The 224,844-nt window shown below is 66.4% G+C and carries 214 protein-coding genes, 2 tRNA genes, 1 other RNA gene and 8 pseudogenes (2 of these 225 only partly in view); 113 read left to right on the forward strand and 112 right to left on the reverse strand.

The window, feature by feature from the left end; genetic code table 11:
• Together ACJEIK_RS09025 and ACJEIK_RS09030 are read left to right on the forward strand one after the other, a co-directional pair.
• On the forward strand, positions 1–285 hold the final stretch of the coding sequence (locus tag ACJEIK_RS09025) for a carboxymuconolactone decarboxylase family protein (protein ID WP_409431673.1). Its footprint begins 558 nt before the window's first position; 285 of the gene's 843 nt are visible here — the last part of the coding sequence; its start codon lies beyond the left edge, outside the window; its stop codon occupies positions 283–285.
• A 120-nt stretch (positions 286–405) separates the two neighbouring features.
• Entirely contained in the window at positions 406–1,806 is a 1,401-nt protein-coding gene (locus ACJEIK_RS09030) for a DUF222 domain-containing protein (RefSeq protein WP_409431370.1), read from the forward strand.
• Positions 1,807–1,944: 138 nt separating this feature from the next.
• Here ACJEIK_RS09030 and ACJEIK_RS09035 read toward each other — a convergent pair whose 3' ends face one another.
• Positions 1,945–2,748, reverse strand: coding sequence for an acyl-CoA thioesterase (locus ACJEIK_RS09035; protein ID WP_409431371.1), 804 nt, complete (start codon positions 2,746–2,748; stop codon positions 1,945–1,947).
• A gap of 34 nt (positions 2,749–2,782) precedes the next feature.
• Complete coding sequence (locus tag ACJEIK_RS09040; protein ID WP_409431372.1) at positions 2,783–4,024, reverse strand: phytanoyl-CoA dioxygenase family protein; 1,242 nt, start codon at positions 4,022–4,024, stop codon at positions 2,783–2,785.
• A gap of 87 nt (positions 4,025–4,111) precedes the next feature.
• Here ACJEIK_RS09040 and ACJEIK_RS09045 point away from each other — a divergent pair.
• Positions 4,112–4,185 (forward strand) — tRNA-Ile (locus ACJEIK_RS09045).
• A gap of 114 nt (positions 4,186–4,299) precedes the next feature.
• The gene (locus ACJEIK_RS09050) at positions 4,300–5,487 is read left to right on the forward strand and encodes an IS481 family transposase (RefSeq protein WP_409431373.1); all 1,188 of its coding nucleotides are present in this window, start codon (positions 4,300–4,302) and stop codon (positions 5,485–5,487) included.
• A gap of 86 nt (positions 5,488–5,573) precedes the next feature.
• Here the strand turns inward: ACJEIK_RS09050 and ACJEIK_RS09055 are convergent, their stop codons facing one another.
• Positions 5,574–6,035 (reverse strand): hypothetical protein, encoded by a 462-nt coding sequence (locus ACJEIK_RS09055; protein ID WP_409431374.1) that lies wholly within the window; start codon positions 6,033–6,035, stop codon positions 5,574–5,576.
• A 97-nt stretch (positions 6,036–6,132) separates the two neighbouring features.
• On the opposite strand from ACJEIK_RS09055, the gene ACJEIK_RS09060 reads away from it, so the two are divergent.
• Entirely contained in the window at positions 6,133–7,317 is a 1,185-nt protein-coding gene (locus ACJEIK_RS09060) for a hypothetical protein (protein WP_409431375.1), read from the forward strand.
• A 16-nt stretch (positions 7,318–7,333) separates the two neighbouring features.
• A complete protein-coding gene (locus ACJEIK_RS09065; protein ID WP_409431376.1) occupies positions 7,334–8,215 on the forward strand; it encodes an FUSC family protein in 882 nt (293 codons plus the stop codon).
• 28 nt (positions 8,216–8,243) lie between these two features.
• Here the strand turns inward: ACJEIK_RS09065 and ACJEIK_RS09070 are convergent, their stop codons facing one another.
• The gene (locus ACJEIK_RS09070) at positions 8,244–9,266 is read right to left on the reverse strand and encodes an AraC family transcriptional regulator (RefSeq protein ID WP_133427914.1); all 1,023 of its coding nucleotides are present in this window, start codon (positions 9,264–9,266) and stop codon (positions 8,244–8,246) included.
• A 94-nt stretch (positions 9,267–9,360) separates the two neighbouring features.
• Here ACJEIK_RS09070 and ACJEIK_RS09075 point away from each other — a divergent pair, with 94 nt between their 5' ends.
• Both ACJEIK_RS09075 and ACJEIK_RS09080 read left to right on the forward strand, forming a co-directional pair.
• Complete coding sequence (locus tag ACJEIK_RS09075) at positions 9,361–11,184, forward strand: N-acyl-D-amino-acid deacylase family protein (protein ID WP_409431377.1); 1,824 nt, start codon at positions 9,361–9,363, stop codon at positions 11,182–11,184.
• A gap of 124 nt (positions 11,185–11,308) precedes the next feature.
• On the forward strand, positions 11,309–11,908 hold the full coding sequence (locus ACJEIK_RS09080; protein WP_064860195.1) for a fascin domain-containing protein: 600 nt from the start codon (positions 11,309–11,311) through the stop codon (positions 11,906–11,908).
• Between the two features lie 103 nt (positions 11,909–12,011).
• Here the strand turns inward: ACJEIK_RS09080 and ACJEIK_RS09085 are convergent, their stop codons facing one another.
• The 4 genes from ACJEIK_RS09085 to ACJEIK_RS09100 all read right to left on the reverse strand — a co-directional run bounded on the left by ACJEIK_RS09085 (position 12,012) and on the right by ACJEIK_RS09100 (position 13,867).
• Positions 12,012–12,335, reverse strand: a complete 324-nt coding sequence (locus ACJEIK_RS09085; RefSeq protein WP_064860196.1) for a CD225/dispanin family protein — start codon at positions 12,333–12,335, stop codon at positions 12,012–12,014.
• Between the two features lie 209 nt (positions 12,336–12,544).
• Positions 12,545–13,159: a hypothetical protein gene (locus ACJEIK_RS09090; RefSeq protein ID WP_135355565.1), complete on the reverse strand. Its 615-nt coding sequence runs from the start codon at positions 13,157–13,159 to the stop codon at positions 12,545–12,547.
• A gap of 29 nt (positions 13,160–13,188) precedes the next feature.
• Positions 13,189–13,533 (reverse strand): heme-binding protein, encoded by a 345-nt coding sequence (locus ACJEIK_RS09095; protein WP_135355566.1) that lies wholly within the window; start codon positions 13,531–13,533, stop codon positions 13,189–13,191.
• A 37-nt stretch (positions 13,534–13,570) separates the two neighbouring features.
• Complete coding sequence (locus ACJEIK_RS09100; protein WP_135355567.1) at positions 13,571–13,867, reverse strand: hypothetical protein; 297 nt, start codon at positions 13,865–13,867, stop codon at positions 13,571–13,573.
• Between the two features lie 277 nt (positions 13,868–14,144).
• On the opposite strand from ACJEIK_RS09100, the pseudogene ACJEIK_RS09105 reads away from it, so the two are divergent.
• The 5 genes and pseudogenes from ACJEIK_RS09105 (at position 14,145) to ACJEIK_RS09125 (ending at position 17,674) form a co-directional block, all read left to right on the forward strand.
• A pseudogene (locus ACJEIK_RS09105) lies at positions 14,145–14,665 on the forward strand (hypothetical protein).
• Positions 14,665–15,984, forward strand: a complete 1,320-nt coding sequence (locus ACJEIK_RS09110) for a Dyp-type peroxidase (protein WP_135355568.1) — start codon at positions 14,665–14,667, stop codon at positions 15,982–15,984. The pseudogene ACJEIK_RS09105 and the gene ACJEIK_RS09110 overlap by 1 nt, the downstream one beginning before the upstream one ends.
• Before the next feature lie 113 nt (positions 15,985–16,097).
• Positions 16,098–16,337, forward strand: a complete 240-nt coding sequence (locus ACJEIK_RS09115; RefSeq protein ID WP_244602197.1) for a CsbD family protein — start codon at positions 16,098–16,100, stop codon at positions 16,335–16,337.
• A gap of 27 nt (positions 16,338–16,364) precedes the next feature.
• Complete coding sequence (locus ACJEIK_RS09120; protein ID WP_409431378.1) at positions 16,365–17,351, forward strand: TIGR03557 family F420-dependent LLM class oxidoreductase; 987 nt, start codon at positions 16,365–16,367, stop codon at positions 17,349–17,351.
• A gap of 179 nt (positions 17,352–17,530) precedes the next feature.
• The gene (locus ACJEIK_RS09125; protein ID WP_165605579.1) at positions 17,531–17,674 is read left to right on the forward strand and encodes a hypothetical protein; all 144 of its coding nucleotides are present in this window, start codon (positions 17,531–17,533) and stop codon (positions 17,672–17,674) included.
• Between the two features lie 12 nt (positions 17,675–17,686).
• Here ACJEIK_RS09125 and ACJEIK_RS09130 read toward each other — a convergent pair whose 3' ends face one another.
• Positions 17,687–18,103: a transglycosylase family protein gene (locus ACJEIK_RS09130; RefSeq protein ID WP_064860203.1), complete on the reverse strand. Its 417-nt coding sequence runs from the start codon at positions 18,101–18,103 to the stop codon at positions 17,687–17,689.
• A 500-nt stretch (positions 18,104–18,603) separates the two neighbouring features.
• Here ACJEIK_RS09130 and ACJEIK_RS09135 point away from each other — a divergent pair, with 500 nt between their 5' ends.
• The 3 genes from ACJEIK_RS09135 (at position 18,604) to ACJEIK_RS09145 (ending at position 22,363) form a co-directional block, all read left to right on the forward strand.
• Complete coding sequence (locus ACJEIK_RS09135; RefSeq protein WP_135355571.1) at positions 18,604–18,846, forward strand: hypothetical protein; 243 nt, start codon at positions 18,604–18,606, stop codon at positions 18,844–18,846.
• A gap of 70 nt (positions 18,847–18,916) precedes the next feature.
• Positions 18,917–20,419 (forward strand): alpha/beta hydrolase, encoded by a 1,503-nt coding sequence (locus ACJEIK_RS09140; RefSeq protein ID WP_409431379.1) that lies wholly within the window; start codon positions 18,917–18,919, stop codon positions 20,417–20,419.
• A gap of 78 nt (positions 20,420–20,497) precedes the next feature.
• Complete coding sequence (locus ACJEIK_RS09145; RefSeq protein ID WP_082934837.1) at positions 20,498–22,363, forward strand: hypothetical protein; 1,866 nt, start codon at positions 20,498–20,500, stop codon at positions 22,361–22,363.
• Positions 22,364–22,377: 14 nt separating this feature from the next.
• Here the strand turns inward: ACJEIK_RS09145 and ACJEIK_RS09150 are convergent, their stop codons facing one another.
• The 3 genes from ACJEIK_RS09150 to ACJEIK_RS09160 are packed head-to-tail and all read right to left on the reverse strand — an operon-like array spanning position 22,378 to position 24,528.
• Positions 22,378–22,749, reverse strand: a complete 372-nt coding sequence (locus tag ACJEIK_RS09150; protein ID WP_406801292.1) for a cupin domain-containing protein — start codon at positions 22,747–22,749, stop codon at positions 22,378–22,380.
• Positions 22,746–23,672, reverse strand: a complete 927-nt coding sequence (locus ACJEIK_RS09155; RefSeq protein WP_409431380.1) for an alpha/beta hydrolase — start codon at positions 23,670–23,672, stop codon at positions 22,746–22,748. Before ACJEIK_RS09155 ends, ACJEIK_RS09150 begins: the two co-directional genes overlap by 4 nt.
• 49 nt (positions 23,673–23,721) lie before the next feature.
• Positions 23,722–24,528, reverse strand: a complete 807-nt coding sequence (locus ACJEIK_RS09160) for a helix-turn-helix domain-containing protein (protein ID WP_409431381.1) — start codon at positions 24,526–24,528, stop codon at positions 23,722–23,724.
• Between the two features lie 117 nt (positions 24,529–24,645).
• Between ACJEIK_RS09160 and ACJEIK_RS09165 the strand changes: the two genes are divergently transcribed.
• The 7 genes from ACJEIK_RS09165 (at position 24,646) to ACJEIK_RS09195 (ending at position 31,665) form a co-directional block, all read left to right on the forward strand.
• Entirely contained in the window at positions 24,646–25,671 is a 1,026-nt protein-coding gene (locus ACJEIK_RS09165; protein WP_409431382.1) for a zinc-binding dehydrogenase, read from the forward strand.
• Between the two features lie 5 nt (positions 25,672–25,676).
• Positions 25,677–26,576 carry an alpha/beta fold hydrolase gene (locus tag ACJEIK_RS09170; protein ID WP_409431674.1) on the forward strand — a complete coding sequence of 300 codons (900 nt, stop codon included), beginning with the start codon at positions 25,677–25,679 and terminating at the stop codon, positions 26,574–26,576.
• A gap of 159 nt (positions 26,577–26,735) precedes the next feature.
• A complete protein-coding gene (locus ACJEIK_RS09175) occupies positions 26,736–28,043 on the forward strand; it encodes a saccharopine dehydrogenase family protein (protein WP_409431383.1) in 1,308 nt (435 codons plus the stop codon).
• On the forward strand, positions 28,040–29,326 hold the full coding sequence (locus ACJEIK_RS09180) for an NAD(P)/FAD-dependent oxidoreductase (RefSeq protein ID WP_409431384.1): 1,287 nt from the start codon (positions 28,040–28,042) through the stop codon (positions 29,324–29,326). The genes ACJEIK_RS09175 and ACJEIK_RS09180 overlap by 4 nt, the downstream gene beginning before the upstream one ends.
• A 32-nt stretch (positions 29,327–29,358) precedes the next feature.
• Entirely contained in the window at positions 29,359–30,048 is a 690-nt protein-coding gene (locus ACJEIK_RS09185) for a transporter (RefSeq protein ID WP_409431385.1), read from the forward strand.
• 7 nt (positions 30,049–30,055) lie between these two features.
• A complete protein-coding gene (locus ACJEIK_RS09190) occupies positions 30,056–30,652 on the forward strand; it encodes a TetR/AcrR family transcriptional regulator (RefSeq protein WP_409431386.1) in 597 nt (198 codons plus the stop codon).
• 2 nt (positions 30,653–30,654) lie between these two features.
• Positions 30,655–31,665, forward strand: coding sequence for a TIGR03617 family F420-dependent LLM class oxidoreductase (locus ACJEIK_RS09195; protein WP_409431387.1), 1,011 nt, complete (start codon positions 30,655–30,657; stop codon positions 31,663–31,665).
• A gap of 55 nt (positions 31,666–31,720) precedes the next feature.
• Here the strand turns inward: ACJEIK_RS09195 and ACJEIK_RS09200 are convergent, their stop codons facing one another.
• From ACJEIK_RS09200 to ACJEIK_RS09210, 3 genes are read right to left on the reverse strand one after another with little or no spacing between them, the layout of a single operon-like run.
• Entirely contained in the window at positions 31,721–32,179 is a 459-nt protein-coding gene (locus ACJEIK_RS09200) for a DUF5078 domain-containing protein (RefSeq protein ID WP_073696078.1), read from the reverse strand.
• 30 nt (positions 32,180–32,209) lie between these two features.
• Positions 32,210–35,122 carry an RND family transporter gene (locus ACJEIK_RS09205; RefSeq protein WP_409431388.1) on the reverse strand — a complete coding sequence of 971 codons (2,913 nt, stop codon included), beginning with the start codon at positions 35,120–35,122 and terminating at the stop codon, positions 32,210–32,212.
• Positions 35,119–35,553, reverse strand: a complete 435-nt coding sequence (locus tag ACJEIK_RS09210; RefSeq protein WP_064860213.1) for an MmpS family transport accessory protein — start codon at positions 35,551–35,553, stop codon at positions 35,119–35,121. The genes ACJEIK_RS09205 and ACJEIK_RS09210 overlap by 4 nt, the downstream gene beginning before the upstream one ends.
• Before the next feature lie 261 nt (positions 35,554–35,814).
• On the opposite strand from ACJEIK_RS09210, the gene ACJEIK_RS09215 reads away from it, so the two are divergent.
• Positions 35,815–36,159, forward strand: coding sequence for a DUF732 domain-containing protein (locus ACJEIK_RS09215; protein WP_138248506.1), 345 nt, complete (start codon positions 35,815–35,817; stop codon positions 36,157–36,159).
• Positions 36,160–36,183: 24 nt separating this feature from the next.
• Here the strand turns inward: ACJEIK_RS09215 and ACJEIK_RS09220 are convergent, their stop codons facing one another.
• Positions 36,184–36,936, reverse strand: a complete 753-nt coding sequence (locus tag ACJEIK_RS09220) for an SDR family NAD(P)-dependent oxidoreductase (protein ID WP_409431389.1) — start codon at positions 36,934–36,936, stop codon at positions 36,184–36,186.
• A 72-nt stretch (positions 36,937–37,008) separates the two neighbouring features.
• On the opposite strand from ACJEIK_RS09220, the gene ACJEIK_RS09225 reads away from it, so the two are divergent.
• Positions 37,009–37,539 (forward strand): hypothetical protein, encoded by a 531-nt coding sequence (locus ACJEIK_RS09225; RefSeq protein ID WP_061002727.1) that lies wholly within the window; start codon positions 37,009–37,011, stop codon positions 37,537–37,539.
• Between the two features lie 12 nt (positions 37,540–37,551).
• On the opposite strand, the gene ACJEIK_RS09230 is transcribed toward ACJEIK_RS09225, so the two are convergent.
• Positions 37,552–38,259, reverse strand: a complete 708-nt coding sequence (locus ACJEIK_RS09230; RefSeq protein ID WP_409431675.1) for a FadR/GntR family transcriptional regulator — start codon at positions 38,257–38,259, stop codon at positions 37,552–37,554.
• A gap of 132 nt (positions 38,260–38,391) precedes the next feature.
• Between ACJEIK_RS09230 and ACJEIK_RS09235 the strand changes: the two genes are divergently transcribed.
• Both ACJEIK_RS09235 and ACJEIK_RS09240 read left to right on the forward strand, forming a co-directional pair.
• Positions 38,392–38,898, forward strand: a complete 507-nt coding sequence (locus tag ACJEIK_RS09235) for a gluconokinase (protein ID WP_409431390.1) — start codon at positions 38,392–38,394, stop codon at positions 38,896–38,898.
• Positions 38,895–40,292: a GntP family permease gene (locus ACJEIK_RS09240; protein ID WP_409431391.1), complete on the forward strand. Its 1,398-nt coding sequence runs from the start codon at positions 38,895–38,897 to the stop codon at positions 40,290–40,292. Before ACJEIK_RS09235 ends, ACJEIK_RS09240 begins: the two co-directional genes overlap by 4 nt.
• A 1-nt stretch (position 40,293) precedes the next feature.
• Here ACJEIK_RS09240 and ACJEIK_RS09245 read toward each other — a convergent pair whose 3' ends face one another.
• The 3 genes from ACJEIK_RS09245 to ACJEIK_RS09255 form a co-directional block, all read right to left on the reverse strand.
• A complete protein-coding gene (locus ACJEIK_RS09245) occupies positions 40,294–41,355 on the reverse strand; it encodes an SAM-dependent methyltransferase (protein WP_409431392.1) in 1,062 nt (353 codons plus the stop codon).
• A gap of 91 nt (positions 41,356–41,446) precedes the next feature.
• A complete protein-coding gene (locus ACJEIK_RS09250) occupies positions 41,447–42,070 on the reverse strand; it encodes an MBL fold metallo-hydrolase (protein WP_409431393.1) in 624 nt (207 codons plus the stop codon).
• A complete protein-coding gene (locus tag ACJEIK_RS09255; protein WP_409431394.1) occupies positions 42,067–43,155 on the reverse strand; it encodes an S-(hydroxymethyl)mycothiol dehydrogenase in 1,089 nt (362 codons plus the stop codon). Before ACJEIK_RS09255 ends, ACJEIK_RS09250 begins: the two co-directional genes overlap by 4 nt.
• A gap of 112 nt (positions 43,156–43,267) precedes the next feature.
• Here ACJEIK_RS09255 and ACJEIK_RS09260 point away from each other — a divergent pair, with 112 nt between their 5' ends.
• A complete protein-coding gene (locus ACJEIK_RS09260; protein ID WP_409431395.1) occupies positions 43,268–44,086 on the forward strand; it encodes a serine hydrolase domain-containing protein in 819 nt (272 codons plus the stop codon).
• 125 nt (positions 44,087–44,211) lie between these two features.
• Here ACJEIK_RS09260 and ACJEIK_RS09265 read toward each other — a convergent pair whose 3' ends face one another.
• The gene (locus ACJEIK_RS09265; protein WP_409431396.1) at positions 44,212–45,801 is read right to left on the reverse strand and encodes an IS1182 family transposase; all 1,590 of its coding nucleotides are present in this window, start codon (positions 45,799–45,801) and stop codon (positions 44,212–44,214) included.
• A 63-nt stretch (positions 45,802–45,864) separates the two neighbouring features.
• A complete protein-coding gene (locus ACJEIK_RS09270; RefSeq protein WP_409431397.1) occupies positions 45,865–47,283 on the reverse strand; it encodes an NCS2 family permease in 1,419 nt (472 codons plus the stop codon).
• A 245-nt stretch (positions 47,284–47,528) separates the two neighbouring features.
• Here ACJEIK_RS09270 and ACJEIK_RS09275 point away from each other — a divergent pair, with 245 nt between their 5' ends.
• Complete coding sequence (locus ACJEIK_RS09275; protein ID WP_409431398.1) at positions 47,529–48,044, forward strand: DUF3145 domain-containing protein; 516 nt, start codon at positions 47,529–47,531, stop codon at positions 48,042–48,044.
• A gap of 149 nt (positions 48,045–48,193) precedes the next feature.
• Here ACJEIK_RS09275 and ACJEIK_RS09280 read toward each other — a convergent pair whose 3' ends face one another.
• The 3 genes from ACJEIK_RS09280 to ACJEIK_RS09290 are packed head-to-tail and all read right to left on the reverse strand — an operon-like array spanning position 48,194 to position 51,446.
• A complete protein-coding gene (locus tag ACJEIK_RS09280) occupies positions 48,194–49,651 on the reverse strand; it encodes a flavin-containing monooxygenase (RefSeq protein WP_409431399.1) in 1,458 nt (485 codons plus the stop codon).
• Complete coding sequence (locus ACJEIK_RS09285) at positions 49,651–50,565, reverse strand: patatin-like phospholipase family protein (protein ID WP_409431400.1); 915 nt, start codon at positions 50,563–50,565, stop codon at positions 49,651–49,653. Before ACJEIK_RS09285 ends, ACJEIK_RS09280 begins: the two co-directional genes overlap by 1 nt.
• Positions 50,562–51,446 carry an SDR family oxidoreductase gene (locus ACJEIK_RS09290; protein ID WP_409431401.1) on the reverse strand — a complete coding sequence of 295 codons (885 nt, stop codon included), beginning with the start codon at positions 51,444–51,446 and terminating at the stop codon, positions 50,562–50,564. Before ACJEIK_RS09290 ends, ACJEIK_RS09285 begins: the two co-directional genes overlap by 4 nt.
• A 115-nt stretch (positions 51,447–51,561) precedes the next feature.
• Between ACJEIK_RS09290 and ACJEIK_RS09295 the strand changes: the two genes are divergently transcribed.
• The gene (locus ACJEIK_RS09295; RefSeq protein ID WP_409431402.1) at positions 51,562–52,200 is read left to right on the forward strand and encodes a TetR/AcrR family transcriptional regulator; all 639 of its coding nucleotides are present in this window, start codon (positions 51,562–51,564) and stop codon (positions 52,198–52,200) included.
• Between the two features lie 14 nt (positions 52,201–52,214).
• Here ACJEIK_RS09295 and ACJEIK_RS09300 read toward each other — a convergent pair whose 3' ends face one another.
• Both ACJEIK_RS09300 and ACJEIK_RS09305 read right to left on the reverse strand, forming a co-directional pair.
• On the reverse strand, positions 52,215–53,114 hold the full coding sequence (locus tag ACJEIK_RS09300) for a diacylglycerol kinase (RefSeq protein ID WP_409431403.1): 900 nt from the start codon (positions 53,112–53,114) through the stop codon (positions 52,215–52,217).
• Positions 53,111–54,691 (reverse strand): FAD-binding oxidoreductase, encoded by a 1,581-nt coding sequence (locus ACJEIK_RS09305; protein WP_409431676.1) that lies wholly within the window; start codon positions 54,689–54,691, stop codon positions 53,111–53,113. The genes ACJEIK_RS09300 and ACJEIK_RS09305 overlap by 4 nt, the downstream gene beginning before the upstream one ends.
• A gap of 50 nt (positions 54,692–54,741) precedes the next feature.
• Between ACJEIK_RS09305 and ACJEIK_RS09310 the strand changes: the two genes are divergently transcribed.
• The 5 genes from ACJEIK_RS09310 to ACJEIK_RS09330 all read left to right on the forward strand — a co-directional run bounded on the left by ACJEIK_RS09310 (position 54,742) and on the right by ACJEIK_RS09330 (position 60,664).
• Positions 54,742–55,326, forward strand: a complete 585-nt coding sequence (locus tag ACJEIK_RS09310) for a TetR/AcrR family transcriptional regulator (RefSeq protein ID WP_064861031.1) — start codon at positions 54,742–54,744, stop codon at positions 55,324–55,326.
• Complete coding sequence (locus tag ACJEIK_RS09315; RefSeq protein WP_409431404.1) at positions 55,323–56,846, forward strand: glycerol-3-phosphate dehydrogenase/oxidase; 1,524 nt, start codon at positions 55,323–55,325, stop codon at positions 56,844–56,846. Before ACJEIK_RS09310 ends, ACJEIK_RS09315 begins: the two co-directional genes overlap by 4 nt.
• 136 nt (positions 56,847–56,982) lie before the next feature.
• On the forward strand, positions 56,983–58,116 hold the full coding sequence (locus ACJEIK_RS09320) for an LLM class flavin-dependent oxidoreductase (RefSeq protein WP_409431405.1): 1,134 nt from the start codon (positions 56,983–56,985) through the stop codon (positions 58,114–58,116).
• 2 nt (positions 58,117–58,118) lie between these two features.
• Positions 58,119–59,318 (forward strand): acyl-CoA dehydrogenase family protein, encoded by a 1,200-nt coding sequence (locus ACJEIK_RS09325; RefSeq protein WP_409431406.1) that lies wholly within the window; start codon positions 58,119–58,121, stop codon positions 59,316–59,318.
• A gap of 65 nt (positions 59,319–59,383) precedes the next feature.
• On the forward strand, positions 59,384–60,664 hold the full coding sequence (locus ACJEIK_RS09330) for an MFS transporter (RefSeq protein ID WP_409431407.1): 1,281 nt from the start codon (positions 59,384–59,386) through the stop codon (positions 60,662–60,664).
• Here the strand turns inward: ACJEIK_RS09330 and ACJEIK_RS09335 are convergent, their stop codons facing one another.
• On the reverse strand, positions 60,665–61,546 hold the full coding sequence (locus ACJEIK_RS09335) for a LysR family transcriptional regulator (RefSeq protein WP_061006268.1): 882 nt from the start codon (positions 61,544–61,546) through the stop codon (positions 60,665–60,667).
• Between the two features lie 87 nt (positions 61,547–61,633).
• Between ACJEIK_RS09335 and ACJEIK_RS09340 the strand changes: the two genes are divergently transcribed.
• Positions 61,634–62,383 (forward strand): SDR family oxidoreductase, encoded by a 750-nt coding sequence (locus ACJEIK_RS09340; RefSeq protein WP_409431408.1) that lies wholly within the window; start codon positions 61,634–61,636, stop codon positions 62,381–62,383.
• A gap of 10 nt (positions 62,384–62,393) precedes the next feature.
• On the opposite strand, the gene ACJEIK_RS09345 is transcribed toward ACJEIK_RS09340, so the two are convergent.
• From ACJEIK_RS09345 to aceE, 8 genes are all read right to left on the reverse strand, one after another.
• Positions 62,394–63,038 carry a dihydrofolate reductase family protein gene (locus tag ACJEIK_RS09345; protein WP_061010566.1) on the reverse strand — a complete coding sequence of 215 codons (645 nt, stop codon included), beginning with the start codon at positions 63,036–63,038 and terminating at the stop codon, positions 62,394–62,396.
• 97 nt (positions 63,039–63,135) lie between these two features.
• On the reverse strand, positions 63,136–64,563 hold the full coding sequence (locus tag ACJEIK_RS09350) for an acyl-CoA carboxylase subunit beta (protein ID WP_267325113.1): 1,428 nt from the start codon (positions 64,561–64,563) through the stop codon (positions 63,136–63,138).
• A gap of 56 nt (positions 64,564–64,619) precedes the next feature.
• Positions 64,620–65,888: a 3-oxoacyl-ACP synthase KasB gene (gene kasB, locus ACJEIK_RS09355; protein ID WP_409431409.1), complete on the reverse strand. Its 1,269-nt coding sequence runs from the start codon at positions 65,886–65,888 to the stop codon at positions 64,620–64,622.
• A gap of 22 nt (positions 65,889–65,910) precedes the next feature.
• Positions 65,911–67,161 (reverse strand): 3-oxoacyl-ACP synthase KasA, encoded by a 1,251-nt coding sequence (gene kasA, locus ACJEIK_RS09360; RefSeq protein ID WP_029105865.1) that lies wholly within the window; start codon positions 67,159–67,161, stop codon positions 65,911–65,913.
• On the reverse strand, positions 67,158–67,451 hold the full coding sequence (gene acpM, locus ACJEIK_RS09365) for a meromycolate extension acyl carrier protein AcpM (protein ID WP_061006272.1): 294 nt from the start codon (positions 67,449–67,451) through the stop codon (positions 67,158–67,160). The genes kasA and acpM overlap by 4 nt, the downstream gene beginning before the upstream one ends.
• A 75-nt stretch (positions 67,452–67,526) precedes the next feature.
• Positions 67,527–68,447, reverse strand: coding sequence for an ACP S-malonyltransferase (locus ACJEIK_RS09370; RefSeq protein ID WP_293013852.1), 921 nt, complete (start codon positions 68,445–68,447; stop codon positions 67,527–67,529).
• A gap of 207 nt (positions 68,448–68,654) precedes the next feature.
• Entirely contained in the window at positions 68,655–69,890 is a 1,236-nt protein-coding gene (locus ACJEIK_RS09375; protein ID WP_029121058.1) for a PucR family transcriptional regulator, read from the reverse strand.
• A 98-nt stretch (positions 69,891–69,988) separates the two neighbouring features.
• Positions 69,989–72,778, reverse strand: coding sequence for a pyruvate dehydrogenase (acetyl-transferring), homodimeric type (gene aceE, locus ACJEIK_RS09380; RefSeq protein WP_406801307.1), 2,790 nt, complete (start codon positions 72,776–72,778; stop codon positions 69,989–69,991).
• A gap of 209 nt (positions 72,779–72,987) precedes the next feature.
• Here aceE and ACJEIK_RS09385 point away from each other — a divergent pair, with 209 nt between their 5' ends.
• The 4 genes from ACJEIK_RS09385 to ACJEIK_RS09400 all read left to right on the forward strand — a co-directional run bounded on the left by ACJEIK_RS09385 (position 72,988) and on the right by ACJEIK_RS09400 (position 74,720).
• The gene (locus tag ACJEIK_RS09385) at positions 72,988–73,470 is read left to right on the forward strand and encodes a hypothetical protein (protein WP_406801308.1); all 483 of its coding nucleotides are present in this window, start codon (positions 72,988–72,990) and stop codon (positions 73,468–73,470) included.
• A 107-nt stretch (positions 73,471–73,577) separates the two neighbouring features.
• Positions 73,578–74,000 carry a DUF3052 domain-containing protein gene (locus ACJEIK_RS09390; RefSeq protein ID WP_020104234.1) on the forward strand — a complete coding sequence of 141 codons (423 nt, stop codon included), beginning with the start codon at positions 73,578–73,580 and terminating at the stop codon, positions 73,998–74,000.
• A 148-nt stretch (positions 74,001–74,148) separates the two neighbouring features.
• Positions 74,149–74,604: a peroxiredoxin gene (locus tag ACJEIK_RS09395; protein WP_138248534.1), complete on the forward strand. Its 456-nt coding sequence runs from the start codon at positions 74,149–74,151 to the stop codon at positions 74,602–74,604.
• A gap of 41 nt (positions 74,605–74,645) precedes the next feature.
• Positions 74,646–74,720, forward strand: a tRNA-Val gene (locus tag ACJEIK_RS09400).
• 42 nt (positions 74,721–74,762) lie between these two features.
• On the opposite strand, the gene ACJEIK_RS09405 is transcribed toward ACJEIK_RS09400, so the two are convergent.
• The 5 genes from ACJEIK_RS09405 to ACJEIK_RS09425 form a co-directional block, all read right to left on the reverse strand.
• Positions 74,763–75,473 carry an MgtC/SapB family protein gene (locus ACJEIK_RS09405; RefSeq protein WP_163693127.1) on the reverse strand — a complete coding sequence of 237 codons (711 nt, stop codon included), beginning with the start codon at positions 75,471–75,473 and terminating at the stop codon, positions 74,763–74,765.
• A 213-nt stretch (positions 75,474–75,686) separates the two neighbouring features.
• On the reverse strand, positions 75,687–76,790 hold the full coding sequence (locus ACJEIK_RS09410; protein ID WP_406801309.1) for a hypothetical protein: 1,104 nt from the start codon (positions 76,788–76,790) through the stop codon (positions 75,687–75,689).
• A gap of 93 nt (positions 76,791–76,883) precedes the next feature.
• The gene (locus tag ACJEIK_RS09415; protein WP_138248537.1) at positions 76,884–78,086 is read right to left on the reverse strand and encodes a YncE family protein; all 1,203 of its coding nucleotides are present in this window, start codon (positions 78,084–78,086) and stop codon (positions 76,884–76,886) included.
• Between the two features lie 18 nt (positions 78,087–78,104).
• Complete coding sequence (locus tag ACJEIK_RS09420) at positions 78,105–78,338, reverse strand: hypothetical protein (protein WP_138248538.1); 234 nt, start codon at positions 78,336–78,338, stop codon at positions 78,105–78,107.
• Positions 78,339–78,384: 46 nt separating this feature from the next.
• Complete coding sequence (locus tag ACJEIK_RS09425) at positions 78,385–78,660, reverse strand: DUF4242 domain-containing protein (protein WP_138248539.1); 276 nt, start codon at positions 78,658–78,660, stop codon at positions 78,385–78,387.
• Between the two features lie 327 nt (positions 78,661–78,987).
• On the opposite strand from ACJEIK_RS09425, the gene ACJEIK_RS09430 reads away from it, so the two are divergent.
• Both ACJEIK_RS09430 and ACJEIK_RS09435 read left to right on the forward strand, forming a co-directional pair.
• A complete protein-coding gene (locus ACJEIK_RS09430; protein WP_163692683.1) occupies positions 78,988–80,175 on the forward strand; it encodes a PGRS repeat-containing protein in 1,188 nt (395 codons plus the stop codon).
• A gap of 69 nt (positions 80,176–80,244) precedes the next feature.
• Positions 80,245–83,133, forward strand: a complete 2,889-nt coding sequence (locus tag ACJEIK_RS09435) for a BTAD domain-containing putative transcriptional regulator (RefSeq protein ID WP_406801310.1) — start codon at positions 80,245–80,247, stop codon at positions 83,131–83,133.
• 62 nt (positions 83,134–83,195) lie between these two features.
• On the opposite strand, the gene ACJEIK_RS09440 is transcribed toward ACJEIK_RS09435, so the two are convergent.
• Positions 83,196–83,771, reverse strand: coding sequence for a hypothetical protein (locus ACJEIK_RS09440; protein WP_406801311.1), 576 nt, complete (start codon positions 83,769–83,771; stop codon positions 83,196–83,198).
• Positions 83,772–83,788: 17 nt separating this feature from the next.
• A complete protein-coding gene (locus ACJEIK_RS09445) occupies positions 83,789–84,358 on the reverse strand; it encodes a hypothetical protein (protein WP_406801312.1) in 570 nt (189 codons plus the stop codon).
• A gap of 247 nt (positions 84,359–84,605) precedes the next feature.
• Between ACJEIK_RS09445 and mddA the strand changes: the two genes are divergently transcribed.
• Entirely contained in the window at positions 84,606–85,430 is an 825-nt protein-coding gene (mddA, locus tag ACJEIK_RS09450) for a methanethiol S-methyltransferase (RefSeq protein WP_226521356.1), read from the forward strand.
• Here mddA and ACJEIK_RS09455 read toward each other — a convergent pair whose 3' ends face one another.
• The 5 genes and pseudogenes from ACJEIK_RS09455 to ACJEIK_RS09475 all read right to left on the reverse strand — a co-directional run.
• Positions 85,431–86,225, reverse strand: coding sequence for a carboxymuconolactone decarboxylase family protein (locus ACJEIK_RS09455; protein ID WP_226521357.1), 795 nt, complete (start codon positions 86,223–86,225; stop codon positions 85,431–85,433). It abuts the gene before it with no gap.
• A 16-nt stretch (positions 86,226–86,241) separates the two neighbouring features.
• Positions 86,242–87,054, reverse strand: coding sequence for a mycofactocin-coupled SDR family oxidoreductase (locus ACJEIK_RS09460; RefSeq protein ID WP_406801313.1), 813 nt, complete (start codon positions 87,052–87,054; stop codon positions 86,242–86,244).
• Complete coding sequence (locus ACJEIK_RS09465; RefSeq protein ID WP_406801314.1) at positions 87,051–87,881, reverse strand: mycofactocin-coupled SDR family oxidoreductase; 831 nt, start codon at positions 87,879–87,881, stop codon at positions 87,051–87,053. The genes ACJEIK_RS09460 and ACJEIK_RS09465 overlap by 4 nt, the downstream gene beginning before the upstream one ends.
• Positions 87,882–87,901: 20 nt before the next feature.
• Complete coding sequence (locus ACJEIK_RS09470) at positions 87,902–89,359, reverse strand: aldehyde dehydrogenase family protein (RefSeq protein WP_406801315.1); 1,458 nt, start codon at positions 89,357–89,359, stop codon at positions 87,902–87,904.
• Positions 89,356–89,499, reverse strand: a pseudogene (locus ACJEIK_RS09475) (cytochrome P450); the annotation flags it as partial. The pseudogene ACJEIK_RS09475 and the gene ACJEIK_RS09470, both read right to left, overlap by 4 nt.
• A 104-nt stretch (positions 89,500–89,603) precedes the next feature.
• Here ACJEIK_RS09475 and ACJEIK_RS09480 point away from each other — a divergent pair.
• The 5 genes from ACJEIK_RS09480 to ACJEIK_RS09500 all read left to right on the forward strand — a co-directional run bounded on the left by ACJEIK_RS09480 (position 89,604) and on the right by ACJEIK_RS09500 (position 97,395).
• Positions 89,604–90,737 carry a tyrosine-type recombinase/integrase gene (locus ACJEIK_RS09480; protein WP_103799478.1) on the forward strand — a complete coding sequence of 378 codons (1,134 nt, stop codon included), beginning with the start codon at positions 89,604–89,606 and terminating at the stop codon, positions 90,735–90,737.
• A gap of 170 nt (positions 90,738–90,907) precedes the next feature.
• On the forward strand, positions 90,908–92,221 hold the full coding sequence (locus ACJEIK_RS09485; RefSeq protein WP_052536990.1) for an IS256 family transposase: 1,314 nt from the start codon (positions 90,908–90,910) through the stop codon (positions 92,219–92,221).
• Positions 92,222–92,501: 280 nt separating this feature from the next.
• Positions 92,502–94,781, forward strand: a complete 2,280-nt coding sequence (locus ACJEIK_RS09490) for a tyrosine-type recombinase/integrase (RefSeq protein WP_406803090.1) — start codon at positions 92,502–92,504, stop codon at positions 94,779–94,781.
• Entirely contained in the window at positions 94,778–95,338 is a 561-nt protein-coding gene (locus ACJEIK_RS09495; protein ID WP_103799476.1) for a DUF6262 family protein, read from the forward strand. Before ACJEIK_RS09490 ends, ACJEIK_RS09495 begins: the two co-directional genes overlap by 4 nt.
• Before the next feature lie 1,181 nt (positions 95,339–96,519).
• A complete protein-coding gene (locus ACJEIK_RS09500; protein WP_258045173.1) occupies positions 96,520–97,395 on the forward strand; it encodes a hypothetical protein in 876 nt (291 codons plus the stop codon).
• Positions 97,396–97,539: 144 nt separating this feature from the next.
• On the opposite strand, the gene ACJEIK_RS09505 is transcribed toward ACJEIK_RS09500, so the two are convergent.
• From ACJEIK_RS09505 to ACJEIK_RS09520, 4 genes are all read right to left on the reverse strand, one after another.
• Positions 97,540–98,778: a helix-turn-helix domain-containing protein gene (locus tag ACJEIK_RS09505; protein ID WP_103799474.1), complete on the reverse strand. Its 1,239-nt coding sequence runs from the start codon at positions 98,776–98,778 to the stop codon at positions 97,540–97,542.
• Entirely contained in the window at positions 98,775–99,233 is a 459-nt protein-coding gene (locus ACJEIK_RS09510; protein ID WP_103799473.1) for a hypothetical protein, read from the reverse strand. The genes ACJEIK_RS09505 and ACJEIK_RS09510 overlap by 4 nt, the downstream gene beginning before the upstream one ends.
• A 76-nt stretch (positions 99,234–99,309) precedes the next feature.
• Complete coding sequence (locus ACJEIK_RS09515; protein WP_103799472.1) at positions 99,310–99,549, reverse strand: hypothetical protein; 240 nt, start codon at positions 99,547–99,549, stop codon at positions 99,310–99,312.
• Between the two features lie 30 nt (positions 99,550–99,579).
• Entirely contained in the window at positions 99,580–101,640 is a 2,061-nt protein-coding gene (locus ACJEIK_RS09520; protein WP_103799471.1) for a DEAD/DEAH box helicase, read from the reverse strand.
• Between the two features lie 121 nt (positions 101,641–101,761).
• Between ACJEIK_RS09520 and ACJEIK_RS09525 the strand changes: the two genes are divergently transcribed.
• From ACJEIK_RS09525 to ACJEIK_RS09550, 6 genes are all read left to right on the forward strand, one after another.
• A complete protein-coding gene (locus ACJEIK_RS09525; RefSeq protein WP_103799470.1) occupies positions 101,762–101,998 on the forward strand; it encodes a DUF2188 domain-containing protein in 237 nt (78 codons plus the stop codon).
• A gap of 88 nt (positions 101,999–102,086) precedes the next feature.
• On the forward strand, positions 102,087–102,917 hold the full coding sequence (locus ACJEIK_RS09530) for a phosphoribosyltransferase (protein WP_142394589.1): 831 nt from the start codon (positions 102,087–102,089) through the stop codon (positions 102,915–102,917).
• Positions 102,910–103,770 carry a DNA-processing protein DprA gene (locus tag ACJEIK_RS09535; RefSeq protein WP_103799468.1) on the forward strand — a complete coding sequence of 287 codons (861 nt, stop codon included), beginning with the start codon at positions 102,910–102,912 and terminating at the stop codon, positions 103,768–103,770. The genes ACJEIK_RS09530 and ACJEIK_RS09535 overlap by 8 nt, the downstream gene beginning before the upstream one ends.
• A gap of 89 nt (positions 103,771–103,859) precedes the next feature.
• Positions 103,860–104,483, forward strand: a complete 624-nt coding sequence (locus ACJEIK_RS09540) for a hypothetical protein (RefSeq protein WP_103799467.1) — start codon at positions 103,860–103,862, stop codon at positions 104,481–104,483.
• Entirely contained in the window at positions 104,480–105,571 is a 1,092-nt protein-coding gene (locus ACJEIK_RS09545; RefSeq protein WP_103799466.1) for a helix-turn-helix domain-containing protein, read from the forward strand. Before ACJEIK_RS09540 ends, ACJEIK_RS09545 begins: the two co-directional genes overlap by 4 nt.
• A complete protein-coding gene (locus tag ACJEIK_RS09550) occupies positions 105,568–106,701 on the forward strand; it encodes a hypothetical protein (RefSeq protein ID WP_103799465.1) in 1,134 nt (377 codons plus the stop codon). The genes ACJEIK_RS09545 and ACJEIK_RS09550 overlap by 4 nt, the downstream gene beginning before the upstream one ends.
• On the opposite strand, the gene ACJEIK_RS09555 is transcribed toward ACJEIK_RS09550, so the two are convergent.
• Positions 106,616–107,227 (reverse strand): hypothetical protein, encoded by a 612-nt coding sequence (locus ACJEIK_RS09555; RefSeq protein WP_406803089.1) that lies wholly within the window; start codon positions 107,225–107,227, stop codon positions 106,616–106,618. The two genes, ACJEIK_RS09550 and ACJEIK_RS09555, sit on opposite strands and share 86 nt — an antisense overlap.
• 1,061 nt (positions 107,228–108,288) lie before the next feature.
• Between ACJEIK_RS09555 and ACJEIK_RS09560 the strand changes: the two genes are divergently transcribed.
• Positions 108,289–109,548, forward strand: a complete 1,260-nt coding sequence (locus ACJEIK_RS09560) for a cation:proton antiporter (RefSeq protein WP_219819104.1) — start codon at positions 108,289–108,291, stop codon at positions 109,546–109,548.
• A 13-nt stretch (positions 109,549–109,561) separates the two neighbouring features.
• Here the strand turns inward: ACJEIK_RS09560 and ACJEIK_RS09565 are convergent, their stop codons facing one another.
• The 11 genes and pseudogenes from ACJEIK_RS09565 to ACJEIK_RS09615 all read right to left on the reverse strand — a co-directional run bounded on the left by ACJEIK_RS09565 (position 109,562) and on the right by ACJEIK_RS09615 (position 121,714).
• Positions 109,562–110,776, reverse strand: coding sequence for an epoxide hydrolase family protein (locus ACJEIK_RS09565; RefSeq protein ID WP_103799463.1), 1,215 nt, complete (start codon positions 110,774–110,776; stop codon positions 109,562–109,564).
• A 69-nt stretch (positions 110,777–110,845) separates the two neighbouring features.
• Complete coding sequence (locus ACJEIK_RS09570; protein WP_406804861.1) at positions 110,846–111,088, reverse strand: anti-sigma factor family protein; 243 nt, start codon at positions 111,086–111,088, stop codon at positions 110,846–110,848.
• Between the two features lie 256 nt (positions 111,089–111,344).
• Positions 111,345–111,893 carry a DUF6262 family protein gene (locus ACJEIK_RS09575; RefSeq protein ID WP_226519162.1) on the reverse strand — a complete coding sequence of 183 codons (549 nt, stop codon included), beginning with the start codon at positions 111,891–111,893 and terminating at the stop codon, positions 111,345–111,347.
• A complete protein-coding gene (locus ACJEIK_RS09580; RefSeq protein WP_406803088.1) occupies positions 111,890–114,406 on the reverse strand; it encodes a tyrosine-type recombinase/integrase in 2,517 nt (838 codons plus the stop codon). Before ACJEIK_RS09580 ends, ACJEIK_RS09575 begins: the two co-directional genes overlap by 4 nt.
• Entirely contained in the window at positions 114,403–115,575 is a 1,173-nt protein-coding gene (locus ACJEIK_RS09585; RefSeq protein WP_226519167.1) for a site-specific integrase, read from the reverse strand. Before ACJEIK_RS09585 ends, ACJEIK_RS09580 begins: the two co-directional genes overlap by 4 nt.
• 94 nt (positions 115,576–115,669) lie before the next feature.
• Positions 115,670–116,761, reverse strand: a pseudogene (locus ACJEIK_RS09590) (IS3 family transposase); the annotation flags it as partial.
• The gene (ltrA, locus tag ACJEIK_RS09595; protein ID WP_061002868.1) at positions 116,728–118,182 is read right to left on the reverse strand and encodes a group II intron reverse transcriptase/maturase; all 1,455 of its coding nucleotides are present in this window, start codon (positions 118,180–118,182) and stop codon (positions 116,728–116,730) included. The pseudogene ACJEIK_RS09590 and the gene ltrA, both read right to left, overlap by 34 nt.
• A gap of 659 nt (positions 118,183–118,841) precedes the next feature.
• Positions 118,842–119,129: pseudogene (locus ACJEIK_RS09600) on the reverse strand (transposase); the annotation flags it as partial.
• A gap of 73 nt (positions 119,130–119,202) precedes the next feature.
• Positions 119,203–119,829, reverse strand: a complete 627-nt coding sequence (locus ACJEIK_RS09605; protein WP_406803214.1) for an RNA polymerase sigma factor — start codon at positions 119,827–119,829, stop codon at positions 119,203–119,205.
• A 120-nt stretch (positions 119,830–119,949) separates the two neighbouring features.
• The gene (locus tag ACJEIK_RS09610) at positions 119,950–120,978 is read right to left on the reverse strand and encodes a DUF4331 family protein (protein WP_103799461.1); all 1,029 of its coding nucleotides are present in this window, start codon (positions 120,976–120,978) and stop codon (positions 119,950–119,952) included.
• A gap of 223 nt (positions 120,979–121,201) precedes the next feature.
• Positions 121,202–121,714 (reverse strand): hypothetical protein, encoded by a 513-nt coding sequence (locus tag ACJEIK_RS09615; RefSeq protein ID WP_142394587.1) that lies wholly within the window; start codon positions 121,712–121,714, stop codon positions 121,202–121,204.
• 420 nt (positions 121,715–122,134) lie between these two features.
• On the opposite strand from ACJEIK_RS09615, the gene ACJEIK_RS09620 reads away from it, so the two are divergent.
• Positions 122,135–122,803 (forward strand): TetR/AcrR family transcriptional regulator, encoded by a 669-nt coding sequence (locus ACJEIK_RS09620; protein ID WP_103799459.1) that lies wholly within the window; start codon positions 122,135–122,137, stop codon positions 122,801–122,803.
• A gap of 65 nt (positions 122,804–122,868) precedes the next feature.
• On the opposite strand, the gene ACJEIK_RS09625 is transcribed toward ACJEIK_RS09620, so the two are convergent.
• Complete coding sequence (locus ACJEIK_RS09625; protein WP_406803215.1) at positions 122,869–123,495, reverse strand: TetR/AcrR family transcriptional regulator; 627 nt, start codon at positions 123,493–123,495, stop codon at positions 122,869–122,871.
• A gap of 211 nt (positions 123,496–123,706) precedes the next feature.
• Positions 123,707–123,871 carry a hypothetical protein gene (locus ACJEIK_RS09630; protein ID WP_181029266.1) on the reverse strand — a complete coding sequence of 55 codons (165 nt, stop codon included), beginning with the start codon at positions 123,869–123,871 and terminating at the stop codon, positions 123,707–123,709.
• A 237-nt stretch (positions 123,872–124,108) separates the two neighbouring features.
• Between ACJEIK_RS09630 and ACJEIK_RS09635 the strand changes: the two genes are divergently transcribed.
• Positions 124,109–124,615 carry a YkgB family protein gene (locus tag ACJEIK_RS09635; protein WP_103799457.1) on the forward strand — a complete coding sequence of 169 codons (507 nt, stop codon included), beginning with the start codon at positions 124,109–124,111 and terminating at the stop codon, positions 124,613–124,615.
• A 298-nt stretch (positions 124,616–124,913) separates the two neighbouring features.
• Here ACJEIK_RS09635 and ACJEIK_RS09640 read toward each other — a convergent pair whose 3' ends face one another.
• Both ACJEIK_RS09640 and ACJEIK_RS09645 read right to left on the reverse strand, forming a co-directional pair.
• Positions 124,914–125,600 (reverse strand): HD domain-containing protein, encoded by a 687-nt coding sequence (locus tag ACJEIK_RS09640; RefSeq protein ID WP_103799456.1) that lies wholly within the window; start codon positions 125,598–125,600, stop codon positions 124,914–124,916.
• A 92-nt stretch (positions 125,601–125,692) separates the two neighbouring features.
• Positions 125,693–126,040, reverse strand: coding sequence for a PAS domain-containing protein (locus tag ACJEIK_RS09645; RefSeq protein WP_181029265.1), 348 nt, complete (start codon positions 126,038–126,040; stop codon positions 125,693–125,695).
• A gap of 346 nt (positions 126,041–126,386) precedes the next feature.
• On the opposite strand from ACJEIK_RS09645, the gene ACJEIK_RS09650 reads away from it, so the two are divergent.
• The 3 genes and pseudogenes from ACJEIK_RS09650 to ACJEIK_RS09660 form a co-directional block, all read left to right on the forward strand.
• Positions 126,387–127,610: an alpha/beta fold hydrolase gene (locus tag ACJEIK_RS09650; protein WP_406803216.1), complete on the forward strand. Its 1,224-nt coding sequence runs from the start codon at positions 126,387–126,389 to the stop codon at positions 127,608–127,610.
• Positions 127,611–127,624: 14 nt separating this feature from the next.
• On the forward strand, positions 127,625–129,046 hold the full coding sequence (locus tag ACJEIK_RS09655; protein WP_103799453.1) for a dihydrolipoyl dehydrogenase family protein: 1,422 nt from the start codon (positions 127,625–127,627) through the stop codon (positions 129,044–129,046).
• 143 nt (positions 129,047–129,189) lie between these two features.
• Positions 129,190–129,402: pseudogene (locus tag ACJEIK_RS09660) on the forward strand (IS110 family transposase); the annotation flags it as partial.
• Positions 129,403–129,627: 225 nt separating this feature from the next.
• Here ACJEIK_RS09660 and ACJEIK_RS09665 read toward each other — a convergent pair.
• On the reverse strand, positions 129,628–131,133 hold the full coding sequence (locus ACJEIK_RS09665) for a PLP-dependent aminotransferase family protein (RefSeq protein ID WP_258045169.1): 1,506 nt from the start codon (positions 131,131–131,133) through the stop codon (positions 129,628–129,630).
• 139 nt (positions 131,134–131,272) lie between these two features.
• Here ACJEIK_RS09665 and ACJEIK_RS09670 point away from each other — a divergent pair, with 139 nt between their 5' ends.
• Positions 131,273–131,824, forward strand: a complete 552-nt coding sequence (locus tag ACJEIK_RS09670) for an antibiotic biosynthesis monooxygenase family protein (RefSeq protein ID WP_103799451.1) — start codon at positions 131,273–131,275, stop codon at positions 131,822–131,824.
• A 939-nt stretch (positions 131,825–132,763) separates the two neighbouring features.
• Here ACJEIK_RS09670 and ACJEIK_RS09675 read toward each other — a convergent pair.
• Positions 132,764–134,755 (reverse strand): SIR2 family protein, encoded by a 1,992-nt coding sequence (locus ACJEIK_RS09675; RefSeq protein ID WP_103799450.1) that lies wholly within the window; start codon positions 134,753–134,755, stop codon positions 132,764–132,766.
• A gap of 292 nt (positions 134,756–135,047) precedes the next feature.
• Between ACJEIK_RS09675 and ACJEIK_RS09680 the strand changes: the two genes are divergently transcribed.
• The 4 genes from ACJEIK_RS09680 to ACJEIK_RS09695 all read left to right on the forward strand — a co-directional run bounded on the left by ACJEIK_RS09680 (position 135,048) and on the right by ACJEIK_RS09695 (position 137,213).
• Positions 135,048–135,248 carry a hypothetical protein gene (locus tag ACJEIK_RS09680; RefSeq protein ID WP_103799449.1) on the forward strand — a complete coding sequence of 67 codons (201 nt, stop codon included), beginning with the start codon at positions 135,048–135,050 and terminating at the stop codon, positions 135,246–135,248.
• 58 nt (positions 135,249–135,306) lie between these two features.
• On the forward strand, positions 135,307–135,591 hold the full coding sequence (locus ACJEIK_RS09685; RefSeq protein ID WP_142394585.1) for a hypothetical protein: 285 nt from the start codon (positions 135,307–135,309) through the stop codon (positions 135,589–135,591).
• A 1,047-nt stretch (positions 135,592–136,638) separates the two neighbouring features.
• On the forward strand, positions 136,639–136,896 hold the full coding sequence (locus ACJEIK_RS09690; protein ID WP_103799481.1) for a helix-turn-helix domain-containing protein: 258 nt from the start codon (positions 136,639–136,641) through the stop codon (positions 136,894–136,896).
• Between the two features lie 80 nt (positions 136,897–136,976).
• Positions 136,977–137,213 carry a hypothetical protein gene (locus ACJEIK_RS09695; RefSeq protein WP_406803227.1) on the forward strand — a complete coding sequence of 79 codons (237 nt, stop codon included), beginning with the start codon at positions 136,977–136,979 and terminating at the stop codon, positions 137,211–137,213.
• A gap of 107 nt (positions 137,214–137,320) precedes the next feature.
• On the opposite strand, the pseudogene ACJEIK_RS09700 reads toward ACJEIK_RS09695, so the two are convergent.
• Positions 137,321–138,085 (reverse strand): annotated as a pseudogene (locus ACJEIK_RS09700) (IS3 family transposase); the annotation flags it as partial.
• Between the two features lie 91 nt (positions 138,086–138,176).
• Here ACJEIK_RS09700 and ACJEIK_RS09705 point away from each other — a divergent pair.
• Complete coding sequence (locus tag ACJEIK_RS09705; RefSeq protein ID WP_052545499.1) at positions 138,177–139,499, forward strand: ISL3 family transposase; 1,323 nt, start codon at positions 138,177–138,179, stop codon at positions 139,497–139,499.
• A 7-nt stretch (positions 139,500–139,506) separates the two neighbouring features.
• Here the strand turns inward: ACJEIK_RS09705 and ACJEIK_RS09710 are convergent, their stop codons facing one another.
• The 3 genes from ACJEIK_RS09710 to ACJEIK_RS09720 form a co-directional block, all read right to left on the reverse strand.
• Positions 139,507–140,208: a plasmid pRiA4b ORF-3 family protein gene (locus ACJEIK_RS09710; RefSeq protein WP_052543539.1), complete on the reverse strand. Its 702-nt coding sequence runs from the start codon at positions 140,206–140,208 to the stop codon at positions 139,507–139,509.
• Between the two features lie 230 nt (positions 140,209–140,438).
• A complete protein-coding gene (locus ACJEIK_RS09715) occupies positions 140,439–140,702 on the reverse strand; it encodes a transposase (protein ID WP_409431410.1) in 264 nt (87 codons plus the stop codon).
• 760 nt (positions 140,703–141,462) lie between these two features.
• Entirely contained in the window at positions 141,463–142,764 is a 1,302-nt protein-coding gene (locus ACJEIK_RS09720) for a cytochrome P450 (protein ID WP_406802245.1), read from the reverse strand.
• 114 nt (positions 142,765–142,878) lie between these two features.
• Between ACJEIK_RS09720 and ACJEIK_RS09725 the strand changes: the two genes are divergently transcribed.
• Together ACJEIK_RS09725 and ACJEIK_RS09730 are read left to right on the forward strand one after the other, a co-directional pair.
• Positions 142,879–143,478 (forward strand): TetR/AcrR family transcriptional regulator, encoded by a 600-nt coding sequence (locus ACJEIK_RS09725; RefSeq protein ID WP_138248548.1) that lies wholly within the window; start codon positions 142,879–142,881, stop codon positions 143,476–143,478.
• 190 nt (positions 143,479–143,668) lie between these two features.
• Positions 143,669–144,508 (forward strand): mycofactocin-coupled SDR family oxidoreductase, encoded by an 840-nt coding sequence (locus ACJEIK_RS09730; protein ID WP_226521361.1) that lies wholly within the window; start codon positions 143,669–143,671, stop codon positions 144,506–144,508.
• A gap of 207 nt (positions 144,509–144,715) precedes the next feature.
• Here the strand turns inward: ACJEIK_RS09730 and ACJEIK_RS09735 are convergent, their stop codons facing one another.
• Positions 144,716–145,339 (reverse strand): hypothetical protein, encoded by a 624-nt coding sequence (locus ACJEIK_RS09735; protein ID WP_226521362.1) that lies wholly within the window; start codon positions 145,337–145,339, stop codon positions 144,716–144,718.
• Positions 145,340–145,399: 60 nt separating this feature from the next.
• On the opposite strand from ACJEIK_RS09735, the gene ACJEIK_RS09740 reads away from it, so the two are divergent.
• Together ACJEIK_RS09740 and ACJEIK_RS09745 are read left to right on the forward strand one after the other, a co-directional pair.
• Positions 145,400–146,950 (forward strand): hypothetical protein, encoded by a 1,551-nt coding sequence (locus tag ACJEIK_RS09740; protein ID WP_406802207.1) that lies wholly within the window; start codon positions 145,400–145,402, stop codon positions 146,948–146,950.
• 110 nt (positions 146,951–147,060) lie between these two features.
• Entirely contained in the window at positions 147,061–148,431 is a 1,371-nt protein-coding gene (locus ACJEIK_RS09745; protein WP_409431411.1) for an aldehyde dehydrogenase family protein, read from the forward strand.
• Positions 148,432–148,439: 8 nt separating this feature from the next.
• Here the strand turns inward: ACJEIK_RS09745 and ACJEIK_RS09750 are convergent, their stop codons facing one another.
• Genes ACJEIK_RS09750 through ACJEIK_RS09760 form a run of 3 tightly spaced genes read right to left on the reverse strand, consistent with a single transcriptional unit; the run spans position 148,440 to position 150,381 of the window.
• Positions 148,440–148,778 (reverse strand): nitrile hydratase subunit beta, encoded by a 339-nt coding sequence (locus tag ACJEIK_RS09750; protein ID WP_226521364.1) that lies wholly within the window; start codon positions 148,776–148,778, stop codon positions 148,440–148,442.
• Positions 148,775–149,494 carry a thiocyanate hydrolase subunit gamma gene (gene scnC, locus ACJEIK_RS09755; protein WP_226521365.1) on the reverse strand — a complete coding sequence of 240 codons (720 nt, stop codon included), beginning with the start codon at positions 149,492–149,494 and terminating at the stop codon, positions 148,775–148,777. Before scnC ends, ACJEIK_RS09750 begins: the two co-directional genes overlap by 4 nt.
• A 47-nt stretch (positions 149,495–149,541) precedes the next feature.
• Positions 149,542–150,381, reverse strand: coding sequence for an SH3-like domain-containing protein (locus tag ACJEIK_RS09760; RefSeq protein WP_406802208.1), 840 nt, complete (start codon positions 150,379–150,381; stop codon positions 149,542–149,544).
• Between the two features lie 373 nt (positions 150,382–150,754).
• On the opposite strand from ACJEIK_RS09760, the gene ACJEIK_RS09765 reads away from it, so the two are divergent.
• The 3 genes from ACJEIK_RS09765 to ACJEIK_RS09775 all read left to right on the forward strand — a co-directional run bounded on the left by ACJEIK_RS09765 (position 150,755) and on the right by ACJEIK_RS09775 (position 153,191).
• Positions 150,755–151,552, forward strand: coding sequence for a class II aldolase/adducin family protein (locus ACJEIK_RS09765; protein ID WP_406802247.1), 798 nt, complete (start codon positions 150,755–150,757; stop codon positions 151,550–151,552).
• Positions 151,552–152,424 (forward strand): alpha/beta fold hydrolase, encoded by an 873-nt coding sequence (locus ACJEIK_RS09770; protein WP_406802209.1) that lies wholly within the window; start codon positions 151,552–151,554, stop codon positions 152,422–152,424. The genes ACJEIK_RS09765 and ACJEIK_RS09770 overlap by 1 nt, the downstream gene beginning before the upstream one ends.
• A gap of 68 nt (positions 152,425–152,492) precedes the next feature.
• The gene (locus ACJEIK_RS09775; RefSeq protein WP_406802210.1) at positions 152,493–153,191 is read left to right on the forward strand and encodes a DUF5666 domain-containing protein; all 699 of its coding nucleotides are present in this window, start codon (positions 152,493–152,495) and stop codon (positions 153,189–153,191) included.
• Between the two features lie 3 nt (positions 153,192–153,194).
• Here ACJEIK_RS09775 and ACJEIK_RS09780 read toward each other — a convergent pair whose 3' ends face one another.
• Together ACJEIK_RS09780 and ACJEIK_RS09785 are read right to left on the reverse strand one after the other, a co-directional pair.
• Positions 153,195–153,590, reverse strand: coding sequence for a VOC family protein (locus ACJEIK_RS09780; protein WP_406802211.1), 396 nt, complete (start codon positions 153,588–153,590; stop codon positions 153,195–153,197).
• Positions 153,591–153,618: 28 nt separating this feature from the next.
• Positions 153,619–154,446: an oxygenase MpaB family protein gene (locus ACJEIK_RS09785; protein ID WP_064859965.1), complete on the reverse strand. Its 828-nt coding sequence runs from the start codon at positions 154,444–154,446 to the stop codon at positions 153,619–153,621.
• A 36-nt stretch (positions 154,447–154,482) separates the two neighbouring features.
• Between ACJEIK_RS09785 and ACJEIK_RS09790 the strand changes: the two genes are divergently transcribed.
• Positions 154,483–155,448 (forward strand): cobalamin biosynthesis protein, encoded by a 966-nt coding sequence (locus tag ACJEIK_RS09790; RefSeq protein WP_409431412.1) that lies wholly within the window; start codon positions 154,483–154,485, stop codon positions 155,446–155,448.
• On the opposite strand, the gene ACJEIK_RS09795 is transcribed toward ACJEIK_RS09790, so the two are convergent.
• From ACJEIK_RS09795 to ACJEIK_RS09805, 3 genes are read right to left on the reverse strand one after another with little or no spacing between them, the layout of a single operon-like run.
• Positions 155,390–156,253 carry an SURF1 family protein gene (locus ACJEIK_RS09795; RefSeq protein ID WP_409431413.1) on the reverse strand — a complete coding sequence of 288 codons (864 nt, stop codon included), beginning with the start codon at positions 156,251–156,253 and terminating at the stop codon, positions 155,390–155,392. The two genes, ACJEIK_RS09790 and ACJEIK_RS09795, sit on opposite strands and share 59 nt — an antisense overlap.
• On the reverse strand, positions 156,253–156,741 hold the full coding sequence (locus tag ACJEIK_RS09800; protein ID WP_409431414.1) for a low molecular weight protein-tyrosine-phosphatase: 489 nt from the start codon (positions 156,739–156,741) through the stop codon (positions 156,253–156,255). The genes ACJEIK_RS09795 and ACJEIK_RS09800 overlap by 1 nt, the downstream gene beginning before the upstream one ends.
• Positions 156,734–157,417, reverse strand: a complete 684-nt coding sequence (locus ACJEIK_RS09805; protein WP_409431415.1) for an HAD-IA family hydrolase — start codon at positions 157,415–157,417, stop codon at positions 156,734–156,736. Before ACJEIK_RS09805 ends, ACJEIK_RS09800 begins: the two co-directional genes overlap by 8 nt.
• A 147-nt stretch (positions 157,418–157,564) precedes the next feature.
• Here ACJEIK_RS09805 and cobC point away from each other — a divergent pair, with 147 nt between their 5' ends.
• From cobC to ACJEIK_RS09825, 4 genes are read left to right on the forward strand one after another with little or no spacing between them, the layout of a single operon-like run.
• Positions 157,565–158,527 carry an Rv2231c family pyridoxal phosphate-dependent protein CobC gene (gene cobC, locus ACJEIK_RS09810; RefSeq protein ID WP_409431677.1) on the forward strand — a complete coding sequence of 321 codons (963 nt, stop codon included), beginning with the start codon at positions 157,565–157,567 and terminating at the stop codon, positions 158,525–158,527.
• Positions 158,524–159,648 (forward strand): Nif3-like dinuclear metal center hexameric protein, encoded by a 1,125-nt coding sequence (locus ACJEIK_RS09815; protein ID WP_174557734.1) that lies wholly within the window; start codon positions 158,524–158,526, stop codon positions 159,646–159,648. The genes cobC and ACJEIK_RS09815 overlap by 4 nt, the downstream gene beginning before the upstream one ends.
• 11 nt (positions 159,649–159,659) lie before the next feature.
• The gene (locus ACJEIK_RS09820) at positions 159,660–160,412 is read left to right on the forward strand and encodes a zinc ribbon domain-containing protein (RefSeq protein WP_073698200.1); all 753 of its coding nucleotides are present in this window, start codon (positions 159,660–159,662) and stop codon (positions 160,410–160,412) included.
• A complete protein-coding gene (locus ACJEIK_RS09825; protein WP_409431416.1) occupies positions 160,409–161,506 on the forward strand; it encodes a bifunctional RNase H/acid phosphatase in 1,098 nt (365 codons plus the stop codon). Before ACJEIK_RS09820 ends, ACJEIK_RS09825 begins: the two co-directional genes overlap by 4 nt.
• A gap of 286 nt (positions 161,507–161,792) precedes the next feature.
• Here the strand turns inward: ACJEIK_RS09825 and ACJEIK_RS09830 are convergent, their stop codons facing one another.
• Entirely contained in the window at positions 161,793–162,371 is a 579-nt protein-coding gene (locus tag ACJEIK_RS09830; RefSeq protein WP_020104419.1) for a helix-turn-helix domain-containing protein, read from the reverse strand.
• A 47-nt stretch (positions 162,372–162,418) separates the two neighbouring features.
• On the opposite strand from ACJEIK_RS09830, the gene ACJEIK_RS09835 reads away from it, so the two are divergent.
• From ACJEIK_RS09835 to ACJEIK_RS09875, 9 genes are all read left to right on the forward strand, one after another.
• Positions 162,419–163,399, forward strand: a complete 981-nt coding sequence (locus ACJEIK_RS09835; protein WP_073698198.1) for an NAD(P)/FAD-dependent oxidoreductase — start codon at positions 162,419–162,421, stop codon at positions 163,397–163,399.
• Positions 163,386–164,015 carry a class I SAM-dependent methyltransferase gene (locus tag ACJEIK_RS09840; protein ID WP_409431417.1) on the forward strand — a complete coding sequence of 210 codons (630 nt, stop codon included), beginning with the start codon at positions 163,386–163,388 and terminating at the stop codon, positions 164,013–164,015. Before ACJEIK_RS09835 ends, ACJEIK_RS09840 begins: the two co-directional genes overlap by 14 nt.
• Before the next feature lie 14 nt (positions 164,016–164,029).
• Positions 164,030–164,380 carry a hypothetical protein gene (locus tag ACJEIK_RS09845; protein ID WP_073698190.1) on the forward strand — a complete coding sequence of 117 codons (351 nt, stop codon included), beginning with the start codon at positions 164,030–164,032 and terminating at the stop codon, positions 164,378–164,380.
• Between the two features lie 26 nt (positions 164,381–164,406).
• An RNA gene (gene rnpB, locus ACJEIK_RS09850) (RNase P RNA component class A) lies at positions 164,407–164,807 on the forward strand.
• Between the two features lie 169 nt (positions 164,808–164,976).
• Positions 164,977–165,864, forward strand: coding sequence for a tyrosine recombinase XerC (gene xerC / locus ACJEIK_RS09855; RefSeq protein WP_409431418.1), 888 nt, complete (start codon positions 164,977–164,979; stop codon positions 165,862–165,864).
• Positions 165,865–165,904: 40 nt separating this feature from the next.
• Positions 165,905–167,067 (forward strand): IS3 family transposase gene (locus ACJEIK_RS09860; RefSeq protein ID WP_099156389.1). Its coding sequence is split into 2 segments (ribosomal slippage): positions 165,905–166,189 and positions 166,192–167,067, totalling 1,161 coding nucleotides; the frame shifts between segments, so codons are not numbered across the junction.
• A gap of 50 nt (positions 167,068–167,117) precedes the next feature.
• Positions 167,118–167,390 (forward strand): tyrosine-type recombinase/integrase, encoded by a 273-nt coding sequence (locus ACJEIK_RS09865; protein WP_409431419.1) that lies wholly within the window; start codon positions 167,118–167,120, stop codon positions 167,388–167,390.
• Positions 167,391–167,845: 455 nt separating this feature from the next.
• On the forward strand, positions 167,846–169,165 hold the full coding sequence (locus tag ACJEIK_RS09870) for an ISL3 family transposase (RefSeq protein WP_073698465.1): 1,320 nt from the start codon (positions 167,846–167,848) through the stop codon (positions 169,163–169,165).
• A 117-nt stretch (positions 169,166–169,282) separates the two neighbouring features.
• Positions 169,283–170,818, forward strand: a complete 1,536-nt coding sequence (locus ACJEIK_RS09875) for a hypothetical protein (protein WP_409431420.1) — start codon at positions 169,283–169,285, stop codon at positions 170,816–170,818.
• 149 nt (positions 170,819–170,967) lie between these two features.
• Here ACJEIK_RS09875 and ACJEIK_RS09880 read toward each other — a convergent pair whose 3' ends face one another.
• Positions 170,968–171,516: a recombinase family protein gene (locus ACJEIK_RS09880; RefSeq protein WP_409431421.1), complete on the reverse strand. Its 549-nt coding sequence runs from the start codon at positions 171,514–171,516 to the stop codon at positions 170,968–170,970.
• Between the two features lie 633 nt (positions 171,517–172,149).
• Between ACJEIK_RS09880 and ACJEIK_RS09885 the strand changes: the two genes are divergently transcribed.
• The 5 genes and pseudogenes from ACJEIK_RS09885 to ACJEIK_RS09905 all read left to right on the forward strand — a co-directional run.
• A complete protein-coding gene (locus ACJEIK_RS09885) occupies positions 172,150–172,827 on the forward strand; it encodes a hypothetical protein (RefSeq protein ID WP_409431422.1) in 678 nt (225 codons plus the stop codon).
• On the forward strand, positions 172,820–174,337 hold the full coding sequence (locus tag ACJEIK_RS09890) for a class I SAM-dependent methyltransferase (RefSeq protein WP_409431423.1): 1,518 nt from the start codon (positions 172,820–172,822) through the stop codon (positions 174,335–174,337). Before ACJEIK_RS09885 ends, ACJEIK_RS09890 begins: the two co-directional genes overlap by 8 nt.
• 358 nt (positions 174,338–174,695) lie before the next feature.
• Positions 174,696–175,292 (forward strand): annotated as a pseudogene (locus tag ACJEIK_RS09895) (IS1634 family transposase); the annotation flags it as partial.
• A gap of 73 nt (positions 175,293–175,365) precedes the next feature.
• Positions 175,366–176,594 (forward strand): IS3 family transposase gene (locus ACJEIK_RS09900; RefSeq protein WP_109536170.1). Its coding sequence is split into 2 segments (ribosomal slippage): positions 175,366–175,678 and positions 175,678–176,594, totalling 1,230 coding nucleotides; the frame shifts between segments, so codons are not numbered across the junction.
• 39 nt (positions 176,595–176,633) lie between these two features.
• Positions 176,634–177,674: pseudogene (locus ACJEIK_RS09905) on the forward strand (IS1634 family transposase); the annotation flags it as partial.
• A gap of 63 nt (positions 177,675–177,737) precedes the next feature.
• Here the strand turns inward: ACJEIK_RS09905 and ACJEIK_RS09910 are convergent.
• Complete coding sequence (locus ACJEIK_RS09910) at positions 177,738–177,887, reverse strand: carotenoid oxygenase family protein (protein WP_209841066.1); 150 nt, start codon at positions 177,885–177,887, stop codon at positions 177,738–177,740.
• The gene (locus ACJEIK_RS09915) at positions 177,845–178,387 is read right to left on the reverse strand and encodes a carotenoid oxygenase family protein (protein WP_267324279.1); all 543 of its coding nucleotides are present in this window, start codon (positions 178,385–178,387) and stop codon (positions 177,845–177,847) included. Before ACJEIK_RS09915 ends, ACJEIK_RS09910 begins: the two co-directional genes overlap by 43 nt.
• Here ACJEIK_RS09915 and ACJEIK_RS09920 point away from each other — a divergent pair.
• Complete coding sequence (locus ACJEIK_RS09920; RefSeq protein WP_064859529.1) at positions 178,362–179,999, forward strand: IS1634 family transposase; 1,638 nt, start codon at positions 178,362–178,364, stop codon at positions 179,997–179,999. The genes ACJEIK_RS09915 and ACJEIK_RS09920 overlap by 26 nt on opposite strands.
• Before the next feature lie 318 nt (positions 180,000–180,317).
• Here the strand turns inward: ACJEIK_RS09920 and ACJEIK_RS09925 are convergent, their stop codons facing one another.
• Positions 180,318–181,823 carry a CHAD domain-containing protein gene (locus tag ACJEIK_RS09925; protein WP_409431424.1) on the reverse strand — a complete coding sequence of 502 codons (1,506 nt, stop codon included), beginning with the start codon at positions 181,821–181,823 and terminating at the stop codon, positions 180,318–180,320.
• A gap of 97 nt (positions 181,824–181,920) precedes the next feature.
• Between ACJEIK_RS09925 and ACJEIK_RS09930 the strand changes: the two genes are divergently transcribed.
• Positions 181,921–182,700 carry an enoyl-CoA hydratase/isomerase family protein gene (locus ACJEIK_RS09930; RefSeq protein WP_409431425.1) on the forward strand — a complete coding sequence of 260 codons (780 nt, stop codon included), beginning with the start codon at positions 181,921–181,923 and terminating at the stop codon, positions 182,698–182,700.
• A gap of 64 nt (positions 182,701–182,764) precedes the next feature.
• On the opposite strand, the gene panB is transcribed toward ACJEIK_RS09930, so the two are convergent.
• Positions 182,765–183,610 carry a 3-methyl-2-oxobutanoate hydroxymethyltransferase gene (panB, locus tag ACJEIK_RS09935; protein ID WP_061005324.1) on the reverse strand — a complete coding sequence of 282 codons (846 nt, stop codon included), beginning with the start codon at positions 183,608–183,610 and terminating at the stop codon, positions 182,765–182,767.
• 162 nt (positions 183,611–183,772) lie between these two features.
• On the opposite strand from panB, the gene ACJEIK_RS09940 reads away from it, so the two are divergent.
• The 7 genes from ACJEIK_RS09940 to ACJEIK_RS09970 all read left to right on the forward strand — a co-directional run bounded on the left by ACJEIK_RS09940 (position 183,773) and on the right by ACJEIK_RS09970 (position 194,285).
• Positions 183,773–185,176 (forward strand): wax ester/triacylglycerol synthase family O-acyltransferase, encoded by a 1,404-nt coding sequence (locus tag ACJEIK_RS09940; RefSeq protein ID WP_226521398.1) that lies wholly within the window; start codon positions 183,773–183,775, stop codon positions 185,174–185,176.
• A gap of 58 nt (positions 185,177–185,234) precedes the next feature.
• Positions 185,235–186,749, forward strand: a complete 1,515-nt coding sequence (locus ACJEIK_RS09945; protein ID WP_409431426.1) for an alpha/beta hydrolase — start codon at positions 185,235–185,237, stop codon at positions 186,747–186,749.
• A 93-nt stretch (positions 186,750–186,842) separates the two neighbouring features.
• Positions 186,843–188,384 (forward strand): alpha/beta hydrolase, encoded by a 1,542-nt coding sequence (locus tag ACJEIK_RS09950; RefSeq protein WP_409431678.1) that lies wholly within the window; start codon positions 186,843–186,845, stop codon positions 188,382–188,384.
• Positions 188,385–188,466: 82 nt separating this feature from the next.
• Entirely contained in the window at positions 188,467–189,810 is a 1,344-nt protein-coding gene (gene glnA / locus ACJEIK_RS09955) for a type I glutamate--ammonia ligase (protein ID WP_073698185.1), read from the forward strand.
• A 28-nt stretch (positions 189,811–189,838) separates the two neighbouring features.
• Positions 189,839–192,790 carry a bifunctional [glutamine synthetase] adenylyltransferase/[glutamine synthetase]-adenylyl-L-tyrosine phosphorylase gene (locus ACJEIK_RS09960; RefSeq protein WP_409431427.1) on the forward strand — a complete coding sequence of 984 codons (2,952 nt, stop codon included), beginning with the start codon at positions 189,839–189,841 and terminating at the stop codon, positions 192,788–192,790.
• Positions 192,791–192,795: 5 nt separating this feature from the next.
• The gene (locus ACJEIK_RS09965; protein WP_064859258.1) at positions 192,796–193,434 is read left to right on the forward strand and encodes a PaaI family thioesterase; all 639 of its coding nucleotides are present in this window, start codon (positions 192,796–192,798) and stop codon (positions 193,432–193,434) included.
• The gene (locus ACJEIK_RS09970; RefSeq protein ID WP_133427037.1) at positions 193,431–194,285 is read left to right on the forward strand and encodes a TIGR03619 family F420-dependent LLM class oxidoreductase; all 855 of its coding nucleotides are present in this window, start codon (positions 193,431–193,433) and stop codon (positions 194,283–194,285) included. Before ACJEIK_RS09965 ends, ACJEIK_RS09970 begins: the two co-directional genes overlap by 4 nt.
• Here the strand turns inward: ACJEIK_RS09970 and ACJEIK_RS09975 are convergent, their stop codons facing one another.
• From ACJEIK_RS09975 to glnA (ACJEIK_RS09985), 3 genes are all read right to left on the reverse strand, one after another.
• Complete coding sequence (locus ACJEIK_RS09975; protein WP_061005312.1) at positions 194,286–194,702, reverse strand: DoxX family protein; 417 nt, start codon at positions 194,700–194,702, stop codon at positions 194,286–194,288. It abuts the gene before it with no gap.
• Between the two features lie 152 nt (positions 194,703–194,854).
• Complete coding sequence (locus ACJEIK_RS09980; RefSeq protein ID WP_133427036.1) at positions 194,855–195,181, reverse strand: darcynin family protein; 327 nt, start codon at positions 195,179–195,181, stop codon at positions 194,855–194,857.
• Between the two features lie 249 nt (positions 195,182–195,430).
• Complete coding sequence (gene glnA / locus ACJEIK_RS09985; protein WP_064859254.1) at positions 195,431–196,867, reverse strand: type I glutamate--ammonia ligase; 1,437 nt, start codon at positions 196,865–196,867, stop codon at positions 195,431–195,433.
• 168 nt (positions 196,868–197,035) lie between these two features.
• Here glnA (ACJEIK_RS09985) and ACJEIK_RS09990 point away from each other — a divergent pair, with 168 nt between their 5' ends.
• Positions 197,036–197,527, forward strand: a complete 492-nt coding sequence (locus ACJEIK_RS09990; RefSeq protein WP_205848861.1) for an RDD family protein — start codon at positions 197,036–197,038, stop codon at positions 197,525–197,527.
• Positions 197,528–197,593: 66 nt separating this feature from the next.
• On the opposite strand, the gene ACJEIK_RS09995 is transcribed toward ACJEIK_RS09990, so the two are convergent.
• Genes ACJEIK_RS09995 through sucB form a run of 5 tightly spaced genes read right to left on the reverse strand, consistent with a single transcriptional unit; the run spans position 197,594 to position 202,691 of the window.
• Positions 197,594–198,349, reverse strand: a complete 756-nt coding sequence (locus ACJEIK_RS09995) for a DUF4191 domain-containing protein (protein WP_064859253.1) — start codon at positions 198,347–198,349, stop codon at positions 197,594–197,596.
• 15 nt (positions 198,350–198,364) lie between these two features.
• Positions 198,365–199,297 carry a lipoyl synthase gene (gene lipA / locus ACJEIK_RS10000; RefSeq protein WP_064859252.1) on the reverse strand — a complete coding sequence of 311 codons (933 nt, stop codon included), beginning with the start codon at positions 199,295–199,297 and terminating at the stop codon, positions 198,365–198,367.
• Positions 199,294–199,962, reverse strand: coding sequence for a lipoyl(octanoyl) transferase LipB (lipB, locus tag ACJEIK_RS10005; RefSeq protein WP_064859251.1), 669 nt, complete (start codon positions 199,960–199,962; stop codon positions 199,294–199,296). Before lipB ends, lipA begins: the two co-directional genes overlap by 4 nt.
• Positions 199,963–199,987: 25 nt before the next feature.
• Complete coding sequence (locus tag ACJEIK_RS10010) at positions 199,988–200,896, reverse strand: TIGR01777 family oxidoreductase (RefSeq protein WP_064859250.1); 909 nt, start codon at positions 200,894–200,896, stop codon at positions 199,988–199,990.
• A gap of 4 nt (positions 200,897–200,900) precedes the next feature.
• Positions 200,901–202,691, reverse strand: coding sequence for a 2-oxoglutarate dehydrogenase, E2 component, dihydrolipoamide succinyltransferase (gene sucB, locus ACJEIK_RS10015; RefSeq protein WP_409431428.1), 1,791 nt, complete (start codon positions 202,689–202,691; stop codon positions 200,901–200,903).
• A gap of 191 nt (positions 202,692–202,882) precedes the next feature.
• On the opposite strand from sucB, the gene ACJEIK_RS10020 reads away from it, so the two are divergent.
• Positions 202,883–203,818 (forward strand): alpha/beta fold hydrolase, encoded by a 936-nt coding sequence (locus ACJEIK_RS10020; protein ID WP_135356737.1) that lies wholly within the window; start codon positions 202,883–202,885, stop codon positions 203,816–203,818.
• 6 nt (positions 203,819–203,824) lie between these two features.
• Here ACJEIK_RS10020 and ACJEIK_RS10025 read toward each other — a convergent pair whose 3' ends face one another.
• The 9 genes from ACJEIK_RS10025 to ACJEIK_RS10065 form a co-directional block, all read right to left on the reverse strand.
• Positions 203,825–204,175 carry a hypothetical protein gene (locus ACJEIK_RS10025; protein ID WP_131808759.1) on the reverse strand — a complete coding sequence of 117 codons (351 nt, stop codon included), beginning with the start codon at positions 204,173–204,175 and terminating at the stop codon, positions 203,825–203,827.
• Between the two features lie 92 nt (positions 204,176–204,267).
• A complete protein-coding gene (locus ACJEIK_RS10030) occupies positions 204,268–205,773 on the reverse strand; it encodes a leucyl aminopeptidase (protein ID WP_064859282.1) in 1,506 nt (501 codons plus the stop codon).
• Positions 205,774–205,787: 14 nt separating this feature from the next.
• Positions 205,788–206,897, reverse strand: a complete 1,110-nt coding sequence (locus ACJEIK_RS10035) for an adenylate/guanylate cyclase domain-containing protein (protein ID WP_409431429.1) — start codon at positions 206,895–206,897, stop codon at positions 205,788–205,790.
• A 60-nt stretch (positions 206,898–206,957) separates the two neighbouring features.
• Positions 206,958–207,416 carry a YbaB/EbfC family nucleoid-associated protein gene (locus ACJEIK_RS10040; RefSeq protein ID WP_029118585.1) on the reverse strand — a complete coding sequence of 153 codons (459 nt, stop codon included), beginning with the start codon at positions 207,414–207,416 and terminating at the stop codon, positions 206,958–206,960.
• A 36-nt stretch (positions 207,417–207,452) separates the two neighbouring features.
• Positions 207,453–207,857, reverse strand: a complete 405-nt coding sequence (locus ACJEIK_RS10045) for a hypothetical protein (RefSeq protein ID WP_064859245.1) — start codon at positions 207,855–207,857, stop codon at positions 207,453–207,455.
• A 76-nt stretch (positions 207,858–207,933) separates the two neighbouring features.
• On the reverse strand, positions 207,934–208,791 hold the full coding sequence (locus ACJEIK_RS10050) for a HEAT repeat domain-containing protein (protein WP_234789672.1): 858 nt from the start codon (positions 208,789–208,791) through the stop codon (positions 207,934–207,936).
• Positions 208,781–210,124, reverse strand: coding sequence for a putative toxin (locus tag ACJEIK_RS10055; protein WP_064859244.1), 1,344 nt, complete (start codon positions 210,122–210,124; stop codon positions 208,781–208,783). Before ACJEIK_RS10055 ends, ACJEIK_RS10050 begins: the two co-directional genes overlap by 11 nt.
• A gap of 10 nt (positions 210,125–210,134) precedes the next feature.
• Complete coding sequence (locus ACJEIK_RS10060) at positions 210,135–210,392, reverse strand: WXG100 family type VII secretion target (RefSeq protein ID WP_409431430.1); 258 nt, start codon at positions 210,390–210,392, stop codon at positions 210,135–210,137.
• 37 nt (positions 210,393–210,429) lie between these two features.
• Positions 210,430–210,711: a WXG100 family type VII secretion target gene (locus ACJEIK_RS10065; RefSeq protein WP_165605536.1), complete on the reverse strand. Its 282-nt coding sequence runs from the start codon at positions 210,709–210,711 to the stop codon at positions 210,430–210,432.
• Between the two features lie 50 nt (positions 210,712–210,761).
• Between ACJEIK_RS10065 and ACJEIK_RS10070 the strand changes: the two genes are divergently transcribed.
• The 3 genes from ACJEIK_RS10070 to ACJEIK_RS10080 are packed head-to-tail and all read left to right on the forward strand — an operon-like array spanning position 210,762 to position 213,457.
• A complete protein-coding gene (locus ACJEIK_RS10070; RefSeq protein ID WP_051634574.1) occupies positions 210,762–211,190 on the forward strand; it encodes a hypothetical protein in 429 nt (142 codons plus the stop codon).
• A gap of 11 nt (positions 211,191–211,201) precedes the next feature.
• A complete protein-coding gene (gene gcvT / locus ACJEIK_RS10075) occupies positions 211,202–212,296 on the forward strand; it encodes a glycine cleavage system aminomethyltransferase GcvT (RefSeq protein WP_064859241.1) in 1,095 nt (364 codons plus the stop codon).
• Positions 212,297–212,338: 42 nt separating this feature from the next.
• Positions 212,339–213,457, forward strand: coding sequence for a branched-chain amino acid aminotransferase (locus tag ACJEIK_RS10080; protein ID WP_061001349.1), 1,119 nt, complete (start codon positions 212,339–212,341; stop codon positions 213,455–213,457).
• A gap of 80 nt (positions 213,458–213,537) precedes the next feature.
• Here ACJEIK_RS10080 and ACJEIK_RS10085 read toward each other — a convergent pair whose 3' ends face one another.
• Genes ACJEIK_RS10085 through ACJEIK_RS10100 form a run of 4 tightly spaced genes read right to left on the reverse strand, consistent with a single transcriptional unit; the run spans position 213,538 to position 216,531 of the window.
• Positions 213,538–214,260, reverse strand: a complete 723-nt coding sequence (locus ACJEIK_RS10085; RefSeq protein WP_061001348.1) for an adenosylcobinamide-GDP ribazoletransferase — start codon at positions 214,258–214,260, stop codon at positions 213,538–213,540.
• Positions 214,261–214,262: 2 nt separating this feature from the next.
• Entirely contained in the window at positions 214,263–215,324 is a 1,062-nt protein-coding gene (gene cobT / locus ACJEIK_RS10090; RefSeq protein ID WP_061001347.1) for a nicotinate-nucleotide--dimethylbenzimidazole phosphoribosyltransferase, read from the reverse strand.
• Positions 215,321–215,845, reverse strand: a complete 525-nt coding sequence (locus ACJEIK_RS10095) for a bifunctional adenosylcobinamide kinase/adenosylcobinamide-phosphate guanylyltransferase (RefSeq protein ID WP_061001346.1) — start codon at positions 215,843–215,845, stop codon at positions 215,321–215,323. The genes cobT and ACJEIK_RS10095 overlap by 4 nt, the downstream gene beginning before the upstream one ends.
• A 5-nt stretch (positions 215,846–215,850) precedes the next feature.
• Complete coding sequence (locus ACJEIK_RS10100; protein WP_061001345.1) at positions 215,851–216,531, reverse strand: DUF3043 domain-containing protein; 681 nt, start codon at positions 216,529–216,531, stop codon at positions 215,851–215,853.
• A 71-nt stretch (positions 216,532–216,602) separates the two neighbouring features.
• Between ACJEIK_RS10100 and ACJEIK_RS10105 the strand changes: the two genes are divergently transcribed.
• Both ACJEIK_RS10105 and ACJEIK_RS10110 read left to right on the forward strand, forming a co-directional pair.
• The gene (locus ACJEIK_RS10105) at positions 216,603–217,667 is read left to right on the forward strand and encodes a glycerate kinase (RefSeq protein WP_061009758.1); all 1,065 of its coding nucleotides are present in this window, start codon (positions 216,603–216,605) and stop codon (positions 217,665–217,667) included.
• A 48-nt stretch (positions 217,668–217,715) separates the two neighbouring features.
• Positions 217,716–218,084 carry a HesB/IscA family protein gene (locus ACJEIK_RS10110; RefSeq protein WP_061003004.1) on the forward strand — a complete coding sequence of 123 codons (369 nt, stop codon included), beginning with the start codon at positions 217,716–217,718 and terminating at the stop codon, positions 218,082–218,084.
• 25 nt (positions 218,085–218,109) lie between these two features.
• On the opposite strand, the gene ACJEIK_RS10115 is transcribed toward ACJEIK_RS10110, so the two are convergent.
• Complete coding sequence (locus ACJEIK_RS10115; RefSeq protein WP_064859280.1) at positions 218,110–218,742, reverse strand: hypothetical protein; 633 nt, start codon at positions 218,740–218,742, stop codon at positions 218,110–218,112.
• A 64-nt stretch (positions 218,743–218,806) separates the two neighbouring features.
• On the opposite strand from ACJEIK_RS10115, the gene ACJEIK_RS10120 reads away from it, so the two are divergent.
• Positions 218,807–219,778: a carbohydrate kinase family protein gene (locus ACJEIK_RS10120; protein ID WP_267325071.1), complete on the forward strand. Its 972-nt coding sequence runs from the start codon at positions 218,807–218,809 to the stop codon at positions 219,776–219,778.
• 75 nt (positions 219,779–219,853) lie between these two features.
• On the opposite strand, the gene asnB is transcribed toward ACJEIK_RS10120, so the two are convergent.
• Positions 219,854–221,809 carry an asparagine synthase (glutamine-hydrolyzing) gene (asnB, locus tag ACJEIK_RS10125; protein WP_064859234.1) on the reverse strand — a complete coding sequence of 652 codons (1,956 nt, stop codon included), beginning with the start codon at positions 221,807–221,809 and terminating at the stop codon, positions 219,854–219,856.
• Positions 221,810–221,947: 138 nt separating this feature from the next.
• Between asnB and ACJEIK_RS10130 the strand changes: the two genes are divergently transcribed.
• The 4 genes from ACJEIK_RS10130 to ACJEIK_RS10145 form a co-directional block, all read left to right on the forward strand.
• Positions 221,948–222,988: a cytochrome c oxidase subunit II gene (locus ACJEIK_RS10130; protein WP_061002997.1), complete on the forward strand. Its 1,041-nt coding sequence runs from the start codon at positions 221,948–221,950 to the stop codon at positions 222,986–222,988.
• A gap of 10 nt (positions 222,989–222,998) precedes the next feature.
• Positions 222,999–223,418 (forward strand): cytochrome c oxidase subunit 4, encoded by a 420-nt coding sequence (locus ACJEIK_RS10135; protein ID WP_020103569.1) that lies wholly within the window; start codon positions 222,999–223,001, stop codon positions 223,416–223,418.
• A gap of 187 nt (positions 223,419–223,605) precedes the next feature.
• Positions 223,606–224,433: a hypothetical protein gene (locus tag ACJEIK_RS10140; protein WP_409431431.1), complete on the forward strand. Its 828-nt coding sequence runs from the start codon at positions 223,606–223,608 to the stop codon at positions 224,431–224,433.
• A protein-coding gene (locus tag ACJEIK_RS10145) for a DUF2561 family protein (protein WP_135357084.1) crosses the window boundary here: on the forward strand, positions 224,434–224,844 show its 5' portion. 261 nt of this gene lie beyond the right edge of the window; 411 of the gene's 672 nt are visible here — the first part of the coding sequence; it begins with the start codon at positions 224,434–224,436; the stop codon falls past the right edge of the window.

Raw genomic sequence — 224,844 nt, forward strand, 5'->3', positions numbered from 1 at the left:
TCGGAGATCGAGCTGTACGAGTCGTCGGAGCTGCTCGACGAGAGGCAGAAGGCCGCGTTGCGCTACGTCGACGCGTTGGTGTGGACGCCGTCGCGGATACCGGCCGACGTCGCAGCGGGCGTACGCGCGCACTTCTCCGACGCCGAGGCCATCGAGATCACCCTCGACGTGATGCGCAACGGCATCAACAAGATTGCCGTCGCGCTGGGCGGCGATGCGCCGCGGGTCAGCGAGGGGACCGAGCGATATCTGCTCGGCGCCGATGGGCAGCCGGTGTTCTCTTAGGGTCCCCCTTCTGGGAGGCTCTGAAAAAACTTTGGTCACTTTGTTTGCGCTGGTCACACTAGGTAACTGGCGTCACATTCCCGGCCACTTCTTGTCGGTGTTTCGAACTAGTGTTCGAGTATGGCCATTGACTCCGCTACCGTCCTCAACGCCTACGCGGCGCTTGAGGATGCGATCGCCACGGTCAACGGCCTGGACTACAGCGGGTTGCCCATCAAAGTCCTGTTGGAGCTGCAGTCCCGCCGCGAAACTCTGAAGTGCGCTGCCGAAGCCGTCGACCACCAGATTATGGCTGCGGCACAGACGCAGGCGACGGCCAAGGAGATCGGGGCCAAGGACTGGCCCGAGGTGCTACATGTGCGGCACCGCATCAGCCGGGAGGAAGCTCGCCGCCGGGTGCGGGACTGCGACAACCTCGGTCCGCGCTCGGCCATCACGGGCGAACCGTTGGGCCCGGTGTGGGAGTTGGTCGCCGCCGCGGTGGCTGAGGGTGCGATCAATGGCGAGCACGTCGCGGTGATCACCAACTTCTTCGCCAAGGTGCCGTTGTGGGTGGATCCGGTCACCTTGTTGCAGTGCGAGGCCGATCTGGTGGCCGACGCGAGGGTCAAGACGCCCGAGGACCTCCGCAAAGCCGCGGCGGATTTGTTGTATCGGCTGGATCAGGACGGGCCCGAGCCCGACGACTCTGAACCCGACCCGAAACGCGCCATCAACCATGGCAAGCAGCGCTCCGATGGCACCTCCGAGGTCAGCGGCACCATCGACGCCGAGACCCGTGCTTACTGGGATGCGATCAATGACAAATGGGCCGCCCCCGGCATGTGCAACCCTGCCGACGCCGTGCCCTGCGTCTCGGGTACACCGACCCAGGAACAGATCGACAACGACACCCGTACCGCCGCCCAGCGCCGCCATGATGCGTACAAGATGGTCGGCCGCATGATCCTGAAGACCGGCATGCTCGGCGAACACAACGGATTCCCCGTCGCAGTGATCGCCACCTGCACCGTCACCGACCTCGAGAAGCGCACCGGGGTGGCGCTCACTCACACCGGTACCAAGCTGCCGGTCAAGGATCTGGTTCAGATGGCCGCCGCCGGAGCCGACCATTACCTCGTCGTCTTTGACGACCACACCGAACAACCGCTGTACATGGGCCGAGCGCGTCGTACCGCCACTGTCGCCCAACGTTTCGCCCTATTCGCCCGCGACCTGGGCTGCACCAAACCCAACTGCACCGCCCCCGCATCCCGGTCTCAGGCCCATCACGTCAACACCAATTGGCGTGATGACGGCCCCACCGACATCACCAACCTCACCCTGGCCTGCGGCCCTGACAACCGCCTCGCCGACACCGGCGGCTGGACCACCACCATGAAGAACGGCCGCACCCACTGGACCCCGCCACCACTGCTCGACGTCGGCCAACCCCGAACCAACCTCTACCACCGCCCCACGCTCTACCCAGCGGAGCGCGGCGATGCTGACGGCGGCGAAAGTGGCAGTCCCGCAAACTGATCCGGCATTCCGCCGCGGCATCCAAAGCCGCGACGGCAGTGCCTCGTGCGCAGCTACGAATCGCTCGTTGACGACGCAACTCGCGGAGACGCAGTGAGTGCCGCTCGGCTCCTTCGACGGCGTAGCGCCCGTAGCGCGTCAGCCTTTGAAGTAGACGATCTGGTGGGTACTGGCGAGCAGCGCGCCGTCGCGGGTCCACACATGCGCGCTCTGGTCGAAGTACCCGTCCGAGAAGCGATTTGCGTGGGCGCTGCCCAATACGTAATCACCGCCGATGCCTTCGAGCTCCTGCCCATTGGCATGGAAGTACGTGGTGAGTGAGATCGTGCCGGCCGGAAAGAACCCGCCGCGTCGCAGGAAAACCCGGGGATAGAAGATGTCGGACATCGCGGCCAGGGCGGCGAAGTCGAGGCCACGCTGGTTCGCGTCGCGCACCCACAGCGTCGTCCTCGACGACTCGCTCGGACTGGAACCCTCTGCCGGGAAAGGATTTTCGACGAAACGCATGTCGTATTGGCCGACCCACGGCAGGGGAGGACCGCTGATTTCGAGCCCCTCGGGCCGGGGCGCACTCGGCATGCGCGACTCGTCGTCCGACCAGGTGTCACGGCGGATGCCGAAAACCATGGTGGCCGTGGTCTTGATGTCGCCGTCCTGGCTGAGCTCGGCGATCCAATGTTGGTTGGTGCGGTTCGTCCGGGCGGCCTTGAGCGAGATGTCGAACTCGCCGTCGGCGATGGGTGCGGCGAAGTTGACCGTGAGCGCCAGCGGCTCACCGATCCGGTCCGGCCGCAGCTCGACGGCGTGCAACAGCGCCGCGGCCGTGATCCCGCCGAAAGGGCCGACCATGTTCGCCCAATCCGGCTGCGTGCGGCCACGCATGCGCGTGTCATCGACGGACTGCAGTTCCAGGGCTTTGTCGAACGCATGAGAGCCGGTCACGCTCAACATGATGCCTGGTGCCTAGTTGGCGCCCTCAGTGAGTCGCGGCACGGCTGGACACCCTGCCCGTCGCGTCCGCGCGGAACAGGGCGTCGTTGTAGTGGCAGCCCGCCGGAATCCACTCGAAGGTCTTCTCTTCGGCGAACTTGTAGTACAGGACTCGGCGCCCGGCATTCGGTGCGGTCGGCGGGGGAGTGCTGTGCATGATGTCGCCATAATGCAGTGTGAGATCGCCGGGTTCGGTGTCGAGCTTGACGACGGGCAGCTCGCCCTCCTGACCCCATTGGAGCCAGTGCTTCGTATAGCGGTGCGAGCCGGCCAGCACCATCAGCTGACCGTTGGCGGCGTCGGCGTGGTCGAGTTGAATGCCTGCCTGGATGAGCGGGCACATGACGGGGTGCCCGCCGATGCCGTCATCGACGTGCCAGCCCAGGTCGCCGTCGCCTTTGACGACGTCGGAGTTCTTGATGAAAACCATTGGGCCGTCGAGCCGGTCGTCGCAGACCCGAAGCTCGGGCCCCGCCAGCCGGGCGTACGCGGTGGTGCGTGGTTCGGTACACAACGACTGCAGGACGTCGGAGTAGCGGCCCAGATAGTTGATGCGGGTGACGATTTCGGTTCCGCTGGAGTTCAGCGACCACCACGAAAACGGGTCACCGGGAGTCGTCATGGCTCGGACCTTCTCGACTTCCGCGCCCCATGCGGCGATCTCGTCGGGGCTGTACACGCCCCGGATGTGCAGATAGCCGGCGATGTGGAAGAAGTGGCGCAGGTCTTCGACGTCGTCGTCGGGGGTGAAGGTCTGGTGCAGATCGAGTGACCGGCCGGCACGGTCGATGAGAGTGTCGCGTACCGCGGCGGTATAGATCGGAGTGCCGGTCAGCAGGGTCTGGATGGCGGGTTCCCAGCGCCGCCAGTCCTGCAACGTGCCGCGCACCAGTCGCGCCCGCTCGGTGCGGACGGCACCGGACGCCGACAGTAACCGGTTCAGGAATGCCGAGAACGTGGTCTCGTCGAGCTCGACGAGGGTGGCGGCGGCGTCACCGCTGATGGCATTCACGCCTGTTGGTGTTGCGCGCCAGGTGTAGGTCGTGCCATCGGGGAGCCGGAACGCGAGCGGCGGAACCCCGGCAAGGTCGTCGACGACGAGGGTGCCGTGCCGGGCGTTGAGCGCGGGCAGTACGTGGGTGTGGAAGTCATCGAACGAATGGTGCGGAAACGACGCCGCGATGGCGTCGACCCACGGCAGTCCAGTGCCCAACTCGTCGGTGGCCATCGTGGTCCTTCCCTACGCCCTGATTATCAGCCCGTGGCGCGTCCTCCCGTGGCGCCATGCGAACATGGTGGCCGCGATCTTCGCGATGGGGCGGTAGCTCAGTTGGTTAGAGCCGGGGACTCATAATCCCTTGGTCGCGGGTTCGAGCCCCGCCCGCCCTACTCAAGCCCGTGTATTACGTCGGCTGATGGCTGACATTTCTCTGTCGGGTGATGCCTGACAGTGTTTCGGCTGATGCTTTACAGCTGCTTCGGTTGATCCTTGACACTCCCTAGATGAGGGAGTTGAGCGTGGCTGAGCAGCGGTATCAGGCGGTGCTGGCAGTGATCAGTGATGGGTTGTCGGTGACGCAGGCGGCCGAGAAGGCTGGGGTGTCGCGTCAGACGGTGCATGCCTGGTTGGCGCGGTATGAGGCCGAGGGTTTGGACGGGTTGGTTGATCGGTCGCATCGGCCGGTGTCGTGTCCGCATCAGATGTCAGCCGAGGTCGAAGCGGCGGTCCTGGAGTTGCGGCGTTCCCGTCCGTATTGGGGGCCCCGACGGTTGGTGTTCGAGCTGACCAAACGCAAGGTGTCACCGGTGCCCTCGGAGTCGGCGGTGTACCGGGCGTTGGTGCGGTCGGGGTTGATCGATCCGCGGTTGCGCGATCGGCGGGCCCGCAAGTGGAAACGCTGGGAGCGGGGTGCGCCGATGGAGTTGTGGCAGATGGATGTCGTCGGTGGATTCCCGCTGGCCGACGGGACCAGCGCCAAGGCCTTGACCGGGATCGACGACCACTCCCGTATGTGCGTGTGCGCCCGGCTGATGGCTCGGGAGCGCACCCGCGCGGTGTGCGATGGGCTGCGCGATGCGTTGGCGACCTATGGGTCACCGGAACAGATCCTGACCGACAACGGCAAGGTGTTCACCGGCCGGTTCAACCATCCTCCGGTGGAGGTCCTCTTTGATGCGATCTGCCGCGAGCACGGCATCGAGCACTTGTTGACCCAGCCGCGCTCGCCGACGACCACGGGCAAGATCGAGCGGTTTCACCGGAGTCTGAGAGCGGAATTCCTTTCCACAGCAGCGCCTTTCCCGAATTTGAAGGCGGCGCAGCGGGCACTGGATGAGTGGGTGCTCGAGTACAACACCGCCCGGCCACACCAGTCCCTGAAGATGCACACCCCGGCTCAGCGGTTCACCGCATCAGCGCCGGCGGCGGCGCCGTCGACCCCCGCTGCTGCGCGTGAGCAGCGCCAGGGCTCAGATTGGGTCTCGCGGCGGGTCACCACCAACGGGGTGGTGTGCGTGTCGTGGCAGCAGGTCAGTATCGGCAGGCACTGGGCCGGGCAACGTTGCGACGTGCATGTCGACGGGGACCTGCTGCGGTTCTGGGTCGGCGAGCAATTGGTCAAAACCGCAGCCCGCAACAGCACCGGGGCGGTACGAAACAAGAAGGCCTGCCGCACCCGCGAACAGGTCTGACCACCAATACGAGTGTCAAGGATCAACCGACACAGATTCGTCAAACATCAACCGAAGTCCGACAGCCCTACTCAAGCCCGACAGCGCTAGTCAAGTCCCCGCCTCGGCGGACTCAGCGAAATCCGCCGTTTGACTCGCGCCGAACTGCCTCGGCTATCGGTGGCTTCGACTTCGATCACGGCGATGACCGGCTCACCTCGCTTGAGCGCGCGAGCGGCCTTGCGCTGTGCGACGGGAGGGATCTCCACGGCGAGCGTGGCTTTGCGCAACGGCGGCAGGTTCAGCATGGCGGGGCGTAGACGCAACGTCCGCGGCTGGCGCATGCGGCGGGGAACATCGATCTCTCCGGTGGCGATCACGTCGCAGGGCAGGCCGGCCGAACGCACTTGCAGCACGACCGAATCGCCCAATGGCTGATTGCGTTCGCCGCCGAGCCACAGCCGCACGTTCGGCAGGGTCATCCCACCGACTTCCTCCTCGCGGCTTAGCCGCGATGCGATGGCAGCGCTGATCAACCTGCTGGTCAGCCCACCTTTGCGACGTGCCACGACGGTAACTTACGCCGGTTGGCAACGCTGCGAAGCCAGAACCGCTACGTCCACCGACCTGGACATGCCACACAGGCTGATGCCGCAGAATTGACCTGTGGAGGTAGCGACAGCGGTGCGGAGAGCGAGTGTCCTCAACGCTGCCGACCCCGGCCGCATCCGGTTGCGCAGTGCGGCGGCGACCACCTTCTCGCTGCTGCTGGCGATCGGTGCGATGCTCGCCTTCACCCGGGCGGCCGGGCAACCGGTGACCGTCGCGATGCTGGGCGCGGTGGTCGCGATGCAGGCCTCGGCCGCCGTCAAGGATCGCGATCAGCGCAGCCGCAACATCACGACGCTGTTGCTGTTCTTCCCGGCGATCGGCGCCATGGCGCTGGCCGCATTCCTGGCGCCCCACGGGAAGATCGTCGACGTCGGCTTCATCGCCGTGCTGTTCGCCGCGGTGTGGGTGCGGCGGTACGGTCCGCGCGGAAACGCGCTCGGGATGGTCGCGTTCATCTCGTACTTCTTCGTGATGTTCCTGCGGACCCCGGTACATCAGATTCCGGTGCTGGCGGTCGCGGTGGCAGTGGGAATCGCGTCGTCGCTGCTGGTGCACGTGCTGCTGTTTCCGGAACGGCCACGTGTCGAGGCACGTCGCCTGCTGTCGGCACTGCGCGCCGCGTCGCTCTCGACGCTGGACGTCGCCACCCGGCGCGGTCAGGTCAGCGTCGACGTCGCGCGGCACGAACTCGATCAGCTGGGTGAGACGGCGCTGCTCATCGACGACTGGCTGGACCGGTATGAGGCCGCGAAATCACTGAGTGTCACCAGCAAGGACCTGGCGCTGCGGGTGTTCGAAGCGCAGATCATGCTGGAACAGGCGGCATCGTTCCTGTGGTGGCTGGACCAGGACGAGCCGTGGCCCGAGGGTCTGGTCGACGCGGTGGCCGCGCTGCGAATCTGCCTGGACAACAACCCCACAGAGGAACAGTTGCGGCAGGCCCGACGGATGGGCGCGGCAGCGGGCGGACAAGGCCGACCTGTCGACCTCGGCGGGCGTCGCGACGGTCACGGCGTACCGGGCGATGCAGGCACACTTGGCGATTCACCACATCACCACCAACGCCCGCGGCATCAGCGACGACGACATCGCCGCAGCCGCAGCCGCAGCCGCTGTCGAGGCCGACGGCGACGACGGCCAGGACGCGCCGTCGGGACTGGATCCCAGCACCAAAGCCGCGATTCAGGTCGCGGTGGCGACCAGCGCCGCAACGGTTTTGGGCAATCTCATCTCACCTGACCGCGGGTATTGGGCGGTGCTGACAGCTTTCCTGGTGTTCACGGGTGTCTCGACGCGCGGTGAAATCCTGTCGCGCGCCGGGCATCGCATCGTCGGCACCATCGCCGGGGTTGTGGCGGGCGTGCTGCTTGCCGCGGAGATCGGGCGGAACCCGGCTCTGCAGATCGTCGTCCTGGTGGTCTGTGTGTTCTTCGCGTTCTACCTGGCGACCGTCGCCTACTTCTGGTTGACGTTCTTCGTGACGGTCCTGCTCGCGATGTTGTACGGGCTCCTGGGCAATTTCAGTGCCCAGGTGCTCGAGGTGCGCATCGCGGAAACAGCGGTGGGCAGCTTGGTGGGTATCGCGTCCGCGTATTTCGTCTTCTCCACCAAGACCCGCGCCACCTTCGCCGAAAAGGTCAACGATTACCTCGACCACATGGAGCGGGTGATCGACACGGCGGTAACGGCAGTACTCACCGCAGGCGATGCTGGTGACCTGGTTGCCGACACCCGCCGGATGGACAACGCCCTGAAGGAAGCCGTCACGGCGGGCAAACCGCTTCAGATGGGTCCGCTTTCGGAACTCCGGCATGGGGTCCGGCGCCTGATGCGCGGTCTGCAGGTAGCCAACCGTTCGGCGCATGCGCTGGCGCGTGCCGGGGTCACCGCGTCGCATGTCGGGCCGCCTCTCGAGGGCGCCGACGACGCTCTGCATCAGGCCGCGGCACGTGCTGTCGACGCGATAGCACGGGTACGGAAACTGGTCGCCGGCGATGACGTGAGAAACGAGAAGCGCAGCGAGGCAGCTGTTTTCGATGTCGGCCTGCCCGAGATGCGGCCGGGTCCGGTGCGTGCGTCGGTGCGCGCGCTCAACATGCTGGATCGGGCGCTGACCGAGGTCACCACCAGGGTCTGACTATGCGCGGGCGGTGGGATGGGGGCGGTCACGCGTCTGATGGCGGGATCGCGTCAATCCTGGTTTCCCTGCGGTATTCCCTTGGCCCGCAGCCGAACCAGCGTCGGCACGACCGGGTGAGGACGCTCTGCTCGGCGTAGCCGAGCTCGCGCGTCAGGTGTGACAGGCTGATGTCGGTATGGCGCAGATGGTGTTCGGCGGTATCGCGTCGCACTCCGTCGATGAGGTCGGCGAAATTGGTGCCCTCCGCCGTGAGTCGGCGGTGCAGTGCGCGTGGGTGCAGATTGAATTGTGCCGCAATCAATTCGAGGCTCGCGGTGCCGGTGGGCAGGAGCTGTCGGACCATGGTGCGCACGGATTGCGCCATGCCGCCGTGGCTGGTGGTGATCCCGGCGAGGTACTGCACCACCGCTTGATGGGCCAGTGCGTCCTGGCTGATGGGGCGCGCGAGGTCTTCTGTGCGTAGCGTGAAACCGGCGGCGGGCTGGGCGAAGTAGGGCCGGCACCCGAAGTAGGCGACGTAATCGGCCGTCGGCGTGAGTGGTTCGTGCGGGACGTGCACCGCCAGGGGCGCGTACCGCGCACCGAGCAGGAACCGCATCACCCGCAGCGACACCCCCAGGGACAGTTCGATGGTCTGTTGATATGGGGGTGGGCGCTCGATCAGAACTTCGAATGCGTAGAACAACTGACCGTCGGTGGCAGTCGGGGTGAGGCGCCCCGAGATGGCCGGGCTGTAGGCCGCGATGAAGGTTTCCAGAATCGCGAAGGCGTCGCCGACGGTGGCCGCGGTCCGCGCGGCAACCCCGACCGGCCCCAGGATTTCGATGCCCTGCCGCAGCGCCAGCTGCCGCCCGAAATCGGGAGTCGAGGTTGCCGTTGCCGCGGTTTCGATGGCCACGATGAGGTTGCGGTACGGCAGAAAGGCCTCGTGCTCGCCGACGTCTTGCGGCCGGATACCGGCAGCCCGCAGCAGCTCGCCCGGATCGCCACCGAGTTCGGCGACCAGGCGCGAATAGCCCGCCAGCGACGTGCCGCGCACCACAGACATGTCAACAAATGTCAAATATTCGTCCGCAACTGTCAAGACTGAATACCGTCGGGCGCCGCATCCTGGGACACGCATTCCGAGGAGAGGACCACCCATGCGTTTCGACACCGTCATCCGTAACGGCCGCTGGTTCGACGGAACGGGCGCGCCGTCGGCGATTCGCGACATCGGCATCCGCGACGGCCACATCGCGGCGATCAGCGCCCAGTCGCTCGACGTCACCGACTGCCACGTGATCGACGCCGCGGGCAAATGGGTTCTTCCCGGCCTGGTCGACATCCACACCCATTACGACGTCGAGGTGCTGGGCAGCCCAGCGCTATCGGAGTCGCTTCGCCATGGCGTCACGACGGTGATGGTGGGTTCGTGCTCGCTGTCGACGGTGCACGTCGACGGACAGGACGCCGGCGACCTGTTCGCCCGCGTGGAGGCCATCCCGCGCGAGCACGTCATCGGCGCCGTGGACCAGCACAAGAACTGGAGCAACGCCGAGGAGTACATCGCGGCGCTGGAGGCGCGGCCGTTGGGCCCCAATGTTGCTGCTTTCATCGGTCATTCGGACATGCGGGCGGCCACGATGGGTCTGGATCGTGCGACCCGCAAGGAAGTTCGCCCGACCAAGGCCGAGCAGACGCGGATGGAGCATCTGCTCGCCGAAGCACTCGCGGCCGGCTTCATCGGAATGTCTTCGCAACAACTGCTTTTCGACAAGCTCGACGGCGACACCTGCCGCTCGCGGACCCTGCCGTCGACGTATGCGAAGCCGCGGGAACTCCGCCGGCTCAAGTCGATGCTGCGCCGCACCGGCAAGGTCTTGCAGGCCGGTCCCGACATCCAGAACCCGTTCAACATCGTCTCTCAGGCGGCGCAGTCACTGGGCCTGGTGCGTCGTCCGCTCAAGACCACACTGTTGTCGGCCGCCGACATCAAGGCGAACCCGTGGCTGATCGCGACGATGGGTCCAGCCGCCCGCGTGGTCAACAAACTCGGCGGCAACTTCCGCTGGCAACACCTGCCGGTGCCGTTCGAGGTCTACGCCGACGGCATCGATCTGGTGATCTTCGAAGAGTTCGGGTCGGGTGCCGCCGCCATGCACCTGAAAGATCAAGTGGCGCAGCGCAATGACCTGCTGCGTGACGAATCGTACCGACGCTGGTTCCGCAAGGACTACGACAGCAAGTTCGGTCTGCGGGTCTGGCATCGCGACTTCTTCGATGCCGAGATCGTCGACTGTCCCGACACTTCGGTGATCGGAATGTCATTCGGGCAGGTCGGTGTCGACCGCGGCGGGCTGCACCCTGTCGACGCGTTCCTCGATCTTGTGGTCGAGCACGGCACCGCATTGCGCTGGCGCACCACGATTTCCAATCATCGTCCCGAGGTGCTCAAGAAGATGGCCCGCGACACCGGCGTGCAGATGGGCTTCTCCGACGCGGGTGCGCACCTGCGCAACATGGCTTTCTACAACTTCGGGCTGCGGCTGCTGCGCCACGTCTACCAAGCGCAGCAGGCCGGGACGCCGTTCATGACGCTCGAGCAGGCCGTGCACCGACTCACCGGCGAACTCGCCGACTGGTACCAGATCGATGCCGGTCACCTGCGGCTCGGCGACCGCGCCGATCTGATGATCGTCGACCCGGCGCGCCTCGACGGGTCGCTGGACGACTACGCCGAGGAACCCGTCGAGCAATACGGCGGACTGTCGCGGATGGTCAACCGCAACGACGACACCGTCAGCGCCGTATTCGTCGGCGGACATGCGGTTTTCCTGGACGGACAACCCACCGACGTGCTCGGTGTCCACCGCACCGGCAGCTTCCTGCGGGCCAACACCGCGATCGCCGCTACCCGGATTTCGTTGTCACCCAGCGCTGCCAGTATCGACCATGCGCTGACGGAGGTGGCTGTTCGGTTGTGATGCCGGGCGTACTGCAGACCTCGAAGATCAGTTCCCGAAAAATGTGTCCCCTCTTTCGGGACTCGGTGCTCCTACCTGTGTCAGGGGTCCAACCGGGACTCCGATCACATCGAAGGAGCATTCCATGGTTGCCGATATCGACCCCCAGCCGTCCGCGCCGAAACCGACGTCGGTGCGCAAGCACAGGCGACTGCTCGCCGCCGTCGGCGTTTCGGCGATGGCCGTCATGGCCGTGAGCCTGTCCGGTGTGGCCTCGGCGGCCACCCCGACGAAGACCAACTGCACATTCAAGACCTCCAATGGGCACTACGTGACGGCAGTCAACAGCGGCGGGTTGACGGGACTCGGCCAACTACCCTTCGACGTAATCCACACGGACGCAGTGCGGGTCGGGTCATGGGAGACCTTCGCGCTCGTCGACTCGGGTGACGGAACGCATTACGGTATCCGTGCTTTCGATGGGCACTACCTCACGGCCGTGGGCGGTGGCGGACGGACCACCGACGTCATCCACTCCGACGCCACGCAGTTGAAGGGTTGGGAGAAGTTCACCATCACCAAGCTTCCGTCGGCTCCGGGCAGCCAGACCGTGTATTCGATCGGCACCATCGACGGACACTTCCTCACGGCCGTGGGCGGTGGCGGGCGGACCACCGACACCATCCATTCCGATGCAACGGTCGCCAACGGCTGGGAGCAGTTCCACATCCACTGCGCAAGCTGAGGGCTTGCTCGGTAATCCGTTGTTGCCCAATTCTTTCAGTGGATTTGCTCGGCGGTGGGCTGCGGGCACTCGGGTGGGTGTCGCGGCCCACCGCCGAGTCGCATCAGGTGAACGCGCCCCCGTAGGACGCCGCACCGATCACGAAAGTGAACACCAGGTAGATCACGAGCACCACGGCGCCGGCGATCGCACCCCACGTCGCCCACTTCTTGGCTTCGTCCGCGGCAGTCTGCGCGGCTTGGAACTGTCCCTGGGCCCACAGCCCCGAGACCTGAGTCGCCTTGACGATCGACACGATGCCGAACGGCAGGCAGCAGAAGATCGTGACGAGGATGCCCAGCACCAGGTTGTTGTTGGGCGGCGCACCTGCGGGCGGAAGGCCGCCAGCCGGCGGCGGAGGGTAATTCCCTGGCGGAATGTCAGTCATTGCAGCCTTTCGTTGTTTCCGGTCACTACTCGGTAGGAAGTCCGTCGTTCGGACGCGGTCAGCGGTGACCGCCACGGGACGCTACGGCGCACCGATTGGAATCCGTTTGGGACGCCTACAGGGCAAGGACACAGCACCGAAACGGCTACCGATCCCAACTTGGGCGGGGCGAGTAAACGACTGCGATTACGGGAGGGGTTGTGCGACGGTCAGCCGTGCAGCCCGTTCTTGATGGCCAGGGCCTGTTTCTGACCGACGTCGAGAACGAAGTCGGGTGGCGGGGTGGCGTCCTTGGGCCCGTCGAATTCGAGCGTGACGAACGCACGGCCCTCGGTGAACAGGACGACGGTCACCGATTTGGCATTGTCGGGCGAGTTGCCCGACACCGAAATGCCGCCGGCGCCAACCTCGATCGGTGCGGGCGCGCCGCCGACCACACTGCCACCGAGCGCGGACTTGGCGGCCTCGAGCGCCGCGGTGGCGGCGGCCGGGTCCGGCAGGATCAGGATCGTGTCGCCGACGACGTGGGTGCGGTCCGCGTTGCCGAACGACGTGGCGACACCGGGCTTTCCGTCCGGGTTCTGCACGGGCGGGGACGCGACGAATTCTTCGGGTGCGACGAGATCGGTCGCCTTGATCAGCAGCGCCGAGTAGTCGGCGGGCTGGGCCGGAGGGGAGGCGGTCGTCGACGTGACGGCGGACGACGACGTCGCCGACTTCGATGCGGCGGGCGGGGCGGAATCCTTGCCGCAGCCGGTGATCGTCAAGACCACCGCCGCGCTGACCGCAACGACTCCACCCGCCACTCTGGTGTGAGCGCTCATCGAGACCAACTCCTCTCCGGCCGAAGCCGTCAGTTCAGCGGACCGTCCGGAACCGGGGCGTTGCAGCGTGCGCGGAAGTCGGCCGCCGGCTGGCGGATGCCTTCGATTTCCGCCTTCACTTGAGGATTCCCGTCCATGTAGGTGGTGATCTCGGTGCGCATCTGGTCCCGCGTCTTGCCCTTGAGACCGGTGAAGAACGCGTTCACGTCCGGGTGGGTGAACAGGTACGACGCGGTGGCGGCGTTCACCCCGGACATCACGTTGGCGAGGTCGCCGGCAGTGCAGTCCGGCGGGTCGGCGATGGCGGTCGTGGCTGTGCCGATGAACGTCGCTCCGGCGATCAGACCGGCACCGATGATGTTGCGGATTCTCATGTGGGGTTGCTCCTGAACGTTGTCGAAATAAGGGGAATCAGCGGCGCGGGCCGATACCGCCACCGCCGCCGCCGCCGTTGGGCGGGCGGATCGGGCGGATCGGGACGTTGATATCGATGCCCCAGCCGTCGTCGCAATACCAGGGGTCGGCGCAGTACGACGGATAGGCCGCGGAAGGTGGCGTGGGGCCGCCGCCGCGAACGTCACCTTGTGCGCACACGGTGGCGTACCCGGCGCCGGTGCAGTCGGCCGAGGCCGGCGCTGCCGCGCTGAGGCCGATGGGCACGAACGTGAGCGCCAGACCCAGACTCAGGGAGCGCTGCTTCAGTCGCATGGTCTTTTCCTTCGAACGGCTGGCTCGCGCTGGTCGGCACTGTGCCGGCGCGGAACCGGTTTCGGCTGAGCATAATTCGGCGTTGCCGCTCAAGAAGCTGTTGCGCGATTATTGCGGTGTTTGGCCGTTGTTAATCCTTCGTGCGGTTCGCTGAGCGACCGGACCACTATCGCCGCGCGGGGCATGCCGGCGGTGATAGCGTCCGTCGCAGTCGAGTATGCGTGACGAAGGGGTCAATATGAGCGAGAACAGCCAGGATTGGACCTGACCGGCCGCCATGGCGATCCCCAAAGAGGGCTACTTCGAGGAGGTGCGGGGTCGTTACGGTCCGGTGTACCCGAAGACCCCGGCCTGCTACGGCTTCTCGATCATCGCGAAGGTGAAAGAGGGGCGCGAGGAAGCGGTCCGTGCCTACGGGAAGACCATCGAGGAGACCATCAAGGCCAGCCCGGAAGCGTTGGCGCCGCTGCGGTTGCACTACCTGCGCTGGAACCTGTTCGACGTCGGCTCGGGCCTGCACTTTCAGTACATGGGCATCTTCGACACCGATTTCGACAAGTACACCGAGGACGCGGTGGCGCTGTTCAGCGCGACGGGTGTCACGACGGTGTTCACCAATCTCGAAGGGTTCCGGAGGATTGGCAGACCAACACCGAGGCATTCATCAAGTTCGTCCGGGACCACCAGCAGCCGAGCTTCCTGGAGTACGGGGAATACCCGTACGTGACGGCGGACGAGATCAAGAAGGCGCTGCGGTTGAAGGCCGCGTTCTCCGACATGCTCGACCAAATGCAGTAATGCTCGAGTTCGACGACATCCAGCACATCCTGCTGACGCGAACTCCTGCCCTCACCGGGCGCTACGAGTTCCTGACGTTCGACACCCCTGACGGGGGCCGGGCGTGGTTGTCGGAGATGCAGGACAAGGTGCAGTCCGCGACCGACGCCAAGGCCACGATGGACGAGTCCGATCGTCGGGTCACGTTGGCGTTCACGTGGAATGGTCTGCGGGCCCTGGGCGTGCCGGAGGAGTCGCTGGCGACTTTCCCCGACGCGTTCCGGGAGGGCATGGCCTCGCGCGCCAGCATTCTGGGTGACGTCGGGCCCGCCGCGCCGGAGCACTGGGTGGGCGGGCTGGCGGGCGACGACCTGCACGCCATCGCGATCTTGTTCTCCCGCACCGACGAACAGAACGCGAAATCCATCGCGGCGCACGACGACCTGCTCGCGCGGACCGACGGTGTGCGCAGCCTGTCGTATCTGGACCTCAATGCCACGCCACCGTTCAACTACGCCCACGATCACTTCGGCTTCCGGGACCGGTTGTCGCAGCCCGTCATGAAGGGGTCGGGGGAGGAACCGACGCCGGGTTCGGGTGACCCGTTGGCGCCCGGGGAGTTCATCCTCGGGTACGACGACGAGAACGGACCTGTGGTGAATCTGCCGCAGCCCGAGGTGCTTTCGCGCAACGGCAGCTACCTGGCGTACCGCAGACTCGAGGAGCACGTCGGCGTGTTTCGCGACTACCTGCGCCAGAACGCGGACAGCCCCGAAAGCGAGGAGCTGCTGGCCGCGAAGTTCATGGGCCGGTGGCGCAGCGGCGCTCCTTTGGTGCTGGCGCCGGACCAGGACGACCCCGAGCTGGGGGCGGATCCGATGCGCAACAACGACTTCAACTACAAGGAAGAGGATCCGTTCGGCTACGCGTGTCCGCTGGGGGCGCACGCGCGGCGGCTGAATCCCCGCGACACCGCGCACTACATGAATCGCCGCCGGATGATCCGGCGCGGCGCCACCTACGGTCCGGCACTGCCCGACGGCGCGCCGGACGACGGCATCGACCGCGGCATCGCGGCCTTCATCATCTGTGCGGATCTGGTGCGCCAGTTCGAGTTTGCGCAGAACGTCTGGATCAACGACAAGGCGTTCCATGAGCTCGGCAACGAACACGATCCGATCTGCGGCACGCAGGACGGCACCCTGGACTTCACCGTCCCCAAACGGCCGATCCGCAAGGTGCACAAGGGACTTCCGGCCTTCACCACAATGAAGGGCGGCGGCTACTTCTTCCTGCCGGGCATCGGCGGCATCCGTTACCTGGCGTCGCTGGGGGACTGAGACTTCTCCGCGGCCCGCGCGGGCCCATGTTTCGCATCCGGTCGCCGGGGAACCCACCCTATGGCGGCCGGATGGCTCGGTCGCCGCGAAACCACGACCGGAAAGAGGAGCTCATGGGTACGAGCGGTCCGGAAGAAGCTGCCAAGGGTGTCGTCGAAGGCATCAAGGGCAAGGTGAAGACGTTGCTCGGTGCGGTCATCGGGCGCGATGGCCTGTTCCGGGAGGGGCAGGCGCAGCAGGACAAGGGCGAAGCGCAGCGCGACGCGGCCAAGCGAGAGGCCGAGGCGGAATCCGCCCGGGGCGCCGCGAAAGCGGCAGAAGCCCGGGAGCGGGCGAATCAATCGGATCAGTAATTGGCGCGACACCGGAGAGATGACCGTATGACTTCGTTCGGTTACACCCTGATGACTGAGCAGTGCGGCCCGAAAGAGCTTGTCAGACATGCTGTTCGGGCCGAGGAGGTGGGCTTCGACTTCGAAGTCTGCAGCGACCATTATTCGCCGTGGCTGGTCTCGCAGGGGCACGCGCCGAACGCCTGGCTGGTGTTGGGCGCCGTCGCGCACGCCACCAGCCGGGTGGAGCTGTGTTCCTATGTCACGTGCCCGACGATGCGCTATCACCCGGCCGTCGTCGCACAACAGGCCGCGACGGCACAGATCTTGGCGGACGGCCGGTTCCTGCTCGGGCTGGGCACCGGTGAGAACCTCAATGAACATGTGGTGGGCCAGGGATGGCCGGGCTACGAGCGCCGCCTCGACATGCTGTGCGAGGCGACGAAGATCATTCGCCAGCTCCTCGACGGCGGGGTCGTCAACCACAAGGGCGAGTACTTCCAAGTCGACAACGGCCGATTGTGGGATCTGCCGGCCGAACCCGTCCCGATCGGCATCTCGATGACAGGGGAGAAGTCGGTCCAAAGACTGGCCGACTTCGCCGACTTCATGATCGACGTCTCCCCGGACAAACCGATCGTCGACCAGTGGATCCACGAGCGCCGGGTGCAGGGTCTGGACACGACGGGACGGGCCGTGGCGCAATTGCCGATCTGCTGGGGCAGGGATCGCGACAAGGCGGTGGAGCGGGCACACGAGCAGTTCCGGTGGTTCGGCGGTGGCTGGCCGACGAACGCGGAATTGCCCAACCCCAAGGCTTTTGACGCCGCGACGCAATTTGTGCGACCGGAGGACGTGGCCGAGCAGATTCCGTGCGGCCCCGACATCGACGCCGTCGTCGAGGCCGTCAGCGCCTACCGCGATGCGGGGTTCACCGACATCGCACTCGTGCAGATCGGCGGGGATTCACAGGACAGCTTCTTCGACGAAGCGGCTCCGGCGCTGTTGGCGGCACTACGTGCCGACGCCGCCTGACGGCGTCGTGCGGTCCGGGCGCGGCACGGTCTCACGAGGGTTTGGCGAGACACGCGCACGGCACGCCGGCGTGTGCGACATGTGATGCAGCCGTAGCCAAAATGTGACGCGTGTAGACCAGTGTGATCAGAGTGGCCTGAGGGCAGTCAGGCCACTCAGTTCGTGGTTGGGAGCGTCCAATGTCTACAGCTCGCAAGGTGGAACGCATCGTCGCGCAGCTCACCGCCGCCGTCACCCGTCGTCCGTCGGACGACCAGGCCTATCGCGCCGAGATGGAGCGCTTGGTCACTGAGCAGGAACTCGCCCTGCTCAGTAGTCGGTAGCAGCGCCGGCCGTCAGCGGAAGACGCTCAGCAGCGTCCGGCACAGGAACGGCAGGTTCGACAGCGGGATGAACTGCACGAGCGTGCGGCAGACGTTCGGTGCCTGAGCCTGCCCGGCTGCGCTTCCGCATACCGGCCATGCGCCAATTCCCTGTGTCTTCATGACATTTCGGGCTACGCGGATTTGTTCTCCGCGGCTGGCCGCTGCCGGTGAGCCGATGCCGCCGTTGGCGGTCCAGGTGCCGGGGCTGAATTGCAGCCCGCCGTAGTAGCCGTTGCCGGTGTTGGCCGCCCAGTTGCCCCCCGATTCGCACTGGGCGATGGCATCCCAGTTGGGTTCGGCGTTTGCCTCGGAGATCGTCAACGACAGTTGGGAGATCGCGAGGACGCCGGATATGGCGACCGCACGGACAAATAGGTGCCCGCTCATACCCACCTCGATCCTGTTGTGCGAACGGACCTGATTCCGATCGCAAAATGGTTCGCAATTGACGCATGATGCTGTCTATACAGACGTTAAACCTGATAATCAGCTGTGCTAATGGGGTAATTGTTATTCTTCGAGTAATTTTAGTGTTTCTGCATATTTCTGATGCGGAAGAGACGGCACTGACTGTTGTTATCTAGCGTGTCGCTGCAGGTCAGTGAGCTGTTACGGGAGTAGTGTTACCGTGTGGTTATAGGCACGGATGAGGCCTGTGATTCATTTGTTATTAGTGATTCAATAGCGCTCAGTGATGCAAATGTTATTGAAGTGAACTGAGTTGCTAATCCACATTAGAGTTTCCTATGTGACGGCTGTGACTAGTGTGACTAGAGTGAATTCGGTCAGGGTGAATCGGTAGGAAGGCGCTGGCATCGCGATTCGGCTGAGCGCAAACTGGTCAAGCGACCGAAATCCGATGTGACAGCCGGCGAGCGATGACGAACGTGATGAAGCAAAGCGCGCGGCAGTGCCGCCTGGCCGCCGGGGTGTTGGTGTTCCTGGGTGCCGGTCTTCTGGCGGCGCCGGCTGCCAGCGCCGATCAGCCGGCCACCTGCCAGAGCCGGCACGTCGACGGCGTCGAGGAGGACGTCTGCGTCGGCATCCCGGGACAGGCCGGCGGCGCCAACCCGCGCGACCTGTACCCGGGCGTCGTGCCCGAACTGTATTTCGGAGTGGGGATCGGCTAGACCCGAAGCTCACGAGCCTCATGCGGTCAGCACAGCCGGCGCACAGCTACCGCCACCATCATCGAATTCTGTGACGACGACGCTTCTTGCCGACGCCTCAGGCGGCCCCGCCGCCCCGACTCTTCCGCCCGTGGTCGCCCCCAATCACCACGGACTGTCTCTGCTCTACGGATGGCTGCCCGTGACGATCCAGGTGATCGCCGCGATCGTCCTGCTCCTGGCCATCGGATGGCGGGGCCGGCGGTGGCGCTACCTGTGGCTACCGGTCTGCGCCATCCTCGGCATCGCGGCTGCCGCGTGGGCGAACTGGTTCACCACATCACAAGGTCTGGCAGGGAATCCGGCACCGACAGCCCTGTGGGTCTGGGTGGGCCTGTCGGGGCTGGCACTGGGCGTGCTGTTGCTCGGCTGGCGCGGTGCCGCGTGGTGGCGTCGCGCCGTCGCGGTCCTGGCCGTGCCGTTGTGCCTGCTCAGCACCGGCGTCGCCCTCAACGACTGGGTCGGCTACTTCCCGACCGTCCAGACCGCGTGGGGCGAGCTCACCGCCGGCCCGCTGACCGACGAGACCGAGATGTCCAGTGTCACCTCGATGAAGGCCGCCGGCGTCGTCCCGTCACACGGCGCGGTGGTCGAAGTGGACATCCCGGACACCGCATCGGGCTTCAAGCACCGCACCGAGGTCGTCTACCTGCCGCCCGCGTGGTTCGCGCGCAACACCCCGCCGCTGCCCGCCGTGATGATGATCGCGGGCGAGTTCAACACCCCGGCGGACTGGCTGCGCATCGGCAACGTCGCGAACCTCTTCGACAACTTCGCCGCGGCCCACGGCGGCAATGCGCCGGTGTTCGTCTTCGTCGACGCGGGCGGTTCGTTCAACAACGACACCGAGTGCGTCAACGGCCCGCGCGGCAACGTCGCCGACCACCTCACCAAGGACATCCCGCCATACCTGGAGTCCACGTTCGGTGTCAGCGCCAAACCCGCGAACTGGGGCGTCGTCGGCTGGTCCATGGGCGGAACGTGCGCGGTGGACCTCGCGGTGATGCATCCCGAGCAATTCGGCACGTTCGTCGACATCGCGGGGGACATGGGCCCCAACGCGGGGTCCAAGGAGCAGACCATCGCCCGGCTCTACGGCGGTGGTGAAGCGCAGTGGGCGGCCTTCGATCCCCGGACGGTGATGACCAAACACGGTCCTTATCAAGGTGTCTCGGGCTGGTTCGCCATCTCGTCGGACGCCCCGACCCAGTGGAAAGGGCCCAAAGCACGCCCCGACGCCGTCGGTCTCGGCGGCCGTGACGGCGCCGGCAACCCCGGCGACCAGACCGAGGCCGGCAAGACGTTGTGCGCCCTGGGCCGTCAGTTGGGCATCGACTGCGCCGTCGTCGCGCAGCCGGGCAAGCACGACTGGCCCTTCGCGGTGACAGCGTTCCAGACCAGCTTCCCGTGGTTGGCCGGACGCGTCGGCACTCCCGGCGTGCCGGTGATCGGGTTTCCGGCGGGATCGTCTGCCCCGGCACCGCCCGCCGGCCCGGCCGCTTCGGTCGCGGCCGGAACAATCCCGGCCAAGTAGACGTCGAATGTAACGCCGAGCCCGTCTAAGTAGATGGACTCGGTGAGACGTTGCGACACAGCAGGGAGTCGATGCGCGATGGGTACTCAAACCGATAAAACCGATAACAAGAATATTCAGCAGGCCCGCCGGCAGAGCCGGCTCGTAGGAGCCGTCGCCGCCGGTGTGGTGACGACGTTGACCGCGCTCACGGTGGGCGCGGCTCCGGTGTCCGCCAAACCGAGCGGTGATTCGGACAGCTCGAGCACCACCACTCTGGTGCCCAAGCCGCCGCGGCCGGATTCGTCCTCGGCGCAGGACGGCTCGGGTTCCTCGGGTGGCTACGGGCAGGACGGCGGCGGCCAGCGGGGACGCAAGCAGCGGGAGCAGCCGGTAGAGGCCGAGGCGCCGAGCCGGCCCGCTCCTGCCGACGTTCCGGCCGTCCAGGCCAAGCCGCCGGCCGACCCGCCCGCGGCGCCCGTCACCCCGGTGGCGCCCGTGATCGCCGCTCCGGAGACCAAGGTGCCCGACAACAAGGTGCCGGACAACAAGGTCCCCGAGAGCAAGGCGCCGGAGAAGACGTCGCAGGCTCCCGTGACCACGACGCCGCCGGTGGAGACGCCCGTCGTCGCGGCGCCGCCGGCACGCACCGAAGCTCCCGCGCCGACCACCAAGGTCACCAAGGCACAGGAAGCGCCGGCTGACCCGACCACGCCGGCACGTCCGTCGACCGCCGTCGCCGAGCCGGACAAGTCGGCACCGTCGGCGACGTCCGTGACACAGGGCCCGACCACCGCGCTCGCAGAGCGCCCGGCACCGGCCGACGCCGTCGATCCGGACAAGTCGACGGCTCCCACGGATCGCACTGTGGCAGAAGGCAAGCCGGTCGCCGGTCTGGAAGGGCAGTTCGGTGAGCGCGTCGAGGCCGGTCCCGGTCGGGCCGAAGCCTCGGCCTCCGCGTCGGCCACGGTAACGGCGGGTTCGTCGAAGTCGGCGTCGCCGTCGACCTCGCGTGCGGCTCGGCCGATCGAGCTGCTCAAGCCCGAGACGGTGACCGCGCCGGCCGAGGACATCGCCACCGCGAAGGCCGCCGCCGCGGTCGACGTGAAGCTGCCGGAACCGGCCCCCGTGCACGACGTCGCCGACCTGGCCAAGGTCGTCAACGTCGCCAACTTCCAGTTCGACACACGCGCGGACTGGGACCGTCGGGACAACCGGCCGGACTGGGATCGGCACGACAACCGGCCGATGGGCCGGGACTGGGACAACCGGGTACGGCAGTGGCGGCCCGACTGGGTGCAGTACGACGACTACTACCGTCCGGTGCTGTTCAACCCGTACCGCGACCCCGTGCGGGTGGTGTACGTCTACCGCAACGCGCCGCGCATCGTCTACATCCCGCCGCTGCAGCGCATCGTCATGGAGGTCGCCGACCTCGCGGCGTACAGCTTCACCGCGGTCGTGGTGAACGCCGTCAACACGGCCGTCAACGTGGCGGTCGGCAGCTTCTTCGGTGGCGGCTACTACCCGGGCGTCGGCGTGCCGCTGCCCCCGCCGCCTCCGCCGGTGCTGAGCTACGCGAATGTGCCTGTGCAGGTTCGCTATTCGGACGCGGTCTACCAGCCGTTCCGGGTGCAGCGCATCGTCGACGCCGGTGACGACGCGCAGTACGGCGAGCGCCGCGTGCTGCTCGACGGCGTCACGCCGGCCTGGGGGCAGTGGACCCAGAGCCCCAGTGGCGAACGGCAATTCGAGGTGCACCGGACGCAGCAGTTCCCGGGTCTCGACGAGCCGCGTGAGGCGCCGCTGCCCGGCGACTACAACCTGCAACTGGTCAACGACCAGAAGGGGCTGGAGAACCCGAACAAGGGGCTGATCATCGCCGCGGTGACCTGCGGCCTGCTGAGCCTGGGTGCCGTCGGCCTGAGCGTCTACATCGGGCGCCGGCGCCGCGAGGTGGTCTGACGTTGTCCCCGCGGTCAGTCGCGCTGCTCGAGCCGGCTGCCGCGGGGAAACGTGATCGACATGATGTCGCTGGGACGTGTCAACGCGATGCGGTGCCACGTCCCAGTCGGCACGACCATCGCGTGTCCCGTCGTCAGCGTGACGCCGGGACCGTCCTCCTCGGCGCGTAGGTACAGCCGTATCTCACCGGCGACGCAGACGACGAGTTCGTCTGCCTCCGTGTGGATTTCCCAATAGTCGGCATGCACCTCGGCGTCGGTCTCCGCGTGGAACGTCATGACATGCCACCCCGGCTCCCCGGAGCCGAACGCGCGCTCGGCCGGTTCGATGCGGCCGTCGTCGTAGAGGTGGACGAAGGCGGCGAACAGGTCGACGGCGGTGGTCATGCGGACACCGCCCGCAGGTCCGCCGCGCCGGCGGCGAGGCCGCGGCGCAGCGCCCCACCGAGTTCGGCGAGCTGGCGTTGCGAGACGTCGGCACCGAGGATCACCTGCGAGCCGTGGAACGTGCCGGGCCACTGGTGCAGTTCGACGGAAACGCCGGCCTGCAGCAGCCGGATACCGAATTCGAGCGCTTCGTCGCGATTGGGATCGAACTCCGCGGTGGCGAGGTACGTGGGCGGCAGGCCGGACAGTTCTTCGGCGCGGGCCGGCGCCGCGTAGGCCGACGCGGGCCGCCCGCCGAGATAGTGCCGCCAACTGGCGGCGACCTTGTCCCGTGTCATGAAGACGGTGTCGGTGAAGGTCCGGGCCGACCAGCTGCGCTGGCGATCATCGAGCGGTGGTTGGTTGAGCAGTTGAAAGGCGATCCGGGGGCCGCCTTCGTCACGTGCCCGCAGCGCGGCCGCGGCGGCGAGGTTCGCGCCTGCCGCATGGCCGCCGACGGCGATGCGGCTCGGCTCGACGCCGAGCTGCGGTGCATTCGCCGCTAGCCAGATGAGGGCCTGATAGACGTCGTCAAGCGCTGCGGGACAAGGGTTCTCGGGTGCGCAACGGTAGCCGACGGACACCACGACGGCGCCCGTGGCCTGGGCGATGCGCGCGGCCCACGGGTGTTCGGTATCGAGATCGCCCATCACGAAGCCGCCACCGCGTAGCCACAGGACCGCGCCGACGGGCTCCGCAGGTTGGTACACACGTACCGGAATGTCGGGGTTTCCCGGCACGAGGCGGTCGCTGATCCGCAAGCCGGCGGTGTCGGGCGCGGGTACGGCGGCGGACAGTTCGGCAAGCCGCCGGCGGGCCGTCACTGGATCGTCCAATTCGGCTTTCGGGAACAGCGACAGGAAGCGCTGCAGCTCGGGGTCCATGCCCCCACAATCGCGGCCGGATGCGGCGGTGTCTTGGAGGAATGTTCCCTTACCGCCAGGCCACGGGGTCGACGTCGAGCCACGGTGCCGCGGCGACGCCCGCCGGCGTCATCCCCGCGAACAGCCGGGCGTCGCGGTGCAGGTGCGACTGGTCGGCATAGCCGCAGGCGTCGGCCACCTCGACGGGCGCGGTGCCGGTGGCGAGGCGGTGCGCGGCGTCGTCGAACCTGATCAGTTGTGCGGCGCGCTTGGGCGGCAGCCCGATCTGCGCGTTGAACCGCGACCACAGTCGCTTGCGGCTCCAGCCGAGCTCGTCGGCGACGCGCTCGATCCGGACCTGCCCATGGCTGTGTGCCATCCAGTGCCACGCCGCCGCAACCTCGGGGTCCACGGCGGGCCCGGACTCGCGGCGCCGCGCCAATTCCGTTGTGGCGATGGCGAACCGCTCATCCCACGACACTGCGGTGCGCAGCCGCTCGCACAGACGCTCGGCATCGCGGCCCCACACCGCGTCGAGCGGCAGCACGCCGGTGGGGTCGCAGGTGCCGAACACCGCGCGGGCGAGCACCGGCGACAGCCGGATCTGCAAGCAGTCGACGTTGCGGCCGACGGCGGTCACCGTGCCGGGCGTCAAGCCGACGATGCCGCCCCCGGTCCGGTGCGCACCCGAGGCGTCGATGAGCACGCCGTCGCCGAACTCGATGAACACCGTCACCGCGGGGTAGGGCACGAGCTGCAGTGCGAGCTGCGTGGGCGCCCGGCCGCGGAATCCCGCCATGGCCAGACCCGGCTGCCGGCGCGCCGGAATCGCGAGGTCCCATACGGCGGCAATGAGCCGCCGGGTACTCGCTTCCATGTCTCGATGGTAGGCGCGGCGGGGGCTTGCCGAGGGTTCTCGACACAGCGGGATCCGGACTCCGTAAGGTGACTCTGTAACACCGTTACGGAACACCGGATCAGCAGAGGTGGACAGTTGAGAACCGTATTGATCGACGCCCCCGGCAACGTCTACGTCGACACCGTGCCCGACCCGGTGCTGCCCGGGCCGGACGGCGCCGTCGTCCAGATCACCACGGCCGCCATCTGCGGATCGGACCTGCACTTCTACGAAGGCGACTACCCGTTGGCGACGCCGCTGGCGCTCGGTCACGAGGCCATCGGCACCGTGGTCGAGGCGGGTCCGGAGGTGCGCACCGTCAAAGTCGGTGACCCGGTGATGATTTCGTCGGTGGCGGGTTGCGGCCACTGCGTCGGCTGCGACACCAAGGACCCGATCACCTGCGTGTCGGGTCCGCAGATCTTCGGTTCCGGCGTGCTCGGCGGCGCGCAGGCCGAACTCCTTGCCGTGCCGTCCGCGGATTTCCAGTTGCACCGGCTGCCAAGCGATCTCAGCGCCGAGGCCGCGCTGCTGCTCACCGACAACCTCGCCACCGGCTGGGCCGCGGCGCAACGCGCCGACATCCCGCCCGGCGGCACCGTCGTCGTCCTCGGTCTGGGTGCGGTCGGCCTGTGTGCCGTGCGCTGTGCCATCGCGCAGGGCGCGGGTCAGGTGTTCGCCGTCGACCCCGTCGAGGGGCGACGCGAGATGGCAGCCCGCAGCGGCGCCACCGCGATCACGCCAGAGCAGATCGGCGCCGTCCACGAAGCGACGGGCGGCAGGGGAGCGGCCGCCGTGATCGACGCCGTCGGCAACGACACCACCATGAACGCGGCGCTGACCACCGTGCGCGCGGGCGGCACGGTGTCCGTGGTCGGCGTGCACGACCTCAACCCGTTCCCGTTCCCCGCGACGCTGTCGCTGATCCGCAGCATCACGCTGCGCATGACCACCGCGCCCGTGCAACAAACCTGGCCGGCGCTGATCCCACTGCTGCGGTCGGGTCGCCTCGGCGTGGACGGCATCTTCACGCACGCCATGTCGCTCGATGATGCGCCGAAGGCCTACGCCGCCGTTGCGGCGCGGACCGCGGACTGCATCAAGGTCACGCTGACCCCGTAGTAATGATGGCCGATCAGGAGAGCCTAGATCTCGCGCTGCCGCGCCTGCGCATGCGGGCGCTGGCGTGGGGCCCGACCGACGGGCGATTGATGTTGTGCCTGCACGGATTTCCGGACAGCGCACACAGCTGGCGCCGGGTCGCCCCGCTGCTCGCGGAGGCAGGCTACCGGGTCGTGGCGCCCTTCATGCGCGGCTACGCGCCGAGCGCGGTGCCGGCCGACGGCAACTACCATGTCGGTGCGCTGGTGTCCGACGTGCTGGATCTCTATGACGCATTGGATGGCGGGCCCGACGCTGTGCTGGTCGGGCACGACTGGGGTGCCTTCGCCGCCAATGCCGTTGCCGCGTATCCGAATTCGCCGTTCGACGCGGTGGTGTCCATGTCCGTGCCGCCGCTGGCGGCGATGAGCCGGACGCGGTTCGGCGCTGCTCGCACCGTCCGGATGAGCCTGATCCAGCTCCGGATGAGTTGGTACATCATGTACTTTCAGCTGCCCGGCCTGCCGGAGCGCACCCTGCACCGGGTCATCCCGCGACTCTGGCGTGACTGGTCGCCAGCGGGAACCGACATCGCCGAGGATGTCGCGACGACGCTCGCCGCACTGCCGACCCCTGAGCACCGGGCGGCCGCCGTCGGCTACTACCGGGCGCTGGTTCGCCCGGGCGGCATCGGTGCGCCGTATGCCGAGTTCGACCGGTATTTGCGCGAGCTGCCGTGCGCGCCGATCCTGTACCTGCACGGTACGGAGGATGGCGCGATGCAGGTCGGCTACACCGAGCAATTGCTGAACGCGTTGCCCGCCGGTTCGGCGGTCCGAATCATCGATGGGGCAGGGCATTTCCTGCAGGTCGACCGCCCGGCCGAGGTGGCCGCCGCCATTCTGGATCACGCCGGGCGCAGCTAGCCCGCGCACTCGTCAGCTGCTCGCGACCCTGACGGCAGGGTGATTTCGATGCCGATTTGCGCCGCCTGGTCAGGGTCGTGGCGTCGGTGGCGCCGGCCCGTCCGAATTTAATTACAGCGTGTCATTGACAACGTGTAATTAACGGCGCAAGCTGGTGGCATGACCACGACAAAGCGAATTGTCTTCATCGGTGCAGCCGGCGAGATGTGCCGCGTCGCCATCGAACGCTTCGCCAAAGCGGCCGGCGACGGCGGCTGGGCGCTGGAGCTCTACGACATCCGGCCCGAACTCCTGCACGACTTCGCGGCGAAGCTGCCGGCCGGCACGGCCACGGTCGGCTCGTTCGACCTGTTCGACGGCGCCGCACTGCGCAACGCGATCGACGGTGCCGACCTCGTCGTGCTCGGCGCGGGACCGTACAACCGCACCGCCAAGCCGGTGATGGCGGCCTGCATCGAGAAGAAGGTGCCGTATCTCGATCTCGACGACGACGAGGCCAGCACGCGCGCGGCACTCGCACTCGATGCCAAGGCGAAGGCGGCGGGCGTGCCGATCCTGATCTGTTGCGGCGCCTCGCCCGGATACACCAACGTGATGACGGCCGACGCCGCGCGCGACATGGATGTCGTTGAGCGCATTGACATCTGCTGGGTGACGGGCGACGAAGGGCCGGTGCCGTTCGGGCGCGCGGTGCTCGACCACGCGATCCGGGGCTTCGCCGGGCCGTGCTGGACGTGGGAAGGTGGGCGCGCCGTACAACACCAGACGTTCCTGGAGAACGACGTGTTCGACGTCGGCAACTCCCTCGGTGACGCCTACCGGTTCTACGAGTGCGCCCACCCGGAGGCGGTGACGTTGCCGCGGCGCTGGCCGGGCGCCGACCGGATTCGCGTTCTCGGCGCGCTCGACCCGCCACCCACCAACGGCATCATGCGCGGCGTCGCAGTGGCCGTGCAGGACAACAAGATCACCATGGACGAGGCCATCGACTTCGTCAACGACCTGCTGACCGACAAGACCGGCTCGCTCAAGGTGTGGCGGCACGCGTTGTCCGGGCTGTGGGGCACCATCCGGCGCGGCGAGATCGGAGCGGTCGAGGTGCTGAAGTTCATGGCGACCTCGGCGGCCAAGAAGCATCCGCCGTTCCGGGGCACCAACTATGTGCGGGTGAGCGGCAAACGCGATGGGGAGCCGGTGGTTTCGGTGCGCCGGGCGCCGGTGAGCGGGCCGGGTACGCCGTGGACCACCATGGCGTCACTCACGGGCTCGGCCACCGCGGCGTTCATGTCGGTCGCGGTCGATCAGTTGGGCGAGAAGGCGGGTGTCCTGGCGCCTGAGGACTGGGTCGACCCGGAGACCTTCTACCACGCGCTGGCCGCCACCGGTGGGGCACCACTGCACCAGGTGGTCGAGGCGGTTGTCACGCCGAGCACGGCAGTGACCTCCCGCAAGGTGGTGTCCGCATGAACCTGTTGACCGAAACCGGTTGGGCCGGTGGGCCGGTCGGCGAGCCCGCGCTCGCCGGCGAGGTGACATGCGATGTCGCAGTCGTCGGAGGCGGGGTCGGCGGCATGACCGCGGCCCTGCGCCTCGCCGAGTCCGGTGCCGATGTCGTCCTGCTGGAGGCGCAGACCTGCGGCTGGGGCGCGAGCTCGCGCAATGCCGGCTACGTCACCAACTCGATCGCCGCGGATCCGGCGCTTCTGGCGCTGCTGTTCCGCCGGGAGAAGGTCCGGGCGTTGTTCCAGTTCGCCGAATCGGCAGTGGAATTCACCCAGGACGCCATCGCGAGCCGCGGCATCGACTGCGACTTCGAGAAGGTCGGCATCGTGCAGGCCGCGGTGTCGAAGGGGCAACTGCGCAAGGCCCGCCGGAACGCGAAGATCATGGCGGAGGCGGGATCGTCGGCCGAATTCGTCGAAGGCCCCGATGCGGGATTGCCGGACGGATTCCTGGGCGGCATGCGCGAGGGCATCGGTGGGACGCTGAACCCGGGCAAGTACGTGATCGGGCTCCGCGACGCCGTCTTGAGCTCGGGGGCAAGGGTTTTCGAGAACACGCGCGTGCAGGACGTTGCCGACGGCCCGGCCGGGGTGACGGTCCAGACCGCCGGTGGCCGGGTACGCGCCAAGCAGGCTCTGCTCACCACCAACGCCTACGGCAAGGACCTCGCCGTCACGCCGCGCCGGTTGGTGTCGCCGGTGTGGACGTCGCTGGTGGAGACCGAGCCGGTCGCCCCGGAACGTCTCGACGCCATCGGCTGGACCAGTCGCGCGCCCATGGTGACGGCACACATGATCCTGGAGAGCTACCGCGTAACCCCCAGGAACACCATCGTTTTCGGCACCCGACGGCTCGAAACCACCAAGGGTGAGCTGACGGCACGGACCCCGTCGACACCTGTCGTCGACGACCTGGTGCGCGGTTTCCGGGAACGGTTCCCCGGACTGGGTGACGTTGCGCCTGGGCGGGCCTGGGGTGGCTGGATCGGCATGAGCTCCACGTGGCTGCCGGTGGCCGGAGAAGCGGCGCCCAATGTCCTGTATTCGTTGGCGTGCAACGGACATGGCTTCGCCCAGGCCCAGTACGTCGGCAGCATGCTCGCCGACAGACTCTCCGGCGCGCCCGTGCCGGACGACCTCAAGGCCATCTGGCACGACGGCCGATTCTGGCCCAGCTTCGTCAGCCGGCCGGCACTGACCCTCGGTTGGTTCGGTGACCGGGTTCTCGACCGCCTGGCCCGGATCTAGGCGCCACTGACCAGAACACAAAGGACCAGAACATGGAAATCTTCGGCGCGCTGTTCGCCCTCGCTGATCTGCTCATGATCTTCGCCGGATTCACCTACGGCTGGAAGTTCATCCGAAACCACGGCAACTACCTGCTCGGTCTCGAGTGGATCATCGTCGCGACCTCCGGGATCAACTTCCTGGTCTACGGACTGCTGCGGCTGGGCCAGGACAGTCCGAGTTTTCACGTCGCGATCTTCTTCGACGCGTTCTCCAGGTCGGTCGGGATCACGTTGATCCTGGTGCTGGGGTTGATGGCCGTGACCCACGGCTACAGGCCCTCGCGCACCGTCGACATCGGTGTCTTCGCACTGGCCGGCGTGGTCGGGCTCGGCCTGACGTTCTACGCGTTGCGGACGGCGTCGCCCGTAACGCACCACATCGGGCCGGCCGGCGCCGTGTTCCTCGTCGCGGTGAACGTCCTCACCACGATCTTCCTGATCTACTTCACGACCCGGCTGTGGCGCGTCGGGGAGCGCAAACAAGCGGTGCTCGTCGCGATCGCCACTGTCATGGGAGCCGTCATCGCGGCAACGTACGACTTCTATTCGGTGCCCGGTGACGACGCGGACCGGACCATGTTCTACACCGCGGCGTTGACCACCTGGGCGGTGCAGCTGACCGTCTACTACTACGCGTACCGCGCGATGGACAAACACAATCGAGCGGCTGTGATGAACTAGGGACACGATGAGCAGACGCCCGAAGCACGACCCCAAGGAGTCCGAACGCGAGATTCTCGTGGCGGCCGAGGAATTCCTGCGGGAGCGGCCATTTCGCGAGATGACGGTCGACGCGGTGATGAGCCGTACCGGACTCAAGAGACCGGCGTTCTATGTGCACTTCCGCGACCGTCATGACCTCGCCTTGCGCGTCGTGGAGCATCTCGGGATGGAGATCGGGGAGATGGTCGACAGGTGGCTCGTGGGAACGGATCTGGTCAACGATGCCCGGTCGGCATTCAAGGGTCTGACCGAGGTCTACTCGCAGCACGGACGCGTCCTACGGGCGCTGTCGGATGCGGCGGGCTCCGACGAGAAGGTCGAGGCCGCATACGCACAACTGATTCAGCAGTTCATCGACGCCACCGCCAAGCGCATCGCCGACGACCAGGCGGACGGAAAGATCAAGGCCGACCTCGATGCGAACGAAACCGCGCGGGCCCTGGTGTGGATGGACGAACGCTATCTGACACAGTCGTTTTCGGCTGAGCCCTACCCGGATCCCGATGTGGTCGTCGAGGTGTTGTACAACATTTGGATGGCAGCGTTATACGGACCGCGGTAGTCATGCGCGTACAACTGCAGATCGACGGAGCGCCCCAGCGGGCGGCCGACCACGCCCGCGAACTGGCCGGCCTCGGGGCCGACGGGGTGTTCACCTTCGAAGGCCCGCACGACGTCTTCCTGCCGCTGGTCGCGGCAGCCGGTGCGGCGAGCGTGGACCTGATGACCAACGTCGCGATCGCCGGGCCGCGCAGCCCACTGCATCTCGCGCATGCTGCTTACGACCTGCAGGTGTACAGCGGGGGCAGGTTCCGGCTGGGCCTGGGCTCGCAGATCAAGGTGCACATCGAAAAGCGTTACGGCGCGCAGTGGGCCAAACCCGCCGAGAAGATGGCCGAGACCGTCACCGCGATCAAGGCGATCTTCGACTGCTGGGAAGGCAAGGCGCCGTTGAATTTTCGCGGCAAGCACTTCACCCACACCCTGATGCCGCCGAACTTCAACCCCGGCCCCAATCCGTTCGGGCCGCCGGCGGTGCTCATGGGTGCGCTGGGCCCGATCATGACCCGCACCGCCGCCGAGGTCGCCGACGGGCTGCTGGTGATGCCGTTCCACAGCGCCCGGCATTTCGCCGACCGGACCCTGGTGGCAGTGGGGGAGGGACTGGCGCGCGCCGGCCGCGCGCCCGCCGATCTGCAGATGATCGCGCAGGCCATGGTGGCGGTGGGACGCACGGAAGAAGACCTGCGCGCGGCGATCACCGGCGTCGCCACGCTGATCGCGTTCTACGGTTCCACGCCGGCGTATCTGCCGGTGCTCGAGACCGAGGGCTGGGCGGACCTGCAGCCCCGACTCAACGCGATGTCGAAGGTCGGTGACTTCGCCGGCATGCGGGCGTTGATCAGCGACGACATGGTCCGGACGATCGGGATCGTCGGCACCCCGGAGGAATGCGCCGCCGAGATCGGCCGCCGCTTCGGCGCGCACGTCAACGAAATCTGTTGCTATTTCCCGGGTTACGAACAGCGAACCGAAGACGTGCGGGATCTGGTCACCGCGCTGCACGCCCAGTGATTTGTGCACGAAAATCCGCGGTCAGCGCGGAAAATCGTGCACAAATCGCTAGGGACTACGGGGCCTGGACCCAGTTCCAGACGTTCAGGTCGCCCTTGGGGTAGTTCTGGCAGACGTCGGTGGCCTTGGCGACGACGCCCTTGTTGTTGAAGAAGATCTTGGCCCAGTTGCCCCAGTGGGTGGCCACCTGCTCGTAGTAGACGTTGGTGGCGGTGTCCTCGGAGTACTGGCGGCGGCCCACCGGGTCGAGCGAGAAGAACCAGTGGATGCGGTCCTGCGCCATCTGCTGGATGTCGGCCGGCCGGTTGTGCATGTCGATCATGTAGCGCGAGTAGTAGACCGGGCTGGTGTCGCGCGCGGCGGCCAGGTACTGCTCGGCATCACACGTGGTGATGATGATCCGGTGGGGGATCGGGTAGTCGTCGGTGGCATCGGCGGCGGCCGGCCCGGCGAGAGTCGTCGCGATGGCGCCCAAGGCCGCGATCCCGATACCGGCACGCTTCAGACCACGCATGATCTCGACCATAGTCCTCACTCCTGTTTCCTAGATACCTGTGCTGTTGGAAGTCGATTGCAGTTCGCCGGACGGCTTGGGCTGCGGCCACGGCTCGGGCACCGGACGCTGACGCACCCGCTGCGGCCACCAGAACCACTTGCCCATGAGGGCGGCGATGGCCGGCGTCATCAGAGATCGGATGATCAACGTGTCGAACAACAGGCCCAGACCGATGGTTGTTCCCACCTGACCGACCACGTGCAGCTCGCTGACCGCCATGGACATCATGGTGAAGGCGAAGACCAGGCCGGCGGAGGTGACCACCGAACCGGTGCCGCCCATCGACCGGATGATGCCGGTATTTAGGCCGGCATGGATCTCTTCCTTGAACCGGGCGACGAGCAGCAGGTTGTAGTCCGCGCCGACGGCCAGCAGGATGATGACCGCCATCGCGATGACCATCCAGTGCAGGTTGAGCCCGATCAGGTGCTGCCACAACAGAACCGACAGACCGAATGACGCGCCCAGCGACAGCACCACGGTGCCGACGATGACCGCCGCGGCCACCACGGATCGCGTGATGATCAGCATGATCGCGAAAATCAGTGCGAGGGCAGAGATTCCGGCGATCAGCAGGTCGTAGTCGGCGCCCTCCTGCAGGTCCTTGAAGGTCGCCGCGGTGCCACCGAGGTAGATCTTGGAGCCCTCCAGGGGAGTGCCCTTGATGGCCTCCCTGGCGGCGTTCTTGATCGCGTCGATGTGCGAGATGCCTTCGGCGCTCATCGGTTCGCCCTCATGCGAGATGATCAGCCGCACCGCTTTGCCGTCGGGCGAGATGAAGTTCTTCATGCCGCGTTTGAATTCGGCGTTGTCGAAGACCTCGGGCGGCAGGTAGAACGAGTCGTCGTTGCGGGAGTTGTCGAACGCCTCGCCCATGGCGCTCGCGTTGTCCTGCTGCGCCTGCATCTGATCCTGCAGACCCTTCTGGGTCTGGTACATCGTCAGCATGTACTGCTTCATGTTGGTCATCGTCGAGATCATCTCGGGCATCAACGCGACCATCTGAGGCATCAGCTTGTCGAGCTTCAACATGTCCGGCATCAGGTTCTGGATGTCGTCGGTCATGGTGTCGATGCCGTCGAGGGTGTCGAAGACCGAGCGCATGGTCCAGCAGACCGGGATGTCGTAGCAGTGCGGTTCCCAGTAGAGGTAGTTGCGGATCGGCCGGAAGAAGTCGTCGAAGTCCGAGATGTGGTCGCGCAGGTCGGCCACGTCCAGGGTCATGTTGACCATCTTGGCGACCATGCTGTGCGTGGTGGCCGCCATCTGGGTGGTGATGCCCTGCATCTTCTTCATCGTGTCGATGTTGATCTGCATGTCGTTGGCCTGCTTGAGCATGTTGGCCATCGAGTCCTGGGCGTACTTCTCGTTCATCTTCTGAGAGGTGCCGCTCATGCTCATCAGGAACGGGATCGAGGTGTGCTCGATCGGCTTGCCCTCAGGGCGGGTGATGGTCTGCGACCGGGATACCCCCGGCACCTTGAAAATGGCCTTGGCGATCTTGTCGATCACCAGGAAGTCGGCGGAGTTGCGCAGATCGTGGTCGCTCTCGATGAGCATCAGCTCGGGGTTCATCCGCGCCGGCGAGAAGTGCCGGTCCGCCGCGGCATAGCCCTCGTTGGCGGGGATGTCGGCCGGCAGGTAGAGGCGGTCGTTGTAGGCCGGCTCGTAGCCAGGCAATGTGAGCAGGCCGACCAGAGACAGCGCGATGGTGCCGACGAGGATGGGGGCCGGCCAGCGGACCACGACGGCGCCGATCGTGCGCCAGCCGCGCACGCGCATCGCGCGCTTGGGCTCGAGAGTCTTGCGGAACCGGCTGGCCAGCGAGATCACGGCCGGGCCCAGCGTCAGGGCGGCGAACACCACGGTGACCATGCCGATGGCCAGGGGAACGCCGAGCGACACGAAGTAGGGCATCCGGGTGAAGTGCAGGCAGAACGTCGCGCCCGCGACGGTCAGGCCGGAGCCGAGCACGACGTGGGCGGTGCCCTCGAACATCGTGTAGTAGGCGTCTTCGCGGGACTCACCCGCGCCGCGCGCTTCCTGGTACCGGCCGATGAGGAAGATGGCGTAGTCGGTTGCCGCCGCGATGGCCAGCGTGACGAGCAGGTTGGTGGCGAACGTCGACAGACCGATGATGTCGTAAAAACCCAGCGCCGCGACGACGCCCTGTGCGGCGGACAGCTCGAGCACCACCATCAGCAACGTCAGCAGCACCGTGATGAACGACCGGTACACGAGCAGCAGGGTGATGATGATGACGCCGAAGGTGGCGGCCTCGATCAGCTTGAGGCTGCGGTCACCGGCGATGTGCTGGTCGGCCGCGAGCGCCGCGGGCCCGGTCACGTAGACCTTCAGGCCGGGCGGCGTCTTGATGCTCTTGATGATGTCCTGCGCGGCCTGAACGGATTCGTTGGCGAGCGATTCGCCCTGGTTACCGCGCAGGTAGACCTGGACGTACGAGGCCTTGCCGTCGTTGCTCTGCGAACCGGCGGCGGTCAGCGGGTCGCTCCAGAAGTCCTGGATGTGCTCGACGTGCGCCGTGTCGGCCTGGAGCTTCTTGATCATCTCGTCGTAGTAGGCGTGTGCCTCTGCGCCGAGCGGCTGATCGCCTTCCAGCACGACCATGACCGAGCTGTTCGACTTGAATTCCTGGAACACCTCGCCGATGCGCTTCGTCGCGATGACCGACGCGGCCTGGTCCGGTGACATCGAGACCGAGCGCATCTTGCCGACCTCGTCGAGCGAAGGGACGGCGCTGCCGAGGAAGACGATGACGCCGATCCAGAACAGGATGACCGGGATCGCGAAGGTGCGGATGAGGCGGGCGATCAACGGCCGATGGGGCGGCTGCTCGGCCTTCGGGAAGATGACGGTGTCTTCGTCGGTTGGATGCGTCATGCAGATTTCACCAGGCAGAAGGTCTGGGCGTGCACGCCCGTGGAGGTTCGGGTGTCTTTGAGTTCGTCGTCGACGTGGACGGTGCAGGTGATGGAGTCACCGTCGCCCTGGGCGACGATGTTGGGCGAGGCTGCCGGTGCGGTGGTGGACAGGACGAGCTTCCAGGGCAGCATCGCGTGATCGACGCGCTGCGGTTTGGCGTCCAGGTCGAGGTAGTTGATGTCGGCGTAGGCGCCGGGTTCGCCGGTGATCTCGTAGGTGACGACCTTGGGCTTGAACGGTTTGGCGTCGTCGGCGAAGTTGCGCGGGGTGACGATGACGGGGTTCTGGCCGAAGTAGGTGCGCACGCGCTGCACGGTGAAGCCGGCGACGAGGGCCACGGCGAGGATGAGCAACGGGATCCACGCCTTCTTGAGCGCATTGCCGATCACGCTGCGGACACCATGGTCGACTGCACTTGCTGCTCCCCGCTTCCCGTACCCTGACCGCGACAGATTAGGTCATTTAAGTGTTAGATTAGACCAGTTAAGTTAATCATGGGAAACCTTCGCTGTGGGTGGCTCGTATCACCGTAGCCGGTAGCGCGCAGCAGATCGAACCAAATACGCAGCAGTTCAATGGGATTGAACAGGCGGCAACGACTGTTCAGGGAGCAGGGGCAGATGGCAACCAGCACGAATAGACTCCGTCACATGAAGGCACGCACTCTGGCCGGTGTGGCCGGCTCAATCGCCGCCGCCGCCCTCGCTGTCGGGATGGCTGTCCCCGCGCAGGCCGACCCGGACACCGATTTCGCCAACCAGCTGCACACCTACGGGATCTACGGCCCCAAGGACTACAACGCCTGGATCGGCAAGATCACCTGCCAGCGGCTCGACAACAACGTCGACCACAGCGCCACCGACTCGGCGGCGTTCCTGAAGAAGAACCTGCCGCGCAACAGCAGCTCGGAGCAGCAGGTGTACCAGTTCCTCAACGCCGCGTTCGACACGTACTGCCCGGAGAAGCACGACCTGCTGGTCGCGCTCGCCCACTAGTCGTCAGGCAGGGCCCGGCCTGGATCAGGCCGGGCCCTTGCCGTTGTCGACGCGGTACACCGAGCCGTGGATCGCGGCGGCGTCGTCGCTGGCCAGGAACGCGATGACGTTCGCGACGTCGCGTGGCTCCATGAAGCCGCGCGGCGCGGCGATCCGCATGATCAGGTCCCAGTCGGCATTCTCGGGCGCCGCGAACTCGGTGACCTGCGCGGTCAGCATGCCGCCCGGGCACACCGCGTTGACCCGGAGCTTTTCCTTGGTGTACTCGACGGCCAGTGCGCGCGTCAGCCCGATCAGTCCGTGCTTGGCGGCGCAGTAGCCCGCCGAGTAGATCTCGCCCTCGACGCCCGCGATCGAGGAGACGTTGACGATGTTGCCGCCGTTCTCCAGCAGCTGCGGCAGCGCCGCCCGGGTCAGGTGGAACGGGCCGTTCAGATTCACCGCGAGGTCGCGGTCCCAGTCGTCGTCGGTCATCGACAGGGTGTGCCGCATGACGTGGAATCCCGCGACGTTCACCAGCACGTCCAGCCGCCCGAATTTCGCGATGCAGTCCGCGACCGCCTGCCGGCAGGCGTCGGCCGTACTGATGTCCACCGCGGCGAACGCGCCGCCGGGCTCGTCGCCGTAGGCGTCGGCGAAAACCGTCGCCATCCGCTCGGCGTCCCGGGCGATTCCGAAGACCGATGCGCCGCGTTCGGCGAAAACCTTGACCGTGGCCGCGCCCAGGCCGGCAGAGGCCCCGGTGATCAACGCAACCTTCCCGCTGAGTGAACTCATACGGTGACTTTCTCACGCCGTGGCCAAGTCGTTTGCGATACTCGGGCGGTGAAAATGAAACGTGTTCTCGCTATGGTTTCGAGTCTTGGCTTCGTCGCAGCGGGCGCACTCTTCGGGACGGCAGCGCCGGCGCAGGCCGACGACATCCGGCTGCCCGAAGGCATCTACACCTACATCCAAGAGGGCACACCGATGAGCGTGTGGACCATCTGGCCCGTCTGTGCCCCGACCGTCGGCGATCTACGCAACAACCTGGAACTGCCGGTCGGTTGCCTCGTGCACGTCGGCTCCGACCAGTACGGCGGAACGCTGGGCGGCGACGCCCGCCAGACCGGTGGTGAGGGACATTGGATGTTCACCCAGACCGACCTCCAGGGTTTCACGTGCCCCGACGGATCCAAGGCGAAGCTCGTCGAGACCTACGAGTGGGAAGACACCAACTGGACCGGTACCCGGACCACCACCAACAACGAGCAGTGCGGCGTGCAGGCGGCGATGACGAAGAAGTCGTTCCGGCTGGAATTCCAGAAGCCGCTGCCGATTCCGGTGCAGCAGTTCCCGCTGTTCTGTGACCCCAACGACGGCCTGAAGCGCTGCCGCTAGCGGCAGGCCCCGTCAGTCCGAACCGGAGTCTTCGGCGACCGCGGCGGCGGACTCGTCGATGATGGCGCGCATCGCGCGTTCGGCGCCGGCGGCATCGCGCAGGCGCACGGCGCGCGCGACCTCGTCGTGCAGCGCGATGGCGGCCGGATTGGGCGAGTCGGGCATCATGCCGTGATGGGTGCGTCCGGCCAGGATCTCGGACACCACGGAATTCAGCGCACGGAACATCTCGTTGCCGCTGGCCTCCAGCAGGGTCTGGTGAAAGACCTTGTCCGCCTGCAGATAGGCCGCCAGGTCACCGTCACGGCCGTGCACCGCCATGTCCGACGCGGCGGCGGCCATGATGCGGCACTGGTGGGGGTTGGCGCGCTCGGCGGCCAAGGCGGCCGCCGCGGGTTCGAATCCGCGGCGCAACTCCGACAACGACACCAGCTGCGCGGCCCGGTCGCTGGACTCGAGGCGCCAGCGAATCAGCCTGGGATCGAAGACATTCCAGTTGACCGCAGGCTGAATGGTGATGCCGACCCGGCGGCGCGAGGCGACCATGCCCATCGACTCGAGGACCCGGATGGCCTCCCGCGCGACGCTGCGGGACACGCCGTGTTCGGCGCTCACGCCTTCGAGGGTGATCACCTCACCGGGCGCGTACGTCCCCGAGACCACGGCGGTCCCCAGCGCGCTCAGGACGTTGTCGTGCAGCGCGCTGACGTTTGAGGGCATAACCACGCATAACATCGTGTCATAAGTCGTCTCATCTGGCTTAAAACGGATGATTTCGATTCGGGTCTTGAAATAGTCTGACTTTTGAGCCACGCTGTGTGAGTCAAACCACAGCAAGGGCAGGTGCAGCAGATGCCATCACCGATCGTCGTCATGGGCGTTTCCGGATCCGGCAAGTCCACCGTGGGCGCGGCGCTGGCGCAACGGCTCCGCGTGCCGTTCGCGGACGCCGATGACTTCCATCCCGCCGCCAACATCGCGAAGATGGCGGCCGGTCACCCCTTGAACGATGACGACCGCCGGCCCTGGCTGGAGACCATCGGGCTGTGGCTGGGCGAGCACTGCGGCGACGGCGGCGTGATGAGCTGTTCGGCCCTCAAGTACCAGTACCGCGTGCAGCTGCGCAGCCACTGCCCGGGCACCCGGTTCCTGCACCTGTTCGGCACACCCGAGGTCATCGGCGCCCGGCAGGCCAGCCGGCCCGGCCACTTCATGCCGGCGTCGCTGCTCGCCTCGCAGTTCGAAACCCTGGAACCCCTGCGCCCCGATGAGGCGGGCACCGTCATCGACGTCGGGCAGAGCATCGATTCGATTGTCGACGAATACATTTCGCGTACCGGCGGGGAGAACCTCCGATGAACACCACCGTCACCTTCCTGGCCGACGCGCCCAAACTCATCGAGCCGGTCTCTTCGGCCACGCAGCTGATCCTGGCCTTCATCGTCGGCATCGGCGTCATCGTCGTGCTCATCACGCTGGTCAAGCTGCACCCGTTCCTGTCGCTGATCTTCGGCGGCCTGACGGTGGGGCTGACGGCCGGCGAGAACCTCACCGCCGTCCTCAAATCGTTCTCCGACGGGTTCGGCGCGACGGCGGCCGGCGTGGGCATCCTGATCGCCCTCGGCGCGATGTTCGCCAAACTGCTCGCCGATTCCGGCGGTGCCGACGAGATCGTCGACACCATCGTCGGTGCCGCCTCGCCCCGCGCGCTGCCGTGGGCGATGGCACTGGTCGGCGCGATCATCGGGCTGCCGATGTTCTTCGAGATCGGGCTCGTGCTCCTGATGCCCGTCATCTATCTGGTGGCCCGGCGCTCGCAGCAGTCGCTCATCACCATCGGCATCCCGGCGCTGGCGGGACTGTCGGCCATGCACGGTTTCGTGCCGCCGCATCCCGGTCCGCTGACCGCGGTCGGGCTGCTCAACGCGGACCTCGGGGTCACGCTCGGGCTCGGCGTGCTCGTCGCGGTCCCGACGATCGTCGTCGCGGGCCCGCTGTTCGGCCGTCTCGCCGGCAAGTGGGTCGTCGTCGCCGCGCCGGACACCTTCGACACCGACCCGGAAGCCCTTCGCGCACAAGGCAAACGGCCGCGCTTCAGCGTCACACTGTTCTCGGTGTTGCTGCCCGTCGCACTCATGCTGGGCAAGGCCCTCGTCGACATCTTCATCGACGACAAGACGCAGTGGTTCCGCCGGATCTTCGACGCCGTGGGCACCCCGCTGGTGGCACTGCTCATCGCCGTCGTGGTCGGCACCGTCACGCTCGGCCGCGGCGCCGGGATGGACCGCACCGCGATCACCAAGTGCATCGAGTCGAGCCTGCCCCCGGTCGCGGGCATCTTCCTGATCGTCGCCGCCGGCGGCGGATTCAAGCAGGTGCTGGTCGACACCGGCATCGGCACCATGCTGGCGCGCTGGGCCGAAGGCGTGCACATCTCGGTGCTCGTGTTGGCCTGGGTGCTCGCGGTCCTGATCCGGCTGGCCACCGGGTCGGCCACCGTCGCCACCATCACGGCGTCGTCGCTGATTCTCGGCCTGGTCGACGGGATGGGCTCCGGCGAGCTGTCCTTGGTGGTGCTGGCTGTCGGCGCCGGCTCGCTGTTCTTCTCGCACGTCAACGACGCGGGCTTCTGGTTGGTCAAGGAGTACTTCACGCTGAGCGTCGGCCAGACCATCAAGACATGGTCGATCATGGAGACCGTGCTCTCGGTGTCCGGTCTGGCCATGGTTCTGATCCTGGATGTGTTCGTCTAACTCAGCGCTGCTGTTTCTCAACGACGATGTGCGCCACCGGAATCGGCATCGGTTCTGGTGCCGCCACCAGTAGCTCGATCAGCGCTGCCTCCAGGGCGTCGGCGAGCCGACATCGGCGCGCCGCGTCCGCCGGGTCCAACGCCTCCAGCAGGCTGTCGAACACCGCCGCCCTGGTGAAGCCGACCCAACTCTTGGCGAAAGCCGTTGCGTCACGGTCTTTCTGGTATTGCTGCCAGAAGCGGTCCGGTTCGTCGGCGACCACCAGATGGGTGATCCGCAGCCGCTCGAAGCGGCCCGAAGGGGCGAACGGTGATCGGAAGTCGGCTTCACTGCGGCCCACGATCGGCAGGCGCATGCGGCGCAGTTCCTCGGCGGTGACGAGCCGTTGGTCCTGCAGGTCGGTGAGCGCACGCATCAGCCCGTCGAAAAGCGGCTCGAGGCCGAGCCGCCCGTCGTCGTGCTGGCCCATCGTCATGACCACGAGGCGACCGCCGGGACTCAACTCGCGGCCGCGGAACGCGATGAACTCGTGCCAGTCGTGCGCGGCCTGCCTGGCGTACGCGGCGCGCACCTGGGCGTCGGCGCTGTAGGACGGCTGGATGTGATCGGGAATCTCCGACGGCATACGGCTGAGCCAGTGGATGGCCCACGCCGACCAGCCCAGGTGCACACCTTCCGACGGCAGAATCTGGCCGAGGTATGACCGCCCCACCGCCGATGCGAACGTGGCCCGATCGGTGCGTAGGTAGCTGAACGGGTCGTCGCGCAAGGTGCGGAACAACGCGCTGAAATCGTTGTCGGGGATGTCGGTGTGCGTCACCGCGATGGGGTGCTCGGGCCGGACGCGTTTGCGCAGGGCGGCGATGCCCGCGCCGATGGGGAGCAGCCCGTTGTGAGCGTTGCCCGAGCCGTACTCGGCGATCACCACCGGCCGAGGCGACGCCGGGAGCGGCACCTCGGCCGCGGCCTGTTCGAAAAGCTTTGTGGCCGTGCGGAGTCCGACGGTCTGCAGGCGCGAGCTCCCGATCGGGTCGGGCTGCACCACCACGCTGGACTCGGGCATGTCTCACGGTAGCGCCGCGAGCTGTGTGGCGCTCTCTGAATCAGTGCCCGGTGCGCGATCGGCGGCTCAGCTGCCGTGTTCGATTGGCAGCTCAGCTGCCGCGGGCCACCCAGTCGTCGTAGTTGACGAGCTCGCCGCCGATCGTGGTGGTGTCACCGTGGCCGGTGTAGACGACGGTGTCGCCGGGCAGCTTGCCGAGCTTCTCGGAAATCGACGCCAGGATGGTCGGGAAGTCCGAGTACGAGCGGCCGGTCGCGCCGGGGCCGCCGTGGAACAGGGTGTCGCCGGAGATCACCGCAGTGAGCTCGGGGATGTGCCAGCACACCGAGCCGGGGGAATGGCCGGGCGTATGAATGGCTTTGATCTCCAGGCCGCCGACGGTGAGCACCTGGTCGTCGCCGACGGTGTGAAAAGCGCTGTCCGGGTGGACATCCCGCCACAGCATCTCGTCGGCCGGATGCAGCAGTACCGGTGCGTCGAGGGCCGCGGACAATTCAGGAGCGACCGTGATGTGGTCGTTGTGACCGTGGGTGCAGACCACCGCGACGACGTTGCGGCCGTTCACCGCCTCGATGATGGGCGCCGCGGTGTGGGCGGCGTCGAACACGATGACGTCCTTGTCGTCACCGACGAGCCAGATGTTGTTGTCGACGTCCCAGGTGCCGCCGTCGAGGCTGAAGGTGCCGCTGGTGACGACCCGCTCGATGTTGCTCACTTGAGGACCACCACCGAGCGCAGGACTTCGCCGCTGTGCATTTTGTGGAAGGCGTCTTCGATCTGGTCGAGTCCGATGCGTTCGGTGACGAACTTCTCCAGTGGCAGGCGGCCTTGGAGGTAGAGGCTGATGAGGGTGGGGAAGTCGCGTTCGGGCAGGCAGTCGCCGTACCAGGATGATTTGAGGGATCCGCCGTGGGAGAAGAAGTCGATGAGCGGCATCTCGAGGGTCATGTCGGGTGTCGGAACGCCTACGAGGACAACGGTTCCGGCGAGGTCGCGGGCGTAGAACGCCTGCTTCCAGGTTTCGGGGCGGCCGACGGCGTCGATGACGACGTCGGCGCCGAAACCGTCGGTCAAATCCTGGATGGTCTCGACGGGGTCGAGGTCGCGGGCGTTGATGGTGTGGGTGGCGCCGAAGTCGCGGGCCCAGTGCAGCTTCTGGTTGTCGGTGTCGACGGCGATGATGCGTTTGGCGCCGACGAGGGCGGCGCCGGCGATCGCGGCGTCACCGACACCGCCGCAGCCGATGACCGCGACGGTGTCATCACGGGTGACGCCGCCGGTGTTGATGGCGGCGCCGATACCGGCCATGACGCCGCAGCCGAGCAGGCCGGCGACGGCGGGGTCGGCTTCGGAATCGACCTTGGTGCACTGGCGTTCGTGTACGAGGGTTTTGTCGGCGAAGGCGCCGATGCCCAGGGCGGGGGTCAGTTCGGTGCCGTCGGTGAGGGTCATCTTCTGGGTGGCGTTGAAGGTGTCGAAGCACAGGTGCGGGCGGCCGCGTTTGCAGGCGCGGCATTCACCGCAGACGGCGCGCCAGTTGAGGATGACGAAGTCGCCGACCGCGACGTGGGTGACGCCGTCGCCGATGGCTTCGACGGTGCCGGCGGCTTCGTGGCCGAGCAGGAACGGATACTCGTCGTTGATGCCGCCGTCGCGGTAGGTGAGGTCGGTATGGCACACGCCGCACGCGATGATGTCCACGATGACCTCACCGGGTCCGGGATCGGGGATGACGATGTCGACGAGCTCGATGGGCTGCTTCTTGGCCCGGGAAATCACACCACGCACTGTCTGACTCATGGCTATAACCTAATGCCTCCGGGAAGAGTTGGAATGGTGTCCATACAAATGTCTGGTTAATCGGTCCCGGCCTGTGCCCATCGGCGCCGCGATATGTGACAGGGTCGTGGGCGTGACCGCTCTCGAGCTGCTGGATTCCTGGCCGGTACCGAACGCTGCGGCCGCGGTGGTGTCACCTGCCGGTGTGCTCGCCACGCACGGACCCGTCGACCGCGCGTTCCGGCTCGCATCGGTGACCAAGCCCCTGGTGGCGCGCGCCGCACAGATCGCGATCGAAGAGGGCGTCGTCGAGCTGGACACCCCGGCCGGCCCGCCCGGGTCGACGGTGCGCCACCTGCTTGCGCACACGTCGGGTCTGGCGATGCAGACGCCCGACGCCATCGCGGCGCCCGGCACGCGGCGCATCTACTCCAATGTCGGGTTCGCCGTGCTGGCCCAGGTGCTGCAGCACGAGTCCGGCATCGAGTTCGCGCAGTACCTGCGCGAAGCGGTGTTCGAGCCGTTGGGGATGAGCGATTCCGATCTGCCGGGCGCGGCCGAAACCGCCGGCTACGGCGCCTGGTCCACGGTGACCGACCTCGCCGCGTTCGCCGGTGATCTGTTGCGTCCGGTTCTGGTGTCGACACCCATGCACGCCGACGCGATCTCGGTGCATTTCCCGGGCCTCGACGGCGTGCTGCCGGGATTCGGATCGCAGCGCCCCAACGACTGGGGCCTGGGTTTCGAGATTCGGGACGGCAAGCACTCGCACTGGACGGCCGCGGCCAACTCGGGCCGGACGTTCGGGCATTTCGGCCAGTCGGGGACGTTCCTCTGGGTCGACCCGGAGGCGGACCTGGCACTGGTCGTGCTGACGGACCGCGATTTCGGGGACTGGACGCACGCCGTGTGGCCGGAAGTGTCCGCTGCCGTCGTGCGCGAGTTCGCCTAGGAGGCTGCTGAATAAGGGCGTGTTGCAGGTTGGCTGGAACGGTGGGCCGGTTAGGGATCGGCGGCGCTTTGGGTTTGATGCGTTGACCGGTCTTGCTGGTGGTGGGTGAGGACTGTTCGTGCTGTTCAGGGCAGTGCCCAGGCGCCGTTGTCGATGGTCAGGCCCATTGCGAGCAGTCGTCGTAGGTTCAATCCTGCGGCGCGGTGATGTAGCCACGCATTGTTTTTGGCGATGCCGCGGTAGGGCACTCGCCGGTTGCGGCGGGTGAGCCAGGCGATGGTGCGTTCAACCATGGGACGATGCCGTCGGTAGGTGGCCTGGAATTCGGCGGTGGTCGCTCGTTGGCGGTGTGCGCGCTGGAGCAGATCATGTTGGTGCAGCTCGATGGTGCGACCGTTCTTGGCGGTGGTGCACCGCGCTCGCAGCGCACAATCGCTGCACGCGATCCCGAAAACGGCCTTGCGGCTCTTGGTGATTCGCTTGCTCACCCCGGCCGGGCAGGTCAGCGTCCCAGCGACCGGATCGTGTGTGAAGTCTTCGATGGTGAACCCACCGGCGACGGCGGGTTTGACCGGCCATGGTTTGAGCAGCGGCGTCCACTGCCTGCCCTCGAGTGTGTGCAGCATGTCGCCGGTGGCGTACGCGGAATCACCCAATACCTCGATGGCCTGGCCCGCGGCGACCGTGGGATCGGCCACCACGAGTTCGGCCCCTACGTTCGCGTCGGAGTTCTCGCTCCCGCTGGGTTTGGTCAGCCGCACGGTCGTGGTCAGACCGGTGTCCGGCTCGACCACCACGTGGGCTTTGAACCCGTCCTGGCGGCGGTGCCGGGTCTTGTGCGCATGCCGGGAATCGGGATCCACGGTCGAGATGATCCGGTCCGGCGCGGTGCGCTGCGCGATCTGCCACCGTCCGTCGGTGCCGTCGGAATCCTCGGCCGGCTCGACGTCTTGACCGGCGACCAGGGCCAGCAGCGCGACCGCTTCGGCGGGTTTGCCGCCCTGCTTCTCGATGGCCTCGACATCCAGGACCGCCAGTAGTGCCAGAGCGTCGTTGACCAGCGCGGTGACCAACTCCTCACGTGCACCGTGGTCGTCCCAGGCGATCGGCGGCTTGCCGGTGGTTGTGTAGTCCTGCCCGGTCAACGCGGCAAGGCGTGTGCAATGAAGCGCGACAAGGGCTTTGGCATCGGGAACGTCTCGGCCGACCCGCCGGATCGCGGCGATCAACTGGGTCACCGTGTCTTGGCGGGCGACTGCGTCGTCAAGGATCGTCGAATCCAGTGCCCGCCGCTGTTTGCCCTCCAACGCCCCGGTCGCGGTGATCACGTCGCGGACCGCGTCGAAGATCCGTTGCGGGGCATCGCTGGCCGCCAGTCGACGCCGCCAGTACGTCAGCGTCGTGGGGTGAAATCCCGGCGCGTCGATCGCATATCCACACGCCGCTTTCCACCGCAGATCGAACGTGACCGCCTCGGCGGCCTCACGATCGGATAATCCGTGCAGGGTTTGCAGCACGATCACCGACGCAGCCACCTCCGGCGGGATCGACGGGCGGCCGCGGCCCGTGGGAAACAGATCAGCGAACATCTGGGCCGGGAATAACCGGACCCGATGCTCAGCCAGAAAGGCGAACACCGACCCTTGCGGAAGTAGGTGCCCCGCTACCGATTCCACATCCAGCAGATCCCGTTGACGATCAGCCTCACCCTGCACCCACCAAGGATCCCAGAAACAGCCGATCACGCCGCGAAGCCACGCGGAATATTCAGCAGCCTCCTAGCGGACGACCCCGATCATGCTGTCGATCCAGCCGCGGGCGAAGAACAGCAGGAACCCGGCGGCGACGACCCACAGCAGCGGGCTGATCTCCTTGATGCGGCCCGACGCCGCGCGCAGGACGGCCCAGGCGATGAAGCCGACGCCGATGCCGTTGGCGATCGAGTAGGACAGCGGCATCACGGCCACGGTCAGCACCACCGGCAGGGCCACCGAGAAGTCGGAGAAGTCGATCTCGCGGAGCACCGAGACCATCAGGGTGCCGACGATCACCAGCGCGGCGGCCGCGACCTCGGTGGGCACGATCTCCGTCAGCGGCGTCAAGAACATTGCGGCCAGGAACAATCCACCGGTCACCAGGCTGGCGAGACCGGTTCGGGCGCCTTCGCCGATGCCGGTGCCCGATTCGACGAACACCGTGTTGGACGATGCCGACACGGCGCCGCCGACCACGGCGCCGGTGCCCTCGATCACCAGCGCGGACTGCAGGCGCGGGAAGTTGCCGTGTTCGTCGGCCAGGCCGGCCTGCCGGGACAGGCCCGTCATGGTGCCCATGGCGTCGAAGAAGTTGGTGAACAGCAGCGTGAACACCAGCATGAGTGCGGCGATCGCGCCGATCCGGCCGAAGCTGCCGAAGTCCACGTGCCCGATCAGGGACAGGTTGGGCACCGCGAACGGCGAACCGGACAGCGTCGGGACGGACAGGCTCCAGCCGCCCGGCTTCTCTGTCGCCGAGCCGAGGTGCCAGATCGCCTCGATGATGGCCGCCAGCGCGGTCCCCGAGATGAGACCGATGAGGATGCCGCCGCGCACCTTGCGGGCCACCAGGACACCCGAGGTCAGCAGGGTGAACACGAAGACCAAGGTGGGGATCGCGCGGACCGAGCCGGTGCCACCGGCGCCCAGACCCAGCGGCGGCGACGGATGGCCCGTCGACGCGACGAACCCGGCGTTGACCAACCCGATGAACATGATGAACAGGCCGATGCCGGCGGTGATGGCCAGTTTCAGCGGCATGGGCACGGCGTCGAAGATCATGCGGCGCAGGCCGGTGACGGCCATCGCGACGATGATGAAACCTTCTATGACCACCAGGCCCATGGCTTCCGGCCAGGTCAGGACGCCCACCACGGAGCTGGCGAGGAACGAGTTGATGCCGAGCCCCGCCGCAAACGCGAAGGGGAGACGGGCGACGACGCCGAACAGGATCGTCATGGCGCCGGCCGCCAGGGATGTCACCGCGGAGACCTGGCCGAAGGGGAGCTTGTGCCCGGCGATGTCTGCCGTGCTCGACAGGATGATGGGGTTCAGCACGATGATGTACGCCATCGCGATGAAGGTCACCGCGCCGCCGCGCAGTTCAGCGGCGACGGTCGAGCCGCGTGCGGAGATCTCGAAGAACCGGTCCAGGGCAGTCACCGTTAGAAGATAGATGGCGAGCCGACGCTCCGCGTGAGTGTTGGGTGGTGTTCGAGAATCGCGGGAGACGTCGAACACGAGCCGACGCTCGATGCCGATTCTGTGGCCGTCCTGAGAGATTGCGCGACAGACTAGCGCAACAGGGGTCTCACGCGGCACAATAGACACGCACTAAACAACTGCAACATTTCAGCAACACCAGGTCGTTGGGGAAGACGTCCCTCGTGGAGCTGAAGGAGCAGATGATGCGTGCGTCGAACCAACTCGCCGACGCGACGACGGGCGTGGTGTATATCCATGCCTCTCCCGCGGCGGTATGCCCGCATGTGGAGTGGGCACTTTCGTCGACTCTGTCGGCGCGGGCGAACCTCAAGTGGACGCCCCAACCTGCCATGCCCGGTCAGTTGCGTGCCATCACCAACTGGATGGGGCCTGTCGGCACCGGAGCCCAGCTCGCCAGCGCACTGCGCTCGTGGTCGGTACTGCGCTTCGAGGTGACCGAGGACCCGAGTGCCGGCGTCGACGGACACCGCTGGTGCCACACCCCGACCCTGGGTCTGTGGAGCGGTTCGATGAGCGCCAACGGTGACACCATGGTCGGCGAGCAGCGCCTACGCACGCTGATGGAGGGCGGCGCCGACGTGCTCGCCGCCGAACTCGACACCGTGCTCGGCACCGCCTGGGACGAGGCTCTGGAGCCCTACCGCGGCGGCGGCGCCGAGGCCGGCGAAGTCAGCTGGCTGAACCGGGGCGTCGGCTAGTTCGAGCCCGGCGTTCGCGCCGCGCTCTCCCTCGACATGTTCGGCCGAGAGCCGTCAACTTTCCTTGATGTCAAGGAAAGTTGACGGCGTCGGATCGAATGCGTCACCAGCGGGGGCGCCGCGGACGACCACGCTGACCGGTTATCCGATCAACTCACGCGGTAGTGCTCCGGCTCCGGTTCGCTCAGCATGCTGGTGATGGTTGCGACGTCGAACGGCCACAGGTCGATGGTGCCGCCTTCGCTGAAGTACCACGAGTTGCAGCCGGTGTTCCACACTGTCGGCTCCATGGCTTCCACTGCCGCGGCGTTGAACTCGTCGGTGGCCTCGTCGGTCACCTCGACCTCGTTGATCTCGCCGCGCTCGAACCGCTCGAGCCACTTCACGATGTAACGCGCCGTGAGTTCGGCGGTGTACTGCAGCGAGATGGACCCCGTTGGCGAGTTCGGGCCGAGCACCGTGAACAGATTCGGGAAGCCCGGAATCGCGGTCATCCGGTAGGCGCGCGGGTCCTTGACCCATGCGTCGTCCAGCGTGACGTCGTCGCGACCCACCACCTGCATCGGGCGCATGTAGTTGTGCGCCTGGAAACCGGTGGCCAGCACGGCGATATCGATCCGGTGGTGCTCGCCCTCTGTGGTGCGGATGCCGGTGGGCGTGAACTCGGCGATGCGGTCGGTGACCAGCTGGGCGTTGGGGGCTTTGATCGCCTGGTAGTACGTACCCGAGAGCACCTGCCGCTTGCACAACGGCTGGTAGTCGGGGGTCAGCTCGGCACGCAACTTCGGGTCGCGGACCTGGGCCCGCAGGCTCAGCCGGGCATACTGCTGCACCAGCTTGCGCCGCCACGTCGGCTTGGTCACGATGTCGACGAGAACGCTTGAGCCCCACCGCGGAATGCGTTCGGAAATGGCCTGGTGCAGGTTCGGGAAGGCACGCAGCAGCGCGGTGACGGCACCCAGCTGCGGCAGTTTCATCGGTGCCCACAGCATCCACTGCGGGGACCTGGCGAAGTGCAGCAGCTTGCCCGCCTTTGGCTGCAGCGCCGAAACCACCTGCACGCCGGTCGATCCGGTGCCGATCACGGCGATGCGCTTGCCCGCGGTCTCCAGTTCGGGATCCCACCGGGCGGTATGGACGACGGCGCCCTCGAAGGCGTCCATGCCGGGGATGTCCGGCGTGAAGGGGTGGTGCAGGACGCCGGTGGCGCAGATGACGAAATCGGCTGTCAGCGTGTCGTTCTCGGTCGTGACGGTCCAGGTGTGCGCGTCCTGGTCGTAGTGCAGCGCCGTGACTTCGGTGTTCAGCCGCAGGTGGTTGTCGAGGCCGAACCGCTCGACGACGTCGCGGTGATACTCCTGTATCTCCTGGCCGCCCGCCCAGATGTGGCTCCAGTCGGGCTTGGGGGCGAAGGCGAACTGGTAGATGTGCGACGGCACATCACACGTCAGTCCGGGGTAGCGGTTCCAGTGCCAGACGCCGCCGACGTCCGAACCCTTCTCCAGGATGGTGAAGTTGGTGAACCCGGCCTGCTGGAAGGTGTATGCGGAGGCGATCCCGGCGACGCCGGCGCCGATGATGACGATGCGCGGATCACGTTTGTTCATCAGGACTCCCAAGCTCGGCGCACCGTCTTCGGTGCGGTGGTCATGGCGGATTCGAAGGCCGCGCGCCGCTTGCTGCGCAGCATGAAGTTGGCGCCCAGGCCGGCCAGGTCGGCGGCGTCCGGTTGGATCACGACGACCTCGATGCCGCGGGCCCGCGCGGTGGCGACCTCGGCATCCAGCACCTTGGACATCGGACGGCGGAGCAACCGGTCTTCGAGGATGCCGCCCAATCCGGTTGCACGAACGCCACTTTCGGAGGCCATCGGGGTGATGACGTAGATCAGGTCGGCATCTTCATGGCTGATGAGGTCGACCGATGCGGTGGACGCGGCGCCGCCGTCGACGAACTTGCGGTCGCCGATGCTGACCGGGGGCATCCAGCCGGGCACACCCCACGATGCCCGGAGTGCCTCGCCCGCCGTGGCTTTCGGCGCACCGGGTGCGCCGAAAGCCACCCGCTCGCCGCGCTGGTAGTCGAATGCCACCATGCGGGCTCCCGGATGATCGAGCCAACCCGACGTGTTCGCGAATCCGGATGCCAAGCGCTGCAGCCAGGTTGCGTCGGCGCGGCCCGTCGGGGCGATACCGGTGACCGCGGCCAGGCCGTTCTGACTGCGCAGGAGCGCCGGGTTCAGCAGCCGCGGCGCCGGCAGGGGTGGCAGGCTCGGCGGCGTCGCCTCGATGTGTGCACTCAGGCGTTCGTCGGTACTGGTGCCGCGGTGCATCGCCACCAGGTCGTCGACGGACGCGCCGCCGCCGAGCATCGTGACGATCTCGGCGCCCGCCGAGGTGCCCTGCAACACCGAGGCTTCCCGCGGGTCCCAACCCGTCTGCTCCTGCAGGGCGTGCAGGGCCGCGACGATCCACGCACCCCCGATGGTGCCGCCGCAGCCGATGACCAGGGCCCGCTTCATCGTCGTGCGTCCGAGTTCGACTCGGCGTCATGGTCTTTCGCCTGCCGCTCGATCCGGTCCAGGTAGGCGGACCGGCCGACCGGATCCAGCGCAGTGAGTGCGCGGCGGTCGTCGATGAGCGAGCGTGCCGCACGCTGGATGAACTCCGGGACCAGTGCGTCGACCAGGGCCCAGCCGGGTGCCACCCATTCGGGTACCGACGTACGGGCAGCCTTGGTGCGCAACGTCTTCAGCACCGCCTGCGCGACATCTTCGGGATCGACGGTCGGCATGCCGCCACCGAGCTGGACACCGGAGGAGAGTTCGGTGCGGACCGCCGACGGCAGCACCGCGCACACGGTGACGCCCGTTCCGGCGTACTCGGTCCGCGCTGCCAGGGACGCGCCGACCGCGGCGAACTTGCTGGCGTTGTAGGTGACCATGCCGGGGACGGGGATCATGCCCGCCATCGATGCGATGTTCACGACGTGGCCGGTACCGCGGGTGATCATGAACGGGATCACCGCCCGCATGCCGTTGAGGACGCCCCGGACGTTGACGTCGAGGATCAGGTCGGTCGTGGCCTCGGCTTCGGATTCGAACGCGCCCAGCGGCATCACGCCCGCGTTGTTGATGAGGACGTCGATGCGGCCGGACTCCTTCAGCACCTGCCCGACGAACTGGTCCCAGGAGTCGCGCCGGGTGACGTCGAGGCGCGCACTGCGACAGCGGGGGATCGTGCGGGCCGTCTGCTCGGCGATGTCGGCGTCGACGTCGCCGATCCACACGCTGGCGCCGTGCTGCGAGAACAGTTCGGCGGTCTTGGCGCCGATGCCCCGGGCGCCTCCGGTGACGATGACGGTGGCCCCGTCGAGGGGCATGGTGCGTCGTGCTAGCTGCATCGATAGCCTCGTATCTGCTGGTAGAAGCCCTTTGGCTTCGTTCGAATACCCACGGTATCCGAATTCTTCGGGTAAAGCTAGTACTCGTGGTATCGCAAACGACTACTATCGACGCATGCCGCGATTGACCAGAGCGCAGCGTCAGGAACAGACGCGTGCCGAGCTGCTCGACGCGGCGAAGGCCCGGTTTCTCAAGCACGGCTACGCGTCCACGAGCCTCGAGGACATCGCCGACGACGCCGGCTACAGCAAGGGCGCGGTGTATTCGAACTTCGGCAGCAAGCCGGTCCTGTGCCGGGAAGTGCTGGAGGCCATTCACCGCGACAAGTTCTCCGAGATGTCCGAGCTGGCGATGTCGGATGCCGATGTGCCGAGCCGCGTCGAGGCGGTGAACGCCTGGTTGGAACGGACCGCAGGCGACGTGGGCTGGACGATGCTCGAACTCGAATTCGTGGTGCTGTCGCGCAATGATCCCGAGCTGGGCCAGATGATCACCGATCTGCGCAACGAAGCGGCGCAGATGGTCGTCGAGGTATTGCGTTCGCTGTCAGACGATTTGGGGCTCGCCGAAGAACAGTTGGTCGCCGCCGGCGTGATCGACAGCTTGGAAGACATCGGCAACCTGTTTCTCAGTGCCGGCATCGGCCTGGGTATTCAGCGCGCCATCGATCCGACACTGCCGGCCCGGCCGGTCACTGGCGCCATCACCCGGTTGATGAATCTGCTTGCGCTCCTTGCGGCTATGCAGGACTGAACGTCAGCGCCGGGCTACGGAACCAGCACCCGCAACGCATTCGGCACCGCGGACACCGTCACCGGCAGCGGGCAGACGAATTCGCCGTCGGCATAGGCGTTTATGCCCGGCACGTCGATGGTGACGGTGCGGGCGCGCCGCGTGGTCACCTCGTCGAGATGCACATGCGTGCCCTTGAAGACCGTGGGGAACAGCCGGACCAACTTGAGCCGCGACTCCGAGGCCGCCATGGTGACGTCCAGCAGCCCGTCATTGAGGTCGGCACCCGGGCAGATCAGCATGCCGCCGCCATAGCTCTTGCCGTTGCCGAAAGTCGCCAGTGTCACAGGGATTTCCTGCTCGGGACCACCGTCGAAACTCACCCGCGCCGTGTGCAGCCGCAACTGCGACAGCTCGACCAGCATCGCCGCGTTGTAGCGCATCCGGCCCCGCGGCCACGTCATCCGGTTGGCGCGATCGGTGACCAGTGAGTCGAATCCCGCCGACATCACCGTGCCGAACCAGCGCACGGTGCCGTCGGCGCCCTCGATCCGGCCCAGGTCGATGGTGCGGGTACGGCCCGTCGCGATGATGTCCGCGGCGGCTTCCGGGTCGTCCCGCGGAATCCCGAACTCGCGGGCGTGGTCATTGCCGGTGCCGGCGGGGATGATCCCCAGCGGCACGTCGGCCTGCGCAAGTGCCTGCAGCGCAAGGGAGATGATGCCGTCGCCGCCTGCGACCACCACCGCATCGGTGCCGTGATCGAGTGCCTCGTCGAGCAGCCGGCGGGCATGGGCGGCATCGGAACCGATCAGCTCGACCACGTCGACACCGCGGCGTTGCAGCCGTACGACAGCGCGCTGCGCTGCCGCCGAGCCCCGCCCCTGACCCGAGGCGGGATTGGTCAGCAGGGTGACCCGTTGGGGCGTGCTCACGGGATCAGCTTGCCAGGGTTGAGGATTCCGCCGGGATCGAGCACGTTCTTGACGGCGCGCAGCACCTCGACGCCCAGGTCGCCGACCTCGGCCGTCATCCACGGCTTGTGGTCGGCGCCGACCGCGTGGTGGTGGGTGATGGTGGCACCGCAGCGCACCATCGCTTCGGACGCAGCGGTTTTCGCCGCGCGCCACTGCTCGATGGGGTTGCCGCGCTGGCCGGCGACGACCGTGAAGTACAGCGAGGCGCCGGTGGGGTAGACGTGCGAGATGTGGCACATCACCAGTGCCGGAGTGCCGCTTTCCTGCAGCGAAGTCGTCAGTGCCTCGGTGACGGCGGCCTTCAGCGCAGGCACGTTCGACCACGTCGTCGCGGTCTCGAGGGTCTCGCACAGCGCGCCGGCCGCCAGCAGCGAGTCACGCAGGTACGGTGCGCCGAACCGGCCGTGCTGCCAGGCGCGGGCCGGGGCCTCGCCGAGCGACGTGCCACCCTGGGCGGCCAGCAGTGCACGAGTTTCGTCGTGCCGGCTCTCGGTATGGGCGGCAGTGCCTTCGAACAGCGTGATGGCCAGACAGCCGCCGGTGATGGTCTGCTCGCCGATGCTCTCGGTGGTGGCCAGGTTGATGCCGGTCTCGACCTCATCGGAGAGCCGGATGACGGTCGGGCCGGTGCCCGTCTGCACAACAGCGCGCAACGCCGCTGCGCCGGTGGCGAAGTCGGGGAACGACCAGGCTTCGTAGCGGGTGGTCTCGGGGACCGGATGGACGCGGACCCGGACCCGGGTGATGACGCCGAACGTGCCTTCCGAGCCGACGATCAGCTGCCGCAGGTCGGGCCCGGCCGCCGACGCCGGGGCGCGGCCCAGGTCGAGGACGCCCGCCGGGGTGACGACGGTCAGCCCGCGCACCATGTCGTCGAACCGGTTGTAGCCGGCCGAGTTCTGGCCTGACGACCGCGTCGCGGCGAAACCGCCGATGGTCGCGAATTCGAAGCTCTGCGGGAAGTGACCGAGCGAAAAGCCCTCGGCGCCAAGAAGTTCCTCGGCCTGCGGGCCGGTGACACCGGCCTCGAGCTCGGCCTCGCCGGACTCCTTGTCGAGGGCGACCAGCCGGTCCAGGCGACGCAGGTCGAGCGACACGACGGCGGTGAAGCCGGTACGGATCGGGTCGAGCCCGCCGACCACACTGGTGCCACCACCGAACGGGACGACCGCGATGCGGTGTTCGGTGCAGTACTGCAGGATCTGCGCGATCTCGTCTTCGGAACCGGGCAGCAGGATGGCGTCCGGCGCGTCCTGCTCGCCGGTGTCCTTGCGGCGCAACAGGTCCAGCGTCGACTTACCGCCGGCGCGCAACAGGCGGTCGTGATCGTCGGTCCGGCAGAACTCGTCACCCACGATCGCCGCGAGCGCGGCGCGGTCGGCGTCCGCCAGGGTAGACGGGCGCAACGTGACCTGGTCGGCCTCGAGTTCGGGGGCCGGCGCCGCGTCGATGCCCAGGGCCGCGGTCAGCAGGCCGCGGATGCCGTCGGACAAAGGTTTGGCTGCAGCGGGGTCACCCCAGGCGTTCCACTTCATCGGCGGTTCGAGGTGGTCACGTGTTGCGGTCATGCGTTACAGTATTACACATGATGTCAATCAGTAACGATGAAGCCCGGGATTCCTTGGATGCCCGAATCATCGACGCTGCGGCCGACTGCGTGATCGCCTTCGGGGTGGATCGCGTGACGCTGGCCGAGATCGCACGTCGCGCCGGCGTCAGCCGGCCGACGGTGTACCGGCGCTGGCCGGACACGCAGGCGATCCTCGCGGCGCTGCTGACGGCACGAATCACCAACTCCCTCAACGAGGTTGCCGTCGACGGCACCGACCGTGAGGCGATCGTCAAACGCATGGTCGGCATGGCGGAGCGGCTGCGCGACGACGAAGTCATCATGTCCGTCCTGAGCAGCGCACCCGCCCTGGCGATGGTCTACATCTCTCAGCGCATGGGTACCAGTCAGCAGATCCTCCTGGAAGTGCTGGCCGGTGCGCTCGCCACGGCGCAGGCCGACGGCAGCGTCCGCCCCGGCGATCCCAGGCAACTCGCCGCCATGTGCCTGCTGATCGTCCAGTCGGCCATCCAGTCGGCGCAGATGGTCGCTCCTGTCCTCGACGTCGCCGCGCTGGACATCGAACTTGCTCACTCCCTGAACGGATACCTGAAGCCATGACCAGTGCCAGCGCCCTCAACGCCGCCCGCCGCACCGCGGAGCTGACGGCCCTCGCCGACGGCGGGCGCGTCGACGTCGTCGTCATCGGGGGCGGCATCACCGGTGCGGGCATCGCGCTGGACGCCGCGTCCCGCGGACTGTCGACGGTGCTCATCGAGAAACACGACCTGGCGTTCGGCACCAGCCGATGGAGTTCCAAACTCGTGCACGGCGGCCTGCGCTACCTGGCGACCGGAAACGTGGGCATCGCCCGGCGCAGCGCCATCGAACGCGGCATCCTCATGAGCCGCAACGCCCCGCACCTCGTACACGCCATGCCGCAACTCGTGCCGCTGCTGCCCGAGATGAACCGGGCCTCAAGGGCTTTGGTGCGTACCGGATTCATCGCGGGCGACGGTTTGCGTCGGCTGGCCGGCACGTCGGCCGCGATCCTGCCACGCTCGGGCCGTGTCGATGCGGCCCGCGCGGCCGAACTGGTACCCGCGGTCCGTCGCGACGGGCTCGACGGTGCGCTGCTCGCCTATGACGGCCAATTGATCGACGACGCCCGCCTCGTCACTGCCGTGGCGCGCACCGCCGCGCAGCACGGTGCCCGCATCCTCACCCGGACGGCGGCCTCCGATGCGACCGGCACGTCGGTGCGGCTCACCGACCAACTCACCGGCGAGTCCTTCGATCTGACCGCGCGCGCGGTGATCAACGCTGCCGGGGTGTGGGCCGGTGACATCGACGGCGCGATCAAGCTGCGGCCCAGCCGCGGCACCCACCTGGTGTTCGATGCCGCGGCGTTCGGCAATCCGACTGCGGCCCTGACGGTTCCGATCCCCGGCGAGCTCAACCGGTTCATCTTCGCCATGCCCGAACAGCTCGGCCGCGTCTATCTCGGCCTCACCGACGAGGACGCACCCGGTCCCATTCCCGATGTGCCGCAACCGACTCAGGCCGAGATCACGTTCCTGCTGGACACCGTCAACACCGCACTGGCGACGAGCCTGGGGCCGGACGACGTCCTGGGTGCCTACGCCGGGCTGCGGCCGTTGATCGACACCGGCGAGGGCAACACCGCCGACGTCTCCCGCGATCACGCTGTCGTCGAGTCCGGCAACGGGGTGCTCAGCGTCATCGGTGGCAAGCTCACCGAATACCGGTACATGGCCGAGGACGTGGTCAACCGGGCCGTGTCGTTGCGTGGGCTCGGCGCGGGGGAGTGCCGGACCCGCAATCTGCCGCTGGTCGGGGCTCCGGAGAACCCGGTGTCGGTGGATCATGTTGCGGCGCTGCCGGAGTCGTTGGTGGCGCGCTACGGCGCCGAGGCGCCGAACGTGTTCGCCGTGGCGACGTGTGACCGTCCCGCCGAGCCGGTGGCCGATGGAATCGACGTCACCCGTGCTGAATTCGAGTACGCCGTCACGCACGAAGGCGCCCTCGCCGCCGACGACATCCTGGACCGCCGGACCCGGATCGGGTTGGTCGGCGCCGACCGCGAGCGCGTTGCGGCCGTCGCGCAGGATTTCATCTAGACGCCGGACTGCGCGCGTTGGAATCAGCATGATTCTGACGGAATCACAGCCACGTCCGGTGGTCACGCCCGTTGCGACCGCCGGAACCGGTCCGACGCCGGTATCCGGTGGCAGTGCTTGCCTCTACATTTCGCTGATGGCAATCACGTTGCACTGGTTCCTGCCGACCAATGGTGACTCGCGCACCGACCTGAGCCTCGGCAACGCCGTCGGGGGCGCGGGCAGCCGGGCAGACGCCTTCGGCGCCGATCGGGCGCCCGACCTCGACTACCTCAGTCTGGTCGCCGGGGCCGCGGAGAAACTCGGGTTCACCGGGGCGCTGACCCCCACCAGCAGCTGGTGCGAGGACGCCTGGGTGTTCACGGCAGCGCTGACCCAGCTGACCGAACACTTCAAGTACCTGGTGGCGTTCCGGCCGGGGCTGCAGGCCCCGACCCTGGTTGCCCAGGCCGCCGCCACCTATCAGCGAATCTCGCGGAATCGCTTGCTGCTCAACGTCGTCACTGGTGGCGATGACGTCGAGCAGCGCCGCTTCGGCGACTATCTCGGCAAATCCGAGCGCTACGAGCGGGCCGCCGAGTTCCTCACGATCTTCCGGCAGCTATGGTCCGGCGAGCCCGTCACCTTCACCGGCAAGCACCTGTCGGTGGAGAACGCGACGATCATCCCCGCCGACACGTGGCCGGACATCTACCTGGGCGGCTCGTCGGCCGAAGCGCTGGAAGTGGCCGCCGAACATGCCGACGTGTACCTGACCTGGGGTGAGCCACCGGCTCAGGTCGCCGAGAAGCTCGATGCCGTGCGGCACCAGGTCAAGAACCTGGGCCGAGCGCGGCGGGCGGCCGGGGACCTGCGGTTCGGCATCCGCCTGCACGTCATCAGCCGTCCCACCGAAGAAGAGGCGTGGGCACAGGCCGACAAACTGCTGGCGGGTCTCGATCCCGAGAGCATCAAGCGCGCCCAGCAGGTGCAGCGCAGCTCGCAGTCCGAGGGGCAGCGGCGGATGTCCGCCCTGCACGGCGGCCGGACCGACAACCTGGAGGTGTCGCCCAACTTGTGGGCCGGCATCGGTCTGGTCCGCGGCGGCGCCGGCACTGCCCTGGTCGGCAGTCATGAGCAGGTCGCCGACCGCATCGCCGAGTACCACGAGCTGGGCCTCGACGAGTTCATCCTGTCCGGGTACCCGCATCTGGAAGAGGCCTTCGCCTTCGGTGAGGGCGTCATCCCGATCCTGGCCGAGCGTGGCCTGCTCGCTGATCGGCACGCCTGACCATGGTCCGCAGCCGGGCTCCCAGGACCCACGCCCAAGTCGTCGCAGTCGCGGAGGAATTCGCGGCGTCGGTGAAGCCCGGTGCGGCAGAACGTGATCGGGCCGGCGCGGTACCCCGCGCGGAAGTGGCCGAGTTCGACAACCTGGGCCTGCCGGCCGTCACGGTGCCGATCGACGACGGCGGCGACGGGCTCGGGCCGCGAACGCTCGCCGAGGTCATCCGGATCGTCGCGGCCGCCGACCCGGCGCTCGCGCAGACGCCGCAGGGTCACTACCTGGCGGTGGACATCCTGCGCCTGCTCGGCACACCACTGCAGCGGGCCCGAATCCTGCCCGCTGTCGTCGACGGCGCGCGCATCGCCCCGGTGCTCGCCGAGCGCGGCGGTCACCATGCCCAAGACCTCAAGACCCGCCTCATCAAGGATGGCGCGCGGTGGCGGCTCGACGGCACCAAGTACTACTGCACCGGTGCCATCACGTCGCGGTGGCTGGCGGTCAGCGCGCTCGATCCCGCCGACCGTCTCGTGCTGGCGTTCGTCGAACGTGACGCACCCGGGGTGACCATCGACGAGGACTGGGCCGCCATGGGGCAGCGCTCGACCGTGAGTGGCACCACCACGTTGGACGGTGTCGCCATCGACGGCGACCTGGTGGTGCCGTACTGGTCGGCATTCGAGAAGCCGCAACTGCTCGGTGCCCGCGCCCAGCTGGTCCACACCGCCATCGAAGCCGGTATCGCGGAAGGCGCCCTGGCCGATGCCGCCGAGTTCGTCCGCACCCGCAGCCGGCCGTTCTTCGAGGCGGTGCGTTACGGAGCGGCGACGACGGCAAGCGACGATCCGCACATCCTGCTGCGATTCGGCCAACTCGCCACCCGCACCCGGGCGTCGACCCAGCTCTTACGTTGGGCCGCAGGCGAACTCGAGGAGATCGGCCTCGATGTCGCCGATCCCGACGCGGCCGCGCACGGCTCGATAGCGGTGGCGCAGGCCAAGGCCTTCGCCAGTGATGTGGCCGTCGACGTTGCCAGTCAGCTCTTTGCGCTGACCGGCGCGAGCGGCACGGACCGCCGTCACGACCTCGACCGGCACTGGCGCAACGCGCGGACCCACAGCGTGCACGACCCCGTCGACTGGAAATACCACCACATCGGCGCGTGGGAACTGTCCGGCGTGGCACCGCCGAATCACGGGCAGATCTGAAAGCACTTGCGATCCTGCGGATTCTGAATATTCGGACGCGGTCTGTTACCCGATAGCGTCGCGAGATGTCCGCGAATCTAGAAGAGGCACAGACCGATTCGCCATCGGCTAAATCACAGCCGTTCAAACCGGCGCTGTTCGTGGCGGTGACGGCCGGGCTGGGGTACGGCTTCGACTCGTATGCCGTCAACATCTACGGCCTGGTCCTGCCCGAGATCAAGAAGACCCTGCAGATCACCGAGGCCCAGGCCGGGTACATCGGGTCGATCTTCCTGGTCGGCTACACCATCGGGACCATTGGCTTCGGCATCGCTGCCGACCGGTGGGGACGCAAAACCACTCTGGGTGCGTCGATCCTGCTGTACGGCATCACCACGGCACTGGCGGGCATCACCACCAACCTGGCCGCATTCACCGGCCTGCGGTTCCTCACCGGAGTGGGCGGCGCCGGCGAGCTGGCGGTGGGCGCGCCCTACACCGCCGAGGTATGGCCCACCAAGACCCGGGCGATCGGCGTGGGCGGGGTGATCTTCTCGCTCTTCTCGCTCGGTTATGTCCTCGCGGCCGCCGTCGCGCTCGTGCTGGTGCCGCGGTACGGCTGGCAGTCGTCGTTCATCGTGGCCATCGTGCCGGCCATCATCTTGTTCCTTGTCCGCCAGGGCATCACGGAATCGCCGCGCTACACCGAGGTCAACGAGACGCGCAAGCGAGACGGTATCCCGCGCGCCAAACTGTGGCAGCTGCCCGGCGTACGGCGGCGGCTGGTCGTGGGCTGGCTGATCTACACGGCCAACGCGGTCGGCTACTGGGGTTCGACCCTGTTTCTCACCACGTACATCGTCAAGCGATTCCATGCGTCCACCACCGACGCGATCCGTTACGCCCTGGTGTTCTTCCTGCTGCAGGTTGTCTTCGTCTTCATCGGCACCGCGTTGGCCGACAGATTCGGGCGCCGCCCCTCGGCCATCCTCGGCGCCGTCATCGAGGCCGGTTCCGCGATTTTGGCGGCCACCTCGGATTCGCTGGCCGAATACCAGGTTTACGGCGCCATCTCCATCGCCACGCTGGGCTGGCTGTGGGGCGTCGGGGACGCCTACATTTCCGAGTTGTTCCCAACAGTGCTGCGCGGCACCGGATTTGGTGTGGCCGTCGGCGGCGGCCGCATCGTGTCGATAGCGGCGCCGACCGTCGTGGGCTGGGCCATCGGCCATTACGGCGTGCAGACGCCCTATCTGGCGCTCTCCGGCATCTGGCTGCTGACCGTGATCGGTTACCTGTTCGGGCCCGAGACCAAGGGCAAGGAGCTCGACGACCTCGCCGACGAGGCTCTGGTGGCGCGCGCCTGACTACCCCTGCTGGGCGAGCAGCAGGTCCCGGATCGGCGACCGCGTATGCCGCTGCCACATGGCCTGCACCGGGACGAGTAGTGGCGGCCGGAGGTCGACGACCGTCACCCGGCCGCTCATCACCGGACCCACCGGATGCGTCACGAACGCCACCGCTCCCGTCGTCAACGGCGCGGCAATCGTGGCCGCGCCCTGCACGCGGCTGACGACGTAGTCCGGCTCGAATCCGGCTCGGCGACAGGCGCCGAGCAGGAGGTCGCTGTAGTACGACGCGCCAGGCGGTGCCCAGAGCGCGATCCGTTCGTCGGTCAGATCGGTGAGGTCGACGGCGTCGCGCTGCGCCAGGGGGTGCGAACTCAGCACCGCCACGCACACCTGGTGATAGCCCAGCACCGCGGTGGCGAGGTCGCGGTCCGGCACCACGCCGCGGCGCAGTGCGAGCTGGATCGACCCGTCGAGGAGCGCGGGAGACAGCTGGTCCGGAAACATCTGGCGGAACGTGAAGGACACGTCGGCGAAGGCGTCGATCACCGGCTCCAGCAGCGCGTACGCCTCGATGCTCTCGAGGGCGGGGGTGTGCCCGACGACGTAGTTCTCCCGCGCGGCGCTGGCCGCGCGCTGCACGTGATCGGTGACGGTGTGGGCGGCGGCGAGCAGGGTCCGGGCATCGCTGTGCAGTTGCCGGCCCGCCGGCGTCAAGATGACCCGGCGGCCGTCGCGGTCGAAAAGCGTTGCGCCCAGCTCTTTTTCGAGTTGGCGGATCGAGCTGCTGAGGGCCTGCTGGCTCAGGTGCAGCTGGTCCGCGGCGCGGGTGAAGCCACCGGCGTCGGCGACCGCGAGGAAGTGCTGCAGCCGACGCAGATCGGGATACGGCCTGGTCATGCCGTCACCCTATCTACAACTGCTGCTTGTGGATAGGTAGAAAAGTTTCGTTTCTATTTGTGGCTGGCCGTGGCTAGCGTGGGCGACATGAGCAATCTCGAAGGTAAGTCAGCAGTCGTCGCCGCCGGAGCCAAGAACCTGGGCGGTCTGATCAGCACCACCCTCGGCGCGCGCGGCGTCAACGTCGCGGTGCACTACAACAGCGCCGCGACCGAGGCCGACGCCGACCAGACCGTCGCCGCCGTCGAGGCCGCCGGCGCCAAGGCCATCAAGGTCCAGGTCGACCTGACGGTGCCCGGCAACGTGGAGAAGTTGTTCGACGCGGCGGTCGAGGCATTCGGCGGTGTCGACGTCGCGATCAACACCGTCGGCAAGGTGCTGCGCAAGCCGATCGTGGAAACGACTGAGGCCGAATACGATTCGATGTTCGACATCAACGCCAAGGCCGCGTACTTCTTCCTGCAGCAGGCCGGCCGCCGGCTCAACGACGGCGGCTCGGTGATCACCATCGTGACGGCGCTGCTGGCGGCCTTCACCGACGGTTACAGCACCTACGCCGGCGCGAAGAGCCCCGTCGAGCACTTCACCCGGGCCGCCGCGAAAGAGTTCGCGGCCCGCGGCATCAACGTCAACAACGTCGGCCCCGGACCCATGGACACGCCGTTCTTCTACGGCCAGGAGACCCCGGAGCGCGTGGAGTTCCACAAGTCGCAGGCGATGGGCGGCCGGTTGACCCTGATCGAGGACATCGCGCCGCTGGTCGTGTTCCTCGCCGGCGAAGGCCACTGGATCACCGGCCAGACCATCTTCGCCAACGGCGGCTACACCACCCGCTAGACGCGAAAGCTCAGCGGCGCCAGAACAAGTGGTGAATGACGCCGCTGGAGCTGGGTACCACGTCGCAGTGGTAGCGGTCGAGCAGCTCGTCGGGGGATTCCCAGAGTCGTGAGCCCTCGCCGAGCGTCACGGTGGGGGACACCACGATGTGCAGGGTGTCGATGAGGTCGGCGTCGAGGAACTCGCGGACCGTAGTGGCACCGCCGCCGATGCGGATGTCCTTGCCCTGCGCGGCCTCCCGCGCCTGCGCCAGGACCTCGGCCGGTGCCGCGTCGACGAAGTGGAAGGTGGTGTCCGACAACGTGAACGACGGCCGCACGTGGTGCGTCATCACGAAAACCGGGGTGTGGAACGGCGGCTCGTCGCCCCACCAGCCCTGCCAGTCGAGCCGGGCCGGCCCGCGGTAGGGGCTGAACTTGCCCGCGCCCATGATCTCTGCGCCGATGTTGTGGTGGAAGTCGCGCACGAGGTGGTCATCGAGGCCGCGGGTGCCGCCCGGATCCGTGCGGTTGGGCCAGCTGGCGGTGGCGCCGGCCCAGGCGAACATGGTGCCCGGGTCGGCGTGACCGAAGGGCCGCTCGAAGCTCTGCCCGACACCGGCGCCGAAGCCGTCCGCCGAGACGTTGAAGTTCTGCACTTTCACCAGTTGCGTCATGAGCGTGTTGACCTCCGCGGTCGCCGAAATTCATCGGGATAAGACAAAACTGCCCCTCGTCCGAAGGCGAGGGGCAGTTTTGTGGTTGTTCGCGTGATTACAGCGCGATGTTCTTGTGGCGACCGCGGCGGGCCGGGGCCTCGGCGAGGGCCTGGGTGATCTTCGACCGGGTGTGGGCCGGGTCGATCTTCTCGTCCACCACGCCGATCTCGATGGCGGAGTCGACGCCACCGGCGATGCGCTCGTGCTCCAACGCGAGTTCCTCGTGCAGGGCCTCACGCTCGGCGGCGTCCTCGACGGCGGCCAGCTTGCGCTTGTGCAGGATGCCGACGGCGGCCTTGGCGCCCATGACGGCGACCTCGGCGTCCGGCCACGCGAACACCTTCGTCGCACCGAGCGACCGCGAGTTCATCGCGATGTATGCGCCGCCGTAGATCTTGCGGGTCACCAGCGTGACGCGGGGGACCACGGCCTCACCGAACGCGTGCAGCAGCTTGGCGCCACGGCGCACGACGCCGCCCCACTCCTGGTCCACACCGGGCAGGTAGCCGGGGACGTCGACCAGAACGATCAGCGGGATGCCGAAGGCGTCGCACAGGCGCACGAAACGTGCTGCCTTCTCGGCGCTTTCGGAGTTCAGGCAGCCGCCCAGACGCAGCGGGTTGTTGGCGATGACGCCGACGGAGCGACCGGCGAGGCGGCCCAGGCCGACCACGATGGACGGCGCCCACTTGGACTGGAACTCTTCGAACGGCACGCCCTCGTCGAGCAGGGCCTCCACGATCGGGTGCACGTCGTAGGCACGACGTGCCGACTCGGGCATGAGGGCCTTGATGTCGGTGTCGCCGGCCTCGGCCTTGGTGCGGTCGAAGTGGCCCTGCTGGCTGAACAGGCCGACCAGGCGACGGCCGCGCTCGTAGCAGTCGAGTTCGTCGTCGGCGACGATGTGGCACACACCGGACTTCTTGTGGTGGGTGTCGGGGCCACCGAGCGAGACCATGTCGACGTCCTCGCCGGTGACGCTGCGGACGACGTCCGGGCCGGTGACGAAGACGCGGCCCTCGGGGGCCATGACGATGACGTCGGTCAGGGCGGGGCCGTACGCGGCACCACCGGCGGCGAAGCCGACGACCAGCGAGATCTGCGGGATGTAGCCCGAGGCCCGGATCATGGCCTCGAAGACCTGGCCGACCGCGTGCAGCGCGCGCACACCCTCGGCGAGGCGGGCACCACCGGAGTGCCAGATGCCCACGATGGGCGCCTGCTCATCGATGGCGGTGTCGTAGGCGCGGACGATGTGCGCGCAGCCGTCGACGCCCATGGCACCACCCATGACGGTGCCGTCGGTGGCGAACGCGATGGTGTGCACGCCGTTGACGGTGCCGGAGGCGGCCAGGACGCCCGACTTGTCGCGCTCGTGCAGCGGCTTGACGCTGCCCGGGTCGAAGAAGGTCTGCAGGCGCAGCAGCGGGTCGCGAGGATCAAGTGATTCGGCGGCCGTCGCCTCAGGTGCCAGGGTCGTCATTTTCTAATCTCCTTGATCTCGCACACCGGGGTCTGCGCTGTGTTTTCCGGGGTTGCTCAGTACCGGCCGAATACGAGTGCGACGTTGTGTCCGCCGAACCCGAACGAGTTGTTGATCGCGTACTTGTAGTCGCCCTGCCGCGGTGCCTTGGAGACCACATCCAGATCGATCTCCGGATCCAGGTTTTCCAGGTTCAGTGTGGGCGGAATTACGCCGTCGCGCAGCGCGAGCGCGGTGAGGATGGACTCCACCGCACCAACTGCACCGACAGAGTGGCCGAGGGCGGACTTGGGGGCGTACACCGCGGGCCGGTGGCCCTTCATGGCGTTGTTGATGGCCACGCCCTCGGCGACGTCGCCGACACTGGTGCCGGTGGCATGCGCGTTGACGTGGTCGATGTCGGACGGTACGAGCCCGGCCAGTTCGATGGCACGGGTCATGGCGTAGCCGGCCTGCTCGCCATTGGGGTCGGGGGCCACGATGTGGTAGCCGTCGGAGGTGACGCTGGCGCCCATGAGGCGGGCCAGGATGTTGGCGCCGCGGGCCTTGGCGTGTTCCTCGGTCTCGAGCACCAGCATGGCGCCACCCTCGCCGAACACGAAGCCGTTGCGGTCGCGGTCGAACGGGCGGCAGGCACCGGCCGGGTTGTCGTTGGTGTTGGACAGCACGATGCGCATCTGGGCGAACCCGGCGATCGGCACTGCCTCGATCTTGGTTTCGACGCCACCGGCGATGGCGACGTCGGCCTCGCCCAGCACCAGCTGGCGCCAGGCGTTGGCGATGGCTTCCGAACCGGACGCGCAGGCCGAGATCAGGGTGGACACCCCGGCCTTGGCCTTGCGCTCCAGTCCGACAGCGGCCGCCGCCCCGTTGGGCATGTGCATCTGCACGACCAGCGGCGAAACCGCTCGCAGGCCGCGCTCGCGCATGCCGTCGTAGGCGAAGACCAGTTCCTCGGCAGAGCCGAGGCCGGTGCCGATGGACACCATCAGTCGCCGGGGGTCAACGTCCGGCGAGCCTGCGTTTTCCCAGACTCGCCGGCCGATGACCGTCGACATTTTCTGCAGGTATGACAGCCGACGCAGTTCGACCCGCGTCAGTTCACTTTCGAAATCCTCGTGCAGATGCCCACCGATACGGACGGGGAGGTCGTACTTCTCGATGAAGTCATCTTCGAGAAGACGAATCCCGCTCTGTCCGTCAAGGAGCTTCTGCCATGTGGTTTCAGCGTCGGTCGCCAGGGCGGTCGACATGGCTACGCCAGTGACGACCACATTGGGGAGACCATTCCCCGTTGACAACCTCTGTGCGGTTACCCCTGCCATTCCTGCTCAATGTCCCTTCGACTTAATAACGCCCAAAGGCCAGGGCGACATTGTGTCCACCGAACCCGAACGAGTTGTTGATGGCGTACTTGTAGTCGCCATAACGAGGCTCGCCCGCAACAACATCGAGATCGATGGCGGGATCCGGCGTCTCGTAGTTGAGCGTCGGGGGAATGACCCCGTCGCGCAACGCGAGCACCGTCAACACAGACTCCAGCGCACCGACCGCACCGATGGAGTGGCCGAGCGCCGACTTCGGCGCGTACACCGCGGCGCCCTGACATCCGGCAACGCGGATGGCATTGGCCTCGGCGGTATCACCGATCGGGGTGGCCGTGCCGTGGGCATTGACGTGGTCAATGTCCTTGGCGTCCAGGCCTGCGGTCTCCAGTGCACGCTTCATCGCGGCACCGGCGCGCACGCCGCCGTCGGCCGGAGCCACCATGTGGAACGCGTCCGAGGTGATGCCGGCGCCCATGAGCCGGGCCAGCGGCTTGGCGCCACGGGCCAGGGCGTGCTCTTCGGTCTCGATGATCATCAACGCGCCGGCCTCGCCGAACACGAAGCCGTCACGATCCTTGTCGAACGGCCGCGACGCAGCCGCCGGATCGTCGTTGCGGGTCGACATGGCACGCATCATCGAGAACGCCGCGATGGGCAGCGCCTCGATGGCACCTTCGACACCGCCGACGACGGCGAAGTCCGCGTCGCCCATGACGATCTGACGCCAGCCGTGGGCGATGGCCTCAGAACCCGACGAACACGCCGACACCGGCGTGATGACCCCGGCGCGGGCGCCGAGCTCCAAGCCGGCGACCGCGGCCGCACCGTTGGGCATGATCATCTGAACGGCGAGCGGGCTGACCTTGCGGATGCCGCCCTCGTTCATGGCGTCGTAGGTTTCGACGATCTTCTCGCCGCCACCCAGACCGGTGCCGATCACGACGGCGAAACGGTCCGGATCGACCTCGGGCGCACCCGCGTTCTTCCACAACCGTCGCGCCAGTACGAGCGACATGCGCTGCACATAGGAGTTGCGGCGCAGCTCGACGCGGGTCAGCTGGCTTTCCAGGTCATCGACCAGGTGGCCACCGATACGCACCGGAAGGTCCCACTTCTCGACCCAGTCGTCCTCGAGAGTGCGGATGCCGCTCTCGCCTGCCAGGAGGCCCTTCCACGTGCTCTCGATGTCAGCAGCGAGCGCCGTGGTTGCCTCCACGGCGGTCACCACTACGTTCGGGAAGCCTCCGTTAGCAGTGGAAGGCCTGGTCACTTGCTGAACTTATCGCGCAGCGCGGCAGCAGCCTCGGGGTTCTCTTCCTCGAGCTTCTGGATGTAGGCGACGACGTCACCAACGGTGCGCAGGCCGGCCAGGTCCTCGTCCGGGATCTTCACGCCGTACTTGTCCTCGGTCTGGACGGCGATCTCGACCATCGACAGCGAGTCGATGTCCAGGTCGTCGACGAAGGACTTCTCGGGGGTCACCTCAGACGGCTCGATGCCGGTGACCTCTTCGATGATCTCGGCGAGGCCGGCGATGATTTCTTCTTGACTGGCAGCCACGATGGCTCCTTCTTTTTGTTGTGTCGGCACACCGGATTTGGTGTGCCGGGTTGGTTGTTTCGGCAAGCGGGCCTGTCAGAACTCGGCGAGTCCGTCCAGGTCTGCGGGGGTCTTGATGGCGAAGGTGGGCACGCCCTTGACTTCGCGCTTGGCGATACCGGCGAGGGTGCCGGCCGGCGGGAACTCGATGATGCCGGTGACCTCCTGGCCGTCGAAGCGCTCGCGCAGCGTGGCCGAGCACAGGTCCCAGCGGACCGGACGGGTCATCTGGGCGACCAGCTTGGCCATGGCGTCCGCGGCGCCGGCGACCGGCTGGCCGTCGGCGTTCGACAGCAGCGTGGTGGTCGGCTCGCTGGGGGTGACGGTCGCCGCGGCAGCCGCGTACGGCTCCTGCGCCGAGCCCATGAAGTGCGTGTGGAAGGCGCCGGCGGTGGCCAGCACGCGGACCCGGGCCTTGGCCGGCGGATCCTCTGCCAGCTTCTCCAGCGCCGAGACGGCACCGGCGGCGACGATCTGACCCGCCGCGTTGCGGTTGGCCGGGACCAGTTCCAGAGCTTCGAGACGGGCCAGGACCTCGGCCTCGTCGCCACCGAGCACCGCGGCCATGCCGGTGGGCTCCAGTGCGCAGGCTTTGGCCATCTCGGCGCCGCGGGTGGCGGCGAGCTTGATGGCCTCGTCGGCGGAGATGACGCCCGCGATGGCGTAGGCGGCGATCTCGCCGACGGAGTGGCCGGCCACGATCGTGGTGGCGCCGGCCAGGAGGCCGCGCTTGGTCAGCTCTTCGTGTGCGAGCAGCGTGGCCGCGACGACCAGGGGCTGGGTCACCGCGGTGTCGGTGATCTCCTCGGCGGTCGCCGTGGTGCCCAGCTGGGCCAGATCCAGGCCGCTGATCTCCGACCAGGTGGCCAGACGGTCAGCAGCACCGGCCAGCTCCAACCAAGGGGTGAGCATGCCGGGCGTCTGAGATCCCTGCCCGGGGGCAAGCAGCGCAAGCACAGGTGTTTGAGGCACGGATTAAGAAAACACTGTGAAGCGGGTTTTATGCCGTGTAAGAGATTATGAACCTCGTCTTAAAGTTTTGTGGAATGTCTACAAAAACGCACGTTATGCAACGTTGGCGAGACCTCGCTGCGATGTGGATCACAATCGTATGTCGCAAGCTACCGATGGGTAGGGTTGCTGTAGCTGTGCTGATCAGGCCATTTACTGATTGGCTTGAGCGGGTGTACGGCTCAATCGGCCCACCGTTGAGGCCACGCGGAGCACATACGCATCCCTGGGCACCATCGGATCGCGGCCGGTGAAGTCCGCGATCCGGCGCAGCCGGTACCGGACGGTGTTTGGATGAACGAACAATTTGCGGGCGCACGCTTCTATGGCGCCGCCCGCGTCGAGGTAGGCGTCGAGCGTCTCCGTCAGCGCCGGACCTGCGTCTGCCAGCGGCCGGACGACCTCGAGTTCCAGGGCCGCGATAGCCGACCGATCCCCGAGCAGTGCACGTTCCGGCAGCAGTTCACGGGCCGGAACCGGCCGGGGCGCACCCGTCCACCCGCTCACCGCATTCATCCCCGCGATGGCTTCGGTGGCGCTGTAGTGCGCGGCCGCCAGCGTGGCGGCCGTCGGCCCGATGACCACCGGGGCGTCGGCGAAGACGCCCATCAGCTCACCCAGGAACCGGTCGGTGGGGGAGATCTGTCCGGACACGATGGCCACCAGCCAGGTGCCGTGGACGTCGGACAGCGCGACGCGGCCGTTGCGGGTGACGACGTCGTGCACGTCCTCACTGGCCAGATCGGTCCGATCGGGGCGCGGGTAACCGACCACGACGGTCGCGGGCGCGGTGGCGTCCCAGTTGAGTGCCGCGGCCTGCGACTGCAGGCCGGGCCCCACGTCGCCGCGTACGACGGCGTCGACGACGTTGGCCTCCATCCGGGTGTCCCAGGCGCCGCGGGCCTCGGCCTGGTCGGCGTATGCGCTGGCGGCGGCAAAGGCCAGGTCGCGGCTGTAGCGCAGGATGCCGGCGGTCAATGCCGTCAACTGTTCCTCGGTGCGGGCCAGCAGCGGCACCACTTCCTCGAAGAACTCCATGGTGGTCCGCACCATCTCCACCGACTGCCGCAGCGCGATGCGTCGCCGCAGGTCCTGGGGCACGACCTCGAAGGCCTCCGCGGTGTAGCTGACGTCGCTGTTGGGGTCGCGCATCCACTCGACGAAGTTGACGACCGCGGTCTGCACCACCAGATGCACGCTGGCCCGCTGCGAGGCCTCCAGTTCGGCGAAGAATGGCAGCCGTTCTTCGAGGGCGTGCACCGCCTGCGTCGCCAACGTGCCGGAGTACTGCTTGAGGCGACGCAGCACCGTCTCTGGGACGTTCTCGAGCACTTCGAGTGTCGACTTGGGCGGCACGAACCGCTTGCCGCTGGTCGCGTTGTCGGGCATGACTAAAAGCTACGCCTGATTTCTGGAGACTTCTGCCAATCCGGCCGCGCTGAGATGACGGTTTCTGACAGAAACCGTCATCTCAGCGTGCGCGGGCTCTACGCGCTGCCGGTGTCGGCGTACGACACCTCGGCGGCCGAGACGTCGTCGATCCGGTACTGCTTGGCGGCCGCGACGGCCACCGACGGGTCGATCTCGCCGTCGCGAGCCAGGGCCTCCAGCACCGCCACCACCACCGACTCCGCGTCGGTGTTGAAGAAGCGGCGGGCCGCCGGGCGGGTGTCGGAGAAGCCGAACCCGTCCGTGCCCAGCGTGACGTAGGTGTTCGGTACCCACGGGCGGATCTGCTCGGGCACCGCGCGCATCCAGTCGGATACCGCGACCACGGGGCCCGCGGTCTTCGCGAGCTGGGCGGTCACGTACGGCACGCCGGCCTGCTGGTCCGGGTGGCGCAGCGCGTGCCGGTCGATGTCCACGCCGTCGCGGTTCAGCTCGCCCCAGCTGGTCACCGACCACACGTCGGCGGCTACGTCCCAGTTCTCGGCCAGCAGGTCCGCCGCCCGCAGTGCCTCGGGCATCGAGACGCCCGACGCCAGGATCTGCGCCGTGCTGGAGCGCTTCTCCGGCGCGACGCGGTAGCGGTACATGCCGCGCAGGACGCCTTCGGGGTCGAAGTTCTCGGGCTCGGCCGGCTGGACGTACGGCTCGTTGTAGATGGTGATGTAGAAGTAGACGTTCTCGGAGTTCTCGCCGTACATGCGCTCGAGGCCGCTCTCGATGATGTACGCGATCTCGTAGGCGAACGCCGGGTCGTACGACACCACCGCGGGGTTGGTGGAGGCCAGCAGCAGCGAGTGACCGTCCGCGTGCTGCAGGCCCTCGCCGGTGAGCGTCGTGCGTCCGGCCGTGGCGCCCAGCACGAAGCCGCGGCCCATCTGGTCGGCCGCCGCCCAGAACCCGTCGCCGGTGCGCTGGAACCCGAACATCGAATAGAAGATGTAGATCGGGATCATCGGCAGGTCGTGCGTGGCGTACGACGTCGCGACCGCGGTGAACGACGCCGTCGACCCGGCCTCGTTGATGCCCTCGTGCAGGATCTGGCCGACTTCGGATTCCTTGTACGCCAACATCAAATCGGCGTCCACGGCGGTGTAGAGCTGGCCGTTGCGGTTGTAGATCTTCAGGCTCGGGAACCACGAGTCCATGCCGAACGTGCGCGCCTCGTCGGGAATGATCGGGACAATGCGTGGCCCGATGTTCTTGTCCCGCAACAGTTCTTTGAAGGTGCGCACCGTCGCCATCGTGGTGGCGACGGCCTGGTTACCCGAACCCTTCTTGAGCGATTTGTAGACGTCGCGGCCCGGCAGCGGCAGCGGCTTGGACTTGGTGCGCCGCTCCGGCAGGAAGCCGCCGAGCGCCCGGCGCCGGTCGAGCATGTACCGGATTTCCGGCGACTCGGAGCCCGGGTGGTAGTACGGCGGCAGGTACGGGTTCTCTTCGAGCTGGGCGTCGGTGATCGGCACCCGCGTCGCGTCGCGGAACTTCTTGAGGTCGTCGAGCGCCAGCTTCTTCATCTGGTGCGTCGCGTTGCGGCCCTCGAAGTGGCTGCCCAGCGTGTAGCCCTTGATGGTCTTGGCCAGGATCACGGTCGGCTGGCCCTTGTGCTCCATCGCGGCACGGTAGGCGGCGTACAGCTTGCGGTAGTCGTGGCCACCGCGCTTGAGGTTCCAGATCTCCTGGTCGGTCATGGGGTCGACCAGTGCCTTGGTGCGGGGGTCCCGGCCGAAGAAGTGGTCGCGGACGTACGCGCCGTCGTTGGCCTTGTAGGTCTGGTAGTCACCGTCGGGCGTGACGTTCATCAGGTTCACCAGCGCGCCGTCCTTGTCGGCGTGCAGCAGGGCGTCCCATTCGCGGCCCCACACCACCTTGATGACGTTCCAGCCGGCGCCGCGGAAGAACGACTCCAGCTCCTGGATGATCTTGCCGTTACCGCGGACCGGTCCGTCCAGGCGCTGCAGGTTGCAGTTGACGACGAACGTCAGGTTGTCGAGCGCCTCGTTGGCGGCGACCTGGATCAGGCCACGGCTCTCGGGCTCGTCCATCTCGCCGTCGCCGAGGAAGGCCCACACATGCTGATCGCTGGTGTCCTTGAGGCCGCGGTCGTGCAGGTAGTGGTTGAAGCGCGCCTGGTAGATGGCGTTCATCGGGCCCAAACCCATTGACACCGTGGGGAATTCCCAGAAATCGGGCATCAGGCGGGGATGCGGGTACGACGGCAGGCCGCCGCCGGCGTGGCTGTGCTCCTGCCGGAAGCCGTCCAGTTGGTCGGTAGACAGCCGGCCCTCGAGGAAGGCGCGGGCGTAGATGCCGGGGGAGGCGTGGCCCTGGATGAAGATCTGGTCGCCGCCGCCGGGGTGGTTCTTGCCGCGGAAGAAGTGGTTGAAGCCGACCTCGTACAGCGACGCCGAGGATGCGTACGTCGAAATGTGGCCGCCCACACCGACTCCCGGCCGCTGGGCGCGGTGCACCATGATCGCGGCGTTCCAGCGGATCCAGCGGCGGAAGCGGCGCTCGACCTCTTCGTCACCGGGGAACCACGGCTCCAGGTCGGTGGGGATGGTGTTGACGTAGTCGGTGGACGTCAGCGCGGGGATGGACACGCGCATCTCCCGCGAGCGCTCCAACAGCCGCAGCATCAGGTAGCGGGCACGCGCGGGCCCTGACCGACCCAACAGGTCGTCGAACGATTCCAGCCATTCGGCGGTCTCGTCTGGGTCGATGTCGGGTAGGTACGACGCGACACCATCACGGATCACCCGGACCCGGTCGGGTTCGGCTGAGGTACTGGAGTTTTGAGCCAGGTCTTGGCGCACGAACTCAGTGGTCAACTGCCACTCCTTGGTATTCGATTTTGGGGATGCTTTTGGCACTGCCCATCGTCCCCCCATCGTTGCGCAGATTAGGCGTTGGGGTGGGCTACCGGCGAGTACGCGTTCGGATGCCCGCGATTGACACATCAACCCTGTACGGTCAGCTGATGATGACCAGCGCGGCTAGTGTGTCGCGGCTTCGCGCAGCCGCTTTGGTATCCGGAGGCGTGGCGGTATCCGCCATGATGCTCGTCGGCTGCAGTAAGTCCGTCGAGGGCAGCTCGACGGTCGACCAACCGGGCGCCGCGGCATACCGCACCTCGGTGTCGCTGTCCGCGGCTGCGTCGGCCAGTTCCAGTTCGTCGAGCGCCTCCGCGGCGGCGACGGAGGCCGCGTGCCAGACGTTCGTCGACACCGGCAAACCGGCGATGCAGGCCGTGAACGCCTACGTCGACGCCGAGAACGCCGGTGGCACCGACGCCGCCAAGCTGCAGGCCGCGGTCGACGCGCTGCACAACGCCGCGGACGCGGTGACCAAGAGCGCCACGACAGTGCAGTCGGACACCCTCAAGGCGGCGCTCGCCGGCTGGTCGGCGGCGGCCCAGTCGTTGGCGACGGCGATCAGCACCAATGCGTCGACCTCGGATTTCAACACGGCGGTCGACTCGTTCAATGAGGCCAAGTCGGCCACCGAGACCGCGTGCGAGTAACGCCCGCACATCAAAGATGTGTCTTGCGTCGAATGAATCGTCGTCGCATGCGACTATTGGGTTCCACACATACAGGCTGCAAACAGGCAGGTTAGAGGAGGACACCGGTGGCCGCGGCGGACGCGCCGAACTACGCCCAGAGACTGGGCATTCACAAAGATCAGATCGTCCAGGAGCTGGGCTGGGACGAGGACACCGACGACGACATCCGCGCTGACATCGAAGATGCCTGCGGCGGAGAGCTTCTCGACGAGGATTCCGACGAAGTGGTGGACGTCGTGCTGCTGTGGTGGCGCGATGATGACGGTGACCTGGTGGACCGCTTGATGGACGCGATCACCCCGCTGGCCGATGACGGCGTCATCTGGGTGGTCACTCCCAAAACCGGCAAGGGTGGCCACGTCCAGCCCGCCGAGATCGCCGAGTCCGCGCCCACCGCCGGGCTGGTCGTCACCTCGTCGGCCAACCTCGGGGACTGGATCGCCAGCCGCCTGGTGCAGCCCAAGTCGAAGGCCGCGGGCCGGCACTAGTGCGGTTGGCTGTTGTGCCGCGGCTGGACGGTGCGGCCGCCTCTGTGCGGCAAATCCGTTGTCGGTGGGCCGTCGTCGCGTCGAGTGCAACCACACGGCGGAAAACCGGCCTGCTTTCCGCCACCGCGTTGCGTTCGCGGGTTCGGTCATGATCGACGTCGGGTCCGTCGCACCGGACTTCACGCTCAAAGACCAGCACGGTCGCGCCGTGACGCTGTCGGCGTTACGCGGCCGGAACGTGTTGCTGGTGTTCTTCCCGCTGGCGTTCACCCCGGTGTGTGCGGGGGAGCTCGGCGAGATTCAGGACAACCTGGCCCGGTACCGCAATGACTCGGTGGAAACGCTGACCATCTCGGTCGGGCCGCCGGCCACCCACAAGGTGTGGGCGCGCGAATCGGGCTTCGAGTTCCCGATCCTGTGCGACTTCTGGCCGCATGGCGCGGTGGCCCAGCTCTATGGGGTTTTCAACGAGGTTTCCGGGTACCCGGACCGAGGCACGTTCCTCGTCGACCGGGAGGGCATCGTGCGATTCGCGGAGTGCACATCGCCTGGCGAGGCGCGCGACCAGTCGGTCTGGGTTTCGGCGCTGAACGCGCTCGACTGATTTTCCCTTGGCCGCCATCGGCGTGTAGCGTGCCCGAGGCGGGGCGCGTAGCTCAGTGGTAGAGCTCTGGTTTTACACACCAGCGGTCGGCGGTTCGATACCGTCCGCGCCCACCAAATTTCCCCTGGTAGCGGCCTTGTCGGCCGCCGGGGTGCGGTCTAGTCGACCGGGCTCATGTCGTCGGCGCTCCAGCGCACCGCGGTGACGGCCGGTGCCTTGATGACATCGGCGAGGGCCGCCTCGATGCGGTGGTCGTCGCGTTCGTCGGCGATGACGGTGGCCGTGATGCGCACCCCTTCGTCGTCGGGCAGATCGACCGCGGAGATGGAGCGCACCGTGAGGTTGGGGTGCGAGATGGCGTCGAAGATGAGGCTGCGGATGTGCAGCTCGGCGGTCGTGGCGCACCGTACCTCGAACCGGTATTCGGCAGAGGACTCTTCGGCGCCCGGACGGCGGTGCCGGTCCAGCGTGCGTCCCACCGGCCGCAGGAAGATGTTGGCGGCGATCACCGCGCAGCTTCCGATCACGGCGGGGATCAACAGTCCGCCGCCGGCCAGGGCGCCGATGGCGGCGGAGGCCCACAGGGTGGCCGCGGTGTTGAGTCCGGAGATCGTGGCGCCCTGCTGCATGATCACGCCGGCGCCGAGGAAGCCGATGCCGGACGCGACCTGGGCGGCGACCCGGGTCGGATCGGCATGTTCCCCCGCGAAGGTGTAGCCACCCATGATGACGAACAGCGTCGACCCGAGGCTGACCAGTGCAGCCGTGCGCAATCCGGCATTGCGGGACCGCCACTGACGCTCCAGCCCGATCGCCGCGCCGAGCCCCAGGCCGGCGGCGATCCGCAGCGCGATATCCAGTGTGTCGATCACCCTTGTGCTCCGGTTGCTTTCGAATTCCGGGGCGCGCTCTCGGCGCGTCCGCGGCTGCGACGGCAGTAGGGGCGGATGGTAAGGATCGACTACGAACTCAAGGTGAACGGCGGGCGACCTGTGGTCACCGTGAGGCGCGGATATCGTTGATTCAGTGCGTATTTCGCATTGCTGCGGCTGTCTGTGAGTTACCTCCGGATGTGCTGGGCCTCAGGCGGCGGCCTGCGATGTCGACGTGACCTTCTTGCCCTGGGACTTCTTGCCGGACTTCGTCTTCGGCTTCTTCGGGGCGGTCTGCTTCTCGGCCTTGCTGCCGGTGTCCGACGTGCCTGAGCCGGCGTTCGAGTTGGTTGTTGCCCCGGTCGTGTCGGGCTTGGCGCCGGAGTCGGTGTCGTGCTTCGTCGTCGAGACGGTGTCGGGCGCCGTTGAATCCTTGGTGTCTGTCGGATCTTTGGGGTCTGCCAAGTCTTTGGTGCCCGTCGTCGGCGGCGTGGCCGATGTCGGTGCAGGCTTGACCGCGGGCTTGATCTTCGTTGCGGTGATCTTCGGGATTGCGGTGGCCGCGACCCCGGCTGCCGGGGTCGGCGTGACGGCCGCGATCGGCGCCGGCTGGGTCGCCAATGCGTTGGCAATGGTGTTCTGCGCGAACGCGATTCCGTCGATGACCTTGCCGGCGCCGGTGTTGAGGCCTTGGACGACGAGTTTGACGCCGTCGACGACGGCAGTGGCGAGGTTGCCGATGTTGATGGGCAGTAGGGCCGCCACGATGTTCTGGGTGGCGATGATCGCCGAGGTCGCGACAGCGTTGAACCCGCCGAGCAGACCGGTGCCGAGACCGATCAGCGCGACCGGGACTGCTTGCACCAACGCCTGGTCCACCGCCAGCACGCGTTGGTCGCGCGCTATCATGGACAACAGGATCGGCCCGCCGATGACGGTCACCGCGCCGATGACTCCGGCTTCGACAGTGCCGAGGGCGCCGACGAAGTCTCGGGCCAGAACCTGCTGCGCGACGGTGACCACGAGTCCCGGGATGGCACTGATGGTCTGCCCGACGCCCTGGCCTGCTTTGGCCAGTCCCGCCCCGATTGTCACGAAGTCGGTGATCTGGTTGGCGACCCACTGCTTGAACGCGGGGAACTGCAGGATGTCTGCGATGGTGGCGGTGAACTGGATGTTCGGCATTTGGACGCTGTGTATCACCGGTGCGGGGAGGGCCCTCAACACCGGTGGCGGCGGAGCGGCGACGATGACGCCTGCGGCCATGACGGCGGCGGCGGTGGGCAGGCTCAAACGGGCTGTGAGGGTATGCATGTGAAGCTCCTGACCGAGAGGGAACTCAAGCAATATTGACGGTAGCGACAAATTTGCCTCGGTGCTGAGCAATCGCCAAAGTTCGCGCCGCTGTCAGTGCTGCGGTCGGTGCCCGTCGGGGTGGAAGGTGCCGGGCGCCATTTTTGGGGCCTCGGGTTCGGATGCCAGGGTGCGTCGCAGGCGCTGGCCCAATTCATGGTTCTGCACGGGCTTGCCCACGTGCGGCGCGAGTGTGCGCGCGATGGCCTGCAGCACGGGCTCTCGCGGTGGGATCGGAATGAAATGGTCGCCGATGACCAACCAACCGCCGCCGCCGGCGGCCGCGCCACCGAACAGCTTGCCGACCAGGTCGGGCAGGTCGAGGCCGCCGGCCGGAAGGTGCAGTTGAGCGAGCACCGACACCGTGTTGTTGTACCGGTTGGTGACGTAGATTCGCGAGCCGTCGGGCGAAACGGCAATGGCCCCTGCGTAATTCCCGATGTTGACGGTATCCGTCACCGTCATGGTGGCGGTATCGATCCGACTCACGTCGCCGGTCAGTTGGGTGACGTAGACCGCCGAACCATCGGGCGCGACGGCGATGTCGGTGAGCTCTTCGCCGAGTGGGAAGGTGACGCTGGTGGTGACCGCGCCGGCGCCGACATCAACGATGGTCACATTACTGGTGGTCAGACCGAACTTGACGTCGCCCTGCACATAGAGCCGACTGTTGTCGGGGCTGACGACGAATCCGCCGATCGGCTTGCCGACGTCAATGGTCTTCACGATGTTGTGGCTCGTGGTGTCGATGACCCAGATCAGGTCTCCGCCGTAACCCGCGACGTAGAGGCGGGCGCCGTTGGGGCTGACGGCGAGGTAGTACGCGTCGTCGACCTTGATGGTTCCGGTCACCGTATTGGTGGCGGCGTCGATCAGCATGACTTTCGGGTCGGAAGTGCCATCGGTATCGCCGCCTGAAGCGAGATAAACGGTGGAACCGTCGGGGTGAACCGCCGCTGTGCCGGCCCAGCCGGACAGCACCACGGCCACAACGGATTTGGTGCTGACGTCCATCACCGACAACCCGCCCAGATTGTTGCAGTACAGCCGCGTACCGTCCGGGTGTACGACCAGCTGCTGGGCGCCGGGTAATCCGATGCCGGGCCCGATGGTGTCGACCACGGTGTTGCTGACCGTGGCGATCACCGAGACCGTCGGATTGGCGATGTTTCCGACGTACAGGCGGTCACCGGCCGGACTCGCCGCCGCCGCCGTCGGTCCGCCGCTCTCCGGAATCGTTGCGATGACTGCGAGCATGGCGAAAGCTCCCTTGGCCTAAAGGGATTCGACAACCCGGGTCGCGGTCGGCAGGTCGACACCGGCCTCGTCGCGGTACGCCTTGATGGCCGCGATCTTGTTGCCGGCGGCCAGTAGTTCGAGCACGCGGTTCGACACCTGTGTTTGCGCCATCGACCGCACATCGGGCAGTGGGATGCCGGTCTGCGCGTAGAGATGTCGGACCAACTGTTCCAGCGCCCCGAGCCGCTCGTAGATATCGTTCGTCGTCACGTCGCCAGTGTGGCACCTATGCGCCGGCTGTGGGCCGAAAGTGCCATCAGGTATCGGCGGACTCGGGGCCGAATTCGTTGGCCAGCACCGCGACTTTGTCGGCGGGGAAGCCACCTCGACGTGCGTGCTCACGGATCGCGTCCTCGCTGGGCGCCTCGTGGACGCAATAGATCTTGTCACCCGCCACGTAGCTGGTGATCCAGCGATAGGGGACGCCGAGGTTCGCCACGACATCGTTCGACTTCGTCGCGATGTCGGCCAGCTCCGCCTCGGTCAGCTCGCTGGCTCCCGGAATCTCCCGCTCGATGAGGTAGCGCTTCATGATCTCTCCGTCCCTGGGTCTGGTGTCCGCAACTGTCGTCGCGGTCGTCTCGAAGAATGCGTTGCCTCGATTGCCGTGGCCTTGACGGAATCCTGAAATCTGCAGGTCACGGCGGTGCACAGCGGGCCGCTCGGCTCAGTTTCGCCGGCCTGTGTTTCACAACTGCTTCAGCGGCGCGCAACGGCCCCGGTAGACCGTCGACCGGTCCGATGGCTTCGTCGGGCAACGACCTGATCGGGAACGGAGAAGACGGTGGTGGACATGAAGTCAGTCGGGCGGGTGGGTCCGCCGGTAATTGCTTTGGGTATTGGAATCGCCATGCTGCCAATGGCATTCGCTTCGCAGGAGGCGTCATCTGCGCTGCCGCGCCATGTCGATGTGGTGACGGTGCGGGCCGCGACGCAAGCGGAGCCAACCAGGGCTGCCGCGCACTCCGCGGATCCGACCGCGCCGCGTACGTCAGTGGAACCCGTTGTGGTGCAACCGCGGTCAGGTGATTCCGTCGACGGTCCGCACGTGGTCGCGAGCCGTCCACCGCACCACGAGCCACGGGTGCGCGTCGCGGGCGACACGGCGCTCGTCTTCGGTCCCGCGCTGCTCGCCGCTACGACGGTGCGCACGCCCGCCGGGGGCGGGGCGCCGACGGCGCTTCAACCGGGCGTCGGCGGCGATCCTCTGGGTGAGCTTGTCGGCATCTTCGTGAGCAACGGCGACGCACCGGGTGAGAACGGCGGGCTGTTGATCGGCAACGGTGCAGATGGAGCCGCGGGCCAGAACGGCGGCCGGGGCGGACTGCTCTTCGGCAACGGCGGCAAGGGTGGCGATGCGACCGCAAACCAGGGACCGGGGAACGGCGGCAACGCGGGCTTGTTCGGAAACGGCGGTGACGGCGGCGCGGGTGCCAACGCGTCATCGGCCGATGGCGGTATGGGTCATCCGGGCGGCACCGGCGGGAACGGCGGCAGCATAGCCGGCAATGGTGGCAATGGCGGTAGGGGTGGTAACGCCACCAATGTCGGTACCGCGGTGGGTGGCACCGGCGGACATGGCGGCAGAGCCGGGACATTCATCGGGACGGGCGGCCGCGGGGGTGACGGCGGTAACGGCGCGAGCAGCCAGGGTCAGGGTGTCGGTGGTAGTGGCGGCGCGGGTGGCGACGGTGGATTCTCCGGGACCGGCGGCGCGGGCGGAGCCGGTGGCAGCGGAGCGGGGGTGAGCGCCAGCGGCGGCTACGCCGGTTCCGGCGCGAATTCACAAGTCGGCAGGGGTGGCGCCGGTGGAACCGGCGGCGCGGCGTCGTCGACGTCGGGCGCGGCCAAAGCGGGCGGCGGCGGTCACGGCGGCAACAGCGGCCCGCTGAGCACCGGCGGCCGTGGCGGCGACGGCGGAAATGCCACCACGAAAACCGGGACCGCCAAGGGAGGCGACGGTGGTGACGGCGGTAGTCCGAAAGGTACTGGCGGTACCGGCGGCCAGGGCAACAACGGCAATGGCAACAATGGCAGCAACGGGTAGGTGGTGCACCGGCACTGATTGCCGCGATTGCCGGGCGTCGCGCCGAAACTTGGAGGACGCTGTACGTCGATGGCGGTGGAGTTTCGGGTGCTCGGCGACGTCGAGGTGCTGGTCGATGGCCGGCGCCTCGACGTCGGTCATGCGCGCCAGCGGTGCGTGCTGGTGTCATTGCTGGTCGACGTCAATCGTCCGGTGTCGTCCGATCAGCTCATCGACCGGGTGTGGGCCGATGAACCGCCGCACAAGGCGCGTAATGCTTTGGCGGCGTACATCTCTCGACTGCGTCAGCTCTTCTCGGACGCCGATGGCGTGCAGATTGTCCGGGGGCCTGCCGGCTACGCGCTGCAGGCCGATCCGCGTACCGTGGACGTGCATCTCTTCCGGGACATGCTGGCCCGGGCTCGGGCGGCGTCCATCCCGGCCGAGGCCGCCGGCCAGTTCGACGCCGCACTGGCGCTGTGGCGCGGGGAGCCGTTCGCCACAATCGACACGCCGTGGGCCAACGAGGTGCGGGGTTCGCTTGAAGCCGAACGGTTTTCCGCGGTGCTCGATCGTAATGACGCGGCGCTCGGTGCGGGGCGCCACGGTGAGTTACTCAATGAGCTGACGACGACGCTGCAGGCACATCCGCTCGATGAGCGGGTGGCGGGACAGCTGATGCTGGCGCAGTACCGGTGCGGGCGACAGGCCGCCGCCCTCGATACGTACCGCGCGATGCGCGAACGGCTTGTCGAGGAACTGGGCGTCGACCCCAGTCCGGCCCTGCAGGCCGTCCAGCAACAGATACTCGACGGTGATCCCGCGCGGCCCGTCGCGCAACCCGCTGCGGCTGCCGCTCCGGCGACGGAACCCGTCGTTCCGCGGCGCGTAACCCGGCTTGTCGGTCGCGACGACGACGTACGGCGCGTGCTGTCCGCGTTCGGCGACGGGCCGGTCGTCACCCTCACGGGAGTCGGCGGCGTCGGCAAGACCCGGCTTGCCCTCGAAACGGCGGCGCGCGAAGAGAGCAATTTCGTTGACGGCGTGTGGGTTTGCGAGTTGGCGCCGCTGAGTGACGGCTCGGCCATCGGCCGCGCCGTCGCTGCCGCGCTGCGGGTGCAGGCCGGGTACGGCCAGGACGTCGACGATGCCGTGATCGATCATCTGCGTCCGCTGAAACTGCTGCTGGTCATCGACAACTGCGAGCACGTCCTCGCCAACGCGGCCGCCCTGATCGACCGGATCACCTACGAGTGTCCCGGCGTGCGGGTATTGGCGACGAGCCGAGAATCCCTCGGGGTGGAAGCCGAACGCCTCGTGCCGGTGCATCCGCTGTCGGAGGACGATGCCGCCGTGCTGTTCGTCGACCGGGCCAGGGCCAGCCGGCCCGACTTCGACCCCGATCGCGAGCCGGCGGGTGCCGTGGCGGAAATCTGCCGGCGGCTCGACGGCGTGCCGTTGGCCATCGAGCTGGCCGCCGCCCGGATGCGGGCGATGTCGAGTGGGGACGTCGCCCGCCGACTGGACCGGTTACGCCTGCTCAGCGGCGGTAAGCGCGGCGCGCACCCGCGGCAGCAGAGCGTCACCGCGACAATCGACTGGTCCTACCGATTGCTCTCCGAAACCGAACAACAGTTGTTCGCGCGATTGTCGGTGTTCGCGGGCGGGTTCGATCTCGACGCGGTTCACGGTGTGTGCGCCGATGCCGGCACCACCGACGATGACGTGTTGGACATGCTCATGGGCCTGGTCGACAAGTCGATGGTCATGGTGCGCACCGGCCCGACCGGCACCCGCTACGACGTCCTGGAGACATTGCGCGCGTACGGGCGGGAACGCCTGCAGGACAACGGGACCGCCGACGCGGTGGCGTCGCGCCACGCGACGTACTTCGTCGAACTCGCCGAGCGCGCGTCGGCGGGAATGCGCGGCCGTGACGAAGCGGCCTGGGTGCAGCGGGTACTGCCCAAGGCCGGAACGACTTTTGTCGCACCGGATTTCGACAATCTGCGGACGGCATTCGAGTTCGCGATGGCGAGGCACGACATCGACCTGGCGCTGCGGCTGGCCACGTCGCTGCCGGAGATCCACCTTCGGGTGGGTTATGACCCCATGGACTGGGTGGAGCGGGCGATCCAGGCCGCCGACCGCCAACATCCGTTGTTTCCGGCCGCGGTCGGCACCGTCGCGCGCGGCTACCAGGTACTCGGGGAGTTCGCGCACGCGCGGACGATCATCGCCTTGGCGGAAGGCCGCGAGCCGGCCGCGGGTGTGTCCTTTCTCGCGTACCCGGCCGATGTGCTCGCCGACGTGGTGATGAATGACGGCGACTTGTCGACCAGCACAGCATATTTCGAGGACCTGTTCTTCCGGTCGGGCGAAGGCACCGATCCACTGCGGAGGCTGCTGGCGGCGGAGCGGATCTCCCTCGGATACCAGGCGATGGAGACCAACGACGCGGCGTTGCCGGCCGCGCGGGAAGCGGTGCGGATCGCTGACAGCGTCGGGAACCCCACGGGACGGGCGCTGGCGCGCTGCGCGCTGGCACGGGCGCTTGCCGTCAGCCGGCCGGACGATGCGTTGCCGATCATCAGCGACGCCCACGAGTTGGCCTCCGCCGTGGAGAACACCTGGCTCATCGCCATGGCCGAAATGGAGTCGGCGACCATTCACGCCGCCCGCGGTGACCGGCGCGCGGCAGCGCGGGGCCACCACGTGACACTCGAGATGTTCGTGATCGCCGGACCGTCCAAAGTCATTCCGTTGCAGTGGGACAACCTGGGACGCATGGCGCGGTTCCTGCTGCAGGCGGGCGCCACCGCAGAAGCCGCGGCGCTGCACGGGGCTGCCGTCGCGGCAGGCCGGCGACCACCGCTCAACGCCGCCGAGGTGGCGCAGTTGGACGGCGTCGAGGGCGTCGTGCTGACGGGTACGGAAATCGTCGACTACGCGCGAACGGTGTTGCGCCGCTTCATGTGAGACGCGCAGAACTTGTCGGACCCTTCTGCTTTGATGGTGTCATGTCCACCACCGCCGGTCGGCTAGGAACAGCACCCGTCGCAGACGCCGGGCGCGGTGAAGTCCTTGGTGATCTGCTGGCTGATCTGCGTCCGCGCACCACCGTCGGCGTCGATGAATGTTGCCGCGGCATAGATCTCGTCGAGGTCTTCGCCGGTGACCCGGTCGGGGTCGTACCACTTGGTGCCGTCGGCATCGAGGTCGTAGGTGCGCACCGACAACTCACGCTGGTATTCCAGGCCGCCGGGGCCGGCCCGGAGAAAACCGCCGGCATCCGAATGTCTGTGCGGCACTCTGAGGTAGGCGATGCTGCTGTCTCCCTCGTGGCCATGGCCGTCGTCGTCCTGCAGGTAGTAGACCATGTGGCCAGGCTTGGCCGGGTTGTCGTCGATGTGGATGAGGTAGCCCTCTGCGTCGGCCTGCGTCATCGGGAAGACGCCGCGGATGGTCACCCGGTACGAGCCCGGCTTCCCGAAATCAGGGCAGAGGAAAAGCGTTGCGCCGCTGGGCTTGGGAGCCGCGACCGCGGGTGCGGTGGTAACGGCGGACACGGCGAGTACGGTCGCGGCGAGCTTCACCGGCCATGAGTGGTTGTTCACTGTCGTTTCCTTGCGTCTCAGTGGCAGCAGCCGTCGCAGATGCCCGGCACCTCGAAATTGCGCGTGATCACCTGCGTCACGGCACGCCGTTCGCCGCCACCACCGTCGCGGAACGTCGCGACGGCATAGACCTCGTCGACGTCGTCGTCGGACCCGGGCTGCCGGTAGTCCTCGTTGAAATTCGGTCGGGGGACGACCATTTCGCGCCGGTACTCGAGGCCACCGGGGCCCGCTTGCAGATAGCCCTCACTCGTGGTCTGGGTCGTGGGGTAGAAGCCGTAGCCGATGTCGTAGTCGGAGTTGTTGCCGGGATTGTCGGCCTTGAGCTGAACGCGCAGCCCGCCGGGACCGGAGCCACCGGGATGATTGCCGTCGTTCATGTGGATGAGGTAGCCGGCCGCGTCGGGCTGCTGCATCGGATAGGCGCCTTTGACCGTGATCCGGTAGCTGCTCGGGTTCCCGATGTCTTGGCAGATGTAGAGCATGGCGCCGTCGGTTTGCGCGGGCGCCGCTACGGCGGTGCCGGCACCGAGGCCGACGATCGTCGCGGCGGCGGCCACGCCGCCCAGGTGGATGATTCCGTTCATTGCTGCTCTCCTCTGGCAGTGGGGGTTGTCGCACTGACGGTGCGCGACTGGCGTTGCCCGCTGCTGAAGAAGTCGTGAAAGGCGCAGGTGACCGGCACGCGCCGACGGCGGAAGCAGGGCGCACGAGGTGTGTGTGTCTACCGGGGACCGCGTTGACCTCGGCATTTCATAGCGGTGCAACGTTTGGTGCAGAGCCGGGACGCATCGTCGGGTGACTACAAAACTGCACTACCCGAGAGGAACTCCCATGAGCCCCACACCGCCGCCGGATGTCGTTGCCGGACCGAAGATCACCAGCTGCCCGGTGCTCCGTCACCCCGCCCACCGGCCCGACGATCGACCGGGAGTCCGCGCGGCCGCGCTGGCCTACGGCGCGGTGAGCTACGCGTTATTCCTCGGTGTGTTCCTGTACGCCATGTGGTTCGTCGCCGATGTCATCGTGCCGCGCAGCGTCGACCGCGCAATCCACGCGCCGGTCGGACAAGCGGTGATCATCGACCTCGGCTTGTTGAGCGTTTTCGCGGTCCAGCACAGCGTGATGGCCCGGCCGGCTTTCAAACGGTGGTGGACCCGTTTCGTGCCGGTCGCCATCGAGCGGAGCACCTACGTGCTGTTCGCGTCTGCGGCGCTCGCCCTGGTGTTCTGGCAATGGCGCTCGATCGACACGGTGGTGTGGCAGGTGGATTCCGAGCCGGCTGCCGTGGCGCTGTACGCACTGGCGACCGCGGGCTGGATGACGGTGCTCGCTTCGACGTTCATGATCGACCACTTCGAACTCTTCGGCGTCCGCCAGGTGGTGCTCGCGTGGCAGTCGAAGGCCCACGCGGACAAGGGTTTCCGCACGGTGCTCCTCTACCGGCTGGTGCGGCACCCGCTGATGCTCGGATTCGTGGTCGCCTTCTGGGCCACGCCGACCATGACGGCCGGGCACCTGCTGTTCTCGCTCACCACGACCGGGTACATCCTGGTGGCAATCCAGCTCGAGGAGCGCGACCTGATCGCCGCGCTGGGCGAGCAGTACCGTGCGTATCGCGACCGCGTGCCGATGCTCGTGCCGAAGTTGTGGCGGTGATCAGCCCGCCTCGGCCGCCCACTCCTGCGTCACGCGCCGTTTCTGCTCGGCGGCAACCTGACTCAGATGTGCGGCTTTCGGCCATCCGCAGTGTGCGGCGAAATGCAGCATCAGTTCGTCCATCTCGTCGAACGACACGTCGCGGCTCTTCAACGCGGCGTAGACGTGGCTGACGATGGGAAACGGCGCGTCCTGGAAGGCCACACAGGCCACGGTGATCAGGCGCCGTTCCTTTCTCGCCAGCCCGGGCCGCAGCCACATTTCGCCGAAGACGAAGTTCAAGATACCGGCGCCCTGGAATGGGTTGTCCTGGCCCGGTGCGAACGGCAGGCAGTTGATGTCCTTGAAGCACTGCGCGCCGGCGGCCAGGCGTTCTTCGGGGTCACTGGGAGTGGGAAGCGGCAGCAGCGGTTCGGGCTCGGGTACCGGCAGGCCCCGCTCCTGATGGATGCGGTTCCACTCCTGGTCGACGATCATGTTGAAGCGGGAAGCCTTCGGCCAGCCGGCATATACGGCGAAGTGCAGAATGGTTTCCCGCATCTCGACGATCGTGATGTCACCACTGTTGAGGGCAGCGTAAGCATGCGCGCGCAACGGATCTTCGGCATCGGCGTCGGCGACGCAGGGGAGGGTGATGAAGCGCCGTTCGCGCCGGCTCAGGCCCGGCCGCTGCCACACATCCCCGAAGATGACGTCCATCAAGTGGTCGTCCACCGGGGTGGATTGCGGTGGCGCGGCAACCGTCATGACTTCGGCGTAGGCCAGCCTGCCGCGCTCGGTGTCCAGCTCTGTCATGCTCGTCCTCTCTGGCTCACCGAATGGTGACGCCGGCATCGACTTTGAGTTCGAGGCCCGTGACGTAACGGGATTCGTCGGACATCAGGTACAGCACCGCGTTGCTGATGTCGATGGCCTCGGCCATGACGACCGGTAGAGCATTGGAGAAAAGCGGTGCCAGATCAGGCCGCGTCTCCCGGATCAGGGCGTGCAGGGACGGCGGCTGCATTCCGGTCGGCACTCCGGTGGGATGCACTGTGTTCACTCGAACACCCTGCGCGGCAACCTCATTGGCCAGGCTCTTGCTGAGCCCCACGATCCCGTGCTTGGACGCGGTATAGGGGAGGTGAAGCGGTGTCCCTTTGGTACCGGCAGCGGAGCTGATGTTGACGATGCTGCCGCCGCGGTCGATCAGGTGGGGCAGCGCCGCTGCGCAGGTGTTCCACGTCCCGATCAGGTTCACATCGACCACGGCGCGCCATTGTTCTGCGGTGGTGGTGTCCCACGTGCCCGCGGTGAGGACCCCGGCATTGGCAATGGCGCCGTCGAGGCCGCCCAACTGCTGCACGCCGTCGTCGACTGCCGCGCGCAACGCGTCGGCATCGCGGACGTCGACGACGTACGTCGCGGCGCGGCGTCCGGATTCCCGCACCAGTCTGGCGGTTTCGTCGAGATCGTCGCGCGTGGCCAGTGGGTACTCGAGGACGGCGAGGGACTCGCAGATGTCCGCGAGAATGAGATCGGCGCCCTCCTCGGCGAGGCGCACCGCGTGGCTGCGGCCCATCCCGCGGGCCGCGCCCGTGATCAATATCTTCTTGCCGGCGACTCTGCCGGTGCCGGCATTCACAGCTTGTTGCAGAAGCCGGCGTCGACCGGAAGCGTGACCCCGGTGATGTATTGCGCGGCATCGGAGGCCAGGAAGGCGACGGCGTGGCTGATGTCTTCTGGTTCGAGCAGCCCGACAGGCATGGGGTTCTGCAGATGTGGGCCGCCATCGGGGTAGTTCTCCAGAAACGCCGTCATGGCCGGATTGACCGCCATCATGGTGTTGACGGCGGTCGGGTGCACGGTGTTGACCCGGATGCTCTGTGGGGCAAGCGCATTGGCCAGTGTTCGCATGAGGCCGACGATGCCGTGCTTGGACGCCGCATAGCCCAGACCGCCGGCCTGCGAACCGCCGAAGCCCTTCAGTCCGGCAGTGGAGCTGGTGAAGATGATCGACCCGCCGCGTCCGCCGGCGATGATGTGGGGGATCGCGGCCTTGGCGGTGTGCAGGGCGCCCGTCAGGTTGACGTCGATGACGTCGGTCCACATCTCGAGTTCTTCTTCGATGGTCAGCTCACGGAATGCCATCGTGGCGATGCCGGCGTTCGCGCAGACGATGTCGAGGCGACCGAATTGCTCGACGCCGGCATCCACCGCTGACTTGAGTTCGGCGAAATCACGGACGTCGGCGACGGCGGCGACGATCTTGCCGCCCACTGATTCGACGAGAGCCACGGTTTCGGAGAGCTCGTCACGGCTGGCCATGGGGTAGCCGTTCGACGCGATGTCGGCGCAGATGTCGACGGCGATGATGCCGGCGCCTTCTCTGGCCAGATGCACGGCGTGGCTACGCCCCTGCCCACGGGCCGCTCCGCTGATGAAAGCGACCTTCCCGTCCAACGATCCCATCTGAACTCCTTGCCGTGTACTCAAAGTTGGGTGTAAACCGTCTTGGTCTTCAGGAAGCTCTCGATCCCGTCGCGCCCCCATTCATGCCCCCAGCCGGACTGCTTGTAGCCGCCGAACGGCATCGAATGGTCGAACACCATCTGGCAGTTCAGCGTGACGGTGCCGGCGTCGAGCCGTTTGGCGAGCCGGTGTGCGCGGCCGATGTCCTTGGTCCAGGCCGTCGCGGCCAGTCCGTACTCGGAATCGTTGGCCAGGGCCACGACCTCGTCGTCGTCATCGAACGGCAGGATCGCGACCACCGGCCCGAAGATCTCCTGCTGGTACAGCCGCGCGGTGGGCGCGACATCGGTGAGAACCGTTGGGTGCACGAAGAATCCACTGCGATCCAGCCGGTCTCCGCCGGCGACTATCTCGACGCCATCCCTGCGGCCCCCATCGATGAAGCCCAACACCTGGTCGAGCTGCTTGGCGCTGATGATCGGGCCGATCAGGACGCCGTCTTCTGTCGGTGCACCGAGCTTCACCGAGTTCGCGATGTTGGCGACGCCCTCGACCACCTTCTCGTACACGCTTCGCTGGGCGAAGATTCGCGATCCGCTGATGCAGCCCTGCCCGGAATGGATGAAGATACCCATCGCCGCCATCGTGATGGCGGTGTCCAGGTCGGCGTCGTCGTAGATCAGCACCGGTGACTTGCCGCCCAATTCGAGCGCGACCCGCTTGAGATTGCCACCGCCGGCGGCTTGCACGATCTGCTTGCCCACTTCGGTGGAGCCGGTGAAGGCGACCTTGTCGACGCCGGGATGCGCGGTGATCGCCGCGCCGACCGTGTGGCCGTATCCGGTGACGAGGTTGACCACGCCGTCCGGTACGCCGGCCTCGGCCAGGATTCGCTCCAGCAGCAGGGCCGAAAGGGGCGTCTCCTCAGCGGGTTTGACGACGCAGCTGCACCCCGCGGCCAGCGCGGGCGCCAGCTTGGTGCACGCGTTGAACACCGGCCCGTTCCACGGGAAGATCAGCCCGACAACGCCGTAGGGCTCTTTGAGTGTGTAGGCGTGCATGGTGGTGAAGGCGCCGGTGATGCCGCCGGTCTGCTGCACATCGTGGGCGATGCCGTTGACCTTGGTGCACCAGCCCGCGTAGTAACGGAACGATTCGGCGCACGTCGACATGATCATGAACGCCTGGAAATACGGCATTCCGGTGTTGAGGGAATCGATCTGGGCGAGTTCGTCGGCGTGCTGGTCGATCAGATCGGCCACCCGCCACAGCACCTTGGCCCGCTCGTTGCCGGGCAGCCCGCTCCACACCCCCGAGGTGAAACTCGCGCGCGCACGGGTCACGGCAGCGTCGACCGCTTCGGCGCCGCCGTCCCGGAATTCGGCGATCACCTCCTCGGTGGCGGGGTTGATGATCGCGATGACGTCCCCGTGGCCCGGCCGGTTCGTGATGTCTTCCAGGACCGACTGCACCGTCATCGCCGCACCTCGGTGAACTCGATGTGCAGCTCGGTGAGGCCGCGCAGCAGGAACGTCGGCTCGTAGCCGTAGTTGCGATGGCCCGGGGCGCCATGCTTGGCCTCGCTGATCCGGATGTCGCGCATCCGATCGAGGAATCTGTAGGTCTCAGGGATTGTGCGCTGCGTGTCGATAGCAGAGTCCGCATCGGCGTGTCGAATGCAAATCTGTAGGTAGTGCCTTCTGTATCGGTTACGTTCGGTTCATGCAGCCGCGGTACCGGTATGAACGCGCGGTTTCCGTTGGATCCGTGCCCGTGTTTGTTGTGGTGGATCGGACCTACACGCAGCATCCGGAGGCGGGCGAGTATCTGCTTTGGTTGAGGGATCGAGACATGTCTCCAAATACCCAGCGGATGTATGCAAGCCGGATCGCTCGGTTCTTGTCGAGTTGTGACCAATTGTCGGTTGATTGGCGGCAGTTGGACTGGGACGTGTTGCGCGGCTACCGCGATCAGCTAGTCCATGAGCTACTGGAACGCGGGGGGCAGAGGAAAGCAAGCACGGTGAACTCGCATATGCGCTGTGTTGTGGACTTCTGCATCTTTGCGGTGCACATGGGCTGGATGCCGCCCGAACTTGTCCGGCAGTTGCAAGCTCGCGTCCGACCGCCGAAGACTGGACTCCCGGCTTCGGGTTATCGGGACTCGATGCTGGTGACGCAGCCGTTGACCAGCGTATTGAAGTTGCGGGAAGCCAAGAGCCGACCGAGAACTGTTGAGTATGAGCATCTTGACTTGGTCGCCGGTGCGGCGGTGAACGCACGGGACAGGTTCTTAGTGGTGTTGCTGCTGCAGACCGGTTTACGAATCGGTGAGGCGCTAGGCTTGCGCCGCAATGATTTGCATTTCCTTCCCGATAGCCGCAATGCCGGTTGCCGGCTGCAGGGCCCGCACTTGCACATCGAGAGGCGGGTGAATCCGAACGGCGCATTGGCGAAAAGCCGTAATGAGAGAACCGTTCCTGTGACTGCTGAATTGGTGGACTTTTACGTCGACATGATGTTGGAGAAGGTAGAGGCGATTCCTGCCGAGCATCACTCGGACATGGTGTTTGTGAACACGTTCCGCGAGCCACTAGGGGATGCGCTGTCTTATGACGCCATTCGCTACATCTTTGACGCGATCTCAACCAGGGTTGGCTACCGGGTCACTCCTCACGTTTTGCGCCATACCTGCGCATCGCATTGGCTCGATCATGGTACGGATCGAGATGTGGTGCAGGAACTGCTCGGTCACGCGGCCCCTCAATCGACAGAGATCTATTTGCATCCGCGGAGTAAGCGGCTACGAGAAGCAGTGGAGCGGGCGTCGTGGCGGGTTCAGCGAGTGCGGCAATGACGGCACGAGCCCGATCTACGGCCTCTCGGTTGCAGGGAGCAATGATCAGAACCTGTGGATGAGCCTCGGCGAGGCGGCGTAGGAAAGGGCGCACCTTCCCGAGGATGATCTGAATGTCGAAGGTCTGATCAAGAGCCGGCGTTGGCGCGCTGGTTCGGGAAGGTACGCCCATGCTCACGGTAGTTCACGATGCGGATTCATCCAACGAGGATGCTGGCTCGTCGCGGTCGTTGCTCGATGAGATTGTCCGCGACGGTGCCCGCCAGATGCTGGCCGCAGCGTTGCGGGCTGAGGTCGCCGCCTACATCGAGGCTCATGCCGGTGAGCTTGATGAGAACGGGCACCGGCTGGTGGTGCGCAATGGCTATCACCGCGAGCGCGAGGTGCTCACCGCGGCGGGCGCGGTGAGTGTGACCGCGCCGCGGGTCAATGACAAACGTGTTGACCCGGACACTGGTGAGCGGCAACGGTTTTCCTCGGCGATCCTGCCGGCGTGGGTGCGCAAGTCGCCGCAGATGACCGAGGTGTTGCCGTTGCTGTATCTGCATGGCTTGTCGACCAGTGATTTCGGTCCGGCGTTGGAGCAGTTCCTGGGCTCGGGTGCCGGCTTGTCGGCCACGACGATCACCCGACTCACCACGCAGTGGCAGGACGAGGCCAAGGCCTTCGAGGCCCGTGATCTGTCGGGCACCGACTACGTCTACCTGTGGGTCGACGGCATCCATCTCAAGGTGCGCCTGGAGCAGGAGAAGCTCTGTTTGCTGGTGATGATCGGTGTGCGCGCTGACGGCCGCAAGGAGCTGGTCGCGCTCACCGACGGGTACCGGGAGTCGGCCGAGTCGTGGGCTGATCTGTTGCGGTCGTGCCGACGTCGCGGGATGACCGCACCGGTGCTGGCCGTCGGCGATGGGGCCCTGGGGTTCTGGAAGGCCGTGCGTGAGGTGTTCCCGGCCACCGGCGAGCAGCGGTGCTGGTTTCACAAGCAGGCCAATGTTCTTGCCTGCCTGCCAAAGTCGGCTCATCCGGGGGCGATCGCGGCGATGCGGGAGATCTACAACGCCGAGGATATCGACCACGCGCAGGTGGCGATCAAGGCGTTCGAGGTGGACTACGGCGCCAAGTACCCCAAGGCGGTCGCCAAGATCGTCGATGACGCCGATGTGCTGCTGGAGTTCTATAAGTACCCGGCCGAGCACTGGGTCCATCTGCGCACTACCAACCCGATCGAATCAACGTTTGCCACGGTACGTTTGAGGACCAAGGTGACCAAGGGGCCGGGTTCACGCGTCGCCGGAATGGCCATGGCTTACAAGCTGATCGACGCCGCGCAAGCCCGCTGGCGAGCCGTCAACGCACCGCACCTGGTCGCTCTGGTCCGGGCCGGCGCGATCTTCCACAAAGGCAAACTGCTCGAGCGACCCACCGACATCACCCCGTCGGCGGACTCGGCACCGACCGAATCAACTGGAACGGAGGTCGCCTGAAACAAGCCGATCCACAGGTATTGACAATTCCTCGTTGCAGGTTGTCCGTGACGACTCAGATGTCGCTCAATGGCGGGCTTGGCTGCGAGAGCACACTCCTGATCCGTGGCGACCTGGCGAATGGGACGCGCAAACGCTGGTGTTCTGCGGTGACGAACACAACCCACAAACTTTCGTGACGCGTTGCCCAGACTGCCGTGTGCTCACCACGCGCACGACTTACTGCGACTATTGCATGCGAAGACACCGGCAAGCCAAGCTGCGCGCCAACGGAACTGACGTGCCCGAGAAAGTGACGCGAACACGTAAGCAGCAGATGACGTTTCCGGATCGAGAACGGTGCGTCATCACGCGCGATGACCGGAGATGCCCGCGCGTCGCCGATACCAAGAGCCTGTGTCACTACCACTACTACCAATGGCATAAGCGGCAGCGAAGGATTCGGTCGGGCACTATAAGGGAGCCCAACGCGGTGGCCCAGTCGTTGAACGTGTGGATCGAGCACGGGGGGCCCCACTCGATTCCACCCCCGCTCGATCTAGCGGAGTGTCTTGTTGCGGCCTGCCAGCTGCCGGCTAAGACGTCACGAATTCCGCTGTGCTCGATCCACTATGGGCGCTGGGAGCGCGAACAATCCGACAAAAGCCACGCCGACTGGGCCCTGTGCGCTGATCCGGCGTTGAACGCTAATCAGTTCTGGCTAGGGCAACTGCCACCGTTGGTGATAGACGAGATCCTCTACGCGCTAGCGGTGCGCGATAGCAGAAACCGCAAGCTCAATCCGAGTGTGATCCGTTTGGCCGTCAACGGACTCGTCGAGTATGGGATCGAATCGTTTGCAAAGCTGACCGATAGCGAGGTAGCCGACATGGAGACCCGCCGCCTCACCCAGTCGTATCGATCAACGGTTTTCGAGTTCGCCCGCGATGTGCGGGAGGGGTTTCGGTCATTCCAGGGTGTCGACCTGAAAGGTCAACTGCATTGGGATCCCGTCGAGATCGGCCTTTCTCGTGACCCGTCGCCGCTACGGGGCACGCGACGCCGAAAGGGCGTCGACTTCACCCTCATCGAACAAGAATGGTTGCGCACAGCGGCAATGAACTACTGCCGCGATCTGACGACGACTACCTATCTTTACGATGCGTACAGAGCGGCGCTGTATGGCTCTGAAGTGTTGGGCAGACGACGGGACCGAGGATCGGATCCTTCTCAGCTCGGACAACGCGACGCTGACCGCGTCGCCAAACGGATGGCCGAGGAAAGCGATGCCGACGGCCGGCTGCTGAACCGCGCCTACCGGATGGCGAAATACAACGTATTCTTCAAGATCGTTGAAAGAGGTGTGCAACTCGAACTCATCACTGGTCTTCCCACAACGTTCGCCCGTTCCAAAAAGCACGTGTTTCACCAGGCCGAGCGGCGCAACCGTGAATCGAAGGACACCAAGGCATTACCGGACAGCGTGGTAAGAACTCTCGACGCGAATCTTGACCTATTGGCCGCTGGCCGACGTCACTACCTGATGACCGAACCCCAAGTAAGAGCCATGTTCCGCACCATCTATCTGTTGATGCGGGACACTGGTCGTCGACCGATCGAAATCTGCGCCCTCCGCACCGACTGCATCGGCGGAACCGCCGATGAACCCGTCTTGCGTTGGTACAGCTATAAAATGGGCCGACCGGGCCGCGATCTTCCCATCGAAGCTGCTCTGGCCCGAGAAGTCCAGGAGTGGCTGTCTGTGCGTGGAGCGCTGAGCATCCCAAAAGCCTCACGCCCGTGCCTGTTTCCGGCGGTGAGTGAGGTCGCGGCGGAGCCCCACCTTCATCCAAGGTATTTCGCTGCCACGTTGCGACTTTGGGTTCAAAGCATCCCGTTCATCGGGTCGGGCATCGTCGACTCCGACGGCAACGAGATTGATTTTGATCGGTCCAACATCTATCCCTACAGTTTTCGTCACACTTGGGCGCAACGGCACGCCGACTCGGGCACCGAGATCGAAGTCCTTGCCGAGTTGCTCGACCATGATGGCCTAGATACGGTCGGCGTCTATTACCGGGTCAGTGACAAACGCAAACGCTCGGCAATTACAAAGGTCGCCCAGCACACGTTCAACCACCTAGGCCAACCCCGCCCGCCGGTCGATGCATCGACCTACCAATTACGGTCGCTCGCAGTGCCGTACGGCAACTGCACCGAACCAGCCAACGTCAAATCAGGTGGCCAGACCTGCCCGATTCGATTCCAATGCTCGGGCTGCGGTTTCTACCGACCCGACGCCTCCCACCTGGTGGCCATCGAGCAGGAGATCCACGACCTTCGCAAAAACTATGAACACGCCCTCGCCATGGAGGTCGAACCCTACGTCCTGCAGTCCATCGACGGCCAAATCGCCAGCTACCTCCGCATCGTGGCGGAAATGAAGAAGAGGATCGACGCCATGAGCGAGGACGACCGCAACAACCTTCTCGAGGCGGCAACCATCATGCGGCGCATCCGCGCCGGGCAGCGCCCGCAGCTGAAAATTCAACCGGTCACTACATCCGAGGACCCCCGATGACGACCGCACCCGAACCCAGCCGTCAACGGCCCCCGCATCTGGCGGCCGCACAGCACAAGCACTCGCGTGACAAGCGGCAACGGGTGCGGGCCGCGCTGCAAGCCATGATCGACGAGGGCGCCACCGTCACCTTCGCCGCAGTGGCACGCCGCGCCGGCGTCTCACGATCGCTGGTTTATACACCCGGCGTCCGAGAAGATATCGATATCGGGCGGGCACAGCCGCTGCGGTCCATCCATCGACCCGCCGCGGCGCCCGTGCCTCGCACGGAGGTGCTGCTGTTGAAGACACGGAACGACAAGCTGCGCAGTGAGGTTGCCCAGCTTCGACGCGCTCTGCGCGAAAAGCTGGGCGCCGAGGTCGAATTCGGAGACGCGGCTTCGCTTCGACGCGAGATCGACGAACTCCACCACGACAACGACTCCCTGCGATCTCAGGTCACTGAACTCAACGCACGAGTCGAAGCTGAACGCATACAGCGCATCGAGGCAGAGGACGCGTTAAGCGCCTCACGTGAACTCGTCAAGAAGATGATCAGAGACGACAACTCCACCTGACTGCCACGCGTCCGGACAGTACCCGGATTCGTCATCCATGTCGCCGGGGTCTTCGCGGGAATCTGTACCGCGGCGACATATGAGATGCACACTGCTGCAGCTTCCGGGGCGTGCGGCAGGCCCGGGTTTCGGCCTGGCGGGCGAAACCGCAATTGAGTTTCAGCAGCCTCATATCCGCCCTGCGTTTCCTAGAACCGGCGCTTCGCGCAGCCGTTGCCGACGTCGTGCTACAGATGTAGCGACATTCTCGGCGCATCCTTGTCGGCAATACCGCGGGGGGAGCAGCCCTTTCGCCCCATGCACTGATGACTTAGCCCGTTATCGCGGCGAGCTGGCGGCTGTCGACAAAACTAGTCGGCCGTCGTCGAGTAGGACCGCCCATCTGCGGGCGGCCGGTACGATCATCTCGTCGCCGACGTAAACACCGTGGCCGGCGGTCGGCCCGAAGTCCTCGATAATGACCCTCGAACTTCATCGCCGGTGCTGGTGTTGACCAACACCGGCGTGTCGACGGCAAAACCCTTCGTTGGAGTTGCTTATCTGCTCTCTTTCGCCAAGATGTCGGGCGACCATGACCGGCCAGCCCGATCCGACAGGCCACGCAGCCGCGGCAGATTGCACGATCCGGGACCGCCACGTCGATGACATAAGGGTCTTGGAAGTCAGCGGAACGGTCGACACTCTCACCGCCCCGCAGCTCGAAACAGCGTTTCACCGCAACGGCCGCCTCCCCCCCGCGCGGTAATCGTCGACCTCAGCGCCGTGGACTTTCTGGCCTCCGTCGGCATGGGACTACTGGTGCAAGCCCACTGACCTGGCCCCGCGAATCGGATTCGCCGTCGTGGCCGACGGTCCGGCCACCAGCCGTCCGATGAAGCTCACCGGTGTCACCAACATCGTGACCGTGGTCCCTACCCTCGACGAGGCAGTCGCCGCAGTCGCCGCAGTCGCCACATAACTCTCGACGGGCATCGTGGCACGAGCATTTCGCGGTGAAATGGTGGGTGGTCATCTAGGGTCTTGTCTTTCGCTGCCGGCAGGCGGGGGTCAACAGGATTACTCCTTCGAGCCGGTTGGGGTTAGATTCCAGCCGTATCGCGCGCTGTTCATTGGCTCTTGGGTGGAGCCGCCAGCTCGGCGAATCCTTCCTTTATGCCTGGACGTCGAAAAAATCGGTCGACATGACGGCTTTGGGCGTGTCACCCTCGATCGCTGTGAACCAGGATTCCGACCTTTGCGCGAGCAACCCCGCCATGGTGGAAGCCGAGTACCGACAACGCGTCGAACGTCACCGCAGCCAGGCGCGCTCCCGCTACCGCGAACATCTGACGGATATGTTCGACCAGCTCGGTGTCGCAGTTCCCGATGAACTCGCCGATGCGACGCTGGACGCGCTGACCGTGTGGCGCTACATCGACAGCGGAGCCCGCTGCCATTGTTCCTGCCATCCTCGACTGCCAGAAAGCGATCTGCACGACTACGGATTCGATTGTCCCTGCTCACGCACACCCGAGGCCCGTCGTCACGCCGTGAACCAGTGGCGCGAGAGCATTGCGCGGTTCTGGCAATCGCCTGAGGGCCAACGGATCACCGCCGCGGAGCAGGCCGCCGACGCCGAACTGCAGGTCTGGCTCGCACGGCAGCCGGGCGTCCTTGTGCACAGCCACGGCGGCCTGGCTCCCGAACAGTGGCGCGGTGAAATCGATGGTCATAGCTTCTATTTTCGCGAGCGCCACGACCAGTGGTACATCGAGCTCAATCTACGACCGAGCGGCCGTTTCGTTCGGACTGTGACCGGCGCTGGCGACGACGGCGCGATCCGATACCACGAGCGCGAGTTGCAGGGGGGCGACGTCATCGCCACCGGCACCACCGACACCGAAAACTATGGGACAACACCCCTGGAGCGAGCACAGTTCATCGTGGACATGATCCGCACCCACCTCACCCGACGGGAGTGCATCCATCACCTCGACGCCCTGACAGCGATCCAGGCCGCGCTCGGCACACCACCCCGCTGGTGCCCCGCGTGCGGCATCCGACTGCCCTCGCCGTGAGCCGCCGCGAAGTGCCCTTTGGGGGTCTATTGGGGGATGCGCTCGTGAGGCAAGCCGTGGTGGACCCGTTGTGTGGCAGTTGGATACAGCCCCGTGGGCACCGGCGTTACCTCATCAGATTGTCACCGGGTGGCCGACAGAATGTCACCCGGTGGTCGACGTGTTGAGGTGGTTGGCCCATCTCGGGTAGCTACCGACGCTGCGCAGCAGCGGCGAGGCCAGCGCGGCGACGATCTGCTGAGGATTGTCGCCGAGGTCTTCCAGGGAGGCTTCGGTCACCCGTTCATACAGGTCTGCGGTGTAGACCGTGCCTCGCTCGCCGAACCTTTCCTCAGCCAATGTCAACGATTGTGCGCCGCGCAGCCCGTTCATCGACAGTGCTAGGCGCCAGCTGCCGGTGAAGCCCCAGCGCCGGGACACCGCTGCCGCGAGCCGGGCGAGCAGACTCAAGTGACCGAGGATCAGCGCTTCGAACACAACGGAGGCATCCGGGGGTGGCGGCATCACGTTGCCAAACGACCAGGTGGCCACGGCGCGTTCGGAAGCCAGGATGAGTCGTCCGGATTCGGTGAAGACGACTTCGGCGGCGTACTCCTTGCCCTCGAATCGGGCGCCGTTCGCCATTCCGGTGGTGACCGCGACTCCGTCGGCGCGCCGGGCGAAACCGCCGGCTTGGGCTAATGTCGGCGCGTACTGCTGGTGTTCACGTGTGACGGCGGCGTGGATGAGTTCGATTGCGGTGGAGGGCCATTGCGGATCTTCGGTCAACGCTACCAGCATCTCCTCGGGTGCCCCGAGGGGGTCGGCGACGGCCACGAACAGTGGGGCGTCGGCGCCGACGAGGTCGGTACGGATCGCGCTGGCCTCGGCGCGCAGGTCGCGCCGGTCGGCGAGGCGACGGTCCAGTAGTCGTACCACCTCGGTGTTGGACAGCACGCGGTTGGTCTTGTCACCGCGGCCGTAGTAGCGGCCGTCGGCCATGTGTGGTGCTCGCGGGGAGACCGGGATGTGCACGACGAGATAGCCGTGTCCGGGGCGGGTGGTGGATTCGATTTCGGTGGTGCGGATCTGGACGGCTTCCTCGACCCGCATGCGGGCGATCTGCTCGATGCGTTCGGCCAGCCCGTCCAGCGCGACTGGTGACAGGCTCGGCGGTGAGGTGTCCTCGTCGACTCCGATCACGATGATGCCGCCGTCGAGGGCGAACGCGGCGATGTCGTTGGCCAACTTCTTGTTCGCCGAGTTTCCCGACTCGAGTTCGCGTTTGATGTCGAGACGGTGGGTCTCTTCCAGAAGCCCGTTGCGGGCGCAGTGCGCCAGCTCCTGTTCGGTGCGCGGATCCCAGTTCAGCGGTAGAGACTTGGGCGGCTGGTCGTTGTTCATCGGTACTGGATGTTGGCGCTGGCGAAGTACCGGTCGAACTGTGAGCTGGGGCCGTGGACCAGGCTGTCGAGGAGTCGGGCGCGTCGGGCTTCGGGCTCGGTCACCCGCATGCCGATGATGCCTTTGCCTTTCTCGCTGATTGGTTGGCCGCTAGGCAGCTCGCCGCGGTGGCCGTCGACGCTGAGGAGCAGGTCGCGGTGAATCACCACGCCGTGGTAGCGGATGTCGAACCAGTGACCGTAGATCTTGTTGTCCGGGAATCCGCCGGCCTGCGACCACGCCTCGGTCCATGGCTGCCCGTCACGGTGGTCTTTGCCCCAGGCCAGGGTGATGGCGGCGTCGTCGTGGAACACGTACACGTTGTGATGGCCATCGTCGGTGACGACGTCGGTCACCTCCGTCCAGTGCTCCGGCAGGCTGTTTTCCACGGTGTCCAGGATCGTCAAATAATTCATCGTCAATTCTCCCAGGTGTTTTCGTCAGGTGATCGGTATTGCTCTGTGGTTGATGGTCCGGATCGCCGCGAGGCGGTCAGGTACCGAGTTGTTGGCGCAGGGCGTCGAGGTCCTGTTGCGCGAGGTCCAGGATTTCGGCCGCCGCCGGCGGGCAGTACCTGATCGCCTTGTCGTTTTCGACGATAACCAGGTGGGTGTCGCCGGCGAGGATGAAGTGGGCCTTCTTACCCTTCTTGTGGGCAGCGCACGGGCGTTCGTGGTTGGTGCGCGGGGTTTCGACGCGGATGTGGCGCAGGACCGCTTTGGTGGTAGGCATGCCGACTCCTTCAGGGCACGGTGCGGGGTGTTACCCGCGTGGGGACAATTGGGTTTGCAGGGTGTCGCGGACGGTGTCGGCGATGTCGTCGATGCGCTCGAAGATGGTGCTCATCTGCTCCCGGGTCCACTCCGCTCGTGTGTTGTTGTCCATGCCGACGGCTTCGTTGATCGCGGCGTGCAGGAGACGGATGACGATGGCCGAGTTGTGTTGGCGGCGTCCGCCGGTCACGGCCATGAGCTGGTGACCGCGGTGGGGCAGACCCAAGTCGGACAGGACGCGGTTGGCCACCGACTTGGTCCGTTCGTTGACCCGGGTTCTCGCCGATTGCCGTTGGCGCTGCGGAGAGACCGGAATCGGTTGCGGGGCAGGCGCCGCGGCGGCCGCCTGTTGGGCCATCAGTTGCTCACGCAGGCGCTCGCGGTCGACCAAGGTGGCCAGTCGAACCCCGGGGGCGACTTCGCGGTTGAGGATCTCGTCGAGGACCCGGTCATCGGTGGGGTCGAGGTAGGTGTGCTCGACGAAGTCAGTGAGGATCTCGTTGTCGACGAGCATGCCGTCGTCGAAGCGGCGAGCGCGCGGCTCGCCATCTCCGTCGCCGTCCCCGTCTGCGTCGGTGTTGCCGGCCACCCAGCCGTGCACCAGAGCTTGGTCGTCGAGATCGAGTTCGCGGAACTCCGCCCAGCGGGCGTCATTGTTGAGCCCGACGTGGGAGATGATGTGGCCCTGGTTGTCGGGGTGCTCGGGGGCGCCTTCCTGCACGACGCGCATGACCCGTCCGACGAACTGGATGTAAGGTGCCAGGCTGCGGAAGGGGCGGAAGATCGCCGCGACGCTGAGGCGGGGGTGATCGAAGCCTTCGCCGAGCATCTGCACCTGCACGATGCAGTCCAGCTGTCCTTGGCGCAGCCGCTCGATGACGGCGTCCTGGTCGTCCTCATCCATGTCGGAGTGGATTTCAGCGGCACGGTACCCGCACTCGTTGTAGAGCGCGGCGACCTGACGGGCGTGGTCGACCGAGCACGCCGCGGCGATGATCTGGTGCTGGATGCCGGTCTGGGCGCGCATGCGGTTACACGCCTGGATGCTGGCTTCCACGATGTGGCGGTTGCACTCGGTGCTCAGCGCCACACCGCGGCGAAACCACGCTTCCTCGCGCAGCTGTAGAACTTCGTCGAGGGTGTGGCGGCGGGTGTCGTCGCGGTAAGTGAAGTAGAGCTCCGCGGGCGCGACGTTGCGGGAGTGGATCTGCTTGATGTAGCCGGTGATCATCGCCCGGGTGAACGGGTACCGGTAAACGACCTCGCCATGCAGCTGCTGCTGATCAGACCGAAACGGCGTCGCAGTCAGGCTGACGACCTTAGCGTTGGGGAAGCGGCGGAACACCTTCTGCCAGCTCTCAGCCGCGGCGTGATGTCCCTCGTCGACCAGAATCATGTCGAAGAAGTCTGCGGGAAACTGGGGCAACCAGCGGTCGGCTTGGCTGGCCAGCTGCTGGATGTTGCACACCACGAAATCGCTTTCGATCGCGTCGTGGATGTTGGCGTTGGGCCCGTCGAGCACCGCCATCCAGGGCCCGGCGGTGAAGTCCGACAGCACCCGGCACTTGGTCCAGAAGCATTGCGGGCTGGTGATATCCACCGCGTCGGCGACGCCTTTGCGGATGGTCAAATTCGGGGTAATCACCAGCGTGCGGCCGCGCGCGATACCGAATGGCAGCGTGGCCATGATGCCGGTCTTGCCGCACCCGACGGGGATCTGCACGATCGCCGGCGCGGCGTTGGCGGCGAAGTGCTCACGCACCGCGCGGTGGGCGTCGCGCTGCGGGTCGCGCAACGCGGCATTGGCTTCAATGTCGGCGTTGGCGGTGGCGAACACACTGCTGTCGGCGCCGGCCGCCGCGGCCTCTTGGGCGCGGCGGTACTGCAGCCGAAACGGCTCCAGGTCAGCGCGCCGGTAATAGCGGTAGTCACTGCCGGGGCGCCGCAACGCGGGCAAGGTGCCGTCGCGATCCCAGCGCCGCAACGTCTGGGCGGACACCCCGAGATAAGTCGCCGCCTCCGCCACCCGCAGAAAGCCCTCATCAACCATAGGGATTATTATACAACATTAATCAACCCTCACAAGATTCTGGTATGGTGGGCCGCAGCAGTACGGTGCCGCCGCCTCTCAGCGGTGCGGACCGGGGCGGATCTTCGAAAGCGAGGTCGTGATGGGAACCAACAAGCGTGTCGTTCAGCACCGCGACGACGGCAACTGGGAGATCCGCAAGCCGGGTGCTGCCCGGGCGAGCAAGGTGGTGAGCACCCAGGCCGAGGGCATCGCTCGGGCCCGCACCATCCTCGGAAACGACGGCGGCGGCGAAATGCAGGTGCGGGCACGCAACGGCACCATCCGCGCACAGGACACCATTGCACCGGGCAACGACCCGCGTCGGTCCAAAGGCTGACCCCACCGTCTGCGACCCGAAGATCCCTCCGTCCAGGTCTTCGCCACGGCCAGCGACCATCCCCGGGCGGATGGAGAAGGAGATCGAAATGCGGATCGGATTGGACGCGTTGAGACGCGCCATGGAGGAGCCCTGCCGGATCGAGGCGGTGCTCTACGCCCGACCCAGCGCGGCCGGCCCGACCTGGACCCGCAGCTATCTGAAGTCGCCCCGGTTGCCAGTGGCCCACATCGAGCACTGTTTCGCGGATCGGTTCGACAGGCTCGCCCCGCTCCCGGCCGCCCGTGCCGCCGACTACGACACCTGCCTGCACTGGCCCACCGGCTATCCCGAGGGGGCCCAACGCCTCATCAATCTGCTCAAAGAGGTGCTCGTGCTGCCTACCGAGGACGACCACCTCGATCTGGCGGTGACACTGGACTGGTACAAGATCCTCGACCCGACGGTCGCCTCGACTGACTGGGAAAACACCGTAGCCGGCGGTTTGGTCCAGAAGGCGAAATATTGGGTCAGCAACCCGCGGATCCAAAGAGCGTCGGCGAACCGGCTCATCGAGCTGCTGTCGGAGGTGGTCGAACGCCATCCCGCGTTGCGGGCTGCGCCGTTTGTCGTGTCGGTCCCGGGTTCCAAGGGTGACGGCAACTCCGTCGGTGAGTACATCGCCGCCGGTGTCGCCGAACAGGCCGGCAAGACGCTGATCAGCACCACCGGACCGGCGCGGGAACCCCGAAAAGGCGGCGGTGCCGCCGTCGGCCTGGACGGACAGTTCGTGCTGCCCGCCATGGTCGAGGGCGCCTGCATCGTCGTCGACGACGTGTATAAGTCTGGGATGACCATGCGCGCAACGGCGCTGGCCGCCCGGAAGGCCGGCGCTACGGCGGTGTACGGAATCGCGGCCGCGAAGACCATCAGTGGCTGAGCAGGCAGCGTTCGACGCGAACCTGCGGGCGCTGGTGGCGTTGGAGCGCTACCGCACGCCCGCCAAGACGATCGCCGCCTTGCTGCAGGCCGGCAAAGACTTGGTGAGCCGGGAATGGGACGTCCTGGACACCAGCACGCGAGACACACTGTCCCGCCAGGCCGATGACCTCACGCAGCGGGGCGTGGTGGCGATCAACCTCGACGACGGTCGTTTTCCGTCATCGCTGATCGTCAATGGGCGCCCGGTCGTGGCGACGCTGTTCTGCTCGGGCGATCTCGATCTGCTCACCACGCCGTCGGCAGGCATGTGCGGATCACGCAGAGCCACCCCGCTGGGACTCAAGGCCGCCCGTGCCTGCGGCGAGGAAGTCAGCGCGCGTGGCCTGGCGGTCGTGTCCGGGTACGCCAAAGGTGTCGACACCGAGACTCATCTGGCCGCATTGGACCGCGGCGGCACCACGGTGATCGTGCTGGCTGAGGGAATCAACCGGTTCCGCATCAAACGTGACTTCACCAAAGCCTATGACCCACAACGCATTCTGGTCGTCTCCCAATTTCATCCCGCACAAGCGTGGGCGTCGTACGCGGCGATGGCGCGCAATCACGTGATCTTCGGCCTCGGCCGAGCGTTGGTCGTCATCGAGGCCGGAGACAAAGGCGGCACCCTGGCCGCCGGCCGTGACGCGCTCAAACGTGCTCGGCCGGTCTTCGTGCTTAACTTCGGCGACGAGACGCCGGCGGGCAACCGGTTGCTGATCGAGGCCGGCGCACGTCCGGTGCGGTCGCGGGAAGAACTGGGCCAGGCTCTGGATGCTCTGGGGGAGGAACCTCAGCAGGGCCTCCTGCTGTAACTCCAACAGCCCGGTAATTGCGTGTCCAAATATGCCGATCCGATAAGTCGGTGGTAGGTTGCGGATACCGACCTGAAAGGGAGTCCCGGATGGACGACTTCGCTGACCCGCCGGTGAGTGCGACCGCGATGCTGCCGGTGGTGCGCCCGCATCTGCCGCGCTTGGGCGAGATTTTGCACAGTGCCTGGCGTGACTATCAGCTGCTGCGCGACCAGCCTGATTCTTCTTTGGGCCGGGCGGGGGCGGCGACTCGGGCCATGCTGGTCACCGACTTCGTGCGCGCCCCGGCGCACCGGTTGTTCGCCGGTGTTGCCGGAGCGGCGGTGGCCGATCGCTACGGCCGCCCGTGGGTCAGCCTTCAGGGTGGCCGCGTGCAGCTGCGGTTTAAGAGGCTCACCGCGCAGCTGCGGGTGTGCCCGTCAGACACCGAGCGTCAAACCCGCCTGGCCTATCACCTCGGTGATCCCTGCTTGCCAGGTGCGCCCGAAGCCACCATCCTCACCGCGGGCTACGTCGTGGACGATAGCGGTACGAGGCTGGCCGGCACCCATCTGGTCTGTCACCTCGGTGAGGAGCCGTTGTACTCCTTCGCCCTGCCGCGAAGCGCCACGACGGCGCGTCAGCTCCCGCTGGTTCCGTTGTCGGCGCCGATCATCCGGTCGGCACGCACCGTGGTGCGTGAACGCCTCGACGGTCAGTCAGGAGTTCGGTGAGCGAGGTCGTCGCTCATCCCCGCCTGGTATCGCTGGTGCGCGAAGCGCGGGGGTGGTCACAGACTGACCTCGCCGAAGCCGCCGGCGTCAGCCAGGGTTTCGTCTCCAAAGTTGAATCCGGGTTGCTGGATTTGCGCGGAGAGCACCTCACCGCGGTGGCGGCCGCGCTGGATTGCCCCCCGCAATTACTCGTCGACGACACCCCCGTTCAGGGGCTGGAAGTCACCTGTCTGCACCATCGCCGACGCCACTCCAAAATGACCGCGGCGACCAAGCGCCGCATCGAGGCGATCACCCACCTGACCCGGGTCTCGGTGGAGGGCCTGCTGCACGGCATCGAGATCGTGCCGCAGGCGCGGCTGGAGCGCATGGACATCGACGAGTTTGGGACGCCGGAAACAGTGGCGCGGGAGCTGCGGATCCGGTGGCGGGTCCCGTCGGGTCCGATCGCCAACGTGGTGGGACTGCTGGAAGCCGTCGGTGTGATCGTGGTGATGCGCCCGCTGGGCACTACGGCACAGGATGCCGTTTCGACCTGGCCGCACGACCCTGATCGCCCCCCCATCATGGTGCTCAATCGTGGACTGCCCGCTGATCGACAGAGATTCACCACCATGCACGAGGCCGGGCACCTGGTCATGCACAGCGTGCCCGGTGACTATCAGGAACGCGAGGCCGATCGGTTCGCCGCGGAGTTCTTGGCACCTGCAGACGAAATCGTGCCGCTGCTCACGGGTTTGACCACCGCGGAGTTTCCCCGATTGATGCAGCTGAAGGCGCAGTGGGGGATCTCGATCGCGGCGTTGATCCGCCGCGCCTATGACCTCGACCTGATCTCTGAGCGCCAGTACCGGGAATTCCAGATCAAGCTGGGGCGGTTGGGTTGGCGCACAGTCGAACCGGGCACGTTGCCCGGTGAGACTCCGCGGACCCTGAACTCGGTGATCGACGTGCACGTCACCGACCACGATTACTCGGTGCACGATCTCGCGCGGGCAGCGGTCATGACCGACGACGCATTCACCCGCAACTACCTGGTCGGTCAACATGATTCACCCCGCACCCGACTGAGAGTGGTGGCGCCATGACCGACATTCCCGGCGATACTGAACTGCCGGCATCGTCGCCGCCGTGCCGGATCTCTGCCCGCCCGCTTGCGGGATTCACCTCAGACCTGCTGGTGCAGGCCGAGTGTCATCGCACCGTCGCGGCGACCTCGCTGGTGCACACACACGGCGTGGGCGTCGTGTACGCGGTGGACCCGCAGCGGCGCGCGTATGCCCGGCCCGACGCGGCGGGGGCGATCCACTACACCCGCAAACACGCCCCGCACGCCGACATCCTCATCGACGCCAGCCTCTACACAGGAAAGAACCGCAAGTTCGCTTCTGCTGCCCCGCAGCGAGACTGGATCAGCTTCCAGCACTATCACGGTCTGACGTGGGCCCTGACCGATTCGGGATACTGCGCTGACGGTGATCTCGGTGGTCTGACCGCCACGCTGCAACGCGGTGCCGCCTTAGGTCCGCGGGTCATCGTGGCGCTGCCGCTCGCCGGCAGTTGGGTGGTCGACGAAGCCAGCACGGTCAAAGATCTGATCGATAGACACTCCACGCCAGTGGCGCTGATGGTCGAAGACGAGAAGGACCCGTTCGACCAGCCCGGCGCCGTCAAGGGCCTCGTCGAAATTTTGGGCGCCGAGACCCCGGTGCTGTTGCTGCGCTCCGATGCCGCCGCACTGGGCGCGATAGCCCACGGCGCCGCGGGAGCCGCCGTGGGCACCACCTCGACCTACCGGCACATCTACCCACTTCGAAACGGGGGAGGAGGCGCGCAAAATCTCTCCTTCTTCATCCCTGCGCTGCTGGGCTACTTCCTCAACAGCCGCTTCGAGAACAGCTACCGCCTAGATCCGAGCTTGCCTGCCTGGCGGTGCGACTGCACCTACTGCGCCGGTGGCGACCTGACTTGGATCGCCTCTGATTCCGTCCCGGCCGACGCGGCGTTCAAGCACTCGGTGGCCGCACTGGGCGACATCGGCGCCGCCCTGACCGCCGCGGTCTCTGCGGGGCTGTCGGCGCCGGCGGCATGGACCCAACTGTGTCTACAAGCCCAACTGGAGCACTTCACCGTCAGTGAGGCCACTGACGGGCTGTGGCTTCCCAAAGACTCACTGGCGCAGTGGGTTCGGGTATCGCCGTCGGCTGTAGGAGTCTGACACACCCGACGGCCAGCGCGTGCGCCAGCAGACGTTCCTCCCAGTACCGCGTGGCGACAATGCGCGGCGCCCGCCGGGTGTCGTGGTCGCCACGCACCAACACCTCGGGGTCACCGTGCTGGCCGACGTAGACAACGCCGACCCCGGCATAGTCGGCTTCTGACAGTCTGATCGTCGCAGGCCGCTTCCCGGTCAACACGCATCCGGCGCCGAATCCGCGCAGCTGGCGCGCCGCGGTGACCGCCTGCCGCCACGGCGCCGACGAGGCCACCCCCACGATCTGCAGCGGTGCCGGCGGCGCGCCGCCGGCACCGGTAGCCGACTCCCACCGCGACAATGTTGGCCGATCCAGAACCGGGCCGACCCCCCCGGCCAGGCGATCGTCCAACGCCGCCGACCACCGGATCAGCGGATAACCCCGGCATCCCGACAGTTCGGTAACCGGCAGCGCCACCACGGTACCGACGATGCTGGCCACCGCACGCTCCACCACAGCCAGCTGCGCATCCTGTGTCTGCGGTGTCACGTCAGCACCAAGCATCGGGCCATCCTGCCTGACGTCCTTGCCAGCCGCCGCGCCGGGACCGTCGGTCATCGCCGGCCAGTCCTGGGCCCACGAACACGCTCAGCGGCGAACACCCGCAGATCGACACCGGTGGTAGTGAACGCGACCCAACCACCCACGGCGATACCCGCCTGATCAAGCAGTGACGCCGGCAGCGTGAGCTGGCCGCTGTCTGAGACTTTGCGGGCGCGTCGAGGGTCCCTGAGGCCATACCCAGGAATCGGCTCGTCGGTGGAGCGGATGACCAGTACGCCTCGGTCACGGCGAGAAGCGCTGACCACAACCCACGATCCCGGCCGCACTCCGACCCGCACCGACGTTCGGGTGGGAATGGTCACCCGACGCAGGCTACTGACTTGGCGCGGCCCAATCGGCATCGATGTCATCCTGATAAAACTAGCATTTAAGGGCTAGAAAGCGTTGTAGTGACGCGTGTTAGCGCAGTAATGCCCGGACACGTGTGTTGCGGTCGAACGCCACTGGTGAAGAGCTTCACCGTCGCGGATAGCGCCGGGGTGCTATATGGCGGCGGACCCCGCAGTTGTGACTTCTTACGCTTCGTGAGCAATGTTGACCTGCGAACTGTTGAGTTGCGTGTTGTCTCAGAACTCGACCGCCGGGGGTCCGTCCCACGTTCGTGACCAATGTTCGATCTTCGCGAATTGCTGACCGCAGCAGCTGACGTGAGCCGATCGCATCTCGGTGAGCTTTCCGCGCCGCGCCCGATGATCCGCCGCAGGTGGGCCTAGCGGGTGCCGGGGATGAACAGAAATGTGGACGTGCTTGCAGCATTGGCCAGGCGATCGACGAGGGTGCCAGTCCTCCCGTCGAGCGGCAGTACAAGTCGGCGTTTCCGACGTCGTTTGCGGGGGCAACATGGCGGCTAAACTGTACTCTGCGGTACATTATCCGCAGGCCGCCCGACCGTAGGCAGATTACGATGCACTATGAGCAGCGCCATTCGCCAGCCTTAATGGAGGTAGTCGGTGGCGTCGTGGTCAGGCGGCACTCAGCACGGGTCTGTGACCGCTGTTCGTTCCGAGTCGGAAGGGTTTGCCATCGTTTCGCTGACCTCAGTGGCAATTGTTTCGGTCGTCGCCTTACTCTCGCCGCTCAGTGTGCGGGTGTTTCGGCTGCCAATGCCGGCGATCGTGCTCGAAATCCTCGTAGGGGTCATCGTCGGTCCGCAAATGCTTGGCTGGGTGCGCATGGACGACGCGCTTCAAGTGTTGTCGACGATCGGCTTGAGTTTCCTACTCTTGTTGGCCGGACTGGAAATTGACGTCCAGCATCTAAGGGGACCACTCTTGCGCCGCGCCTCGGGGGCCTTCGTGGTGTCGTTCGCTCTCGCGGCATTAGTGGGTGTCACGCTAGGCCTAGTGGGGCTCACTCGGTCACCGGTGCTGGTGGCTGTGATCCTGTCGGCAACCGGGCTGGGAATCATCCTCCCGGTTCTGAAGGACGCGGGAGTTGTGGAATCCCGAGCCGGTCAAGTGATCGTGGCCGGTGCGTCCATTGCCGAGATCGTGCCCATAGTGCTTCTTTCCCTATGGTTTTCAGAAGACACGTCGGCCGGCGTTGGCGCCAGGCTCACGCTGCTGGCGGCGTTTCTCGGGTTCACAGCTGTTGTTATCGCCGTCGTTCTCGGCCTGGAGCGCGCCCGCACGTTCTGTAAGACGCTGCTCGATCTGCAGGACACCACCGCCGAGATTCGGGTCCGCGCAACTGTGGCCTTGCTCTTGGTTTTCGCGTCTCTGGCCACAGCTTTCGGACTTGAGTCAATTCTGGGGGCGTTCCTCGCCGGAGCGGCATTAACCTTGCTGGACCGCGACGAGGACATGACACACAGCCATTTCTATACGAAGCTGCATGCCGTCGGCTTTGGCGTCTTCATCCCATTCTTCTTCGTTGGGACCGGGGTGTCGCTCGACGTCCGAGCACTCATCGACCACGTGCCCGCCCTGGCCAACGTCCCCATCTTTCTCGTCGCCCTTCTCATCGTTCGAGCCGTACCGGCCGTCTTGTACCGTCCGTTGCTCGGCGGTGGGCGCCAGGTCTTGGCGGCGGGACTGTTACAGGCCACGTCGCTGAGTATCCCGGTGGTGGCCGGAGGAATTGGTGTGGAACTTGGGCTCCTGCAGCCGGCCAACTACGCCGCGCTAGTGGCCGCCGGGCTACTGTCAGTCATCGTGTTTCCGCGTATGGCTATATTCCTGCTGGCGAGCCGAAGGAGGAAAGAGCCGGCTCCATCGGACATCTGCACAGGAGACACCTCGCCCTGACCACTGGCTGTCATTAGGTCGAAAGCGGTCGGTAAGGTCGGAAGAAGTTGCGTAGTTCGTCCGCGTAGATGTCGGGTTCCTCGAACGGCGCGAAGTGGCCTCCGCGTGGCGGATGGCTGATCCATACCGTGTTGGCGGTGCGGTGCAGCCAGGCCTCGGGTGGGGTGAGGATGTCGGCGGGGAACAAGGAGAAGCCGGAAGGGACATTGACCCGACGTGTGTGCTGATTGAGCGGGATGTGCGCGTTCGCGTGGTAGATGCTCATCGAGGATCCGATGGTGCCGGTGAGCCAATAGATGGTGACGTTGGTCAGAATTTCGTCCTTGGTGAAACTTCCCTCGATGTCGCCGTTGCAGTCGCTCCAAGAGCGAAATTTCTCGACTATCCAGGCGGCTAGGCCGCTGGGTGAGTCGTTGAGGCCGAAGGCGGCGGTGTCAGGTTTGGTGCGGTGCATGGCGGCGTAGGCGCCTTCGGTGTTGGTCCACGACGTGACCGCCGTGAGCCAGGTCCGCTCCTCGTTCGTGAGATGGCCGTCGGCGGCGCCTGCCGGCATTCCGGCGTCGAGGCGATGCAGTGCGGTGACTCGGTCGGGGTGATTGAGGCTGAGGTAGCGGCACACGCCGCTACCGATGTCGCCGCCTGCTGCGCCGAAGCGGGAGTACCCGAGGTCGGTCATGAGCTGAGCCCAAAGATCGGCGACGGCAATGGAGTTGAGCGGCGTGCCGGTGGGCTGCATTGAGTAGCCGAACCCTGGCATGTCGGGTACGACGACATCGAAGGCGTCCGACGGGTCGGCGCCGTGGGCCCCGGGGTCTGTCAAGAGCGGAATGACCTTGGTGTATCGCCAGAATGAGTCTGGCCAGCCGTGGGCCAGGAGTAGGGGCATGCTTGGGCGCCCACCGGCCGTCCTCGCCTTGATGTGCGCGTAATGGATTGAGGCACCGCCAATCTCGGTGTGGAAGCGTGGTACTTGGGTCAGTGCGTGTTCGTGATTCGGCCAGTCGTATTCCTCGGCCCAGTATTCGACCAGCTCGCGCATGTAGGAAAGACTTGCCCCGAGCGACCACCCGGTGCCCGCGGTACTGGCCGGCCAGCGGGTCGCACGCAAGCGTGCGCGCAGGTCGGCCCACTGGATCGTCGTCGGCGGTGTGACGAATGGTCGCGGTGCAGGGTCGGCGGCCGATGACAGCGCACGATTACCGTCGGTCGCGGGCGAGGAGCTATTCATCGCTAATCGGTTGGGGCTTTATGCAACGTCGCAATCTTGCAGGTATGCAGTGGGCAGGAGCTGATGCGGTCATGAGTCCGTGTGCGGATTGTCGTGTGTTCGCTTAGGGGTGGTCGTCCAGGCGCGGAACGTGTCGAGCAGGCGTTCTCGGAAGCCTTCGTCGAGTTGATCGGGCTGAACCCGCCCGAGGGTGTTGAACGTCGACCGGAACTGTTCGACGTAGTTGACGCAGCCATCACATTCCAGCAGGTGCGCGTCAAATCTGGCGGTGACGTCGGGGTCGAGCGCGCCGTCGAGGTAGTCAGTGACCAATTCGACGAGTTGTTCGCAGATGAACCGCCCCAGGTTTTCCGCCGCTGCTATACGGGTTGACGCTCTCGGTCGAGGGCGCTGTAGTGGGCGTGCTCGTACTCGGTTGGGCTGACCATGCCGAGACTGGAGTGCAGTCGGTTCTCTGGGGGTCTGGCCTGAAGCTCGTGCGAATCTCCGGTGTTTGTGCAGGTCCCGCGGCTGTTCGTTGAAATTATCGTGCGCTACAGGTGTTGTGCAAGCGTTTCGTTCGGGTGTGTTATCCGGTTGGCCGGGACGAATTGAGTCCTGTCATCAGTTCGCGGTTCGCGGCGCGGGCGGCGGCGAGGTCCTGGTCTCGTTGTTCAAGTTGTAGCCGCTGGTCGACGACTTGCTGTTCGAGCGATACGACGCGTTGTTGGAGCTGGTCGATGTCGGTGGGTGCGCCGAGTCCGGTTGCGCGCCAGGCTTGTTCGCCGAGCAGTTCCGATAGTCGTGTCTCGAGTTGTTGGGTGCGTGCGGCCATGCGGGCGCAGCGTTGCTGCGCGGCGAGCAGGTCGGCTTGAAGTGAGGCGCGGGTAACGGAGGGCCCTATGTCTGGTTTGTCGGGTGGCTCGGTTTCGGCGGCGTGGATGCGTTCGAGTAGGTCGCGGTGGCGGTAAAGGAAGGTGCGGTCGACCCCGGCGCGACGAGCGATGTCGGTGACGCTGAGTTCGGTGCCGTCGGTGATGGCGTTGTCGAGCGCGCTGAGGACACGTTGGCGGCGGCGGGTGGAGTCGGCCCGACGTCCCTGGATCATCGCGTCGACGGCGGCTGTGTTGGTGGTCATGTCGTTCTCTCCGGGCGTAGGTCGGGCGGGGTGTGGCGGGTACGGGGCATGCCGAGGGTGACGCTGCGGTGTTGGCGTGCAAGGGTGACGGCTTGCTGAAGTTGTTGGCGTTGTTCGGGTTCGAGTTCGTCGAGGCCGTGGCTGATCTGGTCGATCAGGCGGCGGATCCGGCGGATTTCTTCGTTCGAGGGCATCGCATCGGCGCGTGCCCAGTCATCGAGTTCGGTGGTGGCGAGTAGGCGTTCGCGGGTGCGCAGCAAGTCGTCGAGGTAGGCGTGCAGGTCGGGCAGGTAGGAGACGTCGGTGCGGAAGTGGTCGCAGCCGGCGCAGCGGAAGCGGAACGGGCAGGCGCCGCCCCCGGCTTTGACGTTGGAGGGTTCGGCGCAGACACCGAACGGGACGGCGACCTGACCGACGGCGCGTCGGGCGTGTTCGGAGGCCAGCAGCGCTTGGGCTTGTCGCCAGATGCGGTTACCGTGGCGGTCGAACTGCATCGCGGTGACGCGGTCGATGGCTTCGCGGCGGCGGGTTTCGCCGATGCGGTAGTAGCCACTGGTGGTTTGTAGTTGGCGGTGCGACATCAACTCGCGTAGCACTTCGACGGGAACACCGGCGTCGGCGTGGCGTTGGGCGTAGCTGTGCCGGTAGCTGTAGAGCACGATCTTGGATTTGTCGTATTCGACACGGTCGACGTTGTGCAGGACGGGCATCGCATCGACCCACGTGCGGTGGGCGAACGCGACAGTAAATGGGGTGATCGCGCGGCTCCCGTCGGGATTGCGGCGGTTGGTGGGCAGCAGCTTGAGTTCACCGACCGGGGTGTGTGGATAGCGTTGGTGAACCCGTTGCTGCTGGGCGATGATCACGGTGGCGGTCTGCTCGGTGATGGGCAGCCGCTGGGCGAGCCGGTTGGCTTTGTGGTTGTGATAGACCAGCACGGGTAATCCGTCGTCGTCGCGGGTCAGGCAGTCGAAGTTCAGGGCGCAGATTTCCTCGGGACGCCGGCCGGTGTCGATGGCCAACTCGACGGCGGTGCGTATCTCCGGCGAGGTCAGTCGATCCAGGTGTGCGCACAGCTGGGCCATGATTTCCGGCGGTAGGTCGCGATTGGGTTCTCCTGGTTCAGGTTCGGCGGGGATGTCGCTGACCGCGATCGCGAAGTCCTCGCCCAGGCCCGCGGCTAGCCGGTCGGGTCGGGTCAACCCCATGGCCCGGATTCGGGTCAGCACGGCACGGACCTCACGGCAGGCCCGGATGCGGGCGTCGTCGCTGATCTGCCCGACCGATTCGAGGTAGGCCAACCGGTGCAGGAATGCCTCCATGTCGGTGCGGCCTAACGCTGCCGGGTGTTCACCGCGGTCGGTACGCATCCGCAGCGACTCCGACAACCGTGTCAGGCAGCCGATATGGTGGCGCACCGACAAGCCGGCACTGGTGCGCCGCCCGGCCCGAACACGTCGTTTCGGCAGATCGTCGGCGGCCCATCTTTTGGCCGCCTCCCGCAGCCAGTGCTGGCTGATACCGGTGAACGATAGGGTGCCGCTGTGCCCGAACACCGCCAGCTCCCAAACATCGGTGACCACTTCGGTTTCCGGGGTAGACAAGACGCGGCGAGCGTGGCCGGCCAGGCAGTTGGCCAGGCCGGTGAATTCCAGATCGCGGTCCTCGCCGATGGTGTAGTCAGCCAGCGAGGCCACCCGCTGGGCGCGGATGTCGTTGACCAGCACCCGTAGCACCGCATCATTGGTCTTGACCGCGTTGATCCGGCAGCGCTGCTGCAACCCCGCCAGCAGCTGCGCCACCACCAACGGACTCAACCCACGCAGGCTCACCTCACCGCCGCGCCCTATCGCTGATTCGGTAGCCTGCCAACATGATTCGTCGAGACCCGGGTCCTGCTTCCGGAGGCTGCGCAGCCGTTGCTGGTGGGCATCGCAGTAGAGCCCGGCAGGATGGCGGCGCTGCCGGACGCAGGCCTGGACCGAGCAATCAGGCAGCAGCGGAAGCGGTTTCACCGTCTGATGCGTGAGAAACGCCGAGAATCCGACTCCTGGCATGCGGCGCTTCTGTTCGGCATGCGCCGAGCACAACCCCGACCGCAGCGACAGCCATTCCCGCGCGCAACCGTGCACCCGGCAGCGTTCCGGACCGCGGCGCTGACTGCGCCGTTCCCGAGGCGGCAGTGCGGCGACCTCAGAGGCATCGAGCCCGTTCTCGATGAGCCGTTTGCGGCACACACCACAGATTCCCGCCGCCCCGGTCGCGGTCGTCGCGCAGCCCTCGGCGCGGCAGATTCGGCGCCCCAGCAGCGGATGTTGCGGTGCGAACACCAGGATCTGCCGGGCAGGATCCCAGCCGGCCTCGGCCAGGAAGACCGGGTCGACCACGGCAGCGATCCGCCCGACGTGGTGGTCGATCGGCCTGCCCGCGAACACATACTCCCCGGCAGGGGCGCCTGGTACCGGTGCCAGCGCCAGCGCCTGCGCCTGCGCCTGCGCCTGCGAAACACTCACCGGTCGGTCCCGGCGAACTCACGCGGGCTGGCAACCCGATCGACGGCCTCACGCAGCCGGCCCGGATCGGGGTGCAGGTAAACCTGCGACGAACTCATCGACGCGTGACCCATCAACGTGGCGATCTCATCCAAACCGCTACCCGCATCAGCCAGATTGCTGCCGAACGCATGGCGCAGACGATGCGGCGTGACATGCTCAATCCCGGCCCGCCGCGAGCACGCGGTGATCACCTCATTGATCGCGTCCGGGCGCATCGGCGCCCCGATAGGTTCCCGAAACAGGTTGACCAACAAGAAATCCGACTCACCCGCCCGTGGCACAGCAAGCCGCTCGAACTGGTAGCCGTCGAACCCCTGCACCACCAGGAAATCCAGCGGCACCACCCGCTGGCGGCGGGATTTGGCCCACGCGCCATTCGGATTATCCCGGCGCACCACATGCAGGTGAGCCCGCGGGAACACGCAGCCCAGCACCCGCGAGTCGGCCAGCAGATGAACATCGGAGCGCCGCAACCCACACAACTCGCCGCGGCGTAGCCCGCCACGAGCCATCAACAACACGATCAGCCGATCCCGCGCCGACCGACAAGCCCGCACCAACGCCACGATCTCGGCATCGCTGGCCCGGTCCACCGCCGCCTCCGGCTCATGCAACCGATGCCGCGCCCGCATCCGCCAAGCCACATGGTGGTCCTCGCCGCGAGCCTGCGCCGGCAGATCACTCGCATCGGCCAGCTCGTAGATCAACCCCAACAGCTCGCCCGGCGCCTGCCCGGAGGTCACTGCGTGGGCGACGAACCCCCGCACCGCGGTCAGCACACCGTTGATCCGTCGGGCCTCACGTACCGGTTCCGCCCCCGGACCCGCCAGCACCTGCCCACCCACCACAGGATCGACACCACTGGCCTGCGGCCCGGCGTGGCGCAGCCAGATGATGAACAACCCCAGCGCTGCCACCCCGTCATGCCAGTGCCGGCCGCTACGAGCGCACCAGCGCAGGAACAACGCGATACCACCCGCATACGACCTGGTAGTCAGCTCCGAGCAGTCACGGCCGAATCGGACATGCCGTAAGAACGCATCCGCTTCGGCCACCACCACCAAATCCTCATCGAGCACCGTCCAATAACGCGCCCCCGACGGCAACTTCACTAGAAACGCCCGCACCCCGATCTCCTTTCGCAGCAGGCAGCTTTACCACTACCAGCCACGAGCACCACACCCCAGGAGATCTGTTGCAGAACCGGCCCGTGTCGCCGAGCTACGCAACGTCACGCAACAGTCTGACCAACCCCAGAAAAAGCCTTCGGTTGTTGTACCACTCGACCCAGGCTGCTGTCGCGTACTCGACGTCGGCGATGGTCCTAAACGGCCCCGGGTGGAACACTGTGGTTCGGATGCATTCGGTCTTGTACAAGCCGTTGATCGTTTCCATCAGAGCGTTGTCGTAGGCATCCCCGACGCTGCCAATGGAAGGTGAAATCCCTTCCAGTTCAAGGTGTTCGGTGAAACGGACCGACGTGTATTGGCTTCCGGCGTCGCTGTGGTGGATGAGCTCGCCGGCTGCGGTGGGATGACCTTCGTGACGGCGCTGCCACACGGCCATCCGCAACGGGACCATCACCAGATCGGTGGTCTTGGTGGTGGCCGCGTGCCAGGCCACGATCCGCTGAGCGAACACGTCGACGATGAAGGCCACGTAGACAAAGCCCGCCCAGGACCGCACGTAAGTGAAGTCGGTGACCCATACCCGGTTCGGGACGCTCGCATGGAAGTTGCGGTTGAGCAGATCCGGGGCGCGGCGCCCGTCGGTGTCCGGGATCGTGGTGCGCACCTTCTTTGACCGCCGTATGCCCTGCAGACCCAACGTGCACATCGCCCGGTGCACCGAGCCCGCCGAGGCCTCTGGCAGCGCGGCACGGCGGATCAGGGCCGTCATCTTGCGCCGCCCGTAGAGCCCCTCGGGGGCCAGAACGCGCTTGCCGGCGGCGTTGGTGGTCCACGCCAGGCCACGCACAGCGTCGATGACCTGGGCGTCGGTGATGGTGCGGGCCGCTACCGTCCGGCCTGGTTGTTTCCAGGACCGGTAGGTGCGCGCGGCGATCTGACAGCCCTGCTCACACAAGACTCGGCAGATCGACTCGACCGCGTGCCCAGCGGCGCGTTGATCGTCGATGAACGCGAAGATCACCGGTTGCGGGGGTCGGTGAAAGTCGGCCCGGGACGCGGTGACAACCGTTGGGGCTGTTCCGTTTTCCCGGGCCGCTTCCCGAACCCGGCGTGCACCTTTCAATGCACCGGGCTCTCCACAAGACCCGGTCAGGCTGCTGTGGTGTCCTCCTCGTCGGTCGGCCAGGGCGAGGGAATGACCGCACCGCGGTAGCGGTAGCGGGTCGTGCCGATCTTCTCCAGATCGATCAGCACACGGTCCTCGGTGGCTGGCCACCAGCCGCCGCCGCAATATTGGCGGCGCAGGTCTTTCCAGGTCGACTTGCGGTGTTTTCGTCGGAGCCAGCGCCACACCGTCTGCCACGTGTAGTGACTGAGGTAGGAGAAGGTCGCCGAGGACACCCCGGCCCGGAAATAGCCCGCCCATCCCTGCAGCGTCGCGTTGATGCGGCGCAGCAGGTCATCGAGCGGCTGGTTGAGTTCAACTGTTCGGCGCAGCGTCTTGATCTTCCGTTTGACCGCCAACACGGCCTTCGTGGACGGATGAACATAGACGTAGCTGCAGCTGGTGCCCCGCTTGCGGCGACGCTGGATGCGCCACCCGAGGAAGTCCAGCCCCTCGTCGATATGGGTGATCAGGGTCTTGTCCGGTGCCAGACGCAACCCCATCGTCGCCAACACGGCGGCGATGTCCTCCTGTAGTGCTTCGGCGTGGGCTCTGGTGCCCCGCACCATCAGACACCAGTCGTCGGCATAGCGGACCAGCCGAAAGTTCGGCTGCCCGTGACGAAGTCGTCGAGCGCGCTCAACCGAGCCGGTAGCCGGACCACCCGGCAACCCGGCAATGTGTTCATCGAGCACCGACAACGCCACATTGGCCAACAGCGGCGAAAGAATCCCACCCTGCGGAGTTCCGGCGGTGCTGTCCGCCAGCAGGCCGTCCTCGGTGAGGATGCCCGCCTTGAGGAACGCCTTCACCAACCCCAAGACACGGTTGTCACCGACGCGTCGACGCACCCGCCCCATCAGAGCGGTGTGGTCGATCTCATCGAAACAGGCCTTGATGTCTCCCTCAACAACCCAGTCATAACACCGGGGACGTGTTGCGAGATAACGCACTTCGGCCACCGCATCATGAGCGCGGCGCTTCGGACGGAAACCGTAGGAACACGGCAGGAAATCCGCCTCAAAGATCGGCTCCAACACCAACTTCAACGATGCCTGGACCACCCGATCGGCCACGGTGGGAATCCCCAAGCGGCGCAACGCACCACCGGTCTTGGGGATCATCCGCTCGCGCACCGGCAACGGGCGGAAACTGCGGTCCTTCAACTGCGACCGCAGTTCATCGAGGAACACCTCGATGCCCTGCCCGGCAGTGATGGACGACGCGGTGCGCCGATCCACCCCGGCCGTGGCGGCACCCTTATTCCCGCTGACCCGATCCCACGCCACCAACACGAACGCGGGATCGGCGACGAGGTTGAACAGATCGTCGAACCGGCGATCAAGATCATCGCGTGCCCAACGGTGCAGCTTGGTCTGGATCTTCAGTACCCGTTGCCGCGCCAGCATCAGCGCCAACTCCAGCTCGTCGGTATTCACCGGCGACATAACTTCCTCTCCTGACCTTCCAGTTTCCGCACTGCATGTCTTGCTGGCCCCCTTCGCCCTGTGACCGCCTTTCTCGGTCTCCACGACGGGCACGTCACCGCCCGCGACTACTACGAGGCCTCCGCCCCACCCTGAAATGCGGTTCCTTGACTCCGAACCCGAGTCGTCACACCCGCCCCGACTGGCTGCCGGAAACGAAATGAGCGGTCCCGCAGGGTGGTTCCCACGTTCACCAGGTCATCGATTGGTCAGGGAGGCGCCCAGCTCTACTCCGGCAGCATCGCCACGGCTACGCCGCAGGCCTTCACCGTGGCCTCCCCACCGCTGGAACTAAACGGCTTCGGAGTCAAACCCCACCCGCTCGGGTTCGTGCACTGCACACCGGCCCATATCCACCAGATTGGAGCCGGCTTCGCGGTTACGGAGCGTCTGACACTGGTTCGCTTACGCTGCACCTTCTGACCTTGCTCGACAAGCCCGCACCGTCTGGCAGTGCCGGCACGGCTTGCCTTCTCGGGACCGCTTGCCACCGATCACCGTCGTTCCCGGCGATCGGCTGCCCCGATGCTTCCTCAGGCCGCTGCGACGACCCGAAGGAGACGGTCTCTCACCGCCTCTCGATATACCCAGCGCCTCGTGGCGCACAGTTCCCCCGCGAAGAAAGTCGTTGCCGCTTTCAGAATCGCGACATCCTCACGGAGCCTTCGGTTTTCAGCCTTCAGGCGTTTGATTTCGTCGTTTTCTTCGCTGGTTACACCCGGGCGTTGTCCGCCATCAATCTGGGCTTGGACCACCCAGCGACGCACCGATTCCTTGCCCACGCCGAGTTGGCGCGCGACCGCCTCGGAGGCCGCGGTCAACGACGAGTACTCCTGCTGATGTTCGGTCACCAACCGCACCGCACGGTCACGCAACGCAGGATCGATCTTCTTGGGCATGCTGTTCATCCTTCCGGACTCAAACAGCAGCGGCATCAAACCTGGGGCGGTTCACAGATGATCTCGTCCGGGATCATGCGGTTGTTCCCAGGTAAGATTCCAGCTCTTGACGGACGACGGCTCTACCGCGGTGCAGGAGCACCCGCTGGTTGGCCGCAGTGATGTCCAACAATTGGCATACCTCCTCGGAACTGAACCCTTGCACGTCACGTAGTTGGACCACCTCACGCTGGCGCTCAGGCAACCGGCGCAGCCCCGCGGTGGCGACTCGAGTGAGTTCACCGCTGAGCAGCGATCCCTCGGGGGTCTCCGGAAACGGGGCGGGCGGTTCTTTCCAATGTCCTGGGTAGGGGTCCCCGGCGTCACGGAATCGGTCGGGATCGACGGTGCCGCCGGTCAGGACGCGTACCTCGGTGTCGGTGTGACGACGTTCGGCCATGCCGTGCTTTTTGGCGACATTGATCAAGATGGAGAAAATCCACGTCCGCAGGGAAGCTCGGCCCTCGAACCGATCGATGCCCTTGAAGACCGCGATCCACGTTTCCTGCACGACGTCTTCTGCTTGTTCGCGGCTGGAAACGTATCCGCGAGCTACCCGCAGCATTGAGGGCCCATAGAAGTCGAGGAGCTTGCCGAACGCCTCGCGGTCGCCGTTGCGCAGTTGTTCAGCCAACAGTGCTATGTCCGCCGGTTCCTGCATGTGGGTATCCCTTCTCGGTGGTACACGGACGACCGCGCAGCGACCCGCCGCTCATTCTGCGCCGTATTCGCTGAGTGAACAGCGCGATAGTTGGCTCACGTGGGATGCACCCGGTACCGGCTACGGGCTCTTCGCGGGGATGTCGAAGAAGGGGAACTCCGCCGAGATGTATCCGCGGTCGGGCTTGATGCCGGTGCCGAGGGGCGAGTTGGTGAGCAGGGACAACATGTGGTCCATGACGTTGTCGGCCAGTGCGCGGCCGTTGAACCCGGTGTAGTCGAACGATGCGGCGCTGCCCATCACGTAGGGCAGCGCCAAGGGGCCGAACATGTCGACGACGCGCTGGGCGTAGACCTCAGGGTCGGGTGATGTGCCTGCCAGCTCGACGTATTTGGCGACGGTGGCACGGGCGCTGGCCACGAAGGCCGAGTCGTCCGCCGAGGGTGCGCTGCGGTTGAAGGCTTCCTTCAGCTCGTCGTCGCCGAGGAAAAGGTGGGTGAACAGGGGCAAACCCCATCGGGCTACCTGCTGTTCTGGCGCGTGCCCGACCAGGGACACGGTAGCCCACGCGTGGAGCAGACCCGAGGTTCCCAGCATGGTGTTGGGCACCTCTAGGACGATGACGCCCACCGTTCTGCCGGCGAAAAAGTTCACGTGACTGTCGAACGCTTCGGGTTGATAGGAGTCGCGCATGAATGCCGCTTGGAACTCCGCCACGGCAGCGGCATCGCCGGCGAAGACGTCGTGGGCGACACCGGCGAAGACTCGCACCCCGCCATTGCCGAAGACGGTCGAACCCGTGGTGCCTGAAGCAATCACCTGGCCGGCTGCGCCGCTGGTGGCGTCAGCGCCGGTAGCGTAGCGAACCTCTACGCGTTGAGCATGCGCCTCGCCGTCACCATCGGCGACGTGGACGACGTCTCCGGCGCGGATTTTGAACGCGACATCTTCGCGGCGATCCCCGTTGGTGTCGACTCGGAAGGCGTAGAGAGCTTCATCCCGGAAGGGTGCGAACGTGTCCAGGTCAGCGGCGGGGTTGACGGTCATCGCGAACACCGTCGTGTCCGCGGTGCCGCCGAACAGGTAAAAGTCGCACAGGTTAAGGCGGGGATCTTCTTGGGCGGTAGGGGTGTCGAAGTGGTGGGACATAACGGCTTTCCTTTATTGCACGCAACGTGTGCGACGTTTGTAGGGTGAGCTGGCGAAGGGACGAAGTTGGTGTTTGTTGCGCAGTACCGAACTTTTTCGAAGAGCTGCATTACGCCGAGGGCCGGCGGTAACCGTCAGCTCATTGTTCAAACGGCGTGAGCTGGAAGATGTCGTCGCGGGCGAAACGTTCCGCTCCGGAACGGATTTCGCGCGCGCCCCCGCCCTAACCGGTCACGCTCTTGGTCGTCGCACCAAATATCGCGCGGCGTGAGCGGAGCAGTCCGGCCGCCAGCAACGCGCAGAACGTGTACGGCATCAGCATGAAAGGCTGGCCCGTATCGAAGAAGAATCGAGTGGCCATGACAGCATCGTGCAATCCCACCCATACGAAACTGAATGCGAGGAACCACCACGCCCATCGGTGTCCGGCGCGCAATCCGAACCGGGAGATGACAAGAACACCTGCGGCGGCGGCGATGATGTTGACACCACCGACTGAGCCGTTGGTGTCCAGCCAGGCCGCAGCGTCGTGGGTGAGGCTGGCGTGGGTGAAGTCTAGGGTTCCGGTGCCCAACCAGTAGGGCGAGTTCGCGCGGACCGCGGAGATCCAGGTGACGGCCAGAATGATCAACCCGGCGGTGATCGGCACGAAGCCCGCGGCGAAGGTCAGTCGCCATCCAGGCACCGGAACGATCGGAGCGTCGACGGGTCGGGTAGCGGGGTGCCTGATGGTCATGAGCGTTCCTTTGGTCGTCGAGCCTTCGAGGTTCATTGGTGCGATGGCGGTGAAGGTGAGTGTCGGAACGGTGGCGAACCGTTACAGGCACTTCGGACAGATCGACATCGAGGACACAACGCACGCCATGTTGGTGCGGCTGCCGTCATGAGGCCCCTTCACGCCGTCGGCACGCGGCACCCAGGGGGCGTGCCCACAGCAATGTACTACACAGTACAGTTCTGCGGTGGGTTGTTCGCCGTTGTTGACACTCGGCGAGTCCTCCGTGAGAGCGACATGTCGACGCGTGCAACATGTCTGTTTCCGGTCGTCGCGGGATCGGCTCTAGACCCTTGACGGTGCCTGACGGCAGCTGCACCCTCACTGAGGCCGGCGAATCGCGGAGGGTCGAGTGGCTAAGAGGGAACGTATCCTGATCAGATGGCAGCTACGCGGACGCCCGAGAAGTCGTCAATGGGCGAGAGTGCGAGGTCGCTCTCCCCGCGTGGGCTTCGTAGCCGTACCGCTATCGTCGATGCGGCCGCGACCATGATGAGCCGAAGCGGAGTGGCGTCGACCAGCCTCGACGAAGTTTTGGCGGCAGCGGGCTGCGGTAAGTCGCAGCTGTACCACTACTTCGAGGACAGGGCCGACTTGATCCGCGCCGTCATCGACCGCCAGGTCGAACTGATCTTGGCCGCGCAGCCAGCGATCCATCACACCGACTCCTGGGCGGGCCTGCGTCGATGGGCCGACCAGGTGGTGCAGAGTCACGGTGTGCAGGACGGGCCCTTGGCCTGCCCGCTCGGTACCATGGCCGCTGAATTGAAGAACGACCCCGCCTACCTTCCGCATTTGGACGCCGCCTTCCGGCGTTGGGAAGAGCCGCTGGCGGGTGGCCTGGAGGTCATGCGGGAACGCGGTCAGCTCACCCGACAGGCGAACCCTGCCCGGTTGGCGCAATCGATCGTCGCTGCCGTGCAAGGCGGTCTGTTGATGGCTCAAATCCACGACGATCACACGGTTTTCAAAGACGCTGTCGACAACGCCCTGTTGTCGCTGCGCCGCAAGGCCATACCGCGGCAGCGGACGCTGAAGACGAAGAGCTGACGCAGCCGCCGGCCGCGTCCAGTGTCGGTGACGGCCGCCCTCGGCGGATGGGCCCGATGTCTGTTTCACACCTGGTAGCGCCGCAAGGCTGCCACTGCGTCCTCGAGTACGTCGCGCATGACCTCCATGCGGCCGTGCACTGAGGCGAGCAGGTAGCCACCCTGCAGGGCCGCGAGCAGGCTCGCGGCGAGGCGGTCGGGGTTGGCTTCGGCGTCGAGTTCGCCGCGTTCCTGGATGCGGTGCAGCCCCGCGGCCAAATGTCCCTCCCAGGTGCGGAAAGCGGCGTCGAGCGCGGGGCGGTGGGCCGGGGAGTCCTTCAGCTCTGTCGCCAAGTTGCCCAGCGGGCACGCGAACGGGCCGTCCTTGGCAGGTTGAGCCGCCATGACGCGCGACACCCAAAAGTCGAGACCGTCCCAAGATTCGATTGCGTCGGCCGCATCCTGACCACCCAGGACGACGGCAAGTTCGCGATCGATGACCGCACGCACCAGGTCGGCCTTATCGCGGAAATGGCGGTGAACCTCGCCGACCTCGGCGCCGGACGCGTGAGATACCTCGCCGATAGTGGTGGCCGCGACACCGCGGGCATACATCATTGCCGCCGCAGCCTCGACGATCACCGTGCGGGTGCGCCCGCGATGCGCAGTCTGCGCACCGCGGCAGACATACCTACGAGGCGAAAAGTTGTTCACGATTAGTCTCCGTTCAGCTTGCACAGTCTGGTAGGCGGCGCAGCAGTGCGCGGACCAATCCTGTTTGGTTCAGAGCTGTTCTGCATATATGCGTCGCGTCCCCGCCCGAACGGGACAGCGCGGGCGTCATGTCTAGAAGACGTTCGGGTCGGAACAGGCGTCGGGCACGCAAAGGCGCGTCGTAGAAGCCCCCTGCTGGGGCATTTGAGCGCTAGGAGGTTCGCGCTGAGGCCCAATGCACGACCGCCGTGACTGCTACCGCCATGAGCGGCGGCAGGTAGCCGGCCAGCAGTTGTAAACGCCATTCGGTGATGACGGGTGCGCTGGCGGCGCTGGTGATGGGCGGAATGCGGCCTTGCGACGGTGACGCGGTCATGGGTTTTGCTCCTTTGATGTTGTCGCTCGATCACCCGGGCGGGGCCCTTCCGGCGTTGCACGGTGATCAGACGCAAGTGAGTGTCCGGATGGGCGGTATTCGTTACACGGTTGACCGGGGCGCCTCGTGGATCGGCGTGGGGACGACCGACCGGCGGCAACGTGTAACGCCCCGCCGTACCGATGACACACCGTTGTGCAACACGCCCTCAAAATCAATCAATGAGAAGGAAGTCCAATGTCGCTGCAAGCACTCACATCTCGTTTGTCGCACTCGCCGATCACCTCGCGGGTTCTGCTTCCGGGAGGAGACGTTGCGCTCCGGTACGCGCTGGTGTTGGTTATCGCCTGGATCGGCGCGCTCAAGTTCACTGCCTATGAGGCCCAATCCATTCAGCCCTTGGTGGCCAGTAGCCCCCTGATGAGTTGGGTATACGACGTCTTTTCGGTGACGGCCTTCTCGGCCGTTCTGGGTGTCTTCGAGCTGACGGCCGCCGCGCTCATCGCCGTCAAGCCGTGGGCGCCGAAGGCGTCCATCCTGGGTAGTGTCATGGCGATCGGAATGTTCGTCGCGACGCTGAGCTTTATCCTCAGCACTCCAGGTGTGATGGCACCCGAAGCCGGTGGTTTTCCGGTGTTGTCGCTGGTGGGCTCGTTCTTGCTGAAGGATGTCGTTTTCCTCGCGGTGGCATTGTGCACCCTGGGGGACGCCATTCGGAGTTTGCGGGTCCACATTGCGGCCTAGGAGGACTCAGCGGGAGTGACGACGCTTAGCAGCTGGACGAGCAGCTACGTCAACTGCAGAACATGTACCTGCAACGTGTCGATGGCGATGGGTGATTACGATTTTCCGGCCCATCCCCGCTCGGCCGCGCCAAGAGTCTGGCGTGGAACAACGCGGGCGGCGCATTTCTGCGCCGGGCCTTGGTCGAGCGTCACCACCCGTGAACGGGCACCAGCAAGTCGACGATGGTGTGCAATTGCAAGACTGGCCGATCGTTGCGCCAGGCGGAATTACGCTTCCCCGCAATGTTGCTGAGCACTTAGGTGCTCGTGGGGGCGCGATCAGGCCGGTCATTCCACCCCGCCGCGTCGACGAGATCGAAGTAGTCGGGCAGTGCGCCGGCGGGGTGGCGCAAGTTGTAGAGGTGACCCGGGAAGTTCAACGGACTGGCTTTGGCTGGATTTCTCTCGACCTGCTCCACGATCGCCACGGCCAAGGCGTAGCCGAGGTCGTGGCGGGGCCAGGTCGCGTGAACCACGTCGGCGAACGCCTGCGGAATCGCTTCCCGCCCCCGTCCGAAGACGTCGACACCGACGCCCATCTGCGTCACGGCCTCCACGTTGCCGAAACGGTGACTGATGCCATCGCTTGTATGTAGCGCAACGGCCCGCCACACCGTGGCGATCCGGCCGTCGGTCAACCCGTGGGATTTGAGAAAGGCGGCCGCCGCGTCGGCGCCGTCCACTTCGAACCGTTGGCTGCCGTTGGCGTGCTCGGTTGCTCCCAAGTCGTGGAGCAGGCACGCCAAGAACACCAGCTCGTCGTCGTAGTCGGTCCCGGCGCGCAGACCGTTCGCGGTCGCCATATGCCGCGCAAACAGGTAGCTCCGCACACAGTGGTTGTAGATGAACGGCGGTGATACCGAGCGGCAGAAGTCCTGTGCTGCAACGGCGATCGTGGATTCGGGTAGCCCGAGATCGGGGCCGTGATCACTGTTCGGGCGCATGAAGACCTTTCCGGTCGACGAGTACGTGCACGAGCAGGCATGCCCTCTCCGCGCGGTCGGTGCGTACTAGAACCAAGCGCAGGGTGGTGCAGTTAGTAGAGCGGGATTCCGACCACTCCACTGCTGGAGAAGACCGCCAGGGCGCCCAGGGCGACGCCGAAGGCATCCATGACCACCATGAGTCGTACCGGGTATTCCTGCTTACGGCCGTCGGCGTGCATCGTCGGTACGTCGAGGTGTACGTCGGAGATGGTGGGCTTCTGCATCGCGGCGCTGAACCCCACCCGGTGCGCTTCGCGGTGCTCTTCGGGAATGATGATCGCCAGGTTCTGACCCATCACCTCGGCTCGGCGGTGCCCGAACAGCCGCTCGGCGCCGTCGGACCAATGGGTAATGATGCTGCCCGTGTCGATGCCGACGAGAGCGTAGAACTCTGCCACGTGCTCAGTTCTCTTTCTTGCCAAGCTGGTGACGATCGGGGTGCCCGATTTGTCGCTGTATCATCCTTCGCCCTGTCGACCAGCCGGACCCAGTTCGCTGCTCGGATCATGAGGCATGCGATGTACCCTACAGTACAGTTCTGGCGATGTTAAGTCTGATCACCACGGCGGTTTCCGCAAGGCATGAGGCGCGGCGTCCGATTTGAAAACGCCTTATCTCAATGAATACTGATGCAGCTTCAGTCTTTAGGTCGTCCCCCGGAGCCGTCTGCGGCTTGTGGCGGTGGCGCAAACTGTTCCACGTAGTACAGTCCAGTCAAGCTGCGCAGAAGCTGAAAGGGGAATGGTGAGCACATCGACCAGAACCGCCTTCCGCGGCGGTAACGGCGAGTTGGCCGGCAAGCTGGAGATGCCCGCTGACATCCCCAAAGCCTGGGCACTGTTCGCGCATTGCTTTACCTGCGGCAAAGACAACGTCTCCGCCGGCCGGATTTCACGTGCACTGGCCAGGCAGGGAATCGCAGTGTTGCGGTTCGACTTCACTGGATTGGGTGACTCTGAGGGCGACTTCGCGGCCACCGGCTTCAGCTCCAACATCGAGGATCTGGTGCGCGCTGCGGACCATCTCCGCAACCAATTTCATGCACCAGCGGTGCTGATCGGGCACTCGCTCGGCGGCGCAGCAGTCTTGGCCGCCGCGCAGCACATCCCGGAGGTCCGCGCCGTCGCGACCATCGGCGCACCGGCTGACCCCTCCCACGTCACCAACCTGCTGGGTGATGCCCTGCCCACCGTCAAAGCGGGCGAAGCCACGGTATCGATCGGGGGCCGACCTTTTCGGGTGCGCCGCCAGTTTCTCGACGACATCGCGGTGCAACCGCAGCGCGAGCGCATCTCCACCCTCGACGCCGCGCTGCTGGTCATGCATTCCCCGGTCGACCAGGTGGTGTCGGTGACCAACGCGCGAACCATCTTCGACACCGCGCGGCATCCGAAATCTTTCGTCACTCTTGACGGCGCCGACCACCTTCTCAGCGATCGGGCTGACGCCGAGTACGCCGCAAGCGTCCTGGCGGCGTGGTCGAGCAGGTACGTGGCGCCCTCCAACACGGCTACGGCCGATTCGACCGAGCTGGCCGACGGCGCCGTACGGGTCGCTGAGAGCGGCCCGGGTAGACTGACCCAGCAGATCAGCGCGCGCCGGCATCGACTGACCGCGGATGAGCCCCACCCCGTCGGTGACGACGCCGGCCCAACCCCCTACGACTTTCTCCTGGCCGCGCTCGGTGCCTGCACGTCGATGACGGTGCGGATGTACGCCGATCGAAAGCAATGGCCGCTGGAACGCATCGTCGTCGACTCGCGTCACACCCGCATCCACGCTAAGGACTGCGCCGAATGCGAGACCGCCACGGGAATGGTCGACCGAATCGACCGCAGCATCACCCTCATTGGCCCGCTCGACGCCGACCAACGCGCCAAACTGCTCGCCATCGCTGACCGATGCCCGGTGCACCGCACCCTGCGTTCCGAAGTATCCATCCACACCTCCGAATCGCGGGACGACTAAGAAAAAGGGCTGTAATGACGCAACATTCGGAGTTCGATGTCATCCTCATCGGTGGCGGACCCGGCGGCGCCTCCGCCGCGCGCTACCTCGCCGCCGAAGGGCTTCGGGTCGCCCTGATCGAAGAACGCCTCGTCGGCGGTGAATGCCACTACTTCGCATGCAACCCGACCAAGACGCTGCTGCGCCCCATCGAGGTGCTCGGGCTGGCCAAGGCCGTCCCTGGCGTGCGTGAAGCCGTCGGGCACGCACAACTCGACATCGCCGCCGTCTTCGCCAAACGCGACGCAATCGTTGACCACCTCAACGACGATGGAGTTACCGGTGCGCTCCAGCAGGGCGGCCTCGCGGTAATTCACGCCCACGGCCGTCTGACCGGCCCTCGCAGAGTCACCGTCACTCACTCCGACGGACGCGAGGAGATGATCCGCGCGCGGCATGCCGTCGTTCTAGCCACCGGCACCCGCCCCGCCATCCCCGACATACCGGGGCTGGCCGAGGCGCGGCCCTGGACCAATCGCGACTTGGCGGCCATGACGCACGTACCACCACGCAGCCTGATCATCGGCGGCGGCGTCGTCGGAGTCGAATTCGCCACCATTCTGGCCGGCCTCGGATCCCAAGTGACGCTACTGGCCCGCGGCGACACCCTGCTGCGCAACTCCGAGACCGTCGCAACCGAGATGGTCACCGACTCACTGCGCCACAAAGGGGTAGACCTTCGCTTCCACACTCACCTGTCTCGCGTCACCCGACCCGTGGCGGGTGGCGTCGTCCGCGCGACAACCGGCGACGAGACCATCGAGGTTGACGAAATAGTCATCGCTGCGGGGCGGGTCGTCAACACCGATGCCCTCGGCCTCGAAACCGTCGGGCTGCACGCTGGGGCCTTTGTAGCCGTCGACGACCATTTGCAGGCGCAGGGCGTAGACGGCGAGTGGCTCTACGCGATAGGCGACACCACCGGACGCGCACTGCTATCCCACCTTTCGCAGTATCACGCAGTCGTCGTCGCCGACGTCATCGCCGCCCGTGCACAGGGTCGTCAGCTCGGCGCCGACGAACTCATCGCCCGAGACTCCTACAACCTGTCCCAAGTCATCTACACCGACCCCCAGGTCATCGAAGTGGGACGCACCGAAGAACAGGCACGCGCCGACGGGTTCTCTGTCACGACGGCTACCGCGAGGTACCCCGAATCGGTACCCGACCTCGCACTGTTCCGCGACGGCTTCAATGCCTGGGCGAAACTGGTCATTGATGCCGACACCAATACGTTGCTTGGCGCCACCTTCGTCGGGCCCGAGTTCGCCGAACTCGCGCAAGCAGCCACGCTCGCCGTTGTCGCCAAGGTTCCCGTCGAGGTGCTGCGGCACGTCGTAGCGCCGCACCCCTCGATCAACCAAGTCTGGAACCCTCTCCTTGCCAGACAAAGGTAACCAAGGAGGTCGCCCCAACTAAGCGAGTCTCGCCATCGTCACCGAAGCGGCAAGCCCGGCGGGACCGGCTCGTAGTGCACTGCCGCTGTCACGCTCCGCGACCAATTGAAGCGCCCGGACATCCCGGAGGCCCTATCGCACTCCACCGGACCCAATACCGGCCCGGAGCCGAACTGCGGCGTCGGTGGGATCTCGCATCACCGGCGGCCCGCGCCCGGGGCCAGGCGGCCAACCGGCGCCTGCACACCCAATGGGCCCGTTTCGACGCCCGCAGGAAGCGCCCGGTGATCGCCAACGTCGCGATCGCCCGGGAACTGGCCGGCTGGTGCTGGTCGCTAGCAGTCCTACCCGACTGACCGGTATCCCCTAGGCGTCCAGATGAGACCACCGATGATCGGGACGGCAAGCGTCCTGGAGTGATCCGCGATTGCGCTATGAGCAATCACGTTGCCCCGCAACGGATGACGCTCGATCCTAGACCGCTGGTTAGCTCCGTTTCGAAGGTCCGTCCTGCGGTAACCAACCCGCGCATTTCAGACTGACACGCGTCGACACGACACGCTCGACTCAGCGCTGGGTAGTTATCCGTTGGTCTGTAGCACTTTGGCCAGAACATCGAACCCGGTTCGCATGTCAAGTTTGGGTGTTCCTGCGTATCCGAGCAGGAGCGCCGACGATCTGCTGGGATGGTAGTGATGTATTGACAGTGGCCAGACGTGGATCCCCTGGTGCAGAGCCCGTTTGGCGATCGAGGTGTCGTCGCTGAAATCCGCGAGCTGACCGACGAGGTGAAGCCCGCCGTCGGAGGGCGCCAATGCGATACTGTTGCTTATTCTTTCGGCCTCTTGAATTAAGAGGTGCTGGCGTTCGCGATGCAGAACGCGCATCCTTCTGAGATGGTTAGCGAAGTGGCCTTGTTCCATGAAGTCGGTGACTACTGCCTGGTCGATGAGGTGGGCGTGCATGTCGGTGCTCAAGTGCGCTGCGGTGAAACCGTCGACGATTGCCTCGGGGGCGATGATGTAGCCCAGCCGCAGGCTGGGAAACAGGACCTTGCTGAAGGTCCCGACGTAGACGACGCGCTGATGAGTGTCGATGGCGGTGAGCGCCGCTAGGGGTTTTCCGACATACCGGAACTCGGCGTCGTAGTCGTCTTCGATGACCCAGGATTGGTTACGCGCCGCCCAATCGATGAGTGCGAGCCGCCTTTCCAACGACATGGTGTGCCCTAATGGGAATTGATGCGACGGCGTGACGATCGCGATGCGCGCGGTCGACTCGAGTTCGATACCTGCCGCGACGTCGAGTCCGGACTCATCTACCGGCACGGGGACGATGCGGGCGCCCGCCGAGACCAGAGCTGCCCGCGCGCCAAGGTATCCCGGGTCCTCTAGCCACGCGGCATCCCCGGGGTCGAGCAGGATTCGGGCGCAGAACTCCAGGGCTTGTTGCGAGCCGTTTACGACGATGACTTGGTCGGCGGTGCAGTGAATACCGCGGGCAGTGGCGATGTAGGAGGCGATGGCCTCTCGCAGGGGCCGGTAACCGGCTGGGTTGTCATAGGGCATCAAGGCCGATGCGGCGGTGGCGAAGCGTGAGGAGTAGAGCCTGACCCAGGTCTTGAAGGGAAACGCATCTAGAGCGGGCAATCCGATGAGAAACGCCGCTCCGCGGGGTTGATGGCCCAGCACGGAGGGTATCGGTATCCGCCGTACCCGCGCCAGCCGCTCACCGCGGCCGGACAACGTAGCCGCGGGGTACAGAGCGGGTGACTCGCAGGACGGGTAAGGGGGCGCGCTGTTGAGGAATTCTTCGGGAAGGACGCGCGCGACGTAAGTCCCCGACCCTTGCCGAGCTGTGATGTAACCCTCGGCCTCCAGCTGGTCGAACGCCGCCAGAACTGTGTTGCGCGACAGCCCATTCTGCGCGGCCAACACCCGGCTGGGGGGGAGCTTCGATCCACCTGCGAGCTGACCGCTGAGAATGCTCGACCTCAACTGCTCATAAAGCACCCGGTACGCCGCCGGCTCGGGGGTCCGATTCGACGTGTCACCATTCGGCGACGAATTGTTTCGCTTCGATGTCACATGGCCCCTTGATCTACACCCGAATTGGCTCTGGAACGGCGGCGAATTTTCTCTAGGCTTTGGAACCAATATGCCCCACCCATCCGAACCGCGTCGTGCCCCAGCCCGACATGTCCGCGGTGCCCAAAAGGAGTGACCTGTGCCCATTTACCTCAGCATGCAACGCGTACGCTTCTCCAGTCCCGACGCCTACGAGAAGTTCAAAGTGGTATTTGGCGACACTCGCCACCACCTGATGGCACTGCCGGGATTTCTCCACCTGACCTGGTGGGAGCATCCCGATGATCCGGGCTGGTTCAACGAATGTAGCTTCTGGACCAGCAAGGAAGCACTCTACGACTGGCACACCGATACCTACCACAAATACGCCAAGGCCTGGGCCGCCAACGGCGCGATCATGGAAGACATCATCACCAACTTTGAACTCGTAGGCACCCGTCTCCTCCGCATCTGCCCCTGCTGTAATGAATTGCAGGACAGAGAATACGAACTGAGCCAGGAACAGGCCGTCCTGCGTGAGCAGTGCCCGAAGTGCGGCTTCCACTTCCCCTACCTCACCGAGCAGCCGTCCAGCTTCGCGGTCTTCAAGGACGCCGACCTCAACCCGACGACCGACAGCCCGATTGGCATCGCCGATGGCCAACAACCCCTCGTCGCCAGCGGCGTAGGACTCCAGGCCGATACTCCCTGACCCCTAAGTCAATGGGCCTTGGCCGCACACCGAGCTGTCCGCCTTCTCTGGATCATATTCGGCGAACGCCAGCCCTCGATCGTTCGTGCCCATTCGTCCGGTTGGCACCTGGCACCGGCCCGAGTCGACCATCGAAACGGTAAACCACGACGTGCATGAGTACTACAACCCCGGACACCACCCGCAGGTGAACGAAGTAGAACTTATCCGCATCTGCGCGTAATATCGCTTCGCGCAACCAGTTTGAGCGTCGTCACGGATAATGATCATCGCGGCACTTGGCGGTCAATTCGCCGAATGGCGGATGGGCCGGCCTCACTGGCTCGACTAGGTCCACCTGCCGCCGCACGCTGCGTCGTGCTCATCTGGCTGGTGCCATCCGACCTGCATGTTGGCTTCATCGCCGATTCTTTAAGTTTTTCCGGCCCTTCACGCTATTCGGTGCAGGATGTCGCCAACGAAAACCTCCAAAGGCATGATTCATCGCGTTTTTGAAGCGATCCGCCGAATCCCGTCCGAATTGTTCCTCAGACTGAGCCACGCTTCGTTACAGGGTCGCCGCATGAGACGTTCCATCGCCTACGTGGTGGCGGATCACGACGAACATGTTGCTGTCGACGGCGATGAACCGGTAACGCGCAAAGTTGAACCGCTAGTGCGCAATCGGTGGCCTCTCGGCTGCTTCCACCGCGGCGCGGCTCCGAACGGCGCTCCCGTCGGCTGCCTGCCGAACAAGCCGCCGTCGCTCATCGTGAGAGGCGTGAGCAAGAATGCGAGCGCCAGGCCGCACGGTCGATTTCGGGGCACTTTTACCCATCGGCGGCGGTACCTCTTTCGCGACGCTCTCTGCCAAACGCGCCCGTAACGAACCTGTCGGTCATTCGGTGGTCATGTCAGATGGGATTTGCACATCAAGTATGAGAAGTCGCAGCAGTGGCTCTAGGGAAAGAACAGCTCGAGTTCGTTGCGGTGACCCGCGGGCAGCTTCGTGAGATCAGCGGCGAAGCCGCTGATGCGGGCAAGGCCGCGCGGCTGCGAGATTCCGATTGCCTGCGCCAGCAGCCGATCAGATTCGGCAGCGTCGGTGGTCCACTGCCCGCTGAGTGCGTAGGCCAGTGATGAGTGCACGGGAAAACGACTGTGGCGCAGTCTCTTCACTAGTTCTAGCCCGCGTCGGCGATCGTGCAGATGATAACTGTACATTTGCGCCAACTCGATAGTCGCGGCTTGAGCGGCGAAGTGGGCCATGGGTTCGAGTTGGTGCAGTTCGCGCAGGAGATTGGCTGCGCGAACGTAATTGGGAATCTGTTGATGCTGCCGCAGCGCGGTGAGCCGCACCGTGAGAATGTCAGCTACGCCGGACTGGTTGGCTTCGGCTCGGAATCGGTCGTCAGCGGCATCCAATAGATCGGTGACAGCGTCCATGCGTGTCGCATCGAAGCCTGGTGGCGCGCTGGCGATGAGAAGACAGGCCTCGATGTAGTCGGCCCAGGCCATCCACCGGGTGTTAGTGATGTTGGCCAACGGCCGGAAATGATCGTCGAGGGCTGCGCGCACGTCCGGGTAATGACCGGCCCACAGTAAGGCGTGGCACCAATGCAGCGCCGCGTTGCATCTCACGGCGTTGTTCTTTGATCGCGGTTCAAGGACCGCGCGCCGAGCTTGGACGATAACCTCGCCAACATCGCCGCGCATCTTTAGTGCCGCCAGCCGAAGACCTAACGCGGCCTCAGGCAGTGCGTCGCGCCGGACGAGTCGGTCTGTCAAGCTGACGACGCGGCGGTGGTTGGTGCTGTGAGACAGCTGGGTCAGGTACTTGGTGCGGAGGCGTCGCCGTGTCGGCGCGTACGCGCCCAGCGGCGGAATCGCCCACCACAGCGAGGTGATCCAGCGGGCCTGCCAGGAGGGTCGATTAAAGAACAGCGTCCGTAGTCGTGTGACAGCCTGATCGCGCTGAGTTGGGTCTCGACGTGCCTGCCGCAGCAGTGTCTGCGCAGTGGCCACATCGCCGGTCAGGGCCGCGACGTCAGCACGGGCGACCGTGTTGCCGGTGGGTGCCGTCGGGATGGGTGCGGGCTTGCGATCAGCGAGCAAGGTGTCACGCTGGGCATCTGATATGGCGTCGATGAGCGTGTTGCTGCGGCACCATTGCACGAAATCCCAGGCAGGATTGAAGAATTCACTGCCACCTGAGGATCGGTGCGGCTGCGCGTCGGGAAATACGAGGTGGCCTCTGGCGGCTACTTCACGCAGGAGGTGGCGCTTGTAGGGGTGGTCGCGCCCTGGCATGTCGAACCACCACACGATGTGGTTCGACAGGACGCGGTTCCACTGGTGGCGGAAGTCAAAATCGCGTCCGCTGTAGCCGATGAAAACGACGTGAGCGCAGGCCTGGAGATCGGCGTGCAGCCGGTCGCGCCACACTGGCGGCGGCGGGGTCAAGGTTTCTCGAGGAGTCACGATCAAGCGGCCGCCGATCGTCCCGTGGGGTTTGAGAAGCTGCCCACGGCGCGGCTGCGCCGTCGGCTCGTCCGGCGCGGCGACCACTTCGATCCCGGGTAGCGCCCGCTCGATGAAGGTGTCGAAATTGACCGTCCACACCCGCGCGCCAGCCAGGCACAGCTCGGCAACGACGCGATGCCCCTCGTTCGGGCGGGCCGAAGGCGGATTGAGCACGCGCGCCAACCACGTCTGGGTGTCGATGCCGGCGTCCTCCAAAGCGAAAAAGAACGGTTCGGGCTGGATACCGGCAACCCGTCGCTGCTCTGCAGTCACCGCGTCGCGCCCAGGCACATACTGCCCGAACCCAAGAGCCTGCAGCAAAGTGTCGCGCAGCCAATCGAACAGGGGAAGCGACGTCGGAGCACTCATTGACAAGCCCGCACCGGCGAAGACGAACACATCCGCAGGATCGGTGGGCGGCCGCGTCATGTGCCCACCGTATGTGCCGCGCGAGCCACCTCGTGCGGCATGTGCCCTCACCGGTGCCGCGGCTGCCACGACGCCGCAGCGCCATCAACCTCATGAGATAGCACAGCTAGCCGCCCGCGCACCCGGCCTGCTCGCCACCTCACCGTCAGATGCTCAACGGAACCTCGCTGAGTGTGGGCGCCAGTGCGCGCGATGCGTTTGGCTCAGAGTTGGCCGCTGACGTTCGGATGAGACCGTCAATAGCAGCGGGTCAACAGTGCACGTGAGACGGCCCCTGAGAGAATCAGTTCCTATGGAGGCCGTGGCCAGCCCGCTCACCGGTGACGATCCGGTGCTGCGCCCGGTCAAACTGACCGCCGCGCAAGCCACCGAGCTGCGTCTGCGCGTTTCTCGCGATGGCAGGAACCCGCCGATCTCGCAGTACGAGCGCGAGCTCTATGCGACTGAGGGGCTTGAGCCGCCGGTGTCTGATGGAGATGAACCCGGCGATTAGCGCTGTGGTAGACGCCACGTCAACCACGCCAGTCCGGGACGGCGATAAGGTGGGGCCTGTGGTCGACGATACAGATCGCAGGGGCCTCGGCAGTGAAAACAAAGCCAGGCACTGTCTTTCCCCAGAAGGGCACCGCGCCGAGGCGGCACCGCTTTGCGCCGATATGGGTGGGGTGGAGCCTTTCGACGTCGACAGCTACGCGGCAATGATCTACCGAGCCAATCTCGAGATCGGTTTGGCCGACGCGCAGATCGAATACAGCACAACGCCTGAATTGCAGGATCTGCTTACACGGGCCTCAGAAGCATCGACGGTTCGCCGACGCCGTCTTCGTCGGACGTAGCTCCGGGCACGCTCGGTCTGAGCAACGTGGCGCCCGTGCCCCTTCGCACTACGCGGCCGACGTTGAAGTCCGCGACGTGATCGCCCAACCAGAAGAGCATGCACTCTGCCTTCAGCACAAATTGTCTTTCTCTGTTGTCGAGGATGGTTCTGACATGAGACTCCGACTCCGGGCGCGGTGATCCCCCAGGGCCTGGAATCTGAACTGGAGTCGACGGGCGGCGCAGCGATGACTGAACAGGGGGCAGACTTCTAAATCGAGGACGGCGAGACCTGCGATGAAAATGCGCGGCTAATCAGTCCATCCCGTCGAACCGACTACCTGTTCCACCCACGTTCGAGGGCCCAGCCTCGCCGCGATCCACTCGTCTGCGATCCTGCGGAACTCGTCACGTTGCGCCTGCGCCACTATTTTCGCGGCGTCTCGCCTGTGACGTTCGTACAGCTTCAGTTCGTCGTCATCGAGGTGGTCCGGGCAATGATCGGCGAACTCGTCCGGACCGGTACGCACGACCCGTCGCCGGCAGGGCTTGCGCTCGTATTCCAAGTAGGTCCTGCAGCGTCTCCCAGTGGCCAGCGCGCTCGGCTGGGCTTCTCGCGCTGCGGTCATCTGTTGTTCGTCGGTCTGTCGAAGCGTCTTCTCGTAGCGGTCGGCGGTAGCGACTGCTGGGGCCCTCCGTGAGGCGCCGTAATCAACGGCTACCCGATGGCGCGCGTATATCGCCTTCGGTCGGGACGGAAGGTCCGTCCAACCGCGGGCGAGTTCGGCGCCCTGGTGCAGCAGGCTCGCGGCTCCGTACGCGAGACTCGCGGATTCGCGAGCCCGTCGGAGATCACGCTCTAGGTCATCGAGGGTCAGCGCAACGTCCACCCGCATGCTGCGCAGTGCAAGTTGGCATTCCTGGAGCGTCCCGACAAGTTCGTCAAGCAACTTGAGTCCGCGTGCGGTCACCCAGTCGGGTCGAACCGGTGGTAGATCAGGGTGCACCATGGCACTGTAGTACTAGTACTACAGACATTTCTCGGATGTGCACCGTTACTTGTGGGCGTGCCCACCCGACCAAGCCAGAATGATCCGGAGCGCGTGGTGGCATGGGAGCGCCGACGAAGGTCGGTCGGCAAGCGAATACGTGAACTCCGCGTCGAGCGAGGCTTGACGCAGGAGCAGTTGGCCCATGATTCGGGCGTGGACCGGTCCGTTCTGAGCGGCGTGGAGAGCGGCCTGCGCGGGTTACTTTACGAGCGACTGTTTGACATTGCCGACGCGCTGGGAGTTTCTGCGGCTGAATTGATGGTAGATCAGTAGACGAGCTTGCCGCACCAAAGGTGGTCAGCGCCGCACGCCATTCTCGGCCACTTCACAAAGGCGGCCGATGGGAGCTTGAAGTGATGAACGCGTGGAACTATCGAGTTGTGCAGTCGCTTGATAAAAGCGAGTACTTCGTAGCGGAGGTGTACTACGACGGCGACGCGCTGAGTTGGGTCGACAACTCGCGCGACTGCCTCCGGTGGGACAATTACGATGACTTAAAGGCTGCAGTCAAGTTGATGCAGAAGGCATTTGACAAGCCGCTCCTGTGGTTGCAGGAGGGCGACCGACTCATTGAGGTCAATTCCACCTGAGAAGAGACATCGAGAGGCGGCGTTACCGATTTGGGCGCCGCGGTCATTGCGCAGTCAGACGGGTGAGACCGAAAGGGGTCTGCTGCACGATCAGGTGACAATTTGCGTCACGCGGCCTGACTGACCGGCGTGGTCATAATTGCTTCGAATTCGATCGGGGTCAACCGCCCGAGGGCGAGCTGACGTCGGCGACGGTGGTAGGTGCGCTCGATCCAGGTGACGATGGCGATGCGCAGCTGCTCTCGGGTGTCCCACCGGCGGCGGTCGAGGACGTTCTTCTGCAGCAGGCTGAAGAAGCTTTCCATCGCAGCGTTGTCGCCGGCCGCCCCGACACGGCCCATGGAGCCGACCATGCCGTGATGGTGCAGGGCCTGGACGAACTTTCGGCTTCGAAACTGGCTGCCTCGGTCGCTGTGCAGAATGCAAGCGGCCACATCACCCCGGCGTGCAACTGCACTCCTGAGCGCGGTTGTAGCCAGCCGGGATGTCATCCGTGAGTCGATTGAATAGCCCACGATGCGGTTGGAGAACGTGTCCTTGATCGCGCACAGGTAGAGCTTGCCTTCACCGGTGCGATGCTCGGTGATATCGCTGAGCCACAACGTGTTTGGCTCGCTGGCGGTGAAGTCGCGCTCGACCAGATCATCGTGCACTGGCGGTCCGGGTTTGCCGTTCTTGCCACGCCTCTTGCCGAACACACTCCACAACTGCTGCTGAGAGCAGATGCGCCAGGCGGTGCGCTCGGCCATCGGCTCGCCGGCGTCACGGGCCTCCTCGACCAGGTAGCGGTAGCCGAACTCCGGGTCCTCGCCGTGGGCGTTGAACAACGCGTGAGCGCGATAGGCCTCAATGAGGCTCTTCACAGATGAGGGTGTAGAGGTGGTTGGCGCGTCGTTGCCGGGATAGAGGTCGAGGTCTCTCGAAAATGAGGGTTCCTACACTCCTCATCCGAAAGACCTCGACGTGCCTGACGCTACCGGTCGGGCGGGCTTCGCCTGCGCTGACCTGACGACTTTCTGCCGCCTCGACGAACTTGGGCTGCAGGTGACCGGACAACGCCTTGAGCCCGGCCGTGCTGTGCTGGCGTGCCGGGTGACCGACGAGGACCGGTGGTGTCGTCGCTGCGGCGAAGAAGGCATCCCACGCGACAGCCTCACCCGTACTCTGGCCCATGAGCCGTTCGGGTGGCGCCCCACCACACTGCTGGTGACCATCCGTCGCTACCGGTGCGCCGGCTGCGCCCACGTGTGGCGACAAGACACCACCAGGATGGCCGAACCACGTGCCAAGCTGTCGCGGCGTGCTCTGCGGTGGGCGCTGGAAGCCATTGTCTGCCAGCATCTATCCGTGGCTCGCATCGCCGAAGCGCTCGCGGTGTCGTGGAACACCGCCAACAACGCGGTGCTGGCAGAAGGCCGACGGGTGCTGATCGCCGATCCGGCCCGTTTCGACGGCGTGGCGGTGATCGGCGTCGATGAGCACGTCTGGCGGCACACCCGTCGCGGTGACAGGTACGTCACCGTCATCATCGATCTCACCCCTGTGCGTGACGGGACCGGTCCGGCTCGGCTGCTCGACATGGTCGAGGGTCGCTCAAAAAAGGCGTTTCAGGACTGGTTGGCCGAGCGGCCGCAGGACTGGCGTGACGGCGTGGACGTTGTTGCTATGGATGGCTTCTCCGGGTTCAAGACCGCTACCGCCGAGGAACTGCCCGAGGCGGCGACGGTGATGGACCCTTTCCACGTGGTGCGCCTGGCTGGCAACGCCCTCGATGAGTGCCGCCGCCGGGTGCAGCTGGCGACATGTGGGCACCGCGGCCGCAAGTCCGACCCGCTCTACACCTGCCGACGCACCCTGCACACCGGTGCCGATCTGCTCACCGACCGCCAGCGCACCCGGCTGGCCGCCTTGTTCGCCGCCGACGCCCACGCAGAAGTCGAGGCCACCTGGCAGATGTATCAGCGCACCGTGGCCGCGTATCGTGAACCCGACCGCACGAAAGGCCGCACGATGATGGCGGCGCTGATCACCACGCTGAGCACCGGCGTTCCCAAGCCGCTGACCGAACTGATCACCCTGGGACGGACCCTGAAGAAGCGTGCCGCCGACGTGCTGGCCTACTTCGACCGCCCCGGCACCTCCAACGGGCCCACCGAAGCGATCAACGGCCGCCTCGAACACCTGCGCGGATCCGCGCTGGGCTTCCGCAACCTCACCAACTACATCGCCCGGTCACTGCTCGAGACCGGAGGCTTCCGAACTCAGCTCCTTGCACCTCGGCAGTGAAGAGTCCTCAACGCATATTCGACGCGGCCAGAGCGTCATTGGTCTCGGTCACCGAGAAACGATCGGGGTGCCAGCCTCGGGGCAGCCAGTCGCGCATCTCCTGCGCACCCAGCCCCATCGGTGTTGCCCGCGGGTCGTACCCGCCACGAACCCACGCAGCCAATTCCTCATAGCCGCCCAAGCCACCACAATCCTCCGGCGGGCAGGCCATCTTGCCCGCCAGGCACACCGGAGCCGAAGGTGGATCATCGAGAACGTCTTCGACCACCAGCACGTGCTCCCATCCGTCGCCGAAGTCGTAGTCATAGAACAACCGGTCGCCCTTACCGGAGACCACCTGATCCAGGCGCACACCGTCCTCGACGAGACCGTCGTCGCCTTCGCTGAGATCAAATCTGGTGACGAAGTAGGCACGGGTACGCCGGTCCGCCCCGACACCGAACTTATGCAGATGACCGTCCTGCCAGCCCATCGCAACCTGCAGCACGTCATGCAGCTCATCGAGCACGAGGTCACCCGGCAGGACCAGACGACGCCAGATCGGCGGCTTGGCGTACATCAGGTCGACCCGCACCCGGAAACCCCGCACACGCTCCGGCACAGCTCCCACCTCGGGTGTCGGTTCATCGAACACTCCCGCGAACAAATCCCGGCCAGCATCGGCCATCAGCTGTTGCAGCATCGACAGGTCCACACCACCCCCGGACACCGCGCTCTTCCTCTTACTCTTCCGCTTCTCCTCCGGCACACACCCAGCCAACCAGACACCCCAATCACAGGCCGACAGCAGCTGACCGTTCTACACCCTCAATCATGAAGAGCCCTCAATGATCTCGGCATCGGTGATGGGATTGGCCCGCCAGCGGTAGTAGGGCTGGCGGGCGAGCTTGAGTACCCGGCACGTCACCGCAACGGGAATCCCGTCGGCGGCGAGCTCACTTACGAGCGGGTAGAGCCTTTTCCCGGCAGATTGGCCTGCGACAAATACGCGGCCGCCCGCCGCAGGACTTCATTCTCTTGTTCCAACAACCGATTTCGGCGTCGTAGCTCGCGCAGTTCAGCGGAATCACTGGTGCTTTTGCCGGTCTTGGCGCCTTCGTCGATATCGGCTTGGCGCATCCACTTGTGCAGCGTCATCGGGTGAACCCCGAAATCGGTGGCGATCTGCTCGATCGTCACACCGTCGCCGCGGTTGCGGGCCACGCGCACGACGTCGTCGCGGAACTCACGGGGGTAGGGCCTGGGCACAGAGACATCCTTCCAGCTCGCCCGTCCGGGGCAAGCCAACTCAGATGTCACCTATTCGTGCAGCAGACCCCCGAAAGAGTCGAGGTCATGGCTGACTGTCGCTTTTTCTCTGGGCGGGAACCCGACAGCTGAGGGCCGTGGGTCCGGTTTGGGGCAGTGATAGTGCGCCAACTATTGTCACGTTCCGACGAGCCGCCGCAAATTTCGTTATGGCCCAATACTTGTTCGCGCTCGGCTCTCGTGATGACCGCAGCCCCGGGCCAGTACGGGCCAAATTTCGCCCCGTAACGCCGCCATGAGCACTTCGTACCGCGACGCTCTCGTTCGGAGTCAAGGCGTTTCGCCTTCCGACGAGTGCTTACGATCGAGTACGCATCGGGAGAGGTAGCGTTCAACGGCCGCCGATCGTACGTGCCCCTCCGGAACGACACGACCCTCTAGTTTCGCCGACGCGCGAATGGACCGCCGACCCGCGCGGGCGACTGCGGCAGGACTGACGACTACGCGTTTCACTCTGCGCGGCATATCGCGTCACCTCACTTATGTTTGAGTCGCTGTCACATTCTATGAGCGCAGCGGGCCGTCAAGCGAGAGCTTTGCGCGGGGGCTGGCAACGAGGAGCCAGCGCAGTGACGGTCACCGATCCGACACCGGACGGACCTTGGGGGAAATGTTGCGTCGACGGCACCCGCCGTCACGATTCCCCTGACGCCTGTCAATTAACATTCGTCGATTCAAACGTACGTTTCAGACTGCGCAGAGCACGACCAGACGCAAACGACATCAGCCAGAACATGAAATTCCCGCGCATAACCGCCGTCAACAGCACCGAGAACTCACCTGACACGCCCGTACCTACAGATAAATCGAACAGGCGGTTGATGGTGACGCGGCCCTCGACCCGAGCCAGGGGAGCGCCGGCACACGTGTGAATGCCACGGCCGAAGGCGATGTGTTCGCGCACGTTCTTGCGATCGAGACGGAACTCGTTGGGATTGTCGAACTTTCGGGGATCCCGGTTGGCCGCCCCGAGACACAGCATCATCACGGTGCCGGCCTTGATCGGCACGCCACCCAGGGTGGTGGACTTGCGGCAGAGGCGGAAGTCCACCTTGGTGGGGCTCTCGAAGCGCAGCGCCTCCTCGATGAATGGGGAGATCAGGTCGCGGTTCTCCCGCAGGTGATGCTGCAGCCCGGGGTTGTCGCCCAGCACCTTGACGGCGGAACTGAGCAGCTTCGTGACGGTTTCCTGCCCGGCGGCGAACAGGAACGTCGCCGGCCGCACCACCTCGAGCAGCGGCGGGACGGAGCCGTCGGGATAGGTGGCGGTGGCCAGCCCGGTCAGCACGTCTTCGCGCGGGTGCTCGCGCCGGTCGGCGATATAGCCGCTGAACAGATCGTCAAGGTACTGAAGGGGATTGGAGCCCACAGGCTCGTGGTCGAGGGCGCCGACTGCGGATCCCGGTACGTTGCCGGCTCCGAGGTTGCGCCGGATCTCGGGGCGATCGTCCTCGGGTACGCCGAGTAGATCCGCGATCGCCAGCGTCGCGAACGGCTTGCCGTACTCGCCGAGGAACTCACACCGGCCGTTCGCGATGAACTCGTCGAACTGCCGGTCGGCGAGGCCCCACATGTAGTCCGAGTTCTCCTGCAGGCGGCGCGGGGTCAGCAGCCGGCTCAGCAGGGATCGGGCGTTCTCGTGCTCGGGCGGATCCATCACCACCATGTGTTCGAAGATCGGGAACTCGTGACGGTGCGCCTCGATGAGCTCGCTGATGTCGTCCCCGTCCGGGGTGAACGGGAGCGGCGGGAACGGGCCGCCGATGGCATTGACCGCCGAGAACGAATCGACATCCTTGAAGGCCGACTGGACTTCTTGGTACCCGGTCACCGCCACCACGCCGTAGTGCGGTTCGCGAGCGACAGGCCCCTGCTGACGCAGATGATCCCAGTACGCGTACGGGTCCTGGGCGATGTCGGGGTTCGTGAAGTAGTCGACGTCGGCGAGGTCGGCCACTGTGGACTTGGGCTGCATGACAGCAACTCCTGATCGATCGATCAAAATGTTAGACTGCCGTATGCCTATCACGCGCCGCGACGGCCGGTCAAGCATTTCGGGGCGGGTTCGTCGATGACCCAGGCACGCAAATCGAAGGCCGATGACGGCGGTGCCCGACAGCGCCTGATCGAGGCGACGGTGCAGATCATGCATGACGAGGGATACGCCGCGGCCACCTCGCGGCGGGTCGCGGCCCAGGCCGGCGTCAAGCAGGCGTTGGTCTATTACTACTTCCCGACCATGGACGACCTGTTCGTCGAGGCGCTTCGTGCCGGCGGGGAAGTGGCTCTGGAGCGGCTGCGGGAAGTGTTGCTCGACGAGGACCCGCTGCGCGCGCTGTGGCGGATCAACAGTGACCCGCGACAGACGGTGTTGAGCACCGAATTCATGGCATTGGCCAACCACCGCAAGGCCGTTGGCGCCGAATTGAAGGCGTACTCGGAACGCGTGCGCGATATCGAAACCGCGGCGGTGACGCTGGTTCTGCGGACCGCCGGCGTGAATCTGGACGCGTACCCGCCGGTGGTGATCTCCATGATCGTCGCTCAGATCGCGCGCAGCGTCGGCAATGAGAATGCAGTCGGTGTGACCCGGGGGCATGAGGAACTCCGCGCGTTCATCGACCGGCAGATCGAGCTGCTGACGAAGGCTGCGGAAGTCGTGCGCGACTGACCTGTCGCCGGACGGGCCGTCGCGCCCGTCCGCTCGGTGACTTCGGCGGCGTCGCCGGCTTTCTTGAATCTCGTCATTGACACTGCGCCGCGTCGCATGCCATGGTTCCTGATCGATCGACCAATTTTTGGGATCGACGGCCGGACCGCCATTCCGCGGCGGCGGCGACAACCAACAGCGAGGTGGATTCATGGCGGGACGGGTAGAGGGCAAGGTCGCATTCATCACCGGAGCGGCCCGTGGTCAGGGGCGTAGTCACGCCGTGCGGCTCGCCGAAGAGGGCGCCGACATCATCGCCATCGACATCTGTGGTCCCGTGAGCAGCAACCCCCAGATCGCACCCGCGACCCGGGACGACCTTGCCGAAACGGCGGATCTGGTCAAGCAGCTGAACCGGCGCATCGTCACCGCCGAGGTCGACGTGCGCGACTACGCCGCGGTGAAGGCCGCTGTCGACAACGGCGTCGAACAGCTGGGCCGGCTGGACATCATCTGTGCCAATGCCGGTATCGGCAATGGTGGCCAGACGCTGGACCATACCAGCGAAGAAGACTGGACCGACATGATCGACGTCAACCTCTCCGGCGTCTGGAAGTCGGTCAAAGCTGCAGTGCCGCATCTCATCTCGCAGGGGCAGGGTGGATCGATCATTCTGACCAGCTCGGTGGGCGGACTCAAGGCCTACCCGCACACGGGGCACTACATCGCGGCCAAGCATGGCGTGGTCGGGCTGATGCGGACCTTCGCCGTGGAGTTGGGCCACCACTCGATCCGGGTGAACTCGGTGCACCCGACGAATGTGAACACCCCGCTGTTCATGAACGAGGGCACGATGAAGCTGTTCCGGCCCGACCTGGAGAACCCGGGTCCGGACGACATGAAGGTCGTCGCGCAGATGATGCACGTGCTGCCGGTGGGCTGGGTCGAGCCAGTGGACATCAGCAATGCGGTGTTGTTCCTGGCCTCGGACGAATCCCGTTATGTGACAGGTCTTCCCATGACCGTCGACGCCGGAAGCATGCTCAAGTAACCCTGATCAGCAACCCAACCGAATAGCCATCAACCCAACGGCAACGGAGCCAAAGACCATGGCCAGTAACAGTTCTCGTATCAACCCGCTGTTCGCTTCAGTAGCACCCGAGGCGCCTGCGTCCCACTCCTGTCCGAGAGCCGCCAAGATCGGCGGGTATGGCGGCCTGGCGGTCGCGGCCTGGCTGGCCACCGCGGTGGCGACCGGTCACGGAGTGGCCGTCGCGGATACCGTTGGCGGGTCGGCGAGTTCATCGTCAACGAGCTCGGCGAGCGCACCGGGTGGGTCGACGTCCCCGGGTACCGCGGGCAGTGCCGCGAGCGGATCGACGACGAACACCGGTACAACCGCAACGGCGGGCAGCACGGGAACGACCGGGACGACCGAATCGGCGAGCGGCTCGGGTGGCACCGGATCGTCTTCGGTCGCAGGGACAGCAGGCACGTCACCGACGTCCGGATCGACCTCGTCGAGCGCCGAGGTGGGCTCGGGCGTGGTCGTCAGCAGCAGTGGGGGAGCCCATACCGGCAGTTCATCGACGACTCCAAAGGGCGACGCACACGAAAGTGCCGGCGGCGGTGCGGCATCGGTGGCGGCCAAGCCGCGCACGAGTGCCAAGGCCTCGTCCAAGCCGGGCGCGAGCACCAAATCCCCGGCCAAGCCGGCGCCTGCGGAGACCACCACCGCCTCGCCCTCCGCGCAAGCGGCGAGCACCGCGGCCGTCAGCACCAATGCCACGGCCAAGACCGCAGCGGCAGTTGCCCCCACGGCCGCCACGACACAGACGATGGCGGTTGCCGCGACGGCTGCCACCGCCACGATACCGGCCACCGCCGCGATACCGGCGACATCAATTACACCGCGGTGCAGACCGATTCGTTCTCAGTGTCGGTGACAGACGGCAAGTTCAACCTGCTGGGCCTGTTCAGCCCGCACAGCGCGAAGGCCGGCATCGACGTTTCGGTGCTCAACCCCGAAGTCCAGCGGGTGATCCTGAACCTGCCCGACACCATTGCCAGCCCGGCGAATCCGCGTTACTCGGCCGACGGCCAATCCATCTTCTTCGCCGGCCAGCCGACCAGCGGGGGCCGCTCGGAGATCTACCAGATCAAGACCGACGGAACCGCGCTGCAATGTGTGACTTGCGGTGTCAGCGTCGGCGAAACCGGAAATCTGGCTAAACCCGTTCCCGTCGACGACGGTTCGGGCCGGGTACTGGTGCTGGTGAACGTCGCCGGGCAGACGCCGCGCTACTCCATGCTGGAAACCGGAATCAACGGAACCCAGCTGGTTTCGATCACCACGCCGGCCGGCGGTGGCTACGCCATCGATCCGCAACGCGAGATGCGGGTGTCGCCGGACGGCACCCACGTGCTGTACACCCGAATCGTGATCGGGCCCAACAACCTGCTGCAGGCCCTGCCGATCGTCGGCACGCTCACCCGCACCGATACCGGCTACACGGTCACCGACGCCCGGGTGGTGTACCCGACCGGCGAGGGCAAGCAGTGGACACCGGACGGTAAGGGCGTGGTGATCCTCGGCGGCCAATTTGATGCGGGCAATGTCGACGACATCGAGGTTGACCTCGCCACCGGCAAGGTCACCAGGGTGACGGCCAACCTCGACTACGACGAGGACATGGATTACTCGCCCAACATGCAGTGGATCGCCATCGGCAGCACCCGCGGGCTGAATGCGCTGACCCCGATGACGCGGATCATCCGACAGAACTTCCTGCCGGTGTACGTCGGCGCACCCGTGTACCTGGAGTGGGCCGCCCCGGTCAACATCTCGAACCAGGAATGGATCGTCCAGGTCGGTGATGAACTCAACCGGGAGAACGGTATTCCGCTGTTCGATGCCGGCGACGGATACGCGGCCCGCAGCATGCCGAGCTGGAATCCCGACGGCACCGCTGTCACGTTCTGGGAGTCCAGCACCGCTGATCCGACGGTGTCCCGACTGGTCATCGCGAACCTGAAGTACACCACCAGCGTCGGCCCGGTGGCGGCGGACCGGTCGACGCCGAGCTCGGATTCGTGGGCACCGGCCCTCGGCAGCTACGTCGCCGCCACCACACCGCTGCCGGCCACCGGCACCTATTCGGGTGTGGGTGGTGGTACCGCGGTGGTGACCGAGGCGCCGGACGCGAACGATCCGACGCGCACCATCCGCACCGTCACCTACACCAACTATGTGAACGAACTGGGCGAGATTCTCAACGGCACCGAATCCGCCGACTACAACGCCAGTCAGACGACGGTCCACTACCTGGCCGATATCACCGTCACCGGCGCCCACACCGGCTATCTGACGGCCGACGCGAACATCAACGCGTTCCAGCAGGCGCTGACCGGCACCATCACCTCCAGTGTCGACGGCGATGTGCAGTCGCTGCCGGACCCGGATGCGGCGCACCAGGCACAGCAGGACGCATAGTCGGCCATCGAAAGGACCGCATCATCGCAAGCGGCAACGAATTACCCAGTGGTGCATTGCTTCTCGGTGCGGATCGGGTTACGGGATCATCCGGTGGGACCCACCGCCACGTGTATCCCGGCACCGGTCGGGTGAATGCCGTCGTCGAGATGGCCGGCGCCGTGGAAGTCGACAGTGCGGTCGAGACGGCGGCGCGGGCGCAGCGAACCTGGATGTCGTACCCGCCCGACCGGCGCCGCGACATCCTGTTCGATCTGGCCGATCTCCTCGGTGAGCACCACGGGGAGTTCGCCCGGATCAACACCCACGACTACGGCGTGCCGACGTCGTTGGCCGCGACGTCGGTGCTGACAGAACGGTTCTTCCGGTTCTACGCCGGATACGTCGACAAGGCCGATGGCGCAAGCACTCCCGTGGCGGGCGGCTTCGACCTCAACCTGGTGGAGCATGAACCGTACGGCGTCGTGGGCGTCATCGCGCCATGGAACGGCGCCCTGGTGGTGATCGGGCTGGCGGTCGCACCGGCCCTGGCCGCGGGCAATGCCGTGATCGTGAAGCCGTCGGAACTCGCGCCGCTGGCGGCACTCCGGTTCGGCGAACTCTGCCTGGAGGCCGGCCTACCTGCCGGCCTCGTCAATGTGCTGCCCGCGGGCGCGGACGGCGGCGAGGCGCTCGTGCGGCACCCCGGTGTGGGCAAGATTCATTTCACCGGCGGCACCGCCACTGCCCGGCGGGTGCTGACCGCCGCCGCCGAGAACATCACCCCGGTGGTCGCCGAACTCGGGGGCACCGCCGCCGCCATCATCTTCGACGATGCCGATCTGGATGCCGCCGCGAACCTGTCCGCGCACCAAGGGCCGATCATGCAGGCCGGGCAGAGTTGTGCCTGCAGTAGCCGAATCCTGGTTCACAACAATGTCTATGACGCGTTTCTGGACAAGTTCCTCGCCGCTGTCACGCGGGCGCCGATCGGCGACCCGCTGCGCTCCGATGTCCTCTTCGGTCCGGTCATCAACCAGGCCGCCGTCGACCGCATCCTGGGTACCATCGCGCGGGCGACGGCAGAAGGATCCGGCGAACTCGTGCTGGGCGGCAACCGGATCGGCGGCGAGCTGGCCGCAGGGTTCTACGTCGAGCCGACGGTGTTCGCGGACGTCGACAACCGCTCACCGCTGGCCCAGCAGGAGACCTTCGGGCCGGTGGTGTCGGTGCTGCGATTCCACGACGACGCCCAAGCGGTGGCGCTGGCCAACGACACCCGTTACGGGCTCAACGCATTCGTCCACACCACGAATCTGCGCCGCGCCCATACGGTGTCACGGCAGCTTCAGGCCGGGTCGGTCTGGGTGAACACCCGAAGCGACATCCAGCCGCAAAGCCCCTACGGCGGATACAAGCACAGCGGCTTCGGCCGGTCGGGCGGAATCGAAGGCCTGCGTGAGTTCCGGCAGACCAAGAACATCCGGATCAAGGTGTCCTGACCGCGGCGTCAGGCCTCCAGCCTGGCCCGCACGCTGGCGAGTCGTTCCTGCAACTCCGCTTCGCTGATGACGCCACGGGCCACGAGCGAGTGGGCGAGCGAGACCAACTGGCTCTCGGGGTACGGCAGGCTCGCATACACCGTGGCGGAGAGGGCGTCCTCTTCGTCGCGGCGGTCCTTGAAGTTGAGCACCTCGGTGTCGCACGCCGAATGGTCCAGTGCGTCGCACAAGCCGTCGAGGCTGGTTTTCCATGGGGGAACGGGGTTTTCGACACCCCACTTGGCGGCCATGCGCGACCACACCTGGTCGCGGGCCACGATGTCTCGCAGTGGGGCGATCTCGGTCATCCGGCCGTCCCCGGGTGCATGGCGGGGCGCGTCGTCACGATCGCGTTGGTGGTCACGCCCGGTTTGGGCAGTGCCACCCCGATCAGGCAGTCGCGCGTGATGATCTCGGCCAGTTGATCTTCGGTCCAGCCGTCGGTGCCCTCGGGGCGCATCGGCATCACCATGAACCGGTGCTTCTGGTTGGAGTCCTCGACCCGGACCTCGATGTCGTCGCGCAGGTAGAGCCCGAACTCGGCCAGCACCTGACGCGGCCAACGGACCAGGCGCCGGCGGTAATTGGGCGTGCGGTACCACTCGGGGGAGTTCCCCAGGATCGGCCGCGGATAGCACGAGCACAGCGCGCAGACGATGACGTGATGCACTGTCGGCGTATCGGCGAGAATCTGGAACGCGACGAAATCGCTCGGGGTGCCGAAGCCGGTCGGCTCCAGCCAGTCGACGCCGACGGCCTTGCTGGCGGCCAGTGAATCGTTGACGGCCAGCTCTTTGAACTCGGGGTCCAGCCAGGCGCGGGCGACGAGCCGCGCCGCCGGGGTGGGGCCGATCTGTTCGGCGAACTCGGTGAACCGCCGATGCTCCTCGGCGGTGAAAATGCCCTTCTCGATGCACAATTCGCGCAGGGCGATCTCGAGGACCTCGAAGTCGGTGATCTCGTCGACCATGGGTTTCACGGTGCGGGCGTGATCGTGGTCATGATCATGATGGTGATCCGACATACAAATCCTTTCTGGTATCAGTGAATTGAGCGCATCGGTGATTCGAGCTAGGTGGCGGCTTCCAGCCAGCGTTCGGGGATTTCGGTGCGGAGGGTGTCCTTCGCTGTGCCGGTGTAGTCGTGCCACAGCTCGGACTGGTTGAACTCGACGACGTAGAACCACTCGGGCGGCGCCTCGGGGATGTCCCACGTCTCGTCCTCCGGCGCCGGGCTCTCGTAGGCCAGCACCGCGATCTTGCCGGTCGCGCCGCGCACGTACTCCGGGGTGCGGGTGTAGAAGATCACCGGCAGCTCCCGCACCCGCACGGCGTCGCCGACCTTGAACTTCGGTGTCCCGGCCTTACCGGCGTAGATCTGCGGATCGCCGATGCCGACGGCTTCGATGTGATGCTTGTTGCGCTTGACGTTCGCCCCGTCGCCCTCGGACCTGGGCTTCGCCTCGAGGGTCTTGCCGTCGAGCCCGCCCTCGTAACGGCCCCTCACCTCGGCCATCCGTTCCATGAGTTCGCCGAGGCTGATGTGATGCTTCTCGATCAGGACCCGGGCGACCGACAGCAGCCAGCGGCCGTAATAGGGCAGACCCAGGTACTCCGCACGGCCGACGTCGACGTTGCCGATGCGGCGCCGCTCCTCCGACAACCAGATGCCGCGCCAGGCCAGCACCTCGCAGATGACGTACGTCATGTGTTCCCACAGCTCGTACTGCTTGTTGACGTACTCCATCGGGGCGTCGGGCTCGCCGCCCACGTCGTGCACCGGTTTCAGGTAGGCCTGGATCCGGGCCGTATCCAGCATGTCGGGGTAGGGGGCGTCGGGAAGTTCCGGGTAGGACGATTTCAGTCGGGACACCAAGCCCAATTGGGCTGCGCGCTCGGCCGCTGTGCTCATGACAGCTCCTCGTGTTGTGCAGACGCGACAAACTGACGCGAGGGCCGATCCGGCATCCAACACATGCTGAGGGACGAACGCACCCCCGCGTCCTGGCTCACATGACTACCCAGCGACCATAACCCGGCTTCGGTGGTTGCGGGCCGCTTTGGTGGTATTCGCCAAAGGCATTGCCATGCAACGCTATTCAGTGCCCATGAGACAGTAGCGGACGGGTTGTTGCCGCAGGTGTGGCCCGGCGGCCCTACCGATCGAGTTCACTGCCCGGTAGTCAGCAAATCCCGCCTTCCGCCGAGCGACCTGACGTGTGATGCTTGCTCGGTATCGGCGTCGGAAGGGCCTGGCGATGGATGTGAGCACGATCAGCGACGAGATGCGGCAACTGCTGGAACGGGCGCTCGGTCCCTTGCCCGATCCCTGCGATCTACCTCTTCCGCCCACGGGCCTGTCGGTCGAGGAGGAGCGCGAGCAGCGCAAGCGCGATCTCGCGGTCGCGTTCCGGGTGTTCGGCAAGTTCGGGTTCTCCGAAGGTGTCGCCGGGCACATGACCGCCCGCGATCCGGAGCACCCGGAGCTGTTCTGGGTCAACCCGTTCGGCATGAGCTTCAACCAGATTCGCGTCAGTGACCTCATCTGCGTCGACCACCAGGGCCGCGTCGTGCACGGCACGCGGCCGGTCAACGCGGCCGCGTTCACGATCCACGCGCAGGTGCACAACGCCCGGCCCGACGCCGTCGCCGCGGCGCATACCCACTCGCTGTACGGCAAGGCGTTCTCGGCGCTCGGCATCCCGCTCGAGCCGCTCACCCAGGATGCCTGCCCCTTCTACGAAGACCACGGTCTGTACCTCGACTACCGCGGCGTGGTCCTCGCCGAAGAGGAAGGCAAGAACATCGCCGCCGCGATCGGTGACAACAAGGCGGCGATCCTGCGTAACCACGGCCTGATCACCGTCGGCACGTCGGTCTCGGCGGCCGCGTGGTGGTTCGTCACGATGGAGCGGTCGTGCCAGGCGCAACTGCTCGCGATGGCTGCGGGCAGGCCCACCGTCATCGACCACGACACCGCCAAACTGGTGCACAGCCAGATCGGCAGCGACCTGGTCGCCTGGTTCCAGTTCCGGCCGCTGTGGGAGCAGGTCGTCGCCGGCCAGCCGGACGTCTTCGACTGATGGGCCTCTTCCCGGGGTTCACCGACGAGCGGCTGGCGGTCAACGGTGTCGAGATTCAGGCCGTCATCGGCGGCTCGGGCCCGCCGCTGCTGCTGCTCCACGGCGCACCGCAATCCCACGTCATGTGGCACCACCTCGCACCCCGGCTGGCCGAGCGGTTCACCGTCGTCGCGACGGATCTGCGCGGCTACGGCGACAGCTCGAAACCGCCCGGCGGCGGTGACCATGCCGACTACAGCTTCCGGACGATGGCCGCCGATCAGGTCGCGTTCATGGACCAGTTGGGCCACAACGTCTTCAGCGTGGTGGCTCATGACCGTGGCGCACGCGTGACACACCGGATGCTGCTCGACCACCCCGAGACTGTCACCCGGGCCGCGCTGCTCGACATCGTGCCCACCAAGTACGTCTACGACCACACAGATCAGGCTCTGGCCACCGCCTACTTCCACTGGTTCTTCTTCATCCAGCCCGCGCCGCTGCCCGAACTCATGATGGAGCCGAGCGCCGCACTGTTGCTCAAGGCGTTTCTCGGCGCCTTCGGCGGCACGGACTGTTACGACCCCGCGGCCATGGCCGAGTACGAGCGCTGCTTCGCCACGCCCGAGGCCATCCATGCCATGTGCGAGGACTACCGCGCCGCGGCGAGCATCGATCTGGTGCACGACGCCGCCGACGGCGGCCGAAAGGTCGAGTGCCCGTTGCTGATCCTGTGGGGCACGCGTGGCGTCGTCGGGCGGCTGTATGAGCCGCTCGAGGTGTGGCGGCAGTACGCCGGCGACGTTGGGGGTCACGGCATCGACGCCGGCCACTTCCTGGCGGAAGAGCGCCCCGACGAGACGCTCGCGGCGCTGGACGAATTCCTCAGCTGACCGCGGCGCCCAGCGTCTTCATATCAAGATCTGGGCTGATTCATGGCTGGGCCGTTCACTGTGGGCTCATGTCCACTACATCCCGTACCCGGCGCTACGGCGTCGTCACTCTCGCCGGATTCGCCGCGCTGTCCCTGGCGGCCTGCGGATCATCGAACACACCGTCGGCCGGTTCCAGTGCCGCCGCCAGTTCAGCGCCGTCGTCCGCGAGCCCGGCACCTGCGGCTCCCGGCGGTCCGGGCGGTAAAGACCGGCTGTCCGGGCTGGTCAACTCGGTTTCAGGCGGCACGGTATCGATCACCGGGAAAGACGGGCCGGGGACCGTGGACATCACGTCCTCGACGCGCATCACCCAGCTCGCCGCCGGCCAGCTGACCGACGTCACGGCCGGCGAGTGCGTCGCGGTCCGCCCGGTCAAGGGCAACGACACCGGGAACGCGGTGACGGCCGCCAACGTCCTCGTCGGCCAACCGGGCAACGCGCAATGCGGTCAGAAGGGCGGAAAGCGCGAACACGGCATCAACGGCACGGTTGCCTCGGTGAACGGCAGCACGATCATGGTCACCGACGCCGACAACGCGCAGATCACCGTGACGGTGACACCCGATACCCGCTACACCAAGAGCGCCGCTGCCGACGCGAAGGCGATCGCCGCCGGGATGTGTCTGGGCGCGCGCGGCACCAAGGACGGCAACGGCGCCCTCCAGGCCACGTTCGCGATGGTGCGGCCGGCCGTGAACGGGGCGTGTGGCGGCGGGCACCGCTGACGCTCATTCCGGCGGCGCGAAGAACTCCAAGGCGATGCCGTCGGGGTCGCGGAAGCTCAGACCGGAGCCGTAGGGCGCGTCGACGACGCCGCCATGGGTGATGCCCAGCGCCTCGAGTTTGGCGGCCCAGTCGACGAGCTCGGCCCGGGAGGCGCAGCCGAAGCCGACGTGGTCGAGGCCGGCCCGGAACTCGCTGAACTGGCCCGGTTCGATGTCGCGGTCATGCTGGTGGATGCCGAACAGAGTGCCGCCGGGCAGTGCCCACACCAGATGCCGGTAGCCGGCGTCGGTGTGTTCGTCGAGCACCGGGTCCTCGCCGATCAGGTTGCGGTACCAGCGGCCGCTGACCGCCATGTCGCTGACGGTGACCGCGACATGGTTAAGGGCCGCAAATGCCATGAGATGCCTCCTGATCGTGAATGTTGTTTCATACCACTGGTTTTCCGCGCCGGGCGCGCGACCGCATGTCCCACAGGTACAGCTGGTAGCCCAGCAGCCAGACGTCGCGCGGGATCACCCGGTCGGCCAGCCGCACCGCCGTCAGCAGCCGGTCGAACCAGCGCTGCTGGGTGGGTGTCCACGCCAGCTTCATGTGGGTGCGGAACTCGGCGGGCAGGAAGCCCGTCGTCGCGAACAGGTTGAAGGGACCGGCCAGCTGCCGCAGTGGGGTGGGCAGGAACGCCAGGGCCGCCACGCCGTGCAGGTGTTGGCGGACGGGCTCGTCGATCTGCAGCTCGTCGAGCGTGCGTTTCCAGTACTCGTCGAAGGCGACGCGGTCGGCCGGCCACATGCCCTCGCGCACCTGCAGCGTGGTGCCGAGGGTGCGGGCGTCCTGATAGATGGCGTCCGCGGCCGCGGGGCTCAGCGGGCCGTAGAGGAACTCGTGCTGGTCGATGTAATAGCGGTAGAGGCACGACGCCACCCACAGCTGCAGCTTCGGATCGAACGCGGTGTATTTCACGGGGCTCGACGCCGTCGACCGCACCAGCGCGTGCACCCGGTCGACTTCGCGGCGGATCAGCGCGCGGTCGTCGTCGGTGCCGTACACCGCGGCCGCGAGATAGGTGCCGGTGGTGCGGGCGCGTTTGAACGGGTGCTTGTAGACGTTGCCGCTGTCGACGGGACTCTCCAGCACGCCGTAACCCACGCCGGGCAGGGCCAGTTGCATGATGACGTTGGCCGCCGGCGCCAGTGCCGCCGCGGGGTTGATGAGGTCGACAACCCGCTTCGGATGCCGAGGTGGACCGAGCCGCATGGTGCCGAGTAAACACCCTGTGAGACGCTGCCCGGCGTGTTTGACAGAAGCGCCCCGCGGGCGGCCGGTCTGGTGCTCGGCTACCTGGCCGACGTGTGCTGGGCCGACCCCCGCCGCGGCCATCCGGTAGCGCTGTTCGGGACGACGGCCGCCGCCCTGGAACGGCGTACATACAGCGACAACCGACTGGCGGGGGCCGGTCACACCGCGGCGCTGCTGGTCGGGCTGGGCGCACTGGGTCTGGGCCTGGAACGCGTCGCGCGGGGTCCGGTGGCGAAGACGCTGGTGACCGCCGCGGCGACCTACACCGTGCTGGGCGGGACGTCGCTGGCCCGGACCGGCGCCGACATGGCGGCGCGGCTCGAGCGCGGTGACGTGGCTGCGGCGCGCGAGCTACTGCCGTCTCTGTGCGGGCGTGATCCGTCGGCGCTCGACGCCGACGGGCTGGCCCGGGCCGCGCTGGAGTCGGTCGCGGAGAACACCTCCGACGCGCAGGTGGCACCTATCCTGTGGGGTGCGGTCGCCGGGGTGCCGGGCCTGCTGGTGTACCGCGGCGCCAACACCCTCGATGCCATGATCGGTCACCTCAACCCGCGCTACACCCGATTCGGTTGGGCGGCAGCCCGATTGGACGATGTCCTCAACTACCTCCCGGCCCGCGTGACGGGGCTGTGCGTCATGGCGGCGTCGCGCCGGCCCGCCGCGGCGTGGCGGGCGTGGCGCGCCGACGCGCACAAGCACCCGAGCCCCAATGCCGGGGTGGCGGAAGCGTCCTTCGCCGGCGCACTGGGCGTGCGGCTCGGGGGAGCGACGCAGTACGCGCACCGGCTGGAGATGCGGCCGACGCTGGGTGCCGGGCCCGCGCCGGTGCCCGCCGATCTGCGTCACGCGGTACGGCTGACCCGCCGGGTACAGGCGCTGGCGACGGTCGTGGCCGTCGGGCTCAGCGGCGCCGGCCGTAGCGGTCGGCGAGCTTCTGCTCGGTCTTCTCCTCGGCGGTGAGTGGCGTGGCCGGTTCCTCGGGGTCGGGCCCGCCGGAAGTGTCGGTGGCCGAGCCGGATTGGGCCTTCTCCAGCCGGCGCTGCCGGATTTCGGCCATCACGAAGTAGCCCAGCCCGATGGGTGCGACGATGCCGAACGCGATCCACTGGATGCCGTACGACAGGAACGGGCCGGCATCCAGGTGCGGGAGCGCGATGACCCCGAGACCGCCTGGCTGGCCCTCGACGAGCTGCAGGTATTCCGTCGTCAGCGGCACCTTGGTCAGCTGCGAAATCTGCGTCGGGGCGATCGAGTACACCTGCTGGATGCCGTCCTGCTTGAACGGTTCCTTGCCCGACATGATCGGCTCGGCGTCGCGTAGCCGCCCGGTGATCGTGACCGTCCCTGTCGGCGGCGCGGCGAACGGCGGCACGCCCGGCCCGTCGCCCTGCTTCACGTAGCCGCGGTTCACCAGCACCGTCGGGCCACCGTCGACCGCGAACGGGGTGAGCACCTCGTACGACGGGTCGCCGTCATCGGTCCGCAGCCGGACCAGCACCTGCGCCTCGGGGCGGTAGTGGCCCGTCGCCGTCAGCCGCCGCCACTGCGCGTCGGGGGCCGACGAATCCTGGTGCGGCAGCACGGAAATCAGGGGCACGGGTTCGGTGTTCAGCGACGACGCGATCTGGTTGTTCTCCCGTGAGGTGCGGGTGTTCTTGCCCAGCTGCCACGGCGCGAGCACCGTGAAGCACAGGTAGGCGAACGCGATCACCACGACGAACAGGGCCAGCCACTGCGGCCGGAAGAGGAACCCGAGCCGGCGCATCAGTCGCCTCGCTCCGCCAGTTGCTTGTCGACCCAGTCGTGCAGGCCCGGCAGCGAGGCCTCGATCACCGCGAAGGTCTCCTCGAAATCATCGATGCCGCCGTAGTACGGGTCTTCGACGTCGAGCGCGTGGGCGCCCGAACGGGGGTCGAACGAGCGCATCATCCGGACCCGGTCCGGGTCGGCGCCGAGGTCGCTCAGGATGCGGGTGTGGTTGCGGCCCATGGCGACGACCATGTCGGCGGCGAGATGCTCGGCGTCGATGGCGGCCGCAGCGTGCGCGGTGGGATAGCCGTGCGCGCGCAGTACCCGCTCGGCACGGCTGTCGGCGGGGTCACCCGCGTGCCAGCCGCCAGTGCCGGCGCTGGTCACGCGGACGACGTCGGCCAGCCCGCGCTCGCTGATCTGATGGGCGAACATCTTCTCGGCCATCGGCGACCGGCAGATGTTGCCCGAACAGATGAAGGTCACGTGCACGCGGTCAGACACCCAGCACCTCCCGTAGCTCGTCGACGGTGGCGACCCGCCGGACCGTCGAGTCGTCAGTGAAATCGCTTGCGCCGTAACCCCAGTCGACGACGACGGTGTCGATGCCGTGGTGCGCGGCACCGTGCACGTCGTGCGACCGGTCGCCGACCATCAACACCTGTTCGGGTACCGGGGCCAGCTGGGCGAGGGCATGCGCGACGACGTCGGCCTTGGCGGACCGGGTGCCGTCGACGCTGGCGCCGGCCACGACCTCGAAGTGCTCGTCGATGCCGAAGTGCTCGACGATGCGCCGGGCGGTCGGTTCGGCCTTCGACGTCGCGACGGCCAGGCGCACTCCGGCGGCCCGCAGGTCGGCCAGCAGGTCCTCGATACCGTCGAACATGCGGTTCATGGACCAGCCGCGGGTGGTGTAGTCGGCGCGGTAGGCGGCGATGGCCTCGTCGACACGGTCGCCCAGGCCCAGCGAGCCCAGCGTCACGTGCATGGGCGGGCCGGCGAGGCGCGTCACCAGGTCACCGTCAGGTACGTCTGCGCCGACGGCGGCGAGCGCGTGACGGAAGCTGGCGACGATGCCCTCGGCAGAATCGGTCAGCGTCCCGTCGAGGTCGAATAGCACCAACTGCGGGGTCACGGTGTCATTGTCCCTGATGTATCTGGGCGCCCGCACCGCGCGCATCGTTTCTGCGCGAGAAGGACCAAGTGGCTGCTCTGCGGGTCATGCGAGCGACCATTTGGTCCTTCTCGGCTTCCGGCACCTCTGAACTAGGGTCTACCTGTGGAACTCGGGGCGCGCTATCACGGCGATCAGGCGGTGGCGCCCGGCATGCTCGACTTCGCGGTGAACGTCCGCGGCGCCGGCCCGCCACAATGGCTCGCCGACCGGCTCGCGGCCCGGCTGGCTGATCTGGGCAGCTACCCGACCTCCGCCGACGTCACCGCGGCCCGCGCGGCGGTGGCGGCCCGGCACGGCCGTGACCTGCATGAAGTGGCCCTCCTGGCGGGTGGCGCCGAGGGATTCGCACTGCTGCCGCAGCTGCGACCCCGTCTGGCGGCGCTGATCGCGCCGTCGTTCACCGAGCCCGAGGCCGTGTTCGACGCCGCCGGGGTGCCCGTCGCGCACGTGGTCCTGGACGCGCCGTTCCGGCTGTCCGGGGCGGCGGTGCCGGCCGAAGCGGACCTCGTGGTTGTGGGCAACCCCACCAATCCGACGGGCGTCCTGCACCGCCGCGACGAGATTCTGGCGCTGCGGGCGCCCGGGCGCATCGTCGTCGTCGACGAGGCTTTTGCCGATGCGGTGCCCGGCGAACCGGAGTCGTTGGCCGGGGAGTCGCTGCCCGACGTCGTGGTGTTGCGGAGCCTGACCAAGACGTGGTCGCTGGCCGGGCTGCGGGTCGGCTACGCGCTGGGCGCGCCCGAGGTGCTGGCACGGCTGACGTCGCGCCGCCCGCACTGGCCGCTGGGCACGCTGCAACTCGAGGCGCTGACGGCGTGCAGTGCGCCGGCCGCCGTCGCGGAGGCCGAATCGGGTGCGCGCCGGCTAGCCGACCTGCGGGCCGAGATGGCGGCGGGTCTGACGGCCGCCGGTTTTCCGGTTGCCGACGGCGTCGCCCCCTTTGTCCTGTTCTCGGTGCCAGACGCCGAGCTGGCCCGGAAGTACCTGGCGGAGAAGGGGATTGCGGTGCGCCGCTGCGACACGTTCGTCGGGCTGCCGGGCGGCTACCTGCGCGCGGCGGTCCGGCCGGAATGGCCGGTCCTGGTCGAGGCCCTACAGGAGGTGCTCTGGTGAGTGTGCCGTTGCGCGACATCATCGCCGCGCTGGACCGTGCATATCCGCCGGCCCTGGCGCACAGCTGGGACTCGGTGGGCCTGGTGTGTGGCGACCCGTCCGAGATGGTCGAGTCGGTGACCGTCGCGGTCGACGCGACCGCGGCCGTGGCGGCGTCGGTGCCCGACGGCGGGCTCCTGCTCGCGCATCACCCACTGCTGCTGCGCGGCGTGGACACCGTGGCCGCCGACACCGGCAAGGGTGCGCTGATCCACTCACTGATCCGCCGCGGCGCGGCACTGTTCAGCGCGCACACCAATGCCGACGCGGCCGCGCCCGGGGTATCCGACGCGCTGGCCGAGGCGCTGGGGCTGCAGGTCGACGGGGTGCTCGAGCCCGAGGAGGGGCGCGCTGACCTGGACAAATGGGTCGTCTTCGTGCCGCACGAAAATGCCGATGCGGTCCGGGACGCGATGTTCGCCGCCGGTGGCGGCCAGATCGGCGACTACTCGCACTGCAGCTGGACCACGGCGGGCGTCGGGCAGTTCCTGCCACACGAGGGTGCGACGCCGGCCATCGGGAGCATCGGTGCAGTTGAACTCGTGCCGGAAGACCGTGTCGAGGTGATCGCGCCGGCCCGGCTGCGTTGGGCGGTCCTGTCGGCGATGCGCGCCGCGCACCCCTACGAGGAACCGGCGTTCGATGTGCTCGCCCTGGCGCCGCTGCCGTCGGACGTGGGCATCGGGCGTGTCTGCTCGTTGCCGGAGCCGGAACCGTTGTCGGCCTTCGCTTCCCGTGTCGCGCGCGGGCTGCCCGCGACGTCGTGGGGGGTGCGCGCGTCGGGTGATCCGGACGCCATGGTGTCGCGGGTCGCGGTCTGTGGCGGCGCCGGCGACTCGCTGCTGGGCGCGGTGACCCGCTCGGGCGTCGACGTTTACGTGACCTCTGATCTGCGCCACCATCCGGCCGACGAACACCGGCGGGTGTCGGACGTGGCGCTGGTCGATGTGGCGCATTGGGCGAGTGAATTTCCGTGGTGCGAGCAGGCCGCCGGGGTCTTGCGTGCACAATTCGGTGATGCGTTGCCGGTGCGGGTCAGCCAGATCCGCACCGACCCCTGGAACGTCGAGATAACCTGCTGAGAGACGTGAACATGAAAGCTGAAGTGTCGCAACAACGTTTGTTGCTCGAGGTGGCCGAAGTGGACGCCGCGCTGACCCGCCTGACGCACCGGTCGACGCACCTGGTCGAGCAACAGCGCTTCGACGCGGTACAGGCCGAGCACCGCGAGGCCAACGATCGGCTGGCGGCGCTGAGCATCGCCGTCGAGGATTTGGACGCGCAGATCGCCAAGTTCGAGTCCGAGATCGATGCGGTGCGCCAGCGGGAGACCCGTGACCAGCAGCTGATGGACAGCGGTTCGGTCGGCGCCAAGCAGGTGGCCGAACTGCAGCACGAGCTGGAGACGCTGCAGCGCCGGCAGGCCGCGTTGGAGGAGCAGCAGCTGGAGATCATGGAACGCCGCGAAGAACTGCAGGGTGAGCAGAACGAGGAGCTCGCCCTGATCGATGCGCTCCAGGGTGATCTGACCTCGGCGCAGGTCGAGCGCGACCAGGCGCTGGTGTCCATCGACGAGTCGCGCAAGGTGGCGGCCGACCGGCGCAAGGCGCTGCTGGACTCGGTGGCCCCGGAACTGGCCGAGATGTACGAGAAACAGCGCAAGCTGGGCGGCCCCGGTGCGGGGCTGCTGCAGGGCAGCCGCTGCGGCGCCTGCCGCATCGACCTGGATCGTGGTGAGCTGTCCCGGGTTTCGGCCGCCGCTCCCGACGACGTGCTGCGTTGCCCCGAGTGCGGCGCGATTCTGGTGCGGGTCAAGGACTTCCGTGCGGGAGAAACCGGTCTGTGAGAGTTCTGGTCGAGGCCGACGGCGGGTCGCGCGGCAATCCGGGACCCGCGGGCTATGGCGCCGTGGTGTTTTCGGCCGACCGGGCCGAGGTGCTGGCAGAAAGTAGTGCCTCCATCGGCGTGGCGACCAACAACGTCGCCGAATACCGGGGGCTGATCGCCGGTCTGGAGGCCGCGGCCGCGTTGGACGCCGATGACGTTGCGGTGTCGATGGATTCCAAACTGGTGGTCGAGCAGATGTCGGGCCGCTGGCAGGTCAAGCACCCGGACCTGCTTCCGCTGAACCGCGAGGCGACGGCGTTGGCGCGGCGCTTCGGGCACGTGACCTACACCTGGATTCCGCGGGCGCAGAACGCGCACGCCGACCGGTTGGCCAACGAGGCGATGGACGCTGCGGCGGCACCGGCGGTTTCTCCAGCTGCGGTAGCCGAGTCGAAAGCCGCTGCGGCACAGCCGTCCCCACCCGGGTGGACCGGCGCCGTGGGCGCGCCGACCCGATTCCTGCTGTTGCGACACGGGCAGACCGAACTGTCGGTGCACCGGCGCTACTCGGGCCGCGGTAATCCGCCCTTGACAGAATTGGGTCGCGAGCAGGCCGCCGCGGCGGCGGCGTATATCGCTGGCATCGAAGGCATCTCGGCGGTGATCAGTTCGCCGCTGCAGCGGGCGCTGGACACCGCGAAGGCCGCGGCCAATGCGCTCGGCCTCGATGTGACCGTGGACGACGACCTGATCGAAACCGACTTCGGCGCTTGGGAAGGCCTGACCTTTCGCGAAGCGGCCGAACGGGATCCGGAGTTGCACCGCAGCTGGCTGGGGGACACCAGCGTCGCACCGCCGGACGGGGAGAGCTTCGATACGGTGACGCACCGGATTCGCCGCGCCCGCAACCGGATCATCGCCGAGCACGGCGCGACGACGGTGCTCGTGGTCTCGCATGTCACGCCGATCAAGACGATCCTGCGGCAGGCGCTCGATGCCGGGCCCGGCATCCTGTACCGGCTGCACCTGGATCTGGCGTCACTGAGCATCGCCGAGTTCTTCGGCGACGGCGGTTCCGCCGTCCGGTTGGTCAATCAGACCGCCTATCTGTAGGCCCATCTGATGCCGGCCGGACAACAACGGCTTCGACCCGAGCCCCGACTACCACGGCAGCGACGAGCTGGAGCACGGCCTCACCTGGTTCCCCTGGATCCTGCGCAGCGTCTTCCTGGCCCCGGCATATCCGGCGAACTAGCGGGGCGCTCGGGCTCATCGGTTCTCCTGTGACACAGTCGATCTGGAGTCGTCAACTTTCCTTGACCGGCAAGGAAAGTTGACGACTCCCGGCGAGGGTTGGTCGGAGAGAGGCTCGACGGCCGGGGCGCCTGGCCCGACGGGCTCAGTTGCGCACGTGCAGCTTCTCGCCATGCGGTCCGAAGATGGCGATCGCCTCCACGGGGCCGTCGACGGTGCCGAACCAGTGCGGCGTCCAGGTCGAGAACTCCACGGCCTCACCGGGTTTGATGGTGAAGTCGCGCTCGCCCAGCAGTAGCCGAAGGTTGCCCGACAGCACGTAGAGCCACTCCTGGCCGTCGTGCACTGGCAGCTCGGCCGGTGGCGTGCGCCGCCGCGCGCTCACGCGGATCTTGAACGTGTGCAGACCACCGGCCGGCCCGCCGCGGGTCAGCGGCCAGTAGGTGATGCCGCCGCGGGTGTGTGAGGACCCACGGACCCGCGGGTCCTCGGCCTCGGGTGCGCGCATGAGTTCGTCGGTGCTGATCGACAGCGCCGCGGCGAGCCGCGGCAGGTGGTCGAGCGCGAACCGGCGCTTGCCCGACTCCAGTCGGCTCAAAGTCGAGATGTCGATATCGGCCGCGCGTGCAACGTCTTCCAGCGTCATGCCGCGTTGTGTGCGCAGTTCCCGCAGCCTTCGCCGGACGCGCGCTTCGATGTCGTCGTCCTCAGGGTTTGCCTGCATGGCAAATCAGCTTGGCATTTTCGGCATCGCCCGGCAAGGTCGGTGTCATGAACAACGAATGGGAATGTGCCGTCGTCGGGGGCGGCGCGGCGGGGCTGAGCGCCGCACTGGTGCTCGGCCGCGCCCGACGACGAACGCTCGTGATCGACGCCGGCGAGCAGAGCAATCGCGCGGCACACGGCATCGGGGGACTGCTGGGCCACGACGGACGACCGCCTGCGGACCTGTACGCCGACGGCCGCCGCGAGTTCGCCCAGTACCCGTCGGTCCAGGTCGTCGACGGGCTGGTGACCGGCGCAACGGCGCACGACGGTCCCACGTTCCGGCTCGAACTCGCCGACGGATCTGTGCACCATGCCCAGCGGATACTCCTGGCCGGCGGCATGCACTACGAGGCACCCGACATCCCGGGGCTGAACGACCATTGGGGACGGTCGGTGTTCCACTGCCCGTTCTGCCACGGCTGGGAAGCGCGCGATCAGGCGCTGGCCGTCCTGGCCGACGGCGACCGGGCCGTGCACATGGCGCTCATGCTGCGCGGCTGGACCGACGACGTCGTCGTCGTCACGAACGGCCCCTCCGGACTGGACGACGACCAGTACCGCGCGCTGGCCGACGCCGGTGTGCAGGTCGATGAGCGCAAGATCGTCGAATTCGCCTCGCGCGACGGTGCATTGGCAGCCATCGTGTTCGCCGACGGCGACGAACTCAAGCGCGAGGGCGTGCTGGTGGCCAGCGCGCTACGGCAGCGGACCGACCTGGCGACTCAGCTCGGTGTGCGGATCGCCCCGCCCGGGCCGGCCGTCGTCGACGCCGTGAAGGTCGACCCGATGCAGCGCACGTCGGTGCCCGGCGTCTTCGCTGCGGGCGACGTCTGCGCACAGATGCCTCAGGTGGCTTCGGCGATCGCTGCCGGTTCCGCCGCAGCCGCCGCGATCGTGCAGAGTCTGCTGCACGACCAGTTCGGCCTACCCGTCATGCCCTGGCCCGTCTTCGATCAGCAGGAGGAGTCCGATGTCCACAACTGAAACGCCGCAAGAGCACTGGGAAGGCCGGTACGCGGAGAAGCCGCAGATGTGGAGCGGCCGGGTCAACGCCAACTTCGCGAAGATCGCCGGCGAGCTGCCCCTGGGCCGCGCACTGGATCTGGGGTGCGGCGAGGGCGCCGACGCGATCTGGCTGGCCACCGAGGGCTGGGAGGTGGTGGCGGTCGACATCGCCACCAACGCCCTCGACCGGGCGCGCAGTGCGGCCGAGGCCAGGGGAGTGGCCGGGCGCATCGACTTCCAGCACCACGACCTGTCGCACAGTTTTCCGACGGGCAGCTTCGATCTGGTGTCGGCGCAGTTCCTGCATTCCACGGTCCATCTGGAGCGCCGGCAAATACTGCAGCAGGCGGCAGCGGCCGTCGCTCCCGGCGGCACGCTACTGATCGTCGACCATGGCGAGGCGCCGCACTGGGCCTCCCAACACATCCATGACCACCGCTTTCAGTCCGCCGACGAGGTCGTCGCCGAGCTCGATCTGCCCGACGAAGGCTGGCAGCCGCAGCACGTCGGTACTGTGGAACGCGAGGCGATCGGCCCTACTGGCGAAGCCGCCGTCTTGCGGGACAATCTGATCGTCCTGCGCCGCACGCACTGATCGGAGGGCACCAGGTGGTCAAACACCGGCTCGACATCCGACTGGTCGCGGAGTCGATGCTGTTGGTGACCGCCTGTCTGTGCCTGCTGTGGGGCAGCGTCGAGGCGGTCCAGGTCCTGACCGACGCCATGGGCAACTCACTGGCCACCTCCGGCGACTGGTCGCTGGGGCCGGCCGCCGCGCTGCTGGTGTACGGCCCGCAAAAGGTGTGGTCGGCCTGGGCCATCACGGTGCCGGTGATCGTGGTGTTCGGGCTCGGCCTGGCCGCGGTCCGCACTCGTCGGGACGGGCCGCGCTGGCTCAAGCAGGTGCTCCTGGCGTACGGCGCGGTAGTCGTGCTGGACTCGCTGGTCGCGGCGCTCTGACCAGCTGATATGGTGGTCCGCGCGGACGAGTTGGCCGGGCGGCCGCGGGACCGGAAGGTTTCGAGGAAAGTCCGGACTTCACAGAGCAGGGTGATTGCTAACGGCAATCCGAGGTGACTCGCGGGACAGTGCCACAGAAAACAGACCGCCGTCTGAGCCTGGTGCGAAGACGGTAAGGGTGAAACGGTGCGGTAAGAGCGCACCAGCATTCCGGGTGACCGGAGTGGCTAGGTAAACCCCACCCGAAGCAAGGCCAAGAAGGCCGCAACCTGGTTGCGGTTGCGCAGGTGCCCAAGGGCTGCTCGCCCGAGCCTGTGGGTAGGCCGCTTGAGGTACCCGGCGACGGTGTGCCCAGATGGATGGTCGCCGCCCCGGCACCAGTGATGGTGGCGGGGAACAGAATCCGGCTTACAGGCCAGCTCGTCCGCCCGCCACCGTTTAACAGGCAATATAAGGCCGCTGGGCCCTGCCGCTACGCAGAGGCTACGCACGGCAGATTACGATCCCGTCTCGTGAGCACACCGGGCGTGAAGCGTCGTTCCCCAGGGGCACGCGTTGAAGATCAATGGCACCGAGTACCCCGTAAGGGTGAGCAGGTGTTTTACCCCGCCGACAACGCAGACGGCGCGTTGTGGTGCACCGACCGCACCCACTTCAAAACGCCCGGCACGATGGTGTGTACCAAGCTCCATGACAAGGGCCGAAGGTGGCGTTGCCGGTGGGTCGATGAGACGGGCAGGGAACTCACCAAGTCATACGCGAAGCGCGCCGAAGCAGATGCGCATAAAAGGCAAGTTGACTCCGACTTGCACACCGGCAGTTACATCGACCCGGCGGCGGGACAGGTCACGTTCCGTGACTACGCGGAGGCGTGGCGCAAGCGACAGGTTCACCGGGACAGCTCAGCGGACCACGTCGAGAGCCGCTTACGGCTCCACACCTATCCGGTGTTCGGTGACCGCCCGATATCTGCGATCCTCCCGAGTGAGATACAGGCATGGATTGCCGGGGTTGAGCTGGCACCTGCGACCGTGGGGGTTCTCCACGGCGTCGTGTTCGGCATCTTCAAGGATGCGGTGCGCGACAAGTGCATCGCGTCTAATCCGTGCGATGGCACCAAGCTCCCGAAAGCGGAACCCAAGCGGGTTGTGCCGCCGACGACTGAACAATTCGAGATTGTGCGGAGCAAGTTGCCCGTAGAGCTGCAAGTGTTGGCGACGTTCGCGGCTGGAACCGGGATGCGGAAAGGGGAGTGCTTCGGCCTGGTCGTAGATCGGCTTTACCTGCCCGAGAAGCCCGGCGACCGTAGTGGCACCGTGAAAGTTGACCAGCAACTCGTCCGAGCGAACCCCCTGACGTTGGGGCCGCTGAAAACGCGGGCGAGCTACCGGACTATTCCGCTGCCCGATGTGGTGGTGGCGGCACTAAAAGAGCACTTGGAACAGTTTCCGCCCGGGTCTGCTGCACGAATAGGTGACATCTGAGTTGGCTTGCCCAGCATGGGCGGGCTGGAAGGATGTCCCCATGGCAAGGCCCTACCCCCGCGAGTTCCGCGACGACGTCGTCCGGGTCGCTCGCAACCGCGATGACGGTGTAACGATCGAGCAGATCGCCACCGATTTCGGAGTGCACCCGATGACGCTGCAGAAATGGCTCCGTCAGGCCGACATCGACGAAGGCACCAAGCCCGGCAAGAGCGCCAGCGAGTCCGGTGAGCTGCGCGAAGCCCGACGGCGGATCAAACTGCTAGAGCAAGAGAACGAGGTGCTGCGTCGGGCCGCAGCGTATTTATCGCAGGCCAATCTGCCGGGAAAAGGGTCTACCCGCTCGTGAAAGAGCTCGCCGCCGACGGGATCCCCGTCGCGGTGACGTGCCGGGTACTCAAGCTCTCCCGCCAACCGTATTACCGCTGGCTGGCCGACCCCATCACCGAGGCCGAACTCATCGAGGCCTACCGCGCCAATGCGCTGTTCGACGCGCACGCAGACGATCCGGAGTTCGGCTACCGCTACCTCGTGGAGGAGGCGCGCGATGCCGGCGAGCCGATGGCCGAGCGCACCGCATGGCGGATCTGCTCGCAGAATCGACTGTGGAGCGTGTTTGGTAAGAAACGCGGCAAGAACGGCAAAGTCGGGCCGCCGGTGCACGACGATCTTGTCGAGCGTGACTTCACCGCTGAAGGGCCAAATCAGTTGTGGCTCAGTGACATCACTGAGCACCGCACCGGTGAGGGCAAGCTCTACCTCTGTGCGATTAAGGACGTGTTCTCCAACCGGATCGTCGGCTACAGCATCGACTCCCGAATGAAGTCACAACTGGCCATCCGGGCACTACACAGCGCGGTAGCCCGACGCGGAGATGTCGCGGGGTGCATTCTGCACTCGGATCGCGGATCTCAGTTCCGGTCAAGGAAATTCGTACACGCCTTGAATCAACACGAGATGGTCGGCTCTATGGGCCGTGTCGGAGCCGCCGGCGACAACGCCGCCATGGAGAGCTTCTTTAGCCTGCTGCAGAAGAACGTGCTCGACCGCCGCCGCTGGGACACCCGAGAACAACTCCGCATCGCGATCGTCACCTGGATCGAGCGCACCTACCACCGGCGCCGCCGCCAGTCCGGCCTCGGGCGGTTGACCCCGATCGAATTCGAAGCAATCATGACCACACCGGCCAGTCAGGCCGCGTGACCGAAACTGTCACCTGATCGTGCAGCAGACCCCCCGGTCCCGATGGGCTGGTGTTCACGTGGCGCGGAAAGCCTATCCCTCGTTCGTCGTTTAGCTACCACTGGAACGTGGGGGCGCGAGCTGCGAAGCTCCCGCCACGTAGCGGGCTGCATACCTTGAGGCACTACTACGCAAGCTTGCTTATCCGGTACGGGGAGTCTGTCAAGACGGTTCAGGCCCGCTTAGGCCATGCGTCGGCGGCGGAGACGCTGGACACCTATTCGCACTTGTGGCCGGACTCAGACGACCGGACGCGGGACGCGATTGACTCAGTGCTCAAGTAGGGCGACGCGCCGACATGAGCGCGGTGTGCCGCCGTCGCACACATGTTCGGTACGCTTCTCACCAGTGGACGCCCACAGCAGCTAGAAACGACAGCTAACCCAGCAACTTCACGTAACCCCGGTGTCCAGTGCGCAACCGCGCAACGCCTATACGGCACGGGTTATTCATGGTGCCGAGGAAGCCAGGGTTAGAAAGTGTCAGATCAGCCATTTATTGATGCTGCCGGTATCGCTGATTACTGCGGTCGGAGCATCGACACTGTGCGCTACTGGGAACGGCTAGGTCAACTCCCCAAATCGGCCAAGTTGGGCCGTCGTCGCGTATGGAAGCGCGATGAGATTGTGGGCTCTTCGCAGTTGAGGGTGTAGAGGTCATCGGCGCGTCGTTGCCGGGATAGGGGTCGAGGTCTCTCGAAGATGAAGGTTCCTACACGCCTCATCCGAAAGACCTCGACGTGCCTGACGCTACCGGTCGGGCGGGCTTCGCCCGCGCTGACCTGACTACTTTCTGCCGCCTCGACGACCTCGGGTTGGAGGTGACCGGCCAGCAACTGCACCCCGATCGTGCGGTATTGGCATGCCGGGTCAGCGACGACGACTCGTGGTGCCGCCGCTGCGGCGAGCGAGGCGTCAGCCGCGACAGCGTGACACGCGAGCTTGCCCACGAACCATTCGGGTGGCGGCCCACCACCTTGCTGGTCACCCTCCGCCGCTACCGCTGCGCCGGCTGTGCCCATGTGTGGCGCCAAGACCTCGGCAACGCCGCCGAACCACGCGCCAAGCTGTCCCGGCGTGCGTTGCAGTGGGCCTTGAAAGCGATTGTCTGCCAACACCTGACCGTGGCTCGCGTCGCCGAAGCGCTGGCGGTGTCGTGGAACACCGCCAACAACGCCGTCCTGGCCGAAGGGCAGCGAGTGCTGATCGCCGATCCGGCCCGCTTCAACGGCGTGCGGGTGATCGGCGTCGATGAGCACGTGTGGCGGCACACCCGTCGCGGCGACAAGTACGTCACCGTGATCATCGACCTCACCCCGGTCCACGACCAGACCGGCCCTGCCCGGCTGCTCGACATGGTCGAAGGCCGCTCCAAGAAGGCGTTCGCCGACTGGCTGTCCGAGCGACCCCAGCCCTGGCGCGACGGTGTCGAAGTTGTTGCCATGGACGGCTTCTCCGGGTTCAAGACCGCCACCACCGAAGAACTTCCTGAGGCAGCCACGGTGATGGATCCCTTCCACGTGGTGAGGTTGTCCGGCAACGCTCTCGACGACTGCCGCCGCCGTATCCAGGTGGCCACGTGTGGGCACCGCGGCCGCAAGACCGACCCGCTCTATGCCTGCCGACGCACCCTGCACACCGGCGTCGATCTGCTCACCGACCGCCAGAAAGCCCGGCTGGCAGCCTTGTTCACCGGCGACATTCATGTGGAGGTCGAAGCGACCTGGCACATGTACCAACGCGCCGTGGCCGCCTACCGCGAACCCGACCGCACGAAAGGCCGAGCCATGATGGCGGCGCTGATCGACACGCTGAGCGCCGGCGTTCCCAAACCGCTGACCGAGCTGATCACCCTCGGACGCACACTGACCAAGCGGGCTGTCGATGTGCTGGCCTATTTCGACCGGCCCGGCACCAGCAACGGACCGACCGAAGCGATCAACGGCCGTCTCGAACACCTCCGTGGCTCCGCCCTGGGCTTTCGCAACCTCACCCACTACATCGCCCGATCCCTACTCGAAACCGGCGGATTCAGACCCCAACTACACCGTCAATCATGAAGAGCCAGATTGTGGCGCATTTCGACGCCATGTTTAGCGCCGCTTAGCTGCGCTTAGCAGGTTCGGCAATTAACTAAGCGCATCTCTATTTGTGCTGCAAAATATGAAAGATGGACGATGAATAGTGATGAGTTCTTCCTGAACTCTGGTAGTGAACAGTTAGAAAAAATTCATGGATGGGCGAGGGCACGTTATGCGGCACCGTGGGCGGTGTTCTTCGGCGTGTTGTTGCGGGTCGCTGCCAGCGTTCCGGCTGCCGTGCAATTGCCGCCCGTTATTGGTGGTCGTGCCAGCCTGAATCTGTTTTGTGCATTTGTGGGTAAGTCGGGCAGCGGTAAGGGTGTTAGCGATAGCGTGGCGCGGGCCGCATTGCCCGGTGACATCTTTGAATTGCCGCTAGGTTCTGGCGAAGGTATAGCGCAACAGTTCACGAACGGTAATAACGACCCGGTTATTTTCACGGTGTCCGAGATTGACAAGCTGGCCGGTATCGCGGGCCGGGCAGGCAGCATCCTATTGGCGGAACTTAAAGCTGCCGCGATGGGTGAGCCGATTGGGCAGGCGAATGCCAAGGCCGACACCCGCCGGATAGTTCCTGCACACTCCTACCGCATGTGCCTGTCCGTGGGGGCACAGCCCGGCCATACAGGCGTCATCTTCGGCGACACGACAGGTGGTACGCCGCAGCGGTTCTTGTGGGCACCGACCACTGACCCGGATATGCCCGAATTGACGACCAACCCGCCGGCCTCACTGGACGTGGTGCTACCGCCATGGGAACCCGGTGAGGATGGCGTGGTGGAGGTGGTCTACGGGCCACCGGAGATAGGACAGACGCTTGTCTCGGCTCATCTTGCGCGGCAACGCGGCGAAGGCGACGCTCTGGACGGGCACGCCTTGCTCACTCGCTGTAAAGTCGCGGCGCTGTTGGCGATCATGCACGGGCGTCTCACGGTGAGTCAGTGGGACTGGGACCAGTCAGCGACGGTGATGGCGGTATCGGAGCAGACGCGCACCGAACTTGTCGCGTATGAAGAGCAGGCGCGGCTGGAGCATGCCCGGCGCGAAGGCGAAAAGCGTGCCGTGATAGGCGCTGCACAGGACGATGCCATGTTGCTATCTACTAAAAGCAGCATCGTTGGCTTCCTTGGCGAAGGTGAGCAGTCGGGCGGTGACCTCAAGCGCAGGTTGGGTAGCAGTACCGGGCGGCGTAAGTGGTTTGATTCGGCGGTTGCGGAGTTAGCTGCCGAGGGCGTCATAGAGGCGGTTTCAGTTCCTGGCGGAAACCGCTATCGACTCACTAATGCTGGTCACGGTGACCACGACGGTCACCCCCGATATTTGCAGTTCAACACCGGTGACCAGGTTGGTCACGGTGACCACGCCGGTAATGTCGTAAGTTTGCAAAATAGCAGGTCACGAAAAAGGGGTCAGCCCAAGCTGTCGTGCCAGAAGTGGTTCGACCAACACATAGCGGAGTTGGTTGCGTCAGGAAAATCCACCGCCGAATCGTTAGCCGTGAACGAAGCCGGGCGCGCTGCGGGCTACAGCGACATCAGCCTCAACGTCGCCAAGACGAAGCGTCCTGACATCAAGGTCATCGAACGTCGTGGCCGTCGCGGGAGTACCTGGTCGCTGACCGACGTGGCGTAGGGGTCGTACCCGAGTACATGCGTGCCGTCGCGGGCCGCGTACTCGGGATACAGCCGCATTTTCCGGAGAGAAAAGACACGCTGGCCATACGAGGAGGTTGACAGCTCGTTGCTTTGGGCACCCCCCAGGGGGTCGTCGCAGCGAGCCTGTCAGGCCGCGTAGTTGTAGACGGTCTGACGGCTGATCCCGTACTCACGGGCGAGGGCGGTGACGGACTCACCGGCTGCCAGGCGTGCACGAAGCTCACCGGCCTGGTCGTCAGTGAGGGATGCCTTGCGGCCCTTGTACTTGCCAGCAGCCTTGGCAATAGCGATGCCTTCGCGCTGACGCTCAAGGATCATTGATCGCTCGAACTCCGCAACGGCTCCCAGCATCGACAGCAGCAGCGTGTTCATGGGCGAGTCGTCCCCGGCGAAGATCAGGTTTTCTTTGACGAACTCGACTTTCACGCCCTGGCCGGTTAGTTCCCTCACCAGACGACGGAGGTCTTCGAGGTTACGTGCGAGCCGGTCCATTGAGTGCACGACGAGCGTGTCACCTTCGCGTACGTAGTCGATGGCGCGGGCCAGCTCGGGGCGGTCGGTGTTCTTGCCGCTTGCCTTGTCGGTAAACACCTTGTCCAGCTCGACACCATCGAGTTGCCGGTCAGTGTTTTGGTCGACTGTGCTGACCCGCTGGTATCCGATGCGCTGTCCCATGTCCATCTCCCTCGCTGGCCGAACTGTCAAGTTAGATTCTATGGGGTTGATAGACATGTGTCAATCAATTGGCCAATGGACTCTATTTTGACATATCGGGAGGTGGCGGCGAGTGTCGAATATGGGCGTACCTCAATTGGATATCGGTTGTCGCCGATACGTCCCACAGGGCACGTCCGCCCTCGTGCGTCATGGGCTCGCCCTGTAGGCGACAGTCCGGGCCGGCTCGATGCGAGACAAGCGCGTCGGGGTGGCAAGCTTCCGCGATGTCATTTGGTTTACCGCCACGCCCGCTGGCATACGCCGATTGAATGCCCCGTCGCATTACCCTGATCAACACCACTACCGTCGTCATCGATGGCCAGGGGAGAGCTGGAAGGCCATGACGCATGTTGGACCAAGACCTCGACTCGCTGCTCCGATGCATCGACACGTGCACATCGCGAGCTCTAGAGGCATTGGACGGTGACGGCGGCCCGAGGGAGGCTCAGCAGTGGGTGATTCGTATACGCAAGTCTGTGTTTGACTTCGTGATCGCCAACGCGCCAGAAGGCGACGAGAGTTGACTCTCGCATCGTCTATCGACGCCAGCCCACATCAAAGGAGGAGATACCGATTCCAACGTTACCGCCGTTGACCTTGGAGCTGTTTCAAGCGGCTGCAACCGAGTTCGCTGATCAGCTATCAGTGACGCCACTGCCAGCAATCTACGGCGCGACCGACGGCAAGGCTGTGGGAACGTTGGTGGAGGCGATGTTTAAGGCGCGCTTGATCGAGAAGTACGACATCGCGGTCGGCAACGCAGCGAATGGATTGGATTTCCCTACGCTTAACACCGACTTGAAGGTGACTTCACTCAAGCAGCCACAATCCTCATCGCCGTTCAAGGCTGCTACCCAAAAGATTTACGGGCTGGGCTATAACCTGCTTGTAATCGTGTATGTCAAGAACGACGACGCCGCCGAGCGGGCTGCATACCTCGATATCCGGCACGTCATCTACATCGACCAGACACGTACCGGGGATGCGACCCTGACTCGCCGCATTCGTGAGCTTGCCGCCGCAGCGCCCAAGACGCCAGCGGGGCGTGAAGTGCTCATCGAGGACCTCGACGCGCTGCTGGAGGACAAGAATGTCCCTCTCGATGAAGTTAGCCGTCGGCAGTTAGCTGAGCGAATTGCCGACGATCTACCGGAGCTAGGCGTGCTTACAATCTCCAATGCCCTGCAATGGCGACTCCAGTATGGGCGAGCCATCGTCGCAGCGAGTGATCAAACCTACGTACCAGAGGTGGTCGACCTTCGTGCCTAACAATGAGTTCGGTGACTTTCAGACCCCACCACAGTTGGCGCAGTTGTGCCTCAAACGTCTCGATATACCCCAGGTCGCGGTTCGGGTGTTGGAGCCGACCTGTGGTCTTGGCTCCTTCCTACACGCGGCATCGCAGGTTGCGCCAGACTCCGAACGCCAAGGGATCGAGATTCAGCGTGAGCATGCCGCAGTTGCTGAAGCCTATGGCCACGTGGTGGTGGACAACATCTTCCACATGCGGCTTGCAGACGATGTCGTTTGGCAGACGGATGGCCCGCTCTTCATTATCGGGAATCCTCCGTGGGTCACATCGTCGGAACTAAATCGGATGGATTCGACGAATCTGCCGACGAAGGAGAATTTCAAAGGTGCGCGGGGATTGGACGCCTTGCTCGGTTCATCGAACTTCGATGTATGCGAGTACATCATCCTCAAGCTGCTCGATGAGTTCCGCAAGGAGCCTTTCACTTTGGGCATGTTGTGCAAGACCCAGGTTGCGCGAAATGTCATCGAGTATGCAGCGTCTGCCGGTTACCCATTGAGTGGGTCTGCGATCTACCGCATCAATGCGATGGAATGGTTCAACGCGGCGGTCGACGCCTGCTGGTTCGTCGTGCATTCGGACCCGGGGTCTGCACACGATTACACGGCGGAGATTCACGACAGTCTTACGGCCACCAGTGTCACGCCGATTCGGTTCGGTGTGGTGGACGGACGCCTAGTGTCCGATGTCGACCGCTACCAGGCCCTGCGTGAGGCAGACGGCAAGAGTCCGTTTGAGTGGCGCTCTGGGCTCAAGCACGACGCGGCTGCTGTGTTCGAGTTGACTGCTAATCCCGCGCCGATGACGAGGGATGGCAGGGCCCTTGATGTCGAGGGCGAGTACTTGTTCCCGTTCCTCAAGAGCACCGATGTGTTCCGAGGGCGGCACACTGCTCTAGCTCGGTGGGTAGTCGTTCCGCAAATGACATTCGGCGAGAACACTGCGCATCTCAAGCACACTGCGCCGAAGCTGTGGGCATACCTTGATTCTCACGGCGATTTGCTTGATAACCGCAAGTCCTCGATCTATCGCAACCGCCCGCGATTTAGCGTCTTTGGTCACGGCGACTACACCTTCGCGCCCTACAAAGTTGTTGTCTCCGGTTTGCACAAAGAGCCGGTATTTCGGCTTGTAGGCCCGATGGACGGCAAGCCTGTGGTGCTTGATGACACTTGCTACTTTTTGCCGTTCCTGGACGGACGTGAAGCTGCTGTCGTTTGGGCTTTACTCAACAGTGAACCGTGCCGAGAGCTGATCGAGTCTCTCGTCTTCTGGGACTCGAAGCGTCCACTAACGAAGAAGCTGCTGGCGCGTATCGACCTCAACCTCCTGCCGGTCGACCGCGAGTCGATCCTCAGCACCGCTCGTGTGGAGGCTGCGCAGCTTGGCATCGATATGAACGAGCTACCGACGGAATCTGCTCTCAAGATACTTAGCGGGGAACCAGCCGCTACGACGTTGTTCTGACTTGTTGGACAGAGGCTCGCCCGGGTGAAAACCGGGGTGCTCACGGCGGTTAGCACCCGGCTCCTGTGGCCAGGTGTCCGTTGACGTGTTGACGTAGGCCAACAGATGGCCCACGCCAGCTCATGTTTCCACATGTCGCGCCGTGTTGACGCATTAATCAAAGGTGCTGGTAATCAACGTTATTCGCGGCTTCAATTCCCGGCAGCTACTAGATCCTCCAATCGTCAGGCTGCCGGTTGGCGGTGTTCCCACCTGACTTCGGACACGGTCGGCGGGCTTTCGATCTGATAGGTCCGTGACCTGCGGGTTTGTCTGTCTCGGTGCTGTGTTTGGGGTACTAGGCGGGTAGGTTCGGGCGGTGGCGTACGTGCGGAAGGTGCGCACGACCTCGGGCGCGGTGGCGGTGCAGGTCGCGCGCAAGGACCAGGGCAAAGTGGTGATTTTGGCGCACCTGGGTTCGGCGCATACCGATGCTGAGCTGGGCATTTTGCTCGACGCGGCGCGCCAGATCGTTGCCGGCGGGCAGGCGGCACTCGATTTCGAGGTGGCCGCGCGTGCGGAGTCGATGACCGAGGTGCCTGACTTCCGCATGCAGCGGTCGCTGATCGCCGAATCCGTCGGGGCGAGCGTGGCGCCAGTGGTGCCGCCGGGACGCACGATGGGCACCTGTTCGCGGTTGCTCTACGACGTCGTCTCGGGGGTCTATGATTGGCTCGGGTTCAATGGGGTCGCCGACAGCGTGTTCCGGGATCTGGTGATCGCCCGGATCGTTGAGCCCACCAGCAAGGCCGATGCAGAGCGGGTGTTGACCGATCTGGGTGCATCGACGGTGTGTTACCGCACGATGGCTCGTCACCTCGACCAGGTCGGGCCGGGTGGGTATCGGGATGCGATCGCCGCCAAATGCTTTGACTACAGCGGCAATTGCGGCGGATTGTCCCTTCTGTTGTACGACGGGGACTTGACCCCGTGTGTTGGACACGCTCAATCCCAGGAATGTGCTGGGGGAAGCGAGATGATCCAACCCGATGGCAAGGAAAAATTACCCCGATGAGTTCAAGCGTGACGCGGTCGCGCTCTACCGGGACACCGAGGGCGCGACGATCGCCCAGATCGCTGCCGAGCTCGGTGTCAGCGAGGCCACGCTCTCGGCGTGGTGCAAGTCGGCCGGGGTGCCGATTCGGCACCGCCGCGGTGTCGTAGTGGCCGAGCCTGTGCCAGGGGCCGAGAGCCCTGAGCAGGAGCTGGCCCGCCTCCGCAGTGAGGTCAAGGCGTTACGCGCCACCGAGGCGCGGTTGTCCACCGAGCGTGACATCTTGCGGTCGGCGGCCAAATATTTCGCCGGGGAGACGAACTGGTGAGCCGCTTTCAGTTTGTCGCCGACCACCTGCACGCCTTCGAGGTGAAGTGGCTCTGCGCAGTCGTCGAGGTTGCGCGTTCGTCGTTCTACGCGTGGTTGGCCGGTGCTGACGGACGAGCGGCCCGTCGGGCTGCTGACGAGGCGCTGGCCGAGCGTATCCGCGCCGTCCACGACGAGGACAACACCTACGGGGCGCCGCGGATCACCGCCGAGCTCAACGACGGTGCGCCCGAGGGGCAGCGGGTCAACCACAAGCGGGTGGCTCGGGTGATGCGCGGCGCCGGGATCGCCGGTTATCGACGCCGACGTCGGGTCAAGACGACCGTGGCGGACCCGGCGAACCAGAAGGTCCCCGACCTGCTCAAACGGGATTTCACCGCCGCGCAGGTCAACACCCGTTACGTCGGCGACATCACCTACTTGCCATTGGCGACCGGCGCCAACCTGTACCTGGCCACCGTGATCGACTGCTGTTCACGGCGGGTCGCCGGGTGGGCGATCGCCGATCACATGCGCACCGAACTGGTCATCGATGCGCTCAAAGCCGCTGCTGCACTGCGGGGTTCACTGGCTGGTGCAATATTCCATGCAGATCATGGAAGTCAGTACACCTCACGGGATTTCGCGAATCTCTGCCGCGATCTGGGGGTCGTCCAGTCGATGGGTGCGGTGGGGTCAAGTGCCGATAACGCGTTGGCCGAATCGTTCAACGCCGCCCTCAAGCGCGAGATTCTGCAAGACCGTAACTGCTGGCCGGACGCGGCGATCTGCCGCCGTGAGGTCTTTCGGTGGCTGGCCCGCTACAACACCACACGACGGCACTCCTACTGCCGTCATTCCAGCCCCGCGACCTACGAAAGGAACCTGACACCGGCTACGCTGCCCGAAGCCGCATAACCACAAATCCCGTGTCCACTACATGGGGGCAAGGCCCACGTGACCACGCTCTATTTCGAGGCCGAGAACGAGGATGATCTCCGCAAAGTAGGGTTCAGCAAGGAACGCCGGATCGACCCTCAAATCGTCGTCGGACTGCTCGTCGACCGGACCGGATTCCCCTTGGAAATCGGCTGTTTCGAAGGAAACACCGCCGAGACGACGACCATCGTGCCGATCATCACCAGTTTCCTGGACCGCCACGGCCTCAAGGACACGCCGATGGTCGTGGCCGCTGACGCCGGGATGCTCTCGCAGAGCAATCTCAAAGCGCTCGACGAGTTGGGCTTGTCGTTCATCGTCGGCTCGCGAGTCACGAAAGCACCCCGGGACCTTGAATCCCATTTCCATTGGTACGGTGATGTTTTCACCGACGGCCAGGTCATCGACACCGTCACGCCCCGCCACGGCAACACCAAGGTCAACGACACCAAGCTGCGTGCCGAACCCGTCTGGGATCCCGAACACGACTCGGGGGCCTGGCGGGCGATCTGGTCATACTCGGCCAAACGGGCCCGGCGCGACCAGAAAACCTTGGCCGCCCAGGAAGCCCGCGCACGGGCGATCGTCGCCGGCGACAAGAAGGCCAAGGCCGCGCGATTCGTGAAAGTCCGCGGCGATGACCGCACCCTCGATGAGACCAACCTCGCCCGCGCCCAATCCCTGATCGGCCTCAAGGGTTACGTGACCAACGTGCCGATCACGGTCATGCCCCCCACCGAGGTGATCGCCAAGTATCACGACCTGTGGCACGTGGAGAAGTCATTTCGCATGTCCAAGAGCGACCTTCGTGGACGGCCCATGTTTCACCACACCCGCGCAGCCATCGAGGCCCACCTGACCATCGTGTTCACCGCCCTGGCCGTCGCCCACGCCATCCAGTCACGCACCGGACTGTCCATCGCCAAGGTCGTCAAGCAACTCCGACCACTGCGCAGCGCCACCATCAACATCAACGGAACGACACAGACGTTCCCGCCAGCCATTCCCGACGCCCAGCGCCAGATCCTCACCGACCTCGGCATCAAACCCGGGTACTAGGCCAAATGTCCGAACTCAGGTGTTATTTCCGCGTGGCGGGCTGCCTCGTGCCGGAAGGCAGCGTCAGCCGGCGACACGCCGCGTGAACGTGCCGTGGAACCCGATCGGCAGGTGGTGTTCCAGATGCGCGGTGGCCAGCGGCCCGTCCTCGATGGTGCGGGCATCGAAGATCACCAGCTGCGAACGATGCTTCCGCAGATCGTGATTGAGCACCAGCAGCCAGCCGTCGTCCTCGGCAGCGGTGCGGTACGGGGCACGAACAACGGTTCGCCCGTCTGGGCCAGGCCGAAGTCGAACGTGGTCTGATCCCCGGTGCGGTGGTCGATGCGCGTCACCGCGTTGTAATGGCCGACGTCCTCGGTGGCCTTGCAGGCGTAGGTGACGTTGTGCTCCAGCGTCGAGCGACGCCAGTCGTACTGGGGGAATTCCATTGGGGCCGTTGCCGATAGCACCGTCTCGGTGATCCGTCCGGACTTGCTGATCCGGAACCGCGACAGGTGCCCGCGGGGCCACTCGTCGATGGTCAGGTGCGCGCGGGGGTCGGTGGGGTCCGACGGGTCCTGCCAGGCCTTACCGAGCTCCTGACTTCGGACACGGTCGGCGGGCTTTCGATCTGATAGGTCCGTGACCTGCGGGTTTGTCTGTCTCGGTGCTGTGTTTGGGGTACTAGGCGGGTAGGTTCGGGCGGTGGCGTACGTGCGGAAGGTGCGCACGACCTCGGGCGCGGTGGCGGTGCAGGTCGCGCGCAAGGACCAGGGCAAAGTGGTGATTTTGGCGCACCTGGGTTCGGCGCATACCGATGCTGAGCTGGGCATTTTGCTCGACGCGGCGCGCCAGATCGTTGCCGGCGGGCAGGCGGCACTCGATTTCGAGGTGGCCGCGCGTGCGGAGTCGATGACCGAGGTGCCTGACTTCCGCATGCAGCGGTCGCTGATCGCCGAATCCGTCGGGGCGAGCGTGGCGCCAGTGGTGCCGCCGGGACGCACGATGGGCACCTGTTCGCGGTTGCTCTACGACGTCGTCTCGGGGGTCTATGATTGGCTCGGGTTCAATGGGGTCGCCGACAGCGTGTTCCGGGATCTGGTGATCGCCCGGATCGTTGAGCCCACCAGCAAGGCCGATGCAGAGCGGGTGTTGACCGATCTGGGTGCATCGACGGTGTGTTACCGCACGATGGCTCGTCACCTCGACCAGGTCGGGCCGGGTGGGTATCGGGATGCGATCGCCGCCAAATGCTTTGACTACAGCGGCAATTGCGGCGGATTGTCCCTTCTGTTGTACGACGTGACCACGCTCTATTTCGAGGCCGAGAACGAGGATGATCTCCGCAAAGTAGGGTTCAGCAAGGAACGCCGGATCGACCCTCAAATCGTCGTCGGACTGCTCGTCGACCGGACCGGATTCCCCTTGGAAATCGGCTGTTTCGAAGGAAACACCGCCGAGACGACGACCATCGTGCCGATCATCACCAGTTTCCTGGACCGCCACGGCCTCAAGGACACGCCGATGGTCGTGGCCGCTGACGCCGGGATGCTCTCGCAGAGCAATCTCAAAGCGCTCGACGAGTTGGGCTTGTCGTTCATCGTCGGCTCGCGAGTCACGAAAGCACCCCGGGACCTTGAATCCCATTTCCATTGGTACGGTGATGTTTTCACCGACGGCCAGGTCATCGACACCGTCACGCCCCGCCACGGCAACACCAAGGTCAACGACACCAAGCTGCGTGCCGAACCCGTCTGGGATCCCGAACACGACTCGGGGGCCTGGCGGGCGATCTGGTCATACTCGGCCAAACGGGCCCGGCGCGACCAGAAAACCTTGGCCGCCCAGGAAGCCCGCGCACGGGCGATCGTCGCCGGCGACAAGAAGGCCAAGGCCGCGCGATTCGTGAAAGTCCGCGGCGATGACCGCACCCTCGATGAGACCAACCTCGCCCGCGCCCAATCCCTGATCGGCCTCAAGGGTTACGTGACCAACGTGCCGATCACGGTCATGCCCCCCACCGAGGTGATCGCCAAGTATCACGACCTGTGGCACGTGGAGAAGTCATTTCGCATGTCCAAGAGCGACCTTCGTGGACGGCCCATGTTTCACCACACCCGCGCAGCCATCGAGGCCCACCTGACCATCGTGTTCACCGCCCTGGCCGTCGCCCACGCCATCCAGTCACGCACCGGACTGTCCATCGCCAAGGTCGTCAAGCAACTCCGACCACTGCGCAGCGCCACCATCAACATCAACGGAACGACACAGACGTTCCCGCCAGCCATTCCCGACGCCCAGCGCCAGATCCTCACCGACCTCGGCATCAAACCCGGGTACTAGGCCAAATGTCCGAACTCAGGCGTGTTGACGCATTAATCAAAGGTGCTGGTAATCAACGTTATTCGCGGCTTCAATTCCCGGCAGCTACTAGATCCTCCAATCGTCAGGCTGCCGGTTGGCGGTGTTCCCACTACGCAGGCGCTACGCACAGCACCACTCTGCGTCCACTGGTGGCAGCTTGAGGCGGGCCGAAAAACATGCTCTGAACTGCGTAGTCAATCTGGCGTCCACAACTTGCCACCACTAGCACCAAATTGCGTTGAACTGGGAATATGGCGAAAGACAATTTCCGGCTTACAGGCCAGCTCGTCCGCCCCGCTACTTCTTCACCTTGCGCATCGCGCGCGCCAGCGCCTTGAGCGAAGCATCCAACTGCAGCCGGGCGTACTCGGCGACCTCGGCCTCCTGCTGGTACAGGATGCCGTAGGTGAAGGTGTCCTCGCCCGCGGCGTGGGCGGCCTCGGCCTGCTGGACAAGATGTCCGCGGCTGACGTAGCTGTCCTGGTGGTCGCCCAGCAGCGTCTGGATGTCCTTGGCGCAGTCGGCCACCTTCGACTCGCCCATGGCGGCCGCGGTGTAGCGAAGCCGCTTGGCGCCCTTGCGGATTCGGTGCAGCGCCTCCTCGCTGTCCTCAGCGCCCTCGGCTTCCGCCGACTCCGCCCGCCGCACCGACTTGCGGACGCGGCGGTAGGCGCCGCCGACGGTCACCGGCTTGGCTTCCTCGTCGGCGGTGGCCGGCTGGGTGTTGTCGACGACGATCGCATCGAGTGCGTCGAGCAGATGGAAGTAGCGCTCCGACCGCATCGCCGTCAGCGACCGGCGCAGCCCCGACTGGTAGCGCCGCTGCGACCCGTCGACGAGGCGCTCGTGCACCTGTCCACGAACCAGCTCCGGCGCCAGCCCCTTCAACGCCTCGTCGTACCGCTGGGCGAGCACCTCGGCGTCGCGCGCCGTGCCCAGCACCCCGGCCAGCAGCTTCAGCTCGTCGAGCACCCACTCACGGTCGCCCAGATTGCCGCTCTCCTGCAGCAGGCTCCGAATCTTGCGGATGGTGACCCGCATCTGGTGCACCGAATCGAAGGCGTCGGCGCGGACCGCACGGTCCCAGTCGATCAATTCGGCGATGTGCGCCGCGATGGCGCGGTGCACCTTATCCGTCGGCTCGGGCGCCGGCTGCGGTGCGTCCCCGCCCCGCGCCGCGGCGAGGACCTTGGCCAATTTGGATCCGTGCCCGGCCGGCTTCGCGCCGGCATCGAAGAGCCGATTGGCCAGCCGGTCGAGCAGCTCGGGACCCGAGTCGGCGCCCTCCGAATCCGCGCCGACCAGTTCCAGCTCCCACTCGCGCCAGTTCTGCAGCGACTCGCCCGCCGTGGCGGTCACGCGGTCGTCGCAGAACTCGGCCAGCTCGGTGTCGTCCGGCGTGTACAGCATCGAGACGGTCCGCTCGGTCTCGATGCGGGCGACCGGTTGCAGCGCGCGGTCGCGCACGATGGCCAGCACGATGTCGCGCAGTTCGTCGGGCACACTCTCGCGCGCCGCGGTGATGGGCAGCCGCACCTCGGTGCGCGCGTCGGCTCCGGCCGGCAGCTTCAGGTGCCAGCCCGCGTCGGTGCCGCCGGTGCGTCGGCGCAGGGTGATCTTGTGCGCCGCCAGATCATGATCCGGCGTGTCGAAGTACACCGCATCCAAATGCGCCACGGGAAGTTGCTCGACCCGGCCGACGGCGGACAATCCGTCGAACGACGGGGACACCGTGCTGTCGACCACCGCGAACTTGCGTTCAATCTCAGTGTGGCGGGACGGTTTACGCTTGCCAGCGGCCATGTTCACCTTCATTTGCGACCCGGGACGGGCAGTACCAACGCTGCCATCAGGGTGCCATATCGCGGCGCCGTACCCGCTGCCGATAACGTCTTGAAGCGTGACCGAATTCGAGACACTGAAGTTCGCCCAGTCCGGTGCCGTCGTGAATATCGTGCTCGACCGGCCCGAGGCCGCCAACGGCATGAACGACGCACTCACCCGCGACCTCGCGAAGGCTGCCGCGCTGTGCGACACCGCCGGCGTGAAGGTCGTCACCCTGACCGGCGCCGGCCGGTTCTTCTGCGCCGGCGGCGACCTCAAGGCGATGGCCGCAGCCGAGGACCCGGGCGCGTTCGTCAAGGGCATCGCCGACGACCTGCACCGCGCCATGTCGACGTTCGCCCGCATGGACGCCGTGCTGATCACCGCCGTCAACGGCGTCGCCGCCGGGGCAGGCTTCCCGCTGGGCGTCTCGGGCGATCTGGTGCTCGCCGCCGAGTCCGCGTCGTTCACCATGGCGTACACCAAGGCCGGCCTGAGCCCCGACGGCGGCTCGTCGTACGTGCTGCCGCGGCTGATCGGCCTGCGCCGCACCCAGGAACTCATGATCACCAACCGCGTGCTGAAGGCCGCCGAGGCCGCCGACTGGGGCCTGGTCACGCGCGTCGTACCCGACGCCGAATTGCCCGGTGCGCTCGACGCCCTGGCCGCCGAGGTCGCCACGCAGCCCGGCGGTTCGAACGCCGCCGTCAAGCAGCTGCTGCTGACCACCTACGGCGCCGACTACGAGACCCAGCTGGAACGCGAAGGCCGGCTGATCGCCAAGTGCGCGTCGTCGGCCGACGGCAAAGAGGGCGTCGGCGCCTTCGTCGGCAAGCGCAAGCCGGAATTCGCCTAACGACGAGTGTGAGGGCTGTGCACGCAGTTTCACAGATTTGCGTGCACAGCCCTCACAGTCGCGCTCAGTAGGAGTGTTCCTCGGCAGGGAATACGCTGGAGGCCACCTCGGCGGCGTATTGTCGTGCGGCCCGGCCCAATTCGGCACCGACGTCGCCGAAGCGCTTGACGAACTTGGCGGTCTTGCCCGCTGTCATGCCCGCCATGTCCTGCCACACCAGCACCTGCGCGTCGCAGTTGGCGCCGGCGCCGATGCCGACGGTCGGGATGGTCAGCTTGCCGGTGATCTGGGTGGCCAGCTCCGCCGGCACCATCTCCAGTACGACGGCGATGGCGCCGGCCTCGGCGACGGCGATGGCGTCGTGGATGGTCTGGTCGCCGGCCTCACCGCGGCCCTGGACCCGGAAGCCGCCGAGCCCGTTGACGCTCTGCGGGGTGAAACCGATGTGGGCCACGACGGGGATGCCGGCCTGGGTCAGTGCGGCGATCTGCTCGACCATCCGCTCACCGCCCTCCAGCTTGACCGCGTGGGCGCCGGTCTCCTTCATGAACCGCGTCGCCGTCGCGAGCGCCTGCTGCGGGCTCGCCTCGTAGCTGCCGAACGGCAGATCGGCGACCACCAGCGCGTGCGGGGCGCCCTTGACGACCGCGCGGGCCAGGGGGATCAGCTCGTCGATGGTGATGGGCAGGGTGGTGTCGTAGCCGTAGACCACGTTGGCCGCCGAATCGCCGACCAGCAGGACGGGAATCTCGGCGTCATCGAAAATGCGGGCGGAGGAGTAGTCGTAGGCCGTGAGCATCGCCCACTTGTGGCCTTCGGCCTTCCATTTCGCCAGGTGGTGGGTACGAATCTTGGTTCGCGGGGTCGTACAGACAGACTCCGGGGCAGCGCCGTAAACCTGATCAGACATCGTCGTCCTCAAATGTGTTGGTCGGTACGAACCTCGAGGCCCATATCGGGTCCCCGGGACGTTTGACGCCGTCAAGTCTGCCACCACCGCACCCCCAAGGTGAACGACACATGAAGTGGAATGCCTCACATTGGGTAAACCGGGCCGCCTACGATCACGCCCATGCCCGGATATCAACGGCTCAGCGGACTCGACGCCAGCTTCCTCTATCTGGAGACCGCCGTGCAGCCCCTGCACGTGTGCGCGGTGCTGGAACTCGACGCCGCCACCATTCCGGGTGGCTACACCTTCGACAAGATGCGGCAGATGCTCAGCGAGCGCATCGCGGCCATGCCGCAGTTCCGCGAGAAGCTGGCCGACTCGCCGCTGAACCTCGACCACCCGGTGTGGGTCGAGGACCAGGATTTCGACATCGACCGGCACGTCCACCGGATCGGGCTCCCGGCCCCGGGCGGTCGTGTCGAGCTGTCCGAGATCTGCGGGCACATCGCCGCGCTGCAGCTGGACCGCAGCCGCCCGCTGTGGGAGATGTGGGTGATCGAGAACATCGCCGGCACCGACGCCCACGACGGCGGCCGGCTGGCGGTGATGACCAAGATGCACCATGCCGGCATCGACGGCGTCACCGGCGCCAACCTGATGTCGCAGCTGTGCACCCTCGAACCGGACGCGCCGGCGCCCGAGCCTGTGCCTGCCGCCGGCACCGCGTCCGAACTCGAGATCGCCGTCGGCGGTGCGGTCAAGTACTTCACCCGGCCGCTGAAGCTGGCCAACGTGCTGCCTTCGACGGCGACGACCGTCATCGACACCGTCCGTCGCGCCGCCAAGGGCCTGACCATGGCGGCGCCGTTCGCCGCACCCAAGACGGCCTTCAACGTCAACGTCACCGCGCACCGCAACGTCGCCTTCGCGCAGCTGGACCTGGCGGACATCAAGACCGTCAAGAACCACTTCCACGTCAAGGTCAACGACGTGGTGCTGGCGCTGGTGTCGGGCGCCCTGCGGCGCTACCTGGCCGAGCGCGACGCGCTGCCGGAATCGACCCTGGTGGCCATGTGCCCGGTGTCCGTGCGCGACAAATCCGACCGGCCGGGCCGCAATCAGGTGTCCGGCATGTTCGCCAAACTCGAGACCACCATCGAAGACCCCGCCGAACGATTGCGGGCCATCGCCGACGCGAGCACCGTTGCCAAACAACACAGTTCGGCCATCAGCGCGACGCTGCTGCAGGACTGGTCGCAGTTCGCCGCGCCGTCGGTGTTCGGCGCCGCGATGCGGGTGTTCGCATCGACCGGCCTGGCGGAGGCCAAGCCCGTGCACAACCTCGTCGTCTCGAACGTGCCCGGTCCGCAGGAACCGCTCTACATGCTCGGCGCCGAGGTCAAGGCGATGTACCCGCTGGGCCCGCTGTTCCACGGCTCCGGGCTCAACATCACGGTGATGTCCCTCAACGGCACGCTCGACGTCGGCCTGATCTCCTGCCCGGAGCTGGTTCCGGACCTGTGGGACATGGCCGATGAGTTCGCCGCCGCGTTGGACGAACTGGTTGCCGCCGCAACTGTCTGACGGCGCGTTGCAACGCCCTCATCAGGTCAGACCAGCGCACATGGCACCATGGTCGACCATGAACCTCAGACGGGGGAGTCTCGCCGCAGCAATGGTGCTCGTGCTGGCGACAGGCTGCAGCCAGGTGATCGACGGACGCGCCACCCGCGCGGTGCCGAAGCCGGGCGCGCCCCTGCAGTGGTCGCCATGCCAGACCACATCCCCGGACTCGCAGTCGCGCATCCCCAAGGGCGCCGAGTGCGCGATGCTGTCGGTGCCCGTCGACTACAGCAAGCCCGACGGCGACGTCGCCCAGCTGGCGCTGCTGCGGATCAAGGCGACCGGGGACAAGATCGGTTCGCTCGTGATCAACCCCGGCGGTCCTGGGGAGTCCGGCGTCAGCGCCGCGGTGTCGTTGCTCAACAACATTCCCGACTCGGTCCGGCAGCGCTTCGACCTCGTCGGCTTCGACCCCCGCGGCGTCGGGTCCTCCAAGCCCGCCGTGTGGTGCAACTCCGACGCCGACAACGACCGGCAGCGGGCCGACCCGCAGGTCGACTACTCGCCGGCCGGTGTCGCGCACATCGAATCCGAGACCAAGGCGTTCGTGCAGCGCTGCGTCGACAAGATGGGCAAGGAGTTCCTCGAGAACGTCGGAACCGCCAACGTCGCCAAGGATTTGGATGCCATCCGGGCCGCGCTCGGCGACGACAAGCTGACCTACCTCGGTTACTCGTACGGCACCCGGATCGGCGCCCAATACGCCGAGGATTACCCGGACAAGGTGCGCTCGATGATCCTCGACGGGGCCGTCGACCCCAACGCCGATCCGATCGAGGCCGACATCAACCAGGCCGCCGCGTTCCAGACCGCGTTCAACAACTACGCCGCCGACTGCGCCACCAGCCCGGACTGCCCGCTGGGGACCGACCCGGCCAAGGTCAACGACGTCTACCACAGCCTGGTCGACCCGCTGGTCCAAAAGCCTGCTCCCACAAAGGATCCGCGTGGTCTGAGCTACAGCGACGCGTTGGTCGGCACCATCCTGCCGCTGTACTCGCCGGCGATGTGGAAGGACCTCACCGCAGGCCTCACCGAGCTCGCGGGCGGCCACGGCGACATCATGCTGCGGCTCGCCGACGCCTACATGGGTCGCGACGCCGACGGCCACTACGACAACTCGACCGATGCCCGGGTCGCGGTCAACTGTGTCGACGAACCACCGATCACCGACCGCGCCAAGGTGATTGCCGAGGACAAGCGCACCCGTGAGGTGGCGCCGTTCATGAGCTACGGCCAGTTCACCGGCGACGCCCCGCTGGGCACCTGCGCGTTCTGGCCGGTGCCGCCGACGTCGAAGCCGCACGAGATTTCGGTCAAGGGCCTGGCGCCGACGCTGGTGGTGTCGACGGTGCACGACCCGGCCACGCCGTACCAGGCCGGCGTGGATCTGGCCAAGGAACTCGGTGGCAGTCTGCTGACGTTCGACGGCACCCAGCACACCGTGGTGTTTCAGGGCAACAGCTGCGTCGACGACCATGCCGCCCGCTATCTGGTCAACGGGGCCGTGCCCGAGGCCGGTGCGAAATGCTGAGTGCTGTCACACGATAACCGTTCGGTCACCGTCTGATTGCCGGGTTGTCTCCCTCCGGAACCAGGCTTCGGCTCGGCTGTGCGCCGTGCGACCATGTGTGCCATGTGGCGGGCGGGCAGTCGAGGACGACGGTGTGCGGTAGGGGTCGTCGGATTGCTGGTGGCCATCAGCGCCGCGCCGGGATCGGTCGCGCACGCAGCCCCCGAATCCCTGCAGTCCTACTACGAACAGGCACCGGCCTGGGGTGGCTGCGAGCCCTTCATCGGTGACACCACGGACCTGCCGACAGCGCGGTGCGCCAACATCAGCGTCCCCGTCGACTACGCGGATCCGCAAGGGCCGCAAGCGAAACTGGCCGTCATCCGGGTCCCGGCCTCGGGCCAGCGGCTCGGTGTGCTGCTGGTCAACCCCGGTGGTCCGGGCGCGTCGGCCGTCAACACCGTCGCGGGCATGGGCGCCGTCCTGTCCGACACCGAGATCGGCCGCAGCTTCGATCTCGTCGGCTTCGATCCGCGTGGCGTGGGGCATTCGACGCCGCAGTTGCGGTGCCGCAGCGACGCCGAATTCGATGCGAACCGCCGCGACCCGATGGTCGACTACAGCCCGGCCGGCGTGGCGCACATCGAAGCCGTCAGCCGCCGCACGGCGCAGGACTGCCTGGAACAGATGGGCAGCAGCTTCCTGGCCAATGTCGGAACCGCCTCGGCGGCAAGGGATATGGACGTGGTGCGGGCCGCGCTCGGCGAGTCACAGATCAACTACCTGGGCTTCTCTTACGGCACCGAGCTCGGTGCGGCCTACGCCGAACGGTTCCCGGACCGGGTGCGCGCCATGGTGCTCGACGGCGCCGTCGACCCCAATGCCGACCCGGTCACCGAGAACCTGCTCCAATTGGCCGGATTCCAAACGGCTTTCAACGACTATGCGGCGGACTGCGCGCAATCGCCGGCCTGCCCGCTGGGAACCGACCCGACGCAATTCGTGGCGCGCTACCAGCAGTTGGTCAATCCACTCGCCGTGCGTCCCGGCCTGACGTCGGATCCGCGGGGCCTGAGCTACCCCGACGCGATCACCGGCACCATCAACGCGCTCTATACGAAGAAGTACTGGAAGTTCCTGACCAGCGGGCTGCTCGGACTGCAGCGCGGCGGCGACGCCGGTGATCTGCTGCTGCTGGCCGACGATTACCAGCACCGTGATCAGAACGGACGCTACGCGCCCCTGCAGGACGCGTTCACCGCCATCCGGTGCGTCGACGCGCCGTTCCCGACCGATCCCGCGACCTGGGCGGCCGCCGACCAGCGCGCGCGTCAGCTGGCGCCGTTCATGAGCTACGGCCAGTACACCGGCTACGCGCCGCGCGACGTCTGCGCCATGTGGCCGGTGCCCGCGACGTCCCGTCCGCACGCACCGGCGTCGCCCGGCCCGGGCAAGGTCGTCGTCGTGTCCACCACGCACGACCCGGCCACGCCGTACCAAGCCGGGGTGAACCTGGCGCGCGAACTGGGTGCCTCACTCATCAGCTACGAGGGCACCCAGCACACCGTCGTGTTCAACGGTGACCGGTGCATCGACACGGCCGTGGTGGCGTTCCTGACGCAATCCGTGCTGCCGGCGGCGGGATTGCGGTGCTGACCTGAGCGTCTCACCAGCGAAACATGCCGAACAGAGTCCACTTGGTAACACGGATTTAACAGCTGCTGCCTACGCTGCGGACATGGATCGCCAGAAGGAATTCGTGCTGCGCACGCTGGAAGAACGCGACATTCGCTTTGTCCGGTTGTGGTTCACCGACGTGCTCGGATACCTCAAGTCCGTGGCGATCGCGCCGGCCGAGCTGGAAGGCGCCTTCGAAGAGGGCATCGGCTTCGACGGATCCGCCATCGAGGGCTTCGCCCGCGTCTCCGAGGCCGACATGGTGGCCCGGCCGGATCCGTCCACGTTCCAGGTGCTGCCGTGGACCACCAAGAGCACCGGCAAGCACTACTCGGCCCGCATGTTCTGCGACATCACCATGCCCGACGGCTCGCCGTCGTGGGCCGACTCGCGGCACGTGCTGCGCCGCCAGCTGGCCAAGGCCAGCGATCTGGGCTTCTCCTGCTACGTGCACCCGGAGATCGAGTTCTTCCTGCTGGAGCCCGGCCCCAACGACGGCTCGGTGCCGGTGCCGGCCGACAACAACGGCTACTTCGACCAGGCCGTGCACGACTCGGCACCGAACTTCCGCCGGCACGCCATCGAGGCCCTCGAGTCGATGGGTATCTCGGTGGAGTTCAGCCACCACGAAGGCGCGCCCGGTCAGCAGGAGATCGACCTGCGTTACGCCGACGCGCTGTCGATGGCCGACAACGTCATGACGTTCCGGTACCTGGTCAAGGAAGTCGCGATCAACGAAGGCGTGCGGGCCACGTTCATGCCCAAGCCCTTCAGCCAGTACCCGGGCTCGGCGATGCACACCCACATGAGCCTGTTCGAGGGCGAGACCAACGCCTTCCACAGCGCCGACGATCCGCTGCAGCTGTCGGACGTCGCCAAGTCCTTCATCGCCGGCATCCTGACGCACGCCAGCGAGATCAGCGCCGTCACCAACCAGTGGGTGAACTCCTACAAGCGGCTGGTGCACGGCGGCGAGGCGCCGACCGCCGCGTCGTGGGGGGCGGCCAACCGCTCCGCCCTGGTCCGGGTCCCGATGTACACGCCACGCAAGGCGTCGTCACGCCGTATCGAGGTCCGCAGCCCCGACTCGGCATGCAACCCGTACCTGGCGTTCGCGGTGCTGCTGGCCGCCGGCCTGCGCGGCATCGAGAAGGGCTACGAGCTGGGGCCGCAGGCCGAGGACAACGTCTGGAACCTGACGCCCGAGGAACGGCTCGCGATGGGTTACAAGGAGCTGCCGTCGAGCCTGGGTGTGGCGCTCGGCGAGATGGAGAAGTCCGAACTCGTCGCCGAGGCGTTGGGGGAGCACGTCTTCGACTACTTCCTGCGCAACAAGCGCACCGAGTGGGAGAACTACCGCAGCCACGTGACACCGTTCGAGCTCAAGGAATACCTGTCGCTGTAATGGCCTAGTGGTGCGCTAACGTCGGGTGGTGCCCACCCCCGCGACGCAGCGCCCCAAGCAGCCCAGCGTCGGCCGGCTCGGGCTGGTTGCGCCCACGGCGCGGGCGGATCTGGACCGGCTCGGCTGGAACACCGACGCGCATGTTGCGCTCTTGTGGTCGCTGTCGCGCGCCCCTGACGCCGACAGCGCGTTGCGCGCCATGGTGCGGATCGCGGACGCCCTCGAAGGCGACTGGGCCGAACTCAGCGCACTGCTGGTGACCGACACGGCCCTGCGCGGTCGGCTGTTCGCCGTGCTGGGCTCGTCGCTGGCCCTGGGCGATCACCTGGTGGCGCACCCGCTGTCCTGGCGACTGCTGCGCGGCGACATCGCGCTGCCGTCCCGCGCCGAGCTGCTCGACGACTTCGAGCGGTTGGCGGCCGAAGTCGCCGGTACCCCAACGGCTTCCGCGGTATTGCAGACCTACTACCGCGACCGCATCCTGGTGCTGGCCGCGCTGGACGTCGCGCCGACGGTCGAGAACGAGCCGGTGCTGCCGTACGTCACCGTCGGGGAGCACCTGTCCGATCTGGCCGATGCGGCACTCGGGGCGGCACTTGTCGTCGCGACCCGGACGGTGTGCGGCGACGAACCCGGTCCCCGGCTCGCGGTCATCGCGATGGGTAAATGCGGTGCGCGCGAACTGAATTACGTCAGCGACGTCGACGTCATCTTCGTGGCCGAAGCGGCGGACTCGGTGACCACGCGGGTGGCCGGCGAGATGATGCGGTTCGCCGGCGAGACCTTCTTCGAGGTCGACGCCGCGCTGCGGCCCGAGGGCAAGGCCGGGCAACTGGTCCGCACCCTGGAGTCGCATGTCGCGTACTACCAGCGCTGGGCCAAAACCTGGGAATTCCAGGCACTTTTGAAGGCCCGCGCGGCCGTCGGCGATGCCGAGCTGGGCGAGCAGTACATCGACGCGCTGATGCCGATGGTCTGGACCGCTTGTGACCGTGAGGATTTCGTGCCCGACGTGCAGGCCATGCGCCGCCGCGTCGAGGAACTGGTGCCGGCCGGGGTACGCACGCGGGAACTGAAACTGGGCAAAGGCGGCCTCCGGGACGTAGAGTTCGCGGTCCAGCTGTTGCAGCTCGTGCACGGCCGCAATGACGATTCGCTGCATGTCGCCTCCACGGTCGACGCATTGGCCGCGCTCGGCTCCGGCGGTTACATCGGCCGCGATGACACCGCGAATCTCACGGCGTCCTATGAGTTTCTGCGGCTGCTGGAGCACCGGCTGCAACTGCAGCGACTCAAGCGGACCCACCTGCTGCCCGAGGACGGCGACGACGAGGCGTGGCGCTGGCTGGCGCGGGCGGCGCACATCCGGCCCGACGGCCAGCACGACGCGCTCGGGGTCCTGCGCGAGGACCTGAAGCGGCAGAACATGCGGGTGTCCCGCCTGCACGCCAAGCTCTTCTATCAGCCACTGCTCGAAGTGGGGAACCAGTTCGGTCCGAGCCTGACCACCGCCGCGGCCGAAAGGCAGTTGGCCGCACTGGGTTACGAAGGCCCGCAGAGCGCGCTGACGCACCTGGCCGCGCTGACCAGTGCCAGCGGCCGCCGCGGCACGGTGCAGCAGGTGCTGCTGCCGACGCTGCTGGACTGGCTGTCGGACACCCCGGATCCGGACGCCGGCCTGCTCGCGTACCGGCGGATCAGCGAGGAACTGGGGGACCAGCGGTGGTTCCTGTCCACACTGCGTGACGAGGGCGCCGTCGCCAAGCGGCTGATGCGGGTGCTCGGCACCTCGGCCTATGTGCCGGAGCTGCTGATGCGGGCGCCCGAAGTCCTGCAGCAGTACGCCGACGGTCCGCAGGGGCCGAAACTACTTGAGGTGGAACCAGATGCGGTGCTCCGCGCGCTGGTCGCCTCGGCCGGCCGGCACGCCGACCCGGTGCGGGCCATCGCCGCGGCGCGCACCCTGCGTCGCCGGGAACTGGCCCGGGTGGCGTCGGCGGATCTGCTGGGACTGCTCGAGGTGGTCGATGTCTGCAAGGCGCTGACGTCGGTGTGGGTCGCGGTGCTGCAGGCCGCGCTCGATGCGGTGATCCGGGCGCGCTCCGGAGCCGACGGCCCGCTGGCGCGCATCGCCGTCATCGGCATGGGCCGGCTCGGCGGCGGGGAGCTGGGCTACGGATCGGACGCGGACGTGATGTTCGTCTGCGAACCGGTTGCGGGCGTGGAGGATTCGACTGCCGTGCGCTGGGCGATCGGCGTCGCCGAACAGGTACGGACGCTGTTGGGGCAGCCCAGCAGCGACCCGCCGCTGGAGGTCGACGCCGGGCTGCGGCCGGAGGGCCGAAACGGCTCACTGGTGCGGACGCTGGCGTCGTACGAGTCGTACTACGCGCAGTGGGCCCAGCCGTGGGAGATTCAGGCCCTCCTGCGGGCGCACCGGGTGGCCGGCGACCTGGAACTGGGCGAGCGCTTCCTGCTGATGGCGGACAAGACCCGCTACCCGCCCGGTGGTGTCTCGGCGGATGCGGTACGGGAAATCCGGCGGATCAAGGCGCGGGTCGACGCCGAGCGGTTGCCCCGCGGCGCCGACCCCAACACCCACACCAAGTTGGGCCGCGGTGGCCTGGCCGACGTGGAATGGACCGTGCAGCTGCTCCAATTGCGTTACGCGCACCAGGTTCCCACGCTGCACAACACCTCGACGCTGCAGGCGCTGGACGCCATCGAGGCGGCCCAGCTGATCGAGGGTGACGAGACGGACACCCTGCGGCAGGCCTGGCTGACCGCGACCCGCGCGCGCAACGCCCTGGTGCTGGTCCGCGGCAAGCCGACCGACCAACTGCCCGGACCGGGCCGTCAGCTCAACGCGGTCGCCGTGGCAGCCGGATGGCCGAGCGGCGACGGCGGCGCCTTCCTCGACAACTATCTGCGCGTGACTCGTCGTGCCAAAACCGTGGTGCGCAAGGTGTTCGGGGAGTAGGCGGCGTGAGTGATTTTCCGTTCGACGTGATCAGCGATGCCGAATACGAGCGTCAGCTGGCGGTGTACCGGCCGTTCACCGACGCGGTGCGCCGGCTGATCGACGCCGGCATCCGGACCGGTGTCGACGACGCCACCATCGCCGAGGCGCAGGCCGCGATCGAAGCGGTCACCGAGCGACTGGCCGAGGTGCAACACAGCAGCACCTCGACGCTGCGCAATGCCGACACCGGACGGCCGCTGGCGTACACGAATCCGGCTGTGGGCGTGCGCAACGCGATCGCCCCGCCGATGGAGATTCACCATGAGGGCGGGGCGGGGGACGGCGGCCGGTGCTGGGCCGAGTTCGAACTCGGCCTGCCCTACGAGGGACCGCCCGGCCTGGTGCACGGCGGTATCTGCGCGCTGGTGCTCGACCATATCCTCGGGGAAGCCGCCAGTGACGGGCTGACCAAACCACATTTCACGGGAACCATCACGCTGCGATACGTGCGGGGGACCAAGCAGGGGCCCGTCCGGGCCGAGGCCTGGATAGACCGAGTCGACGGCATCAAGACGTTCGCCCGCGGCACGCTGTCCGATGCCGAGGGTGTCAGCGTGGAGGCCGACGGCATCTTCATCAAGCCCTCCTGGGCGCGCGAGTGAAGTTCTACGTCTCCCTGGCGTTCCTGGACATCAGTGAACTGACCGAGATCGCCCGGGCCGCAGACGAACTCGGCTACGACGGCATCGCGATCCCGGACCATGTGGTGAACCTGGAGACGCTGAGCACGCCGTACCCGTACACGCCCGACGGACAGCGGCGCTGGCAGCCGTTCACGCACTGGCCGGATCCGTGGGTGCTGGTCGGCGCCCTCGCGCAGGTGACCAGCCGCGTGAAATTCGTGACGACGGTGTACATCCCGGGGATGCGCGACCCGTTCTCGGTCGCGAAGGCTGTCGGCACGGCGGCCTGCCTGTCCGGCGGCCGGGTCGAGTTCGGTGTCGGCGTGGGCTGGTGCGCTGACGAATTCGCCTTGATGGGCCAGGCTTTCGAGCGCCGCGGCAAGCGCACCGACGAGATGCTTGACCTGATCAGGCAGCTGTGGCAGCCCGGCTGGACGTCGTTCGACGGGGAGTTCTACCGGGTGCCGCGGCTCGAGATGGAGCCGACGCCGCCGCCGGTGCCCATCTACGTCGGCGGGCTCAGTGAGATCGCCCTGCGGCGGGCCGCGCGCAACGACGGCTGGATCGGCGACCTGATCACCACCGACCAGGCCATCGCCGCGGCGACCCGGGTGCGCGAACTGCGCGTCGAAAATGGTTTACCGCTCGAGGGTTTCGAGATCCTGACGCCGCTGGCCGATGCGTATCTGCCGGAGCATTTCGAGCGCGCCGCGCAGGCCGGCATCACCGGCAACGTCACGATGCCCTGGCTGTTCTACAGCGGTCCCACGGCCACAGTGGCCGAGAAGATCGACGGACTCAAGCGCTTTCGCGTCGACCTCGGTCTGTGACTAGCGTTTCCGCAGCGCGTCCAGGGCGATGGCGCCGCCACCGGTGAAGACCAGCAGGAACAACGCGAAGCAGTAGAGCACCGCGGGCTCGCCGCCGTTGGCGATGGGCAGCAGGCCTTTCGGCTGGTGCGCCATGAAATACGCGAAAGCCATCTCGCCGGAACCGATGAAGGCGGCGATGCGGGTGGCCAGGCCCGTGAAGATCAGGATGCCGACGATGAGCTCGATGGCGCCGGCGTACCAGCCCGGGAAACTGCCGAAATCCGGTGCAGCCACGCCAGGATTGGTGTCGACCGGCCATTTGAACAGTGTGGTGGCGCCGTGGATCGTGAACAGGAAGCCGATGACCATCCGGAAAACGGACAGCACGATGGGAGCTACCGCGTCGAGCCGGGATTCGATGTCAGTCTGAGCCATGGCGACATCATATGAGGTTCCTGTGACGTGCCAGGTGCTGCGAGATTGCGTAATGGGAGCAAATTTCCGCGATGTGCCTCACAGTGCCGCGGGAATCATTGCTCGGCCACCGGTTCGCCCCTCCCGGGGAGAGGGGCGAACCGGCTTGTCGGTCATCCGATAGCGGCCCTGCCGTAGTTGTCGGCGTAGGCGTTCGCGACGCCGGGCAGGATCTCGACGATGGCGAAATACCGGTCCCACAGCGGTGTTTCGCGAAGCTCTTCGACGGCCAGCTCGTACTCGTGCGGGTCGGCGGCCGTCAGCACCCACACGTCGGTGACGCGCGCGGTGTAGAACTCCGTGTCGTACCACGTGAAGCTCACCGCCTTGTGGCGGTCGAGGATCGGCTGCAGATACCGCGCGAGTTCGTCGAACCGTTTGGCCACCGGGAAACGGAGCCACTCGGGATTGGTCTTGACCAGCATGAAAACCGTGAACATGGGCGAACCTCGTTCTCTCGCTTGTGAATAGGACTGGAGAGAAACGAAAAAGGCCAACGAATCTCTCCGTTGACCTGTGAGGTTGTCAGCACCGCGAGCAGTGACGCTCGTGATGGTTAGGCTAACGTACCTTGTGGTGGCCCGCAAGCGGTGCGGCCGAAAGTGACGTCGAGCTGAGGCCCTCCCACTTGCGGAGAAAACAAAACTGCCCCTCTCCCGAAGGAGAGGGGCAGTTTTCGTGCTCGCGACTCAGCAGTCGTAGTAGAGCGAGAACTCGTACGGGTGAGGGCGAATCTGCACCGGCAGGATTTCGTTCTCCCGCTTGTACGAGATCCAGGTCTCGATCAGGTCCTCGGTGAACACGCCACCCTCGGTGAGGTAGTCGTGATCCTGCTCGAGGCGGTCGATGACGGCAGCCAGCGAGGTCGGGGCCTGCGGGATGTTGGCGGCCTCGTCCGGCGGCAGCTCGTAGAGGTCCTTGTCGACCGGGGCCAGCGGCTCGATCTTCTTCTTGATGCCGTCGATACCGGCCATGAGCATCGCCGAGAAGGCCAGGTACGGGTTACCCGAGCTGTCCGGGCAACGGAACTCGAGGCGCTTGGCCTTCGGGTTGTTGCCGGTGATCGGGATACGCACACACGCCGAGCGGTTGCGCTGGCTGTAGACCAGGTTGATCGGGGCCTCGTAGCCCGGCACCAGGCGCTTGTAGGAGTTCACCGTCGGGTTGGTGAACGCCAGCAGCGACGGGGCGTGGTGCAGGATGCCGCCGATGTAGTGGCGCGCCATGTCGGACAGGCCCGCGTAGCCGGACTCGTCGTGGAACAGCGGCTTGCCGTCCTTCCACAGCGACTGGTGGGCGTGCATGCCCGAGCCGTTGTCGCCGAACAGCGGCTTCGGCATGAAGGTGACGGTCTTGCCGTTCGCCCACGCGGTGTTCTTGATGATGTACTTGAACAGCAGCACGTCATCGGCGGCGGCCAGCAGCGTGTCGAACTTGTAGTTGATCTCGGCCTGGCCGGCGGTGCCGACCTCGTGGTGGCCGCGCTCCAGCGTGAAGCCGGAGTTTATCAGGTTGGTCGACATCTCGTCGCGCAGGTCCACGTAGTGGTCGTACGGCGCGACGGGGAAGTAGCCACCCTTGGGACGGACCTTGTAGCCGCGGTTGGGGGAGCCGTCGGCCTCGAAGGGCTCGCCGCTGTTCCACCAGCCGGACTCGGAGTCGACCTCATAGAAGGTGCCGTTCATCTTGGAGTCGAACGCCACCGAGTCGAAGATGTAGAACTCGGCCTCGGCACCGAAGTAACAGGTGTCCGCGATGCCGGTGCTGGCGAGGTAGTTCTCGGCCTTGCGGGCGACGTTACGCGGGTCACGGGAGTAGGCCTCGCGCGTGAACGGGTCGTGCACGAAGAAGTTCATGTTCAGCGTCTTGGCGGCGCGGAACGGGTCGATGCGCGCGGTGTTGGCATCCGGCAGCAGCATCATGTCGGACTCGTGGATCGACTGGAAGCCGCGCACGGACGAACCGTCGAACGCGAGGCCGTCTTCGAAAACGCTCTCGTCGAAAGCGGAAGCCGGGATCGAGAAGTGCTGGACAACACCAGGCAGATCGCAGAAACGAATGTCGACGTACTCGACGTTCTCGTCCTTGATCAGCTTGAAAATGTCGTCAGACGTCTTTTCTGCCACGTAAGTGATCTCCTTTACTGGTGTTACCCGCGGTTGAACCTAGGGACACGATGTTGCACGCCAATCAACCGTATGTTTCGCGGACGTTACGCGATCGACGGTTTGGGTAACCGCGGACCACCCGCCGCGCGGTTCGGTTGCACGAGCGCGCACGCCTATCCTGACACCATGTCCGGTGCAGATGGATTTCGGCTCGGTTCGTGGCTGTCCGGGCCCGAATCGCAGCGCCCCGTTGATGACTCCACATACCCGGGTAAAGCCCTGGGCCTGCCGGAAACCGGCCCGGGTTCCCTCGCCCGATTCGGCCGTCGTTTCGCCGCGCTGTTGGTGGACTGGCTGATCTGCTACGGCCTGGGCACCTTGAGCGTGGTGTTCGGCGGGCTCAGCGAATACGAGTACCAATACGTCTGGCACGGCGCCCCCGCGGTGATCGCCTGGGTCGTCGTCGGCACGGTCTCGGTGCGGCTGTTCACCTTCACGCCGGGACAGTTCGCGCTGGGTCTGCGCGTCGTGTCCGTCGGCCGGAGCCAGTACGTCGGGCTCGGCCGCGCCTTCGTGCGCATGCTGCTGGTGCTGCTGGCCGTACCCGCGCTGCTCACCGACGCCGACGGCCGCGGGCTGCAGGACCGGCTGACCCACACCGCGGTCCTGCGCCGCTGACCGCCGCCCCTGGCGGGATTTGTGCACGATAATCCGCGGTGGCCGCGGATTATCGTGCACAAATCCCTACTTACGACGCGCGGTGCGCTGCATGCCCTTCATCTTGGCGCCGGCGGGCAGCGGGCCCTTGGGCAGACCGCCGGGGCCCAGCTTGGAACCCAGGGCGGCCAGGCGGGACTCCAGCGCGTCCATCTGCTTGGTGGTGATGTTGGCGGGCAGCTTGGTCAGGTGCCGTTCCAGCTTGGACAGCGGCACCTGGTCCTCTTCGTTGCCGACCACGATGGTGTAGATCGGCACCTCGCCGACCAGCCGTGCGGTGCGCTTCTTCTCCTGCGCCAGAAGCGGTTTCAGGCGCTGCGGCGAACCCTCGCCGACGAAGATCACACCCGGCCGGCCGACCACCCGGTGCACGGCATCGAAGCTGCCGGTGGCGGCGACGCCCTGCGTGACCCGCCACTGGCCGCGCATGTTGTCCAGCGCCCAGGCCGCCGCGCCGGTCTGGCCGTCAGCCTTGCTGTAGACCGACTTCTGCGCCCGCCGGCCGAAGATGATGAACGCGACCAGCGCGCCGAGCAGCACGCCCAGGATGGGCAGCGTGATCCAGCTGAAGATGCCGCCGGAGTACGCGGCCATCGCGACGGCGAGCGCCACGATCAGCACGAACGCGCCGATCATGTACGGCAGCAGCCGCTTGTCCTCTTTGCGCTGAATCTGGAACGCCTGCCAGAGCTGGGCGCGGCGCTGCTTCGAGGCGGCCTTGCGGGCCGCCTTCGCCTCGGCCTTCGCAGCCTTCACAGCAGCAGGATTGGTGGTCTTCGCCATGCCACCAGGATAGATTCAGGAAACCGGTGGCCGTAACCGGGCAGCCTGGGCGTACAGCTTGCCGGCCCGGTACGACGACCGGACCAGCGGTCCGGCCAGCACACCGGCGAACCCGAGACCCTCCGCGAACTGCTGGTGCTCGACGAATTCCTCCGGCCGCACCCAGCGCTCGACGGGGTGGTGCCGCGGCGACGGACGCAGGTACTGGGTGATGGTGACGATGTCGCAGCCCGCGTCGTACAGGTCCTGCAGGGCCACCCGGATTTCCTCGGGCGTCTCGCCCATGCCGAGGATCAGGTTGCTCTTGGTCACCAGCCCGTAGTCGCGGGCGGCGGTGATGACGCCGAGGCTGCGCTCGTAGCGGAACGCCGGGCGGATGCGCTTGAAGATGCGCGGCACGGTTTCGACGTTGTGCGCGAACACCTCTGGGCGCGAGTCGAAGACCTCTTCGAGCAGTTCGGGCACGCCGTTGAAGTCGGGCGCCAGCAGTTCGACGCCGGTGTTCGGGTTGAGCGCGTGGATCTGGCGGACCGTCTCGGCGTACAGCCAGGCGCCGCCGTCGGGCAGATCGTCGCGGGCCACACCGGTGATCGTGGAGTAGCGCAGGCCCATGGTGTGCACGCTCTCGGCGACCCGGCGCGGCTCGTCACGGTCCAGGTCGGCGGGCTTGCCGGTGTCGATCTGGCAGAAGTCGCAGCGACGGGTGCACTGCTCGCCGCCGATCAGGAAGGTGGCCTCGCGGTCCTCCCAGCATTCGTAGATGTTGGGGCAGCCGGCCTCTTCGCACACGGTGTGCAGGCCCTCGCGCTTGACCAGGCTCTTGAGGTCCTTGTACTCCGGGCCCATCTTGAGCTTGGTCTTGATCCACGGCGGCTTGCGCTCGATCGGCGTCTCCGCGTTGCGGACCTCCAGGCGGAGCAGCTTGCGGTTACCGGGATCGACGCTCATGGTGTCGATGTTAGTGCGGGCGCGCCGAGTGCCGTGCACACCGCTGACGCGACCTGGTCCATGACGTCCTCGGGCGTGACCTCGCGGCCCAGCTCCTTCGTGAGCGACGTCACGCCGGCGTCGGCGATGCCGCACGGGACGATGCCGCCGAACGCACGCAGGTCGCAGTTGCAGTTCAGGGAGAAGCCGTGCAGCGTCGTGCCGCGCGCGACGCGGATGCCGATGGCGGCGATCTTGCGTTCGGGCCGCAGCTCGTCGGCCGCCAGCCAGACGCCCGACCGGCCGTCCACCCGGATGGTCTCCAGGCCGAGCTCGGCGCAGACCGCCATGAGCGCATCCTCGAGCAGCCGAACGAATTTCACCACGTCGAGTGGCTGCGCCAGGCCGATGATCGGATAGCCCACCAGCTGCCCCGGGCCGTGCCAGGTGATCTTGCCGCCGCGGTCGGTGTCGATGACGGGGGTGCCGTCGACCGGCCGCTCGTGCGGTTCGGTACGGCGGCCGGCGGTGTAGACGGGCGGGTGCTCGAGCAGCAGCAGCGTGTCGTCGCCGCGCTCGTCGGAGCGCGCATCGGCGAGCTCGCGCTGGAGCGCCCAGGCGTCGATGTAGTCGATGGTGCCCAGGCGGCGCACGTCGATCGGGCCGCCGGCAGATCGGATCGTCACCGAACTGACGCTACGCCCTTCGGGCTCAGGCGGCGTTGGGGGCGGTGACGTACGACAGCGCCTCGCCGATGGTCCGCTGATGGAACTCGAAGCCGGCATCCTCCAGCGCGGCCGGGATGGCGCGCTGGCCGCCGAGCAGCCCCTCCTCGGCGAACTCGCCGAGCGCCGCCTTCAGCGCGAAGCCCGGCATCAGCAGCGGGGTGGGGCGGTGCAGTGCCCGTCCCAGCGCCTCGGTGAACTCACCGTTGGTCACTGGCGCCGGGCCCGTCAGGTTCAGCGGGCCGGACAGGTCGTCGTGATTCAGCGCGAACAGCAGCGCCCGCACCTCGTCCTCCAAGGTGATCCACGGCATGTACTGGCGCCCGCTGCCCAGCCGGGCACCGAGCCCGAGTCCGAAGACCGGCCGGAGCCGCGCCAGCATGCCGCCTGCCGGCGCCAGCACCAGGCCCGTGCGCGCGAGCACGACGCGGACACCGGCGTCGGCCGCCGGCCGCGTGGCGGCCTCCCAGTCCAGACACAGCCGGGCCAGGAAGCCGGTGCCGGCAGGGGACTGCTCGTCGGCGATCCGGTCCCGCGTATTGCCGTAGAAGCCAACGGCACTCGCGTTGATGAGCACGGGCACCCCGGCGTCGACGACGGCGTCGGTCAGCACCTCGGTCGGGACGATGCGGCTGTCGCGCAGACTCTGCTTGAACGCGCCCGACCACCGGCGCGAACCGATGCTCACGCCGCACAGGTTGACCACCGCATCGACATCGCGCAAGGTGCGCCAGTCGAAGTCGCCGGCGTCGGGGTTCCAGTACACCTCGTCGGCGTTGGCCGGTTGGCGGCGCACGATGCGCACCACCCGGTGGTCGGTGGCACGGAGCGCCGACACCAGTGCGGAACCGATGAGTCCCGACGAGCCCGCGATGGCTATGACCGCGTGCGCCATGGGATTACAGCCCCAGGTCGGCCTCGAACGCACCCTCTTCGAGACGACGTTTGATGGTGGTCACGAACCGTCCGGCGTCGGCGCCGTCGATCAGGCGGTGGTCGTAGGTGAGCGGCAGGTAGCACACCGACCGGACGCCGATCGACTCGTTGCCGCCCTCGTCCACGACGACCCGCGGACGCTTGACGATGGCACCGGTGCCGAGCATGGCCGCCTGCGGCGGAACCAGGATCGGGGTGTCGAACAGGGCGCCCTGGCTACCGATGTTGGTGATGGTGAAGGTGCCACCGGCCAGCTCGTCGGGCCGCAGGTTGCCCGAGCGGGCGCGGTCGGCGATGTCGACGATCGCGCGGGCGAGGCCACCGAGGGACAGGTCACCGGCGTTGTGCACGACCGGCGACAGCAGGCCCTGCTCGGTGTCCACCGCGAAGCCTAGGTGCTCGGCGTCGTAGTAGGTGATCTCCTTGGTTTCCTCGTTGTAGCTGGCGTTGACGTTCGGGTGGATCTTCAACGCGTCGATCACCGCGCGGGCGATGAACGGGAGGTAGGTCAGGTTCACGCCCTCGCGCTCGGCGAACGAGTTCTTGGCGCGGGCCCGCAGCGAGACGATGCGGGTCATGTCGACCTCGTGGGTCTGGGTCAGCTGTGCCGTGGTCTGCAGCGACTCACGCGTCTTCTTGGCCGTGATCTGACGGATCCGGGTGGCCTTCTGCGTGGTGCCGCGCAGGTGGGCCAGCGCGGGCGCGGGAGCCGCGGCGGCCGGGGCCTTGGCAGCCGGAGCGGCCGGAGCCGACGCGGCGGCGGCAGGTGCGGCGGGGGCCTTGGCGGCCTCGGCCGCGGCCAGCACGTCCTGCTTGCGGATGCGTCCGCCGACGCCGGTGCCCTGCACCGAAGCCAGGTCAACGTTGTTCTCCGCGGCCAACTTTCGCACCAGCGGGGTGACATAGGGGCTGGCGTCGTCCGACGGGGCGGACGTGGCGGCCGGAGCTGCGGCCGCGGGTGCCGGAGCAGCCGGAGCGGGAGCAGGCGCGGGGGGCGGGGTCGGTGCGGCCGGGGGCGCCGGAGGCGGCGCGGCAGCGGGTTCGGGTTTGGGCTCGGGGGCGGGCGCCGGGGCTGCGGGGGCCGGAGCTTCGGGCGCCGGGGCGGCAGCCGGGGCCGAACCGGCGGCACCGATCTTCGCGAGCTCGCCGCCGATGGACACGACGTCGTCCTCGTCAGCGGTGATGGACAGCAGCACGCCCGCGATCGGCGACGGGATTTCGGTGTCGACCTTGTCGGTCGAGACCTCGACCAGCGGCTCGTCGACCTCGACGGAGTCGCCGACCTTCTTGAGCCAGCGGGTGACGGTGCCCTCGGTGACGGACTCACCGAGCGTCGGCATCACGATCGAGGTGGCGTCGGTCGCGTCGGAGGCTGCCGGGGCGGGAGCCGAAGCGGGCGCGGGAGCGGGAGTTTCGGGAGCCGGAGCCGGAGCCGCTGCAGCGGGCTCGGGGGCCGGGGTGGGCTCCGGCGCGGGCGCCGCGGCGGGCTCGGGGGCCGACGGTGCGGGGGCCTCTCCGGCCTCACCGATGACGGCGAGCTCGCCGCCGATCTCGACCACGTCGTCTTCCTGCGCGACGATCTTGGTCAGGACACCGGCTGCCGGCGACGGGATTTCGGTGTCGACCTTGTCGGTGGACACCTCGAGCAGGGGCTCGTCGACCGCGACGGTGTCGCCCTCCTGTTTGAGCCATCGAGTGACGGTCCCCTCGGTAACGCTCTCACCGAGTGCGGGCATCTGGACGGAGATGGCCATTACGTTGACTCCTCGAAAAGTCGCTCGTCACTTCGAATGTCTACAGAGCCCATCCTGTCATGCTCGCGCAGTCGAGGAGGGGCGGGTCGGGACTTTGTCCCGCTGTGTTGACACCCTCGCTGAGCAGGCTACTGTCGCATTCAAACCAGTACCGGCGGTACGGGATACTTTGAGGTCAGGCAGGTGTGGCGATGGAGTTTGTGGACAGTGCCGACGGGACGCGGATCGCGACCTACGAAGAGGGCAACCCCGACGGTCCGGTGATGGTGCTGGTGCACGGCTGGCCGGACTCGCACGACATGTGGGACGCCACGGTGCCGCACCTCGCCGACACGTACCGGGTGATCCGCTACGACAACCGCGGATCGCGCAATTCCGGTGTGCCCAAGAAGGTTTCGTCGTACACCATGGCGCATTACGCCGACGACTTCGCGGCCGTCATCGCCGCCTTGGCGCCCGGCGAGAAGGTCCACGTCCTGGCCCACGACTGGGGCTCGGTCGGCATCTGGGAGTACCTGTCGCGACCGGAGTCGGTGGACCGCGTCGCGTCGTTCACCTCGACCTCGGGGCCGAGCGCCGACCACACCCGGCGCTTCATCATGGACGGTCTCAAGCGCCCGTATCGGCCGGTGCGGTTCCTGAAATCGGTGTCGCAGTTCCTGCGGTTGACGTACCAGGGTTTCTTCTCGATCCCGCTCGTGGCTCGAGTCCTGGTGCGCGCCAGCGTGCCGACCATCATCCCGCAGTTGCTCAAGCGTCTCGATGGCATGTCCGACAACCAGATTCGGCATTCGGACACCTTTGCGACCGACGCCGCGAACAGCCTCAAGGTGTACCCGGCCAACTACTGGCGCACCCTGTTCAAGGGCCGGCGCGACCACTACGTCAAGGTGCCCGTGCAGGTGATCGTCAACCGCGGCGACCAGTTCGTGCGCCCGTACCTGTACGACGAGACGCCCCAATGGGTCTCGCAGCTGTGGCGCCGGGACATCGAGTCGGGACACTGGTCGCCGATGTCGCATCCGGAGCTGCTCGCCACCGCCGCCCGTGAACTCGCCGAGCACGTGACCGGCGCCGCGCCCACGCCGGAGCTGCAACTGGCTCAGGTCGGCAGCAAAGCCGGCTAGGCGGGCTTATCGGGGTGGTTCGCCGTTGACGTTGACGTTGTGCGTGACCTCGCCCTCGTGGTTCACGTTGACGTTGACGGTGGGATTGCAGGCCGGGTTCTGGAACGCGACGCTGTCGCACGGCATGCCGTTGTTGTAGAACAGCCCGCCACCGTTGTTGTCGCCGTTGTCGAATCCGGGGTCGCACTGATCGTCGCCGCCCAGCCGATCGATGACGTTCCGGAACGGGCACAACTGGTCGGCGATGATGTCCTCGTCTTCGGGATCGGCTAGCGCCTGCGCGGCGCCGCTTACTCCGGCTAATTCCATGCCGATAACGGTGGCTGTGACCGCAGTCGCCTGAATCAACTTATTCATGCAGGAATTTTGTGCCGTTGAGCGGGCGTGCGCGCCGAAAATGCGGTAACTGGAGCTGATCCAGCTACCGCATTGTCGTCGTCTTGGCGGACCTAGCCGTTGGCGGCGATGTCCTCCAGGACCGCGAACATGGTCCGGGTCGGGACGCCGGTGCCACCCTTGCCGGTGTAGCCCCAGGGGCCGCCGGTGTTGTAGGCCGGGCCGGCGACGTCGAGGTGCGCCCACTGCACGCCGTCGGCGACGAACTCGCGCAGGTACACCCCGGCCACCAGCATGCCGGCGTTGCGCGCGCCGCTGACGTTCGCCAGGTCGGCGACCGTCGACTTCAGGTCGTCCTTGAGCTCCTCGGGCAGCGGCATCGCCCAGGCGTTCTCGCCGACTCCCTGCGACAGCTTGGCCACCCGGTCGCGGAACTCGTCGCTGCCCATGACGCCCGGGGTGCGCGTGCCGAGCGCCACGAGCTGCGCGCCGGTCAGCGTCGACGTCTCGATCAGATAGTCGGGGTTGTCCTCGCAGGCGCGGACGATGGCGTCGGCCAGGATCAGCCGGCCCTCGGCGTCGGTGTTGAGCACCTCGATGGTGGTGCCGCCGTATTGGGTCAGGACGTCGCCGGGCCGCTGCGCCGTCGACGACGGCATGTTCTCGGCCATGGGCACGGTGGCGGTGACGTCGACCGCCAGCTTCTGGCGCGCCGCCAGCACGACGGTCGCGATGACGGCCGCGGCACCGCCCATGTCGGAGGTCATGTGGTGCATGTTGGCGGCCGGCTTGATCGAGATGCCGCCGGTGTCGAAGGTGATGCCCTTGCCCACCAGCGCCACCTTCTTGGCGTCCTTCTTGCCGGAACGGTAGGTCAGCCGCACCAGGCGCGGCCCGCGGGACGAGCCCTTGCCGACGCCCACGATGCCGCCGAATCCGGAGTCCTCCAGTTCCTTCTTGCCCAGCACCTCCACCTCGAGGCCCGCCGACTTGCCCAAAGCCTTTGCGCGCTTGGCGAATTCGCCCGGGTACAGGTGGCTCGGCGGGGTGTTGACGAAGTCGCGGGCGGTCGCCACGGCGGTCGCGACGTCGACGCCCCGGGCCGCGGCGGTCTCGGCGTCGTCAGCGGTGGACAGCACCGTCAGCGCCCTCAGGCCGGCTTCCTTCGGGGCGGTCTTGGCGCTGCGGAATTCGGAGAAGCGGTAGGCGCCGAGGATCAGGCCCTCGACGGCGGCCGCCACATCCAGCTCGGACAGCGTGGTCACGACCGTCTCGGTGCCGTTGAGGGAGCGTGCCGCCACGCCCGCGGCGCGGCGGATGACGTCGGCCGGACACTCGTCGCGGTCCTTGCCGAGGCCGACGGTCAGCACGCTGGACACCGGAAGCGACGGGACGAGCACTCGGGTCACCTGCTCGGTCGAGCCCTTCGCGCCCAGGGCCTTCAGTGCCACCTCGATCTCACCGGTGGCTTCGGCGTCCAGGAACGGGTTGGCCAGGACCGTGGCCTCGTCGTTGTCGCCGGTGATGACCGGCACGATCAGCACCGCGGCGTCCAGATCGGACGGCAGGGCGGATGCGACGGTGACGGCGGGGGACTGGTAACCGGGTGCGCTGCTCACCAGGCCCACCCTAGTCACTGTGCCAGTCGGGCCGCCTGCTCAGCCTCTGCGCACACCTCGAACGCGGTCACGGGGTCGTTGAAGCCCTTGAGCACCAACGGCTCCCGTGGCGCGACGGGCCATTTGCCCGGCATGTCGTACCAGGGCGCGGACACCAGAATCTGCCCGGGCTCGGCCGCGGCGACCAGGCGGGCTGCCAGATTCACCGCGTTGCCGAAGTAATCGCCGCCGGTGGCCACCACCGGCCCGAAGCTCAGGCCCGCCCGCACGCGGATGTGGGCCATCTTCGGCCGAGGATGGTGCACCAGGTCGACTGCGACCCGCGCCAGCGATTCGGGTGTCGCGCTGACCCACATCACCGCATCGCCGATGAACTTGATCACCCGGCCACCGTCCGCGTGCACCACATCGTTGGTGATGGCGTTGAACTCGTTCAGCAGGCTGGTCAGATCGTCCGGTGTCAGCCGCTGCGTGAGCTGCGTGAAGTTGGACAGATCGGCAAACCCGATGCCGCACACCACCGTTGACGCTTCGCGGTGGTCGATCGCGTCGAAATACTCTCTGGCGGAGGCGACATGGTGGCGGTGGACGGCGTCGATCATGCCGCCGATGCGCGGGATGAACTGGGCCGCCGCCCGATAGGCGCGCGCGGTGACGAGTTCGTCGTGGGTCTGGGCCAGGTCGAGGTCGGGCAGACCGGTGCGGCTCATCGACGCCAGCGCCTCGGCCATCCGTGCCACGCTGGTACCGACGACCCGCAGGAATCCCCACGCGGCGTCGTCGCCGATCGTGGTCCGCAGGTCCGCACAGGTGCGCAGTGCCTCGATGTCGGCGTCGGAGAGCGTCGGCGCGGTCGGGTCGGACGCTGTCAGGCCCAGCACCGCCCACGTCTGTTGAACGTCGGCCACCGGTACCCCGAGCACGCTCGCGGCATCGGCCAAGCTGTGTCTGGGCTGCCCCGACCACTGCACGACGTCGCCCGCCAGCCCGAACAGCCGGCCCTGTTTCTCGGCCTCGATCATCTGCTCAGCGGTGAGTCCCAGGCTGTCCAGATACTCGATGAGCGGCGCGCGCCGGCGCGCATCGGCGATGCCCGCGGCTTCCAACGCGTCGAAATCGACCACGAAACGAGTCTGACAGCTACCGGGCGGTGATGGGGCGGACTGGGCTTTGCGGATGTGTGGTTACCAGTCGTCTCGATCCTGGTCCGACGGTTGGTCGTATGGGACATAGAAGTCGAATGGGTCCACGTCGTTTGGCAGTTCGTCAGCGCGAGAATTGGCAGCGATGCTGCGGAGAGCCTCGGCTGCAGAGGCGTCGACACCGTCGAAGTCGGCGAGCAGCAGTTCTTGAAGACGATGGACCTCGGCCATGGCCTCGGCGACTTTGGCTGCCATGAGTTGGCTGGCCTTCTGCGCGGTGGCCGCGATCAGTCGGCCGAGTTCTTCGCGGTCGAGGCGCACGGTCTCGTCGGCCAGATCGACATCAGTTACCAGACCGGAGACTGCGACGGTGACGCGAACCAAATCGTCGGGGGAGCAGGCCTGAACTTCGCCGATCTCGTCGACCGCTCGGCGAGTACGTGCGATCAATTCGGCTTGGCCTTCAAGGCTTTCGATGTCGATGAATCGGTTGTCGGTCATTTGGGTAACCATTCGACGTGAATTGACAAGGGGTACTCAGTTGCCGCCATGTCGGAAGACTTCGTAGGCCTCCTGAATTACCGGTGCCACGGCGTCGTACGTCTCCCACGTGTCTGGCGCGGCGTAACTGACCTCGCACCGGGCGATTTCGGGGATAGCGTCGTAGACGCGCAGATACTGACGATAGGCCGCTTCGCAGAACGCGGCGCCGCGTGCGGTGACATCGGCCGAGTTGATCTCTCCGCAGCAGTGGTCGATCAGGAACTTTCCTGGAGTGATCGACCGGGCAAGGAGCGGTGCGGTATTCGTTCTCTCGGTGTCGACCAGATCGTGGTAGGCCAGCCATGCGAAGAACATGCCGATGTGGGTGGCGGCGCAGTCGGGGTCCAGGTCGTGTTCACCGACCGTGTCTTGGTGCCAACCAGCGTCGTCATAGGTCATCGGCGTATTTCTCCTTCAATGGGGTCGGCAGCTCGGTCGAGTGTCCGGAAGTTCTGGAGCGGTGGTGCGGTGCTCGTCATTCGGGCAGCCGTTCCATGGCGCGCTTGGCGACTTTCCGCACCCAGGGATCGTGGTCATTGACGTAGGGCGCGACGCGGTCGCGCACGCCAATGGCCTTCATCGAAACCAGTGCCTTGATGGCGAAGTATGCGTAACCGTTGTCGAGCCAGTGCAGTGCGATTGCTTGTGCTTCCGAGGTCTTTACCCTGCCGAGGTACTCGATCAATGCTCCTCGCGGATAGTCCGGTGGCAATTCGTCGATCAGGGCAGCGATGGCCGGGAAGTCGGTCTTAGTAGCGATATGAGCCAACGCATATTCGGTGAAGTCTCGCACTGGTCCGGCTAATGGCGGTTGTCGCCGCAATTGCTGGATGAGCAGGTCGATCGCCCGTTGGTTGCCGCGCGCGGCCGGGTCGTCCAGAGCACAGATCAGCCCCGAACGCAGGATCTCCCGGTGGTCAGATTCAGGCCCGGGGACACGTTCTTCCAGGTGCGTGAGCCAGTCGATGAAGATGGGGATGCCTTGTGGAACCGTCTCGGCACGGTCGGCCAACTCGCTGACTGTGTAGCAGGGGACGCCGACGGCGGCGAGCTCTTCCATGATTCTGCGGTCGTGTCCGCGTTGGCCGTCCCTGTAGCGCGCTGGGAGGTTGTGCATCCAGTCGTCGCCTTCGGGCATGCCTGGGTAGGTGATGGGTGGCCAGCTGCCGTCGGGGTTCTGCTTCGGAGGTGTGCGGCGCTTTTTGGGCGGCGGGGCTTCCTGCGGTGGTGGCGGTTTGCGGACTAAGTCGGCGCTGGTGGCCTCAACTGCACCGATTGCCTCGCGCAATGCGGCGACGGTGGCATCCCGTGCGCCTTGCGGATCAGATGTCATCGTTGTCGTCCAGTTCTTTGCGGATCAATTGGATCTGTCCAGAATCGATCATGGCCTGAATACGCGGATCGTTAATCACGGTGCGGTGATCGACCACCAACGTCATGGTGAAACCCTGCTGACGTGCCCACTCGGTCTCCGCGGCGATCTGGTCGTAGTTGCCACGAATCTCGTTGGTGTTCTTGACTTCAACGACATTCTTGTTGGCTCGGTCGATGTAATCCGGTTCGACGATCCTCGGGACACCGTTGACCGTGACCCTCACCCATCGTTTCTTGTAATTGCCCGGCACCCCGGCCCGTTGTTCGCCGCGTTTGCCGGCTGCGTCGTTATCGCGGTCGTCGCGGTTCCGAATCGGATTGGTCTGTCGAGGTGTGCGGTTGAGAATCGACGACAGCCCCTGGGTGCTGCCGGTCGCGAGCGAATAGATGCCCTGATTGGACTTCGCGGCAGTGTCGACCGTGCCGTTGATGCCTTCGATCAGCTTGTCCATACCGCGGGCGTACGCGATCTTGTTGGTTTTGATCAATTCGTCGAGCTGACGGACTATCCAGGACCCGAACGGAAGCCGGCGCGCGGCGATCTTGTCGATCTCGTACGACTTGATGATCAAATCGAGAATCTTCAGGGATGTGCGGCCGGTGCTCTTGTCGATATTGGCAACCCGGTGAACTTCCGAGCATGCCGTGCCCAAAGCGCTGGCTGCGTCGCCAGTGTCTCGCAAGGATCTGCAGACGGCCGCGACTTCGTCAACGATTCCGTTGACTTCGGGACTCTGGTGTTGCGCGTCGTCGGTGAACACTGTGGTGATGTCGTTCCACAGCTGCACGGCTGTGGCGCCCTTGCTGTTGGCAAAACTCGTGAATTGTTTTCCGGCGCTGTCGATTCGGCCCTCATCACAGTCAGCCCATTGCTTGGTGACGTACTCGGCAATCAACTCCCATCGGTCGGGCTTCTCGTGCGTTCCGCCAACCGCATGCTGACTCGGATGGAGATTTGTCTCCAGCGTGCACCCCTGGGGTGTCGGTGGGGTTGGCTGGTTCCCGCCACCGCCAGATTCGTTTTCGGCATGGGCGTGGTTGAGGCCAGCCTGATGAACGAGGTAACCCAGTTCGCGGGCAGCGATGGCGGTGGTTGACCCAAGTTCGAAGACGTCGGAGGCGGACTGGTCAAAACTCTGGGCCCATGTCGGTCCTCCGGAGGCATAAGTTCCCGCGGACTGGCTGACGTCCAGTGCGTTGTCGAGATTCTTTACGTCCATTGCGAGCTGCGTGGATGCGGCACACAGTTTGGCGGCCACGGCGTAGTAGTTCTCCGGCGTGATCTTCGTCAACAGACCCGTCCTATCGGAACATTTCGATGTTCTTGCGCCGCGCCTCGGCGCAGTTGTCGCGCGCCGTGGCCACGTGCGTCCGGTATGCCTTCAGCGATTCCAGATGTTCGCGGGCGGTGGCCTGCCAGCCCTCGTGGAATTCGGTGAAAGCCGTTGCAGCCGAACCGGAGTAGTGATTAAGTACGGCCGCCACCGTGGATCTCGCGTTGTCGCAATGGGTTGTGATCTCCTCGATCGATCGTTCAAGCGCTGTGATGAACTCGTTCATCTCATCGAGGTTGTATTCGTATGTGGGCAACGTCGTCTCACATCTGTTGTGCGATGTCGGCACCAGACGACGCATCCTGACCGCGATAAAGACGAGCAGCGACAGACAGTTTCGTGGCGTTGTCCGCCAGCGCGTCGAGGTGCCGACGGAACTTGTCGTGTACATCGGCCCAGATTTGTGCACCCGCGTCGGCGGCGCGGCCATGCCACGCGCCCTGAAGCGTTTCATGGCTGTCGCGAGCCCTCGACAATGCCGCTTGGATGGCACTATGCGCCGCATGGAGCTGCGCCGCACCGTGATCCAGTACGTCTGGATCCACCCGTAAACTGTTATCCATCCCCACCCCCCCACGAGGTACGAGATCCGCCGATGGACTGGCATACGCAATTCAGCCCTGCAACCCAAGCTGATCTCAACGAGCTGCTGCAGGCCAGCATACAAGCGGCTGCCACGGCACTGAGCTTTCAGAACCTGGCGCCGTTCATGTTGGTCATCGATTCTGGCGGCCACCGCACCATGCGCGCCTTGGGGACGTCCGTCCGTAACACTGCGGATGCCGTCATGTCGGCACTCCAGAACGACGACGACGCTCAACTGGTGCGGGCACGCGCCACTGTCTTGGATGTCACTGTGCGCGCACCATTCGATGGCGACGCGATCAACATTCGGCTCGAACATCGTGACGGCCCGGCGCTCGACGTCTTGGTTCCGTATCGAACGACCGCTGACGGCGTCACAATCGACGCCGAAGCCATGACAACCAGCGTCGATACCCCGAAACTCTGGCCGCCGAGCTAGGCTTTCCGGCCGTGAGCGAACTGTTGCAGGGCCCGCTGGAAGACCGTCACCGCGAACTCGGGGCGAGTTTCGCCGAATTCGGCGGCTGGTTGATGCCGGTGTCGTACGCCGGCACCGTGGCCGAGCACAACGCCACCCGCGAGACCGTCGGCCTGTTCGACGTCAGCCACCTCGGCAAGGCCCTGGTGCGTGGCCCCGGCGCCGCCGAGTTCGTCAACTCCGCATTCACCAACGACCTGCGCCGCATCGGGCCGGGCAAGGCGCAATACACGTTGTGCTGCAATGAATCCGGCGGAGTGATCGACGACCTGATCGCCTATTACGTCTCCGACGACGAGATCTTCCTGGTGCCCAACGCGGCCAACACCGCCGCCGTGGTCGCCGAGCTGCAGCGCGTCGCCCCGCCCGAACTGACCATCACCGACGAGCATCGCTCCTACGCCGTGCTGGCCGTGCAGGGACCGAAGTCCACCGAGGTGCTCACCGCGCTCGGGCTGCCGACCGACATGGACTACATGGGTTACGCCGACGCCGAATACAACGGCGTGCCGGTCCGGGTGTGCCGCACCGGCTACACCGGCGAGCACGGCTACGAACTGCTGCCCGAGTGGGGCCGCGCGGGTGTCGTGTTCGACGCGCTCGTCGCCGCGGTCAAGGACGCCGGCGGTGAACTCTCCGGGCTGGGCTCGCGCGACACGCTGCGCACCGAGATGGGCTACCCGCTGCACGGACATGAACTGTCACTGGATATTTCGCCGCTGCAGGCCCGCTGCGGCTGGGCCATCGGCTGGAAAAAGGACGCGTTCTGGGGCCGCGACGCCCTGCTCGCGGAGAAGGAAGCCGGCCCCAAGCGCACGTTGCGCGGTCTCAAGGCGGTCGGTCGTGGCGTGCTGCGCGCCGACCTCACCGTCTTGGATGGCGACAAGCCAGTCGGCATCACCACGTCGGGCACCTTCTCGCCGAGCCTCAAGGTCGGTATCGCGCTGGCGCTGCTCGACACCGCGGCCGACATCGCCGACGGCGCGCGCGTGACCGTCGACGTCCGCGGCCGGGCGCTCGAGTGCGAGGTCGTCGCGCCGCCGTTCGTGGCGGCCAAGACGCGCTAGCCGCGACGAAAACGCGCTAGCCACGGGCGATACAATCGGCATATGACCGATGGCCCCCTCGAATTCACCGTTTCGCGCGCGAGCAACCCGGCGAGCGACGAGGTAAGGGCCCAGGTTCTGGCCGACCCCGGATTCGGGCGGTTCCACACCGACCACATGGTGGCCATCGACTACACCGTCGACCGCGGCTGGCACGACGCCCGGGTCACCGAGTACGGCCCCATCGAGCTGGATCCGTCGGCCATCGTCCTGCACTACGCGCAGGAGGTCTTCGAAGGTCTGAAGGCGTACCGCTGGAATGACGGCTCGATCGTGTCGTTCCGCCCGGAGGCCAACGCCGCCCGACTGCAGTCGTCGTGCCGGCGCCTGGCCATCCCGGAGCTGCCCGAGGACGTCTTCGTCGAGTCGCTGCGTCAGCTGATCGCCGTCGACAACGAGTGGGTGCCCGCTGCCGGTGGCGAGGCGTCGCTGTACCTGCGGCCGTTCATCATCGCCACCGAGCCGGGCCTGGGCGTGCGGCCCGCCAACGAGTACCGCTACCTGGTGATCGGCTCGCCGGCCGGCGCCTACTTCAAGGGCGGCATCAAGCCGGTGTCGGTGTACCTGTCCACCGAGTACGTGCGGGCCAGCCCCGGTGGCACCGGTGCGGCCAAGTTCGGTGGCAACTACGCCGCCTCGTTGCTCGCGCAGGCGCAGGCCGCCGAGATGGGTTGCGACCAGGTGGTCTGGCTGGACGCCATCGAGCGCCGGTACGTCGAAGAGATGGGTGGCATGAACCTGTTCTTCGTGTTCGGCAGCGGTGGTTCGGCGCGGCTGGTCACCCCGGAGCTGTCCGGTTCGCTGCTGCCCGGCATCACGCGGGATTCGTTGCTGCAGTTGGCCGTTGACGCCGGCTTCGCGGTCGAGGAACGCAAGATCGACATCGACGAGTGGCAGAAGAAGGCCGCCGCGGGCGAGATCACCGAGGTGTTCGCCTGTGGTACCGCGGCCGTCATCACCCCGGTCGCGCACGTGAAGTACGGACACGGCGAATCGGCCGGCGAGTTCACCATCGGTGATGGCCAGCCCGGTGAGGTCACCATGGCGCTGCGCGACACCCTCACGGGAATTCAGCGCGGCACGTTCGCCGACACCCACAATTGGATGACCCGGCTGGGATAGTTTCCTGCGTTGACGCTGCGGCTACGGCGCAAAGGTGCGAGTACGCAGCGCCCTGGCCGCAGTGTCAACGAGGTTTGCGGCTAGTGGGCAGCGAGTCCCAGCGCCGTCAGCGTCGTCGTGATCTCGACGGCCGCGCCCAGCACGTCGCCGGTGATCCCGCCGAACCGGCGGACGCAGTGCGCCACCAGTAGCGCGGTGACCCCCAGGGCGACGAGTACGACGACCGGGCCCTGCCACAACCGCGGCGTCGCCCACGCCGATGCGGCCGCGACCGCCACCGTCCACGCCGCGACCACCCATACCGGTTGGCTACCGGCAACCATCGCACCCAGCGTGCTGCCCGGTGCCGCCGGTACCGACGTGCGGCAGGCCGTCAGGGCGGCGACGCGGCCCGCAGTGACGGCGACGACGACCGCCACCGGGCTCAGCGCGGCGAACGTCATGCTCTGTGCGCCGATCGCGACCACGATCGCGGCCACCCCGAACGGGCCCGCGGTGCCGCCGCGCATGACGGCCAGGGCCCGCTCAGGCGGTCCGTAGCAGCCGAGGCCGTCGACGGTGTCGGACAGCCCGTCGATGTGCAGGCCACGGGTCAGCAGGAGCAGCACCGCCACCGCGAGCAACCCGGCGAGCGGGCCGGTCATGTACACCTGCCCGGCGCCCCACACCACGGCCGCGGCGATACCGCCGAGAACGACGCCCACGGCCGGCAGTGCGGTCAGTGTGCCGCGGCCGAACGGCCGGTCACTGCGCACCGGCAGGACGGTGCTGAACGCGAAAGCCGAAGCGAGGGAACCGATCACAGTCAGTGGGCGGGTTTGTCGGTGACGTTCGCCTCGCCGAATGTGGCCATGGACGCCAGCGTCGCGACCGCGGCCCGCAGCACCGGCAGCGCCACCGCCGCGCCGCTGCCTTCGCCCAGGCGCATGCCGAGGTCCAGGATCGGGGTCAGCTGCAGGCGCTGCAGTGCCACCGCATGAGCGGGTTCGGTCGACAGGTGCGCGGCCTGCCACCAGGTCTTCGCGCCGGGGGCCAGCCGGTCGGCGACGAGCGCGGCCGCCGTCACCACCATGCCGTCGAGCAGCACCGGCGTACGTCGCAGGGCGGCCTGGGCCAGGAAACCGGCCATGGCGGCCAGGTCGGCACCGCCGCAAACGGCAAGCAGCGCAACGGGATCGGCCTTGACCTGGCGGGCACGGAACAGCGCGTCGCGGATCGCCGCGGTCTTGCGCGCCCAGCCCTCGTCGTCGACACCGGTGCCGCGGCCCACGACGGCAACGGGCTCGGTCGCCGTCAGAGCGGCGACCAGAGTCGTTGCCGGAGTGGTGTTTCCGATGCCCATGTCGCCGGCGATGAGCAGGTCGGCACCCGCGTCGACCTCCTGATCGGCGATGGTGCGACCCGCCGCGATCGCCGCGATGGCCTCCTCGGTCGACAGCGCGTCCTCGACGGCGATGTTGCCGCTGCCGCGCCGCACCTTGTGGGCGCCGATCGCGGGGGAGTGGGCCTCACCGTCGACGGCGATGTCGGCCACGCGCACGGTGGCGCCGGCCACCTCGGCCAGCACGTTGATGGCGGCGCCGCCGGCGTCGAAGTTCGCCACCATCTGCGCGGTGACCTCTGACGGGAACGCGGAGACGCCCGATGCCGTCACGCCGTGGTCGCCGGCGAACACCACGATCCGCGCCCGCTCGAATTGCTTTGGCGGACAGACGCCCTGGCACGCCGACACCCAGACCGACAAATCCTCGAGGCGTCCCAGCGCGCCCGGCGGCTTGGTCAAGGTGAGCTGACGCGCGAGGGCAGCCTCGCGCACGTCGGCGTCGGGTTTGGTGAGATCGGGGAACTGGGCGCGGGGATCGCTCATCTGGGCTCCTTGACGGTGAGAGGCTGGCCGGCCACCACCAGCACCACGCGGTCGCAGACCGCGGCCAGGCGCTGGTTGAGCGAGCCCAGTTGGTCGGCGAACCGGCGGCCCGATTCCGTGGCGGGGACGACGGTCAGGCCCACCTCTGGGCTGACCAGGGCCAGTGGCGCGGTGAATTCGCTGACCGCGGAGGCCAATTCGTCGACATCGGTCTGGATCGAGCCGCCGGTCCAGGCGGCGCGCCGGTCCATCGCGGCGACGAGCCATCCGCCGATGTCATCGACCATCGTGGCGGCCGAGTCGCGCAAAGTAGCTGCCACGTCAGCGGATTCGACGGTCGACCAGTGCACCGGGCGACGGTTCTGATGGGCCGAAACCCGGGCCGCGAAGTCGGCGTCGCCGTCGACGGACCCGGTCGCGACGTAGCGCACCGGCCCGTCCGGACCCGCCGCACGGGCGATCCAGTCCTCGGCCCACTGCGACTTTCCCGACCGGATGCCGCCGAGCACCAGGGTGCGCACCGGGCTCAGTCGACCTTGTCTCCGCGGTTGACCTGCGGCTTCGGCACACGCATGCGGCGCAGCTGCGAAGCCCGGCTGGACGCGTAAAAGCCCAGCTTCCAACCGCTTTCGGTGTTGCCCGGGAACTTCGCGTCGACTCGCTTGTTGATGCGCCGGCTGAGCAGGACGCCGTCGATGGCCATGATGACCATCAGACCCAGCATCGCGACCGACAGCAGGCCCTGGGTCTGCACCGGCGGCAGCGCCATCATGAAGAACACCAGCACCAGCGCCGACGGCATGAACAGCCCCAGCACGTTGCGCCGGGAGTCGACGAGGTCGCGGACGTAGCGCTTGACCGGGCCCTTGTCACGGGGCAACAGGTAGGCCTCGTCGCCGGCCATCATCTTGGCGCGGCGCGCATCCATGTCGGCGCGGCGGGCCACGCGGTCGGCCTTGCGCTCTTCCTTCGACTTCGAGTTGCGCAGCTCCTTGCGGCGCTTGCGGGCCTCGGCCGTCGTCATCGGCGCCGGTGCGACCGGGCCGCGCTTACGGTTCGCGCTCTGCTTGGGAGTGGGGCGACCCTTGGGCGCGGTGGTCCGGGCCCCGGCGTCGTCGCCCGCGTCAACTGTCATGTCGACGTCGTCAGCATTGCCACTCTCGTCTCCGGAGTCGGCGTTGTCCTTCTTGCGGCCCAGCAGATTCACGCTGTCAGGTTACTTCGGTCGCCGCCGTCGGCCGTCATGCACCCGAGCCGTGGGCGGCTTAACCTGCTCCGATGAGAGTCCTAGTCGCCCCCGACTGCTATGGCGACAGCCTCACCGCCGTGGCGGCCGCGGCGGCCATCGCCGCGGGCTGGGCCGCCGCGCGGCCGGCCGACACGCTGGTGCTCGCGCCGCAGTCCGACGGCGGCCCGGGCTTCGTCGACGTCCTGGCCGAACGGCTGGGCGGTCTGCAGGCGGCCACGGTGCGCGGCCCGCTGGACCGCGACGTCACCGCGCACTGGGTGCTGCACCAGGACACCGCGTACATCGAGTGCGCGCAGGCCTGCGGATTGGCGCTGCTGGGCGGGCCGCCCACCGTGCGGACCGCGCTCGACGCCACCAGCTTCGGGGTGGGGCAACTGGTGGACGCGGCGCTGACCGCGGGCGCGACGAAGGTGGTCGTGGGGCTCGGCGGCAGCTCGTGCACCGACGGTGGCCAGGGGCTTGTCGCGGCGCTGGGCGGCCTGACGCCAGCATCTCGGAGGCTCGCCGGCATCGAGGTCGTCGTCGCCTCCGACGTGGAGCACCCGCTGCTCGGTCCGATGGGTGCCGCCGCGGTGTTCGGCCCGCAGAAGGGCGCAGATCCGGCCACGGTGGTGCTGCTGGAGCAGCGGCTCATGGCGTGGGCCCGTGAACTCGAATCGGTGGCCGGCCGCGACGTCGCCGTCGAGCCCGGAGCCGGCGCCGCCGGCGGGCTGGGAGCGGCGCTGCTGGCGCTGGGCGGACGGCGCGAATCGGGCGCGACGGTCATCGCCACCCATACCGGGCTGGCCGCGGACCTGGCCGCCGCTGACCTGGTCATCACGGGTGAGGGCCGGTTCGACGACCAGTCGCTGCACGGCAAGGTGATCAGCGCCCTGGTCGGCCAGGCGGGCGGCAAGCCCGTCCTGGTGCTGGCCGGGCAGGTGACGCTGGACCCGTCGGCGCTGGCCGGTGCCGGCGTCGCGGCAGCCCATTCGATCGTCGACCACGCCGGTTCGGTGGAGCTCGCCATCAGTGATGCGGCCAACCAGCTGGCCGGGTTAGCTGCAGGCGTAGCCGCTGAACTCGGGAATAACGGCCCGACAAGGTACCGTTGATGGTGCCTGGATATTGCCAGGCAATCGAGTGTGCACCAGGGAGAAGCAATGACTGTTGAGGACGCGACCACCACCGGTACCTCGACCGAGACCCACGGCGTGATCTTGTCCGACGCTGCGGCCGCCAAGGCCAAGGCCCTGCTGGATCAGGAAGGCCGTGACGACCTCGCGCTGCGTATCGCCGTGCAACCGGGCGGCTGCGCCGGCCTGCGGTACAACCTGTTCTTCGATGACCGCACCCTCGATGGTGATCTCACCACCAACGTCGGTGGCGTCAATCTGACCGTCGACCGGATGAGTGCCCCGTACGTGCAGGGCGCGACCATCGACTTTGTCGACACCATCGAGAAGCAGGGCTTCACGATCGACAACCCGAACGCCACCGGCTCCTGCGCCTGCGGCGATTCGTTCAACTGATTCAACCGGCCGGTCCGGCGGCCTCCTACAGGGAGTCCGCCGGGCGCGGCAGGTACGAGCAGACCAGGGTCTCGCGCGGCTGCACCAGCAGCTGAGCGACAGCCTGGAATTCGTTGTTCTTGGGTCCCGAACCGCGCGGCAGCCGGCCTGATGGCGCCACCTTCATGGTGAACAGCACCTGCGCCTGATTCGGGGACAGCATCACGATCTTGTCGATCGACGTCACATCCGCCTGACCGAACTGCTTGCGGAACGCATCACTGGCCAGATTCGCCACCGTGTAATCCGTGGCGTGATCCTTGATGCCGTCATACAGGCCGCACAGCGCATGGCGCGCCACGGTCTGCTTGTCCTGATGCAGCAACGCGTTGAGGTATCCCTGGATCGCGGACTTGGCGGTGGCATCGGTCAGACCGCGATCGCTGGTGCTGCGCACCGCGAAGATGATGCCGCCGATGACGGCGACGACCGCGACGACAGCGCCGACGACCAGCAGGATGCGCTTCTTGTTGTTTCCGCCGCCCGACGGGTACTCCACGGCCGGTGGCAGCGTCGTCGGGTAGGCCGGAGGCGGGCCGCCGAAAGGGGCTCCGAATGTGGGGTTCCCCGGACCCGGCTGCGGGGGGATCGATTCCGGGTACGGATATGCGCCGTCCATGTTGACCACAGGCTAGCGCACCCGCGCAGGCGGGCCGGGGCGTCAGCCTGGGTAAGCTCGCCGAATGACCATTGCCGTGACCGGATCGATCGCGACCGACCATTTGATGCGCTTCCCGGGCCGATTCGCCGAGCAGTTGCTGGCCGAACACCTGCAGAAGGTGTCGCTGAGCTTCCTGGTCGACGACCTGGTCGTGCACCGCGGCGGCGTCGCGGGCAACATCGCCTACGCCATCGGCATCCTGGGTGGTAGCCCGACGCTGGTCGGCGCGGTGGGCAAGGACTTCGACGACTACCGCGGCTGGCTGACGTCGCACGGCGTCGACTGCTCGCAGGTGCTGGTGTCCGACTCCGCCTACACCGCACGATTCGTTTGCACCACCGACGAGGACATGGCGCAGTTGGCGTCGTTCTATCCCGGCGCCATGTCCGAGGCACGCAACATCAAACTGGCCGACCTCGTCGCCGCCCAGGGCGAGCCCGAGCTCGTGATCATCGGCGCCAACGACCCCGAGGCCATGTTCCTGCACACCGAGGAATGCCGGAAGTTGGGTCTGCCGTTCGCCGCGGACCCCAGCCAGCAGCTGGCCCGGCTGTCCGGCGAGGAGATCCGCCGCCTCATCGACGGCGCCACCTACCTGTTCACCAACGACTACGAGTGGGACCTGCTGCTGCAGAAGTCCGGCTGGTCCGAGGCCGAGGTGATGAGCCAGATCCAGCTGCGGGTCACCACGCTGGGGGAGAAGGGCGTCGACATCGTCGGCGACGGTTCGTTCGTCCACGTCGACGTGGTGCCCGAGAACGAGAAGGTCGACCCGACCGGCATCGGTGACGCGTTCCGCGCCGGTTTCCTCACCGGCCGCGGCGCCGGCCTGAGCCTGGAACGGGCCGCTCAGCTGGCCTCGCTCGTGGCCACGCTGGTCCTCGAGGCGCCGGGTCCGCAGGAATGGACCTGGGACAAGGCCACCGCGCTGCCGCGGCTGTCGGACGCGTTCGGTGTCGAGGCCGCCGATGAGATCGCCGCAGCCCTGAGCTGATAACCGCCGAAAGTGCGGGAAACGACCGAATTCAGTGCGAATTCGCGGTCATTTCACGCACTTTCGTCGTATGGGTCAGAGTTCGACGGGGTAGACGGGCTCGCTGATCCGCGGCGTCACGCTGCCCTCGATGAAGATGGCGTGCCACAGCATGAAGATCAGCACCGTCCACAGCCGGCGGCTGTGATCGCTGACGCCGTTGCGGTGCTCCTCGAGCATCTCGCGGACGGCGTCGAGGTCGATCAGATGCCCGGCCTGCGACGCGTTGACCGTCGCGTACGCCCACTCCAGCAGCTCGCCCGAACGCAGCCAGTGCCGGATCGGCACCGGGAAACCCAGCTTCGCGCGGTGCAGCACATGAGCGGGCACGATGGGCTCGAGCGCCCGGCGCAGCGCGTACTTCGTGGTGGTGCGCGTGATCTTCTGGTCGTACGGCAGCTTGGACGCCACCGCGAACACCTCGGGGTCCAGGAACGGCACCCGCAGTTCCAGTGAATTGGCCATCGTCATCTTGTCGGCCTTGACGAGGATGTCGCCGCGCAGCCAGGTGAACAGGTCCAGGTGCTGCATGCGCGCCACCGGGTCCCAGCCCGCGGACTCGGCGTAGATCGGCGCCGTCACATCGGTGTGGGTCCATTCGGGATCGAACTGCGCGAGGGTCGACTGCAGCTGCTCGTCGGAGAAGCTGCGGGCGTTGCCGTAGTAGCGCTCCTCGAGCGTCAGCGACCCGCGGTGCAGCAGGCTCTTGCCGCGCATACCGTCCGGCAGTGATTTCGACGCCTTGCCCAGTCCGCGCCGCAGTCCCCGCGGTACGCGATCGAAGGCCTTGAGCGACAACGGTTCCCGGTAGATGGTGTAACCGCCGAACAGTTCGTCGGCGCCCTCGCCGGAGAGCACGACCTTGACGTGCTTGCGGGCCTCGCGGGCGATGAAGAACAGCGGCACCAGCGCCGGGTCGGCCACCGGCTCGTCCAGATACCAGACGATCTCGGGCAGTGCCTCGACGAACTCGGCCTGGCTCACCACCTTGGTCACGTGCCGCGCGCCGATGGCCTCGGCGGAGGCGACGGCCACGTCGACCTCGGAAAAGCCTTCGCGCTCAAAGCCCGTCGTGAACGTGATCAGTTTGGGGTTGTGCCGCATCGCCAGCGCGGCGATGGCGGTGGAGTCGATACCTCCCGACAGGAACGCACCGACGGTGACGTCGGCCCGCATGTGCTTGGCGACCGAATCCTCCAGAACCGCGGTGATCTCGTCGTACCGGGCCTGCTCCTGCCCTGTGACAAATGGCACAGCGCTGAACTTCGGCTTGAAGTAGCGCGTCACCTCGGGCTGCTGGCCCGGCCGGATGCGGGCGTAGCTGCCCGACTCCAGCCGACGGATCCCGCGCTGCAGTGTCTCGGGTTCGGGCACGTACTGCAGCACCGTGTAGTGCTGGACGGCGCGCTCGTCGATGCTCAGGTCGATGCCGGCGCGCGCCGCGAGGTCGAGGATGCACTTCTTCTCACTGCCGACGATCGTGCCGCCGGGGCCCGTCGCCAAGTACAGCGGCTTGATGCCGAACGGGTCACGCGCGCAGAACAACTCACGGGTCTCGGTGTCCCAAAGCGCGAAGGCGAACATGCCGCGCAGGCGGCCCAGCGCCGCGGTGCCCCAGTAGTGGTAGGCGGCGACGATCGCCTCGCTGTCGCCCTCGGTGGCGAATTCGGCGCCGAACTCGGTCCGCAGTTCTTCCCGAAGTTCGAGGTAGTTGTAGATCTCGCCGTTGAACACCAGCGCATAGCGGTTCGGCGACTCCGGCGGACCCCAGCGCAGCGGCTGGTGGCTGTGCGCGATGTCGATGATGGAGAGCCGGTTGAAGCCGAAGACGACGGTGTGGTGTCCGTCGGTCGGATCGCTGTCATCGGCCCATGCGCCCGACTCGTCCGGGCCCCGGTGGCGCATCGGATGCGTGGCATCCGAAACGGCGTTCACCAGGTCAGTGGAATGGTCGGCAACAGGGTCGGCCAGGTAGGCCAGCAGTCCGCACACGGCGCCAGTATGCCTGTTCAGGCAGGTGAACTCAGAACCGGCGCTGCCGATTGGCCGGTCGCTTCGCTCGGCACCGTGGGCGTGGTCTACGCTGCGTAGTATTCGACCGGCTTGACCGACCTCTAGGAGGGCCTCAACGTGACCGCTCGCGGGCTCCGTTTGGTGGCGTTGTCCGCCATTCTCGGCGCGTCGACGCTGCTGCTCAGCGGATGCAGCTGGCAGGAAGTCTTCGGCCTGGGTTGGCCGACCGGCATCACGCCAGAAGCGCACGCAAACCGTGACCTCTGGGTGTGGTCGGTTATCGCTTCGTTCGTGGTCGGCGCCATCGTGTGGGCGCTGATCTTCTGGGCGATGGCGTTCCACCGCAAGAAGAAGACCGACACTGAACTGCCCCGTCAGTTCGGCTACAACATGCCGCTGGAACTGGTGCTGACCGTCGTGCCGTTCCTCATCATCTCGGTGCTCTTCTACTTCACCGTCGTGGTGCAGGAGAAGATGATGGACCACAGCAAGCCTGCTGAGGTCACCATCGACGTCACCGCTTTCCAGTGGAACTGGAAGTTCGGCTACCAGAAGGTCGCCTTCAAGGACAACACGTTCTCCTACGACGGCGCCGACGCCGCCCGCAAGGAAGCCATGAAGTCCAAGCCCGAGGGCAAGGACGAGCACGGCGAGGAGAAGGTCGGCGCGATCCGCGGCGAGAACCCCGAGGACCGCAGCTACCTGAACTTCGACAAGGTCGAGACCATCGGCACCAGCACCGAGATTCCGATCCTGGTCCTGCCGAAGGGCAAGCGCATCGAGTTCCAGATCGCCTCGGCCGACGTCATCCACGGCTTCTGGGTGCCGGAGTTCCTGTTCAAGCGGGACGTCATCCCGAACCCCGAGGCCAACCACTCGGACAACATCTTCCAGGTCACCGAGATCGAGAAGACCGGTCCGTTCGTCGGCCGCTGCACCGAGATGTGCGGCACGTACCACTCGATGATGAACTTCGAGGTGCGCGTCGTGGAGCCGGAGCAGTTCAAGGCTTACCTGCAGTACCGCATCGATCACCCGAAGGCGACCAACGCCGACGCTCTGGTCTCGATCGGTCTGCCGCCGGTGGCCCAGACGACCCATCCGTTCGACTCTCGCCGCGGCGAGCAGGTCGGTTCGCCCGCTCAGGCGAGCAAGTAGGGGATACGCCATGCATATCGAAGCCCGACTTTTCGAGATTCTGACTGCCTTCTTCGCCTTGGCGACCGTCGGCTACGGCGCGCTGACCGCGCTGTACGCGAACGGTGGCATCGAGTGGGCCGGCACCACCGCGCTGGTGCTGACCACCGGTCTGTCGCTGATCATCGGCACGTTCTTCCGGTTCGTGGCCCGTCGCCTCGACACCCGGCCCGAGGACTACGAAGACGCCGAGGTCTCCGACGGCGCCGGCGAGCTGGGCTTCTTCAGCCCGCACAGCTGGTGGCCGCTGCTGATCGCCCTGTCGGCCTCGACCACCGCGGTCGGTATCGGCCTGTGGCTGCCCTGGCTGATCGTCGCCGGCGTCTGCTTCGTGCTGGCCACCGTCGCCGGCCTGGTGTTCGAGTACTACACCGGCCCCGAGAAGCACTGACACGTACGGCCCCTGTGACCTGATCGCTCTGCGGTCAGGTCACAACCGTATGTCAGATGGTCCTCTGGCACCGTCCGGTACGGCCATGCCGGGCCCATGTTGGGTAATGTCTGCCGAAGGCTGGAATGTCGCCGTGAGCGACGTTCCTCAGCTGCAGCGACACAGTGGTCGAGAGGGATAGGCGTACGTGAGCGGGTCACATTCCCCGGGCTCGGATGATGCGGCCCGGGAGTCATCGGGCGTCGGTGAAGGCACCGGCGAAACCGAGATCTATTCGCAGGCCTACTCGGCGCCCGAGTCCGAGCACTTCACCATCGCCCCGTACGTGCCGCCGGAGCCGGCGCTGTACGACTACGACAGCTACGAGGCCAAACCCGACGCCGACGACGCCCCGCCGCCGCGGTGGCCGTGGGTCGTCGGTGTGGTGGCGATCATCGCCGCCATTTCGCTGGTGGCGTCCGTCGCCATCCTGGTGACCCGCAACAGCAGCTCGGAGAACGTGGCGACGCCGTCGACCAGTACGACGTCGGCGCCGCCGTTCCAGGACGAGTTCACCACCACGACCACGCCGCCGCCTCCGCCCACGACGACCGAGGCGCCCCCGCCACCGCCACCTCCGCCGCCTCCGTCGACGGTGACCGTGACTCAGCCGCCGCCACCGCCCCCGTCGGAAGAGCCGCCGCCTCCGCCGCCCAGCACCGCCGCGGCCGCGCCGCCGGCCACGACGTCGGCGCCGCCGACCGGACCGCGGTATGTCACGTACCGGATTTGGGGCACGAAGGCGCCGCTGGACCGTATTTCGGTGACCTACACCGACGCCGCGGGACGCCAGCGCACCCAGCAGAACGTCTACATTCCGTGGATGATCACTCTGACACCGATCTCGATGTCCGATGTGGGCTCGGTGCAGGCCTCCAGCCTGCTGCGGCTGAGCCACCTGAACTGTTCGATTGTGACCAGCGACGGCCAGACGCTGGCCTCGCAGACAAACGATGATTGGCAGACGAGCTGTTAAATGCCGTACAACGCTGAGACTTCAACCCGGTCGCGAGTGACCGGCGGCAACCCCGAGCAGTTGGACCGTCTTCTGCTCGGCGGCTCCGTCGCCGTGTGGCTGGCGGCCCTGGGCGCCGGGGTGGCCGCTGTCGTCGCCATGGTGGACCTTGGTACCCGGCACCCGTCGGGTGCTGCGTCGTCGCACACGCCGTGGCTGCTGTACTCCGTCATCGCGGTGTCGGCGGCGGTGATCGTGGGCGCCATCCCGCTGTTGCTGCGCGCCCGTCGCGGTGGGGCGGCACCGCTGCCGCTGCTCGGGGGCGGACCGTCCGAGGCCGACGACCGTCGCCCCGCCGGGGAGATTCCGACGAGCGCCCTGCGCTCCTTCGACGACCCGGTGGTGCGCCGCTATTCGGCGTCGCCGGCGACC

Source organism: Mycobacterium sp. SMC-16 (assembly GCF_046250085.1).
In the GTDB taxonomy this organism is placed as follows: domain Bacteria; phylum Actinomycetota; class Actinomycetes; order Mycobacteriales; family Mycobacteriaceae; genus Mycobacterium; species Mycobacterium phocaicum.

What these genes read in the sequence shown, in the direction of transcription:
- ACJEIK_RS09030 (WP_409431370.1), top strand. Translation starts at nt 406, where the DNA reads ATGGCCATTGACTCCGCTACCGTCCTCAACGCCTACGCGGCGCTTGAG.
- ACJEIK_RS09040 (WP_409431372.1), bottom strand. Translation starts at nt 4,024, where the DNA reads ATGGCCACCGACGAGTTGGGCACTGGACTGCCGTGGGTCGACGCCATC.
- ACJEIK_RS09050 (WP_409431373.1), top strand. Translation starts at nt 4,300, where the DNA reads ATGAGGGAGTTGAGCGTGGCTGAGCAGCGGTATCAGGCGGTGCTGGCA.
- ACJEIK_RS09070 (WP_133427914.1), bottom strand. Translation starts at nt 9,266, where the DNA reads ATGTCTGTGGTGCGCGGCACGTCGCTGGCGGGCTATTCGCGCCTGGTC.
- ACJEIK_RS09075 (WP_409431377.1), top strand. Translation starts at nt 9,361, where the DNA reads ATGCGTTTCGACACCGTCATCCGTAACGGCCGCTGGTTCGACGGAACG.
- ACJEIK_RS09080 (WP_064860195.1), top strand. Translation starts at nt 11,309, where the DNA reads ATGGTTGCCGATATCGACCCCCAGCCGTCCGCGCCGAAACCGACGTCG.
- ACJEIK_RS09085 (WP_064860196.1), bottom strand. Translation starts at nt 12,335, where the DNA reads ATGACTGACATTCCGCCAGGGAATTACCCTCCGCCGCCGGCTGGCGGC.
- ACJEIK_RS09090 (WP_135355565.1), bottom strand. Translation starts at nt 13,159, where the DNA reads ATGAGCGCTCACACCAGAGTGGCGGGTGGAGTCGTTGCGGTCAGCGCG.
- ACJEIK_RS09095 (WP_135355566.1), bottom strand. Translation starts at nt 13,533, where the DNA reads ATGAGAATCCGCAACATCATCGGTGCCGGTCTGATCGCCGGAGCGACG.
- ACJEIK_RS09100 (WP_135355567.1), bottom strand. Translation starts at nt 13,867, where the DNA reads ATGCGACTGAAGCAGCGCTCCCTGAGTCTGGGTCTGGCGCTCACGTTC.
- ACJEIK_RS09110 (WP_135355568.1), top strand. Translation starts at nt 14,665, where the DNA reads ATGCTCGAGTTCGACGACATCCAGCACATCCTGCTGACGCGAACTCCT.
- ACJEIK_RS09115 (WP_244602197.1), top strand. Translation starts at nt 16,098, where the DNA reads ATGGGTACGAGCGGTCCGGAAGAAGCTGCCAAGGGTGTCGTCGAAGGC.
- ACJEIK_RS09120 (WP_409431378.1), top strand. Translation starts at nt 16,365, where the DNA reads ATGACTTCGTTCGGTTACACCCTGATGACTGAGCAGTGCGGCCCGAAA.
- ACJEIK_RS09125 (WP_165605579.1), top strand. Translation starts at nt 17,531, where the DNA reads ATGTCTACAGCTCGCAAGGTGGAACGCATCGTCGCGCAGCTCACCGCC.
- ACJEIK_RS09130 (WP_064860203.1), bottom strand. Translation starts at nt 18,103, where the DNA reads ATGAGCGGGCACCTATTTGTCCGTGCGGTCGCCATATCCGGCGTCCTC.
- ACJEIK_RS09145 (WP_082934837.1), top strand. Translation starts at nt 20,498, where the DNA reads ATGGGTACTCAAACCGATAAAACCGATAACAAGAATATTCAGCAGGCC.
- ACJEIK_RS09150 (WP_406801292.1), bottom strand. Translation starts at nt 22,749, where the DNA reads ATGACCACCGCCGTCGACCTGTTCGCCGCCTTCGTCCACCTCTACGAC.
- ACJEIK_RS09155 (WP_409431380.1), bottom strand. Translation starts at nt 23,672, where the DNA reads ATGGACCCCGAGCTGCAGCGCTTCCTGTCGCTGTTCCCGAAAGCCGAA.
- ACJEIK_RS09160 (WP_409431381.1), bottom strand. Translation starts at nt 24,528, where the DNA reads ATGGAAGCGAGTACCCGGCGGCTCATTGCCGCCGTATGGGACCTCGCG.
- ACJEIK_RS09170 (WP_409431674.1), top strand. Translation starts at nt 25,677, where the DNA reads ATGGCCGATCAGGAGAGCCTAGATCTCGCGCTGCCGCGCCTGCGCATG.
- ACJEIK_RS09175 (WP_409431383.1), top strand. Translation starts at nt 26,736, where the DNA reads ATGACCACGACAAAGCGAATTGTCTTCATCGGTGCAGCCGGCGAGATG.
- ACJEIK_RS09180 (WP_409431384.1), top strand. Translation starts at nt 28,040, where the DNA reads ATGAACCTGTTGACCGAAACCGGTTGGGCCGGTGGGCCGGTCGGCGAG.
- ACJEIK_RS09185 (WP_409431385.1), top strand. Translation starts at nt 29,359, where the DNA reads ATGGAAATCTTCGGCGCGCTGTTCGCCCTCGCTGATCTGCTCATGATC.
- ACJEIK_RS09190 (WP_409431386.1), top strand. Translation starts at nt 30,056, where the DNA reads ATGAGCAGACGCCCGAAGCACGACCCCAAGGAGTCCGAACGCGAGATT.
- ACJEIK_RS09195 (WP_409431387.1), top strand. Translation starts at nt 30,655, where the DNA reads ATGCGCGTACAACTGCAGATCGACGGAGCGCCCCAGCGGGCGGCCGAC.
- ACJEIK_RS09200 (WP_073696078.1), bottom strand. Translation starts at nt 32,179, where the DNA reads ATGCGTGGTCTGAAGCGTGCCGGTATCGGGATCGCGGCCTTGGGCGCC.
- ACJEIK_RS09205 (WP_409431388.1), bottom strand. Translation starts at nt 35,122, where the DNA reads ATGACGCATCCAACCGACGAAGACACCGTCATCTTCCCGAAGGCCGAG.
- ACJEIK_RS09215 (WP_138248506.1), top strand. Translation starts at nt 35,815, where the DNA reads ATGAAGGCACGCACTCTGGCCGGTGTGGCCGGCTCAATCGCCGCCGCC.
- ACJEIK_RS09220 (WP_409431389.1), bottom strand. Translation starts at nt 36,936, where the DNA reads ATGAGTTCACTCAGCGGGAAGGTTGCGTTGATCACCGGGGCCTCTGCC.
- ACJEIK_RS09225 (WP_061002727.1), top strand. Translation starts at nt 37,009, where the DNA reads ATGGTTTCGAGTCTTGGCTTCGTCGCAGCGGGCGCACTCTTCGGGACG.
- ACJEIK_RS09230 (WP_409431675.1), bottom strand. Translation starts at nt 38,259, where the DNA reads ATGCCCTCAAACGTCAGCGCGCTGCACGACAACGTCCTGAGCGCGCTG.
- ACJEIK_RS09235 (WP_409431390.1), top strand. Translation starts at nt 38,392, where the DNA reads ATGCCATCACCGATCGTCGTCATGGGCGTTTCCGGATCCGGCAAGTCC.
- ACJEIK_RS09240 (WP_409431391.1), top strand. Translation starts at nt 38,895, where the DNA reads ATGAACACCACCGTCACCTTCCTGGCCGACGCGCCCAAACTCATCGAG.
- ACJEIK_RS09245 (WP_409431392.1), bottom strand. Translation starts at nt 41,355, where the DNA reads ATGCCCGAGTCCAGCGTGGTGGTGCAGCCCGACCCGATCGGGAGCTCG.
- ACJEIK_RS09255 (WP_409431394.1), bottom strand. Translation starts at nt 43,155, where the DNA reads ATGAGTCAGACAGTGCGTGGTGTGATTTCCCGGGCCAAGAAGCAGCCC.
- ACJEIK_RS09275 (WP_409431398.1), top strand. Translation starts at nt 47,529, where the DNA reads ATGCGTGCGTCGAACCAACTCGCCGACGCGACGACGGGCGTGGTGTAT.
- ACJEIK_RS09280 (WP_409431399.1), bottom strand. Translation starts at nt 49,651, where the DNA reads ATGAACAAACGTGATCCGCGCATCGTCATCATCGGCGCCGGCGTCGCC.
- ACJEIK_RS09285 (WP_409431400.1), bottom strand. Translation starts at nt 50,565, where the DNA reads ATGAAGCGGGCCCTGGTCATCGGCTGCGGCGGCACCATCGGGGGTGCG.
- ACJEIK_RS09290 (WP_409431401.1), bottom strand. Translation starts at nt 51,446, where the DNA reads ATGCAGCTAGCACGACGCACCATGCCCCTCGACGGGGCCACCGTCATC.
- ACJEIK_RS09295 (WP_409431402.1), top strand. Translation starts at nt 51,562, where the DNA reads ATGCCGCGATTGACCAGAGCGCAGCGTCAGGAACAGACGCGTGCCGAG.
- ACJEIK_RS09305 (WP_409431676.1), bottom strand. Translation starts at nt 54,691, where the DNA reads ATGAAGTGGAACGCCTGGGGTGACCCCGCTGCAGCCAAACCTTTGTCC.
- ACJEIK_RS09310 (WP_064861031.1), top strand. Translation starts at nt 54,742, where the DNA reads ATGATGTCAATCAGTAACGATGAAGCCCGGGATTCCTTGGATGCCCGA.
- ACJEIK_RS09315 (WP_409431404.1), top strand. Translation starts at nt 55,323, where the DNA reads ATGACCAGTGCCAGCGCCCTCAACGCCGCCCGCCGCACCGCGGAGCTG.
- ACJEIK_RS09320 (WP_409431405.1), top strand. Translation starts at nt 56,983, where the DNA reads ATGGCAATCACGTTGCACTGGTTCCTGCCGACCAATGGTGACTCGCGC.
- ACJEIK_RS09325 (WP_409431406.1), top strand. Translation starts at nt 58,119, where the DNA reads ATGGTCCGCAGCCGGGCTCCCAGGACCCACGCCCAAGTCGTCGCAGTC.
- ACJEIK_RS09330 (WP_409431407.1), top strand. Translation starts at nt 59,384, where the DNA reads ATGTCCGCGAATCTAGAAGAGGCACAGACCGATTCGCCATCGGCTAAA.
- ACJEIK_RS09335 (WP_061006268.1), bottom strand. Translation starts at nt 61,546, where the DNA reads ATGACCAGGCCGTATCCCGATCTGCGTCGGCTGCAGCACTTCCTCGCG.
- ACJEIK_RS09340 (WP_409431408.1), top strand. Translation starts at nt 61,634, where the DNA reads ATGAGCAATCTCGAAGGTAAGTCAGCAGTCGTCGCCGCCGGAGCCAAG.
- ACJEIK_RS09345 (WP_061010566.1), bottom strand. Translation starts at nt 63,038, where the DNA reads ATGACGCAACTGGTGAAAGTGCAGAACTTCAACGTCTCGGCGGACGGC.
- ACJEIK_RS09350 (WP_267325113.1), bottom strand. Translation starts at nt 64,563, where the DNA reads ATGACGACCCTGGCACCTGAGGCGACGGCCGCCGAATCACTTGATCCT.
- kasB (WP_409431409.1), bottom strand. Translation starts at nt 65,888, where the DNA reads ATGGCAGGGGTAACCGCACAGAGGTTGTCAACGGGGAATGGTCTCCCC.
- ACJEIK_RS09375 (WP_029121058.1), bottom strand. Translation starts at nt 69,890, where the DNA reads ATGCCCGACAACGCGACCAGCGGCAAGCGGTTCGTGCCGCCCAAGTCG.
- ACJEIK_RS09395 (WP_138248534.1), top strand. Translation starts at nt 74,149, where the DNA reads ATGATCGACGTCGGGTCCGTCGCACCGGACTTCACGCTCAAAGACCAG.
- ACJEIK_RS09410 (WP_406801309.1), bottom strand. Translation starts at nt 76,790, where the DNA reads ATGCATACCCTCACAGCCCGTTTGAGCCTGCCCACCGCCGCCGCCGTC.
- ACJEIK_RS09415 (WP_138248537.1), bottom strand. Translation starts at nt 78,086, where the DNA reads ATGCTCGCAGTCATCGCAACGATTCCGGAGAGCGGCGGACCGACGGCG.
- ACJEIK_RS09425 (WP_138248539.1), bottom strand. Translation starts at nt 78,660, where the DNA reads ATGAAGCGCTACCTCATCGAGCGGGAGATTCCGGGAGCCAGCGAGCTG.
- ACJEIK_RS09430 (WP_163692683.1), top strand. Translation starts at nt 78,988, where the DNA reads ATGGCATTCGCTTCGCAGGAGGCGTCATCTGCGCTGCCGCGCCATGTC.
- ACJEIK_RS09435 (WP_406801310.1), top strand. Translation starts at nt 80,245, where the DNA reads ATGGCGGTGGAGTTTCGGGTGCTCGGCGACGTCGAGGTGCTGGTCGAT.
- ACJEIK_RS09445 (WP_406801312.1), bottom strand. Translation starts at nt 84,358, where the DNA reads ATGAACGGAATCATCCACCTGGGCGGCGTGGCCGCCGCCGCGACGATC.
- mddA (WP_226521356.1), top strand. Translation starts at nt 84,606, where the DNA reads ATGAGCCCCACACCGCCGCCGGATGTCGTTGCCGGACCGAAGATCACC.
- ACJEIK_RS09455 (WP_226521357.1), bottom strand. Translation starts at nt 86,225, where the DNA reads ATGACAGAGCTGGACACCGAGCGCGGCAGGCTGGCCTACGCCGAAGTC.
- ACJEIK_RS09465 (WP_406801314.1), bottom strand. Translation starts at nt 87,881, where the DNA reads ATGGGATCGTTGGACGGGAAGGTCGCTTTCATCAGCGGAGCGGCCCGT.
- ACJEIK_RS09470 (WP_406801315.1), bottom strand. Translation starts at nt 89,359, where the DNA reads ATGACGGTGCAGTCGGTCCTGGAAGACATCACGAACCGGCCGGGCCAC.
- ACJEIK_RS09480 (WP_103799478.1), top strand. Translation starts at nt 89,604, where the DNA reads ATGCAGCCGCGGTACCGGTATGAACGCGCGGTTTCCGTTGGATCCGTG.
- ACJEIK_RS09485 (WP_052536990.1), top strand. Translation starts at nt 90,908, where the DNA reads ATGCTCACGGTAGTTCACGATGCGGATTCATCCAACGAGGATGCTGGC.
- ACJEIK_RS09495 (WP_103799476.1), top strand. Translation starts at nt 94,778, where the DNA reads ATGACGACCGCACCCGAACCCAGCCGTCAACGGCCCCCGCATCTGGCG.
- ACJEIK_RS09500 (WP_258045173.1), top strand. Translation starts at nt 96,520, where the DNA reads ATGACGGCTTTGGGCGTGTCACCCTCGATCGCTGTGAACCAGGATTCC.
- ACJEIK_RS09505 (WP_103799474.1), bottom strand. Translation starts at nt 98,778, where the DNA reads ATGAACAACGACCAGCCGCCCAAGTCTCTACCGCTGAACTGGGATCCG.
- ACJEIK_RS09510 (WP_103799473.1), bottom strand. Translation starts at nt 99,233, where the DNA reads ATGAATTATTTGACGATCCTGGACACCGTGGAAAACAGCCTGCCGGAG.
- ACJEIK_RS09515 (WP_103799472.1), bottom strand. Translation starts at nt 99,549, where the DNA reads ATGCCTACCACCAAAGCGGTCCTGCGCCACATCCGCGTCGAAACCCCG.
- ACJEIK_RS09520 (WP_103799471.1), bottom strand. Translation starts at nt 101,640, where the DNA reads ATGGTTGATGAGGGCTTTCTGCGGGTGGCGGAGGCGGCGACTTATCTC.
- ACJEIK_RS09525 (WP_103799470.1), top strand. Translation starts at nt 101,762, where the DNA reads ATGGGAACCAACAAGCGTGTCGTTCAGCACCGCGACGACGGCAACTGG.
- ACJEIK_RS09530 (WP_142394589.1), top strand. Translation starts at nt 102,087, where the DNA reads ATGCGGATCGGATTGGACGCGTTGAGACGCGCCATGGAGGAGCCCTGC.
- ACJEIK_RS09540 (WP_103799467.1), top strand. Translation starts at nt 103,860, where the DNA reads ATGGACGACTTCGCTGACCCGCCGGTGAGTGCGACCGCGATGCTGCCG.
- ACJEIK_RS09550 (WP_103799465.1), top strand. Translation starts at nt 105,568, where the DNA reads ATGACCGACATTCCCGGCGATACTGAACTGCCGGCATCGTCGCCGCCG.
- ACJEIK_RS09565 (WP_103799463.1), bottom strand. Translation starts at nt 110,776, where the DNA reads ATGAATAGCTCCTCGCCCGCGACCGACGGTAATCGTGCGCTGTCATCG.
- ACJEIK_RS09575 (WP_226519162.1), bottom strand. Translation starts at nt 111,893, where the DNA reads ATGACCACCAACACAGCCGCCGTCGACGCGATGATCCAGGGACGTCGG.
- ACJEIK_RS09605 (WP_406803214.1), bottom strand. Translation starts at nt 119,829, where the DNA reads ATGCAGGAACCGGCGGACATAGCACTGTTGGCTGAACAACTGCGCAAC.
- ACJEIK_RS09610 (WP_103799461.1), bottom strand. Translation starts at nt 120,978, where the DNA reads ATGTCCCACCACTTCGACACCCCTACCGCCCAAGAAGATCCCCGCCTT.
- ACJEIK_RS09615 (WP_142394587.1), bottom strand. Translation starts at nt 121,714, where the DNA reads ATGACCATCAGGCACCCCGCTACCCGACCCGTCGACGCTCCGATCGTT.
- ACJEIK_RS09620 (WP_103799459.1), top strand. Translation starts at nt 122,135, where the DNA reads ATGGCAGCTACGCGGACGCCCGAGAAGTCGTCAATGGGCGAGAGTGCG.
- ACJEIK_RS09630 (WP_181029266.1), bottom strand. Translation starts at nt 123,871, where the DNA reads ATGACCGCGTCACCGTCGCAAGGCCGCATTCCGCCCATCACCAGCGCC.
- ACJEIK_RS09635 (WP_103799457.1), top strand. Translation starts at nt 124,109, where the DNA reads ATGTCGCTGCAAGCACTCACATCTCGTTTGTCGCACTCGCCGATCACC.
- ACJEIK_RS09640 (WP_103799456.1), bottom strand. Translation starts at nt 125,600, where the DNA reads ATGCGCCCGAACAGTGATCACGGCCCCGATCTCGGGCTACCCGAATCC.
- ACJEIK_RS09655 (WP_103799453.1), top strand. Translation starts at nt 127,625, where the DNA reads ATGACGCAACATTCGGAGTTCGATGTCATCCTCATCGGTGGCGGACCC.
- ACJEIK_RS09675 (WP_103799450.1), bottom strand. Translation starts at nt 134,755, where the DNA reads ATGACGCGGCCGCCCACCGATCCTGCGGATGTGTTCGTCTTCGCCGGT.
- ACJEIK_RS09680 (WP_103799449.1), top strand. Translation starts at nt 135,048, where the DNA reads ATGGAGGCCGTGGCCAGCCCGCTCACCGGTGACGATCCGGTGCTGCGC.
- ACJEIK_RS09725 (WP_138248548.1), top strand. Translation starts at nt 142,879, where the DNA reads ATGACCCAGGCACGCAAATCGAAGGCCGATGACGGCGGTGCCCGACAG.
- ACJEIK_RS09730 (WP_226521361.1), top strand. Translation starts at nt 143,669, where the DNA reads ATGGCGGGACGGGTAGAGGGCAAGGTCGCATTCATCACCGGAGCGGCC.
- ACJEIK_RS09750 (WP_226521364.1), bottom strand. Translation starts at nt 148,778, where the DNA reads ATGACCGAGATCGCCCCACTGCGAGACATCGTGGCCCGCGACCAGGTG.
- scnC (WP_226521365.1), bottom strand. Translation starts at nt 149,494, where the DNA reads ATGTCGGATCACCATCATGATCATGACCACGATCACGCCCGCACCGTG.
- ACJEIK_RS09760 (WP_406802208.1), bottom strand. Translation starts at nt 150,381, where the DNA reads ATGAGCACAGCGGCCGAGCGCGCAGCCCAATTGGGCTTGGTGTCCCGA.
- ACJEIK_RS09765 (WP_406802247.1), top strand. Translation starts at nt 150,755, where the DNA reads ATGCGGCAACTGCTGGAACGGGCGCTCGGTCCCTTGCCCGATCCCTGC.
- ACJEIK_RS09770 (WP_406802209.1), top strand. Translation starts at nt 151,552, where the DNA reads ATGGGCCTCTTCCCGGGGTTCACCGACGAGCGGCTGGCGGTCAACGGT.
- ACJEIK_RS09775 (WP_406802210.1), top strand. Translation starts at nt 152,493, where the DNA reads ATGTCCACTACATCCCGTACCCGGCGCTACGGCGTCGTCACTCTCGCC.
- ACJEIK_RS09780 (WP_406802211.1), bottom strand. Translation starts at nt 153,590, where the DNA reads ATGGCATTTGCGGCCCTTAACCATGTCGCGGTCACCGTCAGCGACATG.
- ACJEIK_RS09785 (WP_064859965.1), bottom strand. Translation starts at nt 154,446, where the DNA reads ATGCGGCTCGGTCCACCTCGGCATCCGAAGCGGGTTGTCGACCTCATC.
- ACJEIK_RS09795 (WP_409431413.1), bottom strand. Translation starts at nt 156,253, where the DNA reads ATGCGCCGGCTCGGGTTCCTCTTCCGGCCGCAGTGGCTGGCCCTGTTC.
- ACJEIK_RS09805 (WP_409431415.1), bottom strand. Translation starts at nt 157,417, where the DNA reads ATGCGCGCGGTGCGGGCGCCCAGATACATCAGGGACAATGACACCGTG.
- cobC (WP_409431677.1), top strand. Translation starts at nt 157,565, where the DNA reads ATGCTCGACTTCGCGGTGAACGTCCGCGGCGCCGGCCCGCCACAATGG.
- ACJEIK_RS09820 (WP_073698200.1), top strand. Translation starts at nt 159,660, where the DNA reads ATGAAAGCTGAAGTGTCGCAACAACGTTTGTTGCTCGAGGTGGCCGAA.
- ACJEIK_RS09830 (WP_020104419.1), bottom strand. Translation starts at nt 162,371, where the DNA reads ATGCAGGCAAACCCTGAGGACGACGACATCGAAGCGCGCGTCCGGCGA.
- ACJEIK_RS09835 (WP_073698198.1), top strand. Translation starts at nt 162,419, where the DNA reads ATGAACAACGAATGGGAATGTGCCGTCGTCGGGGGCGGCGCGGCGGGG.
- ACJEIK_RS09840 (WP_409431417.1), top strand. Translation starts at nt 163,386, where the DNA reads ATGTCCACAACTGAAACGCCGCAAGAGCACTGGGAAGGCCGGTACGCG.
- ACJEIK_RS09875 (WP_409431420.1), top strand. Translation starts at nt 169,283, where the DNA reads ATGAATAGTGATGAGTTCTTCCTGAACTCTGGTAGTGAACAGTTAGAA.
- ACJEIK_RS09880 (WP_409431421.1), bottom strand. Translation starts at nt 171,516, where the DNA reads ATGGGACAGCGCATCGGATACCAGCGGGTCAGCACAGTCGACCAAAAC.
- ACJEIK_RS09925 (WP_409431424.1), bottom strand. Translation starts at nt 181,823, where the DNA reads ATGGCCGCTGGCAAGCGTAAACCGTCCCGCCACACTGAGATTGAACGC.
- panB (WP_061005324.1), bottom strand. Translation starts at nt 183,610, where the DNA reads ATGTCTGATCAGGTTTACGGCGCTGCCCCGGAGTCTGTCTGTACGACC.
- ACJEIK_RS09940 (WP_226521398.1), top strand. Translation starts at nt 183,773, where the DNA reads ATGCCCGGATATCAACGGCTCAGCGGACTCGACGCCAGCTTCCTCTAT.
- ACJEIK_RS09945 (WP_409431426.1), top strand. Translation starts at nt 185,235, where the DNA reads ATGAACCTCAGACGGGGGAGTCTCGCCGCAGCAATGGTGCTCGTGCTG.
- ACJEIK_RS09950 (WP_409431678.1), top strand. Translation starts at nt 186,843, where the DNA reads ATGTGTGCCATGTGGCGGGCGGGCAGTCGAGGACGACGGTGTGCGGTA.
- glnA (WP_073698185.1), top strand. Translation starts at nt 188,467, where the DNA reads ATGGATCGCCAGAAGGAATTCGTGCTGCGCACGCTGGAAGAACGCGAC.
- ACJEIK_RS09975 (WP_061005312.1), bottom strand. Translation starts at nt 194,702, where the DNA reads ATGGCTCAGACTGACATCGAATCCCGGCTCGACGCGGTAGCTCCCATC.
- ACJEIK_RS09980 (WP_133427036.1), bottom strand. Translation starts at nt 195,181, where the DNA reads ATGTTCACGGTTTTCATGCTGGTCAAGACCAATCCCGAGTGGCTCCGT.
- ACJEIK_RS09990 (WP_205848861.1), top strand. Translation starts at nt 197,036, where the DNA reads ATGTCCGGTGCAGATGGATTTCGGCTCGGTTCGTGGCTGTCCGGGCCC.
- ACJEIK_RS09995 (WP_064859253.1), bottom strand. Translation starts at nt 198,349, where the DNA reads ATGGCGAAGACCACCAATCCTGCTGCTGTGAAGGCTGCGAAGGCCGAG.
- lipA (WP_064859252.1), bottom strand. Translation starts at nt 199,297, where the DNA reads ATGAGCGTCGATCCCGGTAACCGCAAGCTGCTCCGCCTGGAGGTCCGC.
- ACJEIK_RS10010 (WP_064859250.1), bottom strand. Translation starts at nt 200,896, where the DNA reads ATGGCGCACGCGGTCATAGCCATCGCGGGCTCGTCGGGACTCATCGGT.
- sucB (WP_409431428.1), bottom strand. Translation starts at nt 202,691, where the DNA reads ATGGCCATCTCCGTCCAGATGCCCGCACTCGGTGAGAGCGTTACCGAG.
- ACJEIK_RS10020 (WP_135356737.1), top strand. Translation starts at nt 202,883, where the DNA reads ATGGAGTTTGTGGACAGTGCCGACGGGACGCGGATCGCGACCTACGAA.
- ACJEIK_RS10025 (WP_131808759.1), bottom strand. Translation starts at nt 204,175, where the DNA reads ATGAATAAGTTGATTCAGGCGACTGCGGTCACAGCCACCGTTATCGGC.
- ACJEIK_RS10040 (WP_029118585.1), bottom strand. Translation starts at nt 207,416, where the DNA reads ATGACCGACAACCGATTCATCGACATCGAAAGCCTTGAAGGCCAAGCC.
- ACJEIK_RS10045 (WP_064859245.1), bottom strand. Translation starts at nt 207,857, where the DNA reads ATGACCTATGACGACGCTGGTTGGCACCAAGACACGGTCGGTGAACAC.
- ACJEIK_RS10050 (WP_234789672.1), bottom strand. Translation starts at nt 208,791, where the DNA reads ATGACATCTGATCCGCAAGGCGCACGGGATGCCACCGTCGCCGCATTG.
- ACJEIK_RS10060 (WP_409431430.1), bottom strand. Translation starts at nt 210,392, where the DNA reads ATGAACGAGTTCATCACAGCGCTTGAACGATCGATCGAGGAGATCACA.
- ACJEIK_RS10070 (WP_051634574.1), top strand. Translation starts at nt 210,762, where the DNA reads ATGGACTGGCATACGCAATTCAGCCCTGCAACCCAAGCTGATCTCAAC.
- ACJEIK_RS10080 (WP_061001349.1), top strand. Translation starts at nt 212,339, where the DNA reads ATGACCGATGGCCCCCTCGAATTCACCGTTTCGCGCGCGAGCAACCCG.
- cobT (WP_061001347.1), bottom strand. Translation starts at nt 215,324, where the DNA reads ATGAGCGATCCCCGCGCCCAGTTCCCCGATCTCACCAAACCCGACGCC.
- ACJEIK_RS10105 (WP_061009758.1), top strand. Translation starts at nt 216,603, where the DNA reads ATGAGAGTCCTAGTCGCCCCCGACTGCTATGGCGACAGCCTCACCGCC.
- ACJEIK_RS10110 (WP_061003004.1), top strand. Translation starts at nt 217,716, where the DNA reads ATGACTGTTGAGGACGCGACCACCACCGGTACCTCGACCGAGACCCAC.
- ACJEIK_RS10115 (WP_064859280.1), bottom strand. Translation starts at nt 218,742, where the DNA reads ATGGACGGCGCATATCCGTACCCGGAATCGATCCCCCCGCAGCCGGGT.
- ACJEIK_RS10120 (WP_267325071.1), top strand. Translation starts at nt 218,807, where the DNA reads ATGACCATTGCCGTGACCGGATCGATCGCGACCGACCATTTGATGCGC.
- ACJEIK_RS10135 (WP_020103569.1), top strand. Translation starts at nt 222,999, where the DNA reads ATGCATATCGAAGCCCGACTTTTCGAGATTCTGACTGCCTTCTTCGCC.